The organism is Shewanella sp. 10N.261.52.F9, assembly GCF_041471165.1.
Taxonomy (GTDB): domain Bacteria; phylum Pseudomonadota; class Gammaproteobacteria; order Enterobacterales; family Shewanellaceae; genus Shewanella; species Shewanella marinintestina.
In genome coordinates, this window is sequence record NZ_JBFRNX010000023.1 from 223,328 (window position 1) to 426,230 (window position 202,903).

Annotated in this window: 164 protein-coding genes and 7 tRNA genes (1 of these 171 only partly in view); 54 read left to right on the forward strand and 117 right to left on the reverse strand. The window is 42.6% G+C overall.

What is annotated here, in order from left to right:
• The 3 genes from phoR to AB4298_RS15395 all read right to left on the reverse strand — a co-directional run.
• Positions 1-913: the 5' portion of a phosphate regulon sensor histidine kinase PhoR gene (gene phoR / locus AB4298_RS15385; protein ID WP_248998595.1), read on the reverse strand. 398 nt of this gene lie to the left of the window's left edge; only the first 913 of its 1,311 coding nucleotides appear in the window; its start codon is at positions 911-913; the stop codon falls past the left edge of the window.
• Between the two features lie 70 nt (positions 914-983).
• On the reverse strand, positions 984-1,673 hold the full coding sequence (phoB, locus tag AB4298_RS15390) for a phosphate regulon transcriptional regulator PhoB (RefSeq protein ID WP_371987408.1): 690 nt from the start codon (positions 1,671-1,673) through the stop codon (positions 984-986).
• A gap of 181 nt (positions 1,674-1,854) precedes the next feature.
• Positions 1,855-2,805, reverse strand: coding sequence for a porin (locus tag AB4298_RS15395; RefSeq protein WP_371987409.1), 951 nt, complete (start codon positions 2,803-2,805; stop codon positions 1,855-1,857).
• Between the two features lie 289 nt (positions 2,806-3,094).
• On the opposite strand from AB4298_RS15395, the gene rdgC reads away from it, so the two are divergent.
• Positions 3,095-4,006 carry a recombination-associated protein RdgC gene (gene rdgC / locus AB4298_RS15400; RefSeq protein WP_248998754.1) on the forward strand — a complete coding sequence of 304 codons (912 nt, stop codon included), beginning with the start codon at positions 3,095-3,097 and terminating at the stop codon, positions 4,004-4,006.
• Positions 4,007-4,072: 66 nt separating this feature from the next.
• On the opposite strand, the gene AB4298_RS15405 is transcribed toward rdgC, so the two are convergent.
• On the reverse strand, positions 4,073-5,878 hold the full coding sequence (locus tag AB4298_RS15405) for a M61 family metallopeptidase (protein ID WP_248998597.1): 1,806 nt from the start codon (positions 5,876-5,878) through the stop codon (positions 4,073-4,075).
• A gap of 126 nt (positions 5,879-6,004) precedes the next feature.
• Between AB4298_RS15405 and AB4298_RS15410 the strand changes: the two genes are divergently transcribed.
• The 5 genes from AB4298_RS15410 to AB4298_RS15430 all read left to right on the forward strand — a co-directional run bounded on the left by AB4298_RS15410 (position 6,005) and on the right by AB4298_RS15430 (position 12,594).
• Positions 6,005-8,182 carry a tetratricopeptide repeat protein gene (locus AB4298_RS15410; RefSeq protein ID WP_371987410.1) on the forward strand — a complete coding sequence of 726 codons (2,178 nt, stop codon included), beginning with the start codon at positions 6,005-6,007 and terminating at the stop codon, positions 8,180-8,182.
• Between the two features lie 118 nt (positions 8,183-8,300).
• Positions 8,301-9,857, forward strand: coding sequence for a GGDEF domain-containing protein (locus AB4298_RS15415; RefSeq protein WP_248998599.1), 1,557 nt, complete (start codon positions 8,301-8,303; stop codon positions 9,855-9,857).
• A gap of 77 nt (positions 9,858-9,934) precedes the next feature.
• Complete coding sequence (gene ppnN / locus AB4298_RS15420) at positions 9,935-11,287, forward strand: nucleotide 5'-monophosphate nucleosidase PpnN (protein ID WP_371987411.1); 1,353 nt, start codon at positions 9,935-9,937, stop codon at positions 11,285-11,287.
• Positions 11,288-11,331: 44 nt separating this feature from the next.
• Positions 11,332-12,090: a flap endonuclease Xni gene (gene xni, locus AB4298_RS15425; RefSeq protein ID WP_371987412.1), complete on the forward strand. Its 759-nt coding sequence runs from the start codon at positions 11,332-11,334 to the stop codon at positions 12,088-12,090.
• A 117-nt stretch (positions 12,091-12,207) separates the two neighbouring features.
• A complete protein-coding gene (locus AB4298_RS15430) occupies positions 12,208-12,594 on the forward strand; it encodes a DUF3192 domain-containing protein (protein ID WP_248998602.1) in 387 nt (128 codons plus the stop codon).
• Between the two features lie 87 nt (positions 12,595-12,681).
• Here the strand turns inward: AB4298_RS15430 and AB4298_RS15435 are convergent, their stop codons facing one another.
• Positions 12,682-13,320, reverse strand: coding sequence for a MarC family protein (locus AB4298_RS15435; RefSeq protein WP_248998603.1), 639 nt, complete (start codon positions 13,318-13,320; stop codon positions 12,682-12,684).
• Between the two features lie 291 nt (positions 13,321-13,611).
• On the reverse strand, positions 13,612-16,407 hold the full coding sequence (locus tag AB4298_RS15440) for an alpha/beta hydrolase family protein (protein ID WP_248998604.1): 2,796 nt from the start codon (positions 16,405-16,407) through the stop codon (positions 13,612-13,614).
• A gap of 252 nt (positions 16,408-16,659) precedes the next feature.
• Between AB4298_RS15440 and AB4298_RS15445 the strand changes: the two genes are divergently transcribed.
• The gene (locus AB4298_RS15445) at positions 16,660-17,670 is read left to right on the forward strand and encodes an isocitrate dehydrogenase (RefSeq protein WP_248998605.1); all 1,011 of its coding nucleotides are present in this window, start codon (positions 16,660-16,662) and stop codon (positions 17,668-17,670) included.
• A 107-nt stretch (positions 17,671-17,777) separates the two neighbouring features.
• On the opposite strand, the gene rlmM is transcribed toward AB4298_RS15445, so the two are convergent.
• The 4 genes from rlmM to gcvA form a co-directional block, all read right to left on the reverse strand.
• A complete protein-coding gene (rlmM, locus tag AB4298_RS15450) occupies positions 17,778-18,860 on the reverse strand; it encodes a 23S rRNA (cytidine(2498)-2'-O)-methyltransferase RlmM (protein WP_371987413.1) in 1,083 nt (360 codons plus the stop codon).
• A 225-nt stretch (positions 18,861-19,085) separates the two neighbouring features.
• On the reverse strand, positions 19,086-19,472 hold the full coding sequence (locus tag AB4298_RS15455) for a DUF423 domain-containing protein (protein ID WP_248998607.1): 387 nt from the start codon (positions 19,470-19,472) through the stop codon (positions 19,086-19,088).
• Positions 19,473-19,531: 59 nt separating this feature from the next.
• Entirely contained in the window at positions 19,532-20,164 is a 633-nt protein-coding gene (locus tag AB4298_RS15460) for an alpha/beta fold hydrolase (protein ID WP_248998755.1), read from the reverse strand.
• 91 nt (positions 20,165-20,255) lie between these two features.
• Positions 20,256-21,167, reverse strand: a complete 912-nt coding sequence (gene gcvA, locus AB4298_RS15465; RefSeq protein WP_248998608.1) for a transcriptional regulator GcvA — start codon at positions 21,165-21,167, stop codon at positions 20,256-20,258.
• 181 nt (positions 21,168-21,348) lie between these two features.
• Between gcvA and AB4298_RS15470 the strand changes: the two genes are divergently transcribed.
• Positions 21,349-21,582 carry a hypothetical protein gene (locus AB4298_RS15470; protein ID WP_248998609.1) on the forward strand — a complete coding sequence of 78 codons (234 nt, stop codon included), beginning with the start codon at positions 21,349-21,351 and terminating at the stop codon, positions 21,580-21,582.
• Positions 21,583-21,742: 160 nt separating this feature from the next.
• Here the strand turns inward: AB4298_RS15470 and thiI are convergent, their stop codons facing one another.
• From thiI to pomA, 3 genes are all read right to left on the reverse strand, one after another.
• Positions 21,743-23,197 carry a tRNA uracil 4-sulfurtransferase ThiI gene (gene thiI / locus AB4298_RS15475; RefSeq protein WP_371987416.1) on the reverse strand — a complete coding sequence of 485 codons (1,455 nt, stop codon included), beginning with the start codon at positions 23,195-23,197 and terminating at the stop codon, positions 21,743-21,745.
• A gap of 207 nt (positions 23,198-23,404) precedes the next feature.
• On the reverse strand, positions 23,405-24,373 hold the full coding sequence (locus AB4298_RS15480; RefSeq protein WP_248998611.1) for a flagellar motor protein MotB: 969 nt from the start codon (positions 24,371-24,373) through the stop codon (positions 23,405-23,407).
• A gap of 4 nt (positions 24,374-24,377) precedes the next feature.
• Positions 24,378-25,145 carry a flagellar motor protein PomA gene (gene pomA / locus AB4298_RS15485; RefSeq protein ID WP_248998612.1) on the reverse strand — a complete coding sequence of 256 codons (768 nt, stop codon included), beginning with the start codon at positions 25,143-25,145 and terminating at the stop codon, positions 24,378-24,380.
• Between the two features lie 439 nt (positions 25,146-25,584).
• Here pomA and xseB point away from each other — a divergent pair, with 439 nt between their 5' ends.
• Genes xseB through dxs form a run of 3 tightly spaced genes read left to right on the forward strand, consistent with a single transcriptional unit; the run spans position 25,585 to position 28,593 of the window.
• On the forward strand, positions 25,585-25,824 hold the full coding sequence (gene xseB / locus AB4298_RS15490; protein ID WP_248998613.1) for an exodeoxyribonuclease VII small subunit: 240 nt from the start codon (positions 25,585-25,587) through the stop codon (positions 25,822-25,824).
• Complete coding sequence (gene ispA / locus AB4298_RS15495) at positions 25,825-26,706, forward strand: (2E,6E)-farnesyl diphosphate synthase (protein ID WP_248998614.1); 882 nt, start codon at positions 25,825-25,827, stop codon at positions 26,704-26,706.
• A gap of 21 nt (positions 26,707-26,727) precedes the next feature.
• A complete protein-coding gene (gene dxs, locus AB4298_RS15500; RefSeq protein WP_371987419.1) occupies positions 26,728-28,593 on the forward strand; it encodes a 1-deoxy-D-xylulose-5-phosphate synthase in 1,866 nt (621 codons plus the stop codon).
• Positions 28,594-28,693: 100 nt separating this feature from the next.
• Here dxs and grpE read toward each other — a convergent pair whose 3' ends face one another.
• The gene (gene grpE, locus AB4298_RS15505) at positions 28,694-29,296 is read right to left on the reverse strand and encodes a nucleotide exchange factor GrpE (RefSeq protein WP_248998616.1); all 603 of its coding nucleotides are present in this window, start codon (positions 29,294-29,296) and stop codon (positions 28,694-28,696) included.
• Positions 29,297-29,396: 100 nt separating this feature from the next.
• Between grpE and nadK the strand changes: the two genes are divergently transcribed.
• From nadK to AB4298_RS15535, 6 genes are all read left to right on the forward strand, one after another.
• Complete coding sequence (gene nadK, locus AB4298_RS15510; protein WP_248998617.1) at positions 29,397-30,275, forward strand: NAD(+) kinase; 879 nt, start codon at positions 29,397-29,399, stop codon at positions 30,273-30,275.
• Positions 30,276-30,960: 685 nt separating this feature from the next.
• Positions 30,961-32,604, forward strand: coding sequence for an L-lactate permease (locus AB4298_RS15515; protein WP_248998618.1), 1,644 nt, complete (start codon positions 30,961-30,963; stop codon positions 32,602-32,604).
• Positions 32,605-32,704: 100 nt separating this feature from the next.
• Entirely contained in the window at positions 32,705-35,524 is a 2,820-nt protein-coding gene (locus AB4298_RS15520; protein WP_371987420.1) for an FAD-binding and (Fe-S)-binding domain-containing protein, read from the forward strand.
• Positions 35,525-35,918: 394 nt separating this feature from the next.
• Complete coding sequence (locus AB4298_RS15525; protein WP_371987421.1) at positions 35,919-36,662, forward strand: (Fe-S)-binding protein; 744 nt, start codon at positions 35,919-35,921, stop codon at positions 36,660-36,662.
• An 8-nt stretch (positions 36,663-36,670) separates the two neighbouring features.
• Positions 36,671-38,044, forward strand: coding sequence for a lactate utilization protein B (locus AB4298_RS15530; RefSeq protein WP_371987422.1), 1,374 nt, complete (start codon positions 36,671-36,673; stop codon positions 38,042-38,044).
• 4 nt (positions 38,045-38,048) lie between these two features.
• Complete coding sequence (locus AB4298_RS15535) at positions 38,049-38,618, forward strand: LutC/YkgG family protein (RefSeq protein ID WP_371987423.1); 570 nt, start codon at positions 38,049-38,051, stop codon at positions 38,616-38,618.
• A gap of 90 nt (positions 38,619-38,708) precedes the next feature.
• Here the strand turns inward: AB4298_RS15535 and AB4298_RS15540 are convergent, their stop codons facing one another.
• The 3 genes from AB4298_RS15540 to AB4298_RS15550 form a co-directional block, all read right to left on the reverse strand.
• Complete coding sequence (locus tag AB4298_RS15540; protein WP_371987424.1) at positions 38,709-39,839, reverse strand: TonB family protein; 1,131 nt, start codon at positions 39,837-39,839, stop codon at positions 38,709-38,711.
• 169 nt (positions 39,840-40,008) lie between these two features.
• Entirely contained in the window at positions 40,009-41,382 is a 1,374-nt protein-coding gene (locus tag AB4298_RS15545; RefSeq protein WP_371987425.1) for an MATE family efflux transporter, read from the reverse strand.
• 86 nt (positions 41,383-41,468) lie between these two features.
• A complete protein-coding gene (locus tag AB4298_RS15550; protein ID WP_371987426.1) occupies positions 41,469-42,578 on the reverse strand; it encodes a CobW family GTP-binding protein in 1,110 nt (369 codons plus the stop codon).
• 140 nt (positions 42,579-42,718) lie between these two features.
• Between AB4298_RS15550 and AB4298_RS15555 the strand changes: the two genes are divergently transcribed.
• Positions 42,719-45,142 carry an AAA family ATPase gene (locus tag AB4298_RS15555; protein WP_248998626.1) on the forward strand — a complete coding sequence of 808 codons (2,424 nt, stop codon included), beginning with the start codon at positions 42,719-42,721 and terminating at the stop codon, positions 45,140-45,142.
• Positions 45,143-46,045: a mechanosensitive ion channel family protein gene (locus AB4298_RS15560; RefSeq protein WP_371987428.1), complete on the forward strand. Its 903-nt coding sequence runs from the start codon at positions 45,143-45,145 to the stop codon at positions 46,043-46,045.
• A 134-nt stretch (positions 46,046-46,179) separates the two neighbouring features.
• Here the strand turns inward: AB4298_RS15560 and AB4298_RS15565 are convergent, their stop codons facing one another.
• The 4 genes from AB4298_RS15565 to AB4298_RS15580 all read right to left on the reverse strand — a co-directional run bounded on the left by AB4298_RS15565 (position 46,180) and on the right by AB4298_RS15580 (position 52,258).
• Positions 46,180-46,530 carry a hypothetical protein gene (locus AB4298_RS15565; protein WP_248998628.1) on the reverse strand — a complete coding sequence of 117 codons (351 nt, stop codon included), beginning with the start codon at positions 46,528-46,530 and terminating at the stop codon, positions 46,180-46,182.
• Positions 46,531-46,627: 97 nt separating this feature from the next.
• Positions 46,628-47,965 carry a DEAD/DEAH box helicase gene (locus AB4298_RS15570; RefSeq protein ID WP_371987430.1) on the reverse strand — a complete coding sequence of 446 codons (1,338 nt, stop codon included), beginning with the start codon at positions 47,963-47,965 and terminating at the stop codon, positions 46,628-46,630.
• 98 nt (positions 47,966-48,063) lie between these two features.
• Positions 48,064-51,108 (reverse strand): EAL domain-containing protein, encoded by a 3,045-nt coding sequence (locus AB4298_RS15575; protein WP_371987431.1) that lies wholly within the window; start codon positions 51,106-51,108, stop codon positions 48,064-48,066.
• Between the two features lie 700 nt (positions 51,109-51,808).
• Positions 51,809-52,258, reverse strand: coding sequence for an OsmC family protein (locus AB4298_RS15580; protein ID WP_371987432.1), 450 nt, complete (start codon positions 52,256-52,258; stop codon positions 51,809-51,811).
• Between the two features lie 265 nt (positions 52,259-52,523).
• On the opposite strand from AB4298_RS15580, the gene AB4298_RS15585 reads away from it, so the two are divergent.
• On the forward strand, positions 52,524-53,000 hold the full coding sequence (locus AB4298_RS15585) for a thioesterase family protein (RefSeq protein WP_371987433.1): 477 nt from the start codon (positions 52,524-52,526) through the stop codon (positions 52,998-53,000).
• A gap of 135 nt (positions 53,001-53,135) precedes the next feature.
• Here the strand turns inward: AB4298_RS15585 and AB4298_RS15590 are convergent, their stop codons facing one another.
• On the reverse strand, positions 53,136-54,602 hold the full coding sequence (locus tag AB4298_RS15590) for a putative bifunctional diguanylate cyclase/phosphodiesterase (protein WP_371987434.1): 1,467 nt from the start codon (positions 54,600-54,602) through the stop codon (positions 53,136-53,138).
• A gap of 113 nt (positions 54,603-54,715) precedes the next feature.
• The gene (locus tag AB4298_RS15595; protein WP_248998634.1) at positions 54,716-55,558 is read right to left on the reverse strand and encodes an HDOD domain-containing protein; all 843 of its coding nucleotides are present in this window, start codon (positions 55,556-55,558) and stop codon (positions 54,716-54,718) included.
• 288 nt (positions 55,559-55,846) lie between these two features.
• On the opposite strand from AB4298_RS15595, the gene trhP reads away from it, so the two are divergent.
• Positions 55,847-57,214, forward strand: coding sequence for a prephenate-dependent tRNA uridine(34) hydroxylase TrhP (trhP, locus tag AB4298_RS15600; RefSeq protein WP_248998635.1), 1,368 nt, complete (start codon positions 55,847-55,849; stop codon positions 57,212-57,214).
• Positions 57,215-57,354: 140 nt separating this feature from the next.
• Here trhP and AB4298_RS15605 read toward each other — a convergent pair whose 3' ends face one another.
• Complete coding sequence (locus AB4298_RS15605) at positions 57,355-58,401, reverse strand: helix-turn-helix domain-containing protein (protein ID WP_371987435.1); 1,047 nt, start codon at positions 58,399-58,401, stop codon at positions 57,355-57,357.
• Positions 58,402-58,672: 271 nt separating this feature from the next.
• Here AB4298_RS15605 and AB4298_RS15610 point away from each other — a divergent pair, with 271 nt between their 5' ends.
• Both AB4298_RS15610 and AB4298_RS15615 read left to right on the forward strand, forming a co-directional pair.
• Positions 58,673-58,930 (forward strand): YfhL family 4Fe-4S dicluster ferredoxin, encoded by a 258-nt coding sequence (locus AB4298_RS15610; protein WP_012156237.1) that lies wholly within the window; start codon positions 58,673-58,675, stop codon positions 58,928-58,930.
• A gap of 203 nt (positions 58,931-59,133) precedes the next feature.
• Positions 59,134-60,840: an RluA family pseudouridine synthase gene (locus AB4298_RS15615; RefSeq protein WP_371987437.1), complete on the forward strand. Its 1,707-nt coding sequence runs from the start codon at positions 59,134-59,136 to the stop codon at positions 60,838-60,840.
• Between the two features lie 163 nt (positions 60,841-61,003).
• Here AB4298_RS15615 and ubiT read toward each other — a convergent pair whose 3' ends face one another.
• Positions 61,004-61,516, reverse strand: a complete 513-nt coding sequence (gene ubiT, locus AB4298_RS15620; RefSeq protein WP_248998638.1) for a ubiquinone anaerobic biosynthesis accessory factor UbiT — start codon at positions 61,514-61,516, stop codon at positions 61,004-61,006.
• Positions 61,517-61,648: 132 nt separating this feature from the next.
• Between ubiT and ubiU the strand changes: the two genes are divergently transcribed.
• Both ubiU and AB4298_RS15630 read left to right on the forward strand, forming a co-directional pair.
• A complete protein-coding gene (gene ubiU / locus AB4298_RS15625; RefSeq protein ID WP_248998639.1) occupies positions 61,649-62,650 on the forward strand; it encodes a ubiquinone anaerobic biosynthesis protein UbiU in 1,002 nt (333 codons plus the stop codon).
• Between the two features lie 23 nt (positions 62,651-62,673).
• Positions 62,674-63,531 (forward strand): U32 family peptidase, encoded by an 858-nt coding sequence (locus tag AB4298_RS15630; protein WP_371987438.1) that lies wholly within the window; start codon positions 62,674-62,676, stop codon positions 63,529-63,531.
• A gap of 22 nt (positions 63,532-63,553) precedes the next feature.
• Here the strand turns inward: AB4298_RS15630 and AB4298_RS15635 are convergent, their stop codons facing one another.
• Positions 63,554-64,192: a DUF998 domain-containing protein gene (locus AB4298_RS15635; protein ID WP_371987439.1), complete on the reverse strand. Its 639-nt coding sequence runs from the start codon at positions 64,190-64,192 to the stop codon at positions 63,554-63,556.
• Positions 64,193-64,615: 423 nt separating this feature from the next.
• Between AB4298_RS15635 and AB4298_RS15640 the strand changes: the two genes are divergently transcribed.
• The 4 genes from AB4298_RS15640 (at position 64,616) to AB4298_RS15655 (ending at position 68,931) form a co-directional block, all read left to right on the forward strand.
• A complete protein-coding gene (locus AB4298_RS15640) occupies positions 64,616-66,160 on the forward strand; it encodes a methyl-accepting chemotaxis protein (protein ID WP_371987440.1) in 1,545 nt (514 codons plus the stop codon).
• Positions 66,161-66,541: 381 nt separating this feature from the next.
• Positions 66,542-67,873 carry a YjiH family protein gene (locus AB4298_RS15645; RefSeq protein ID WP_248998756.1) on the forward strand — a complete coding sequence of 444 codons (1,332 nt, stop codon included), beginning with the start codon at positions 66,542-66,544 and terminating at the stop codon, positions 67,871-67,873.
• A gap of 182 nt (positions 67,874-68,055) precedes the next feature.
• Positions 68,056-68,469 (forward strand): UDP-2,3-diacylglucosamine diphosphatase, encoded by a 414-nt coding sequence (locus AB4298_RS15650; protein WP_346347778.1) that lies wholly within the window; start codon positions 68,056-68,058, stop codon positions 68,467-68,469.
• A gap of 324 nt (positions 68,470-68,793) precedes the next feature.
• Positions 68,794-68,931, forward strand: coding sequence for a hypothetical protein (locus tag AB4298_RS15655; RefSeq protein ID WP_371987441.1), 138 nt, complete (start codon positions 68,794-68,796; stop codon positions 68,929-68,931).
• A 336-nt stretch (positions 68,932-69,267) separates the two neighbouring features.
• On the opposite strand, the gene AB4298_RS15660 is transcribed toward AB4298_RS15655, so the two are convergent.
• Together AB4298_RS15660 and AB4298_RS15665 are read right to left on the reverse strand one after the other, a co-directional pair.
• Positions 69,268-70,626, reverse strand: a complete 1,359-nt coding sequence (locus tag AB4298_RS15660; RefSeq protein ID WP_248998757.1) for an NCS2 family permease — start codon at positions 70,624-70,626, stop codon at positions 69,268-69,270.
• A gap of 331 nt (positions 70,627-70,957) precedes the next feature.
• Positions 70,958-72,196 carry a DEAD/DEAH box helicase gene (locus AB4298_RS15665; protein ID WP_248998643.1) on the reverse strand — a complete coding sequence of 413 codons (1,239 nt, stop codon included), beginning with the start codon at positions 72,194-72,196 and terminating at the stop codon, positions 70,958-70,960.
• Between the two features lie 280 nt (positions 72,197-72,476).
• Here AB4298_RS15665 and AB4298_RS15670 point away from each other — a divergent pair, with 280 nt between their 5' ends.
• A complete protein-coding gene (locus tag AB4298_RS15670; RefSeq protein ID WP_371987442.1) occupies positions 72,477-73,079 on the forward strand; it encodes a YgjV family protein in 603 nt (200 codons plus the stop codon).
• 159 nt (positions 73,080-73,238) lie between these two features.
• Positions 73,239-73,607: a PilZ domain-containing protein gene (locus tag AB4298_RS15675; protein WP_248998645.1), complete on the forward strand. Its 369-nt coding sequence runs from the start codon at positions 73,239-73,241 to the stop codon at positions 73,605-73,607.
• Between the two features lie 59 nt (positions 73,608-73,666).
• On the opposite strand, the gene radA is transcribed toward AB4298_RS15675, so the two are convergent.
• A complete protein-coding gene (gene radA / locus AB4298_RS15680; RefSeq protein WP_248998646.1) occupies positions 73,667-75,040 on the reverse strand; it encodes a DNA repair protein RadA in 1,374 nt (457 codons plus the stop codon).
• Positions 75,041-75,178: 138 nt separating this feature from the next.
• Here radA and AB4298_RS15685 point away from each other — a divergent pair, with 138 nt between their 5' ends.
• On the forward strand, positions 75,179-77,602 hold the full coding sequence (locus AB4298_RS15685) for a PilZ domain-containing protein (RefSeq protein WP_371987443.1): 2,424 nt from the start codon (positions 75,179-75,181) through the stop codon (positions 77,600-77,602).
• A 39-nt stretch (positions 77,603-77,641) separates the two neighbouring features.
• On the opposite strand, the gene AB4298_RS15690 is transcribed toward AB4298_RS15685, so the two are convergent.
• Positions 77,642-78,094: a DUF2127 domain-containing protein gene (locus AB4298_RS15690; RefSeq protein ID WP_248998648.1), complete on the reverse strand. Its 453-nt coding sequence runs from the start codon at positions 78,092-78,094 to the stop codon at positions 77,642-77,644.
• Between the two features lie 682 nt (positions 78,095-78,776).
• Between AB4298_RS15690 and AB4298_RS15695 the strand changes: the two genes are divergently transcribed.
• A complete protein-coding gene (locus AB4298_RS15695) occupies positions 78,777-79,508 on the forward strand; it encodes a DedA family protein (RefSeq protein WP_248998649.1) in 732 nt (243 codons plus the stop codon).
• A gap of 615 nt (positions 79,509-80,123) precedes the next feature.
• Here the strand turns inward: AB4298_RS15695 and nrfD are convergent.
• The 4 genes from nrfD to AB4298_RS15715 all read right to left on the reverse strand — a co-directional run bounded on the left by nrfD (position 80,124) and on the right by AB4298_RS15715 (position 86,069).
• Positions 80,124-81,071 (reverse strand): NrfD/PsrC family molybdoenzyme membrane anchor subunit, encoded by a 948-nt coding sequence (nrfD, locus tag AB4298_RS15700; protein ID WP_248998650.1) that lies wholly within the window; start codon positions 81,069-81,071, stop codon positions 80,124-80,126.
• Positions 81,068-81,640 carry a 4Fe-4S dicluster domain-containing protein gene (locus AB4298_RS15705; RefSeq protein ID WP_220780340.1) on the reverse strand — a complete coding sequence of 191 codons (573 nt, stop codon included), beginning with the start codon at positions 81,638-81,640 and terminating at the stop codon, positions 81,068-81,070. Before AB4298_RS15705 ends, nrfD begins: the two co-directional genes overlap by 4 nt.
• A 12-nt stretch (positions 81,641-81,652) precedes the next feature.
• Entirely contained in the window at positions 81,653-83,929 is a 2,277-nt protein-coding gene (gene phsA, locus AB4298_RS15710) for a thiosulfate reductase PhsA (protein WP_371987444.1), read from the reverse strand.
• Between the two features lie 355 nt (positions 83,930-84,284).
• Positions 84,285-86,069 carry a sensor histidine kinase gene (locus AB4298_RS15715; RefSeq protein WP_371987488.1) on the reverse strand — a complete coding sequence of 595 codons (1,785 nt, stop codon included), beginning with the start codon at positions 86,067-86,069 and terminating at the stop codon, positions 84,285-84,287.
• A gap of 253 nt (positions 86,070-86,322) precedes the next feature.
• Between AB4298_RS15715 and AB4298_RS15720 the strand changes: the two genes are divergently transcribed.
• Positions 86,323-86,931 carry a response regulator transcription factor gene (locus tag AB4298_RS15720; protein WP_371987445.1) on the forward strand — a complete coding sequence of 203 codons (609 nt, stop codon included), beginning with the start codon at positions 86,323-86,325 and terminating at the stop codon, positions 86,929-86,931.
• 52 nt (positions 86,932-86,983) lie between these two features.
• Here AB4298_RS15720 and AB4298_RS15725 read toward each other — a convergent pair whose 3' ends face one another.
• Both AB4298_RS15725 and serB read right to left on the reverse strand, forming a co-directional pair.
• Complete coding sequence (locus AB4298_RS15725; RefSeq protein WP_371987446.1) at positions 86,984-87,892, reverse strand: alpha/beta fold hydrolase; 909 nt, start codon at positions 87,890-87,892, stop codon at positions 86,984-86,986.
• 259 nt (positions 87,893-88,151) lie between these two features.
• Complete coding sequence (serB, locus tag AB4298_RS15730; protein WP_371987447.1) at positions 88,152-89,159, reverse strand: phosphoserine phosphatase SerB; 1,008 nt, start codon at positions 89,157-89,159, stop codon at positions 88,152-88,154.
• Between the two features lie 78 nt (positions 89,160-89,237).
• Here serB and AB4298_RS15735 point away from each other — a divergent pair, with 78 nt between their 5' ends.
• Entirely contained in the window at positions 89,238-90,614 is a 1,377-nt protein-coding gene (locus AB4298_RS15735) for an AhpA/YtjB family protein (protein ID WP_371987448.1), read from the forward strand.
• Positions 90,615-90,696: 82 nt separating this feature from the next.
• Here the strand turns inward: AB4298_RS15735 and deoD are convergent, their stop codons facing one another.
• From deoD to pnp, 11 genes are all read right to left on the reverse strand, one after another.
• Positions 90,697-91,407, reverse strand: coding sequence for a purine-nucleoside phosphorylase (gene deoD / locus AB4298_RS15740; RefSeq protein ID WP_220761689.1), 711 nt, complete (start codon positions 91,405-91,407; stop codon positions 90,697-90,699).
• A gap of 98 nt (positions 91,408-91,505) precedes the next feature.
• The gene (locus AB4298_RS15745) at positions 91,506-92,723 is read right to left on the reverse strand and encodes a phosphopentomutase (protein ID WP_248998657.1); all 1,218 of its coding nucleotides are present in this window, start codon (positions 92,721-92,723) and stop codon (positions 91,506-91,508) included.
• A gap of 13 nt (positions 92,724-92,736) precedes the next feature.
• On the reverse strand, positions 92,737-94,068 hold the full coding sequence (gene deoA, locus AB4298_RS15750) for a thymidine phosphorylase (protein ID WP_220780346.1): 1,332 nt from the start codon (positions 94,066-94,068) through the stop codon (positions 92,737-92,739).
• Positions 94,069-94,230: 162 nt separating this feature from the next.
• Entirely contained in the window at positions 94,231-95,004 is a 774-nt protein-coding gene (gene deoC, locus AB4298_RS15755) for a deoxyribose-phosphate aldolase (protein WP_248998658.1), read from the reverse strand.
• Between the two features lie 564 nt (positions 95,005-95,568).
• Entirely contained in the window at positions 95,569-96,408 is an 840-nt protein-coding gene (locus tag AB4298_RS15760; protein WP_248998659.1) for a nucleoside-specific channel-forming Tsx family protein, read from the reverse strand.
• A gap of 344 nt (positions 96,409-96,752) precedes the next feature.
• Complete coding sequence (locus tag AB4298_RS15765; RefSeq protein ID WP_220780349.1) at positions 96,753-98,012, reverse strand: NupC/NupG family nucleoside CNT transporter; 1,260 nt, start codon at positions 98,010-98,012, stop codon at positions 96,753-96,755.
• A gap of 179 nt (positions 98,013-98,191) precedes the next feature.
• Entirely contained in the window at positions 98,192-98,956 is a 765-nt protein-coding gene (locus AB4298_RS15770; RefSeq protein ID WP_371987489.1) for a TatD family hydrolase, read from the reverse strand.
• A gap of 43 nt (positions 98,957-98,999) precedes the next feature.
• A complete protein-coding gene (locus tag AB4298_RS15775; protein ID WP_371987449.1) occupies positions 99,000-99,203 on the reverse strand; it encodes a DUF5363 family protein in 204 nt (67 codons plus the stop codon).
• A gap of 433 nt (positions 99,204-99,636) precedes the next feature.
• A complete protein-coding gene (gene prfC, locus AB4298_RS15780) occupies positions 99,637-101,217 on the reverse strand; it encodes a peptide chain release factor 3 (protein WP_248998661.1) in 1,581 nt (526 codons plus the stop codon).
• Between the two features lie 158 nt (positions 101,218-101,375).
• A complete protein-coding gene (gene nlpI, locus AB4298_RS15785) occupies positions 101,376-102,269 on the reverse strand; it encodes a protease adaptor lipoprotein NlpI (RefSeq protein WP_248998662.1) in 894 nt (297 codons plus the stop codon).
• Positions 102,270-102,439: 170 nt separating this feature from the next.
• Positions 102,440-104,545, reverse strand: a complete 2,106-nt coding sequence (gene pnp, locus AB4298_RS15790) for a polyribonucleotide nucleotidyltransferase (protein ID WP_248998663.1) — start codon at positions 104,543-104,545, stop codon at positions 102,440-102,442.
• Positions 104,546-104,746: 201 nt separating this feature from the next.
• On the opposite strand from pnp, the gene AB4298_RS15795 reads away from it, so the two are divergent.
• Entirely contained in the window at positions 104,747-106,789 is a 2,043-nt protein-coding gene (locus AB4298_RS15795; protein ID WP_371987451.1) for a putative bifunctional diguanylate cyclase/phosphodiesterase, read from the forward strand.
• 230 nt (positions 106,790-107,019) lie between these two features.
• Here AB4298_RS15795 and rpsO read toward each other — a convergent pair whose 3' ends face one another.
• From rpsO to rlmE, 14 genes are all read right to left on the reverse strand, one after another.
• Positions 107,020-107,289, reverse strand: coding sequence for a 30S ribosomal protein S15 (gene rpsO, locus AB4298_RS15800; protein WP_220780355.1), 270 nt, complete (start codon positions 107,287-107,289; stop codon positions 107,020-107,022).
• Between the two features lie 120 nt (positions 107,290-107,409).
• Positions 107,410-108,357, reverse strand: coding sequence for a tRNA pseudouridine(55) synthase TruB (truB, locus tag AB4298_RS15805; RefSeq protein WP_248998665.1), 948 nt, complete (start codon positions 108,355-108,357; stop codon positions 107,410-107,412).
• Entirely contained in the window at positions 108,357-108,785 is a 429-nt protein-coding gene (rbfA, locus tag AB4298_RS15810; RefSeq protein ID WP_248998666.1) for a 30S ribosome-binding factor RbfA, read from the reverse strand. The genes truB and rbfA overlap by 1 nt, the downstream gene beginning before the upstream one ends.
• A gap of 60 nt (positions 108,786-108,845) precedes the next feature.
• On the reverse strand, positions 108,846-111,536 hold the full coding sequence (gene infB / locus AB4298_RS15815; protein ID WP_248998667.1) for a translation initiation factor IF-2: 2,691 nt from the start codon (positions 111,534-111,536) through the stop codon (positions 108,846-108,848).
• 27 nt (positions 111,537-111,563) lie between these two features.
• Entirely contained in the window at positions 111,564-113,063 is a 1,500-nt protein-coding gene (gene nusA / locus AB4298_RS15820) for a transcription termination factor NusA (RefSeq protein WP_248998668.1), read from the reverse strand.
• 27 nt (positions 113,064-113,090) lie between these two features.
• Positions 113,091-113,546 (reverse strand): ribosome maturation factor RimP, encoded by a 456-nt coding sequence (gene rimP, locus AB4298_RS15825; RefSeq protein WP_248998669.1) that lies wholly within the window; start codon positions 113,544-113,546, stop codon positions 113,091-113,093.
• Positions 113,547-113,705: 159 nt separating this feature from the next.
• Positions 113,706-113,782, reverse strand: a tRNA-Met gene (locus AB4298_RS15830).
• A gap of 103 nt (positions 113,783-113,885) precedes the next feature.
• A tRNA-Leu gene (locus AB4298_RS15835) sits at positions 113,886-113,972 on the reverse strand.
• 112 nt (positions 113,973-114,084) lie between these two features.
• Positions 114,085-114,420 carry a preprotein translocase subunit SecG gene (gene secG, locus AB4298_RS15840; protein ID WP_248998670.1) on the reverse strand — a complete coding sequence of 112 codons (336 nt, stop codon included), beginning with the start codon at positions 114,418-114,420 and terminating at the stop codon, positions 114,085-114,087.
• A gap of 1 nt (position 114,421) precedes the next feature.
• Positions 114,422-115,204 carry a triose-phosphate isomerase gene (tpiA, locus tag AB4298_RS15845; RefSeq protein ID WP_028769143.1) on the reverse strand — a complete coding sequence of 261 codons (783 nt, stop codon included), beginning with the start codon at positions 115,202-115,204 and terminating at the stop codon, positions 114,422-114,424.
• 197 nt (positions 115,205-115,401) lie between these two features.
• Positions 115,402-116,739 carry a phosphoglucosamine mutase gene (gene glmM / locus AB4298_RS15850; protein ID WP_371987452.1) on the reverse strand — a complete coding sequence of 446 codons (1,338 nt, stop codon included), beginning with the start codon at positions 116,737-116,739 and terminating at the stop codon, positions 115,402-115,404.
• Positions 116,740-116,837: 98 nt separating this feature from the next.
• Complete coding sequence (gene folP / locus AB4298_RS15855) at positions 116,838-117,680, reverse strand: dihydropteroate synthase (RefSeq protein ID WP_371987453.1); 843 nt, start codon at positions 117,678-117,680, stop codon at positions 116,838-116,840.
• A 58-nt stretch (positions 117,681-117,738) separates the two neighbouring features.
• Complete coding sequence (ftsH, locus tag AB4298_RS15860; RefSeq protein WP_371987454.1) at positions 117,739-119,682, reverse strand: ATP-dependent zinc metalloprotease FtsH; 1,944 nt, start codon at positions 119,680-119,682, stop codon at positions 117,739-117,741.
• A gap of 69 nt (positions 119,683-119,751) precedes the next feature.
• Entirely contained in the window at positions 119,752-120,381 is a 630-nt protein-coding gene (rlmE, locus tag AB4298_RS15865) for a 23S rRNA (uridine(2552)-2'-O)-methyltransferase RlmE (RefSeq protein ID WP_248470992.1), read from the reverse strand.
• 93 nt (positions 120,382-120,474) lie between these two features.
• Here rlmE and yhbY point away from each other — a divergent pair, with 93 nt between their 5' ends.
• Complete coding sequence (gene yhbY, locus AB4298_RS15870) at positions 120,475-120,774, forward strand: ribosome assembly RNA-binding protein YhbY (protein WP_220780365.1); 300 nt, start codon at positions 120,475-120,477, stop codon at positions 120,772-120,774.
• 108 nt (positions 120,775-120,882) lie between these two features.
• Here yhbY and secF read toward each other — a convergent pair whose 3' ends face one another.
• The 11 genes from secF to dnaK all read right to left on the reverse strand — a co-directional run bounded on the left by secF (position 120,883) and on the right by dnaK (position 135,728).
• Positions 120,883-121,800 (reverse strand): protein translocase subunit SecF, encoded by a 918-nt coding sequence (secF, locus tag AB4298_RS15875; RefSeq protein WP_371987456.1) that lies wholly within the window; start codon positions 121,798-121,800, stop codon positions 120,883-120,885.
• Between the two features lie 4 nt (positions 121,801-121,804).
• The gene (secD, locus tag AB4298_RS15880; RefSeq protein WP_371987457.1) at positions 121,805-123,619 is read right to left on the reverse strand and encodes a protein translocase subunit SecD; all 1,815 of its coding nucleotides are present in this window, start codon (positions 123,617-123,619) and stop codon (positions 121,805-121,807) included.
• Between the two features lie 357 nt (positions 123,620-123,976).
• On the reverse strand, positions 123,977-124,522 hold the full coding sequence (locus AB4298_RS15885; protein ID WP_371987458.1) for a hypothetical protein: 546 nt from the start codon (positions 124,520-124,522) through the stop codon (positions 123,977-123,979).
• Positions 124,523-124,707: 185 nt separating this feature from the next.
• Positions 124,708-125,184 carry a transcription elongation factor GreA gene (gene greA, locus AB4298_RS15890; RefSeq protein ID WP_248998677.1) on the reverse strand — a complete coding sequence of 159 codons (477 nt, stop codon included), beginning with the start codon at positions 125,182-125,184 and terminating at the stop codon, positions 124,708-124,710.
• 332 nt (positions 125,185-125,516) lie between these two features.
• Entirely contained in the window at positions 125,517-128,738 is a 3,222-nt protein-coding gene (gene carB / locus AB4298_RS15895; protein WP_248998678.1) for a carbamoyl-phosphate synthase large subunit, read from the reverse strand.
• 28 nt (positions 128,739-128,766) lie between these two features.
• Positions 128,767-129,939: a glutamine-hydrolyzing carbamoyl-phosphate synthase small subunit gene (gene carA, locus AB4298_RS15900; RefSeq protein ID WP_371987459.1), complete on the reverse strand. Its 1,173-nt coding sequence runs from the start codon at positions 129,937-129,939 to the stop codon at positions 128,767-128,769.
• Positions 129,940-130,113: 174 nt separating this feature from the next.
• On the reverse strand, positions 130,114-130,929 hold the full coding sequence (dapB, locus tag AB4298_RS15905) for a 4-hydroxy-tetrahydrodipicolinate reductase (protein WP_248998679.1): 816 nt from the start codon (positions 130,927-130,929) through the stop codon (positions 130,114-130,116).
• A 63-nt stretch (positions 130,930-130,992) separates the two neighbouring features.
• Entirely contained in the window at positions 130,993-131,610 is a 618-nt protein-coding gene (locus tag AB4298_RS15910; RefSeq protein ID WP_220780373.1) for an FKBP-type peptidyl-prolyl cis-trans isomerase, read from the reverse strand.
• An 82-nt stretch (positions 131,611-131,692) separates the two neighbouring features.
• A complete protein-coding gene (locus AB4298_RS15915; RefSeq protein ID WP_371987460.1) occupies positions 131,693-132,493 on the reverse strand; it encodes a M48 family metallopeptidase in 801 nt (266 codons plus the stop codon).
• Positions 132,494-132,591: 98 nt separating this feature from the next.
• Entirely contained in the window at positions 132,592-133,722 is a 1,131-nt protein-coding gene (dnaJ, locus tag AB4298_RS15920) for a molecular chaperone DnaJ (protein WP_248998681.1), read from the reverse strand.
• An 89-nt stretch (positions 133,723-133,811) separates the two neighbouring features.
• Positions 133,812-135,728, reverse strand: coding sequence for a molecular chaperone DnaK (gene dnaK / locus AB4298_RS15925; protein WP_371987461.1), 1,917 nt, complete (start codon positions 135,726-135,728; stop codon positions 133,812-133,814).
• A gap of 302 nt (positions 135,729-136,030) precedes the next feature.
• Between dnaK and AB4298_RS15930 the strand changes: the two genes are divergently transcribed.
• Entirely contained in the window at positions 136,031-136,945 is a 915-nt protein-coding gene (locus tag AB4298_RS15930) for a DMT family transporter (protein ID WP_371987462.1), read from the forward strand.
• A gap of 1,013 nt (positions 136,946-137,958) precedes the next feature.
• On the opposite strand, the gene AB4298_RS15935 is transcribed toward AB4298_RS15930, so the two are convergent.
• From AB4298_RS15935 to AB4298_RS15960, 6 genes are all read right to left on the reverse strand, one after another.
• Positions 137,959-139,224: a glutamate-5-semialdehyde dehydrogenase gene (locus AB4298_RS15935; protein ID WP_371987463.1), complete on the reverse strand. Its 1,266-nt coding sequence runs from the start codon at positions 139,222-139,224 to the stop codon at positions 137,959-137,961.
• Complete coding sequence (gene proB / locus AB4298_RS15940; RefSeq protein WP_371987464.1) at positions 139,221-140,339, reverse strand: glutamate 5-kinase; 1,119 nt, start codon at positions 140,337-140,339, stop codon at positions 139,221-139,223. The genes AB4298_RS15935 and proB (AB4298_RS15940) overlap by 4 nt, the downstream gene beginning before the upstream one ends.
• A gap of 441 nt (positions 140,340-140,780) precedes the next feature.
• Positions 140,781-141,899, reverse strand: a complete 1,119-nt coding sequence (gene proB / locus AB4298_RS15945) for a glutamate 5-kinase (RefSeq protein WP_371987465.1) — start codon at positions 141,897-141,899, stop codon at positions 140,781-140,783.
• Positions 141,900-142,223: 324 nt separating this feature from the next.
• On the reverse strand, positions 142,224-143,513 hold the full coding sequence (locus tag AB4298_RS15950; protein ID WP_248998687.1) for an NCS2 family permease: 1,290 nt from the start codon (positions 143,511-143,513) through the stop codon (positions 142,224-142,226).
• Between the two features lie 678 nt (positions 143,514-144,191).
• Entirely contained in the window at positions 144,192-145,634 is a 1,443-nt protein-coding gene (locus AB4298_RS15955; RefSeq protein ID WP_371987466.1) for an amidohydrolase family protein, read from the reverse strand.
• A gap of 2,384 nt (positions 145,635-148,018) precedes the next feature.
• A complete protein-coding gene (locus tag AB4298_RS15960) occupies positions 148,019-149,557 on the reverse strand; it encodes a M17 family metallopeptidase (protein WP_371987467.1) in 1,539 nt (512 codons plus the stop codon).
• A 289-nt stretch (positions 149,558-149,846) separates the two neighbouring features.
• On the opposite strand from AB4298_RS15960, the gene AB4298_RS15965 reads away from it, so the two are divergent.
• On the forward strand, positions 149,847-151,307 hold the full coding sequence (locus AB4298_RS15965) for an aminoacyl-histidine dipeptidase (protein ID WP_371987468.1): 1,461 nt from the start codon (positions 149,847-149,849) through the stop codon (positions 151,305-151,307).
• 96 nt (positions 151,308-151,403) lie between these two features.
• On the opposite strand, the gene dinB is transcribed toward AB4298_RS15965, so the two are convergent.
• From dinB to AB4298_RS16045, 16 genes are all read right to left on the reverse strand, one after another.
• Positions 151,404-152,480, reverse strand: coding sequence for a DNA polymerase IV (dinB, locus tag AB4298_RS15970; RefSeq protein WP_371987469.1), 1,077 nt, complete (start codon positions 152,478-152,480; stop codon positions 151,404-151,406).
• 207 nt (positions 152,481-152,687) lie between these two features.
• Complete coding sequence (locus tag AB4298_RS15975) at positions 152,688-154,688, reverse strand: methyl-accepting chemotaxis protein (protein ID WP_371987470.1); 2,001 nt, start codon at positions 154,686-154,688, stop codon at positions 152,688-152,690.
• Positions 154,689-154,967: 279 nt separating this feature from the next.
• Complete coding sequence (locus AB4298_RS15980; RefSeq protein ID WP_371987471.1) at positions 154,968-155,177, reverse strand: hypothetical protein; 210 nt, start codon at positions 155,175-155,177, stop codon at positions 154,968-154,970.
• A gap of 441 nt (positions 155,178-155,618) precedes the next feature.
• On the reverse strand, positions 155,619-156,086 hold the full coding sequence (gene bfr, locus AB4298_RS15985) for a bacterioferritin (protein ID WP_248998694.1): 468 nt from the start codon (positions 156,084-156,086) through the stop codon (positions 155,619-155,621).
• A gap of 11 nt (positions 156,087-156,097) precedes the next feature.
• Positions 156,098-156,565, reverse strand: a complete 468-nt coding sequence (gene bfr, locus AB4298_RS15990) for a bacterioferritin (RefSeq protein ID WP_248998695.1) — start codon at positions 156,563-156,565, stop codon at positions 156,098-156,100.
• Positions 156,566-156,899: 334 nt separating this feature from the next.
• Complete coding sequence (nqrM, locus tag AB4298_RS15995) at positions 156,900-157,121, reverse strand: (Na+)-NQR maturation NqrM (RefSeq protein WP_012156314.1); 222 nt, start codon at positions 157,119-157,121, stop codon at positions 156,900-156,902.
• A 12-nt stretch (positions 157,122-157,133) separates the two neighbouring features.
• Positions 157,134-158,150: an FAD:protein FMN transferase gene (locus AB4298_RS16000; RefSeq protein ID WP_371987472.1), complete on the reverse strand. Its 1,017-nt coding sequence runs from the start codon at positions 158,148-158,150 to the stop codon at positions 157,134-157,136.
• A 29-nt stretch (positions 158,151-158,179) separates the two neighbouring features.
• Entirely contained in the window at positions 158,180-159,427 is a 1,248-nt protein-coding gene (nqrF, locus tag AB4298_RS16005; protein WP_248998697.1) for an NADH:ubiquinone reductase (Na(+)-transporting) subunit F, read from the reverse strand.
• Between the two features lie 47 nt (positions 159,428-159,474).
• Positions 159,475-160,083, reverse strand: coding sequence for an NADH:ubiquinone reductase (Na(+)-transporting) subunit E (gene nqrE, locus AB4298_RS16010; protein WP_220780036.1), 609 nt, complete (start codon positions 160,081-160,083; stop codon positions 159,475-159,477).
• Positions 160,084-160,088: 5 nt separating this feature from the next.
• Positions 160,089-160,721 (reverse strand): NADH:ubiquinone reductase (Na(+)-transporting) subunit D, encoded by a 633-nt coding sequence (locus AB4298_RS16015; protein WP_028769180.1) that lies wholly within the window; start codon positions 160,719-160,721, stop codon positions 160,089-160,091.
• Positions 160,721-161,515 carry a Na(+)-translocating NADH-quinone reductase subunit C gene (locus tag AB4298_RS16020; protein WP_220780037.1) on the reverse strand — a complete coding sequence of 265 codons (795 nt, stop codon included), beginning with the start codon at positions 161,513-161,515 and terminating at the stop codon, positions 160,721-160,723. Before AB4298_RS16020 ends, AB4298_RS16015 begins: the two co-directional genes overlap by 1 nt.
• The gene (locus tag AB4298_RS16025) at positions 161,508-162,707 is read right to left on the reverse strand and encodes an NADH:ubiquinone reductase (Na(+)-transporting) subunit B (protein WP_248998698.1); all 1,200 of its coding nucleotides are present in this window, start codon (positions 162,705-162,707) and stop codon (positions 161,508-161,510) included. The genes AB4298_RS16020 and AB4298_RS16025 overlap by 8 nt, the downstream gene beginning before the upstream one ends.
• On the reverse strand, positions 162,707-164,041 hold the full coding sequence (locus tag AB4298_RS16030; protein ID WP_371987474.1) for a Na(+)-translocating NADH-quinone reductase subunit A: 1,335 nt from the start codon (positions 164,039-164,041) through the stop codon (positions 162,707-162,709). Before AB4298_RS16030 ends, AB4298_RS16025 begins: the two co-directional genes overlap by 1 nt.
• A 771-nt stretch (positions 164,042-164,812) precedes the next feature.
• Positions 164,813-165,322, reverse strand: a complete 510-nt coding sequence (luxS, locus tag AB4298_RS16035) for an S-ribosylhomocysteine lyase (protein ID WP_371987475.1) — start codon at positions 165,320-165,322, stop codon at positions 164,813-164,815.
• Positions 165,323-166,122: 800 nt separating this feature from the next.
• Positions 166,123-166,422 carry a BolA family protein gene (locus AB4298_RS16040; RefSeq protein WP_248998701.1) on the reverse strand — a complete coding sequence of 100 codons (300 nt, stop codon included), beginning with the start codon at positions 166,420-166,422 and terminating at the stop codon, positions 166,123-166,125.
• Between the two features lie 180 nt (positions 166,423-166,602).
• A complete protein-coding gene (locus AB4298_RS16045) occupies positions 166,603-167,217 on the reverse strand; it encodes an alpha-ketoglutarate-dependent dioxygenase AlkB family protein (RefSeq protein ID WP_248998759.1) in 615 nt (204 codons plus the stop codon).
• 248 nt (positions 167,218-167,465) lie between these two features.
• On the opposite strand from AB4298_RS16045, the gene AB4298_RS16050 reads away from it, so the two are divergent.
• Positions 167,466-168,710 (forward strand): methyltransferase, encoded by a 1,245-nt coding sequence (locus AB4298_RS16050; protein WP_248998702.1) that lies wholly within the window; start codon positions 167,466-167,468, stop codon positions 168,708-168,710.
• Positions 168,711-168,774: 64 nt separating this feature from the next.
• On the opposite strand, the gene AB4298_RS16055 is transcribed toward AB4298_RS16050, so the two are convergent.
• The 4 genes from AB4298_RS16055 to AB4298_RS16070 form a co-directional block, all read right to left on the reverse strand.
• Entirely contained in the window at positions 168,775-169,698 is a 924-nt protein-coding gene (locus AB4298_RS16055) for a sterol desaturase family protein (RefSeq protein WP_248998703.1), read from the reverse strand.
• 108 nt (positions 169,699-169,806) lie between these two features.
• A complete protein-coding gene (locus AB4298_RS16060; RefSeq protein WP_371987477.1) occupies positions 169,807-170,874 on the reverse strand; it encodes a DUF2804 domain-containing protein in 1,068 nt (355 codons plus the stop codon).
• A gap of 141 nt (positions 170,875-171,015) precedes the next feature.
• On the reverse strand, positions 171,016-171,576 hold the full coding sequence (locus AB4298_RS16065; protein ID WP_248998705.1) for a porin family protein: 561 nt from the start codon (positions 171,574-171,576) through the stop codon (positions 171,016-171,018).
• A 297-nt stretch (positions 171,577-171,873) separates the two neighbouring features.
• On the reverse strand, positions 171,874-172,431 hold the full coding sequence (locus tag AB4298_RS16070; RefSeq protein ID WP_248998706.1) for a porin family protein: 558 nt from the start codon (positions 172,429-172,431) through the stop codon (positions 171,874-171,876).
• A 228-nt stretch (positions 172,432-172,659) separates the two neighbouring features.
• On the opposite strand from AB4298_RS16070, the gene AB4298_RS16075 reads away from it, so the two are divergent.
• The 5 genes from AB4298_RS16075 (at position 172,660) to AB4298_RS16095 (ending at position 176,391) form a co-directional block, all read left to right on the forward strand.
• The gene (locus AB4298_RS16075; RefSeq protein WP_248998707.1) at positions 172,660-173,226 is read left to right on the forward strand and encodes a YajG family lipoprotein; all 567 of its coding nucleotides are present in this window, start codon (positions 172,660-172,662) and stop codon (positions 173,224-173,226) included.
• A 25-nt stretch (positions 173,227-173,251) separates the two neighbouring features.
• Positions 173,252-173,848, forward strand: a complete 597-nt coding sequence (locus tag AB4298_RS16080; protein ID WP_248998708.1) for a peptidylprolyl isomerase — start codon at positions 173,252-173,254, stop codon at positions 173,846-173,848.
• Between the two features lie 132 nt (positions 173,849-173,980).
• A complete protein-coding gene (locus AB4298_RS16085; RefSeq protein WP_248998709.1) occupies positions 173,981-174,301 on the forward strand; it encodes a hypothetical protein in 321 nt (106 codons plus the stop codon).
• A gap of 227 nt (positions 174,302-174,528) precedes the next feature.
• On the forward strand, positions 174,529-175,944 hold the full coding sequence (locus tag AB4298_RS16090; RefSeq protein WP_248998710.1) for an AmpG family muropeptide MFS transporter: 1,416 nt from the start codon (positions 174,529-174,531) through the stop codon (positions 175,942-175,944).
• A gap of 207 nt (positions 175,945-176,151) precedes the next feature.
• Positions 176,152-176,391: a hypothetical protein gene (locus AB4298_RS16095; protein ID WP_248998711.1), complete on the forward strand. Its 240-nt coding sequence runs from the start codon at positions 176,152-176,154 to the stop codon at positions 176,389-176,391.
• Between the two features lie 59 nt (positions 176,392-176,450).
• Here the strand turns inward: AB4298_RS16095 and AB4298_RS16100 are convergent, their stop codons facing one another.
• Complete coding sequence (locus tag AB4298_RS16100; RefSeq protein ID WP_220764780.1) at positions 176,451-176,936, reverse strand: YajQ family cyclic di-GMP-binding protein; 486 nt, start codon at positions 176,934-176,936, stop codon at positions 176,451-176,453.
• Positions 176,937-177,034: 98 nt separating this feature from the next.
• Between AB4298_RS16100 and AB4298_RS16105 the strand changes: the two genes are divergently transcribed.
• The 5 genes from AB4298_RS16105 to AB4298_RS16125 all read left to right on the forward strand — a co-directional run bounded on the left by AB4298_RS16105 (position 177,035) and on the right by AB4298_RS16125 (position 181,146).
• On the forward strand, positions 177,035-177,466 hold the full coding sequence (locus AB4298_RS16105; protein WP_283107231.1) for a VanZ family protein: 432 nt from the start codon (positions 177,035-177,037) through the stop codon (positions 177,464-177,466).
• 39 nt (positions 177,467-177,505) lie between these two features.
• Complete coding sequence (locus tag AB4298_RS16110) at positions 177,506-178,510, forward strand: ketopantoate reductase family protein (RefSeq protein ID WP_371987478.1); 1,005 nt, start codon at positions 177,506-177,508, stop codon at positions 178,508-178,510.
• A 247-nt stretch (positions 178,511-178,757) separates the two neighbouring features.
• On the forward strand, positions 178,758-180,257 hold the full coding sequence (locus AB4298_RS16115) for a sodium-dependent transporter (protein ID WP_248998713.1): 1,500 nt from the start codon (positions 178,758-178,760) through the stop codon (positions 180,255-180,257).
• Positions 180,254-180,358 carry a MetS family NSS transporter small subunit gene (locus AB4298_RS16120; RefSeq protein WP_220764770.1) on the forward strand — a complete coding sequence of 35 codons (105 nt, stop codon included), beginning with the start codon at positions 180,254-180,256 and terminating at the stop codon, positions 180,356-180,358. Before AB4298_RS16115 ends, AB4298_RS16120 begins: the two co-directional genes overlap by 4 nt.
• An 89-nt stretch (positions 180,359-180,447) precedes the next feature.
• Entirely contained in the window at positions 180,448-181,146 is a 699-nt protein-coding gene (locus AB4298_RS16125; RefSeq protein WP_371987479.1) for a phosphatase PAP2 family protein, read from the forward strand.
• Positions 181,147-181,158: 12 nt separating this feature from the next.
• Here the strand turns inward: AB4298_RS16125 and AB4298_RS16130 are convergent, their stop codons facing one another.
• The 4 genes from AB4298_RS16130 to AB4298_RS16145 form a co-directional block, all read right to left on the reverse strand.
• Positions 181,159-182,034 carry a DMT family transporter gene (locus tag AB4298_RS16130; RefSeq protein WP_371987480.1) on the reverse strand — a complete coding sequence of 292 codons (876 nt, stop codon included), beginning with the start codon at positions 182,032-182,034 and terminating at the stop codon, positions 181,159-181,161.
• Positions 182,035-182,218: 184 nt separating this feature from the next.
• Positions 182,219-183,454 carry a DUF819 family protein gene (locus tag AB4298_RS16135; RefSeq protein WP_248998716.1) on the reverse strand — a complete coding sequence of 412 codons (1,236 nt, stop codon included), beginning with the start codon at positions 183,452-183,454 and terminating at the stop codon, positions 182,219-182,221.
• Between the two features lie 47 nt (positions 183,455-183,501).
• A complete protein-coding gene (locus AB4298_RS16140; RefSeq protein ID WP_248998717.1) occupies positions 183,502-184,386 on the reverse strand; it encodes a LysR substrate-binding domain-containing protein in 885 nt (294 codons plus the stop codon).
• 661 nt (positions 184,387-185,047) lie between these two features.
• Positions 185,048-186,355 (reverse strand): OprD family outer membrane porin, encoded by a 1,308-nt coding sequence (locus tag AB4298_RS16145; protein WP_371987481.1) that lies wholly within the window; start codon positions 186,353-186,355, stop codon positions 185,048-185,050.
• A 242-nt stretch (positions 186,356-186,597) separates the two neighbouring features.
• On the opposite strand from AB4298_RS16145, the gene AB4298_RS16150 reads away from it, so the two are divergent.
• Complete coding sequence (locus tag AB4298_RS16150) at positions 186,598-188,373, forward strand: flavocytochrome c (protein WP_248998719.1); 1,776 nt, start codon at positions 186,598-186,600, stop codon at positions 188,371-188,373.
• A 112-nt stretch (positions 188,374-188,485) separates the two neighbouring features.
• Here AB4298_RS16150 and AB4298_RS16155 read toward each other — a convergent pair whose 3' ends face one another.
• The 8 genes from AB4298_RS16155 to hemA form a co-directional block, all read right to left on the reverse strand.
• Positions 188,486-190,048: an AbgT family transporter gene (locus tag AB4298_RS16155; protein ID WP_248998720.1), complete on the reverse strand. Its 1,563-nt coding sequence runs from the start codon at positions 190,046-190,048 to the stop codon at positions 188,486-188,488.
• 220 nt (positions 190,049-190,268) lie between these two features.
• Positions 190,269-191,117, reverse strand: coding sequence for a 3-deoxy-8-phosphooctulonate synthase (gene kdsA, locus AB4298_RS16160; RefSeq protein ID WP_012156339.1), 849 nt, complete (start codon positions 191,115-191,117; stop codon positions 190,269-190,271).
• Between the two features lie 68 nt (positions 191,118-191,185).
• Positions 191,186-192,454 (reverse strand): DUF819 family protein, encoded by a 1,269-nt coding sequence (locus AB4298_RS16165; RefSeq protein ID WP_248998721.1) that lies wholly within the window; start codon positions 192,452-192,454, stop codon positions 191,186-191,188.
• 200 nt (positions 192,455-192,654) lie between these two features.
• Entirely contained in the window at positions 192,655-193,443 is a 789-nt protein-coding gene (locus tag AB4298_RS16170) for a transglutaminase family protein (RefSeq protein ID WP_248998722.1), read from the reverse strand.
• The gene (locus tag AB4298_RS16175) at positions 193,443-193,838 is read right to left on the reverse strand and encodes a SirB2 family protein (RefSeq protein WP_248998723.1); all 396 of its coding nucleotides are present in this window, start codon (positions 193,836-193,838) and stop codon (positions 193,443-193,445) included. Before AB4298_RS16175 ends, AB4298_RS16170 begins: the two co-directional genes overlap by 1 nt.
• Before the next feature lie 185 nt (positions 193,839-194,023).
• Positions 194,024-194,866, reverse strand: a complete 843-nt coding sequence (gene prmC, locus AB4298_RS16180; RefSeq protein ID WP_248998724.1) for a peptide chain release factor N(5)-glutamine methyltransferase — start codon at positions 194,864-194,866, stop codon at positions 194,024-194,026.
• Positions 194,867-194,912: 46 nt separating this feature from the next.
• On the reverse strand, positions 194,913-195,998 hold the full coding sequence (prfA, locus tag AB4298_RS16185; protein ID WP_248998725.1) for a peptide chain release factor 1: 1,086 nt from the start codon (positions 195,996-195,998) through the stop codon (positions 194,913-194,915).
• Positions 195,999-196,011: 13 nt separating this feature from the next.
• Positions 196,012-197,262, reverse strand: coding sequence for a glutamyl-tRNA reductase (hemA, locus tag AB4298_RS16190; protein ID WP_248998726.1), 1,251 nt, complete (start codon positions 197,260-197,262; stop codon positions 196,012-196,014).
• Between the two features lie 269 nt (positions 197,263-197,531).
• On the opposite strand from hemA, the gene lolB reads away from it, so the two are divergent.
• The 3 genes from lolB to AB4298_RS16205 all read left to right on the forward strand — a co-directional run bounded on the left by lolB (position 197,532) and on the right by AB4298_RS16205 (position 200,056).
• Positions 197,532-198,191 carry a lipoprotein insertase outer membrane protein LolB gene (gene lolB / locus AB4298_RS16195; RefSeq protein WP_248998727.1) on the forward strand — a complete coding sequence of 220 codons (660 nt, stop codon included), beginning with the start codon at positions 197,532-197,534 and terminating at the stop codon, positions 198,189-198,191.
• A complete protein-coding gene (gene ispE, locus AB4298_RS16200; protein WP_248998728.1) occupies positions 198,188-199,042 on the forward strand; it encodes a 4-(cytidine 5'-diphospho)-2-C-methyl-D-erythritol kinase in 855 nt (284 codons plus the stop codon). The genes lolB and ispE overlap by 4 nt, the downstream gene beginning before the upstream one ends.
• 66 nt (positions 199,043-199,108) lie before the next feature.
• On the forward strand, positions 199,109-200,056 hold the full coding sequence (locus AB4298_RS16205; RefSeq protein WP_028769213.1) for a ribose-phosphate pyrophosphokinase: 948 nt from the start codon (positions 199,109-199,111) through the stop codon (positions 200,054-200,056).
• Between the two features lie 92 nt (positions 200,057-200,148).
• On the opposite strand, the gene AB4298_RS16210 is transcribed toward AB4298_RS16205, so the two are convergent.
• The 6 genes from AB4298_RS16210 to AB4298_RS16235 form a co-directional block, all read right to left on the reverse strand.
• Positions 200,149-201,921 carry a hypothetical protein gene (locus tag AB4298_RS16210; protein WP_371987482.1) on the reverse strand — a complete coding sequence of 591 codons (1,773 nt, stop codon included), beginning with the start codon at positions 201,919-201,921 and terminating at the stop codon, positions 200,149-200,151.
• A gap of 310 nt (positions 201,922-202,231) precedes the next feature.
• Positions 202,232-202,306, reverse strand: a tRNA-Gln gene (locus AB4298_RS16215).
• A gap of 20 nt (positions 202,307-202,326) precedes the next feature.
• Positions 202,327-202,411, reverse strand: a tRNA-Leu gene (locus AB4298_RS16220).
• 86 nt (positions 202,412-202,497) lie between these two features.
• A tRNA-Gln gene (locus AB4298_RS16225) sits at positions 202,498-202,572 on the reverse strand.
• A 20-nt stretch (positions 202,573-202,592) separates the two neighbouring features.
• A tRNA-Leu gene (locus AB4298_RS16230) sits at positions 202,593-202,677 on the reverse strand.
• 86 nt (positions 202,678-202,763) lie between these two features.
• Positions 202,764-202,838, reverse strand: a tRNA-Gln gene (locus AB4298_RS16235).
• Positions 202,839-202,903: the final 65 nt, after the last annotated feature.

The following is a 202,903-nucleotide window of genomic DNA, read 5'->3' on the forward strand; positions in this document are numbered from 1 at the left end:
AACTCACCTCATACTGCTCTTGTGCCAACGCTAGCGCCTCATCACGTAAGATATCCATCATCTGCGCCATGCTCACTTTAACTTCTAAATTGACATCACTGGCATCTTCAATCCGCGACAGTGCTAGTAATTGCTCAACCATAGAGCGCATACGGGTTGTTTGTTGCTGCATCTGCTCCATCGCGCGGATATTGGGCGAATCTGGTTCTGCCATTGACTGCATCATTTCTAAATAGCCTTGCAATACCGTTAGTGGAGTTTTCAACTCATGAGAAACGTTAGCCACAAACTCTTTTCGCATCCCCTCTAACTGACGAACACGGGTAATATCACGTGCGATCAATAGCAACTGCCCTGCACCGTAACCCATGATCCGGATCTCAAGAATATGACCGTCCGACTGTGGCGATGCCAACTCTAGCGGCTCTTGGTACTCTTTTTGTTTCAAGTAAGCAGAGAAATCTGGATGACGAATAAGGTTATCAATGCGCTGACCATTATCTTGCGGCCAAACAAAACCAAGTAATAGCTGCGCTAACTTATTACACCATAAAATATTGTGTTCAGAATCTAGCACTACCGCGGCATCGGGCAGTGCTTCGGCGCCTTGTCTAAAGCGCCCAAGTAAAAATGCGAGTTGCGATACGCGTTTACGGTTTTTGCCCTGCAAGCGATAAATCCCGTTAAACACCCCTTCCCAACTGCCACTGCCATTAGGGGGGGTAAGGCGACGATCGTGCCACAGCCAAAAATTTAATCGTGATAGCTGACGATAATGCCAAACTAACAGGGAGAGCGAGCCGAGAAATAGCACCCAAACGACTTCACCGACTAATAACCCAGCTAATAAACATAAGCTTAGATAAATTACTAGCCGAGAAATTAGACGGTACCCAGAATATGAATCAAACATATTTAACCAATATTACGACCATATAGGAGGACTTGGCACAAGGTAACGCAAAAGTGACCTTGTGCCTATACTAAAGTCTGGTAGAGAAGCGGTAGCCTGCGCCGCGAACGGTTTGAATTAAGCGGTCATGGCCTGATTGAGTCACCGCTTTTCTAAGACGGCGAATGTGTACATCAACAGTGCGATCTTCAACATAAACGTTGGTACCCCAAACATTATCTAATAACTGCTCACGGCTATAAACGCGCTCTTGGTGGGTCATAAAGAAATGCAACAAACGAAACTCCGTAGGCCCCATATCCAAAACTTCATCACCAACTGTGACACGGTGACTTACAGGGTCTAACTGTAAGCCTTGGACATCAATGAGATCTTCTAAACAAGTCGGCGCACTACGACGCATTACAGCCTTAATCCGTGCAACTAACTCTTTAGGAGAAAATGGCTTAGTAATAAAGTCATCGGCGCCAACTTCTAGCCCTCTCACTTTATCTTCCTCTTCACCACGAGCCGTCAACATAATGATAGGAATATGACGAGTGAATTCGTCTTGACGTAGACGTTTCGCTAATTGAATACCACTGCCACCTGGGAACATCCAATCAAGTAACACAAGATCAGGGTATGGCTCAGTTAACATATCAAGCGCCGAGTCAAAATCCTCAGCGGCTACAGTTGTATAACCATGCTGTTCCAAAACAAAAGTTAGCATCTCACGAATGGCTAACTCATCTTCAACTATCAAAATCCTTGCAGTCATAATCGATCTTCTATCAGTGAATTTCTACGATACTATTATTGGTCACTTTTATGACATTAATATTAAACACTCAGATATTTTGCCACATTAAGCATTATTTTTGTCATAAATATTATTTTTAGCTTATATCAATAGATCAAAAAAGGGACCGAAGTCCCTTTTATATTTGCACTTTGTCGTCTTAGAACTTGTGCTCAAGACCTACACCAAAGTAGCTATCATCATGTTCAATATTTTCAAAAGAACGGCTTGTATAGAAAGCAAATAACTTAGTTGGTTTACCAAGCTTATAGTCCCCACCAATAGACCATGAATCACCTTTATCTTCCATGTCTTGGAACTGGGCTTTTAATACAACAGCGTCAATTTGATAAGCGGCACTTAATAGGTAACCCGTCTTGCTTTCAGCGCCAATTACCGCATTACCTTCACCGTCATAAGTTGCTTCTTGCTGCTGATACATACCGCCTAGTTTAAAGCCTGCGATTTTACCTTGTACCGTTGCACGAACAACTTCATAGCCTTTAACGTCTGAGTCGTAGGCAATAGACGCGTAGATTGGTGACTTTTTAAGTCCTGAATCACCATACATAGCTGCAACACTGAAACCGTCTTGTGCATACTGAGAGCTTGCACCTTCTGCAGCGTAAGTTACACCCATTTTAAATCCGCTAAATGATGGCGTAATGTATGTCGCAGTTTGTTCGATACGGTTTTCACCTTTGAACAGGTTCTTTAAGTCACCTGAAAGGTCATTGAATTGATCAACCTTACCCTGTGAAGCTTTAAGCATTGTGTCATTACGGCCGACAGAGAAAGCACCGAAGTTGCCTCTAAGCCCAACAAATTGATTACGCGCCTTGAAGTTATCTTTGTCACTATCGCCAGTATCAACTTCATATTCTACAGTGTAAAACGCTTCTAAAGAGCTACTTAACTCAAAAGCGCCTTTAACACCAAAACGAGAAGCATTAGATTGAATAGTCGTTGTTGACTCATCATTTTCGTCGTTAGACTGCGCAGTTACATTTAGCTTACCGTATACCGTTAGCGGATCCGCAGCATAGGCAGAAGAAAGTGTTGCTGTTGCAAGAGCTGAAGCTAGTAGAGTTTTACAAAAAACGTTCATCATTTAATCCTTTTGACGTTATTCGTCTTGGTTATTGGTTTGGACGAGCGCCATAATGAAGATGATTTGTTGCATTTTTATTTCAGCAAAAGGTTAATCAAGGGCGGATTATTAAATTTCCAGCAACACAATTAAGCAGAACCAGCACTACCAAGGCTTTGAGCAAAGATTTTAGAAATGTGACACTTTAATGAATTGTCATATTACTAACGAGTCAGATGCCATTGAGGCGGTTTACCAGAACCCAACAATGGCTTACACTGCGCCTTTAATTTTGACTGAGCATTTATCTATGTGGTTTAAAAATCTAACTGTATACCGCTTTAACAAGCCTTTCTCTGTTGACCCTGATTCACTAGAAAAATCACTGGAAGACTTCACTTTCTCTCCTTGCTCAAGCCAAGATATTAGTAAGTTTGGATTTTCTAAAGCTATGGGTAAGCACGGCGAAACGCTTATTCATACCGCTGGTGACAGACATTTAGTTTGTGCGACTAAAGAAGAAAAGATTTTACCTTCGCAAGTGGTAAAAGAAGCTCTTGAAGAAAAAGTCAGCCAAATTGAAGCTGAAGAAAACCGTAAATTAGCCAAGAAAGAAAAAGATGCGCTAAAAGACGAGATCACCACGACTCTGCTTCCGCGTGCTTTCTCACGTCGTAGCCAAATTCGCGCACTTATATTGCCAGAAATTCAAATGGTACTTGTTGACAGCTCAAGTGCAGCTAAGTCTGAAGAGTTAATGGCGCTACTGCGTAAAGCTATTGGCACATTGCCTATCATTCCAATGAGCTTTAAAACACCAATCGAAACTCAGCTCACTGAATGGCTAAAAGAAGGTAAAACGCCTGCAGCTTTTGAAATGCAAGATGAGGCTGAACTTAAGAGCGATTCAGATGAAGGCGGTATTGTTCGCTTTAAACAGCAAGACCTGAGCGAAAATGAAGTACTAGCGCACATTGAAGTCGGTAAACAAGTGCATAAGCTTGCGTTGCATTTTGGTCAATCAATTGCTTTCTTACTGCAATCAGATGCGGCTATCAAACGTCTTAAATTCTCTGAAGAATTTAGAGCGGGTAACGATGATTTAGGTAATGATGACCCAATGGCAAGATTAGACGCTGACTTCGCCCTAATGAGCAGCGAGTTAATTGCACTTATTAATGCAACTGTTGAAGCGCTTGGCGGTCTAGAAGATAGCATTTAAAATATATCCCTAGTAATCATATAAAAAAAGGCGCCTATATGGCGCCTTTTCTGTTTATCAGTCGATTTATTTAACCGCTTTAAACTGACCGTCTTTATCAAATGGCCAATCAACACCTAACCAAGCTTTAAAAAATGCTTTTTGCGAGCTGCTAGGCTTATCTACACTGGTAATAGCAAGCTTACCACTTTGTTGTTCACCCAGAGTTAGAGAGACATCTTTAAGCCTATCATTACTAAATAGAGTCACAGTGATCGTGTCTCCCGCTTTAAAGTCATTAATACGTGACTCAAAACCAGCCGCTGTCACTTTAAGACCATTAATCGCCACAACCTCGTCGTTAAGCACAATTCCGGCATTCCAAGCGGGACCATTACGCAACACATGCGATAGTACTAATGAACCACTTTTTAACGTTACACCGGCAAAAGGCTCTACTTTACTGTCTTTGCCGTAGGTGGTCTTTAAGCCTGCTTGCTCCAACAACTTGTCAAAATCTAGACTGACAGGCTGGTTAACGTATTGCAGCCACCAATTGTCATAACTAATACCACTTACCTGCTTTAGAATTTGTTTCACATCAGCAACATTGTAGCCAGCAGGAATACGATGCTCGCTATAAAGCTGACGATGTACATCACGATAGGAATGTTCAAGTTCTGTTTCTTCTAGAAGCGAGAAATCTAAAGCTAGCGAGGTTAAAAAGCCTTCAGAATAAATATTAGTACTATGATTAACCGCGTAATCACCACCGCTACTCGCCCATTGGTTAGCGCTTGCACTCGCGATTGATTGTACTTCACGGCCTGGAGTTTTCTCACTTTGCGCGACACGCTTAGCTAAGTCTTCAAAAAACTCCTTCGGAGTCATCACCCCAGCACGCAGTAATAACTGGCTTTGGAAGTAACTGGTTGAACCTTCAGCAATCCAAAGTAGCTCGGTGATCTCTTCATCTTGATAATTGTATGGGACAAGTCCTTCAGGGCGATAAGCCTTCACATTCCAAGTATGAATAAATTCATGTGATGCGGTTTTAATAAAGCCCAAGTAGTCTTTACGATCTCGGTAGCTAAATCGAGGCCGCTGAATAATCGTCGAGTTCAAATGCTCAGTTGCGCCACGAGCACCACTTGTCGCATGAACCATATAAACGTATCTCTCAAATGGATAATCGTCCCAGATAACCTCAGCTTGACCACTAAGCTTAGTCAGATCCGCCACCATTTTATCGATATCGTAATTACCCTCTCCCCACACAACCAACTCATACTGGCGACCATCGGCTTCAAATTCTCGATGTTCACTGATCCCTGTTTCAATCGGAGAGTCGACTAATATGTCGTAATTAGAAGCAGTAAATTCATGATTACCTTTACCGCGATCCATTCCTGAATAACTACTCCAGTCATTCGGCACTTTTAGTGATACCGCTATCGGTTCGTTTCTAAATTCAGGACTATATACAAAGGTACCACTGGCATCTAAAAAGGCATGAGAAGCATCAATATGGTTCACCCTTTGACCCAACTTATTAGCATAAAGTTGGTAAGTTACTTTAACACTGGTGGGTTCTGATAGTGCCACTGTCCACTCACCACTGGCAGTGCGAGTCCAAGGTAAAACTTTGCCATTGTCATCAATTGCAGAAAAAGTGCGCACCGCGTCTGCTAATGGCAATACTTGATATTTACCTGTACGCCATACAGGTAAATTAACCACCAGCGCATCTGACTTAGTTTCTGGGAAATTGACTTCAACCTTTGCTAAATGATGCTCAGGAGCTGTTAAATCAATAAGGTAATTTACGTCTGCAAAAGCATTTGCGGAGGCTAACGCACTAAAAGTTAAGATTAAGGGAACTACAGGTTTCACTCTCGCGTCCTTCTGTTATTATTGTTTTCGTTGAGTCGAAAAATATAACATTAGACTTAATTAGGCCAATATAATTACAAAAATAGGCACTTAATTTAACGATTAAGTAAAAGGACCGGCATTTTAATGCATATTTTCGCTACCCTACTATCAATATTACTATTCTCTATTTCTAGCTTTGGAGCCTATGCAGCTTCAAGAGATGAAGTACTTACAGAAGTACAACTGCGAGAGAAGCCAAACATACTGGCACAATCAATAGTCAATACTCTACCTCAACTACCTCAGTTGGATTCCGCAGAAACATTTGATAAATTCACTCAAAGCTACCGTCTGCCAGCAGCTGAATTAATTCGCAATATTCAGCTTACAGCCCGCTTAAAGATGGAACTTTATAATAAAGAGAAAGATCGCTACCTAGCAGCCAAGAGCTTAATTGAGCAATTAGCGCATATAAGCCACAGCCCATTTGATAAGAGTTACTTACTTATGCTTAAGGGGCGTTACCTTGGCCGTAGCCAACAGGATTACGCTGGCGCCATAGAATATTATCAACAAGCCATACCTCTGATTGAGCAATCAACAGTTCTCGCAGATCAGGTTTTGCTTTATACATTGCAAGAGCATTTAAGCATGATGCATATGATCATGCGTCAAAAAGAGTCAGCATTAATACATTTAAAAAAACTGATCTCAACGGCTAAGAAAATTGAAAACAATTACCTGACCGCTCATGCTGAGTCGGTTTTGGGTAAGTATTTTTACAAACAGAATCAGCTTGGTAAATCACTGTCGCACTACACTGAAGCGGTAAAATACACCCGCGGTGGTAAGAATCCATCACAAAATGCGCATATCGAACTTCAGCTGGCACGGGTTTATCGTGATCTTGCCTCTTGGGATGAGGCCCTAAAATCAGCCAACAAAGCTGCAGATGCATTTACACAGTTGGGTAATCTAAATTACGTATCATCCTCGATGACTGTGATAGCGATGATTTATGCAAATCAAGACCTATGGTATCAAGCAATTGATTACCATTTAAATGCCCAACAAATTGAAACACAGCTCGGCAACTACATAGGCCTAGGCTTGAACTTGCACAACATAGGCGAAGCTTATTTTAAAATAGGCGATACCCAGAACTCGTTAAGTAATCTTAAACAAGCTAATGCCATCTTTACCTCTAAAAAAGCTGAACATTATTTAGTTTATAACGACCTACTGATCGCCGAAGTCACAGCAAGTGTAAGCCAGTGGCAAGAATCACAACTTTATGCAACAAAAGCAGCCAAAATAGCAGAGTCGAAGCAATTAAATGAAGAACTTAAAGAAGCATTAGAGCGGCAAGCATACGCGCAAGAACAATTAGGCCTATATGAGCAAGCCTATAACAGCATCCAACAGCTGCAAACACTCAATAGCCAAGCGACACCGCAAGCTTCAGAGCTTGATAAACAGCGCTCACAAGTTAAAGAGCAAAAACTAAAACTTAAGATCAGTAAGCTACAAAATGAGCTACAAGATAAATCTGAACAGTTAAATATCACTCGTTTAGTCAGTATTCTATGTGTGTTTCCACTGTGTTTACTTATATTATTATCGGTAAAACAATGGCGGATAAAAAACAAACTAGCTACAGCTAATCAAGAATTACAAGCCACTCAGTTACTCGAACCTTTTACGCAACAACCAAGTTACTTAAGCTTTAAGCTTAATTTTGAAAACCAAAATGAAAAACAACAAAAAACCTTGGCGCTAGTCTCACTTTCTGCGCAACTTGATTCAGATTTAACTCAAGGTTTTGAATGCAATGCCGACATGAATAGACAACAGCTGCTTGCGATTAAAAACGCATTAGAATGCAAAGCATATATTATTAGGCCTGGCGTTTTCTTAATTAGCTTAGATAGCATCATTGAAGCTAATCAACTACTAGCCCAGCTGAGAGATGTTATTGATAGCAATCACGGCCAGACAAGTATTCACATGGGTATTTTGCACCGTCCGTTATTAGCTGATTTAGCGATAAAGCTCTCTGCTGAACAACACTTTTTAAGCTTACAGATGATGTTATCAGCGGCGAGAACCTTGGGCCTAAGCCAAGATTACTTTGTCACCATGAAAACCCTTAACTTTGCCTCAGCGGGGATCTTTAATAAACCGCTGTACCTTAATATAGAAAAGAGCATTGTTAGGGGGATAGTCAAAATTGAAACCAATGGTGATAAAGACAATATTGTTTGGCCGAGATGGAAGATCCATCAAAATATCGATATAAATGACGATAAAGTCTACATTTAAGTGATTATAAGTAAAGGCGTGATGATGTTAATTTCTCTTTTTCAGTACTACTGCTAAGATAAGTACTCAAACGTTAAAGATAGACTAAGTCGCGTAATTTATAGGGAAAAACCTAAGCATGAAGGATGCAGCCATAAGCACATCTCAAATAAGCTTGTTACAGCAAAAACTCTATACCGCCAAGCAGGCATTAGAGGAGATGAACGAAGAGCAAAATGAAAAGCTGCACATCCTCATGCAATTTATTGGTCAGCTCAGCCTTGCTTGTAAAGGGCAGAACTTAGAGCTCGATAATAAACTAGCAAAATTACGTCATAAATTGGCTAACTTTAGCCAAGTTGAAGACTCCTTAGTCGATCTTAACGAAGCCGATACCATACTTAAGCAGCAATACGCTCGTATTATGCTTCAGCTCGAAGATAGCCGTCAGGCGTTGGCTAAGATGGTTAGCCAAATTCAACGTATTGAATCTCTTCCTAGCAAATTAAGACTCGAAATTTCTTATTTTAAGAAAGAACTAACTAAGCCACTGCATACTTATTGGGACTACATCCCTAAAGTCGAAAAGGTCGTTAACTTTTATGATGAAATCTTAAAAGAACAACTAAACCTCGGCGAGCAATTTGAGATCTTACCGCGTCATAGGCAATCCGCGCACGAACTAGCACAGCTACTATCTGAAATAGAATTCAGAAAAGAGCAACGTGAACAAATTGCACAGATAAAAAAGTCATTAACAGAAGATTTTGAGCTAACAACACTACTTGATGCTTATCAAGTTGTACTTGGCTTATTGTTAGATAATATTGCGCGAGAGAAAACAGCCTCACAAGAGTTTCTATTTGTACTGAATAACGCGCTAAGCAATGTACAAGATGTGGTGACAGAGTCTTACAGCCACTCAGTAAAAAGTTTTCAGGTGAGTAAACAGCTTAACCGCGATATTAACGGCCAAGTCGATAACGTTGGTGAAGCGGTCATTGAAGTCAATGATATCGATGAATTAAAAAATCAAATTACTAGCCATTTAGCGTCACTGCGAAAATCCCTTGGCCGCAAAGAGTTATTAGAAAATAGAGAGCAAGCCCAACTAAAACAGTCAGTAGAAGCGCTGCGCCGTGAACTCAAAGAACTAAGTAAAGAAACCGAATCATACAAAGAACGCTTATTTGAGCAACAAAAACTCAATCTACTCGATTCGCTGACTCAACTGCCAAACCGCAGTGCGCTTGAAGAAAGGATGGATATCGAGTATCGCAATTATCAGCGTACTAACCAGCCCTTATGGGTCGCTGTCGCCGATATTGATCACTTCAAAACAATTAACGACAGTTTTGGCCACAGCACTGGTGATAAAACTTTGCAAGTCATTGCTATGGCAATAAAAAACTCATTAAGAGAGTCTGAGTTCGTTGCCCGTTACGGTGGTGAAGAATTTGTTCTATTACTACCAGATATCGCTGATAGTGACATCCTTCCATTACTCAACCGCGTAAGAGAGAAAGTAAAAAGTATTCCGTTTAAGTTTAAAAATCAGCGAATTACAGTTACAGTATCTATAGGCGCAGCACAAATAATTGAAAATGAGCTCATCACAGAAACATTTGATAGAGCTGACGCTGCGCTATACAAAGCCAAAAACGAAAGCAGAGATAGAGTTATAATCGACTTCTAAGTTTTCCCCTGTGTTAACACTCGTTATCACGCATGCCTTTGCGGGACCACTTAGCTATCACTGCTTAAGGAGTTGCTATGATAGTAAAAATTAGTCCCCGAGGTAGCCTAGATCAACTGTCTCAATTAGAGGTTGATCGATTAAAGCAAAATGCCAAAAGTGAGCTTTACCAGCTCTACCGCAGTTGTTCATTAGCCGTTCTTGCATCAGGCCTACAAAGCGATAATGCCGAAGGTTTATTTACCCAATTCAGCGAATTTAATATTAATGTGCTGCGCAGAGAGCGCGGCATTAAAATAGAGCTGACCAATCCTCCAGAAGAAGCCTTTGTAGATGGTGAGATTATTGCGGGGATCCAGGAGCATCTGTTTTCAGTACTTAGAGATATTGTCTACATCAACGATAAATACGACAACCTCAAGCATATCAATCTAACTAATGCTAACCATATTACTAACGTAGTATTTGATATCCTACGTAATGCACGTTCGATGCCGATGTTAGATCCCAATATTGTAGTTTGTTGGGGGGGACACAGTATTAACCCGATTGAGTACCAATATACCCGCGAAGTGGGCTATGAATTAGGTTTGCGTAAGCTCGATATTTGTACCGGTTGTGGCCCTGGTGCCATGGAAGGGCCAATGAAAGGTGCCGCGATTGGCCATGCTAAGCAACGTGTTAACCATGCTCGTTATATCGGTTTAACTGAGCCGAGTATTATTGCTGCCGAGCCACCAAACCAGATTGTAAATGAACTAGTGATTTTACCGGACATTGAAAAACGCCTAGAAGCTTTTGTTCGCTTGGGGCACGGTATTATTATCTTCCCTGGTGGTGCTGGTACCGCAGAAGAACTATTGTACCTACTGGGTATTTTACTTAACAAAGATAATCAAGATATTCCCTTCCCATTAGTGCTTACGGGCCCTAAAGAAAGCGAAGAGTACTTTTTGCGTATTGATGAGTTCATTGCGGCGACTTTAGGTGAAGAAGCTCAAAGTAAATATCAGATTATTATTGATGATCCAGCAAAAGTTGCGCGAATTCAAAAACAAGCGATGGAAGATATTAAAAAGTTCCGTAAAGACAACGGTGACTCATACCAATATCAATGGTCGTTAAAAATTGAACCCGAGTTCCAGTTACCATTTGAACCGACCCATGAAGTCATGAGTAACTTAGATCTGCATTTTCAAACTAACAAAGCTGAACTTGCAGCCAACCTACGTAAAGCGTTTTCGGGTATTGTGGCAGGTAATGTCAAAATGGACACAATCAAAGCTATTGAGGCCCATGGTCCTTTTGAGCTTAAAGGCGACCCTAAGCTAATGGGGTTGATGGATGAACTGTTAAGCGCTTTTGTATCTCAGCAACGAATGAAGCTACCAGGTAGTGCTTATGTGCCCTGCTACAAAGTGATCAAATAACCTGAACTTAGGTTAATTTAAACGATATTAAGATAAACAATTAGATGAATAAATTTCTCATTATAGATGGCATGAACTTAGTGCGGCGCATTCACGCCGCACAGCCTAATGAATCGGATGTATCTGGATTGAAAGAGCGAGTAAATGGTGCATGCAGCAAACTCATCAAGTCCCATCAACCAACTCATGCAGCAATAGTGTGGGATGGAAATGCCGTTTCTTGGCGTAAAGCCCTATATGAAGATTATAAAAAAGGCCGTAAGCCAATGCCTGAAGCATTAGCGAATACCTTGGCAGATCTAAAAAATTATCTCGCTGAAAACCAGATTAATTCTATAGAAGCTGAGTCTGAGGCGGACGATGTCATTGCCACCCTAGCCTCAAAGCTTGCGAACATCAATGGTGAAGCCATAATCGTATCCACCGACAAGGGCTTTAGCCAGCTAAATCATCCAAATATCAAACAATGGGATCATTTTAGTCAAGCTTACCTAACCATAGAAGATATGGAAGCAAAGCTTGGTATAGAAAGAGCGCAACTCATTGACTATCTAGCACTTGCTGGAGACAGTGGTAACAAGATCCCTGGCGTCCCCGGAATCGGCCCTAAGTCAGCAGTAGAGCTATTGAAAATTTTCCGCTCGCTGGCGAACATTTATAACTCCATTGATAAAGTTGGTTCAAAACAAGCCAAAAAGCTGGAAGCTGGCAAACAAATGGCCCGCCTGAGTTATAAACTTGTGCAACTGCAATTAGATATTCCCTTAAACGTCAATCTAAAGCAGTTTAGATTAGAAGCGTAACAGCCAAGTTAGCTTTACACCTGTTAACATAAAGTTGCATTTATAGCATTTACCCTCACGCATTCAAGTAGTATCTTTACACTATTAAAGGAAATGCGTGAAGGAAGCACTATTCCGATGAAATCAAAACTCCCCGTAATCATCATTAGTATCTTTGTCACTTATGTCGCGTTTGTTGCTGTGATCATGGCAACTTACGACCCCAGCCCAGACGAAATGGATTGGGAAGATAGGCAAGCTTATAACCTCGCTCAAATGAGTGAAGTAACTTTAGGCCAAAGTATCGAAGAGATTAAATCGTTATTCGGTAAGGCAGACTTTTCTGAGGCTAAACTCTCCCAAGAAAGTCAGCTACAAGTGCTCTTTTACCGAACTCACCATAAAGAGTCTGATGGTGAAACTACAAAAGAAGAATGCACCCCAATGTTATTTAAACAAGGTAAGCTTATTGCGTGGGGCGAGGATACCTATAAACAATACCTAGCAAGCTCTATTGATAGCTAAGCTATCAGTCTGACCGCATTAAAAAAGCAGTGCACAAGGTCACTGCTTTTTTATGCTTGTGTCGTTTAAATAACTCCGCTAAACGAGTTAACCAAGAACCTTAAATGCCCCCTGTAAGCCTTCTACCGCCATCTGGGTACCGATCACAGCTAGAATAAGTCCCATCATTCGAGTGATCGCTCCTAGCGCTGCGCTTCCTAAATAGCTGACCAAGCGACCACCAAAGATAAAGAACACATAAGTGATAACACACAGTACCCCGAACGAACCAATAGTACTAATGAGCTCTGGCGCGCCACCAGCTGCAGTATAATTCATCGCTGTTGCGATAGTGCCTGGCCCCGCTAAGATAGGCAGAGCTAAAGGTGATACAGCAACACTCAGTTTTGCTTCAAGAGATTCATCTTCAGGCTTATCTTTGTCATGGTGCACAGAAGATTGGTTGCCTTGTAGCATATGAAAGCCAATTAGAAATACCAGTAAGCCGCCTGTGATCCTAAAGGCGGATAGTGAAATACCAAATAAATGGAAGATAAACTGCCCCGATATAGCAAATAAACTAATAATCACAAAAGCGATAATTAATGCTCTAAAAGCGATTAGCCGAGTAGTCTTTTCATCATACTCTGAGGTCAGCCCTAAAAAAATTGGTACGTTCGCAATCGGATTCATTATGGCAAAGAAGCCCATAAAGACGGCCCCGACATGCATCCATATCCCATCCATGTATTATTTCCTTTGATTTGAGTCGTTCAGTTATAGATTATGCAGATATCTCATCCTATTACGACCCTTGAGCCACATCAATTAATTATTTTACACTGCAATTTACATATACAATGCTTTATCTTAGGTAGCAGATTTACATTATCGAATGATGGGATTGAATTATTTGAAGAGCTGTCCTTTCATTTTTCACCGCTCCCTACGTCACTCATAGGCAGCAATGGGCTTATGACTCTTAAAGTAAAAAAAATGCCGGATACAATATCCGGCATTTAGATGGAATTATGAAGTTTAACCTGCTTTTTTAAACTCAGTATAAGCTTCGCCTTCGCTTAACCATTTAGGTGCAGGTTCACCTTTTAGGTAATGATCAAAATATTGCATCATACGAATACTGTAATCTAACTTATTAGGGTACTTCTTAAGGTGATGCGGCTCATCTTCATACTGCAAAAACACCACGTCTTTTCCGGCACGACGCATTGCCAAATACAGCTCAACACCTTGTTCCCAAGGCACCGCATCATCTTTATCACCAAACATAATCATCATAGGTGTTTTAATACGTTCAACGTAAAACACCGGAGAATTCTCTATGTACTTCTGTGGTGACTTAAATAAACTTTCACCAATACGACTTTGCCCTGTTTCATACTGAAACTGCCTTGCTAAACCACTACCATGGCGAATACCACTATAAGCACTGGTCATATTAGATACAGGAGCACCAGTAACCGCCGCTTTAAAAATATTGGTTTTAGTCACGGCAAATGCCGTTTGGTAGCCGCCCCAAGAGTGACCTTGAATCCCTACTGCTTGTGGATCTGCAATCCCTATATCAACTAAATGCTGCACACCGGACGTCAATGCCTGTACTGAAGAATCACCAGGATAGCCCACTTCAAAACGAATATCAGGTAAGAAAATCGCGTAACCATTATCTGCAAACCATGCAAAATTAGGGCGGTGATTAATCTTCATCTGCGGAAAAGCATGCAATCTGTCGCTCATAAAGCGGTAGAAATACACCAATACCGGATAGCGTTGACCTTCAACATAATTCGTCGGCTTGATCAACACGCCATCTAATGGTTTACCGTCGCCATTAGTCCAATGTACAAGTTCAGACTGGCTCCAGTTAAAGGCGTCACGCTGTTTATCTAAATTCGTTTGACGCGTCGCATCTTGCGGGGCGCTATAACTAGCAGTGTAAAGATCTGGGAACAGATCATACTGTTCTTTTGAATAAACTATCGTTCGTGCATCCTTACTACGTGCGAGTAACTTAAGTTTATAGTCGCCATCCATTAATGGCTTAACCCCTGCAACGCCAACTTGAGCTTGATAAAACCCATCACCTTTAGTGACATCACTGTAGCCATGAAGTAACACTTTCTCGTCGTTTTTCAGCACAGCAGGCTTATTCTTATCTTCAACAAGTCCAGTTACACGATACTGAACTCCGTGCTTACGACCTTCACCAGCGGTTAGCGTGAAAGCATCATGTGATATGGTATTTACTTGCCAAATATCATATTTGTCATAAATTAATAACCCAGCATCACCTTTAATCCAAGGCCCTACTCCATAGCTTGGAGCATTTGAAGGATAATCATGATCTTCATTGGCAAATGACACGCCTAAGCTCTTAGTGATATTAGTCCGTCTATCTTGGGCTACTTCATAAAGAAACACATTGCCATGTAAATAGTAAGCAACAAATTTTTCGTCAGGCGATAACGTTGGTTCTTCTGAGCTGCTTTGCTGACTCAAAAGTGGAATTTTACGTCCGGTATTTAAATCGACTAAGTAAAAGTCACGGTAAAACCCAGCCCAAGTGATCATCTTACGGTAAGGTAAATCAGAGCTTGCAATCACAAAGCGTTGTTGCTGCTGAACCTCTACATCGGGAACATTAAGGTCACCAAGCTGAACTAAATTATTGCCATTAACATGCAATACCGCGAGATAAGTGCGCTTCATCTCTTTTTTATATTGCTTGATCTCATGTGGCTTAATCCGAGGATCATCCCCATGCCAAATTTTCAAAGCTCTTCCTGAAGTAATAACTTCTTTATCGAACAGGTCAGCTTCGTTTTCTACTTTAGCAATTTCTAGTTGTTGACTAACTTGAGGTACGCGGCCAAAGAACAAACGTTGGCTATCATCGGAAAAACGTAACTCAGCATAACGATTTAATGTCCAATCATCTGCTATTGGCGCTGCAATAACTTGATTAGTTTGCAAGTTAAGTAACGATAACTGATATTCGCGGCCATACGGCTCAACTTTAGCATTGCCATAGGTAAAGCCTAAATATTTACCATCATCACTTAATGCCACGGAACCGACTTGCTGCTGTTTAAAACTCTTAACTATCGTGGCTGTATCGTTGGCAAGCTTAACAAGTCTAAGCTCATGCTTATTAGTTTCGATATTATTTATTGCAAGCGCAAAATGTTGACCTGACTTATCAAAGTTCATGGCCGTAACATCTTTAAATTTAGTTGATTTCAACCCATTAAGTGAAACAAGTTCAACTAATGTGCCTTTGTCAAAATCATCGACTTTTATGTCGCTTTTACTATTTTTAGCGCTATCTACCGATTTTTCATCTTTTTTCTTATCTTCAGCTTCAAACCAAATAGCCAAGTGGCTACCTGTCTCATTGAATTCAAAAGATTTAACACGATCAAAACGTATTTCTTTGCCCGTTGTTGTATCTAATAAAACAACACCAGACTTTAATTTTTTCTTAGCTTTCTTATTAGCCTTCTCAGAGTCAAGTAAAGGCACTGCATCAACAAAAGCAACAAAGCGGCCATCATGGCTCACTTTTGGCTTGCTGGCTCCTTTTACACTAAACTGTTTATTGGTCGTTAAGCTTTTAACTAAACCATGGCTGTCTCCACGGTCTGGCTTAACTTCAACAGCTAGCATATTACCAGTATCTGAAATAACAGGCTTTTTAAGCGATTCAAATCGCATGATATCGTCGGGTGTAATGCTATTCGTAGCAGCCATGATGTTTGCTGAAAGCAAACTGGTCGAGAACAGCAATAATGACTTTATTGGTAGTGACTTCAAGGTCTTCCTCATTATTATTTTATTAGACTAAAGTAGACTTTTTAAGCTTCTGGCGAACAATCATCGTCATAAGCGGTAATTTATGCAAGTTACCCTACAGAAAAAAACGTGAGATTGCTCACTATTTACTGTGAAAGTTGTTTAAAAGTGTTTAAAATACGTCGCATAAAAAGAAAATATATCGAGTTACTTATCATGCCTCGTGGCATGGTTAGACAATTGCAGTAACGCCTAACCCTGGTAGGACTATACATGACAAAAAGAACTATAACCGTTATCCCTGGTGATGGGATTGGCCCAAGCATTATTGATTCAGCCCTTAAGATTCTTGATAAAGCAGGCTGTGATTTTGAATATGAATTTGCGGATGCAGGCCTTGTAGCTTTAGAAAAGCACGGTGAATTATTACCTCAGCGCACATTAGAACTTATCGAAAAGAACCGTATTACCTTAAAAGGCCCGCTAACAACACCTGTTGGTGAAGGTTTTACTTCAATCAACGTAAGCCTACGTAAGCAATTTAGCTTGTATGCAAACGTGCGCCCTGTTTTGTCGTTTAAAGGCACTCAAGCTCGTTACGACAACATCGACATCATCACGGTACGTGAAAACACCGAAGGTATGTATTCAGGCCTAGGCCAAACAGTATCTGATGATGGTGCAACTGCAGAAGCGACAAGTATTATTACTCGTCAAGGCGCTGAGCAGATCACGACTTTCGCTTATGAGCTAGCTCGAAAAGAAGGACGTAAAAAAGTCACTATCGTCCACAAAGCTAACATCATGAAGTCAACTTCAGGTTTATTCCTGAAAGTTGCACGCGAAGTCAGCTTACGTTACCCAGACATCACTACTGAAGAAATGATTGTTGATGCAACTTGCATGAAACTGGTAATGAACCCAGAAAACTTCGATGTGATTGTTACTACGAACCTATTTGGTGACATTTTATCAGACTTATGTGCTGGTCTTGTTGGCGGTCTAGGTATGGCTCCTGGAGCCAACATCGGTAGCGATGCAGCAATCTTTGAAGCGGTACATGGCAGTGCGCCAGACATCGCAGGTAAGAATCTTGCAAACCCAACATCAGTTGTTCTAGCATCAATCCAAATGCTTGAGTATTTAGGCATGTCAGATAAAGCGGAGCTTATCCGCAGTGCTATCACCGCAGTAATTGAAGAAGGTGACCGTACAACGCGCGATCTTGGCGGTACTCACGGCACAACTGATTTCACTCAAGCAGTGATCGAGCGTTTATCATAATTTAATCACCTGAATTAGTTCAGGCCATTAAATAAAAAGACCCCATGTTTTCACATAGGGTCTTTTTTTATCTGTAATCGATTAGCATTATGACTATCTTGCTATATTTACCAAGGCTGACTTGGACGTAAGCAAAGGTGCACAGTCACTTCATCACGGTCATGGTAAAGATGCTTAGCGGCAATAGAGAAATCGTCCACGCCATTTTCTTTTAAGATCTCGGCCATGGTCTCAAGAATCGTTGAAACTTCTTTATAACGCGCTTTCATCGGCAGTTTAAGATTGAAAATAGACTCTTTAAACCAACCATTTATTGCCCAAGCCTCAATTAGCTCAGCAACACGTGATGGCTTTTCAATCATGTCACACACCAGCCAAGTAATGTTCTTTCTTGGTGGCTCAAATCTAAAACCGTCTGCTTGGTAATGCTTTACCTGTCCAGTATCCATTAGGCCTTGATCCATCGGACCATTATCAACTGCAGCAACAAACATACCGCGGCGAACAAGCTGATATGTCCAACCGCCTGGGCAAGCACCAAGATCGACCGCTTTCATACCGCTGCTTAGACGCGTTTCTTGCTCTTCTTTAGGAATAAAGTGAATAAAGGCCTCATCAAGCTTTAAGGTTGAGCGACTTGGCGCGTCAGCTGCAATCTTAAGTCTTGGGATCCCCATAAAATAAGGAGAGCTATTGTTACTTAATGAGTAACCAACATAAGCTTGACCTGAAGCAACAAAACATACGTGAATAATTGGACGCTTCGGGTTTTCCTTTTCAAGCAAAGTACCTGACTTTTTCAATGCTTGGCGTAGCGGCACAGTAAACTTACGGCAGAAGTTAGATAACTCTTTCGCTTCGTTGGTGTCAGGAGTTTCAACACGCAACTCACCCGCTTTGTTTACTTGGTTTAAGGCTTCAACGATTGGGCCAATTCTATCTTGCTCAGGTAAACCTTTAAGCAACTCTTTTGCTGCAAACATCTGTCTGGCAAAAATAAGTGAGTCTAGGCTGATATTTTTCGCCAGAACTTCAGCATCACCGGCTTGAAAGCACTGAAAAATGACGTAAGCATCATTGGTATTGGTTTTTACAAAACCACCAATATCGAGCTCCGCCGCGCGCACTTGGATCTCTGCTGCGCAATCTTTTTCGTAACCAGCACGGCAAAATAAAAATAGGTTTATCATTGAATTTCCTGAAGATAAAATAATATCAATCGAAATGCCTGTCATAAATTAACGAATCAGGCTTTCAAAAGCATAGCGTGTAAACAGCTTGCATTATTGAAAAGTTGATATAAAAAAGCGGCCAACAAAGTTGTTGGCCGCTATTTTACACTGTTCAAGCTTAGCTGTGTACTGTCTAATATTTAATTATCAGCGTTCAAGCACAAACATAAGCCCACATCGCACTTAATCGAGTTCTTTGACTCGATTACGCCATACTGCCACTGCAATAAATAGCCAACCAAGCAAGAAACACACACCGCCTATAGGCGTCACAGGACCAGTCCACTTGGCGCCAATCAACGCATACATATACAATGATCCAGAAAATAAAATCATACCCGCAATAAACATATAACCCGCCCAATCCAATAAGCGAGATTTTAGCCAGTGACCAGCAAAAGCCACTGCGATTAACGCAAAGGTATGGTAAAACTGATATTCAACACCTAAGTTAAAAATCGCAATCAACTCAGGTGGAGCAACATTCTTTAAACCATGAGCACCAAATGCCCCTAATGCTACAGCAATGAAACCGCTTAACGCTGCAAGCAGCAAAAATCCATTACGCATTAACCCTCTCCCCTTTAAATCAACAGTAAAAGATATTCAAACCCGCAAAAAATAACGGGTTAAACCTGTGCTATAAATTCTTGAGCTACAAAAATAGCCTTATCTAGGTTAGCCTCTAAGCTAGTGCCTGACGACTTTCGTGGCTTAAAACTATGATCGCCATCGATTAACCAATGTAACTGCACTTTGTTCATAACAGGCCAAGTTTCAACCAAGCCTTTATAACCAAACTTATCCCGCTCACCTTGAATGACTAATATAGGGGCTAGGCACTGCTCTATTGGCTCAAGACGAGCCTCACCACCGCTAAGTGGAATAAAGGGGTAACCTAAACATACTACGCCATCGACAGCCAAACTTTCAGCCAATATCGCGGACATGCGCCCACCCATAGACTTACCAACAAGAAATACACGTTTTGGCTGAAACTGCTGCTTTAAAATACTCAACTGTAGCGCGTAATCAGCAATGAGCTTTGGCGCTCTATCCGGTGGACGACGTTTTCCGTCAATCGCATTAGCGCGCATATAAGGAAAGTTAAACCGCACGACTCGAGTAGAACTCGTTGCCAACCCTTCTGCCATCGTTGTCATAAATTCATGATGCATATTCGCACCAGCGCCATGAGTCAACACAATAAGCGTGTCTATCAATTCTTCCGAGTGATCATCTTTCGTTTTGCTAACATCAATTAGAAATTGCTCAGTATCGAAAACTAAATCACCGTCAGATAACGACGCTACCGCAGAACTTAGCTCACCATCAAGATAAGCTTGTTTTAGCCTATCCTGTAAGCAACTCACTACGTGTCTCCTCTTCAAACATATCTAGCATCCACTCTCTGAACGCTGCCACTTTACCGATTTCAGCGTGATTTTGCTGACACACTAAGTAATATGCATTTTTACTGACTAAAACTTCAGGGAATGGACAAACAAGGCGACCCGCCTTAATATCCGGCCTTGCAAGTACACTGTATCCTAGCGCCACACCTTGGCCGTGAGCCGCAGCCTGTAATACTAATGAAGAATGACTAAATATTGGACCTTGGTTCACATTAATATCAGTAATTCCACATTGCCTAAACCACGCCTGCCAATCTTGACGGCTTGAATCATGTAAAAGAGTGTGATTTTTAAGATCGCTTGGCTTTTCTAATGGCTTAGGGCCGTTAAGTAATAGCGGTGAACAAACCGGAATAAGTACTTCATTTCTAAGCTTGTCAGCACGCATGCCTTGCCAGTTACCCATACCGTAATAAATAGCGACATCGACATCATCAGTTAATGAGCCATCTTCATCATCAACCGCTTTAATTCGTACATCAATCTCTGGGTTTTTCTCACTAAACTTAGCGAGTCTTGGCACTAGCCACTGGATCGCAAAGCTAGGCGAGGTGGCTACTGTAAGCGAACCAATAGCACTTCGAGCAAGCAGTCTATCGGTAGCATCAGCTAGCTGGGTAAAGATATCTTTGATATCGAGAAAATAGCTCTGCCCTTCTTCCGTTAGTAGTAAAGAACGGTTCTTTCGACGGAATAATTTTAATCCGAGATACTCTTCCAAAGCCTTAATTTGATGACTAACTGCAGCCTGGGTTACAAACAGTTCTTCGGCCGCACGAGTAAAGCTCAAATGCCTAGCTGCTGCCTCAAATGCCTTAACTGCATTTAGGGGAGGTAATCGTCTTGCCATAGTGATCCAGATCCCGATTTTTAATTAGTTTTTCTAATGGGTATTGTTACATTTTATCGTTTGTAAAGGCCAGCCATTTTGGTCAAAATCTGCGCCAACAAAACGATATTAGTTGGACAGCCTCTACGACGTAAATGGGGAATGTCTAACAACCCGAATATAAGCCTGGAGGCTACCGCGTATGTTAAACCTTAAATCAGTACTTGTTATTGCTACTCTTAGCCTATCAGCAACCGTAAGCGCTGACGAAACCAACATTGATACCAAAGATGTTGAAGCAACACTAACAGCTAACCTAGCAGAAAGCATGGAATTAATGCAGTCTCAGTTAACTTCTGAACTTAATACTATGCTAATTACTGATGAGCAAAAGAAGAACGAAGAAGCAACAGCTAAAGTAATGCTTGCTGACTAAAAGCGTTTTTAAGGCTTTCTTAAAACCACCTAATAGGTGGTTTTTTTGTATCTAATACTCGGCACTTTTAAACTAACTACTAGCGTGAACATACAAAAAAGGCGACTCAAATAAAGTCGCCTTTGTCATACTTAAACTAATCAGCCCTTAACAACGGGCATTAAGGACGGTAGACCTTAACATTCGCGTAACCTTGCTCTTGCAGATAAAGTGCTTGTAGCTTACTCATTACACCGCGGTCGCAATACAATAAGTAACTCTTGTCTTTATCTAGATCAGCAAATTGAGTCGCCAACTTGTAGAAAGGAATCGCTTTCACTTCAACACCATCAACTTCTAAAGGAGACTTCTCTTCCTCTTCTGGTGCTCGGACGTCAATAATAACTTCACCCGCGTTAATCGCATCTACTGTTTCTGTTTCAGTGATTTTAGTATCCATCTGCGCAGCAATCTCCCTAATATCGATAATTTCAGCATCGGCAATCACGCGATCAAGTAGGTCTTCTGAGAACTTAGCCTCTTCAGCCTCTACTTTTGATAAAACTGCTTTAACCGTTGGCTTTTGAGAAATCACACCACAATATTCAGGAATTGACTTAGCAAAATCTTCAGTACCGATTTGACGGCTTAAATTGATAATATCTTGCTTGTCCATAGCGATAAGTGGACGCAAAATTAACTGCTCAGTACAACGATCAATGACATTTAAGTTAGTCAATGTTTGGCTAGATACCTGCCCCATTGCCTCACCTGTTACCAGTGCTTGAATACCCATTTTCTGTGCAACACGAGCTGCAGCTCGCATCATCATACGCTTTAGAACCACACCCATTTGGCCATTGTCTACACGTTCAAGGATCTCTTGCACTACAGGATCAAAAGGTACAGAAATAAACTTAACCTTATGCGATTCACCGTACTTCTGCCATAAGTGGTAAGCCACCTGCTTAACGCCTATCTCGTGTTGATCGCCACCTAAGTTAAAGAAACAGTAGTGAGTACGAGAGCCACGCTTGATAAACTGATAGCTAGAAACACCTGAGTCAAAACCACCAGAGATCAAAGATAATACATCTTCTTGGGTGGCCATAGGGAAACCACCAAGACCTGCGATACGCTTATCAACAAGATAAAGATTGTCATTTTCAATCTCTAGGTTAACAGTCATATCAGGATCTTTTAAGCGTACACCTGCAGCGTCGGTAAACTGGTTTAAACCACCACCAACATAACGCTCTACTTCAATTGAATTAAAGTCATGCTTACCAGCACGCTTTACACGTACGCAAAATGTTTTACCTGCGAGTTCTTCTTTATAAACAGCTAGAGTTTGCTTATAGATATCATCAACAGAGGTGAAAGTACTTACACTTACTTGCAATACGTGGGCGATACCTGGAATACAAGCTAAACGTTCACCGAAAGCTTCAACCAGATCAGGTCTATCATCTGGCACCATAACCATGATTTTGTCCCACTGGCGCTGCACTTTAGCAGTCTCGTCGACCTTTTTAAGTACGTTACGAATGTTGGTTTCAAGCATTTTGGTAAAACGCATTCTTACCGGCTTGCTTTTCATCATGATTTCAGGGAACAGTTTTACGATAAATTTCATTGGTCTTCCGCGAGGAGTTGTTTAAACAGCAATTAACCGATTATAACAAGATAGCGTAGCAATTGCGTATATCCATTCTCAGTTTGTCTCGACAAAATAGTAAATATTCTGCCCAAAACCGGCTTAATAAGCTAAATGAGCACCTCAAAAACTAAAACACGCAATTAAGTTTCCCTAATTGCGTATTGGCTTGTACTCGCTAAGTGATTACTGACTTACTTGGATCTCATCAGATTCTTTCGCTTTCCCTTGTTCAATGGCAATCTCAACTCGACGATTACGTGCTCGGTTAGCGGCTGAATCATTTTTAACTAATGGATCTGATGACGCCATACCAACCACTTTCATGCGTTGCTGATTAAAACCTTTCACTCTTACAAGTTCATGAGCCACGGCTACCGCACGCTTACTTGATAAATCCCAATTAGAGCTATAAAGCTCATTAGAAATATTCCAGTCATCGGTATGACCAGAAACAGTCACAATGCCAGGAACGTCTTTAAGTAAATCACCCACACGGCGTACCACAGGTTTAAACCTTGGCTGTAAAAAACCTGAACCTGATGCGAAAGCCCCTTTTTCGCGGATACGAATAATGATCTGCTGCCCTAATGATTCAATTTCAATCGCGCCATCAACAATTTCTTTATTGAGCTCCTGCGCCATCTTCTTCACTTGCTCGTTAATCTTATCTTGAGCAGAGGCTTGAGTCTTAGTTGCTTCGGTTTCAGCTTGTGCTTCACTTTCGGCTTTTGCTTCGGCTTCTCTTGCTTCTACAGCCGTCGCTGATGCTTGCCCTCCACGTTGCTCGCCTCTTTGCTCTTGAATGCCGCCAGCACTAGAATCCTCGCCTTCTTGAAACTCAAGCATAGGCTCGGTCATTTCATTGGTTTGCTGGTTAATGATTTCAATCGGGGTTGGTTCTGGCTTGCCTGGTCGAAACTCTAACGCTATAACCGAGGTTCCTTTCGGGATGTCTTTCACTTCCACTTTATTTTGCACACCAAAGGCGTACTTCATTGAACCCGCAATCTGCTTGAACTTCATAACGTCCATTTCAGAAAATGCCAGTAAAAGTACGAAAAAGCACATTAGCAACGACATTAAATCAGCAAATGTTGCCAGCCACAAAGGTGCTCCGGGCGGCGGGCAATCACATTTGGCTTTCTTAGCCATCCGCTTACGCCCCGCCCAAAGTGTCTATTGTTCTTGATTTTTCAGATAGATAATTCTTAAGGAACCCTTCAATAACTCTTGGGTTTTGTCCGTCTTGAATGGCAAGCACCGCATCCATAATCAGGTTACGATTAAGCATCTCTTCATTCATTCGCAGCGATAACTTATCAGCAATAGGCAGTGCAACCATGTTAGCGACAACAGCACCGTACAAGGTGGTTAACAGTGCAACGGCCATTGCAGGACCAATCGATTTAGGGTCGTCCATATTCGATAACATGCCCACCAGACCAATGAGGGTACCGATCATGCCCATAGCAGGTGCAACATCACCAATAGATTTAAAGATGCCAATACCGGTTTTATGTCGCTCCTCAGTTAATGCGATATCTTTTTCTAGCGCGTCACGCACCACATCACCATCGTGACCATCCACCAACATATCAACCGCTTTTTGCATAAAGCTATTGCTGATCTCTGCCTCTTCCAAGGCTAAGAACCCACCTTTTCGAGCAGCGTCAGCCATAGAGATAGATTGCTCTATAAGATCTTCAGGGCGATCCAGTTTAAAAATAAATGCTTTAGCAGCAATCTTAGCGGAGCCCAAAAACTGCTTGAGGTTATATTTCATCATTACCACAAACAAAGAACCGATTAACACGATGAGAATCGATGGGACGTTAATAAAGATGGCAATGCCACCACTACTGACCATTGCCATAATAATAAAGACAAATGCGCCAATAAGTCCGATTAGGGTTGCTAAATCCAAAACTGCTCCTCAAATACAATCCGATACACTGTTACCAGTCTCGAATATCAACGGCTACATATAATGCAGGGAATAAATTAGTAGCGACAATATTACGCCTTAAGTGATACGGCAAGTGACAAGTTACCAAACATCACATCAAGCGCTATATTTTTACTATTGCAACTTATATAACGACCAAATAATCGATCTCTTGAGTGATTTTTCCAGCAAATCTTGTGCAGTTTCCGTTAAAATGGCATTTCGCTCGCAGGACGGTGTTTGCAACTATCGATAACAAGCTGATCGATAATTTGCCGACATACGTATGCTTTACTAACTCAATTAATGTGTGTTTGATATTGAAAGCGTGCTTTTGCGCAAATAGTCAACGGCTTAATTTGACCCATGTGCCCTGCTGATATACTTTGTGTACCGCTTATTTCTAGGAATGAATATTGTGGCAAAAAAACCAGAAAACCTCTCATTTGAAGATTCACTTTCCGAGCTAGAAAAAATCGTAACCGACTTAGAGCATGGTGATGTGTCACTTGATGATGCACTCAAGCAATTTGAGCGCGGCATTAAACTTGTGCGCAACAGCCAAAATAAATTAGAAAACGCACAGCAAAAAGTCGCCGTACTAATGCAAGAAGAGGGTGTAGACACTCTCAAACCTTATGATACCGAGGGTGAGTAATTGTTAGAAGAGTCACTTAAACGCTACCAGCAACGTATCAATCAACAACTTGAGTTGCGAATTGATGCGCTTGCCGATATCGAGCCAACCCTAAAAGCAGCCATGAAACATGGTGCCTTAATCGGCGGCAAGCGTATTCGACCATTTTTGGTCTATGCTATCGGCGATATGTTAGGTGTCAAACTGGCAACCCTTGACTCATGTGCAGCCTCTATTGAGTGCGTTCATGCCTACTCGTTAATCCATGATGACCTCCCTGCAATGGATGATGACGCCTTGCGCCGTGGTCAACCGACTGTGCATATCGCATTTGATGAAGCAACAGCAATTCTAGCTGGTGATGCTTTACAAGCATTGGCATTTGAAATTATCAGTGACCCGATAGAAAACATTACTCCATCACAGAATTTGGCTATGGTTAAAGCCTTAGCTAATGCCTCTGGGTATAGTGGTATGTGTGGTGGTCAGGCGATGGATCTTAACGCCACCAATAAGCAAATTGAATTAGCCACATTAATACAGCTACACAAACTAAAAACAGGTGCGCTTATTCGTTGTGCAGTGGAGTTTGCCATCATCGCCGCCAAGGTTAATCAAGAAGAGCGTAAAGCGTTGCTCGACTTTGCCGATGCCATTGGCCTTGCTTTCCAAGTGCAAGATGACGTGCTCGATATTATCGCTAGCACAGAAGAGCTAGGAAAGCCCCAAGGCTCAGATACAGATTCAAACAAAAGCACCTATCCAAAGTTGCTTGGTTTAGAGGGCGCTCAAGAAACTGCGGCAAGTTTGATTGAGGACGCACTATCAGCGCTGGCTAAATTACCATACAATAGCCAGTTAATTGCAGAATTCGCCCGTTACATCATTGAGCGAAGAGTTTAATAAAGAGACAAAGAATCTCGTATGAGTTTTGATATTTCTCAATTCCCTGTGCTTGCACAGGCTAATACGCCAGATGAGCTAAGACAGCTCCCTCAAGCCGTGTTGCCACAATTGGCAGACGAACTTAGAGGTTTCTTATTGAAGTCTGTGGGTAAATCAAGCGGTCACTTCGCATCGGGTCTAGGCACGGTGGAACTGACTGTTGCACTTCATTACGTGTATAACACGCCTTTTGACAGATTAGTTTGGGACGTTGGTCACCAAGCTTATCCGCACAAAATCCTAACGGGTCGCCGTGAAAAGATGCACACCATTCGCCAAAAAGGCGGGGTGCACCCATTCCCATGGCGCGAAGAAAGTGAATACGACACTTTTAGTGTGGGTCACTCAGGCACTTCTATCAGTGCTGCACTTGCGATGGCTGTTGCGGCTGAAAAAGAACAAGCAGGTCGTAAAGTCGTTGCCGTTATTGGTGACGGTGCAATGACCGGTGGTATGGTGTTTGAAGCCATGAACCATGCTGGTGACTTACACAATGACATGCTAGTAGTGCTAAACGATAACGAGATGTCTATCTCTGAAAACGTTGGCGCACTCAATAACCACCTTGCACAATTAATGTCTGGCCGCTTCTACACCACGATTCGTGAAAGCAGCAAGAAAGTGCTTAAAGGTATGCCAGTTATCAAAGAGATGGCTAAGCGCACCGAAGAGCACCTTAAAGGTATGGTGGTTCCAGGCACTTTATTTGAAGAGCTAGGCTTTAACTACATAGGCCCAATTGACGGCCATGACGTAGATGCGCTTGTTGAAACCATGCGCAATATGCGCAACTTAAGTGGCCCACAAGTACTGCACATCATGACCAAGAAAGGTCGTGGTTACGAGCCTGCTGAGAAAGATCCAATCGGCTGGCACGCGGTACCAAAGTTTGATCCATCAACCTTTGAAAAGCCTGCAGCTAAACCATCTGATCCAACCTTCTCGGAAGTGTTTGGTAAGTGGTTATGCGACGTTGCCGAAAAAGATGAAAAAGTCCTCGCTATTACGCCTGCTATGCGCGAAGGTTCAGGGATGGTTGAGTTCTCTCAGCGTTTTCCTAAGCAATACTTTGACGCTGCAATTGCCGAGCAACATGCGGTGACTTTAGGTGCAGGCTTTGCTTGTGAAGGTTATAAACCTGTCGTCGCGATCTATTCAACTTTCTTGCAGCGCGGTTATGATCAGTTGATCCATGACGTCGCACTACAAAGATTACCGGTACTATTTGCAATCGACCGTGGTGGTATTGTCGGTGCCGATGGCCCGACTCACCAAGGTGCATTTGATTTAAGCTTTATGCGTACAGTGCCAAATATGGTGATAATGGCACCATCTGATGAAAACGAATGTCGTCAGATGCTATATACCGGTTACTGCTATAACGACGGCCCTACAGCTGTGCGTTACCCTCGCGGTAGTGCTACCGGTGCTAAGCAAGTTGAAACCATGACAGCAATGCCAATTGGTAAAGGCTTAATCAAACGTCAAGGCAACAAAATTGCCATCCTTAACTTTGGTACCTTGTTAGCAAGCAGTTTAACCGCTGCTGAAGCGTTAGATGCCACTGTTGCCGATATGCGTTTTGTTAAACCATTAGATGTCGAACTGGTTAAAGATCTAGCAGCAAACCACGATGTATTAGTCACTGTTGAAGAGAACGCCATTATGGGCGGAGCTGGTTCTGGCGTACTAGAACTACTACAACAGCTAAAAATGCCTAAACCTGTGTTACAGATTGGTTTACCGGATGAGTTCATCAAACACGGTGCACCAGATGAAATCACCAGTGAACTTGGTTTAGATGCAGCAGGTATTCAAAAGCAGATTGAAGACTTCATTGCTTAAATAACCTATCAAATACCACAAAAAAAGGACTGCGAAAGCAGTCCTTTTTTATTGTCTATACTCAGCACTAAATGAATACAGTTATGTTTCAAGCTAAAAATTAGCCTTGAGAAACCATTACCATTGCAGGGCGCAGTAAACGCTCATTCAATGTGTAGCCCTTCTGCATTACCATCATTACAGTGTTTGCAGGGAAATCAGCGCTTGGCTGCATTCCAATCGCTTGATGAAGTTCAGGATTAAATGCATCACCCTGTGGATCAACTTGAACTAAACCAAACTTCTCAACAGTGCTGACGAAACCTTTAGCGGTTAGTTCAACACCTTCATAGATTGCTTTAGTCGCTTCAGCTTCTGCATCGGTACCTTGTAATGCACGCTCCATGTTATCTAATACAGGGAGTAATTCGTTGATGAACTTTTCTAAAGCGAACTTATGCGCTTTTTCTACATCCATTGCCGAACGACGACGAATATTATCAACTTCAGCAGCAGCTCGGATCACAGAATCTTTCTGTGATTCCACTTTAGCTTCAGCTTCTTGCAAAGCTTTTTCCAACTCTTCAACACGGAAGTTTGCTTGAGTTAGCTCATCCATTAAAGCGCCTTCATCAGTCGCTTCAACGCCATTTTCGTTAAGCAATTCGCCTTCGACGATCTCTTCAACTTGGTTATCTTGTGCTTTGTTTGTTTCGTTGCTCATTTTTGCTCCAGCTAAAAATGCTTTGTTTCTGCATGCTCTGGGCATATTATGGGGATCAAATTTAAGGTTTCAAGGCCTAAAGCTGGATCTAACATAAATTATGAGCAATACGTTTCAAACAATTGGTCTAATTGGTAAGCCCAACCATAAAGGGACGACTCAGACCTTAAAAAGGTTACACCACTGGCTAAGCATGCAAGGCTATAAGGTATTAGTCGAAGAACGCGTCGCTGGTGAGCTTGGACCTCTTGCTCAGTCGGTAGACCTATTAGAAATAGGAAAACAGTGTGACTTAGCCATCGTTGTTGGTGGTGACGGTAATATGCTTGGTGCTGCGCGAGTCCTTGCAAGGTTCAATATCGGGGTTATCGGGGTTAACCGTGGTAACTTAGGCTTTTTAACTGATTTACCTCCGGATTCATTTGAAGAAGCATTATCAAAAGTACTCGAAGGTGAATTTGAAATTGAGCAGCGCTTTTTACTTGAAGCTGAAGTGCATCGCCATGGCGAACTGAAATCTAGCAATACAGCAGTAAACGAGGCCGTACTTCACCCGGGTAAAATCGCGCATATGATTGAGTTTGAAGTCTATATTGATGACAAATTCATGTATAGCCAACGCGCAGACGGCATGATTATCTCAACACCGACAGGGTCAACCGCCTACTCGCTTTCTGCTGGCGGTGCTATTTTAACCCCTAACCTTGCAGCAATGATCTTAGTGCCTATGTTTCCGCATACACTTTCATGCAGGCCAATTGTTGTTGATGCCGCGAGTATTATCAAATTAAAGGTTTCTCCCCATAACGGCGACAACTTAGAAGTGAGCTGTGATGGCCATGTACACCTTTCTGTGTTACCCGGTGATGAAATCATCATTAAACGTAGTGAAGAAACCTTAAGACTGGTGCACCCAAAAGGTCATAACTATTTTCACGTACTGCGAACTAAGCTTGGTTGGGGTAGTAAATTGTTCTAATAGCAATCAGTATAAAGATAATATCTCGCCGGTAGTCTACTTTGTGCTATCGGCAAACTTTCTCGTAGCTCTCATCTAATCAGTCCGTACATTTCCTAACATTAGCTGTTAGTAAACTACAGTTTTTACTTTGTTCAAAACTTGACGTTAAAAACAGCATCGTTTTCCTTTAAACTACTAAATCAACATAAACATTAACTTAGGTTAATAATGATAATTAAAACCGAATAGCTAAAGCCAAAATAGAGATATAGATCACACTTGCAGAGCTGGAATAGCTCATTAGTCAATATCGATTAAGAAAGTTTACGATCAAATAAAGGCTATTCTCACCGCCATCAGATACATTTTGATACCTTCTACACTTATTTTTCCTATCTCCAACCTAAAAACCATCAAACCCTAGCACTACCACCAATATTTTGAGTGATCAAGATCACACCTACACAACAAGTAAAACTGTGATCGCTCTCACTAATGGCATTATCGACCACAATTAGGGGGGAGTATGATCCAGATCATATTTGTAAAATGCTAAATCACGTTTAGTACACACCTTAATCCATTACAACTAAAAGTTAATAGGTGGATTGATAACAAAACCAAAGAAGTGAGCCACTCAAATTTAGCTATTTGAAGTAGAAATTGAAGTTAGATACAGAAATATAAATCAAACGAGGCACGCATGACCTTTATTCAACTACTCGCAAGCTTAACGCCAATTATCAGCGTAATGCTGTTTTTAGTCCTATTGCGGATGCCCGCATCTAGGGCTATGCCAATCTCCATGGTTTTTACCGGTCTTGCCGCTGTATTTATCTGGAAAATGGATACCACTTTTTTAGCCGCTTCGGTGGTAGAGGGCTTGCTATCAGCATTAACGCCGCTCACCATTATTTTTGGCGCGGTATTCTTACTTAATACCCTTAAATATTCTGGCGCAATGGATACTATACGCGCAGGCTTTACCAACATTAGTGGCGACGCCCGCGTACAGGTAATCATCATCTGTTGGCTATTTGGCTCCTTTATCGAAGGTTCGGCAGGCTTTGGTACCCCCGCTGCAATTGGTGCGCCACTGCTGGTATTGCTTGGGATCCCACCTATTGGCGCAGCAGTTGTCGCCTTAATTGCTGACTCAACTTCGGTTTCGTTTGGTGCAATTGGCCTACCAGTACTATTTGGTATGGAGCAAGGCTTAACCCAAGGTGGCGCCAATATGGCAGCCGAGCAAATCGCCCAACATGGTGGTAGTTTTGCGGATTTCGCGCAGTTTATTGCCATGCATATGATAACCATTGATTTAGTGACCGGCACGCTTATCCCGTTAACTATGGTTGCTATTCTGACGGGCTTCTTTGGGCGTAATAAGTCATTTAAAGAAGGTTTAGCAATTTGGAAGTTTGCGCTATTTGCCGGTCTTGCCTTTACTGTTCCTGCTTGGCTAATTAACTACTTTGCTGGCCCAGAATTCCCATCAGTTATTGGTGCACTTGTCGGTATGGCTGTGGTGATCCCTGTCGCTAAAAAAGGTTACTTACTACCAAAAGAGCAATGGAATGATTTTGCAGAAAATGATGGCCAAAAACGTGAAGATCTAGCCACTGAAGTTAAATTTTCTCAGCTTGCTGCGTGGTCACCCTATTTAATTATGGCTGCACTACTCGTGTTATCACGCACAGTAGCGCCGCTTAAAGCTTGGTTATCGAGCTTTAATATCAGCTGGACCGGATTACTAGGTACTGAGTTAAAGGCGGGATTTGCCACACTGTACGCGCCAGGGGCTTTCTTTGTCCTAGTGTGTATCTTAGGTTTCTTCCTCTTTAGAATGAAGTCACCTGCGATAAAAGAATCAATCTCTGTCTCGTGTAAATCTATGGTGCCGACGATTATCTCTCTAGGTGCATCAGTACCTATGGTCAAAATCTTCCTCAACTCAGGTGAAAATGCCTCGGGTCTTGCTTCTATGCCAGTGGCGCTTGCCGATACCTTGGCAAATAGTATGGGCGCAGTGTGGGCTTGGGTTTCGCCGATTGTCGGTATCTTCGGTGCCTTCTTATCCGGCTCTGCCACTTTCTCAAATATGATGTTCTCAGGCCTACAATACAGTGTTGCCGACAATATTGGCGCTAACCATGCGCTGATTTTGGCGATGCAAGGCATTGGCGCTAACGCCGGTAACATGATGTGCGTGATGAACGTTGTGGCAGCTGCAACCGTTGTAGGCATGGCGGGACGTGAATCAGAAATTATCCGCAAGACGATGCCAGTGGCACTAGGCTATGCTTTAGTCGCCGGTACTATCGCTGCAATTTGGGGTGGCTTCTAGCCTCCTCATTGCTGAACAATAAAAAAACAAAATAATAATATCGAAAAAGCCGCATAGACTGCGACTTTATTCACTCAAAAGATGTGTGTGAGATAAAAAAATGTCGATTAATTATGAAGCTGTATTAAGAGATTTACGTAAACAAGTTGGTGAACAAGCCGCAACTAACGACCCTGTACGCCGCTTTGCCTGGTCAACTGATGCCAGTTACTTTCGCATCGTGCCTGAAATCGTGGTGCATGCCGATACCTTAGAGCAAGCCAAACGCACCCTTGCCATTGCCCGTACTTACGGAGCACCTGTGACCTTTCGTGCTGCCGGTACCAGTTTATCAGGCCAAGCAATTGGCGAAGGTATTTTGCTAATTCTTGGCCATGATGGCTTTAGAACATTGACGGTTAGCGAAGATGCATCACAAATTACTTTAGGTACTGCCGTTATTGGCGCCGATGCCAACGCCGTATTAAAGCCATTAAATAAGAAAATTGGTCCAGATCCAGCAACTCTGGCTTCAGCAAAAATCGGCGGCATTGTGTCAAATAACGCCTCTGGTATGTGCTGTGGTACCGCGCAAAACAGTTACCAAACTATCGCTTCAGCCAAATTGCTGTTTGCCGATGGCACGGAGCTAGATACGGGTTGTGAAGCGTCAAAAGCGGCATTTAGTCAATCGCACCCTCAGCTTTTACAAGAACTAACCGAGCTGGCACAGTTAACGATTAACAACAGCACGCTTGCTGCACGAATTCGCAAAAAATTCTCCATTAAAAACACAACAGGTTATAGCCTTAACGCCTTAGTGGACTTTAGCGATCCTTTTGAGTTAATTAATCACCTAATTGTCGGCGCTGAAGGCACACTCGCCTTTGTAGAAGAGGTCACTTACAACACTGTTGATGAAGCACGCTTTAAAGCATCAGCCATGGCGGTATTTTTTAATATGGAAGATGCCGCGCGCGCCGTGCCACCCATAGTGGGCGATAGCGTAGCAGCAGCCGAGCTACTAGACTGGGCATCAATCAAAGCCGTAACCGGTAAAGCGGGCATGCCAGAATGGTTGGCCCAACTGCCTGAAGGCGCTGCAATCTTGTTGATTGAGTCACGCGCTAACGACAAATCAACGTTAGACAGTTATACCCAAGACGTTATCGCGAAGCTTGCTCATATCGAAACTGAGCGCCCTATTACCTTCAGTGATGACCCTGCTGTATTTGGCCAATACTGGGCAATGCGCTCAGGTCTATTCCCCATTATCGGTGGTGAGCGCCCTAAAGGCACCTCAGTTATTATTGAAGATGTTGCTTTTGAACTAGAACACTTAGCCGCAGCAGCAAATGATTTAACTGAGTTATTCCATAAGCATAATTACCCTGAGGGGGTTATTTATGGTCATGCTCTTGCGGGTAACTTCCACTTCATCATTACCCCAACGTTTAACTCTCAGGCCGACATTGAGCGCTTCCATGCCTTTATGCAAGACGTTGCCGAGATGGTGATCAATAAATACGACGGTTCAATGAAAGCCGAGCACGGTACAGGCCGGGCGGTGGCGCCTTTTGTTGAAATGGAATGGGGCAGCGACGCTTATACCTTGATGAAGCGTATTAAGCAGATTTTTGATCCTGAAGGATTATTAAACCCAGGTGTTATTCTTAACGACGACAGCCAGATTCACGTTAAGAATATCAAACCTTGCCCTGTGGTCGATGACTTAGTCGACAAGTGTATTGAATGCGGATTTTGTGAGAAAACCTGCCCTACCTCTGCACTGAATATGTCGCCGCGTCAGCGTATTGCAACCTTGCGTGAAATTGAGCGTCTAGAACAATCCGGTGACAAGCAAGCCGCTAGCGAAATGCGCGCAGCGGCAAAATATGACGTTGTAGATACCTGCGCTGCCTGTCAGCTCTGTACTATCGCCTGCCCTGTCGATAACAGCATGGGTAACCTTGTACGCAAACTGAGAACGCCATATATCAGTACTACAGAGCAAAAGGTACTCGACTTTCAAGCCAAACACTTTGGCGCGGTTAACCAAGTGATTAGCACTGGCTTCAATGCCCTTGGTACGGTGCACAAAATTACCGGTAGCGCGATAACTGGCGCAATAATGAAAGCCGGTCGCGTGGTAAGTAAAGAAGTGCCTTATTGGAACCCTGATTTTCCAAAGGGCGGTAAACTGCCTAAGCTTAGCGCACCTATACCTGGTCAAGAAACCGTGGTTTACTTCCCGGCCTGTGGTGGTCGTACTTTTGGTCCGACACCAAAAGATCCTGATAATCGCAGCTTACCAGAAGTCATTGTCACCCTGCTTGAACGCTCAGGTTATAACGTGATCACCCCAGAGAAGACTCGCGACTTATGTTGCGGTCAAATGTGGGAATCAAAAGGTGATTTTAAAAATGCCGACGCTAAACGCATAGAGCTAATCGAAGCGGTAGCAGCTATGACTCAAGGTGGTAAGTTACCAGTAATTATCGACGCCCTATCATGTACCTACCGTACATTAGCCGGTGACAAATCGCTGACAGAAAAAGTAGAAATTGTCGATATGGTTGATTTCATCCATGACAAACTGCTTGATAAGCTGACTATTAGTCGTAAGAAGCCTGCAGTAGCCCTGCACTTAGGTTGTAGCGCACGTAAGATGAAGCTTGAACCTAAAATGGAAGCGATTATTGCGGCTTGTAGTCAGCAAACTGTTCGCCCTGCAGGTATAGATTGCTGTGGTTACGCCGGTGAAAAAGGCCTTTATAAACCTGAAATCAACGCCAGCGCCCTGCGTAATATTAAAAAACTCATCCCTGTTGATGTTAGTGAAGGCTACTACGCTAACCGTATGTGTGAAGTGGGCTTAACTCAACACAGTGGTATCTCTTATCGTCATCTGGCGTACCTTTTAGAAGAATGTACCCGCTGATAATTACGTTAAAATAACCGTATCAACACCCAGTTAGGGGCTGCTCTTGCCCCTAACATTCCTGACCTCGCATAAACCTTCACCTCACGCTGACCCAACTAACCATTTTTAGATACCTCCTTATCCAACAAAGCCACAGAAAGCCAAATTAACCTTGAAATACAATTATATATATTGTTTTCATTTTTGCAAAAGTCGCTAAGTTTATTTACTAAATTAGCACTACTTTTTATAGGGGTATCGGCCTATATTTATTAAGTGAGTAAATAAAGGCGAATATCCGTTTGAGATGAAGTCGGCTTCTAGAGCAGGCTTTTTTGCGGTTACTTTTTACGGTTATTTCCTACGGTTAAAAGTCGCTAACAATGTCTGAAAAAATAGAAGAGAAACTACAATGAAGATAGCCCTTTTCATTCCATGTCTAGTCAACCAGATGGTTCCAGAAGTGGGGATCGCCACCTTAGAATTATTAGAAAAACTCGGTCATCAAGTCATATTGCCTCAAGGGCAAACCTGCTGCGGCCAGCCAATGACTAACTCTGGTTGCTATAACGAAGCCAAAAAAACCACCTTGAAATTGCTTAATGCTTTTAAAGGCGTTGAGTGTGATGCCATCGTGTGTCCTGCCGCTTCATGTCTTGTGGCGGCAAAAGAAAACTTCCACGAGTTTGATAGCAGCCCTGAAGCACAAGCTGTGATTGATAAGCTGTATGAGCTTACCGAATTTCTGCACGATGTTTCTCCTATTCCAGCATTTAGCAAACCCTTCCCACACAAGATCAGCCTACAAATGAGCTGCCATGGCATTCGTATGCTGGACTTAGCGACCCCTAGCGAGCAAATGGGTCCGAGAATGAACAAATTCGAAGCCGTACTGGCCGCCATTCCTGAAATTGAAATTGTCTATCCAGACCGCCGCGATGAATGCTGTGGTTTTGGTGGTACTTTTGCCCTCGATGAAGGTGCTGTATCTGCCAAAATGGGCAAAGATAAAGCACAAGCCCATGCTGAAACGGGCGCAGCTTATGCTGTTGGCTTTGATCCATCTTGCTTGCTCCATATCGATGGCATGGTGAGAAGGCAAAAGCTGCCGATAGAGACTCGCCATATTGCTCAAGTCATTAACGCCGCGCTTTAGGAGGACTTATGTCGACTTCAACATCAGCTGTTCATGCCCATAAAGCGGAGATTTTTTGTAAAGATGAATCTCGAGTCGATTGGCATTCAAAAGCACTTTGGATGCTACGTGAAAAACGTGACCGCGCAGCAGGGAGTTTGCCGGAATGGGAACAACTGCGCCAAATCGGCTCAGAGATGAAACTGCATACGCTTACTCACTTAGCGCAATACTTAGAAGAGTTTGAGCAAAACTGTCTAAATAATAATATTCAAGTGCACTGGGCCAAAGATGGCGCAGAGCATAACCGTATTGTGCACAACATTTTGGCCAAGCATGAAGTAAAAAAACTAGTAAAATCTAAGTCGATGCTTACCGAAGAATGTCACATGAATCCTTATTTAGATGAGCGCGGCATTGAGGTGATTGATACCGATTTAGGTGAGCGTATTATTCAGCTAGCTGGCCAGCCACCATCACATATTGTGGTACCGGCGATTCATCTAAAAAAAGAGGAAGTAGGCGATCTATTCCATGACAAACTGGGTACTGATGCTGGCGCTTCTGACCCACTTTATCTAACTCGCGCCGCCCGTGCACATCTGCGTGAGCAATTCTTGTCGGCCGATGCGGCTATGACAGGGGTGAATATGGCGATTGCCGATAAAGGTGCTGTTGTGGTGTGTACCAACGAAGGTAATGCCGATATGGGCGCTAACTTACCTAAGTTGCAATTGCATTCGATGGGCATAGACAAGATAGTGCCGAATATTGATAGCGCGGCGGTTCTATTGCGTACGCTTGCCAGAAACGCAACCGGCCAGCCTATTACCACTTACAGCTCGTTTTATCGTGGCCCACAAGATGGCGGCGAGATGCATGTGATTATTGTCGATAACGGCCGTACTGATATGCTCAAAGACAAAATTTTAGCGGAATCATTAAAATGTATTCGCTGTGGTGGTTGCCTAAATACTTGCCCTGTTTATCGCCGATCAGGTGGTTACAGCTACAACTACACCATTCCAGGTCCTATCGGTATTGCAGTAGGCGCTAAAAATGATGATACCAATTCAATCCCGTGGGCTTGTACTTTATGTGGTAGCTGCTCTTATGTGTGCCCAACTAAAGTACCACTAGATAAGATTATCCATCATCATCGACGCCTCAAAGCGGAAGCCGGCAAACTGCCTTATGGCAAAGCCAGTTACATGCCATTAGTAGGTAAGTTTATGGCCAGCGAAACCGCGCTTAACTGCTCAATGAGTGTGGCGCGTACAGCGCTTAAAATTCTACCGGGTAGCTTACTCAAGCCATTTTCAGGCGCTTGGGGGAAATACCGCGAGTTACCAGTAGCACCTAACTCAAGCTTTGAAGCTTGGTTTAAGAAAAACAGAGGCTAAAAACATGTCTAGCAAACTCGAGATTCTTAACGCGCTAAAAAGCGCAGCGATTGCGCCTCAAGCTATGCCAGTTATTGACATCGCACCCCGTATCGATGATGTAGTTGGGCAATTTGAAACGAGCCTCAACACAGTTGCTGGCACTTTGCACCGTGAGGGTGGTTTAGCTAAGCTGCAAACTCAAGTTGATGAACATATTGCACAGGGCATGCAAATTATCTCTATGGTTGACGGTATTATAGGTAACCGTGAAGTCACCGATACAGCCCATCAACTAAGAGATATTGATTACGCGGTGATCCCTGGTGATTTAGGTGTGGCGGAAAATGGTGCTATCTGGGTTAATAATAAAAACCTTGGCCATCGTGTTACGCCGTTTATCTGTGAAAACCTGTTTCTCGTACTAGAGGCAAAAACCATTGTGGCTAATATGCATCAAGCTGCGAGCCGTATAACGTTGGATTCAGGTGAGTTCGGTACTTTTATCGCAGGACCATCTAAAACAGCTGACATTGAACAAGCCTTGGTTGTTGGCGCCCACGGCGCCTGTAGTCTTAACGTTTACTTGGTGTAGCCCAACCACCATTGATCAAAATCAAAAAAGCCCTAATCACAATTAGGGCTTTTTCAGCAGCTGTGAACACAATACAAACTGATCAGTACTTTACCTTTTCTCGATATAATACTCTAACTGAACCCTCACCTCTTTGGCCTCAACCGCTTTACCATCAACAAACTTAGGCGCATAACGCCATTGCTTTAATGCCAGTAGTGACTCAGTTGCAAACTTTTCACCGCCAATCGTATCAATAACAACAGGATCTCTTACAAAACCCATTTCATCAATAGTAAAACTTAGCTGAGCGGAACCACTCTTACCCATGCGAGCGTAAGATATCGGATAATCGGGATTTTTGCGAAACAGTGGCGTTGGCTCAATATCCTCTTTCCAAGGCTTCATACTACCAATCGCAATACAATGCTGAGTCGACTTTTCACTTTCGCCATCAAGCTCATAAATCTGTACTAACTTGGCATGAGCGGCCAACTCGTATGGGTGATTATAATCAAGCTTTTGAAATTGCGTAATAACAGCTAAAAATAGCGCTTCGGATTCATCATAATCTTTTTCGGCAAAACGTATATTTGCTACTCTAAAGCTGTTGAGTACTCGCTTCATCGCATCTTCTGGAAGCAATTCACTGTAGGCCTCATGCGCATCAAACGCATAATTGCGCACCTTACGGGTGTAATAACGTGAATTTACTAATCGCTCAAAATAAGCCATCTTAGTATCAGCGATGACCATTGCATTATCTGAGTCTTCGGCGATATCAAGTGCATCATCTAGATATTCACGAGCATATTTTTTACTGCTGGCGTCACTTAATCCCAAAAGTGGATCGATAAGCTCGATGCCATCGTCACCATAACGCTCACGGTAAATTTTTAATGTCTCTTCATAAAGCTCAAATGCTTGTGGTTGTAGCACTTTCGCCTTCTGTTTTACCTCTTTTTCAAAGGTTTGCTTAGACATATTAGCAATTAACGCATTGCCAGCATTTAACGCTAAATTACCGGTATTTATACTGTCAGCGCCAAACTTAACCTTACCTAGCTCATAAGATTGCAATGCATAACGCTCTGTGTCGGCTTTATTTTTTTCTGTTACCGCGGTTTGATACGCTGAATATACATCGCCAAATTCAGAGGCGTAAGCGGCTGCAGTTACTGTAAGCGCACTCGTTAATATAGCAGCTTTAAATAGATTAGATTTTATTGAAGTCTTAAACATGAAAAGTCCTTATTTCATCAAGCACTACTGCTATTGGTTATGTTTGTTCTTCTGTCAATTGCTTAAATTTCACTAATGCAACTTTCGCATGAGGGACAATGAAAATCAACCGCGGTTATAACAGCCACAAAGCAGCGATTGTTAATTAACGGCATTTATCATTTTCTACCTAAGCCATAAACTTGCTATTAGTTCGCTTCATTATCCACGCCATCCAAATCACCAAAATCGTGCTGCAAGTCGCTAATGAAATCCACACACCCGGCACCCCAAAAGCCCAGGCAAACACATATAAAATGGCAGCGAATAAAATCAGTTTTGCACCCGTTAAAATAGAGGCTTCTTTTGAGTAATTAATTGCTTGGAAAAATGATGCCCCCACCAGTAATAAACCTTCCATCGGTAAGCCCCAGAAATACCAGCGCATGCCCTCGGTGGCGATTGGCGTGAGTAAGGTGTTATCGCCAGCAAAAATATACACAAACAATTGCGGCACTGAATAAATAAAGATAAGCCCTAGCGCCGCACATATTAGCGTAACAGTGAAAGCCATTTTTAATGCCTGCTTCACTCTATCAAAGCGTTTTGCCCCAGCATTAAAACTCAAAATAGGCTGCACGCCAAAGGCGATACCTTCAAATAGCAGGTAGAAGAAAGCTTCGGTATAACTGACCACGCCATAAGCTGCCACGTGCAAAGGTGTGCCCACCGTAAGAAACGCCACATTGTGTAATGTCAGTACCACGGTCAGATACATGTTCATTAAAAAGCTTGGGGTGCCAACACGGATAATATTGATGCAGTGATCCCACTTCAGCTTCATCTGCTCAAGGTTAATTCCTAACTCAGTTCTGTTGGAAAAAAAGTGCTGCAAACACAAGGCACCGGTAACAGCTTGAGAAATCATGGTGGCAATGGCTGCCCCCATTAGTCCATAGGGGAATACCACAATGAGTAGCCAATCAAGGATAGTGTTTAGTACACCACCTAAAATTAATACACAGGTGACGAATCCTGGGCGACCGTCATTACGTAAAAGTGCGCTAAACGCCATCGACACGATGGGGAATGTACCTAAAGCGAAATACCAAAACAGATAGTCATCAGCGCTATTTAGCACCTCACCTTCTGCGCCAAGCAAAACCAGAATGTCTCTTGAAAAGTAACAACCCAATATCGTTGTGATAAGCCCAGATATAAGGCATAAACTAAAGGTGTTGCCCAAGATCCGCCGTGCAATATGTGGCTCACCTTGACCTTGATGAATGGAGACTAACGCCGCTCCGCCCATACCTAAAGTTGCACCGATAGCATAGAGAATGGCCGCAATTGGGTAAGCCAAAATCATACCGGCTAGCCCCACCTCGCCTAGATAGTGACCAATAAACATACCGTCAATGGTGACGTAAATTCCGGTCACTAACATAGATAAAATAGTAGGAATGCTATAGCGCCAAAACAGTTTAGCGATAGGCTCTGTCACCATAGGTGATTCTTTATTTACAGGCTCGGTATTACCAACGGCGACTGTGTGTTCTGTCATGATAATGCTCTAATTATTATTTTATTTATCAGGTCTCTAAATTTTTATTTTTAAGTGCCACTGTCAGTATTACAACCACAATGCAATTATGCACCTAATCGAGTTGCAGCTTGTAATAATGCCGCCTCGATGTCTTGAGGGTTTACTTCTGACATAGACAACAACTCAATGCGAGAGTCCATTGCATCATCAAGTTCAACAACCGATAGCTCACCATCGACACCATTAAAACCGGCAATGCCCTCTTCGGTGATCATTACCGCTTTAACTCGTGCAACCTGTAAGCTTTTAATAAAAGATAGGATCTGGTCAAAGTCGAATTCATAACTTGGATCAAACACCCAGCCATAGCTATAAAAACCATCACCTTGATTAAGCTTACATAGGATCCCACGAGGATCAAATTGCACTATTTGCTCAGGTTCAGCCTCTGAAAATAGTGGGCTATAATTAATATCCACTAACCTTGGTGTGCTCGCAGGCTGGATAAACGAGCCAATAACGGCTTTCGTCGTATGAGTTGTTTGATGAGACTGTGACAATAGCGCCATCACCTGAGCAATACTTTCATCTGCCTGTTGTAAACTCCACGGCACGATTTCTAGCTGATGATTCTCTAACGGATGATTAGCAAGCTGATCATCGATATTATTTGCCTGTCGTACTCGCGCCAAATAGTCAGTTAGTTGACCGAGTGATGATGCTGCATAACGATCAGATTTGCTGGCAATTACAGCATCAGCCACCTGTAATTGCTGATTAAAAATCTCATGCTCTGTATAACGAGTGTCAGACAACTTTCTGGCATCCACTAAAGTGATACAGGCTTTCATCGCCAACACTTGCTGATAATGTGGCTGAGTGAGTACCTTTAGTACCTCTTTAGGATGCCCTAAACCTGTTGGTTCAATCAGCAATCTATCTGGCTTCGCTTTAGCAATAAGCTGGTTTATTGCCACCTGCATCGGAACGCCGGCTGCGCAGCACATACACCCACCAGCCACTTCTTTAATTTGAACCTTAGCCTCGGTGCTATCTATCAGTCCTGCATCAATGCCTACTTCACCAAACTCATTAACCAACACCGCCCATACCTCACCTTCAGGCTTATGGCGTAACAGGCTTTTAATTAAAGACGTTTTACCGACACCTAAAAAACCGGTAATCACATTCGTTGGAATAATTTTGTGGATCATGGCTTTGACTCAGCTATTTTCAAATTGGCACAGAGTCTAATCGTTAATACACGAAGTTGTCACCCTACTAACAAGGATTGTACTGATTTTATCAATGTTTAGAGCTGGCTATAACTTCGTCAAAATCTACAGCGTATGCTATGTTGATTACAGGGGAAATCAGCGATTTACCGATGGAGCGACGCCAATCTATGTCCGTTAAACTACTCTATGCGCCACTCTTGCTAATGGCGAACTTGCTAATGGCAATAGTACTTGCGCCCCCATGTGATGCAGAGCAATGGAGCGATGTAAATACTCCCGTATTAACAGAAGCAAGCCAAAACATCGACGCCAAGGTGAACGCTCTTCCAGAGTTACACCTTGCCACAATTCGCAGTCAAAATAGCGCAGCTAACCTGCTATTAAGCGTATTTAACCAACAACAAGCTCATTGCCAACTACTAAAAAACCAATTACAGAGTTATAAAGCCACTCCCAGTGCGGTTAACTGGGCTCAGGTCAATAGTACTAAGTTATCACTCGACAGTTTAAACAGAAATAAGGCTGAATTACTGCAATATGTAAGCCCGAGAATTTATGACAAATTCACAGGCTTTGGCCCTGATGGTGTTAGGCAAATCCTGCTTGAAGCTCAAAGCGCAGAGGCGGTGCTGAATTTTCAGCTCGTGTCACAATTAAAAAACCTCACTGACTTTACAGCAGACTTAACAGTATCTCCTTTCCCTCTTTTAGTGCTCATCGTTAAGTTAATTATCATTTTTGTCATACTGAGATGGTGGCTCAATATTGGGCCTAGGCTTATCTTGGCTCAGCTAGAAAAAAATAAATCGGTACGAGTAAAAAGAGAACCACTAAGCGGTATTTTTTGGCGATACCTAAATAAAATACACAAAACGTTAGCGTGGTTTATTGCCATCTCATTGGCGATGAGTTTATTAGAAGCTTTGCCGGGATTTAACAGTGTTAGCTATTTAAAGATTATCGTTAACTGGGCATTTTCTGCCGCCATTATTATTCGCTTACTCAGCGAATTTACCGCCCACCATAGCCACCACAATAATAAGTCTGAGATTGTTACTTTACGTGTTGCCACCCTCAAACGCTGGGTATGGTTAATCATGGCCGCGGGGATCACCTTAAAATCCACCGCCCTCAGTGTTTATCAAGGCACTATTTACGCCTGGGTTGAAACAGTTATATTGCTACTGCTGCTCATCTTACTCATTAAGACACTCGTCGATTGGCGTAGTATTGTTTTCAAGCAATTAAGCTTAGATGATGATCATCCGGATTACATTGCTTGGGCAATAAAAGTCCAAAACAATTGGCTATTGTCACCTGTTGCAACGCTACTGGGTATTTTCAGATTATTTTACCTGCGTGCTTTCCAAGAACTGTTTAATAACCTCTCACGCTACCAAGCCTTTAAGCATGCAATAGCCTACTTTTTCAGAGTGGAAGTGGCCAAACAAAGCTTAGCCGATAAAGAAAACAGCAATATGGTACGTATAAAAGGTGACGATACCTTTTTATACGTACAACCTGGCCATGAAGACAGTGAGTTAATTGAAGATTACGCAAAAAACGAACTAGATGAACTGGCACAATATGTTCTTGCCCCTATCCCCGCGCTAGCATTGGTTTACAGTGAACGAGGTTTAGGCTTAACCACACTTTTCAAGCAGCTACTGCACCGGTCGAAATCAGAACACGCTATCTATGTAAATTGCCCTTACGGTGGCTATACGCCGCTTATTGCTGAAATTAATGCATCGCTTGGTCTAGAAGGGGAAGCCAATGAGGCCGAACTCATCAGCCATCTGCGCCAATCAGAATATAGATACATCCTATGCATTGATAATTGTCAGCGCCTAGTGAGTCCGAAAGTGAACGGGCTCACCGACTTAATGAAGCTCAGTAAATTATTACGCCGCGGTAGAAACCAACATGGCGCCGTTATCGGCATGGAGCAATCAGCATGGCGCTTTATTGATCGCGCCCGTGGAGAGCGTTTGTTATTCGACAAAGTCATTGCTATGCCGCGCTGGAACGAAAAGCAAATAGCCGCCTTACTGTGTAGCAGAATAGATACCGAAGGAGAATATGCCTTGAGTTTTGCCGGATTAAAACTGCCTCGGCAATGGGATGAGCAAGATCTCAGTGAACTGCAACGAGCAGAGCAAGGATTTTACCGTATTCTATGGGACTACTCTGACGGCAATCCTACCGTTGCACTGCGATTTTTTAGAATGTCGCTACATAAAGATAAAACTAACGGTAACGTGTTTGTAAGGATCTTTAGTGCCCCTGATGCCAAAGAATTAGAAACCATGCCTAAACCTATGTTGGCTGTCCTGCGTGCGATTGTGCAGCTGGAGGTAGCCTCAGCTGAAGAGCTATCTGACTGCACCCAGTTAGGCTTTTCTGAAGTGCTTAATACCCTGCGTTATTTTCAAAATCGCGGTTTTGTTGAGCTCGTTGATGATAAAGCCCGCATATCCGCCCATTGGTTTAGATATATAACTAACACGCTCCATAATCAGCACTTATTGGTGAAATAGATGAAGATAAACCACCTCTTTAGGTTATTCGTCAGCGGCGCTTTATTATGTGCAGCCCTGCCAGCCTACGCCGAATCAAGCCCTGCGAACCTAGATAGCCTGACTGAAATCGCCAGCTTGATCCGCTGGAGCGGCGTATTCATCTCGCTTATCGTGGTGTTTATTGCCTGGCTAATGCTTAAGTTTACCCAGAACTTGGTAGATTCAATCGGTAATCAATTTGCACAACGGCGTATGCTAGCGCAAAAGCTGCAATCCTTCTTTCAGTTCTTTGTTTATATGACCGCAGGGATCTCGGTCTTCATGCTCAGTTTTCGAGTCGATGATAGAGTACTCACTCTTATTGGTGGCACCTTGGCGGTATCAATTGGTTTTGCGATGAAAGATCTCGCCGCCTCGTTTATTGCAGGCTTAACGGTAATGATAGACAGGCCGTTTCAAGTCGGTGATAGAGTGACATTTGAAGGCCACTATGGCGACATCGTCACTATCGGCTTACGTTCAGTACGTATGCAGACTCTAACCGATGACATTATCACGATCCCCAATAGCAAGTTCTTAAGTGACGTGGTGATTAGCGGTAATTACGGTGCTTTAGATATGCAGGTGGTGATCCCGTTTTATGTCGCCCTTGACCAAGATCTTACCTTAGCCAGTGATATCATTCGTGAAGCGGCTGCATCAAGCCGCTATATCCACCTACCTAAGCCAATAGTTGTCTTAGTTAAACAAGATATTAGCGACAGCTATTTTGCCATCAAACTAACGCTGAAAGCCTATGTGCTAGATATAAAATATGAAAAGCTATTTGAGACTGATATAACCCTTAGAGTAATGCAAGAATTTAAAAAACAAAGTATCTGCCCGCCAACAATCATACAAAGCACTAAAATTTCTCGCTAATGATGTGCAAAGAAACTGTTGTTATTAACCTAATGAAAAACAGCGTAACGTCAAAAGCGCAAATAAATTGCAGCCATTATCGCTTATCAGCCTTTGCAATAACGGCTTAAACCACAACCTTGCTTTAGCGGATCTCAGTTGATGTAATGACGATTAATATAATCACACCAAAGGTCAGAATCTTTAGAAGGGAGATTAGCTTTCCCTCTTATGCCAAGTTTAAATTCAATCACTGAGCGCCATTCAAGCGAGCCAAGATCGGGACCATGTCCTTGACCATCGCCAGAGGTTAACTGCTGCTCAACTTTTGCAAACCAAGCTTGATTACAGCTATTGTTAGGCCCTTCATCAGCGCCGTTTGGCGAAGTTTTACTCTGTTGCAAAACGGCGTTGTTATTCTCTGGCGCAGGTACTGACTTTTCGCCGCAGCCTGTCAGTAAACCAATTAAAACCGTCAGCACACAGATCTTTAGTAACTTGCTCAACTCTGACTCCTGTTGTTGATTTATCACCCATAAAAAAAGTGAACATACCTTAGGTATATTCACTTCTTTAGCATACTGAAGAAAGCTTTATTCAAGCTTATTTTTTGGCTTTATCTTTTGAGCGACCGTAGCTACTTTTACCCGATGCTGCGCTACGGAAATTACTTTTTCCTACAGCATTTTTAGCGGGACGATTTTTGTCTTCGTACTTACGCTTATTATGACCTTTCTCTTTTACAGGTTTGGTCACTACGTCACGGTAGCGCGCAGGTAGTGGTGCGCCCTCTTCATAACCAGGCATAGTCAATCTTGGCAGTGTTTGCTCAATTAGCAGCTCAATCTCTTGCATCATGTCGCGATCTTGTGGTGACACAAATGAAATAGCACGACCCGCTAGACCTGCTCGACCTGTACGGCCAACACGATGAACGTAATCTTCTGCGGCAAACGGCAATTCAAGGTTTATCACTAAAGGCAGCGCTTCAATATCAAGACCACGAGCCGCAACGTCCGTTGCAACCATCACACGTAACTTGCCAGATTTAAATTCTTCTAATGCACGGTTTCGCGCACCTTGAGTTTTCTCACCATGGAAAACCGCATTTTTAACACCATCAAGTTTAAGCTCGGCATGAAGATGCTCGGCGCTTTCTCGGGTGCTCACAAACACCAATACTTGCTGCCAGTTATTACGACCAATAAGCTCTGACAACAGCTCGGCTTTACGGCGAGTATCAACTAAGTAAACTTCTTGGGTAATAAGGCTTGCTGTGGCTGAGGTCGCAACATTAATCCACTCTGGCGCAATTAACATTTTTTCCGCTAGCGTTTTAACTGCGTCGCTATAGGTTGCCGAGAAAAATAGCGTTTGGTGAGTCGCAGCCACCAGCTTTTTCACTTTTTCAATATCGCGCACAAAACCTAAGTCCAGCATGCGATCCGCCTCATCAACCACTAAGTGAGTCACATTTGATAAGTCCAAGCCAAATTGACCAATGTGATCGAACAGACGACCTGGTGTAGCAACCAAAATATCAACGCCAGTCTGGAGTGCTTTACGCTGCGGATTCATGTTCGAACCACCATATACGGCAACGGTTTTAAATGGCAAATACTGTGCATAAGCAGTGATATTATCGGCAACTTGAATTGCCAGTTCGCGAGTCGGCGTTAATACTAAAACCTTAACCTTCGACTCATGAGTCAATTCGGTTTCAGCTTCTGTAAATAAGTTATATTCCTTAATTAAGCGATTCAATAACGGCAGTGCAAACGCGGCAGTTTTACCTGTACCTGTTTGGGCACAAGCCATAATATCTTTACCTTCCATGGCAACGGGTAGCACCTGCGACTGAACTTGCGTCAATTGCTGGTAACCCCGCGCAGAAACTGCATCTAAAATTTTGGAATGTAAATCGAATGCATCAAAGTTCATGGTCGGCTCAATATGAGTTAAGTACTCGCTAGCTGGAGTAGAAGCAATAAAAGTGAGCGCGGAGTCTAGCAAAATACCGCGTCAGATAATAGCCAAGATCAAACCTCACTGTTTTCTTTTGCCTTGGTAATAAAAACCTGCTCAAACTCTTCAACGGGTACAGGCTTAGAAAACAGGTAACCTTGTCCATAATCGCAACCCGCGTCAGCAAGCACTTGGCGTTGATAATCCGTTTCAACTCCCTCTGCTATCACCTTCATCCCGAGTTTATGAGCCATCACAATGATAGCCTCACACAGCGTAAAATCATTACCATTGCTATCGAGATTTCGGGTAAACGATTGATCTATTTTTAAGTAATCAATTTCAAATTTCTTTAGATAAGCAAGTGATGAATAGCCCGTACCAAAGTCGTCAAGAGACACCTGAATACCTGATTTGCGATACATGGCTAAGGTAGACGATATTGTATGACTGTTATCGAGTAATAAGCCTTCTGTTATTTCGACACAAATATTGTTATTGGTTAGCTTTAAGGTCTTGAGCAACGCCGCCCACGATTCAAAACTATCGCCTTCATCTCTAAATTGAACGGGCGATTTATTGATGCTGATCTGAACTTCTACTCCAAAACGATCACGCCATAATGCGCTTTGCTTCGCAGCTTGCTGAAATACCCAATTCCCAATTTCAATGATCAATCCAGTTTCTTCTGCGACAGCAATAAACTCTATTGGGGAGACTAGGCCCCGTTTCGGGTGGCGCCAACGGATCAAAGCCTCAGCCTTAAGACATTTTTCACTCTGCAAACAAACTATCGGTTGATAAAACAGCTCAAACTCTTGATTAACTATCGCCTGCCGTAAATCTTGAATAAGGCGCATTCTATGTTTAGCATAGCGCTGCATTGATGGCGTAAAGTAATGGAAGCGGTTTCGCCCCTCTCCTTTAGCGGCATACATAGCTTGGTCCGCATGCTTAAGTAACCCTTCAATCGTTAAGGCATCGTCTGGGTATAAGGTAATGCCGATACTGGCACTAATATAAGCTGTCTCGTCCCCTAGCTTATAGGGCTCTGCAATGCGTGATAAAATATGCTTTGCGACTTTATCGACCCCTTTTGTATCGGTTATTCCTGATAAAACAACGGTAAATTCGTCTCCACCTAGCCTAGCGACAACATCAGTTTCGCGAATGCAGGCCTTCAAACGCTTAGCTGCTTCAAGCAATAACCTGTCCCCCATATCGTGGCCTAAAGTATCGTTTACCTCTTTAAAGTAATCGAGATCTAGAAACATCAGCGCAAAACGATGCTCACCATTATCTAGCCTGAGCATTTCAGTACTTAAATAATCTAACAACATACGCCTGTTCGGTAAGCCTGTTAACGGATCATAATTGGCCTGCTTCCAAATAATTTTTTCCGCTTGTTTTTTATCTGTAATATCTGAAAACAACGCCACTCGGCGCTGGGTTCCCGCGCGCTCGTCAACCAATGCGTTAAGCGTCAACCAAACCACAAACTCCTCGCCGTTTTTGCGTTTAAGCCAAATCTCACCTTGCCAACGCCCTTCTTCTTCAACCGCTTGGTTCATCTGCTTGTAAGCATTACGATTGGTTTGGTTACATTGCAATACCTTGATATTTTTTAGCTTGATTTCATCTTCGCTATAGCCCGTTATTTTAGAAAATGCGGCATTGGTATTAATAATATAACCCTGTTCATCTTGAACGCTCATCGCCTCACTGCTGTTGTTATACACAGAAGCCGCTAGCCGTAAAGATTCTTCAACCCGCTTTCTATCGGTAATATCGGTATAGATGCCACACATCCGTAGCGGTTTACCTTTTTCATCTCGGCTCATTACTTTACCGGTATCTAATAGCCATAAGGTTTCTTCTGCTTGATTGCGAATACGATATTCCACTTTATACTGCTCTGTTTCGCCATTGAGATGTGCATCAATCGATTTAAGAACTGCAACTCTGTCGTCAGAATGAATTGCGTTAATCCATAGTTTTGGCGCTTGATTTAAAACATCAATATCACAACCTAAAATAGCGGCGCTATGCTCATTTCGCTCCATAACATCATTAGCTAAATCCCAATCCCAAAAACCAAGCTCGCAACTACCTAACACTAAACCTAGCTGCTCCTGACTCGCTAACTCTGCAATTTCAGCCTCTTTTTGAGAGGTGCGATTCAGTACACCTGTAATCACCAAGTCGACTTTAGATTGCTCTCGCTGACATGCGACTGTCATATGGGTATAAACAATGCTTTCATCTTTTGCTACAAGACGAACTTCTAGCTCAAACTCATTGATTTCTCCTTCAATCAGTTGATTAAAATAATGCTTATAAATAAAATAGTCTTGAGCCTGCATTAACTCTGGCCAAGATAAGTGCATTAACTCTTTTTCTGAGTACAACAGCATTTCACATAGATTTGGATTAACCTTTAACCACAAATGTTCTTTATCAGTGATAGCAATCCCCATGCTGCCCGCTTGAAAATGAGACTTGAACAACAAGTGGTCTTGTAATTGAATTTTTTGATCTCGGGTGATTTCAATACGTCGAGATAGTAAGGTCCCTAACAATGCAGTAGTGACAGGAAAAATAATAAGAAAAGGGAAGATGATCAGAGGAAATAGGTTAAGTGCGAGTTGTGCTGGTACGGTAAAACCCCAGAGTAAAATAATACTATTGGTGACGACACCAAATGCAAACAATTCACTAAAGCGAATATCGCCAACTTCTCCCTTGCGAAACTTGCGCCACAAATAACCTAAAAGACCTGAAGTAAAAATGGCACCAATACCTGATATGACCGTAGGTCCACCTTCACTTAAACGATAAAGGCTGCTCAGTAGTACAGCCACTAAAGTTGGCACACCACCAAAAAACAAACCACTAATACTTAATATAACCGTACGAGAATCAAAGAAAACCCCTTGGCTATGCTGCCAGGGCATTAGCATCAATCCTACTGTAATGCCACCAACCAATAGGCCAACACCAAGTTTGGGGAGCAGTTGCAACTCACGTTTATGGCTACGAGGGAAGGCGTCATATACCAACACTATTGCCAATAATAGTGCGGCATTTTGAATAAAATTAAGTATTAAGCTTTGATCCATAAAAACGCTTCGTCCTTGAAAACAAGTGCAAAAAAATTACAACTTAATCAATCTATTCAACATGGTGGAAGCTCGGTGTCACACCGATAAAGCACTGTCGTTTAAACCGCGATTTGTGACCGACTGTTTGTGCCGAAAAAACCAAATAAACGAAATAAACGAAGAAACCCCTAAGATGGTTAACCGACTGTTCAACCTTAAAAATAGAATCTAAATGACTAAAATTCAAAGTTAAACATATGAACATTAGCACTCACTAAGTTTGATTCTACTTTGAATAACGAAATAATCAGGTAGTACCAGATAAAATTAACTGAAATAGCAAATTATTATCTTAATAACACCGGATTTTTAACCAGGAGAAAAGTGCAAACTAAAAGGCAAGAAACTCAAGAAAAGCTGACAACTAAAAGTACAACGTTAAACCAAGTGCAGCTATAAGCTTGATGGCGCAGTCAATATTAACGATGAAGTACAAGTACACATAGAGCAGTAATAGTAGCGAGTAAAAGAATCGGCAATGAAAAACAAGACAATAAAAATCCAATGGCTAAGCCCATAATTAATGAAACCTCTGACATCACTTGATAAAAAGCACTCTTAGTAAGCACTTAATTTATCAGTACCACTTGCAGTTTAGAGTCTTGCTTATTGGTAAACATCAAGTAATTAGGTCAAGCCTAATATTAAAACTTAACCATTAACCATTAACCATCGTTTCATGGGTGACTAAACTAGGTTTAAGTAGATTGTCGTGAATTGGACAGCGATGACAAACCACATCTAAAAAAACGATCTTTTGCTGGTCAGTTAACTGTGATCCGCCATTCGTTGCATCCATATCAACGAGCATATCAATACGTTTAAAACCAACAGGATCATCTGTCTCTAAGCCTTGCAATCCAGCCGTATTAATATCAGCTTTAATCGATACATCAATAGTATTGAGTCTGATTTTTTGCTCTCTAGCAACCATCTTAGCAATAGTCGAAATACAACCCGCCAATGAAAACACAAATGTCTCTAATGGATTCGCTCCCGTATTGCTAGCCGATGGCTGATCAATCACTAATTGATGCTCTCTAACCTGCGCGGTTACACGCCAGTCATTACCCATATGGGTATTCACTTCAACAATCTTGTTCGCCATACAACTACTCCATTTGAAACATTCAGTGAAACTTAAATTGATCAAACAATCTGCATAAAACTTGGGCTTTTGCTGTTATTATCACAGCTAGTTTGCTGTCTTAGCGCCTAATTTTACACTTTGAGAATACGCTATTAAGCGCTAAGTTTAAAACTTAAATCAAACCAATATTGGTCATTTTTAGCAGTTTATTAATAGGCCTCCCAAGGACTATGTTAAACTGCTGCGCAATTACTCTACAGTATCAAAAACAAGTCAAATAACCATGTCACAAACTACAGCAAACAAAGCTCAACTTAGTGAATCAAAATCCGTTCAACAAAGTAAAACCTACCACTTTCCGGTGCAGATCTATTATGAAGATACCGATTTTTCAGGTGTGGTTTACCACCCTAACTTTCTAAAGTATTTTGAGCGCGCTCGAGAGCATGTTATTGGTGCTAATAGCTTAGCAAGCCTATGGGACGAGCATGATTTAGGTTTTGCGGTTTATCGCACAGATATGCTTTGCCATGACGGGGTAGAGTTCGCAGATATAATCGATGTTAGAACAAAATTTTACTTAGAGAGTAAATATCGCACAGTGTGGATACAAGAGATTTGGCGACCTAACGGCAAAAAACCGGCGGTAACAGCGCAAATAGAGATGGTCTGTATGAACAAAAAACGCCAACTTAGCCCAATGCCACAGCAACTTATTGCGCGCTTAGGTGAGGCCTTTGCTGAGCAAGTGACATTTTAACGACCAAGCTCAACACTAAACAGTAATAGCGTTTTCCAGAAACGGAGTCGTATTTGGGTATAAAGTTAGTCGCTGCCTTTGAATGGCAGCGCCATTTATAGCCACAAAGTTCAATAATATTAGTTGGTTACACTGCTACCCCATTTCACTCAACTTAGCCCAACGCGCTTCTAGTTCTTTAGCTTTTATAGGCTTAGAAAAAATATCACCTTGGATTTTATCGACTCCCATCCCTAGCAATAATTGCAATACGTCTTCTGTTTCAACGCCTTCAACTGTAACCTTAAAACCAAGCCCTTTAGCTAAGCGAATACTGGTATCCATAATATGTCGCGCGCGGCCATCGACTTCTAGATCATCTAAGAACGCTTTATCGATCTTCACTTCATCTACGGGTAAATATTTCAAATAAGCTAGCGAAGAATGCCCGGTACCAAAATCATCAATCGCCACATCAACTCCTAACAAACGTAAATCTTTAATGGTTGCAACCGCACCATCAAGATCTTGCATCAGTTTACTCTCGGTGATTTCAATCGATATAACACTTACCTCAAGCTGATACTGTGTCAACCTCGCTTTTATACCGGTAATTAAAGAGGCATTACGTAAATCTTGAGTGGATAGGTTTACAGCAACTTGCAGTTCAACCCCCATTTCATGCCACAGAGCTTGCTGCGCAAACACCTCATCAAGTACCCATTGGCTAACAATATCGATCATGCCCGAGTACTCGGCTAAAGGAATAAATTCCGCTGGTGATATAGAGCCTAATTGAGGATGTTGCCAACGCATCAATGCTTCGACTTGCTGACAAGCGCCACTAGGGAAGCTTTGTTTAGGTTGGTAAACCATATATAGCTCACCATCACGTAATGCTTTGGCAAGGCTGTTAATAATGGATACCTCTCTTATTTGCACTGCATCATCACCTAATAAATACTCGGATAATGCTACATCATGGGTCTTAGCTTTTTTTAACGCTAAGTCCAATCGCCTTAACATAGTACTAATATCACCATGAAAAGGTTCCAGAGCTAAATGGCCAACTTGTACTCGAGTGGTAATAATACTTCCAAAAATATCATAGGGAAGTTGCAAGTTATCAATAAGTTGTTGTAGCTGAGGCGGAGACATTGCGCTGGTAAAATAGATTAAGAACTCATCTTCGTTCATTCTTGCGATAAGTGAACCCGGTGGCGATAGTTCTTTGACTCGTACAGCCATCTGCTTGAGAAGTTCATCACCAAAATTAAAACCAAATAAATCGTTAACATAACGAAAGCGATAAATATCGAGTAACACCAAGCTGCCCTTATCGAGCGGCATTAACTCAGCCATTTTTCGCTTCATGCTTAAACGATTATCCAATTCAGTTAACTTATCTTGTTCAACCTGTCTGCCCTTGATAGCCAGTTCGTCGACTTGCTTTTTCAGTTGCCTAAGTTTGCTGATAACTGGGACGTCATCACTAGAAGGAGGATTAATTGAGTGAAACAGCTCATTGATTTTAGAATGCAGTCTTTTCTGACGTATTAAAGATACGACTAACAAAAGCAGTAATAATAAACAAACGCCAAAAAGCATCCAAAAACTGTCCATCAATGTGTATTTGACCTTTAGTAAATTCCCTGTTCAGTTTATAACCTAAACTATAGTGCTCTGTTACACCATCACCAGAGCACTTTAATTTCAATCTTTTTACTAAAATAGCTTTATTGGTAACTGGCCTTAATCGACTGATAAGCTTCAATAAAGCCTTCACTTGTTAATACGCTACTTGATACGGGTAACCCTTTATCAATAAAGACCTGCATACGTTGTTCAAACTCTTCGCCCGCCCTAAGCTCACCAGTATAGAAAGCCGCAGCACGAATAAAGTCCAAATAACTCACATGGTTAGATTGGTAAGTTAAGTCTGCCCAGCGCTCGACGACTTCCATCACGTCAAGTGAAAACTGCCAATTCTTTAGCACTGCGCGACCTAATGGCCCTTGCAGTTTTTTCACTAAGCCACGTAAAAAATCAATATTTGCAAATAGCTCGGGGTTAGCCTCAGCTTCAGTGAGGACAGGTAAGGCACCAATATTATGTACTAACCCTGCGAGAGTCATAGTATCGAGATCAAGAGAGCTGTCAGGATGCTGCTGTTTATAGAGCTGCAACATAGCGCACGCAGCAGAAGTAACGTCAATAGACGCGCTCCAAACTTCATCCATTACTTCCCAAACCATTTGATTGGTTGAGATAAACAGCTGCTCCATGGCAATTGAGGTAACAATCGATTTTATCTGCACTAAGCCAATTCGGTTAATCGCTCCATTAACATTCTCAGCCGGCACGCCCCTGCTATAAAGTGCACTATTGGCGACTCGAATAACCCTTGCGGAAATAGCCGCATCTTGGCCAATAATATTAGCGATATCTTTGAGGCTTGCATCTTCCTTAGCAACAACCTCCTGCACTCGCATCGCGACTTCTGGTAAGGTCGGTAAAATAAGTGCATCCGACTTAAGCTTTTTCAACAATCCTACTAATACTTGATGCTCTGTTGACATCTTTACTCCCTTTTAATGCGTATTAATTTGCAGCAAATCGAGTATATCAGTTGAGTGCTTGATGATGCGTGCAAAATCACATTAACGGGTCAATACTTAAACAAGTAGCCATTGTCAGCGAAAAAACACCTAAAAATGATACAGGGATCACAAGATTTTATAATAAACGACTCTGAACGACCCAAAGGCACTTATTATATGCGGCTGACTTTATTGCATTAGCAAGCGTGCATTCAGTAAAATGCGCGACCGATTGTCAAATCCTTATCCGTTAACAGAGAAGCTATTATGTTTAAACCTGAGCTATTGTCCCCTGCTGGTACATTAAAAAATATGCGTTACGCCTTTGCCTATGGCGCAGATGCAGTTTATGCCGGCCAGCCAAGATATAGTCTTCGCGTGCGTAATAACGACTTTAAAATGGAAAACTTGGCCGCGGGTATTAAAGAAGCTCACAGCCTAAATAAAAAACTTTACGTTGTAAGCAATATTGCACCGCACAATGCCAAGCTAAAAACCTACATTAAAGATATGGAGCCAGTGGTTGCTATGCAGCCTGATGCGTTAATCATGTCAGATCCAGGTCTTATCATGATGGTACGTGAAGCGTTTCCAGATCAAGTGGTTCACTTATCAGTACAAGCCAACGCAATTAACTGGGCATCAGTAAAGTTCTGGGAGTCACAGGGCATTAAGCGTGTCATTCTTTCTCGTGAACTATCACTAGATGAAATTGAAGAAATTCGTCAACGCTGCCCAGATATCGAATTAGAAGTTTTTGTTCATGGTGCGTTATGTATGGCGTACTCAGGTCGTTGTCTATTGTCTGGTTACATCAACAAGCGTGATCCTAACCAAGGAACCTGCACTAACGCATGTCGTTGGAAGTACGATGTCCATGAAGCACAACAAACTGAAACCGGTGATGTAGTTCCAGTTAACCCTGCTGTACAAATTGAAACGCCAACATTAGGTGCAGGTCAACCATCTGATCAAATCGTTCTGCTGCAAGAAGCGGGTCGTCCAGGCGAGTATATGCCTGCGTTTGAAGATGAGCACGGCACTTACATCATGAACTCAAAAGACTTACGTGCAATTCAACATGTTGAGCGTTTGACTAAGATGGGCGTTGACTCACTTAAAATCGAAGGCCGTACCAAGTCATTCTATTACGTTGCACGTACAGCACAACTTTATCGCCAAGCGATTGAAGATGCTGCAGCAGGCAAAGACTTTGACCGCACCTTGATGCATAACTTAGAGGGTCTTGCTCACCGTGGTTACACCGAAGGCTTCCTACGTCGTCACGTACATGATGAATACCAAAACTACGATTATGGCTATTCAATCAGCGATACTCAGCAGTTTGTCGGTGAATTTACAGGCGTTCGCAATGAAGCTGGTCTTGCTGAAGTTGATGTGAAGAACAAATTCCTTGTTGGCGACAGCGTTGAAGTCATGACACCACAAGGCAACCTTACATTGAAGGTTAATAGCCTAATTAACCGTAAAGGTGAGAACGTTGAGGCTGGTCTAGGTTCAGGGCACTTTGTATTCCTAGACGTACCAGCAGGCGTTGAGCTTGATAAAGCTGTGCTACTGCGTAACTTGCCACAAGGCCAAGATACCCGTAATCCGCACCAGCCAACAGCCTAGTGCTTTGTACTGCAATAGCAATTAGCAGTACCAATAAACACTAAATTATGATTAAAAGGCCTCAATTAAGAGGCCTTTTTTACATAAAAAGCTGACCCAAGATCATCATTTTCAACGTTTAACTTTCCATTGTTGCAGTTCTAATAATCCCTGTTTAATACCAAGGTAACTTTTAGGTTAAAAAACTGCCGACGGTACTGTGTCGGAGTCATGTTCATTTGCCGTTTAAATGCGCGAGTAAAATGAGCCGCATCCGAGTAGCCCATTCTAATTGCGATTGAAGTGATCTTTAGTGAGGGGCATTTTAATAGGTCCAATGTTTGCTCAAGCACCATTTCCTCTATCACAGCGCCATATTGAACTTGCTCTTTTGCTAAGCGACGCTGCAAAGTTCTCACATGTAAGTTTAAAATTTGCGCGGCAGCTTTAATAGGGAGTTTGCCCATTGACAGATAAGGCTGGATAGCTAACTTGAAGGTGCCTAGAAAACAAGCCGATGACGATACAGGGGTGACATGTTCCTTAGTCGATATATATGGATGGCACACTGGCGCCATCATCAGGTTTTCATCAATAGAAACAGCTGTCACCGGCCTATTGGTAAAAAACTGACTCCGAGCTAGTTGCGGCAGCGTGCAAAACACGCTGGCATTAGAAGATTGAACTCCCACTTGCTTCGGTCGCCACTTATTCGCCGTCAAAGCCGATAGCAATTCACAAATAAATATCACAGAGAACAATTCGGCGTGAGTAAACCACAACTCATCAACGCCCTCTTTTTCTCGTACCAACCACCAACTTCCTCCAGAGAACTGGGTATACACTTTGGTATGGGTGATGTTTGACTTTAACTGCTCTGCAAATTCATCTAATACGGCCCTTAATGAATCATTCTGGGACAGACGCCTGATAAACATCGGAATATAAATATTCTTACAAGCACTACTGATTAGCCGAATAAACTCTTGTAGCTCTAATCTTTCTCCCAAAGCTTGGATTAGGTTTTTCACTGTATTTTCAGGTAAGTAATCATAATTACTCTCACTCGAATACAAGTCAATCGGCACCTTTGCTTGTTGTAATATCGGGTAAATACTGCCTTCTAGCCCTCTTAACAAGCTGGCAAAAAAAATCACGTCTTGTCGCTGAATAAGCGGTATCGAGCCATCTTGAGCATCCAACGGCATAGTTTCTTCCTAAGTGATCGCTTTTGCCTAAGTGATATTTTTATTTATAAATCAATATCAAGAGCCTGTCTATAAAACCACCGCCGCTCATCTTAATGTTCAGAATATACCTGCATAGCTCCAAAGCTGGCCATAAGCGTGATAATAGTCCGCCTTAGCCGTGTGACGAGCCTAGTCTGCGCCCCTTTGTATGGTATAATTATTAGGTATCACTTTTTAGACTGCTCCGCATAGGCGGGGTTTTAGTAAATTTAATAGGCACGCTAATTCAATGGCATTATTAATCGACGACAGCTGTATCAACTGCGACATGTGTGAACCCGAGTGTCCTAACCAGGCCATTACTATGGGCGAAGAGATCTATGAGATTGATCCAGTTTTATGCACTGAATGTGTCGGTCATTACGACAAACCTACTTGTATTTCAGTCTGTCCAATCGACTGTATCGCGGTCGACCCTGACCATAAAGAGTCAGATGATGAGCTGTTAATTAAATACCACATCATCACAGGTAAGCCAGTCGAATAAGTTTATCTTAGCCATAAAACATGGAGCCATTTGGCTCCATTTTGTTTTATAACGCAGCCATGCTGCACTCTAAAAAGCCTAGTCCAACTGATGACTTCGTTTGTCTGACAGCGTAAAATTGGCCGCTATACCTCGCTCGCTCAAGCTTATTTGTTTACACCAAGTTTAGCGCCCGTTTACCTATCAAAAGATATTAACTGCCCATGTATTTAGCTCAGCACTGTTTTACCCCGTTCAAATCGGCTATCGATAGTTACGAGCTGCCACAGCGTTTTACCTTCCCGTTTTACTATGAGCCTCACCCGTTGTGTATATTGGCAGTCTCTGAGCTGCAAGAGTACCTGAGTACTCAAACTGATTGGCAACATAACTTTGGTTTAGAAGGTGAATTAAGCTCTGAGTCAGATAAAGCTATCGGCAAGATGTTTGGCGTACTTATCGTGCGTAATTCAAGCGGGCAGCTTGGATATTTAGCGGCATTTTCAGGAAAGTTAGCCGAGCAAAACTTACTAAATGGTTTTGTGCCACCGGTCTTTGATATGTTGGCCGAGGAAAGCTTTTTTCATGGCGGTATGCAGGCGCTTAACCAGCTTACTGAGCAACTAAAAAGTGCCCAGAGTAATCCAGATGTTGCTAAGCTCTGTGCTGAGTTAGCACAATTACGCAGCCGAGCTGAAAGCGAGCTAGAAGCGATACGTGCGCAAATCATTGAAAACCGTAAAACACGTAAACAGCGCCGCATAAGCATTGAAAATCAACAAGCTCCCGCAGCACTTAGTGAGCTAAATGTACAGCTAGGTAAAGAGAGCGTCGCCGAAAAATTCCATCTAAAAGCCACAAAGCAGCAATGGGATTCTCGATGCGATGAAGTCGCCAGCCAACTTAATGAGTTGCAGTCTGAGATAACATCACTCAAAGCGACCCGTGCTCAACACTCTAATAATCTACAAAAACAGATTTTTGCGCAGTATCAGTTTTTAAATCAAGCTGGCGAGTTAAAAGATCTCAACCAGATCTTTAAAGACAGTCCAACCCAGCAACCACCAGCAGGAGCTGGAGAATGTGCCGCCCCTAAACTGCTGCAATTTGCCTTTAAGCACGACTTAACGCCTATAGCTATGGCTGAGTTTTGGTGGGGCGTATCGCCTAAATCTGAAATCAAGCAGCATAAAAACTTTTATGGCTCATGCCAGGGCAAATGCCAACCGATTCTAAGCCATATGCTCGAAGGAATTGAGATGGATGAAAATCCATTACTGACCAATCCTGCTGAAGGTAAATCGTTAGAGATTATCTATCAAGATGACGTCATGGCTGTGGTTAACAAACCCGCCGAGTTCCTCTCGGTACCAGGCAAAAACGTCACTGACTCAGTATTTGCTCGTATGAAGGCGCAATTTCCACAGGCGACTGGTCCGCTTATTGTTCATAGACTCGATATGTCTACGTCTGGCTTAATGGTCATAGCCTTAACCCGTGAAGCCAACAAGTCTTTGGCGCAGCAGTTTATTGCCCGCACGGTAGAGAAGCGTTATGTAGCGCAAGTATCAGGTGTGGTTGAGGGCGAACAAGGCGAGATAAGTTTGCCGCTCAGAGGCGATATTGATGACAGACCAAGACAATTGGTCTGTTATGAGCATGGCAAACATGCGCAAACTCATTGGCAAGTAAAGTCGCGCAGCACCAATTCCACTATGTTGTATTTGTACCCGCACACAGGGCGTACTCACCAACTTAGAGTGCACTGCGCTCATCATGAAGGCTTACATCTACCCATTATTGGCGATGATCTTTATGGCAAGAAAGCAAACCGCTTACATCTGCATGCTCAGCGTTTAGTACTAAACCACCCTGTTACTAGAGAAAGGTTAACTTTTGAAGTCGATGTCGACTTTGAACAAAACGTTTGATTTACAGCGTTCTGGCTAAGAGCTTTGCTCTAAACAGCCCCGTTTAATAGGCTGACATAAAGGGCTAACATAATGAGCTAACATAAAAATGTTAGCCCTTATTCGCAAGCCATGTGCTCCCAACGAGCGATGCATGACTTAATCAAGGTAAAAACGCTATCGATTAAGCAAGTGCAGGTTCTGCTTTAGCCTGTAACGCTTGTAGCGCCTGCGCCAACTTTTCAATTGCCACTCGAATGGCTGTTGGCATGGCATCAAACTCGACACTTAGTAGCAAGTTTTTCACCTCAAGCCCAAGCTCTGTATCGCCTTCAATGCTAAGTTTACGCTGGAAAAACAGCGTATCAGGATCTTCTTTTGCCGCGGCGATCAGTAACAACTCTTTTGATTGAGCGGTAAAGGTGACTTCTGCATCTTGTAGTTGACGAACTTGCCATGTATCGGTGTAAGTCACTTCAAATGTCAGACCTAAATCTTCGATATTAATTGCCACCCAGCGACCCTCTAGAAAGTCTAATTCTTCATCGGCAGCTTGCTCTGCTAGCAATAAACCTAAGATGCGCTTTAGTAAATCTGCTTTTAGCGTAAATGGCACGATAGCTAATGGACGCGCAATGACTTTTGGCCCAATTTCGAGCACTTTATGAGCTAACTTGTGAGGAAAAAAACCTTGCATGTAAATATGTATCCAAAATGAGGCAAAGAAGCGAATATTACCTAGATTTTATGATCACAAACCTGTTTTACATCAAAAATATGATCTTCATTCCCTTTTAAACTCCTGTTTCAATATTTTTGGAGCATCCATATGGAATTACTGTGCCCCGCGGGAAATCTCGCATCCCTAAAAACCGCCCTCAATGCAGGTGCAGATGCGGTCTACCTCGGTCTGAAGGACGATACTAATGCACGGTCGTTTGCTGGTTTAAATTTTACCCCGAAGAAACTTCAGCAAGCCGCCGAATATACAAAGAAGTGTGGCAAGAAGATATTTTTGACCATCAACACCTTTCCTAAACCGGGCGAAGAAAGCCGCTGGTATCAAGCAATTGATCTTGCGGCAGATACCGGTGTTGACGCCTTGATCATGGCCGATTTGTCTTTACTCGATTACGCCCATAGCAAATACCCACATCTGCCCTTGCACCTTTCGGTTCAAGCAAGTGCAACCAACTTAGGCGCGCTTAAACTTTATAAACAAGAATTTAATATCGAGCGTGCTGTATTGCCACGGGTTTTGTCGATGAAACAAGTGCGCGATCTCGCTAAGGTCACTCCTGTCGATTTAGAGGTTTTTGCCTTTGGCAGCTTATGCATTATGGCCGAAGGTCGCTGCCACTTATCTTCTTACGTCACAGGTCAATCACCTAATACCGGCGGCTCTTGCTCACCAGCAAAGCATGTTCGTTGGCAAGAAGTCGGAAGCGATCGTTTAACTCTGTTAAATGATGTGCTAATCGACAAATCAGGCCTCGATGAGCAGATGGGTTATCCCGTAGTGTGTAAAGGCCGTTACACAACGACCGAAAATAATACCCCAAGTCATATTCTTGAGTCGCCAACAAGTCTTAACACTTTAAGCTTGTTACCTGAACTCGCCAAAGCCAATGTGGTATCGCTAAAAATTGAAGGTCGCCAACGTAGCCCAGCCTATGTAGAGCAAGTCACCAAAGTATGGCGCGCCGCCATCGATAGCTATATGTCTGCCCCTGAAAAATACCAGACTCAACGGGAGTGGGATCTAGCACTGGCAAAAGTCTCTGAGGGACAAACCACCACTCTCGGCGCGTACGAACGCAACTGGCAATAGTCTTAGGCTAAAAAGGACATATAATGAAAATCTCACTTGGCCCATTGCAGTATTGCTGGGAAAAACAAAAAGTTAATACTTTTTACGAGCAAGTTGCCCAAAGCAATATCCCAGTGATCTATTTGGGCGAAACGGTGTGTAGCCGTCGTCGTCAGCTTAAATTTGCCGACTATTTTGCACTCGCACAAATGCTCAGAGAATCAGGTAAACAAGTCGTGCTATCAACCTTAGCGCTGCTAGAAGCACCATCGGAATACACTGAGCTGCAAAAACATGTCGATAACGGCGAATTTATGATTGAAGCCAACGACATGGGTGCGGTACAAGCGGCTAAAGAGCGCAACTTACCTTTTGTCTGCGGTCCAACGGTTAATAACTACAACTTTGCGACATTGAAGAAACTGCAACAATGGGGCATGCAGCGTTTTGTCATGCCGATTGAGTTATCAAAAGAGTGGCTAACTCATGTTATCGAGGCAGAAAAACCAACACCTTTTGAGGTCGAAGTCTTTGGTCACGGTTATCTGCCACTTGCTCACTCTGCCCGTTGCTTTACCGCACGCCAGCAAGGCTTGCAAAAAGATGACTGCCAAATTGTGTGCCTTGCCAACCCCAAAGGGCTGCTGGCGCAAACAATGGATGACCAACCACTATTACGACTAAATGGTATTCAGACTCAATCGGCGAGTTTAATCGACCTATCGAGTGAAGTTGAGCAGATGAAATTGATGGGTGTCGACTATTTCAGGGTATCGCCAAATAGCCTACAGAGTATTGAAATCGCCGAGCAAATTTTATCACAACCAACAACTGATAAAACCTTAGCTTGTAACGGTTACTGGCATCAAGGTGCCGGTTTTGAGCAGATGCCAAACCCATAAATGACTAGACGGGTTAAATCAATTAGTAGTAATAATTATTTTTCACCCCTTTAATTACTAATACCGTCCACAATAAATAGGTGGCTAAGCCGGCCCACATTATAACCGCTGGCCACCATAATTCTGGGCGCGAGGATTTAACTAACATCTCGTTATAAAAAGCTTCATTCCCCTCAGTAAAGCCTAGCTCTAACCAAGGTAAAAACAAAAACGCACTCATTATAATCAAAGCCAATAATCCGCTTATTTTACTACCTAGGCTAAAACGAACCTCTCTGTCTGCTACTAAAAAGCAGCCATAAAATAACAAACTGCAGCAAGCAAAAACAAAGAAATACTTAATCGCAATGACATGCAAGTGATAAACATTTATCGGAAAAAGGCCCATGGCAGCGAAAGAAAAATAACTTAAGCCAAGGCTAATGTAAAAAGGGAAACGCCATGAAGATTCACCGAGTTGTAAGCTCAATAAGCAAAAAAGCACTACACAAAGGCTGCCAAAAAACAATCCGCCATTCATAACCACAGCATATTGCGAGTGCCCGTAGTTACCTAGCTCACTTAACGTATGGTTCAAGAAGTTAAAGCCACTGCCGTCAAACTGCTCGAACAGCGCTATTGATAAGGCTAGACCGAGCACCTGACCGAATATGCCAAGCATGCCAAACCTAAATGCTAACCTTGAAACTTTATTGTATTTCTGAACCAGCATAGTTTCCTATTTACTCTTTCATTAACACTAATTAATGTATCGTGAATTGTCTTAAAGTAACGAGCGCTGGCTCAGAGTTTTAAGAAACACTTAAGCCACTTTTACGTTGCCTATCTGTTATTTCTATAGTTTACCGATAACTAATTCAAGTAATTTATAACAATCCACACAAAAACAATCTAAAAATCATAGACTAAATAGACAATAATCCCAAAAAACGCTGTAAAAAAGTCAGTAAACTTTGTTATCCAGTAACTTGATTAAAAAAACGCTTCAAAAATTTTAAACGTTTGTATTAATAATATATTCTAACGCCTTGTGTTAATGCATTGTAATGATTAAACAATGCTTTTGCTGTCACAGGGACTAATAATGACAATTCAGCCAGCAAGGTTAATCAACCAGGAAGTAAAGTTAACAGCAAATGACCAGCTTATATCGACGACCGATAGGCGCGGTGTGATCACCTATGTCAATCAACGTTTTGTTGAAGTATCAGGTTATAGCGAAGCCGAACTCATGGGGAGCCACCATAATATGGTACGCCACCCTGATATGCCCAAAGCTGCTTTTAAAGAGATGTGGTCAAAACTAGAACTTGGGCAATCTTGGCGTGGTGTTGTTAAAAATCGCTGTAAAGATGGTAAACATTATTGGGTTGATGCGTTTGTTTCCCCCTTATTTGATAAAGGACAGCTTGTCGGTTACCAATCCGTGCGCATGCAAGCAAGCTCCCATTTAATCAACCAAGCATCACTGATATATCAACGCCTAAATCAAGGTAAGCGAGTTGATGACCCTATCAGCCTAGCTAATAAAAGAGTCTTATCCGCGATTTGCGCTAGCGCAGGTTTATTAGCAGCTGGAGCATTTTGGGGCTGGGGAGTCATTGTCGCAGGTGTCGTCTTAATGTTGGTCAATTTAGCGATTTTTTACGATGAGGCCTTTAGAGTTCCAGCACGACTAATGAAAATGAAGCAAGACTATGACTCAATTAGCCGCTTTATTTACTGTGGTCGTGATACTTCTTCATTGCTCGATTTTCAGTTAATGATGAAAGATGCCAAACTTCAAGGTGTACTTGGGCGCTCACAAGACAACGCCGAGCATATAGAAGACATTGCCAGCCAACTTATTGCCGCAGCAGAGCAAACCCATGTAGGTTTAGATATTGAAAATCAGCAGATTGAACAAATTGCCAGTGCCACCGAAGAGATGGGGGCCACCATTAATGATGTCGCTAAAAATACTCAGTCGACATCAGACAGCGTGCAACAGACCTATCAAGTTTGCCACGACAGCCGTGAAAAGATGCAGCAAAATGCCCTCAGCATTAACCAGTTATCAGACTCTGTTGCTGACGCAGCCGCCAATGCACACCTATTAAATAAGGAAGCAGAGGAAGTTGCTAGTGCCATGTCAGAAATAGACTCCATCGCAGAACAGACTAACTTGCTAGCCCTAAATGCCGCAATAGAAGCTGCTCGCGCAGGTGAGCAAGGACGAGGTTTTGCAGTCGTTGCCGATGAAGTGAGAGCGCTCTCTAGCCGAACTCAACAATCAACAACCAGCATATCGAAAAGTGTCGATAAAATGTTCGCCATGTTGACCGAATGGTCAAAACAGATGGATAACAGCAAATCTAAAGCATTATTATGCAGCCAAGATGCTGAACTATCCGCTCGAATGGTCGACAACATCTACCAATCAATGAAAGAAATCCAACAATTAGCGTTACAAAATGCCGTAGCGGCTGAACAACAAACCTTAGTCGTCAGTGAAATAAACCAAAATATCAGTCACATTAGTCAAGCGTCGAGTGAAAACCTATGCGCGGTTAACTTAGTCGAGGCTTCGGTGAAGGAGTTAAAGTTCAACGCCGAAAAAGCAAAATCTCTGAGAAAAACATTTAGTTAATTCTTCTTTAAATCCTCAAGTGGCCGTCACAATCTAAAGTTGACGGCCAAAACAAACCACAAGAAAGCAACCGAAGCGCAACATTAATAAACATTTGTTTTAAAAAGATTTAACCACAAAAAAGTTTTGTGCTTTTTTGCAAACTTCCGATACAATATAAATAATCATATTGAGCTAATAACTATTCGACCGTAGTGAATTACACTAGTTAAGAATCGTAATAATATTGCTTAGATATTTTAAGGCGAATATATCGCTGACTAACAGTTGAATGGATATTCAATAATTTATCTGTTTATGCATAAGCACCAGTTTATTGTCATAAAGCAAAACTCGTTATTTAGGGTGTAAATAAAAGTGTCAGAACAAAAAACCCACAACATGAAAACAATACTCACGTTTATCGTGCCATCACTCATTGGCTTAATGCTATTTATGATGCCGATTAACTATAATGATGCCATTACAATTCCAATTGCTATCATCTCTAAGGGCTTACAAAACCTGTTAAGTGATGTGTTAGTTGGCGTGGTAACTGCGATTGTTATTTTCACCGCTATTGCTTCATTACTTACTAAGGTACTTAAGCCTCAGTTTATTGTTGAGCAACGATTTTTAAACTCGCTATTTAACGTCAGCCCAATTTGGTTGATCGTACGTGTACTTGGCGCCATTTTTATTACATTGACCTTTTTCAATGTTGGGCCAGAAGCTATTCGCTCTGGCGGCACAGGCGCTTTAGTCCTAAATGATCTATTGCCGGTATTGTTCTCAGTATTCCTATTTGCGGGTATGTTACTGCCGTTGCTACTTAACTTCGGTTTGCTAGAACTACTTGGAACTATGCTGACTAAAGTAATGCGCCCTATCTTTAACTTACCCGGTCGCAGTGCAATTGACTGTATGGCATCTTGGTTAGGTGATGGTAGCGTGGGTATTTTAATGACGAGCAAGCAATATGAAGCTCGCTTTTATACTCAAAGAGAAGCTGCTGTTATTGGTACCACCTTCTCTGCTGTATCAATCACTTTCTCATTAGTTGTGATCTCACAAGTTAAGCTAGAGCATTTGTTTGTACCTTTTTATCTAACTGTTTGTCTTGCCGGTTTTGTGGCTGCGATTGTTGTACCTAAACTACCTCCACTATCGTGGAAAAAAGATATCTATGTTGATGAAACGCCACGCCATGCAGATGATGAAATGATCCCTGCCGGTTACAACGTATTTTCTTGGGGTATGCATCAAGCACTAAATAAAGCTTCTGCAGCAGGCGGCATCAAGCACACTCTTATCGATGGTGTTAAGAACGTCGTAGATATGATTTTTGGCGTGATCCCTGTGGTTATGGGTATCGGTACTATCGCGCTAATGATTGCTGAATTTACTCCAATCTTTGAATACTTGGGTATGCCTTTTATTCCTTTACTAGAGCTATTACAAGTTCCAGAAGCGGCAGCGGCATCAAAAACCATTATGGTTGGCTTTGCTGACATGTTTATTCCTGCAATTTTAGCCAGCTCTATCGAGTCAGATATGACCCGCTTTATCATTGCGACCTTGTCTGTTACTCAGCTTATCTATATGAGTGAAGTAGGTGCACTTCTAATTGGTAGTAAAATCCCAGTTAATTTCTTAGAGCTATTCGTAGTATTCATTCTCAGAACACTAGTAACACTGCCTGTTATCGCAGGTGTTGCTCACTTAATTTTCTAAGCAAAATTGATTAAATAAGGAGCGAATAATCGCTCCTTTTTTTATGTCTAAGCCAAGCAGAGGTTTATAGCTGTTAGAATCAACTTAGTTGCAGCACGTCATAAAGCTGCCACAAATCGTTCATCTTGCCGTCAACAAGCTCTTTTACGCTAGCGCCATCCCCCCCCTGATATGGCAAGTCTATGAGCAAGCAGCCACACGAAAAATCGCGCTTTTCATGCACTAATTCCGTTAGCCCTATCAACTCAGATATAGCATCGATTTGCGTTAACGCTATCTGGTTGTCCGATGTACATTTAGGTAGCAAAGACTGTAAAGCAGAGTATCTATTGCAGTTTCTACAACAACTTGAAACCGAATCTTTATACCTCGTTGGTGACATCTTTGATGTATGGGCGCTCAAGCGTCGTGTTTACTGGCCTGAGTCTCATAATAAAGTGCTGCAACAGTTTCTAAAAATGGCTCGTGATGGCGTAAAAGTGGTTTATATTCCTGGTAACCACGACGAAGTATTAAAGCCCTATAGCGGCTTTCACTTGTGGGATTTATCCATCTTTAATGAATATATACATTGCGGGGTAAACGGCCACAAATGACTGATGTTGCACGGTGATCAATTTGACTCAGAGGTCTGTATTGGTCGCGCTTATGCAAAGCTCGGTGATCACCTATACGATTTACTGCTTTTCTTAAATCGCGGCCTGCACAAAGTGCGCAGTCTATTGGGTTATCCTTATTGATCGCTGGCTAGCTATGTAAAACTCAAAATAGGTAAAGCTCAGCAAGCAATTAACGACTATCAGTCAGCAGTCATTCGTTATGCTCGGACAAAGAATGTTGACGGGGTGATCTGCGGCCATATCCACCAGCCTGCAATCAAATTTGATAACAAAATACTCTACATCAATGATGGTGATTGGGTGGAAAACTGCACATTTGTCGCAGAGTCACGTCAGGGTGATATCCAACTATTTCAATGGCAACAAACTGCAGTGCTGATTAGCTCCCATCAGTTCCCCTCACAAGAAACATCAAAAAAGGTCAAACGCGTCGCATAATTAAAATGCTAATGTTCAAACCTACTCAAAATCTATTGCTATATTTCTTGTTCATTATTATGACAATAATCATGATATTTGCCGTCAATAAAGCCGCACAAATAAACTAAAACCCAAAGCACAGTCGTTAGCTAGATTACCACCGGTAAGTGCTATAACTAAACGATGATTGAGCTATTGAGCTAGCATCAATTTTAGCTGCTAGGTGCTTTAATCGAGCGTTCTTTATCAAAAGAGCTATTCATCGATAACCCTATATCAATAGCCACGCGCAATAAAAAAGCCAGTCACTGCTGACTGGCTTGTACGAGTACCTTAAAACATAAGCCTAGATGATTAAATCGCCCAGCCACCCATATAAAATGCGACTAAGCCAATCGTAATAGCCAGTACACCCAACTTAATTTGACGCCATTCACCACTGCAAATACGGCCAATGACTAACGTCACAAAGCCAAGCATAATACCGGTCACGATATTACAGCTTAAGATGATAAATACAGCGCAAGTCAGTCCCGCCATTGCATCTACTTTGTCGTTAAAATCAAGCTTAGTCACATTGCTTAACATCAACAAGCCTACATACATGAGTGCCGGCGCAGTTGCATAAGCAGGTACTAAGTAACTAAGAGGCGCTAGGAACATCATCAATAAAAATAGCAAACCAACGATGGTTGCTGTTAGACCTGTTTTACCACCAGCAGCAGTACCAGCAGCAGATTCAATATAAACAGCAGCCGGAGCGCCACCAACGGCACCAGCAAATATACTACTTACCGAATCAGAGGTAAGTGCTTTACCGCCACCAATAATATTGTCTTTATCATCTAACAACTCAGCTTGACCAGCAACGGCACGAATAGTGCCTGTTGCATCAAAAATAGCTGTCATCACAAGGGCTAACACGATAGGTAATACCACTGGGTTTAACGCTCCCATGATATCAAGTTGGCCAATAAGTGACTTGTCAGACATAAGGTCTGGTAATGCAAACAAGCCTTGGTAAGTCACGCTTGGGTCAAAGATTAAGCCAAAAATAGATAAAGCGATAATCACCAACAAAATACCGCCAGGCATACCCCGACGCTCTAAACCAATCGTCGCCGCGAGACCAATAACGGTTGCAATAACAGGTAAGCTATGAATATCACCTAAAGCGACTGGCAAGCCTGTCTCGTTTGCCACAATTAACTTGACGCTATTAGTAGCAATTAATAATAGAAACAGACCAATACCAATACCGGTACCGTGTGCGATACCTTTAGGAAGATTAGTCAGTACCCACTGACGTACACCCGTAACACTCACTAACGTAAATACGATACCCATTAAGAAAATAGCACCTAATGTCACAGGAATTGAGATCCCTTGACCGAGTACCATACTAAATGCGGTAAATGCGGTTAATGAAATTGCGCAGCCAATCGCCATCGGCAAATTTGCCCACAAGCCCATTAGCAATGAACCAAATGCAGCAATTAAACAGGTGGCAACAAATACTGCACCGGTATCAAAACCGGCTGCACCTAGCATATTCGGTACAACAATAACCGAGTACACCATGGCTAGAAACGTGGTTAATCCAGCGATAACTTCGCGTCTTAATGTACTTCCACGAGCAGAAATATTGAAGTAGCGATCCAGAAATGAATCGTTAGGAGTTGTAGCGCTTGCTTGAGCCTGATCAGACTTCATCATTGTTATACCTTTTGATCTCTTAAATTGGGCTAAACCAACTGAGCTCAGTTGGGGACAAGGCTATGGCAGGTAGAGCCCCGACTAACAATATCGGGTGAGAGATCCACTGACGCCTGTAAAAGCGACAGTGACCTGCGAGCAAAAAATGCCTGGTAAAATTTACTCTTACCAACACAGCCTTTGTTGGCGCGGAGTTTACAGCAATCAAGTTCTCGGCAATAGTTTACTGCAAACTTTTTTGATAACCATCAACAAAAAATGTCTACTACGGTATCTGTAATAGGCATTATCGCTATCTTGCTTAAAAACAATCAGTGCAATTCGCTGCTTAACGACGTTTCTTGCCACCTAAAGCACGCTTTTTAGCTCTTTGTCTTTGAGCCGCTTTACTATTTTTACGGCTAGGTTCTTCCATCTTAGTTAAGTCTGGCTCAAAACCAGCTAACCACTGTTGTGGCAAACGTTTATCTAAGACTGACTCAACCTCTTCAAGTAACAAGGCGTCATCTTCGCTATAGAGTGTTATTGCTGTACCTGTATTACCTGCACGGCCAGTTCGACCTATACGATGTACAAAATCTTCGGCAACAAACGGGATCTCATAATTAACCACCACTTTAAGTTCAACAATATCCAAGCCACGAGCCGCGACATCTGTAGCCACTAAAGCTTTAATTTTTCCTTGCTTAAAGTCGTTAAGCACTTGCTCACGAGCTCCTTGTCCTAAATCACCATGAAACGCCTTAGTTTCAATGCCCGATGCAAGCATTTTTTCTGCAATCTGATCCGCGGTTTGCTTTTTACGACTAAATATAAGTACTTGGTGCCAATCGTTCTTATTAATTAAATGACAAAGTAGCGCAACCTTACGGTCACTATCGACGGCATAAACAACTTGCTCAACACTTCCTGATGCACTATTCGCCTTATCAACTTCAATCCGAAGTGGTTTATGGAGCAATTTTTTACTTAAGTCAAAAATTGCGCTGCTAAACGTGGCTGAAAACAACATGGTTTGCCGTTTTGCTGGCAGCTGTTTGAGAATAGCGCTAATCTCATCCATAAAGCCCATATCAAGCATACGGTCGGCTTCATCAAACACTAAATATTTTATCGTTGAGAGATGCAATGAACCGCGACGAACGTGATCTAATAAACGCCCTGGTGTTGCGACAATCACATCAACGCCTGCTGCTAACTTAGACGCCTGCGCATCGATACTCACCCCACCGTATATGACTAAACTGGTGATATCTGTATTTACAGCATATTGGTTAACGTTAGTACTCACTTGCACAGCGAGCTCACGAGTAGGCGTTAACACCAACACTTTTGGCTGCTTAGCTTCTTCCGTTGAATCAGACTTTGTTAGATCGAGTAATTGTTGCAATATAGGTAAAGTAAATGCAGCGGTTTTCCCCGTCCCTGTTTGCGCACTCGCCATAATGTCTTGGCCAGCTATAATTGCCGGGATAGCCTCAATTTGAATCGCCGTTGGCTGCTGATAGCCTTTTTGTGCAAGCACGCTTAAAAGTTTGTCACTTAAAGCAAGTGATGAAAATGACACGCTGACAATCCTTGAAGTAAACAGGTAAATTATGCTGAAGTTTACCAGAAAAAACACTGTAACTCGCAATGCTCATTGCGCTCAATACTCATCAAACTGCTGACAATCGGATATCACAAATTTTTTGAGCTTATTAAATCTGTTTTGCCAAACGTCAATTTTGAAGACTCTATATCTCCAACAGAACCGCTTAACAGCGACATTTAGCGATCTAACTCACACTTTACAGATTAACCGAGCAACAAATAAACAATAGCGAGTTGATGATCACAGTTACCAAGTGCAAAAAGTAGACAATGGCGAGCTGTTTTTAAAGTACATTAGGTTTTACTGTTTAGTGTTCGAGTTATCACATCAAGCGTTATTATGGGTTCAAGCGTTGGGCTTTGTTTCAATGGCTATAGGTTGGTGGGCCAACGCACAAAAAAATGATCAGCAGTTGCTATCTGGTAATGTTATCGCCTCAGGGCTTACCGCCGCTCATCTTGGGTTACTTGGTAGTAGTTTGGGAATGATGAACCAGCTCCTTAACCTATTTCGTTTTGCCTGTAGCCGTCACTTCACAACATTAACTCAACGTCGAATTCATTGTTTGCCAGTGTTATTTGCCACAGCAGCGTTAGTTCAAGGCCTCACATTGGCTGAGCATTGGAGTGAATGGTGCGCTGTTGCGAGTGCGATAGTTATGAGCTTTGCCCTGTTTTACTGCGCTGGAGCAAAACTACGCTTTGCAATGCTGTTCAGCAATATGCTTAATTTGACACTATCAGCCTATCTTAGCTCTTGGTCTGGTATCGCTTATCAACTAGTAACCATTATTATTTTGACTTATAGCTTAGTGCCGCAGAAAACGGTTAGCTACGATTCAGAGCCTGCACTTTAAGTGCAGCTAACCGTTAATAACTGTTTTAAAAAACAACACTTCCATCTTTAAATATGTATAATCACAATCACTTAGCATATGGTGATGCCACCTTTGCAAAATATTTACAACTAATAAAATAAAGCAGTAGCTCAGCATGCTGCAAGCTCAAGGATCGATATGGATGATAGACGACAGTTTTCTCGGCTAATATTAACAGCCGACGCTAAACTGATTAGTACTCGAAAGTGCTGGCAAACTCAACTACTGGATATCAGCTTGAATGGGGCCTTAATTGAGCGACCTATAGGGCTCGAACTTAACGATAACGCGCTGACGCTTGAGTTTATGATCCATGACTCTGAAATTTGCATTCAAATGCAGGTGCGGGTTGTTCACCAAAGAGACAATCAACTAGGCTTAGCTTGCCAACATATCGATGTTGAAAGCATTAGTCACTTACGCCGATTACTCGAGCTTAACCTCGGTGATGCTTCATTATTAGACCGCGAATTAGAGCGCCTTTTTGCCTTAGATGGTAAATCTTAAATAGCATAACAAAGACAATAAATACAAAACACCGCAATAAATGCGGTGTTTTTATATCGTTAGTTAATTAACTCAAGTAATTCATGAATTGTCTTTATGGGAATAATCTTAGCGCCCGCACCTTCCATCGATTTATGGTAGTTGCGAAAAGGAATAAAGATTTCAGTAAAGCCATGCTGTACCGCTTCTTTTACCCTAGGTACGCCACTGTCAATTGGGCGTACGTCGCCATTAAGACTAAGCTCTCCCATAATGCAGGTAGTTCTTGGCACGACAAAATCATTTAAACTACTCAGTAATGCCGTCACTAATGCTAAATCGATACAAGTCTCAGACTCATCAATTTTAAGGCCGCCAACCAAATTAAAGTAAGTATCGTGAAATATCTTAGTCTTAGTATGCTTGCGTAAAATACCTGTTAGCATCTTAATTCGGTTCATATTCAAACCAACACATACACGTTGAGGGAACTCAGCTTCAGTTTCTGTGGTTAAACATTGAATTTCGAGTAATAGATTTCGGTTTCCCTTACGAATACAAGTGATCGCCGCCCCCGGAGATTCTGTGCTTGAGCCCGATAGAAATATCTCACTCGGATTATCGACACTGATCATACCGCGCTCTGTCATTTTAAAAATGCCCACGGTATCGACATCACCAAAACGGTTTTTGTTCGCTCTGAGGGTACGAACTTGACCATCATTACATTCAATATGTGTCAAACAATCTACTATGTGAATTAAGGTTTGCGGTCCTGCAGTTTCGTTATTCTTATTCACGTGAGCAACTAAAAACATAGTCACATTATTTTGTTTACAATACTGAGTTAATGCTTGGGCACTGCCCTTAACCTGCGACGGAGATCCTGGGCTACCATTAGCTAAATCGGTAACTACTGCCTGAATAGAATCAATAACCGCAAACTTGATCTTCTTATCTTCAAGCTCTGCAATAATCGCTTCGACACTGGTTTCGGCCATTAAGTACAAATTGTCTTCATTACAATCGAGCTTTAACCGGTTAACTCGGTTTTTAAACTGAGATAATGACTCTTCTGCTGTGCAGTAAAGCGATGGCATCAACTGCGACATACGCGATACGAGATCCGATAAAATCGTAGTTTTACCTGCTCCAGGATCGCCTGAAATAATATTAACGGAACCTGTTGTTAAGCCTCCACAAAGCACCCGGTCCAACTCGCCGATCCCAGTAAGCATTTTCTGCGCTTCAAACTCTTCAATTTCATTAAGCTTTTTTGAGCCGCCACCAACAGAACCAGCGTAGCCAGAAACGGCTGCTCGCGCTGGTTTTGCAGCCGAAATTTTAAGTTCGCTAATGGTGTTCCACTCCTGACAAGCACTACATTGCCCCTGCCAACGTGGAAAGTCCTGCCCACACTCATTACATACATAAGCTGTTTTAATCTTTGCCATAGCCCTGTCTAAATCACATAAAATCGGTAAAGTAATGCCAATATTGGCCGATACTAATTAAAGTTGGGATAGTCCCCTTAAAAGTTGCCTATGAGCCTATCAGCCATTGGCGTTTTTAGCATCCAAAAGAAGTGATTAATGACCTTAGATCTGCATAAAGCCCTAGTTGAACAGTTAAAACCGCTATTAATGGAGCCTGATTTTCAGGAACTATTTGAGCAGCTTACTTCTACAGAGACTAGCTCTACTCGCTTTTTGCTAAAAATGGAACTTAACCGCCTTGCTTCAATCTGTACCCGTAATATTGATTTACGCAATAAGACTGAACTTGAATGCGAGGAATTTGCCTTCGCTCAGCAACGTCACTATTTAGATGCCCCTGCTAAAGAAAGCTTTTTAGAAGCTATTGCCCTATACCGGGACGAATATACACTAGGTGTTTATGAGCAAGTTATTGCTAGCCATAAGCAACGCATTTTGAAGCTACGTAAAGCCAAGCAATTAAATATTGAAGCGAATATCTCGCCTTTTGTTGCCGATGGCGTTGTTTTAGGTAGTTATTTTGCGCGTAGTGAAGAGCGTATGAATTACAGTATGCGTATTAACGTCTCTCAAGCAGAGCAATCGTTAAATGGAATTACCGTCGACCTATCCGTTGGCGGCGCACGCATTCGCCTTCCGGCAAAGCATAGCCTAAAAACTTATCAACCTATTAGAGTTAAATTGCTGGAACTCAGTGATGAATATTATCATCACGATCTGCAACATGGTGTGGACTATCAAATCGTTGATGTCGAACAGAACAGAGAATATAGCTGGCTAAGACTCAAGCGCATATCGGGTTCAGAAGCTTTGAGCGAGATGCTCAAAAAGTTGATTATTGGCCATAAGTATCGTTATAAGGTCGACGTCAATGATGTGCTAACTAGCAGTAAAGGCCTTGGTTTTGAACGCTACTATCTGCCAAATCTGCCACATCTTCCTTTGTTTATTCAACAAAAGGTTGATAGTGAAACGACAACATATCAGCTGAGTCATGCTTTACTAAGCCGAGAAAACCAAAACATAAGTCAATATTTTAAAGATGAAGATGACATTAGCCAGCTAAATGCATTTCTATCGCCAACAAGACTTAAACATATTATTGAATCTGATGACGCAAGTGAGCATTGTCAGTTTTTCAGTTTTATTTTTAGTGCTCAAGGGGCTAAATATTACTATTCTGCGAGCTTAGCAGAGCTAAATAATAGCCGATTTTTGGCTCTGTTCTTAAGTTTTGCAGCAACTAAACCAAGCTTTAAGATGTTTAGGGTAACTAAGCAAACTATCGATCACCTACAGTCGTATAAAGCCTGCATCTTACCCGGAGACCAAGGTAATTATTCACCAAAAACTGAAGCTCAATTAGGCGCTTTTAGTCATGTACTACAAATTATTGATGTGACCAATCCAGATGCTGCAGAGCAATATCAAGAGTGGGATAAAATTCTAAAAGCTGATGATAACCCACCCAGCGTGAATGAGTTGAAAATCTTTGGTCAACAGAAAGTTAGCCAACATTTATTGAAGTTCATCTCATTGCAATTTAGTGAGCGACGCAATGAATCACGGTTTGCTTTTAAAACCGCAGTGCAGCTAAACCAAGGTAGCTTGAGCGCAATTGCCAGTACTGATGATATTTCGAGTCGTGGTATGAAGCTAACGCTCACAAGTCAGGCCGACTTTAATAGTGCGGAGCCGATTGCCATCAGCTTTCCAAAGCTACAAACACTTGCAGGAAAAGTATCATTACAGCAATTGCCTTACCGCTTACTACGAACTCGAAAAAATGGGGTCACTTTACATCTATCTGCAATAGTTGAGCACACTCCTCATGCAGGGGTTGAGTTTTTGAACCGACTCATTAGGCATAACCGTGAAAAACTAGAGCAGTTAACAGATAACAATCAGGACGGTAAAGAGCTCGCTGATGGCATGAAAAATATTGCGATGCGAAAACTTGCATCTTTACCATATTTTGTTGAACGAACAGAAAAGTCGGCACGGCTTTCAACATTAGGTATCGGTACTGAAAATAATGATATCGCAAACCTTTTTGCATCAAAAACTGACAACACACTCAGATATGATTTAAGTCCTTTGCTGCATGACGACAAATTAAAACGAGACTTTATTACTCCTATTAGAGCCGCAAAGCCACAATATGGCTTAACTCATTTTGAAGTTTTTGTGCAGTTGTCTCGTCTGTCACAAGGGAAAATCAAAGTACACTGTATTAGTGATATTGATTTGCCAGATAAAAAACAGCAAATTAATTTCATCAAACGCAGCCAAGAACTCGGTGAGTTTATCGCGCTACGAGTCTATCGAGGCGCAGCAGGTAAACCCGATCTCAATTACATACGTCGTGAACGAGAGTACTTAAGTGTCTATGCTTCACATCGAGCCAAGAAGCTCGAAGAGCAGCTATGGAATATTATTGGCGTTGGTGAGTTTTTAGATATTACTAGCGAAGTTATCATGCGTTATCCTGAACTTGGCTCTCAACAACGTCTAAAATAAAACAACTCTTAATTTCTATAAAACCGAGTAGGCAAACAACTAACTCGGTTTATGCTTAATCACTCGATACATATACCCTACAACCACGATATTAGTTACCAAGACCGCAAACGTTAATAAACCGGGCTTAGTAAAGAGCCCATAGATCTCAAATGGTAAGTAAATTGCGCCGCTTAATAATGCAAACCATTCGGTCCAAAGTAGGCTGCGCCAAAGGCCATATGCCTCGATAAAACGCACTGCGGCATAGAGTGCAGCTCCAGCCATGACTAAACTAAGATTGCTTGCACTGATTTTACCCGCTTCTGTAACCACTTCCTGTAACAGATGATTAGCTGGGTTTAAATGGGAGTGACTAATTAACGCCTCGACACACTGCTGCAAATTCTCGCCTGCTAGCTTATGTAAGCCAAAAATGACCATTACCGATAACAAGCCTTTTGTCGCCTCAAGTAAAGCAACTGCTTTTAGGCCTCTATTAACTACCAACATAATTACTTTTCTCTATACCAATGCAACTCAATGCCAAAGCATCTGGCTGGCAAATGCTCTCGCTTATAATTACGAGCCTTACAGGCCGCTATTTTATGCCAATATCACCAGCTTAGTGCGACATTAACCTAGTTTAATGTTGTTATTACTGCATACCTCAATAGTAGAAACTAAAAAAACTCCAATTTACAGAATTATTATTCACCCTACAAAACCATTATGCTAGTTAAAACAACTATTTGGTATAAGCCGTTCTGTGGCAATCATTTTGCTTAAACAACCAATATAGTTAGCATAGCAATACATGCGAGTGGATTTAAAATGCCTCCCTATACTGCAGCCACAACAGCTAACAATGTAACCCAAGCTTTTATCCATACGTTGACCATATTGACAGATTAGAAAGGTTTGGCTTGCAACAGCCATTGATGGATAAACAAGCATTAATGAATTTCTGATTAACTGAAGATGTATTTTTATTAATGAAGATGAATAGTTAATTAGCATCGTTTAATCCTGAGGTATAGTGCGAACTCAGGCGGTTTGCGCATAGAAAATGATGAAGGTTTGACAACGATCTAACATTCAACACACCAATAGCAAATCCCTTTAGTTACCCACTCAAACTATTGTATTATTTAATAATAGCTTTGAGCATCAGGCCCACTTAGGAACACCGGCAATGCTAGATTCATTTGTCTCAGTCATTACAGCTCTTTGGCAGCAAGATTTCGCTTTATTGCAAAGTCCTGGCAGCGCAACCATGATATACGTTTGCGTATTCACCTTAATTTGGCTTGAAAGCGCATTTCTTCCAGCAGCCCCTATGCCCTGTGATAGTGTCGTCATCTTATCAGGTAGTTTAGCCGCTGCCGGGATCATCAGTTTTCCTTTGGTATTTGCAGCACTCGTCATTGCTGGCGCGACTGGAAGTTGGCTCGCCTTTATACAAGGCCAATGGCTGCACAAATTACCTAAGATCCAACGCTGGATTGATGCCGTACCGGAAAACCGTATGAAGACGGTTGATAACTTATTAAATAAACACGGTTTATTAGCTCTATTTACCGCACGTTTTATACCGGTTGTACGCCCTTTGTTACCGTTAATGATGGGGCTACACATTAAGAAAGTATCTAATTTTCATTATTTTGCATGGTTAAGTGCCTTTATTTGGTGTGCATTATTACTGGGCTTTGGCTATGCACTGTCTTATCTACCTGAAGGTATTGCTCGAGTTGTAACTATGGTGCTAATCATTGCGCCATTTATCACACTTGGTATTGCCATAGTCAGCTTGCTTAGCCGTTTTATCATAAAGAAAAGACGCGCTAGAAAGCCGATTGTCAGTGAAATAATTCAAGAGGCGGTGTTACCGAAAGCGCAGCCAGTATTGAAAAAAACCATCAAGTAATCACCCAGAATAGCCGAGTAATTTAAGCCACCCAAGCGGTGGCTTTTTATATGTCCTTTCCAAGATAAAACCTTAAACTGTCCATCCCCCCTACTCACTAAACTCGTATCAATACACGCCACCAACATAAATAAATCTATGTATAACGCTGATATTTAAGTGCTTATATAAAGTACTAATTAGAGATAAGTACTTATGCAAAATACTATCTTTGAGTACTTATTTCAGCAGCTAGACTAATTTGGTTAACTACAGCACTGCTTCAGATGCGAGACAAATCTCAGCACTAAAGGCATATTGCTGTATTCATGAATGATTTAGCCAATAAGTAGCGACCAAAAAGCTATCAAGTACCTGATTGGCTTTAGAGAGTAAAACAACAAACGTTTAGGCTTCTAACTTCGCGTTAGCGCGCAGTTATACCAGCACAGTTAAAACGCCACCCTAACAAGCACACATAAACTCTTAAGCACCTGTTTAATAAACAATAACTCCAAAGTAATCGTAATAACCTGTACTCAAACTGCTATCGCGAATAAATCCCAAAAAAAAGCCCAAACATCTGTTTGGGCTTTCTTACACATTAATTACAATAGTAATTTAAAGGTTTTTGACTTAACTAATATAGCTTTGACCTGCGTAAACAACAAAGTGTCTCAATGCAAGTACACCAAGAATAGTGCTACAAGATACCGTGATTAAGAAGCCTTTGGTGTGGCGCCATGCCTTAGGTGCTACCGTACTGGCAAGCACTGGCACTACAAGCCCTAAACCGACCACGCCTAACCAGAACACACTGGCCCAAGTACCTGTCGTAATTGCCGCTGTCGCTGCCTGAGCTGCTGGGCCCGAAAAGTTAAGACCTACAAATAGTAGTACCAAACAAAGTGCTTCGTTAAAGGCCACTGGGTACTCAATACGATGAACCTGTTCAATACAGTCAGACTCTTTCTTACTAAAGAACAAAGTCGCCACTAAGATATTACCCGCTGAGCCAACAGATAGCGCTGACGCTAAGAACAATGCAGGCAGTACAGCCGTGTTCAAGATTGGGTAACTGATCATTGCCGATAATAAGAAGCCTGTATATACACCGACACCAAGACCCAGAGCGAAAATAAGTTTATTAAGACTATTTTCCACCTGACGACACACTTTTAGTGTCCCCTCAAGCCAAGGTGCATATTGCAGAACTAGCTTTTCAAACACTAGCGCGGCAAACACAAACACCAGTGGAATATAAATGAGTAGAGCAATTACTCCCCAGGCCATCACAGAGGTTAGATTGTAATTTAGCAGGATATGATAAAACTCAAATGGTTTAGTCAAATCCAACACTAGCAACGCCATACCCAAACAAATTGCGACCGGGCCAATAACCGCTGCCGCTTTAATCACTGGTAAACCTTCAGTAGGTTGACCTCGGCTTTGCTTGTACCATTTCAGTCCTATAGCCACCAGCATAGAGCCTGCAGATAGACCCGCCATAAATAAGTACACTGCGATGATCCAGTTCCACACTACCGGATCGTATTGTTCCATTGAGCCCCAGATATTGTTCATGCTGTGATCCCTCCTTTACGGCTAGGAATGCGATAAACACGTGGCTCAGTGCCAAGGTTTACCTTTTGTTGGTAATGATTCTTGGTGTCTAGCACTTTACGCACTTCAGAGTTCATATCGTTAGCGTCACCGAATACCAAAGCTTGAGTTGGACATACAGTGACACACGCTGGCTCTTCACCTCGTGCTAAGCGGCTTTCTTTACAGAAGTCACACTTATCTGGCACCCGCGTTTCAGGGTTAATAAATCGCACTTTGTAAGGACAAGCTGCGACACAATAAAGGCAACCGACGCACTTTTTTTCGTTAATAGATACTATGCCATCATCATTAACGTAAGCTGCGCCAGTTGGGCATACCTTAACGCAAGGTGCATTTTCACATTGCTCACATGAAACGCGGTTGTACTTAAAATGTAGGTGGGGGAAGTTACCGTAAGGGCCTTCAATTCTCACCTGAATACGAGTCACAGACTCTGGTACATTGTTTTCACTGCGGCAAGCAACATTACAAGCCTGACAGCCAATGCATTTGTTTTCATCGTGTACGAGAACATAACGCTTAGTCATAATTAACTCCGATTAAATCTTGGCAATCTTGACGCCGGTTGTATGCAGGTTCATACCTGTCACCGGAGAAGTCACGTGAGGAAGTAAGTTACCGCAGTGCACACCTTTACCGGTTGCACGAGCCAGTTCTTTGTTCTTTGAGCCGCAGCCCATGTAGGCAAATACCGTATCAGGACGAATACCCGGAGTAACAAGCGCATGGCCCTCTTCACTACCGGTATCGTTGAAGATACGGATCTTATCGCCACTAGAAATATTTAGTAGTCCAGCAGTGATTGGGTGGATCCAAACAGCATTGTCAGACATCAGATTAGCTAGCATGGGCACATTTTGAGTCGCAGCGTTGGTGTGAACTGCAACTTTGCCTTGGATAAAGAACAGCTCATCGGCCTTTTTCATGGTGACTTCACGGTAACGGATCACACCGCGACCAGGCGCCATTTTCTCAACTTTTGCCGAACTCAACTCAATCTTGCCACTAGGCGTTTTAAAGCTTAATTGGCTGCCGTAGGTGCCATCAGCATCCACAGCTTTAGCGTTAGGGTAAGCTGCAACAAAGTCTTTAACCATGCCTCGCTCACGAAGCATTAATGGCTTACCAAAACTAACAAAGCCTTCGTCTTTAATTTTTCTGAGTAAATTAACATCACGTTGCACTTGGAATAGCTGCAAAGTTTCCATGTTTTCCCAAGGGAAATACTGACCTTGACCCATTTCTGTGGCTAACTCTTTCCAGATCTGCCAGCTTGGCTTGGTATCACCAATGGTTTCTACAACGCGCTGACGCACGTAATAAGCAGGGTTCTTACCTGACTTGTCTGCAATCTCTTCATCACGCTCAAGATAAGTTGATTCAGGTAGGAAGATATCGGCATAAGCTGCTGATTCACTGATATAGATATCGCAAGCAACAATAAAATCAAGCTTTTGCATCGTTTCAACGATACGGGCTCTATCTGTCATGGTTTGCATTGGGTTGGTACGACTCATGACCCAGCCACGTAACTGATAAGGCACGGCCTCTAAAGTGGCATCTAGAATGGTTTGGTAAATACCACCAGACGACCAAGTCATCGCATATTGCTCATCAACCATATCGATACGCTTGGCGTCAATTTTGGGCATACCTTCAACACCTGGCTTTGCCAAGGTTGGCGCCACACTGTCGCCAGCATATTTGTTATAACTAGCCGCTTTTTTACCGAAGTACAAACCACCTTTACGTTCAATATTGCCCACTAATACGTTAGCGGCGTATAACGCACGGCGCATTTCAAACTCTTCGGTAGTAAACGATGAGCGGTGACCAAAATCGACTAGCGCATGCGGCGCCGCAGCAGCATATTCGTGAGTAATACGGCGAATATCTTCTGCAGGTACATCACTAACAGATTCTGCCCACTCTGGTGTATAGGCTTTAACTTCTTTAGCAAATTCATCAAAACCTGACACATATTGCGCCACAAAGTCTTTATCGTATAAATCATCGCTAATTAAGGTGTGACAAATCGCTAAGGCTACCGCAACATCTGTACCCGGCTTAATCGCGTACCACTCGTCAGCTTTATCGGCCACAATAGAGAAGCGTGGTTCAAATACCACCAACTTTGCGCCCTTCTCCATTTGTGCATTCATCATGCCTCGTGTTTCAGACATGTTGATGCCTTCATAGAGGTTATGACCAAAGTTAATGATGTACTTAGAGTTGCTTAGGTCGCGTTTAATCTTACCGCCAAACATCGCTTTTGCAGCAATGACATAACTGCCTGGGCAAGTAGATGCGTGAGTAAAAGTATTTGGGCTACCAAAAGCTTTGGCTAAATGAAATAAGTGACCCGATAACGAGCCTGATTTAGAAGAGAAAGCGACAGTATCTGCACCATGCTCTGCTTTTATCTTATTCAGATTCTGAGCGATGATGCTGTATGCTTCATCCCATTCAATTTCTTGCCAGTTACCTTCACCACGCTCACCAACACGCTTTAATGGTTTAACAATACGTTGTTTATCATAAAGCTGACTATGACCCGCACCGCCACGGGCACATACTGCACCACCAAATGACTTGGCATTCTTGTTACCCAAAATCGATACGTTTTTGCCATTCACTACGCGAGCAGAAATCGGACAGCGGGTTGAACACATTTCACAAATACTGGCAACAGACTCTGCGCTGCCTTGTAACTCAGAATGCCCAAGGGCGGCTAAAGAACCCGGCAGCGTGGCTAATGCGCAAGTCGCAGTACCCGCTCCAGCTCCTTTAATGAAGGTTCGCCGATCTAGTCTCATGATAAATCTCCCAATGACAATGATCCTTAGCAAAGCGCTGGATTAAGCTCGGGTTAACTGCTATTGGCAATCAACCTACTGCTAAGGTTTTCATCATTGTTATTGAGACAAGAAAAATTAAATATTGTGGTAAACCACATACTGATAGACCGATAGGTGGGATTGTGAGGCAATTCACAGTTCAATTTTGCACCACCACAGCGACCAAAAACTGTAAATTGTGGTAAACCACATAAAGAAAAATGCTTGGTATAATTGGAGGCTACAGCATGTTTTCGATACAAAATGTGCGGCTTAATAGCCGCACATCTGTTTACTCATATCCATAGGTAATCGATAACCACTTGCGCTTAAGTTACACTTCTATCGGCGCTTCACTGCCACGTTTTTTCAAGCTCAGTGTTGCCATACAGCCTGTAACGCCATCATCACGGTTACTCAGCAAGAAGTGACCATCGTGATCACTAATCACTTCTTTACAGATGGCGAGGCCTAAGCCTAAACCATCCATCTTAGTGGTATAGAAGGTCGCCATGAGTGTGGCCGAGTCCATCGCTAAACCTGAGCCATTATCGGTAATACGCAAATTGACCTGACACTCTTTAAAGTCCAGTTCGATATTAATTTTACCAACACGGGCACTTTCACTATCTGCAATCGCATCTAAACTATTTTTGATAAGGTTTATCAGTACCTGTAACAAACCGACTCGGTCAGCAGTAATGAAAAATGGCTCGCCTTTAATCTGGGTATTGACCTGTATTTCACGCCTTGCAAGCTCAAGCCTTAACAGTGATATGCTTTCTTCAACAAGAGTTAGAATATTAACGTCAACCATCACTGCTTCTCGCCGCCTTAACAAACCACGAATACGGTGAACAACCTCACCAGCACGAGTTGACTGCTTGTGGATCTTTTCTAGTAATTCAATACAAGCTTGTACATCGGCTTTTTCTTGGCTCTGCAAGCGCATAATACCGCCTTCGCTATAACTGGTTATAGCGGCAATAGGTTGGTTTATTTCATGGGCCAGCCCAGCGCCTATCTCACCAATAATTGATGCACTCTGTAATCGTTCTAACGCCACAGCTTGTTGCTTTAACTGGCGCTCTGATTCAATGAGTGAGCTACTCTTTTGGTGAAAACGGTATTCAATCCATAGGTGGTAAAGCGTGGCAATAATAAACACTAAGACAGATAAAATACCCCAATGGCGATTATCTTTAAGCCATTGCTCCACTGAGTCCCAACGACTGCTGTCAGGAGACTTAACATGCAACTCTTTAAACAAATTGATCACTGCCAACTGGCTGATAGGAGATGTCCAGCCTTTAAGCTGAGCACTCATTGCTGCGTCTGTGTCAGGGGTGAGATCGAGTAACGCTTGAGTAATTGATTTACTCAGCTCAGTGCTAACGCTTTCAGTCGCGGCAAATGACCAGTTAGGATACAAGTTAGTACTGCATTGACACTCAATACCCTTTGGCCTGCTAGGGTTTAAAACTCGGTAATCACTACGACGGATCAACCCGCGTTCCACCATATCTTCTAAGGTACATAACGGTGTAATTGCCGCATCAACGTTACCGTCACGTACTTGATATAACAACGGATCCAGTGGGAAACCGAGAAACTTTGTTTGCCCAAAATAAGTCTCAGGGTTCATCCCCAAGCTATGCATTAACCCCACGGTTGCCTGATAGCCGCCTAAGGCATGCGGATCACTCGCTGCAACGATTTTTCCCTTTAGGTCATACAAAGTCCGATAATCACTATCCGCCTTAACGATGATCGCCGAGCCAATTGCAGAAGTGCTGCCGTTGTGACGCTTTGAGCGCATTGTTGCCAACCACGACAATGGATAATGATTGGATAAATACAAGTATTGACCAGGGTTAGTGATAATGAACTGGATCTGCCCTAGCTCCATCGCTAAATTTAAGGCTTCAAAGTTGCCGGGATATACATGAAACTCAGCCTGCGGCACCTGTTCATTAAGGTATTCCATCATGGGTGTCCAGCGCTCGACGGCTTGCTGATGCCCCCAATTGGCAAGCACACCAACATAAAACTGCTGCGGCTTACACCAGGTGGCAGATGAAAATAACAGTAACAGTAGACACAACAAAACCTTAGGCAATTTCATTTCCTTAGACTCCACAACCACATAACTTTAAACTAAATTACTAGAACAGTGATTAACTCAAGACATTGTTTAATTTAGCAATGTAGTGGCAGGCTTTCCCATAGTGGAATTTGATTGATTAGCGATAGCTTACGCTAGGTTTCAGACTTTGCTGCGTGACCCAATTCATGATTCCTGCAAAATAGTTCGCTAAAAGCAGCAAACTGAGATATCAATCAATTAAGCATTGCTAAAATAAAGGTGTTTTGTGGAGCAGAATATTGAAGGGCCAGTTTATTTAGTCGACGACGATGAAGCAATTGTCGACTCCATTAGCTTTTTAATGGACGGTTATGGTTATAAGCTTAATTGCTTTAACAGCGGTGATGATTTTCTTGCCCAAGTTGACTTAAACCAAGCTGGCTGTGTTATTTTAGATGCAAGAATGCCTGGGCTTACAGGACCACAAGTACAGCAACTACTCACAGAGGCTAAAAGTCCATTATCAGTCATATTTTTAACCGGTCACGGCGATGTACCAATGGCTGTTGATGCATTTAAAAATGGCGCTTTCGACTTTTTTCAAAAACCGGTTCAAGGCAATGTATTATCGCAATCCATCGCTAAAGGTTTAGCTTACAGCGTGCGTCAACATTGGAAGCTCACGAATCAAGCACTGTTCAATACTTTATCTGAACGTGAAACCCAAATTTTTGAATTAGTGATTGCCGGTAACACCAACAAGCAAATGGCTAACGACCTCTGTGTTGCAATCAGAACCATTGAGGTTCACCGCTCTAAGCTCATGACTAAACTTGGGGTTAGCAATTTAGCTGAGCTAGTTAAACTCGCACCCTTACTAGCCCAGCAACACTAAATAATGCAAACTGAAACCCTGCCAAAGCATCAATGCCTTTGGCAATTTAAGGTTAGCCGTTAAAACTGTGGTACCAATCTTTAATGCGAGGAAAGTGATCATCTACAGCATCTTTATGTGTCAGCATGCCGCCATGGTCATAGTCATGCTTAAAACCCTGCTTCTTTGATAAAAGTGTGTAATCGACCTGTTTAATTTGGCATTCCTTAATCATTCTCTGCACATCTGCAGGATTACCTAACACCTTGTCACCCTTACCTGCGATAAACCAAGATTTTGGCCAACTCGCCTGTTTAGCTGCGCAGGCATAATCAAAACCATCATCGCTATCTACCCAACGTCCTTTTACCCAGTCTATGGTTTGCCTAAGCGATGATCGTGATTCATTATCCATACCCATTTTTAGTTTGTCCGCTGGCAAGTACCCGCTTTTCCAGGCTATTAATGGTGCCAACTTATTCCAAACTAGATTGACAGTAAGCCATTTTTGCAAAGATTTAACTTCAATACGACGCTTACTACCAAAGGTAACTAATGAAGCAACAGACTCTTGTAAGCTGTCATAGCGAGCGATAGCACTCGCCATCAACACCCCGCCCCAAGAGTGGGCGCACCAATGGACGGTTTTAGTATTTGGGTGAAGAGATAGAATATATTGCTGGATTAATGGTAATTGCTCACGGATCACTTCCCCTTGCCCACCTGTAAAGCCACGAGCAAGTTTAGGTTCACTGAGCCCACGCCCTTGGGTGTCTAGCACATAAACGACTACGCCCGCATCAGCCAAATAACAGGCTAAGCCCTTACCAGACTCACTATAAAACACTCTACCATTCGACATGGCCCCGTGCAGCATCAGCACTGGAGATTTATTCATATCAGCTTGCACCGGAACAATCTGTCTCAAATGCAAATGACCATGTTTATAAGGGATACAATAAGATTTTTGCTGAATATTCAAGCCACACTCTCTTGTTTTTCTTTCATAAACTACTGAAGCAAAACAGTAAAAACAAGAGTAAAAACTCTAGAGGCAATTAATAATTATTATCTATAACCGCAATTAAAACACGACTAAGATACATGGAAGAGATAAATCAATATCATAGCTAAGCTTTAAAACAAAAAAGCCCACAACGGTATCATTCAATATCGCGATGAGCTTTTAACTTTAAACTAATACGGCAGCAATCATCACTACCTTCTGTCTCAATTAAAGCTTACTTGTATTGAAACAAATAAGGCAGAGTCTTTAAGTTTAGGGTAGTAATATGAACATCCGCTACCTCTGCCAGCTTTGGCTTAGCGTGGTAAGCAATACCAAAGTCGGCGGTATTTATCATTGGAATGTCATTAGCGCCATCACCGATAGCCACCCTTTGTCCATCTAAAATCTGCCACTTATCTGAACAATTGAGCACTGTGTCCGCCTTAAACTGAGCATCAACAACTTGCCCCGATACCGTGCCAAGTAACTTCTCATGGTCAATATCTAGCTTATTCGCAAACGCTGCATCCAGCTTAAGTAATTGCTTTAAATGGTTTACAAATGGCGTAAACCCGCCAGATGCAACGACGGTATACCAACCGTGCAGTTTAAGCTCTGCAATCATAGGCTCAAGTCCTGGCATCAGCGGCAACTTGTCACACAATGTTTGGATAATCTTCGCGTCTGCCCCCTTAAGTTTTGCAACCCGAGCGCGTAGACTTTGCTCAAAATCTAACTCACCTTGCATAGCAAGTTCGGTAACTTCACTTACGGCCGCACCAACACCTGCCATCTCGGCAAGCTCATCAATACACTCAATCTCAATAGCCGTTGAATCCATATCCATTACAAGTAGGCCCGGCTGATTAAGGATTGGCGCACTCGCAGCCAGTTCAAACACTTCTAATTCTAGAGACTGGTTAACTTGTAATATTTGCTCAACCGTAAGTGGCTTATCAGTACAAACCTCTACACAAAACAAGCCACAATCACGCTTAATCACAGCTAAACTAACATCAATAACAAGCGATGAAAGCCATTTTTCTATCTTGGTGAACGCGGCTTGTTGTAAACTATTGCTAATTTGCAATGGTGCTGAGAACACAATGCGATAGCGCGAAAAGTTTAACGGATACTCAACTTCAATATGACGAGAGAATCTTTGTTTCCCTGCAATAAAAGACGTGCTACTTTCAGTGTTTAACCAAGTAAAAACAGTAGATTGACTCGAACTTTCCATTAGTTATGACTCTCCAGCTACCGAGTACAGACATAATCAATTATGATTAAGTGAGTACACAACATATTAAGGGTTTCAGTGTTCTATTTAAAAGGCTTAAAAAAGAGCCATCGAATAAGCCGATTGTTGCAGATCATGATTGCTATCGCACTTTTCATAGGTCTAGACCAGTTATGGGAAACAAGCCTACTACAAGGGCAGCAGCTTCTAAAGTCCCAAACCGAAAAGATGGCAAGATTACTGGTGCAGCAAACCGCCTACGGGGCAGCCCCTGCACTGCAGTTAGAAAATGATGAGCAGCTACAATGGCTTGCCCAAGCCCTTGTGCTCGATCCCAAGGTAATGTCTGCGAGCATATTTAGCGAAGATGGCGTTAGACTATCGTTTGCTCAAAGTGTCATCGATGAAGAGTTAGAAGCAGACTCTGCAGAGTTAGCCCATATTCTTGAACAATACCCTCCCTATGTTGAAGCCGTTTCTCAAGATGGAAAAAACCTTGGTTATGTCGAAGTGCGCCTAGAGCCTAAGTACTTCTTCAATGAAATTAAAGAAGCGCACCAAATCAATATGGAACAGCAACAAATGATGCTGTTAATTGCAGGCTTGATTGGTATGCTGCTATCACGTGCTCTGTCCTTTAAACGTGCAGATTTTGATAGGCGAAAAGCCAGGGTAAAACTAAGACAACTGTTAACCAAGAAAAATGCTAAAGCAGCGGCAAAAGCTGCGAAACAGCAGGCGGCTAATGAGCTAAAAGAGGCCAAAAAAACACAAGAGATTACGCCGACTAGTACTGACCTAGAGACTATGGCAAAGAGCGCTACTAACAGCGGAGCTCAGCAGCCCTCGATGGTTGAAGAAACAACCAATGAAGCACAACCTAAAGTAGCTATTGAAGCCAATAAAATCATTGCTGGCACGCACCCAGTCGCTATAGTTGATACAAAGACGGCTACCCAAAAACAATCTGCGACAGAATCCCCCCTTGTTAAACCAAGGGCTACAACTACAGTAAAAAAGCCTATAGAAGAAAAACCCGTAGCTAAAATTGTGGTAAAAGCTCCGGCAAAATCCAAGCCCAAGGCTAATGTAAAAACGAAAGCTCCAGTAAAACCTAAAGAAAAACCGGTTACCCAAACAGTATTAGCGCAAAAGGCGAAGCCTAAAGCGAGGGATAAAGCTAATGATGAAACTAAACCCGTCGCTAAAACCAAAACAAAATCAAAAACAAAGATTGCTAGCGATGAAAAGCCTATAGTTGAAATAGTGGTAAAAGCCCCAACGAAAACTAAAACGACGGTAAAACCTAGAACACCCGCAAAAACAAAAGCTGAGGCTGAGGCTGAGACAGTGCAGCCCCAAAAAGTACCTGCGGGACCAAAAACTGGCGCTAAAGCAATACCCAAAACAGCATCGAAAACAGCATCGAAAACAGCTTCCAATGATGACACTTAAATATAAGCATATTATAGAAACAAAAACGGACGCATAAGCGTCCGTTTTTTTAACACTGCAGCTTAAGCTGCGAAGTTAACTATTACAGAGTAATAGCAGCTTCTAGTGTCATTTCAATCATTTCATTGAATGTTGTTTGACGCTCGTCAGAAGTCGTCTTTTCACCTGTACGGATATGATCAGATACAGTTACAACACACAATGCTTTAGCACCGAACTCTTTAGCTACGCCGTATAGACCAGCAGCTTCCATTTCGACACCTAGTACGTCCATCTTTTCCATCACGTCAAACATTTCTGGGTCTGGCGTGTAGAATAGGTCAGCAGAGAAAACGTTACCTACGCGGTACTTAGTGCCTTTTGCTTCAGCAGCTTTAACTACTGCGCTTAGCAGACCGTAATCACAGATAGCTGCGAAGTCTTGGCCACGGAAACGCAAACGGTTAGTTTGCGAATCAGTACAAGCACCCATACCGATGATAACGTCACGTACTTTAACGTCAGTGCTGATAGCGCCACAAGTACCCACGCGGATTAGGTTCTTAACACCGTAATCTTTGATCAACTCAGTCGCGTAGATTGAGCAAGATGGGATACCCATGCCTGAACCCATAACAGAGATACGAACGCCTTTGTAAGTACCAGTGAAACCTAGCATGTTACGTACGTCAGTGACTTGCTCAACGTTCTCTAGGAAAGTTTCAGCAATGTACTTAGCGCGTAGTGGATCGCCTGGAAATAGAACTGTATCGCCAAATGCACCGTCTACGGCATTGATGTGTGGTGTAGCCATCAGAATAACCCCTATTTATATTTTTAGACCGTTGTATCAACTTAGTCTTGTTTGCTAGTGGCTCAATTTGAGCCACCAAATTCAAATTTATTTACAGCTTAACGAATAAAAGATTCGCCATATTCCATCGGCTCAAGCTTGAAATAGCTCGCGATAGACTGGCCCATATCAGCAAAACTGTTACGACGCCCTAATGAGCCCGCTTCTAGACCCGCACCATATGCAAGAACCGGTACACGCTCACGTGTATGGTCACTACCAGGCCAAGTTGGGTCACAACCGTGGTCTGCAGTCAGTAGTAAGAAATCGTCTTCATCAAGCAGTGCTAAAATCTCAGGTAGACGCGAGTCGAAGTACTCGAGACTGCGAGCGTAACCAGCAACATCACGGCGGTGGCCATAATGTGAATCAAAATCAACGAAGTTAGTGAATACGATAGTGTTATCACCAGCAAGCTTAACTTGCTCTAAAGTCGCATCAAACAGCGCTTCTAGACCGGTCGCTTTCACCTTCTTAGTGATACCACAATGGGCGTAAATGTCGGCAATCTTACCCACACTCACCACCTCACCACCGGCTGCTTTTAGCTTATCCAGTACCGTTGGTGCTGGCGGCTCAACCGCATAATCACGACGGTTGCCCGTGCGCTCAAAGCTGCCAGGACCAGTTCCCACAAATGGACGCGCGATCACACGACCAATATTGTAATCAGCAAGCTCTTCACGAGCAATAATGCAAAGCTCGTATAATTTTTCAAGACCAAAACTTTCTTCATGACAAGCGATCTGGAATACCGAGTCTGCAGAGGTATAGAAAATAGGCTTACCTGTGCGCATATGCTCTTCGCCAAGCTGATCTAAAATCACTGTACCTGAAGAGTGGCAATTACCTAGAAACTCAGTTAAACCAGCACGAGCTAAAATCTTGTCGGTCAACTCTTGCGGAAATGAGTTAGTTAACTCACTAAAGTAGCCCCATTCGTAAAGAACAGGTACACCCGCCATTTCCCAGTGACCACTTGGCGTGTCTTTACCAGAGCTTAATTCATCAGCATGACCATAAGCACCAATAATTTCAACATCATCACCAAAGCCAGCAGGAAATTCGCCCGTGCTTTCTTTAGATGCATGACCCAGGCCTAAACGCGCCAAATTCGGCAGTTTTAGAGGACCTTCACGGCCATCATTTGCTTTACCTTCGGCACACGCCTTTGCGATATGACCAAAAGTGTTAGAACCCACATCACCGAAAGCTTCGGCATCGTGCGCTGCGCCAACGCCGAAAGAATCCAGCATCATGATTATAGTACGTTTCATAAACGGTGCTCCGTTACAGATCTGACTCACGGATATAACGATATATTTCCGGAGTTGCTTCTGGTTTACTGTCGCCAATACGGATCGCTTTTTTCACTGCAGCTTCGGCTTCAGCAAAGGCGCTTTCAGATTGGGCGTGAATAAATGCAATAGGTTGCTCTGGGTTTATCTCATCACCTAGTGCGCAGACTTTAGAAAGTCCGACACTGTAGTCGAGAGCATCGCCAGGCTTACGACGACCGCCGCCAAGTGTTACTACTGCAAGTCCAAGTTCGCGAGTATCCATCGCGGCTGCAAAGCCGGATCTATCAGCGTAAACTGGACGAATAATTTGCGAATCAGGTAGGTACTTGCTGTAGTTCTCTACAAAATCAGCTGGACCACCTAAACCTGAAACCATACGGCCAAATATCTCTGCCGCTTTACCGTTATCAAGTACAGCATTTAACTTAGTGCGTGCTTCGCTCTCGTTGCTAGCAAGGCCACCTAATACCAGCATTTCAGCACACAAGCCCATGGTGACTTCATAAAGACGTGGGTTGCGATAAGCACCAGTCATAAAGTCGACCGCTTCTTTCACTTCTAGTGCGTTACCAGCACATGAAGCCAAAACTTGGTTCATATCAGTTAGTAATGCCGTCGTCTTAGTGCCTGCGCCATTCGCTACCGCTGTAATACTGCGTGCTAATTCTTCTGATGCTTCGTAAGTAGGCATAAACGCGCCAGTACCTACTTTGACGTCCATCGCAAGGGCATCAAGGCCAGCAGCAAGCTTTTTAGAAAGAATAGAAGCGGTAATTAAAGAAATAGACTCAACAGTTGCGGTATTATCACGAATTGAATAGAAGCGTTTATCTGCAGGAACAAGATCGCCAGTTTGACCAATAATTGCCACGCCAGCTTCTTTTACTACTTTGCGGAAAAGAGCGCTATCAGGCTCGGTGTTGTAGCCAGGAATAGCATCGAACTTATCTAATGTACCACCAGTGTGACCTAGACCACGACCTGAAATCATCGGTACATAACCGCCACAAGCTGCTGCCATAGGGCCTAACATCAAACTAATGACATCCCCTACACCACCAGTTGAATGTTTATCGATAATTGGACCGTTTAAGTCCAGTGACTGCCAATTTAGCACGGTACCAGAGTCACGCATTGCGGTCGTAAGTGCAATACGCTCATCCATGTTCATGTCATTGAAATAGACCGCCATACCTAGCGCTGCGATCTGACCTTCTGAAACAGTATTGTTGGTGATACCGTTGACGAAGAATTGGATTTCTGCGGTCGAAAGTACTTCAGCATTACGTTTTTTACGAATAATTTCTTGAGCTAAAAACATGTACTACCTCCAAGAGTGTAACTTAGTTTCTATTCAATAGAGCTTTTAGTTAGCATTCTGCTAAAGTGAATCAAAAGCCGTAATATTGTTACATACTAACGAACTTTTGATACACCTAATTAGATTTAGATCACACTTAACGACAAGTTTAATCAGTAAAGATTAGTAACCTTGTGCACCTTGTGGTGCGTCACCTAGCTCAAGCGTGTGCAGTAGGTTAGTTAATAGGCTTGAAGCACCAAAACGGAATGTAGCCGGAGTAGCCCAATCATCACCTAGAAGACGAGCTGCGACACCTAAGAACTCAGCTGCAGCTTCTGCATCTTTAACGCCACCGGCTGGCTTGAAACCAACTTTAGAATTCTTTTCACTGATTACAGTCATCATAATTTCAGCGGCTTCTAGTGTTGCGTTAACGGCAACTTTACCAGTAGAAGTCTTGATGAAGTCAGCACCAGCATCGATAGAAAGCTCAGATGCTTTGCGGATTAGTGCAGGATCGGCTAATACACCTGATTCAATGATCACTTTAAGGATTGCATCTTCACCACAAGCTTCTTTACAAGCTTTAACTAGCTCGAAACCAATAGTTTCGTTGCCTTCCATTAATGCACGGTATGGGAATACTACGTCAACTTCGTCTGCTCCGTAGGCAACAGCTGCACGAGTTTCTAGTACAGCAATAGCAATGTCGTCGTTGCCGTGTGGGAAGTTAGTTACCGTAGCAATTTTGATATCATCGCCACCAATTTCGTTTAGTGTTTTACGCGCTATCGGAATGAAGCGTGGGTAAATACAGATTGCAGCAGTATCGCCAGCTGGCGTCTTAGCTTTATGACAAAGATCGATAACCTTTTGATCAGTATCGTCGTCATTAAGCGTGGTAAGATCCATTAGATTAATGGCTTGTTGTGCTGCTTTTTTTAAGTCGCTCATAATAGCTCTCCGAGAAAGATTCAAATAATTAATAAAACTGAAAATTGTCGCACGGCAATGCCTTGAACTGGCTTATTTTGATTATAGTTTTGGGCCGGGTCTTCGGGCATGACCGAATCACATGTTCGTGCATTTTTAACGCACTCAACATAAAAATACTATTCAGGTATCCAACATTGTGAGCTTACTGTAAGCCCATCTATCCTGACACTAATGTCACGACTTGAATCCATGAAGACCGGGAAGGGAGAGTGTTATCACTGATTATCTGCCTTTCCGCGAAAAATCCGTTTTAGCGCGTAATAAATCTTATCTAACTAACAATACACTGCTCGTCTTATTTTTTGACGAGTCGTTAATGCTTACATAAACAAACTCTATCTGAACACTCATAAAATGAGCATAGTTAATATAGCTGATGCTTAGGTAAATATTAAGCTGTTTACATGACAATATTAGCGTAAGTTTAAATAAAAATTGAGCTTTTAAAGGGTTATTTGAGCTGTAAGATAGAGCCGCGAATATCGCGGCTCTGTCGTCTATTTACAAAATGCTAAGCAATGCTTAGAACTTGTAAGTAGCTGTGAAGTAGTGTGCGAAACCAGTAGTTTCTAGGCCAGTTGCACCGTCATCAGTTAGCAAGTACACGTCATTGTAGCCTTTTAGACCGTAACCAAGCGCGTAGTTGTCTGAGTGCCAGTGTAGACCGAAGTAAGCAGCACCACCTGAAGATGAGAAGCCTTTTTCGCCTGGAGCGAAGTAAACTTCATCAGCGCCGAACTGGTAATCAACATAACCTTGGAAAGAGATGAAAGTACCATTGTCAAAGTTAACAATTGGCTTGAACCAGTTCATAGAGAATTGGTAACCGTTCCACTCTTTGTTGTTTAGGTCGTAGTATGCGTAAACGTTCATACCAGTCTTACCTAACCAAGGAACCATAACGTCAGCACCTAGACCCCAGAATGTAGAGTTAACGCCTTCGCCAACACGGTCATCCCAGTTGAATAGAGTAGAGAAGTATACTTCTTGGATTGGTCCAACAGAAAGGTCCATGCCTGTCATAGCATCGATAGAGAAACGTGGAGCAAACTTCATGAACAACTTGCTCTTTCCTGAACCTGCGCCTTTGTCACCGTAGTCACGGTTAGTTACGTTGAACACGTCAACATAACCGTATAGGTCAACGATGCCAGCACGGCCGCCGAATTCCATTTCTAGGTAATCGTGACCACCGTCAGTAGAACCGTCACGTGGAAGTTCGTTTACAGCGTACATTGCGTTGAACTGCATCCAGCTGTAATCGCCAGCGCGTAGATCAGTACGGTCAGCAGCGAATGTAGGTGCAGACATTGTTGCAGCAACAGCAGTAGCTGCTAGTGCTAAAGTTTTAACGTTTTTCATCATCAACCCCATTTTATTTTATGGTTTGCCGCCCTTCTTTATGAAGAGTCAGCGTTTCTTTTTTATGGCGCGCATTTTACTTAATTTCCGCCAAACTTCAACATGATTAATGTAAAAATGCGAACACTAAGTTTTAACATTGAAACAACTTTATGATTTTGTGACAGAATCGACTATCTAATCATCTTTTTTGTCATTTTAAAGCCGAAGCAATCCCTAACCATAGTCACTGATCACTTCATAAAACATCGAGTTTGGAATACGTTTGACTTATTAGTCAGCTCAACTTAAAGAATGCAAATTGAGCAAAGATTGGGTCTATATCGACCCAATCTTTCTGAGTATTACAATGCTAGGAATAAACCAGCAAGTGTAGCACTCATTAGGTTAGCTAAAGAGCCGGCGATTACCGCACGAACACCAAGCTTAGCTAGGTCATGACGACGACTTGGCGCCATTGAACCTAGACCACCAAGCAGAATCGCAATAGAAGATAAGTTTGCGAAACCACATAGAGCGAAAGAGATAATCGCTTTAGTACGGTCTGTCATTGCCACACCAGTTTCAGCAACTACCATACCGCCATCTGCAATATCTTTTAGGTAAGGAGCAAAGTTCAAGTACGCTACGAATTCGTTGACAACGATCTTCTGACCGATGAATGAACCAGCAACAAGCGCTTCGTTCCAAGGCACACCGATAAGGAATGCTAGAGGCATGAAGATGTAACCTAGAATTAATTCTAGAGTTAGGCCTTCCATTCCGAACCATCCACCAACACCACCGATAATGCCGTTGATCATAGCGATTAAACCTACGAATGCTAACAGCATCGCACCAACGTTTAATGCTAAGTGCATACCAGATGAAGCACCTGCTGCAGCTGCATCAAGAACGTTAGCTGGTTTATCAGGATCTTCTGGTAAGTCGCTCATGTCGTTCTTAGCTTCTTCAGTTTCAGGATGCATTAGCTTAGCCATTAATAGACCAGCTGGTGCAGCCATGAATGAAGCGGCAACTAAGTACTCGATAGGTACACCCATCTGCGCGTAACCCGCTAATACAGAACCGGCGATAGATGCAAGACCACCCACCATGATTGCAAATAGCTCTGAGTTAGTCATAGTCGCGATAAACGGACGCACAACTAGTGGTGCTTCAGTTTGACCAACGAAGATGTTAGCAGTTGCAGACATAGATTCTGTGCGGCTAGTACCTAATGCTTTTTGTAGACCACCACCGATAATACGGATGACCCACTGCATGATGCCTAAGTAGTAAAGAACTGCGATTAAAGAAGAGAAGAAAACGATGACAGGTAGTACGTTAACGGCAAAAATAAAGCCAACTTTAAAGTTAGCTAAATCACCGAATAAGAAACCAATACCGTTTTGCGCGTATCCAATAACACTAGATACTGCATCTGACATACCTTGAAGAATGTCTTTACCAACTGGAACTGCCAATACAAAACCACCTAAAGCGGCTTGGATTGCCAACGCACCAAAAACAGTACGCTTGTTAATTGCTTTTTTATTGTTTGATAACCCGAAAGCTATCGCAAGTAAGGTGACCACCCCTACTAAACTCATTAAAATATCCATTAACCATCACCCTATTGTTAATACTTTTTAATTATGTTGTTAACCAACCTTTTTTTACGATCCCGATTATACCCGACCACGTCGGTAAAAGCGTCGTATTGATCATATTTTTGAGGTTTTATTTCAATGATTTCTTTGAGAATTACGATGCGACAAACATCTGTTTAAGTAGAAAAAAACTAAAGGTCAAAGAGTTGCGTTACGTTAGAAAACATCTGTTCTGAAATCAGAACGGCAGACTTTTTTTGTAAATTAGCTATTTTTTGAAGGATGTCAGGTAAAATTAACGGTGTATTGCGAATATTTTGACTATTTTTAGGTGCCATAGCAGGCGAATCTGTTTCTAAGACGAACGATTCTATAGGTAATTCAGCGACCGTAAGTTGCAACTTTGGTGCATTATCATTGAGTAACAATCCTCCTACCCCTATCTTGTAGCCTAAATTAACATATTGAGCAGCTAATTGAGGGCTACCATAAAAGCCATGGATAACTCCTCTTCTTGATGGACTCAGGCTTTTAAGGCTCTTTAGTATTTCTTCATGCGCCCTGACAGCATGAATAATGAGAGGTAGATCAAATTCGCAGGCGAGCTCTATTTGAGCTTCAAAAACGCTCATTTGTGTTATGAAATTACTTTTGTGTAACTTATCTAACCCACATTCACCTATGGCGACTAGCCCAGAACGCTCTTTATGTTGCCGCAGCAATGCCTGTAAAGACAACCATGTCGCATCCGTCGCATCCTCCGCATACCAAGGATGAACCCCCAACGAGTAAAAACAATTAAAGCGCTCTGCAACCTCAATCAACTTAGGCCAATGCGCTTCATCAACAGCAGGAATAATCGCACTTTGAATACCGACACTGCGCATTTGCTGCAGTAACTCCTTTCGATCTCCATCAAAGTCCGGGAAATCAAGATGTGCATGGCTATCTATCATTGGGCTATTTCGATTTGGACAAGCTGCTATTGCTAGCCCCTTATTAATCACGGCTGTCATTAGTTATTGTCTCGACCTTTTCTTGTAACGGATTGACTGCGCTTTGGGTTTTAGCACCGCTGAATATTGCCCTTTTCAACTCAGGCTCTTCTCTAGTTGGCATGCAACAACGACGATTATCAGGAGTTAACCCCATTGAATCACACCAATTTATATACTTAGTCCAAAAATAAGTTATCAGTTTCATTCCTGTCCCTTAGCGCCTGAGAAGCATTACATAAGTCGATATAATACAAGTTCATTTGGTACTAACTGCATCATTTACTGGTTTTATTGTCATTTAAAAACCTATTGTCAATGTAGTACCAATTCGTATTAGGCTCAATAAACAACTCTCTGTTGAACCCAAAATACGGCTAATTATTTGTCTATTATTGCCAATATAAATCACTAGTAGCTAGGCATTAGCTTTCTTTGACCCCTTTACCCTTATTCAAGCATTAATTAAATATCATGATTTTCTGTGTGCCAAGATTACTTGCTGCTATTAAACTGACTTAGCGGCGCTCTAGCCATCAGCGTTGGGGCAATAATAAATTTAAAAAGTCTTTACTGTAAAAAACAAAACCCCAAGACAATGCTTGGGGTTTTATAAATGTTGACACTGAAACTAATAATGTTTAGTTCTCACGAGTCTTAGCAAACTGAATATCTGGATAACGTTCCATTGATAAGTTCAAGTTCACCATAGTTGGCGCAATATACGTTAAGTTATCACCACCATCTAATGCTAAGTTCATGCTGCACTTACGTTTGAATTCATCAAGTTTCTTGTGATCATCACAGTAAACCCAGCGTGCAGTCGCAACACTAATCGCTTCATAAATGGCTTCAACTTTGTATTCTGTCTTTAGACGACCAACAACCACTTCAAACTGCAGTACACCCACGGCACCAACAATCAAATCGTTGCTATCTAATGGTCTAAATACCTGTACAGCACCTTCTTCAGATAACTGCACAAGACCTTTAAGCAGTTGCTTTTGCTTTAATGGGTCTTTTAAACGAATACGACGGAACATTTCCGGCGCAAAGTTTGGTACACCGGTATAGCGTAACTTTTCGCCCTGTGTGAACGTATCGCCAATACGAATCGTACCGTGGTTATGGAGGCCAATAATATCACCAGGGTAAGCCGCTTCAGCACGGTTACGGTCACCGGCCATAAATGTCAGTGCATCACTTACGTTAACGTCTTTACCTAAACGCACATGGTGCATTTTCATGCCCTGCTCGTAACGACCAGAACAAATACGCATAAAGGCAACGCGGTCACGGTGTTTAGGATCCATGTTTGCTTGGATCTTAAATACGAAACCACTGAACTTCTCTTCTTCAGGCTGAACATCTCGCGCTTCAGTTTCACGAGGCTGAGGCGTCGGAGCCCATTCAACGATACCATCAAGAATATGGTCAACACCAAAGTTACCTAAAGCCGTACCAAAATATACTGGTGTTAATTCACCCTTTAGGAATAGCTCGTGGTCAAACTCGTGCGATGCACCAACAACCAGTTCCATCTCATCTCGAATATCAGCAGCGTAGCTACCAATCGCTTCATCAAGCTCTGGGTTATCTAGCCCTTTGATGATACGGGAGTCTTGAATGGTGTGGCCCATACCGTTTTGATAAAGAATCACTTCATCACGCAGTAAGTGGTAAACCCCTTTAAACTCTTTACCTGCACCAATAGGCCAAGTAATAGGAGCACACGCAATGTTAAGTACTTCTTCAACTTCATCCATCAACTCGATTGGATCACGAATATCACGGTCAAGTTTGTTCATGAAGGTAACAATTGGCGTATCACGTAAACGTGTCACTTCCATTAGCTTAATAGTGCGTTGCTCTACACCTTTAGCAGAGTCAATAACCATCAAACAAGAGTCAACCGCCGTAAGTGTACGATAGGTATCTTCAGAGAAGTCTTCGTGACCAGGTGTATCGAGTAAGTTAACCAAAGCATCGTTATATGGAAACTGCATTACAGATGTCGTAATTGAGATCCCGCGATCTTTTTCCATCTCCATCCAGTCAGATTTAGCATGCTGACCTGATTTTTTGCCTTTTACGGTACCCGCTTTTTGTAACGCGTTTCCGAACAAAAGCACTTTTTCAGTAATGGTGGTTTTACCCGCATCTGGGTGAGAGATGATGGCGAAAGTGCGACGTTTGTCGACCTCAACTTTATAGCCTGACATGTTTACCTGTAATTCTGGGAGTTTACAAAGGCCGCAATTATAGCCGTTCACCTATATTTTGGCTACCAAACTAGGCGGGTAAAATTAGCATCTCTGCTATTTGTAAATAACAAGCAATAAAAAAGCCCCTCTGAAGGGGCTTTTTTTAATGTTCGCTATTAATTAACAGCAGTTTTTAGCAGCTCATTGGTTCTAGCGAGCTCTAATCTAGCGTAACGATGTTCTACAAAGTCATAAATATTGGTCGCTAGGGCTAAGCGGAAGTAATTTGCAGCTTGTGCATGTTCACCACGTTTTTGCGCAATCTTGGCCATATAAAAATAAGCTTCACAAAGGCGCTCGGCATACTCTTGAGGATGCTTTAATCCCTCTTGCGCCAAACTAAAAATCTGTTGCTTGGTTTTTGTTCCAAGGTAGTAATCGACTAGTGCTGTTGCCCAAGCATTATCTTGCAATTGAGCTCTGTGCTGTGCAAGCTGACTCTTTGCAGCCACTTCGTCAATTTCTCGCTCAGCTAAATATAGCCATAGCACGCGGTAGCCATCGGACGGATCACGAGCATAAAAATCACTCATATCCGAAACGGCAAGCTCCATACGTTCGCCATAATAAAGAGAAATACCGCGATTTAAAAAGGCATAGTCGTAATCAGGAGAAAGCTCTATCACAGCATCGAATGCTTCATAAGCACTTTCAAACTCACTTTCCTGAGTGTAGTAAATCCCAAGGAAGTTGTATGCATCTGCAAGATTAGGCTGTAGTTTCAGCGCCTGATGGAAATCTATTCGGCTTAAGATGCGCAGGCCAACACGGTCATAAATCACGCCACGGTCATAATGAAAACGTGCACGTTGTTCTGGTGTTAACTCCACAGAAGCAAGGATTTCATTTAACTTTGCTAGGGTAATTTCTAACTTATAGTCAGGAGAGACTGGCGCAACTTTAATTGCCGCTTGCTGATCATTTTCAGACTGAGTGGATACACATCCTGTCAGCAGCATACTCATACTTGCCATTGCGAGGATTACGGCTGTTCGCATCATTTGATTCATCCATTTAACCTTTTGAGTTCGCCAATAGCCTCAATCATAGCAACCCCTATTCATGACTGCTATCAAGGATTTGAAAATAATCTTATTATTGCCGATTAATTAATCAGAGCAATATATTAAAGCCAAAAAAAGGAGGCTCATGGCCTCCTTTAGATTCAAAGTGCTAGTGCTTATTCAGCAGCTGGCGCTTCAGCTTTAGGTGCAGCTTCTTTCATAGAAAGACGTACACGGCCTTGGCGGTCAACTTCCATCACTTTAACTTTAACTTCTTGACCCACTTCTAGGTAGTCAGACACGTTCGCAACGCGCTCTTCAGCGATTTGAGAAATGTGTACTAGACCATCTTTACCAGGAAGAATTGTTACGAATGCACCGAAGTCAACGATACGAACAACTTTACCGTTGTATACAGTACCCACTTCAACTTCTGCAGTGATCTCTTCAATACGACGGATAGCTTCTTTAGTTGCATCGCCATTTGAAGAAGCAATTTTTACTGTACCGTCGTCATCAAGCTCAATCGTAGTACCGGTTTCTTCAGTAAGTGCACGAATAGTTGCACCACCTTTACCAATAACGTCACGGATCTTCTCAGGGTTGATCTTGATAGTCGTGATACGTGGAGCGTGATCAGAGATATCTTCACGGTGTCCAGAGATTGCTTGGTCCATAACGTTTAGGATATGAACACGTGCACCGTATGCTTGCTGTAGAGCAATCTGCATAATCTCTTTAGTGATACCTTCAATCTTGATATCCATCTGCAGTGCAGTAATACCGTCACGAGTACCGGCTACTTTAAAGTCCATGTCACCTAAGTGATCTTCATCGCCTAGAATGTCAGAAAGAACAACGAAATCGTCGCCTTCTTTAACTAGGCCCATTGCGATACCTGCAACTGAAGTCTTGATTGGTACACCTGCATCCATAAGAGCAAGAGAAGTACCACATACAGAAGCCATAGAGCTTGAACCGTTAGATTCAGTGATTTCTGACACGATACGTACGCTGTATGGGAATTCTTCAGCAGTAGGCATAACAGCGTTGATACCACGCCATGCTAGCTTACCGTGACCAATTTCACGACGCTTAGGAGAACCAACCATGCCTGTTTCACCAACAGAGTATGGAGGGAAGTTGTAGTGAAGCATAAAGCGGTTTGTAGACTCGCCCATGATGCTATCAATCTTCTGTGCATCACGCTCAGTGCCAAGAGTACAAGTTACTAGCGCCTGTGTTTCACCACGAGTGAACAAAGAGCTACCGTGAGTACGTGGAAGTACACCAGCCATAACGTTAAGCGCACGAACCATATCAGGTTCACGACCATCGATACGTGGATTACCCGCAATGATACGGCTACGAACAACTTTCTTCTCTAAGCTACCAAGAAGACCGTCGATTTCGCGCGAATCAGCTTCTGGGTTCTCAGCCAATAGTGCTTCTTTAGCAGCAGACTTTACAACGCCAACTTGAGCGTAACGGTCTTGCTTAACTTCGATTTGGTAAGCTTCAGTAAGACCCGCTTCAGCCAAGTCTTTAATCTTAGCAACAAGAGTTTCGTCTTGTACTGGTGCAGACCAATCCCACACAGGCTTGTTAACTTCAGCTTGAAGTTCTTTAATCGCTTGAATAACAACTTGCTGTTGGTCATGACCATAAACAACTGCGCCTAGCATAACTTCTTCAGGCAATGCGCTTGCTTCAGATTCAACCATTAGTACGGCGCTTTCTGTACCAGCAACTGAAAGCTCTAATTGGCTATCAACTAGTTGAGAAACCGTTGGGTTAAGAATGTATTCGCCGTTTACGTAACCAACACGCGCTGAACCTAGTGGACCATTAAATGGAATACCAGAGATAGAAAGTGCAGCAGAAGTACCGATCATAGAGATAACTTCTGGGCTGATTTCTGGATCAACAGAAACAACAGTGATGATGACTTGAACTTCGTTCTTAAAACCGTTCGGGAATAATGGACGGATTGGACGGTCGATTAGACGTGCAGTAAGGGTTTCACCTTCAGATGGACGACCTTCGCGCTTGAAGAATCCACCAGGGATTTTACCAGCTGCGTATGTTTTTTCCTGGTAATTAACGGTTAGCGGGAAAAAGTCACGGCCTGGCTCTTCAAACTTCTTGCCAACAACAGTTACTAAAACTGTTGTATCACCCATACTTGCCAAAACAGCTGCATCTGCTTGACGTGCAATAACCCCAGTCTCTAATGTGACTGTGTGCTGACCATATTCAAAACTCTTTACGATTGGATTCACGTGAACCATTCCTTAATATTTAATTACCTTAATTACGCGCGTAAGTATACTGCAAGTTTATTCAATAGTTAAAGAGAATGATTGATGACAAAGAGCAATCTTTTCTCTAAAGTGGTTTAATCAGCCTAATAGCATGATAACTGCACGCCTGTCGCCATCAAAACAATATGCATAAGCCATTGATATTAAGGACAAGGATTGATGAAGGAGCGTTTCAAATCTCTCACTTGGAAGCAGAGTATTTTGGTCGTGTCAGCAGCATTATTTTTTGCCGTAGCGATCTTTATTGTTGAAATATCATGGCTTGTGAATGATGCCAGGAAAACCCTGACCACCAATCAACATGAACTTTTAGATTCGGTAGAGCAACCCGCTACAAACGCTGTTTGGGCTCTCGATGATGTCCTGGCCACACAAACCGTGCAAGGGCTCATAAAAGTCCAACATGTTAGATCCGCAATTTTAGAATTAGACGACCAAAGCCCTTTTGTTTCTGTCAACAATGGAGCCATGACTACAAGTCCACAAATCTTTCAAGACATAAGCGCAGAGTTATTTGGCGATTTAAAGCAAATATCACGCAATATATATCGACCATACTATGTTGATAGTAATGGCAATGAAGAGCTAATCGGAACATTAATCGTTGCTTACGATACACAAGAGCTCACCAACTCTTTATTTTTAACACTGAGGCTAAGCTTGTGGGCTACCTTAGCGAGAGCATTTCTACTGACGCTGGTGCTTTCCATCGTTTTCCATCGCTTTTTAACTCAACCCATCGCTCGAATAAGCAATTCAATCGATAATATTGACCCGGAGTCCCCAGCAGCGAACCTCTTACCTATACCAAGTTCACATCAAGACGATGAACTTGGCCTTGTTGCCTCAAAATTAAACCAAATTTTAGTTCAATTTGATAAGACCCAAACCAAACTCCGTAAAATGGCAACGCGAGACCCATTAACAGGCTTACCCAATCGCACCTTGCTACTTGAAACTATTGCAGTAACCATTTCGCGAGCTAAACAACAGCAGTGTCAATTTGTTCTGTTATTTATCGATTTAGACCGTTTCAAGACCGTAAATGACTCATTAGGTCATGAAATTGGTGATCAGTTTTTAATTAGGGTCGCCCGCACCCTAGAGTTAATCTCGGCCAATATAGGTACGGTTGCCAGACTCGGTGGCGATGAGTTTGTGATACTAGCTGATGGTTTAGAATCCCCAGCCCAGGCCGCAGACTTTGTCGACAAGTTACTAAAACAACTCAATAATCCAATGCTTCTCAATGAACATACCGTTCACCCCGCAGCATCAGTGGGAATAGCAATTTATCCTGATGATGGTTTACGAGCAGACGATCTTATTCGCCATGCTGATATTGCAATGTATAGCGCCAAAGCGGCTGGTTCAAATCAGTGGGCCTACTTTAAGCCGCAAATGACCGAACGTGCAGCGGTAAGATTAAAAACTGAAGCATCTCTACATGACGCACTAAACAATGATGAATTCTTATTGTACTTCCAGCCAAAGCTCGATATAAAAACCGGCGAACTAATTGGTTGTGAAGCGCTTATTCGCTGGCAAAAAGACGGTAGATTGATTAGCCCAATATCTTTTATACCTGTCGCGGAAGACACAGGAATTATTGTCCCGATTGGTCGCTGGGTCATAGAACAAACCTGTAAAACCATCCGTGATTGGCAAAATCGATTTCAAGTTTCGATCCCTATTGCGATGAATGTTGCGACTCAACAATTCCAAAACGCCAGTTTAGTGCCAGATATTAAACAAGCATCTCTTCGCTATCAGATTGCTCCAGAGTTGCTCGAAATAGAGATAACAGAAACCTCATTAATGAACGATATTGAATCGGCTATCACCAAGCTTCAACAACTAAAAGTAGCGGGGTTTGGAATTGCAGTTGACGATTTTGGTACAGGCTACTCGTCGTTATCTTATTTACGCCGTTTGCCCATCACCACCATGAAGATTGATCGCTGTTTTGTGTCAGATTTACCGGATGATAGTGCAATTGCATCAACTATCTTAATGCTAGGAAAGCAGCTTAAGCTTAATATTGTGGCCGAGGGAATTGAAAACGAACAACAGCTCGCTTGGTTGCAAGAAAGAGGTTGCCAGATAGGACAAGGGTTTTATTTTAGTGAACCTTTATCGGCAGGTGATTTCGAACAAAAATATATTGTAGTTAAACCTAGCGCCATTAAAACAATTAGTTAGCATCCTCTATCACAAGCCTCAGCCCTTACATCAGATGTATTCATACCTGTTGAGCTTATGACTACCAATTTTAGCATCTATATTTGGCTTCTAAGCACACTGTAACTTTCCCCCCTCTTTTTTGGTAATCCTTTTATACAACCACAAGCAGCTAAAATGCCCCCTGATAGCTAAATTTCAGATACAAAAAAAGGAGGCATAGCCTCCTTTTAATAGATCAGACGTTAAAATTAACGACGTAGACCTAACTTCTTGATTAGCTCTTGGTAACGTACAACTTCAGTACGCTTAAGGTAAGCAAGAAGCTTACGACGAGAGCTAACCATACGTAGTAGACCACGACGTGAATGGTGATCGTGGATGTGCTCTTTGAAGTGACCTTGTAGGTGGTTGATCTGTGCAGTTAACAGAGCAACTTGAACTTCAGTAGAACCAGTGTCGTTTTCACAACGACCGAATTCAGCTAGGATTTGAGCTTTAGCTTCAACACTTAGTGACATTTCTATCTCCAAAATATTACATTAAAATTCTTTAGCCGATCACTAACTCAGCCAAAGGGGCGCGCCATTCTACCTATTTACATAATAGGTAGCAATACTAATATCAGATTAAATCTGCGATTAGGCTTGCGGCTCTCTTAAAACGATGAGTCGCTTAGGTGCAAGCTGACCATCGTCATTCATTTGGCCAATACCAACAAACTTGCGCTCATCACCAATAGTGATCCGCACTAGCTCATCGACAGGCAAATTCGAAACTTGAACTGGGTTACCGTTCATTAAATAAGTGGCTAATTCATCAGAGACGTTCACCTCTTTAAAGCCACTAACTGCAGTATCCATAGGTAATAGCAGAGGGTCTAATACATCAGACAAAGTCAAAGACTCTTCTTCAGCTTTAGCCACTAACTCTTCAAGTTGCTTCAGTGACACCATCTTATCGTATGGATAGCCTGCAACCTGAGTACGGCGCAACATAATCACGTGTGCGCCACAGCCTAGCATCTCACCTAAATCATCGGTGATAGTTCGGATGTAAGTGCCCTTTGAACAATGGATATCTAAAGTTAACTCATCGCCTTCTAAGCTGATAAAGTTAAGTTCAAATACATTGATAGGACGCGCCTCACGTGGTACTTCAATGCCTTCACGCGCATATTTATATAAAGGTTGACCTTGATATTTAAGCGCCGAAAACATTGAAGGCACCTGCATGGTTTCACCACGAAAGTGCTCTAAAGCTGTTTCTAATTGCTCTTGAGTGAAGTTAATTTCTCTCGTTTGAACAATTTCACCATCTGAATCACTGGTGTCGGTGCGTTGACCCAGTTTTGCCGTCACTAAATAACGCTTATCAGCGTCAAGCAAGTGTTGGGAAAACTTAGTCGCTTCACCTAAGCAGATAGGTAACATACCCGTTGCTAGCGGATCCAGAGCGCCAGTATGACCTGCTTTATTTGCATTAAAAAAGCGTTTAACTCTTTGTAGCGCAAAGTTAGAGCTCATGCCGGTGTCTTTATCTAACAGTACAATACCGTCGATAAAACGGCCGCGAGAACGACGTGCCATTACTTATCGCCCTCATCCTTAGAATCATCTTGAGTAGCATCAGGTTCAATACCGTGTTGCTTCTGCTTAGCTTCATCGTTGCTGATAACGCGGCTAACTAGATTAGACATACGCATACCTTCAACAAGTGAACTATCGTAGATAAAACGTAATTCAGGCATCACACGCAGCTTCATGCGGCCTGCAACTAATGAACGAATGTAACCCGCTGCAGCGTCTAACGCTTCAACTTTCTGCTCGACAAGTTTGATGTCTTCTTCAAAGAAGGTGACATAAACTTTTGCGTAGCTAAGGTCGCGAGACACATCAACGTCATTAACAGTGACAAAACCGATACGTGGGTCTTTCATGTCACGCTGAAGAACAACGGCTAGCTCTTGCTGTAGCTGCTGTGCGATACGGCGTGTACGACTAAATTCTTTTGCCATAATATATTTGCCATAAATATTAAGGGCGGCTAACGCCGCCCTTATAACTAACTCGATAAATTACAAGGTACGTGCAATTTCTACCGTTTCGAAGACTTCAATCTGATCGCCAACTCTGACGTCATTATAGTTCTTCACACCGATACCACATTCCATGCCGTTACGAACATCGTTAACGTCATCTTTAAAGCGGCGAAGAGATTCAAGCTCACCTTCATAGATAACAACGTTGTCACGTAGAACGCGGATTGGAGCGCTACGCTTGATGGTACCTTCGGTAACCATACAACCAGCGATTGCACCAATCTTAGGCGACTTAAATACGTCACGAACTTCAGCAAGACCAATAATCTCTTGCTTGAACTCAGGTGCTAGCATGCCGCTCATTGCGTCACGAACTTCATCAATCAATTGATAAATGATGCTGTAGTAACGTAGATCAACACTTTCACTATCAACAACTTTACGCGCCTGTGCATCAGCACGAACGTTAAAGCCAACCATGATAGCGTTAGACGCTGCAGCTAGAGTTGCATCAGTTTCAGTTAAGCCACCCACACCGCGAGCGATGATGTTAACTTTAACTTCGTCTGTTGATAGCTTCTCAAGTGAGTCAGCAATCGCTTCAAGTGAACCTTGAACGTCTGCTTTAAGTACCAAGTTAAGCTCTTGAACTTCACCTTCAACCATATTGGCGAACATGTTTTCAAGCTTAGACTTCTGCTGACGTGCAAGTTTAACATCACGGAACTTACCTTGACGGTAAAGTGCAACTTCACGTGCTTTACGCTCATCGCGTACAACAGTCGCTTCATCACCCGCTGATGGCACACCAGAAAGACCTAAGATCTCTACTGGAATTGATGGACCCGCTTCAGTGATTGACTTACCGTTCTCGTCTTTCATTGCACGGACTTTACCGTACTCTAGACCACATAGAACGATATCGCCTTGCTTAAGTGTACCTTCTTGTACAAGCACGGTTGCAACTGGACCACGGCCTTTATCAAGCTTAGACTCAACAACAACACCCGCAGCCATACCTTCACGAACCGCTTTAAGCTCAAGTACTTCAGCTTCTAGAAGAATACCTTCTAGTAGTTCGTCGATACCTGTACCTGCTTTAGCTGAAACGTGAACAAACATGTTGTTTCCGCCCCAGTCTTCTGACATTACGCCGTGCTGAGAAAGCTCAGACTTAACACGATCTGGATCAGCTTCTGGCTTATCAATCTTGTTGACAGCAACAATCAGAGGTACACCACCCGCTTTAGCGTGTTGGATAGCTTCAATTGTTTGTGGCATTACACCATCGTCTGCTGCAACTACAAGAATTACGATGTCAGTAGCCTTAGCACCACGAGCACGCATAGCGGTAAACGCCGCGTGACCAGGAGTATCTAAGAAAGTGATCATGCCGTTATCAGTTTCAACGTGGTATGCACCGATGTGCTGAGTAATACCACCCGCCTCACCTGATGCAACTTTAGCACGACGAATGTAGTCAAGTAGCGATGTCTTACCATGGTCAACGTGACCCATAATGGTAACAACTGGCGCACGAGGTTCAACTTTAACGTCACCGTTACGGTCAGCAAGTACTTGGTGCTCTAGTTCGTTTTCACGAGTAAGCACTACTTTGTGGCCCATTTCTTCAGCAACTAGCTGCGCAGTTTCTTGGTCTAGGACTTGGTTAATAGTAACCATAGAACCCATCTTCATCATCTGCTTAATGATTTCAGTCGCCTTGATTGACATCTTAGAAGCCAACTCAGAAACTGATACCGTTTCACCGATGCTTACGTCAGCTTTAACCACTGCAGCAGGCTTGGTGAATGCGTGATCCATTGACTCAGGTGCTACACTGCGGTTGTTACGTGTGTTACGTGAGTTACGGTTGTCACGACGGTTGTCTTTAGCGCGCTTACCTTTGCCGCCAGGCTTACCTGCACCCGCATTAGCGTTAGCATTGTTGCCAGCGTTAGCTGAAGGCTTACGTGGACGACGACCGCGCTTTTCTGCGTTAGCATCTGCAGTATCTTCAGCTGCACGCGCTTCAGTAGAGGTAGTCACGTGGTGATCAACTGATTTCTCAGCTTCTTTACGTGCTTTTTCTTCTTCAGCCCAACGCTTTTCGTTTTCTTCTGCTAGACGACGAGCCACTTCTGCTGTTGCAGCCGCTTCTTCGTCTGCTTTTGCTTTTGCTGCCGCTTCTTGAGCTGCAACCAATTTAGCTTCTTCTGCTTTAGCAGCTTTGTCTTCAGCACTTTCTACTGCTGGTTTTTCTGTTTGCACTTTTGCTTTCGCCTTAGCTTCGGCTTCTGCCTTAGCTTTTGCTTTCGCTTCAGCATCGGCTTTTGCCTTTGCTTCTACTTCAGCTTTTGCTTTAGCTTCAGCTTCTGCTGCCGCTTTAGCTTCTTCTGCTTTAGCCGCTGCTAATTCCGCTTCAGCCGCTTCATCACGCTTAACGAACGTACGCTTTTTACGTACTTCGACTTTCACGTCTTTTGACTGTCCGCCACTACCAGCAACACTGAGTGTTGAAACTGATTTGCGTTGTAATGTCATTTTCTGTGGGGCTGCATCGCCACCGTGTTGCTTCTTAAGGAAATCAAGCAACTGCTGTTTTTCAGATTCAGAAACCGTATCACTTGCCGACTTCTTGATACCAGCCTGAGAAAACTGTTCGACTAAACGATCAGCGCTTTTCCCAACTTCCTTGGCTAGCTTGTCTACTGTAGTATCCGCCATATATAAAACTCCCCTCTGCTGATCGACTTATGCTTCTTCGCCAAACCAACAGATATTACGGGCAGCCATAATTAGCTCGCCTGCTTTTTCTTCTGTTAATTCTTCAATTTCGATCAAATCATCAATGCCTTGTTCGGCCAAATCTTCAAGCGTAATAACGCCTTTGCTTGCCATTACGAATGCCAAGTGTCTATCCAAACCTTCTAACGCAAGAAGATCTTCACTTGGTTCAGCACCATCTAGTGCTTCCTCAGTCGCAAGAGCACGAGTAGAGATCGCAGCTTTTGCACGCTCTCTTAATGACTCAACGATATCTTCGTCGAATCCATCAATTTCTAATAGCTCTGATTCTGGAACGTAAGCAATCTCTTCTAGAGAAGTGAAACCTTCGTCAGAAAGTAGTTGAGCAAACTCTTCATCAACATCTAATGCTTGGATGAATAGGTTAACAACTTTAGCGCTTTCAGCTTGATGCTTAGCTTTCATGTCATCAACTGTCATTACGTTTAGTTCCCAACCAGAAAGTTGAGTTGCTAAACGAATGTTTTGACCATTACGGCCAATAGCTTGAGCTAGGCTATCTGCTTCTACAGCGATATCCATTGAGTGGTTGTCTTCATCAACAATGATTGAAGCCACATCAGCTGGAGCCATACAGTTAATTACGTACTGAGCTGGGTTATCGTCCCAAAGCACGATATCAACACGCTCACCACCAAGTTCATTTGAAACCGCTTGTACACGTGCACCACGCATACCAACACACGCACCGATAGGATCGATACGACGGTCATTAGACTTAACCGCAATCTTAGCGCGAGAACCTGGATCACGAGCAGCGCCCATGATTTCAATCATCTCGTCTTGGATTTCCGGTACTTCAACACGGAAAAGCTCGATAAGCATATCTGGCTTAGTACGCGTTAGGAATAACTGAGCACCGCGCGCTTCAGGACGTACAGAGTAAAGCAATGCACGCACACGGTCGCCAGGGCGGAAAGATTCACGAGAGATGAGATCTTCTCTGAATAGTACGCCGTCAGCATTGTTACCTAGATCAACAACGACGCTTTCGCGGTTACTCTTCTTTACAACACCAACAATCAGCTCACCTTCGCGATCACGGAACTGATCAACGATTTGTGCGCGCTCAGCTTCACGTACTTTTTGTACGATAACTTGCTTAGCTGTTTGAGTAGTAATGCGGTCGAATGCTACTGATTCAATTTCATCTTCGATGAAACCGCCTAACTCAACTTCTGGATCGTCAAATTTTGCTGCTTCAAGGGTGATTTCACGGAAAGGGTTTTCCAATGGAACGCCTTGATCTTCAACAACCATCCAACGACGGAATGTTTCATAAGCACCAGTCTTACGATCGATAGCAACACGAACTTCAATGTCACCTTCGTATTTTTTCTTGGTTGCTGTGGCTAGTGCAATTTCCAGCGCTTCAAAAATCTTTTCGCGCGGTACACCTTTCTCATTTGAAACCGCCTCAGCGACTAGCAGAATCTCTTTATTCATTGTCTTGCCTCGTTCACCTTGAGTTCATCAAAACTTAGCGATTAGGTTGCCTTTACGGATATTATCCAAAGCAACAGTAAGTTCGTTCCCATCGACTGACAGATTAAGCATTTGCCCATCCACGCCAGTAACGGTGCCTTTTAAATTACGACTGCCTGCAACAGGCATCGTTAGTTGTACTTTTACAGTCTCACCGATGTAAGCCTGATACTGCTCAGCAGTAAATAGAGGTCTGTCTACACCAGGAGAAGAAACTTCTAGTGTGTATTCCGTTGAGATTGGATCTTCAACATCCATAACAGCACTGACTTGGCGGCTAGCTTCGGCGCAATCTTCAATGAAGATGCCCTTTTCGTTGTCTATATATAGACGCAAGATAGAATGCTTGCCTGCTTGAATATATTCCAAACCCCAAAGCTTATGGCCTAATGCTTCAACTGGCGCTTTGAGCATCTCTACCAGTTTGCGTTCTAATGTAGCCAAGGATAACCCCCAGAAAAACAAAAAAGGGCCTAATAGCCCCAGTACACGTCACAGAAAGTGACCGTTTTATAAGTTCCAGATAACAAAAAACCCCGTAATGACGAGGTTGATATATCCAGAACCTGTAACAGTATAGAAATAAATTCTTTACTGGGAAGCTGGTTGCGGGGGCCGGATTTGAACCGACGACCTTCGGGTTATGAGCCCGACGAGCTACCAAACTGCTCCACCCCGCGACAACTTGTGCAAGTATATTGAGAAACCTCTTCACTTGCAATAATAAAGGCTGTTTAAAGCACTTTATTATCTTCAATTTCGTCATTGTCGAAATCAAAGATTTGGTGCGGATGGGGGGACTTGAACCCCCACGAGCTTTCGCTCACCAGCCCCTCAAGCTGGCGTGTCTACCAATTCCACCACATCCGCTTAAATCGTTACATCTGACTGTTTTATTTGCCTGCTACAAGAGAGGGAGTAGCAGGCTTACAGTCGGTATCAATCGATTATGATTGATACCTTTCATAAGTTTCCTTATGAATTAGTCAGGGATCTTATCTTCTGACTTTTCAGCTTCTTGCTGAACTTGTTCTACAACTTGTGCTGCATTGCTTCCTAGCTCGTCCCATGCACCTTCAGCTTTAGAGTGATTTGCACTTAAGTTACCAATTGTAAGGCTTAGTGCAAAAAACGCTACAGCTAGAACTGCAGTTGAACGTGTCAAAAAGTTACCAGAACCAGATGAACCGAACAGAGTACCTGAAGCACCGGCGCCAAAAGAAGCACCCATGTCAGCACCTTTACCTTGCTGGATAAGGATTAAGCCAACTAGACCAATCGCAACCAACAAGTAAACAACCATTAGAACTTCATACATATTATGCGCTCATCGCTATCGTACATAAACTGAGAAATTCGGTAGCATTGAGGCTAACACCGCCAATCAATCCACCGTCTACATCAGGTTGAGCAAACAAATCTGCTGCATTACTCGGTGTTACGCTGCCACCGTACAAAATCCTGATATTTTCTCCGATAAATGGAGATACTTCAGAGAGGCGTTTGCGAATAAACGCATGAACTTCTTGAGCCTGCTCTGGCGTAGCGCTCTTACCCGTTCCTACTGCCCATAATGGCTCGTAGGCGATAATCGCGTTGTCAAAAGCCATAGTGCCATTTTTTTCAATGACCACATCTAACTCTTCAGCAATCACTTCAAAAGTACGTCTTGCTTCACGAGCTGGACCTGACTCACCAACACATAAGATTGGGGTCAAACCATGTTTTTGAGCTGCAGCAAATTTCTCTGCTACGATATCACTCGTCTCTCCGTACATACGGCGACGTTCTGAATGGCCGATAATAACATATCGACATCCTGAATCTTTTAACATCTGACCAGATATTTCGCCAGTATATGCACCAAAGTCATGTTGACTTATGTTTTGTGTGCCCATTCTGACTAAGCAGCCGTTTAAGGCTTCTTTGTTTTCATCTAGTAGTTGTCGAACACTTTCTAAGTAAATAGAAGGTGGACATAATACCACTTCCGCTGAATCATCTTGGAGCTTAGTAGCGAATTTTTTGAAAAGCTCTTGCGCTAGTTGCGCACTGCCATTCATTTTCCAATTACCAGCAACCATGGGACGTCTAAGTGCCATCACTGTCTCCTTTGAAAGCGGCGTGAATAATAGCGAACCACTTGTTAAGTTACAATACCTAAAGGCGTTATTTTTTATATTCTCGGAGGGAACGCGCGTTTTTTGCGCTACCAAGAACCTAACCGTACAATTAATGATTACCTTTGCTGTAATTTCAATCGCTACGGCTAAATTTGCCTTGTTTATTCCATTAATTACTAAACTAAATTACGAACGGCATCTGCAATATAGTTAGCATATTCAGTAACAGCTTCTTGCTCATCGCCTTCAACCATCACACGCAGTAGCGGCTCTGTTCCCGATTTACGCAATAGAACTCGGCCTCGAACCCCCAGTTTTTGCTCTACTTCAGTTTTAGCTGCTAGTACAACCTCAGAAGCAAGAGGGTCATTATCCCCTTCGAAGCGAACATTCACTAGTACCTGCGGCAACATAGTAATACTTTCAGTCAGTTGTTCTAAGCTTGCATTTTGACGCTGCATTGCAGCCAAGACCAAAATACCCGCAACAATGCCGTCACCAGTTGTACCATGATCCAGATTCAAAATATGACCGGAGTTTTCACCACCGATGCGCCAATCGTGTTCTTTTAATAGTTCCATGACGTAGCGGTCGCCCACTTTAGAGCGTACAAATGGAATATTAAGCGCTTGTAATGCGAGATCTAAGCCAAGATTTGACATTAAAGTACCAACAACACCACCGCGAAGAATGCCACGTTGCTGAGCATCACAGGCTAAAATATACAAAATTTCATCGCCATCAATCACACGACCATGACGATTAACCATCATAATTCGGTCGCCATCACCATCTAGTGCAATACCTAAATCAGCATTTTCAGCTAACACAGTTTCACAGATCTTCGCCATAGATGTTGCACCAACTTTATCGTTGATGTTTAAGCCATTAGGTTTATCGCCAATAGCAATAACTTCTGCTCCTAGCTCTCTAAACACACTAGGTGCTATATGGTAAGTTGCGCCATGGGCACAATCGACCACAATTTTAAGGCCACTTAAAGTCTGTTCTGCAGGGAAGTGACTCTTACAATATTCAATGTAGCGACCAGCTGCATCATCAATACGCGCAACTTTACCTAGCAAGTGAGATTCTACGCATGCTAATGGTTTTTCAAGCTCTGCTTCAATTTCCAGCTCAACGTCATCATCAAGCTTGCTACCATCGTTGGCAAAAAACTTAATACCGTTATCGTAATAAGGGTTGTGAGATGCGCTAATCACAATACCCGCTTCAGCGCGGAATGTGCGCGTAAGATAAGCAACTGCGGGAGTAGGCATAGGACCGATAAGCATTACATCAATACCTGCCGCAGACAAACCAGCCTCTAACGCAGATTCAAATAAGTAACCAGAGATCCGAGTATCCTTACCAATAATAACTTTATGGGTGCCAGCACGAGATAAAACACGTCCAGCCGCCCAACCTAGTTTTAGCGCCAATTCTGGGGTCATTTTACCCGCGCCAACTTTACCGCGAATACCGTCTGTTCCAAAAAATTGTCTTTGCTTCACTTGAACTCCAAACTTAATAATCAGGTAGATCTAAATCCATCGATTCTACCGTAAAAAATACTAACCCTAGCTGAACCGCCGGCATAAAAAGCCAAGTGTTATGCTAAAGTTTTAAAATTCTTTGCAGCGTCTAACACTGCTATCATGTCACAGGTTTCTTGTACGTCATGTACCCGCACTATCTTGGCACCTGACTGTATAGCCAACATATTACCAGCAAGAGTTGCACTAAGTCTTTGTGATACCTCACGTCCAAGTAATTGGCCGAACATACTCTTACGTGAAAGCCCAGCCAGAATAGGCAAGTTAAATACAGAAAACTCGCTTATGCGATTCAGTAGCTCATAATTATGAGCCAATGATTTACCGAACCCAAAACCAGGATCAAGCACAATATTTTCGCGCTTGATGCCTTCGGCAACACAAGCAGAAACTCGTTGCTCAAAAAACTGATTAATATCAGCTAGGACGTCATCATAATGAGGCGCGTCTTGCATGGTTCGTGGTTGCCCCTGCATATGCATTAAGCAAACAGGCACATTAAGCTTTGCTGCAACCTCAAGTGCCCCAGGCTCTTGTAGCGCCCTGACATCATTAATCAAATGCGCGCCAGCATTCACCGCGGCTTCCATTACGGTAGCTTTGCTGGTATCGATAGAAATCCAAACATCATGCTTAGCGCTTATATACTCAATTAACGGTAACACTCGCGCTAGCTCATCTTCAGCTGACACATCTTGTGCACCAGGGCGAGTCGACTCACCGCCTATATCAATAATTTTGGCGCCTTGCGCCACCATCAAATCGGCTTGCTGGCAAGCTGTCGTAAATGATGAGAACTCACCACCATCAGAAAAGGAGTCGGGGGTCACATTGAGGATCCCCATAACGACCGGAGAACTTAACTCAAGCGTTTTACCATTAGAGATTAATTTAGACAAAATAAAGTACCGTAAACAAGAAAACCCCTAAAAGGGGTTTTCTTAATTTCACTAAAGTTTACTTAGCTGGTGATTCATCAGCGTCGCTGACGTCAGGCTTATCTTCTTTAGTTTTCTTGATCTCTTCTTTCTTTTCAGAAGAAGTATCATTGTTGTCTTTGTCGTTTGACTGCTGATCTTTTTCCCATTCAGCAGGCATACGTACTTCACGACGTGCCATTAAGTCGTCAATTTGATTCGCATCAATAGTTTCGTACTTCATCAATGCATCTTTCATTGCGTGAAGAATATCCATATTTTCGGTTAAGAAAGTATGTGCGCGTTCATAATTTGCATCAATTAGCATTTTAACTTCAGCGTCAATAACACGCGCAGTGTCATCAGACATGTGCTGAGATTTACCCATGCTGCGTCCTAAGAACACTTCATTTTCATCTTCAGCGTAAAGTACTGGACCTAGCTTTTCAGAGAAGCCCCACTGAGTAACCATGTTACGCGCAATAGAGGTTGCATACTTAATGTCTTGTGAAGCACCCGTCGAGACTTTTTCACTGCCATAAATAATATCTTCTGCAATACGCCCGCCATAAGCAACCGAGATTTGACTCTCAAGTTTGCGACGACTTTGGCTGATAGCATCTGCTTCAGGCAAGAAGAACGTCACACCAAGCGCACGACCACGAGGAATAATAGTCACCTTGTGCACAGGGTCGTGCTCAGGGACTAAACAACCTACGATTGCATGACCCGCTTCATGATAAGCCGTCATCTCTTTTTCGTCTTCAGACATCACCATGGTCCGGCGCTCAGCACCCATCATGATTTTGTCTTTTGCACTTTCAAACTCTTCCATACCTACAACACGGCGGCTGTTACGAGCAGCAAACAAGGCTGCTTCGTTAACAAGGTTTGCAAGGTCTGCACCAGAGAAACCAGGTGTACCACGAGCGATTACACTTGCTTTAACGCCATCAGCTAAAGGCACTTTGCGCATATGCACTTTAAGGATCTGTTCACGACCACGTACATCAGGTAGACCAACAACGACTTGACGGTCGAAACGACCTGGACGAAGTAATGCAGCATCTAGCACGTCTGGGCGGTTAGTCGCAGCAATAACGATAATACCTTCGTTACCTTCGAAGCCGTCCATCTCTACTAGCATTTGGTTAAGTGTTTGCTCACGCTCATCGTGACCACCACCAACACCTGCGCCACGTTGACGACCTACAGCATCGATTTCATCGATAAAAATAATACAAGGAGCAGATTTTTTAGCTTGTTCAAACATGTCACGTACACGAGATGCACCAACACCAACAAACATTTCTACGAAATCAGAACCTGAAATAGTAAAGAATGGTACTTTTGCTTCACCAGCAATCGCCTTCGCGAGCAAAGTTTTACCTGTACCTGGTGGACCAACTAGCAACACACCAGTAGGAATACGGCCACCGAGCTTTTGGAACTTTGTAGGCTCTTTTAGGTAATCAACCAATTCTTTAACGTCTTCTTTTGCTTCGTCACAACCTGCAACATCGCCAAAAGTCGTCTTAATTTGGTCTTCGCTCATCAATTTGGCTTTACTCTTACCAAACGACATAGCACCTTTACCGCCACCGCCTTGCATCTGACGCATGAAGAAGATCCACACACCGATAAGCAATAGCATTGGGAACCAAGAGATAAAGATTTGAGTTAAGAAACCCGACTCTTCAGCTTCTTGGCCTTTCATCATGATGCCTTTACGGTCAAGATCGTTGATTAAATCAAGATCTGGCATCGGCATAATGGTGACAAATTTTTCACCTGAACGCGTGGTACCTTCAATTGTACGTTGGTCGCTTTTCACTTCGACAGTACTAACCTGCCCTGAGCGAACATCATCCAAAAAGGTTGAATAATCCATCTTCGTCTTAGTTGATGAAGAGGGGGAATAGCCCTGAAAAACTGACATCAACACTACAGCGATGACAACCCAGAGAATTAAATTTTTTGCCATGTCACTCAAATTACTCGACCTCTTTTAAAGTCTTTCGAAAACAAATGTTAGAGTACTTACGATAGATTACTATAACTTGTAGCCCGTCGCCACAAGATAGACTTCACGCGAACGTGGTCGTGAAGAATCGGGCTTGCGTGTTTTAACCGTTTTAAACGCCTCTTTAACCGCTTTCATGTATTCATCAAAGCCCTCCCCCTGAAAGACTTTAACCGCGAAGCATCCGTTTGGCGCCAAAACTTGATGGCACATATCTAACGCAAGCTCCACTAAATACATGGCCCGAGGTTGATCAACGCCACCAGAACCACTCATATTAGGTGCCATATCAGATAACACCACATCGACTTTAGCATCACCAACACGAGTTAATAATGCATCCAGTACTTTTTCTTCGCGAAAATCGCCTTGTAGGAAATCAACACCAACAATTGGATCCATCGGCAAGATATCACACGCGATAACTTTACCTTTGTCTCCAGCTAGTTTTACCGCTATTTGCGACCAACCACCCGGTGCAGCACCTAAATCGACAACCGTCATTCCCGGTCGAATGAGTTTATCTTTTTCTTGGATCTCTTCAAGCTTAAAGGCCGCGCGCGACCTTAAACCACGCTTTTGCGATAGTTTGACATAGTGATCGTCGAAATGTTCCTGCATCCAGCGAGAGGAGCTAGCCGTTCGTTTTTTTCCTGACATTTAAAATCCGCAACAAAATTGAGAGTTACACAAAGCATATATAAGGGTAGAATAGCGGGTTTTCAACAGTAACTCAGCATAAAGTTGGTATAAATGAACTTAACAACCAAACAAAAACAGCACTTAAAAGGCTTAGCGCACAGTCTCAAGCCTGTAGTGATGCTTGGTGGCAACGGCTTGACTGAAGGTGTACTGGCTGAAATTGATAATGCACTTTCTTATCATGAATTGATTAAAGTGAAAGTAGCCTCTGGTGACAGAGAACTTAAAAACGCTATCGTAGATGCCATTGTACGTGAAACTAAAGCTGAAAAAGTACAGCTTATCGGTCACGTTCTAGTACTGTTCCGTCAGTCTGAAGAAATGAAAATTGCTGTGCCAAAGGCAAAGTAATTAGCAAAGACAGCTTTAATCTTTATCGCTGTCAATGCAAGATAAATAAAAAGAGCCGCTGATTAATCAGCGGCTCTTTTTTTATCCTATGTTTATACGAATAAAATTCTACGGCGTGTCGCTAATCGGCGTTACCTCATAGTGTTCAGCTTTAACTTTCAATAATTCAGGCAAACAAGTTCCTACCGAAATTGACGACAAAGTACCAATCATAATCCCTAGGAACATGGCAATAGAGAAGCCTTGTAAAGGTGCCCCGCCCATAATCCACAGCGCGCCAACGGTAAACAAAGTGGTGCCACTAGTCACCATAGTTCTTGAGAACGTCGCTTTTACTGCGCTACTGCAAATCTCATCTGTTGCCATTTTCGGTTTAGCTATTAAAACCTCGCGTACCCTGTCTGCAATAACAATAGAATCGTTAAGTGAATAACCTAAAATAGCCAACACCGCGGCTAAAATGGTTAAGTTGAACTCCATTTGTGTTAAGGCAAAAAAGGCTAATACAAAAATAACGTCATGGAAGAGCGCTAATAGCGCGCCACTTGCAAGGCGCCATTCAAAACGAAAGCTTAAATAGCCCAAAATACAAAGCATAGCGGCAAGTAATGCTAAACCTCCTTGTTCTGCCAATTCCTGGCCAATTTGCGGCCCCACGATACTAGAATTGAGTACTTCAACATTATTAGTTAAAGGTGCCAATACCGTTTTAATGTCACCCGTCGCGGCATTATCCACTTTAGCGTAACGCAATACCCAACGCCCCGGTTCACCTGCCGAAATAACACTGACTTCTTGCGCTGACTCTTTGCCAAGCACTTGGCTTATTTGCGCCGCGTTAATATTAGGATCTAACTTAACTTCGGTCACTATGCCGCCAGTAAAATCCAGCCCCCAATTAAAACCGTTAGCCACGATAATCGCCACGGATCCCAGCATGAGCAGTAACGAAAATACACTTGAAAGGTAACGAGCTTTAGTTAACTTGCTTAAGCTTTTTAAATTTTTCAGATTAATATTATTCATTATATTACACCTTCACGTTACGACTAAAGTTGCTACCATAAGCCCAGTTAATCAGCGCTCTCGATGCAAATATTCCAGTAAACATACTGGTCAACAAACCAAGCCCGAGGGTTAATGCAAAGCCTTGAATCGGCCCATTACCAATGGCATAAAGTACAACTGCAGTGATCATGGTGGTGAAGTTAGCATCAACAATGGTTGAAAACGCACTGTCAAAGCCTCGATCGATGGCATGAGCAAAACTTCGCCCCTCTTTTAGCTTATCTTTAATTCGCTCAAAGATAAGTACGTTGGTATCAACGGCCATACCAACAGTAAGCACTAACCCTGCAATACCGGGTAAAGTTAAAACTGCTCCAGGGATTAACGCCATCAAGCCAAAAATTAAGATCATATTGGTCATTAACGCCACGTTTGCCACCCAGCCAAGTCGGCGGTACCAAAGCCCCATAAACAGCAAGGTAACTCCCATACCTAACGCAAGGGCTGAAAAACCATTGGTAATATTCTCTTCACCTAAGCTCGGTCCAATTGTGCGCTCTTCTACAATAGTGACAGGTGCAGTCATTGAACCGGCTCGAAGCAATAACGCCAGTTGCTGCGCCTCGGCGTAATTGCCAGCACCAGTAATACTAAAGCGATCGCCTAACTGAGATTGGATGGTTGCAACACTGATAACCTCGGTAGTTTGTCTGATTTGACCTTTATCATCACGGCTGTATTCGCTGTAAGATGTAGCCATTGGTTTGCCTATGTTGTGACGAGAAAAGTCCGACATCATGCTACCGCCATCGCGATCAAGATGAATAACCACTTCAGGTAAGCCCATTTCACCAAGCGATGCACGAGCATCAACAATATGTTCACCACCTAATACTGGACGCCTAGCAACATACACAGCTTGGCCTTGCTCATCTCTTAGGGTTTTAGCATTAACAGAGCCTGGCTGTTTAACTTGATAAAAAGCCAAACTTGCCGTGGCACCAATCACTGATTTAGCTGCCGCAGGATCTTGCACACCCGGTAGTTCAATGCGAATACGGTGCTCTCCTTGGCGCTGTACCACAACCTCAGTAATCCCTAGTTGCTCAATGCGGCTGCGCATAATTTGCAGGTTTTGTTTTACCGTCAAGTCGCGAATATTGAACTTTTCAGTTTCAGACAAAGCCAGTTGTAACGAATTATCGCCAGAATTAGACATTTGCCAATTAGGATATTGGGTTTTAATGAACTCACGAATAACCGCGCGCTGGTTAAGATCCGTTGCCGAAATATGCACGCCGCCATCAACTTGTTGCTTAACACTCACACCAAACAAGGAGTCTTGGCGTACAAACTGCCTAACCGCTTCAACAAAGGCATTGTTATGCAACTTATAAACAGGTTCGATTTCAACATCTAATAAAAACTGCACCCCTCCGCGTAGATCTAGCCCTAGTTTTATTGGGGTAACCCCCAAAGATAATAGCCAATTAGGCGCTGCTGGAGCCAAGGTTAACGTCAATTTTGATGGGTCTTCTACTTGGTTACCTAATAACGTTTTAAGCTCTGCTTGCTGAGTATTATCAGCAAGAATGACCGTAGTTTTACCTTGGGCTTGATCGATTCGTTTTAAATCGATGCCTTTAGATACTAATAACTGATGCAGCTCCAACGGGTTAATATTAAGTTGGGCTTCCGGCGCTATTTGTACCGCTGCATCTTCGCCAAAAAATGTTGGCAATGCACTAAATAGCATTACGGTGATAGTGACCACTAACAGCACATATTTCCAGGCTGAGTAATGGTTCAGAATTGTTGCTTTATTTTGCTCTCTCATATTTCGCTCTTCACTAAATACGCGATGGTGAACGGTCAAAAGGTGGAAGGTTCCAGCTCTTTTCAAAGGCCGTTCATTTGTCGTTACCAAAAGCGCATGCTTTGTTTGCAACCCCATAGCGTTAAGCCCTTTTTTAATGGCTAGTAACTAATAGTTAGCTAACAATAGCTTTGCTTTCTAATGCATTAATTAAGAGTTGTTATCTAGACTAATGATCAGAGTATCTATGGCTTAGGCCTACTGTTTTATTAAGAAGCAAAATATAAGCTCAAATAAAAGCGTCGCAAACTAGACCATTCTCGGTAGCGGTGTTGTTTTAAATGAAATGAGATAAACCCTAAGGCCTATCGAGTCGAACTAAGCTCGAGTTTGAGAGTAACGATAAAGGAGGTTGGACTCTTTCCATGCGGAAAGTCGATGTGAGCAGCCATTAATGTGTAATGACCAATCAACTGTTGGCTTAACATCAATGCGATAACCGATCACAAGGGACGGGATCGGTGGCGATGAAAACTCAAAAGCTAGCAAATATTGGGGACGGCTTTGCAGTGGGTCATGCTGTGAAAAGCTGACAAAACGCTGAGAAACTAGTGGCGCATACTCAGACTCATTACCACTGGGCTGCTTGGCTGGCTGCTCTCTTAGCGTTATTGGTAACCCTTTAGGTGAACCGTTGATGCTAATAAGTTCAAGCTGAGTTAAGCCAATTAGATCTGTATCCGTTAAATGCGAGTGAGTATTTAACGGTTTATCGTCCTGTGGCAGCGATGAAGTAGCAAGTTGCTGGCTAGCAGTAATAGCGTTTTGAGTGTCGACTTGAACTGAAGTGAACTGGCTAATTAAACTTTGTTCAGACGCAATAACAGACATAGGCGACAGGAATAATCCTCCTATGAATAACATTATTAATCCAAACCGCCAGAATAGCTGCACTCAATCCCTATTAAACAAAACTTTTAGTCAGCATTATACTAAACCCACTCTGTAGGCGTTACAAACACTTAATTGTCTATTCGCAGCTCTTCAGCAACAAAAAAACCGCTAAGAAGCGGTTTTTTATGATTATCTAAATACTAAAGAAGCCAGTATTAGATATATTCAACTTTGATAATTTCAAAATCGTTAGTGCCACCGGGCGTTACGATTGAGATCTCGTCGTCTAAATTCTTACCAATTAAACCACGTGCAATTGGTGAACTCACTGACAAAAGATTTTCTCTAATGTTAGCTTCATCTTCACCTACTATGCGGTAAGTGACTTCTTCATCTGTATCAACATTCAGAATGGTGACAGTTGAACCGAAGATTACGCGGCCATTGTTAGCCATAGTCGTAACATCGATGATCTGCGCGTGAGACAATTTACCTTCGATATCTCTTACACGTGCTTCACATAAACCTTGCTCTTCACGGGCAGCGTGATATTCAGCATTTTCTTTTAAGTCGCCTAATTCACGCGCTTCGCCAATTGCTTCGGCAATCTTTGGACGACGCTCAAATTTAAGGTGATCTAATTCTTTGCGCAGCTGTGCAGCACCGACAATGGTCATTGGAACCGTACTCATAAGCTTCTTTCGTCTCCTTTAAAACAAAAGCAGGCCTCACTCAACATGATACGTTGGCAAGGTAAAATCTGGTGGAATTACGTTATTGTAAACGTAGAGGGCAATCGATGCACCTTAATCTGTACTTGCTCGCGATCTAGCAGTCATTCAAGCTAGTAATACTATATTTGATTCAAATGGCGATACAAGACAGTAGAGCTTACTCAACCTTCAACGCAGTTGCTAGCAAAGCCGCATAAATATTTATTTAATGTCTGCTCTATCGCAGTGATTAACCTCAAACAATAAAAAAGGCCGCTTAAAGCGGCCTTTTATTTCAAGCTTCGCTTAACTTACTTAGTAATGCGCTTATGCAGTTCTTGTACTGAAGTCACATTCGAGCGGTCATCCGCTGAGTGAGCCATACAAGTTGCAAATGCAGCATTCAAAGTCGTTGTGTAGTTCACTTTGTACCGCAGTGCACCACGACGTAACTGACGTGAATCTTCAATCGCCTTGCGACCTTCTGTCGTGTTGACGATATAGGTGTACTCACCGTTCTTGATACGGTCAAGAATATGAGGACGACCTTCGTGTACCTTGTTAACTAGACGTGGGTTAATACCCGCTTCACCTAAGATAACCGCTGTACCGTGAGTTGCATCGATTTCATAACCTAATGCGATTAACTGCGCCGCTAAATCAGCTACGCGAGCCTTATCGCTATTACGTACAGATAGTAATGCACGGCCAGACTTAGGCACTTCAGAAGTCGCACCAAGCTGCGCTTTAGCATACGCTTCAGCAAACGTGTCACCCACACCCATTACTTCGCCAGTTGAGCGCATTTCAGGGCCAAGCAGTGGGTCAACACCAGGGAACTTGTTAAACGGCAAAACTACTTCTTTTACAGAGTAGAATGGCGGAATAACTTCTTCAGTGAAGTTCTGTGACTTAAGGCTTTGACCAGCCATCACTCGTGCAGCAATCTTAGCTAATGGTACACCCGTTGCCTTCGATACAAATGGCACGGTACGCGCTGCTCGAGGGTTAACTTCAATCATGTAGATCTCGTTATCCTTCACCGCAAACTGCACGTTCATTAGGCCAATTACGCCAAGTTCCATTGCCAGTTTACCCACTTGCTCACGCATGCGGTCTTGAATATCTTGGCTTAAGCTGTATGGAGGCAGTGAACAACCTGAGTCACCAGAGTGAACACCTGCTTGCTCGATATGCTCCATGATTGAGCCAATCACAACAGTTTCGCCATCACACACTGCATCGATGTCGATTTCGATTGCGTTATCTAGGAAACGGTCAAGTAGCACTGGAGATGCGTTAGAAACACTTACCGCTTCGTTAAAGTAACGACGTAAGTCTTGCTCGTCATATACGATTTCCATTGCGCGGCCACCTAGTACATAAGATGGACGAACAACTAGCGGATAACCGATACGCTCTGCAGAGATAACAGCACCTTCAACAGTAGTTACGGTATCGTTTTCTGGCTGCTTCATGCCTAAACGTTCAATCGCTTGCTGGAAACGCTCACGGTCTTCAGCGCGGTCGATTGCATCTGGGCTAGTACCAATAATCGGTACGCCAGCAGCTTCTAGGTCACGTGCAAGTTTAAGTGGTGTTTGACCACCATACTGTACGATAACGCCTTTTGGCTTCTCGATACGAACGATTTCAAGCACATCTTCAAATGTCACTGACTCGAAGTACAAGCGATCTGATGTGTCGTAGTCGGTAGAAACGGTTTCAGGGTTACAGTTAACCATGATGGTTTCATAGCCGTCTTCACGTAGCGCTAACGCCGCGTGCACACAACAGTAATCAAACTCAATACCTTGACCAATACGGTTTGGACCACCACCTAGTACCATGATTTTGTCACGGTTAGACGGGTTAGCTTCACACTCTTCTTCATAAGTAGAGTACATGTAAGCCGTGTCGGTTGAGAACTCAGCCGCACAAGTATCAACGCGCTTATACACTGGGTGGATTTCAAAACGAGTACGTAGCTTACGAACTTCCGTTTCGCTTACACCAGCAAGTGCTGCTAGACGTGAATCAGCAAAACCTTTGCGCTTAAGCTTACGTAAGAAATCTTCGTTCAAACCAGCAAGACCGGCTTCAGCAACGTCTGCTTCAGACTTAAGTAAGTCTTCAAGTTGTACAAGGAACCATGGGTCGATATTAGTTAGACCAAAAATATCTTCTACAGAAAGACCGGCACGGAATGCATCAGCAATATACCAAATACGCTCTGCGCCTGGCTCTTTCAGCTCATGACGAATGCGAGATAATGCTTCAGGATCTGCCAAGTCGATTTGTGGACATAAACCATTCTTGCCCACTTCAAGACCGCGAAGCGCTTTTTGCAGTGACTCTTGGAAAGTACGGCCAATCGCCATCACTTCACCCACAGACTTCATCTGTGTGGTTAGACGATCGTTTGCACCAGCAAATTTCTCGAAGTTAAAACGAGGAATTTTAGTCACAACATAATCGATTGCAGGTTCAAATGATGCAGGAGTTGCGCCGCCAGTAATGTCGTTGCTTAACTCGTCAAGTGTAAAGCCTACTGCTAGCTTGGCTGCAATCTTAGCAATTGGGAAACCAGTTGCTTTAGATGCCAGTGCAGATGAGCGCGATACACGTGGGTTCATTTCGATGATAACCATACGGCCATCTTTCGGGTTGATACCAAACTGTACGTTTGAACCACCAGTTTCAACACCAATCTCACGCAGAACCGCTAGCGATGCATTACGCATCAACTGGTATTCTTTGTCTGTTAGTGTTTGCGCTGGCGCAACAGTGATTGAGTCACCAGTGTGCACGCCCATTGGGTCGAAGTTTTCGATTGCACAAACAATAATACAGTTATCATTGCGGTCACGGACCACTTCCATCTCGTACTCTTTCCAACCAATCAAAGATTCGTCGATAAGCAGTTCGTTAGTTGGCGATAACTCAAGACCTTGAGAACAGATATCCTCAAACTCTTCTTTGTTATAAGCGATACCACCGCCGCTGCCACCCATGGTGAAAGACGGACGGATAATACATGGGAAGCCCACTTGGTCTAATACGCCATAAGCTTCTTCCATTGTGTGAGCAATACCCGCACGTGGACACTCAAGGCCAATTGACTTCATTGCCTTATCAAAACGGCTACGGTCTTCAGCTTTGTCGATTGCATCAGCAGTTGCGCCAATCATATCAACGTTAAACTCTTTTAGTACGCCGCGGCTTTCAAGCTCAAGTGCACAGTTAAGTGCAGTCTGGCCGCCCATTGTTGGCAAAATCGCGTCAGGACGCTCTTTAGCAATAATGTTACGTACTACTTCCCAGTGAATTGGTTCGATGTATGTCGCATCGGCCATCTCTGGGTCAGTCATAATCGTTGCAGGGTTAGAGTTAACTAGAATAACTCGGTAGCCTTCTTCGCGTAGGGCTTTACAGGCTTGGGCGCCTGAGTAGTCAAACTCACAGGCTTGACCAATTACGATTGGTCCAGCACCTAGGATAAGAATACTCTTTATATCTGTACGTTTTGGCATTGCTTAAATCTTCTCCCGGATGAAGTTACTACTTGGCGTTTTTACGGTACAACTCAATCAAATCGATGAAGTGATTGAATAACGGCGCAGCATCGTGTGGTCCAGGGCTCGCCTCTGGGTGGCCTTGGAAACTAAATGCAGGCTTATCAGTTAGGTGAATACCTTGCAATGAGCCATCAAACAGTGACTTGTGGGTCACTTTAATGTTGGCTGGTAAGGTTGCTTCATCAGCAGCAAAACCGTGGTTTTGGCTGGTGATCATTACATTACCTTGCTCGATATTACTCACTGGGTGGTTAGCACCATGGTGACCAAACTTCATTTTCAGTGTTTTAGCACCTGAAGCTAACGCTAATAACTGGTGACCCAAACAGATACCGAAAACAGGAATGTCTGTTTTTAAGATCTCTTGGATTGCAGCAATAGCGTAATCACATGGCTCTGGGTCGCCAGGACCGTTCGATAGGAAAACCCCATCAGGATTCATTGCAAGCACTTCGCTCGCAGGAGTTTGTGCAGGTACAACTGTCACATCACAACCGCGGTCAACCAACATACGTAAGATGTTGCGCTTAACACCATAGTCGTAGGCTACCACTTTATACTTAAGCTCAGCTTCAGGAGTGTCAGATGGCAAACCGCCAACTAAACGCCAGCTACCGCTGCGCCATGAGTACGTTTCCTTTGTGGTGACTTCTTTAGCTAAATCCATGCCTTTAAGACCAGGGAAGGCTTTAGCTGCAGCTAGCGCTTTAGCTTCATCTAAATCACCAACCATGATACAACCGGCTTGGGCGCCTTTTTCACGTAGGATACGAGTTAATTTACGAGTATCGATATCAGCAATACCAACAACGTTGTTAGCGATCAAATAATCGCTTAAAGATTGCTGATTTCGAAAGTTACTTGCCACTAATGGCAAGTCTCGAATGATAAGGCCACAAGCATGAACAGAATCAGATTCTGTATCTTCTTCATTGGTACCAGTATTACCAATATGTGGATAAGTGAGGGTGACCATTTGACGTGAATATGATGGATCAGTCAAAATTTCTTGGTAACCAGTCATTGAAGTGTTAAATACTACTTCACCAACAGACATCCCTTCAGCACCAATTGCAGTGCCAGAAAAAATTGTTCCATCTTCAAGTACGAGTAAGGCAGACTTTGTCAACGCGACCTCCGGAAAGAGCCAAATCATTGAAATTAATTGTTTTTTATATGTTTTTAAAATACCAACTTTCGCTAAAATGCAAAATTTTGACAAATTCCGCCGATTTTATATGTAAAACTCAAACCTGTCCATAGTACAGATAAGAAATTTGTCAAAAAAATTTTTCAGCAAAAAAAAACCGCTAATAGCGGTTTTAAATAATTATGCTTTCAAGCCTAAAACTTGCTGCATATCGTAGAGCCCAGAATCTTGCTCAACCAACCAAGTTGCTGCGCGCATGGCGCCATTGGCAAAAGTCATACGGCTAGACGCTTTATGGGTGATCTCTAATCGCTCACCGATATCGGCAAATAGGGCTGTGTGCTCACCAACGATGTCACCAGCGCGCACAGTAGCAAACCCTATGGTTCCTCTGTCGCGCTCACCGGTAATACCTTCGCGGCCATAAACGGCACATTTTTCTAAATCACGGCCCAATGTTTCGGCAATCACTTCGCCCATTTTAAGCGCGGTGCCTGACGGCGCATCTTTCTTATATCTGTGGTGGCCTTCGATGATCTCGATATCACTGTAATGGCCCATTACCTCTGCAGCTACTTCAAGTAGTTTCCACATAAGGTTAACGCCAACAGCCATATTTGGTGCCATTACAATTGGCACCTGATCCGCATAAGCTGAGATTTGCTCTTTTTGAGCATGATTGAACCCGGTAGTACCGATTACGATTGCTTTGCCATGTTTCGCACACCAATCGGTATGGACTACTGAAGCTTCTGGCGAGGTAAAGTCAATCAGTACGTCAAAGTCATCGACTGCTTTATCGAGTGAATCAGTGATGGCTACATTCATTGCTCCAACACCAGCAAGCTCACCCGCATCAACACCCATAAGGGTCGATCCCGCTCGTTCAATCGCAGCACCTAACAAAATAAATTCATTTTGCTTTGCCGCCTCAATAAGAGTACGTCCCATACGGCCGCTGCCGCCGGTGATTGCCACTCTTACGCGTTCAGTCATCTCAGTGTCTCCCTGCAAATGTCAAAAAAAAGCCTAAGTATTAACTTAGGCTTATTATCTTTATTAGAGAATATCTAATAATTCAACTTCAAATACTAAAGTTGAGTAAGGTGGGATCGCAGCGCCAGCGCCACGCTCACCGTATGCAAGGTGCTGTGGTACGAACAGTCTCCACTTCGAACCAGTAGGCATAAGTTGTAGTGCTTCAGTCCAACCAGCGATAACGCCTGAAACTGGGAATTCAGCAGGCTCACCACGAGCAACAGAGCTATCGAATACGTCACCAGAGATGAAAGTACCGTGGTAGTGAGTACGTACAGTTGAATCATAACCAGGCTTGTCGCCATTACCTTCAGTGATGATTTCGTACTGTAGACCAGACTCTAGCGTTACAACGCCTTCGCGAGCACCGTTGTCAGCAAGGTACTTATCACCTTCTTCTGACGCAGCAGCTGCAGCAGCTTCTTGAACTTTCTGGATACGTTGGCTGATTTCAGTGAATGCAATTTGCATATCTTGCATAGATACAACGCTTTCTTTACCTTCGAATGCGTCAGATAGACCCAATTGAACAGCAGAAATATCGATACCTTCAAACGAGTTAGCGGCTAGTTGCTCACCTAGTTGACGACCAACACCGTAGCTTGCTTGACCTTCAATTGTACTGAACTTATCAGACATAATGATTGTACTCTCAATGATTCAATGAATTTTCGCGCCGAACTTTATCATAATTTCTGTGATATTGCCCTAAAAACTGTAGCTATTTTGGTCTTTGACAAGTATTTTTCACACTCAGTTTACTTGCTTGATATAAAGGTTGTGCTTTCGCCTGCATTTGCTGCAATTGTGCTATACGTTGGTCGTGTGAAGGGTGAGTGGAAAGCAGCTCTGGCCCCTGCTCGCCGCCAGCTTTTGACATATTCTTCCAAAGCTCGACACTCGCAGCCGGATCAAAGCCTGCTTTTGCCATCAACTCAACCCCAATAATATCGGCTTCCGATTCTTGGTCGCGACCATAAGGTAAGATGTAACCCACCTGCACACCTAAACCTAATGCAGCCATATACAATTCTTTATCGGCAATACCACCAGCGCCTAATGCAATGTCGGCAAGCTGCATACCCGCGCCTGTCATTTGTGCGCGAGAAACCTGCTCATTACTGTGGTTGGCCAAAACGTGTGCCACTTCATGACCGATAACGGTAGCCAGTTGATCTTGGTTAATAGCAACATTGAGTAATCCGGTATATACACCGATATGCCCGCCAGGCAGCGCAAAGGCATTAACTTGCTCCGACTCAAACACCACCACTTCCCAAGGCAAGTTTTGATCCGGCAATGCCTTAGTGATTCTATTAGCCACGCAGTTAACATAACTGTTTATTGCTTTATCTTGGCTAGCTAGCTCTTGCTGCTTTATTTGTGCAAAAGAAGAATTACCAAGCTCGCTCATCTGCTGCGATGAAAATAGCAGAGTTTGTCCACGACCCGTAGGTGATTTAGTGGTAGCGCAGCCCGTTAACACCAACAGACTGCTTAGCAGTAATAGTATTGCTTTCATATATTGCTAACCTCTATTTTTTATCTTTTTATCGAATTTCAGATAAGAAAAAGCCCCGCGATTGCGAGGCTTAAATTATATACTGAACTGAATCAGTTTTAGCTATTCAAATCTTGAAAAAACTTCTTAACACCATCAAAGAAACCTTCAGCCTTTGGGCTATGCTTCTTAGACTGACCAGTTAAGGTGTCTTCAAATTCACGAAGTAACTCTTTTTGGCGTTCGTTAAGGTTGACTGGAGTTTCCATTACTACCTTACATAGCAAGTCACCCACGGCATGGCTGCGAACTGACTTAACACCCTTACCGCGCATACGGAACATGCGGCCGGTTTGCGTTTCAGCAGGGATCTTAAGATTCACTTTACCATCGAGTGTTGGCACTTCAATCTCGCCGCCTAGGGCTGCCTTGCTGAACGAGATAGGCACTTCACAATAAAGGTTGTTGCCATCACGTTGGAAGATTGCATGCTCACGTACGCTAACTTGCACGTATAGGTCGCCAGGAGGTGCACCGTACTCGCCCGCTTCACCTTCGCCAGATAGACGAATGCGATCGCCAGTATCAACACCAGCAGGGATCTTAACTGAAAGAGTCTTGCTCTTTTCTACGCGACCTTCACCATGACACTTGTTACAAGGATCTTTAATGATCTTGCCACGACCATGACAGGTAGGACAGGCTTGCTGCACCGCGAAGAAACCTTGACGCATCTGCACTTGGCCTTGACCATGACAGGTACCACAAGTGGTTGGCGAAGAGCCTTTCTTAGCGCCGCTACCGTCACAAGTATCACAAGCTGCAAGAGTAGGAATACGTAGTTCTTTAGTTAAGCCGCGAACTGCTTCTTCTAAAGATAACTCTAGGTTGTAACGTAAGTCACTACCGCGAGCTGCTTGACGCTGACCACCGCGGCGTCCGCCACCGAAAATATCGCCAAACACATCGCCGAATACATCGCCGAAATCAGCACTGCCGCCGTAACCACCGCCACCACGATTAGGATCAACACCTGCATGACCAAACTGATCATAAGCCGCTTTCTTATCGCTATCGGTTAGGATTTCATAAGCTTCTTTAACTTCTTTAAAGTTAGCTTCCGCTTCCTTGTCACCCGGGTTACGGTCTGGGTGAAATTTCATTGCTAAACGCTTATAAGCTTTCTTAATTTCGCGTTCGCTAGTGTCACGTCCGACACCTAATACTTCGTAATAATCGCGCTTTGACATAGTGTTTTATTTTCTTTGCTAAAGTTGCACAAACGGGCGTTAGAGTTTCCTCATAACGCCCGCTACAATAATTTAGGGATTACCCGTCATTATTTTTTGTCGTCTTTAACTTCTTCAAACTCAGCGTCAACTACGTCATCATCTTGCTTAGCAGCTTGTGCTTCACCTTCTGGTTGACCTTGCTGTGCTTGCGCTTTAGCTTGAGCGATTTCCATTAACTTAGCAGACGCTTCCATTAGCTCTTGAGTAGACTTTTCAATCGCTTCTTTGTCACTACCTTTAACAGCAGTTTCAACGTTAGCCATTGCCGCTTCAATCTTCTCTTTTTCGTCAGCTGGTAGTGCTTCGCCCGCTTCTTCGATTTGCTTCTTAGTGCCGTGAACCATGCCATCAGCTTGGTTACGAGCAGTAACTAGCTCTTCGAACTTAGCATCTTCGTCAGCGTGTGCTTCAGCATCACGAACCATAGCTTCAACTTCTTCATCACTTAGACCTGAAGAGGCTTTAATGGTGATGTTTTGTGCTTTACCAGTCTTCTTGTCTGTAGCAGATACATGCAAGATACCGTCAGCATCGATGTCGAAAGCCACTTCAATTTGTGGCATGCCACGTGGAGCTGCTTCGATACCTTCTAGGTTAAATTGACCTAGAGACTTGTTACCGCTTGATTGCTTACGCTCACCTTGAAGTACGTGAATTGTCACAGCACTTTGGTTGTCGTCAGCAGTCGAGAAAGTTTGTGAAGCTTTAGTCGGGATAGTGGTGTTCTTCTCGATAAGCTTAGTCATTACGCTACCCATAGTCTCAATACCTAGAGATAGTGGAGTAACGTCTAGTAGCAATACGTCTTTAACGTCGCCAGATAGTACGCCCGCTTGAACCGCAGCACCGATAGCAACCGCTTCGTCTGGGTTAACGTCTTGACGTAGTTCTTTACCGAAGAAAGCAGAAACTTCTTCACGAACTTTAGGCATACGAGTCTGACCACCAACAAGGATAACTTCGTTGATATCTGAAACAGATAGGTCAGCATCTGCTAGAGCAACTTTTAGCGGCTCTAAAGAACGTTTGATTAAATCTTCAACTAGTGACTCAAGTTTTGCACGAGTGATTTTAACCACTAAGTGCTTAGGACCTGTTGCATCAGCAGTGATGTATGGCAGGTTAACTTCAGTTTGGCTTGTGCTTGATAGTTCGATCTTCGCTTTTTCTGCAGCTTCTTTTAGACGTTGCATCGCTAGTGGATCGTTACGTAGGTCAAGACCCTGCTCTTTTTTGAACTCGTCAGCAAGATACTTGATCATACGGTTATCAAAATCTTCACCACCTAAGTGAGTGTCACCGTTTGTAGCAAGTACTTCGAACGTTTGCTCACCATCAACACTGTCGATTTCGATGATAGAGATATCGAATGTACCACCACCTAAATCGTATACAGCAACGATGTTGTCGCCTTGCTTCTTATCGATACCGTAAGCTAGTGCTGCAGCAGTTGGCTCGTTGATAATACGCTTAACTTCAAGACCCGCGATACGGCCCGCATCTTTAGTCGCTTGACGCTGTGAATCGTTAAAGTATGCAGGAACAGTAATAACCGCTTCTGTTACTTCTTCACCTAGGAAATCTTCTGCTGTCTTTTTCATCTTCTTCAAGATTTCAGCAGAGATTTGTGGTGGAGCCATTTTCTTGCCTTGAGCTTCAACCCATGCGTCGCCGTTATCAGCGCCGATGATTTTGAATGGCATAATATCAACGTCACGCTGAACTTCGTCATCTTTAAAACGACGACCAATTAGACGCTTAATAGCAAAAACTGTGTTTGTTGGGTTTGTTACAGCCTGACGCTTTGCTGACTGACCAACTAGAGTTTCATCAGCAGTGTATGCGATGATTGAGGGTGTAGTACGATCGCCTTCAGCATTCTCCAATACGCGCGCTTTGTCGCCATCTAATACTGCAACACAAGAGTTAGTTGTGCCTAAATCGATACCAATAATTCTACCCATGGAGTCCTCCGAAAAACTTTTAAAAACTAAATTTGTTATCTGGTTTATGAAGTGGGGACTGACCGAATAGTTTTCAAGTCTTTTTGTCACCCTAAATCTTCTCTTAACCCCTATATTGGGACGTTTAGAACGAATACAAGGGAGAAATTTAAAATTTATCTTAAGAGTGCATTAATTTGATCTAGGGTGTAGTAAAAAAACCATCAAAAAACGTATAATGGATACAATCTATGAGGTGGCGCATAATCCCGCTTTTAATGGTAATGCGCTTGGTTGTTATCTCGCTGTAAGAGAAGTAAACATTGAAATCATCCCATCAAGCTTATGTATTTGGCATTGGCGCTATATTCTTGTGGTCAACTGTTGCGACCGCATTTAAGTTAGCCCTTGCTCATTACACGCCACTGCAACTGGTTTTTGTTGCTGTCGCGACTTCTATTGTCGCGCTCGGTACCATTTTGGTTGCACAAAAGAAGTTGCCGTTAATCAAGCAGCAATTTATTGCTCGCCCATGGTTTTATCTACAAACTGGCTTACTTAACCCATTTTTGTATTATCTGGTGTTATTTAAAGCCTATGACTTATTACCTGCCCAACAAGCATTATCACTCAATTACACTTGGGCAATTTTATTGCCGCTGTTGTCTGTACCTTTACTCGGACAAAAGTTACGTAAAAGCGATATCACTGCAGCGCTTGTTGCTTACTGTGGGGTATTTTTTATCGCCACTAAAGGCAACTTAAGTGGGTTTCAGTTTGAAAGTATGACAGGGGTGGTTCTGGCATTAACCAGTACCCTGCTTTGGTCTCTCTATTGGATAGTGAACACTAAGGACAAGGGCGACCCAGTTATCAGCCTATTACTAAGCTTTTTAGTTGGCTTACCTTTTATCGTTGTTGCACTACTAATGACTCAGTCGATGCCTAGCTTAGATATGAAAGCATTATTTGCAGGCGTATACGTTGGCTTGTTCGAAATGGGGGTGACCTTTGTGCTTTGGCTAATTGCACTAAAGAAAGCAGAGCGTACAGCAAGTATCAGCACGCTGGTGTTTATCACCCCTGTGATGTCGATTGGTTTTATTGCTTGGATTTTACAAGAGAGCATTGAAAAGTCGACCTACATTGGCTTGGGACTAATCATCTTTGCTTTAGTACTACAACAAATATTGCCTAAAATTGGCCAATGGCGAACTAAAAAACGCATTTCTGTTTAGTACTCGCCTACATAGTTTGTCGCTATAAACAATAGCTACGGCCTATAAATAAAGAGCAGCAAGCCAGTCATCTAAACAGTCGGCCAATGGCCGACTTTTTTGTTTATAGCGGTGTAAGCGATTAACTGACACCACTTACCTTTTCACCTTACCTCTACTAGGCTTAAACCTGTATTGCACATTAGCTACCTTTTCTCTAATCAAGGAATCTATAGGCTCAGCTCCAAATACTAAGCTCTACTATCACCCAATACAGTTCAATCTTAACGGCCTCCACCAGATTGATAAAAGAGACAAAGTAAACATCGAAGAACGTACTTTGAATGTAATAGCACCATTCAAAAACACCGACTAAGCACAAGGAAATGTAAATTTAAGCCAAGGTACAGAGCTGCAGGGATGAGACTTTTTAATTGAATAAGCCGTTTTAAGCGTAAAATGTTTATTTAACTGCAACTTAGGTACCTTTTATCAGGTTCTATTTGTAAAACAGTCTTAGCTCAGGTACAAAGTAACAATTGCGTAACAAAATGGATATTCGTTATGTATTACAAATATATGGATGCAGTAAAAATATTTAAACGACAAAAGCTCATTCGCTTTATTAGATTGAGCTCTATGCTATTTGCAGTAGCAATGCTAATAAATGAACTTAGACAAGGCCGCACCTATACTTGGTACTTTGCATTTTTGTACTGCTTTTTCCTAATCCCCTCTCTTTACTTTACCGACGACGTGTTTTATCGGCGATTTTTCCATATGCGGGACTTTATCAACCCATTTAGGATGTATACCAGCGTCATGGCCATTATCTACTTTGTACTGTACGTGCATCAGGTATTATTTCCCTGATAAATAACTTTGTTAATGTTTTGCCGTATTACATTATTAAGATCCAGCTATATGCTTAAGTCATTTACGCTTTTTGAGTAACCACGTGTATTGCGACTAAAAATTTTAGCCAATAAAAAAGTCGCAATATGCGACTTTTTTATTGTTCATAACAAGCAAGGTTAACGAACCGTGTAATCGCCCCACGCCAACCATTTATAGGTTGTTAGCGCTTCTAATCCCATAGGGCCGCGGGCATGCAGCTTCTGAGTACTAACAGCCACTTCAGCGCCTAAGCCAAACTCGCCGCCATCGGTAAAGCGAGTACTTGCATTAACATAAACAGCAGCGGAATCGATTGCATTAAGGAAGTCACTAGCAGTGTGAATGTTGTCGGTTAAAATAGATTCAGAATGACCACTAGAGAAAGTACGAATATGCTCAACGGCGCCATCTAGAGCTGCAACCACTTTAATGCCCAATGTTAGTGACAACCACTCAGTTGCAAATGTTTCTTCATTAGCAGGGTTAACATCAATGCCTGCGCTAGTGAGTAGACCCTGAGTTTGCTCACAGCCATAAAACTGCACGCCTAAACCACTTAAGTGTTTAGCAAGTGCCGGAATAAACTCTGCAGCTAAACTTTGGTGGATTAGCACAGTATCCAACGCATTACACACTGTTGGACGTTGCACTTTAGCGTTCTCTATAACCGCAATGGCTTTTTCAAGATTCGCCTCAGCATCTACATAGATATGACAAATACCAATCCCGCCCAAGATCACTGGAATAGTGGCTTGCTCAGCACATAAACGCTGCAGGTTTTGTCCACCGCGTGGCACAATCATATCCACGTACTTATCTAGCTTTAATAAACCTGACACTAAGCTTCTATCTGGGTTATCAATCAACTGTACGCAATCTTCAGGTAAGCCCTGTTCAACCATCGCTGAGCGGATAACTTTACATAACGCCTTGTTAGACGCTAACGTCTCTTTACCGCCACGCAAGATCACCGCATTACCGGTTTTTAGTGCCAGTACGGCAATATCAACCGTCACATTCGGGCGCGCTTCATAAATAACCCCAATAACCCCAAGTGGCACACGGCGACGTGATAAACGTAAACCGTTATCCAATAAGCGACTATCAATTTCACTACCAACAGGATCGGTAAGCCCAATCACATTGTCGATATCGCCAATCACGCCCATAAGTCTGCTTTCATCAAGCAGCAAACGGTCTATCATGGCATCGGATAGGCCATTTTCTTTTGCATTAGCAACGTCTTGCTGATTTGCGCTAACGATTTCAGCTTTTGCATCTGTTAATTTTGCCGCAATACAGCGTAATAATGCAGACTTTTGCTGACCAGATAAATTAGCTAAGGCATAACTTGCTTGCTTAGCGTTTTGGCCTAAAGCCGTTAAGTATTCGTTGTTGTTCATAACACCACCATGTCGTTACGGTGAATAATTGCATCACCGTAGTCATAGCCAAGCATATCTTCGATATTGTTTGAGTGCTTGCCTACCATTTTATCTACATCTACTGAGCCATACCGGCTCATGCCTTTGCCGTGTACCTTGCCTTTACCGTCAGTAAACTCAATAGTATCACCGCGTTGAAATAGTCCTTTAACTTCGACAATTCCCTTTGACAATAAACTACGACCTTTCTTAGTCACTTCCGCTATGGCGCCAGTATCTAATATTACTTGCCCTTGCACTTTAGGACCTGCAAGGATCCACTGTTTACGGCATTCAAGTGGATGCTCAAGCGCAGTGAAGTGGGTCCCCACTGGGTTTGAGCACACAGCTTTTTGAATCACATCTTTATGTTTGCCAGAAGCAATGACCACTTCAACTCCTGCGCGCCGCGCTATATCTGCCGCTTCAAGTTTTGTCGCCATGCCACCGGTACCGAGTCCTGAAACCGCACCACCAGCAAGTTTACGCAAGCTGTCGTCGATATTTTCGACTTCAGTAATTAACTTGGCATTGGGGTCGGTTCGCGGATCTGCGTCAAACAAACCTTTTTGATCGGTGAGCAAAATCAGTAAATCGGCATCACATAGTAAGGCTGCTCGGGCTGATAAATTATCGTTGTCACCAACTTTAATTTCTTCCGTTGCTACCGCGTCGTTCTCATTAACGACGGGAATAATACCTCTTTTTAGCAAAGCATTGAGATAATCTCGCGCATTTAGATAACGCTCACGGTCGTATAAATCAGCTTGGGTTAATAACAGCTGACCAACATGTAAGCCATAAATACTGAATAGTTGCGACCAAGCAAGAATAAGCTGGCTCTGCCCAACTGCAGCAAGCATTTGCTTATTGGCGATGGTATCAGGCAACTCAGGGTAGCCTAAATGCTCTTTACCTGCTGCTATCGCCCCCGAAGTACATAGAACGACTTCTATTCCGGCTTCTATTAAGCCAGCCATTTGCCTCGTTAACTCCACCATGTGCGCTTTATCTAGCTTTAAACTGCCTGATGTAAGCACACTGGTCCCTAATTTAACCACTACTCTGCGGTAGCCGCTTTCACTTAAATTCATTTTCCCCACTAATAAAACTACATTTCGTTAACGTTATACCCAATCTAGCCGCAAATTGATAGCAAGTTACAAAAAATGCATAAAAATTCACGGACAAATTTAAGGATAACTAATGTCATTTACAGTGAAAAAATAAGCTTATTTATGAAAAATAAGTAAATAGTGGCAACACACCAATTTAAATAAGTTAAAAACGTAAACAGGTCACTTTGATTGCTTCAGTCAATTTTATGCAAAATAAAGCATGCAATTTACTGTATTCAATCTTTGTGCTTTTTTAGTTAACACCAGCATAGAGCAACTTAGTCTTGAGCAAGGCTAAGCTGCTGCAGTACATCACTTAGGCTCAGAGACATATATCAACCTAGGTGTTTGCTCAGCCGTTTGTTTTGCAAATACAACGGCTAAACTTTGCTAGGCTTGAATAACTCAAAGCTTGGGTTAAAGCACGACCATATCGTTACGATGCACAACAGCGTCGCCATAGTCGTAACCCAAAACTTCTTCAATATTGTCTGAGTGCTTTCCTGCGATTTTATCGACATCAATCGAGCCATAACGGCTCATGCCTTTAGCGTAGACTTTGCCTTTAGCATCAATAAGTTCGATAGTATCACCACGTAAGAATTGGCCTTTTATCTCAATAATGCCTTTCGATAATAAGCTACGGCCTTTTTCAGTTACCGCTGTTATCGCGCCAACATCGAGCACCACTTGTCCGCGCGCTTTTGGTCCCGCTAAAATCCACTGTTTACGACTTTCAAGCGGGTGCTCTAAAGCCGTAAAATGAGTACCGACAGGTTGCTTACAAACTACATTTTGAATCACATCTTTGTGATGACCAGAAGCAATAACCACTTCAATACCTGCGCGGCGGGCAATATCTGCCGCTTCAAGTTTAGTCGCCATGCCACCCGTTCCAAGGCCAGAAACCGCACCACCTGCCAGCATACGCAGGCTGTCATCAATCTTTTCAACTTCGGTAATAAGTTTCGCGTCAGGATGTTTACGAGGATCGGCGTCAAACAGACCTTTTTGGTCAGTCAATAAGATCAATAGATCGGCATCGCACAATAGCGCAGCACGAGCTGACAGGTTGTCGTTATCGCCTACTTTGATTTCTGCTGTCGCAACCGCATCATTCTCATTAATAATTGGAATAATACCGTTATTAAGCAGTGCATTTAATGAGTCACGGGCGTTTAAGTAGCGCTCACGGTCATGCAGATCAGCGCGAGTCAGCAGTAACTGGCCAACATGCAAATCATAGATACTAAATAATTGCGACCAAGCGAGAATAAGTTGGCTTTGGCCTACGGCAGCAAGCAGCTGCTTACTCGCAATCGTGTCGGGCAGTTTGGGATAAGCTAAGTGTTCTTTACCTGCAGCAATAGCGCCAGAGGTACACAAGACAACTTCAACACCTGCTTTCATTAAACAGGCCATCTGTCTTGCTAATTCAACCATGTGTGCTCTATCTAACTTTAAGCTGCCAGATGTCAGTACACTCGTTCCCAATTTTACCACTACGCGGCGGTAGCCAATCTCACTTAAGTTCATTATCTGCTAACAAAATTATATCGAATAAATCCTTATACCCAATCTAAAGTTGAAATGGTAGTAAGCACCAACAAAGAAACTGAAAAAAATGGCAGATTTAGAGGGATCCAATATTATTTAGGCAATCGTTAGCAGAACATTGAAGTTTAACGCGATATTTTTTAACACTCATAATAGAAAAGCCACACTGAGTGTGGCTTTTTAGCATTAATCTATCCAACGCTGATTTGCATTACACAGCAAATCAATCGGGCGTTAAATTGGCCGATAAATGAGCCAAACTAAGTACGTTTTATCACAGTGAATCACGATAAAAAGCCCCTGTTAACCATAGATAAACTTAGCAATAAACAGCGCAGCTAAAACCACCACGCCAATACTTAAGTCTTTATAACGTCCGCTCATCAGTTTTATCAGCGCATAAGAGATAAAGCCCATTGCTATGCCTGTGGCGATAGAGAAGGTTAGTGGCATTAATATACATACCACGACCACAGGTGCTGCTTCGGTGATATCTTCCCACTCAACATGGACTAAGCCAGACATCATCAAGATTGCCACGTAAAACAAGGTGCCAGCAGTCGCGTAAGCAGGAACCATTCCCGCTAATGGTGAAATAAATAGCGCACCTAAAAACAGTAAGCCAACCACGACAGCAGTTAAACCGGTGCGGCCACCAGCACTGACCCCCGCAGTACTCTCAACATAACTGGTTGTTGTTGATGTACCCAGCATAGCCCCTGCTATAGTTGCTGTGCTATCAGCAGTTAATGCACGATTTAAGCGGGGTAAGCGGCCCTTATCATCTAAGAAACCACCACGCTGCGCGACGGCAACTAAGGTACCCGAGGTATCAAACAGATCAACAAATAGAAATGCAAAAACCACTGAGAGCATGCTGATTTCAAGCACACTAGAGAGGTCCATTTTCATAAATGTCGGCATAATCGACGGCGGTGCAGACACCATTCCTTGATACTGCACGTCACCAAACAGCACACCGAGTAATGTAATGGCGAGGATGCTAATCACTACTGCTGATTTCATGCCGTGATGCACCATAGCAATAATTAAGAAAAAGCCTAACGCAGCCATAACCGCAGGAAACGCAGTAATATCGCCCATGGTCACCAAAGTTGCCGGACTCGCCACCACAATACCCGCGCTTTTAAGGCCGAGTAATGCCAAAAACAAACCAATACCCGCAGCAATACCAATTCGCAGCGACATAGGAATGCTATTAACAATCCACTCGCGAATGCGCACTAAAGACAAAACTAAAAAGCAGATCCCAGAGAGAAACACCGCACCTAGCGCCGTTTCCCATGAATACCCCATCTCACCGACAACGGTATAAGTAAAGAAGGCGTTTAAGCCCATACCCGGTGCTAGCGCAATAGGGTAATTAGCGACTAAGCCCATGACTAAACAACCGATAGCAGCAGCTAAACAGGTCGCCACAAAAACGGCACCATGATCCATGCCCGCATCGGCCAGCATCATAGGGTTTACAAAAATGATATAAGCCATGGTCAAGAAAGTCGTTAATCCCGCAACCACTTCTTGCTTTAGCGTTGTTTGATTCTGTTTTAATTTGAATAATTTTTCTAACATGGAACTAAGTCCCTTGGATTTTATTATATTGATTTGTAGGGTGTACTCATTGCCAACCTAAGTACGACTTTTCTATTTAGCAAACAATCACTATTTGCTTAACAGTGGGCCTAGGTTAACAAAGTGAGAATATATACATGTACAAAAACCGTTCAACATGTACATTTCGCAGCGATTATACGGAGGGTTCACGCGCGAGACCAGTAATTTCAAACACATGTTTGTTTTTGAGTTTACCAACTCTGGAGGATACTTAGTTTAGCTTAAGTCAGTTTTAGTCAGATTTAGCGATCTGATTGTTTTGTAGTTGATAACAATTAATATGTCAGCTATTAAAGTTAAACTCCGTCTAACAACTAAAATTGTGGCACTGCGCCCGCCCCCGAGAGATTGTAAAAATAGCATAATGTTATTTTTAGGCTTGGAGTGACACGCTGCAAGCCCATCCATGGAAGCTCGGCCATGACGTCCTTGTAATGGACGGTCACGCCCGTATCTACACCAAATTTAGAACAGCGCTACCTTTTACATTAAAAGTTATGGCTAAAGCCCTAAATAATTATTGGACAGAAATACGTTAGTGCAAAGAGTCTAAAAATCGGGGATGAGATAATAAAATGTATGATAATCACAAAAAACCATACACAGACCCTAACGAGCCCCCCGCATATCCTCTAGTTATTTATTCACCACCAACTCTTCTCTGTGGATCGGCTTACCATGCAGAAAAATGGTATCAATACTGTTCCACGACTCAATAGAACCTAAGGGGTTATTTTTTAGAAGCAATAGATTAGCTGTTTTCCCAACCTCTACAGTGCCATAATTGTTTTCAATCTTGAATTTCTTGGCATTATTAATAGTTGCAGCCTCTAACACTTCCGAAAGTGACAACCCCGCATCAACCATAGCTTTCATTTCTTGGAAAGTTGTTAATCCTGGCTGGTTAGCAAAACTGGGACTGCCTGGAAAATCAGAAGCAAGCAAAATAGGATGTTTAGCTTTACTGAGGTAACTGATGACTTTATTACCCTTACCAATTCTCCCGTATAAGAATGCAGCAGCAATTGATTCATCACCCATCCCATCAAACCCAACGCGAAGTTCCTCTTTAAACCACTGTGCTTCCGATGTTTTATACCAATCGATAAGCGACTTAGGTGTAACCGATAAGAACTCAGGAGAGCTTACAATGTCAGGCAGCATAACCTCACCTAAACCAGCAATGACTCTTTGGGTTGGCATGTAGCCTAATTCATTGGCAATAACTCTGTTCAGTGTTTCCTTTATTTCTTTGGGTAGCTGTTTATCTCGTCTATATTTCCCCCAATTCCACATTCCATGAGCGATAATATCAACGTTTGCTGCAAGCGCTAATTGTTGCATGTCCAAGGCGTTAGCATGAGCTAATATTGGCAAATTAGCTTTTTTGGCTGAGAGCTTAATTCGTTGAAGCGTTTTAGGAGAAAGTGTTGGCCATTGACTCGCATTACCATAACCATCTTCAAAGTAAATTTTGATACATGCAGCACCAGAATTAGCAATGTCAGTGACGATACTCTCTACTGAATTTCTTGCACTCTCTTTAGCGTTTTCATCAACTAAATAGGTGAACATTGATCGTGATAAATCATCCGTTTTTTCTACATAGGGAAATGTTTTGTCTGTGGTAATGACTTCGCAGCGCAGGTAATCAGGATGAATATCCGCTGAAATGAAATGTTTAAAATTTACACCGGGATTAGGATCAACAATTTGGGTTACACCATAATATAGGAAGCTCTTGGGTTGCTGTTGATAATATTCTTCAGCGATTTTTGGATGCATAGTCGCCATTGGCTCAACACCAAAGCCCATCCCAGGAATTGACGAAACATGTGCATGGCTATCCATAATGCCTGGAGTTAAAAACTTACCAGAGCCATCTATTTTTAGATCATAGTTTGTAATCTTATTCTGCGTTATTTGAGCAATCCGACCATCATCTAACAATACATTCATACGCAGTTTTGCTGCCTGAAGGTGTGATGAGACAATGGTGACATTTTCAATAAGGACAGTATTTATCGCTAATGCTGAAAAAGAGTACAACGATATTACGAGTAAAAATATTCTAATCATAAAACTTCCATGTAAGCCAAACTAAACAGCCAAGCTATTGCTAAATAGACTTTTGGCATTTTAATTTAAAGTAATAGCTTAGGAACTATTACTCAGGAGTAACCAACTATCTTCTAATTTAAGCCAAAATAACCGTTTTAGATTACCACACTCTTTCAGGTTAGTTTTTGTATGAACAAAGCTTTACCCACCCTATTTGCCTTTTGAACTGCGTAACTCATTTTGGGACAAAAGTGAGTTACGACACTTACGGGAAACACCCATTCTCCATCGTAGTTGCCGAAGGACGTTGAGGACTCTTTATAAATAAGAGTACCGTAATGCCCACACGGACGTGGGCATAACTTTCGCGGGGCAGGATGCCCCATTGGAAGCGTTAGGTTATTTCGAATAAGTACGAGGGTGACAACTTCGTCGGGGCGGCTGCTGTCCCCCATTTGCCCGAGTGTGAGCTGGAAGCTCACGACCTTTATCAAGCGTAGCTTGACTGAGTAACTTGTTAGACGAAGTCTAACCTCAAAGCCCAGGTGCAACCTGATTTCAAACCTTAAATCCAAGGCAAAAAAACCAGCTCAAAGGAGCTGGTTAAGACATTTCACATAAAGGGGTCGGAGCGAATTAGCGACAGATACGGATAATGAACTAGCCTTATATACATTACTCCGAATTACCTGAATTATGCTTGGCTAACCGAGTGCAGATACGGCTGCGGGCTTCGGTTTCAGGGATGAAACCGCAGAGCGTATAAGGACATATTCACAGCGTCTCGCAGCAGTGTCTGCACAAACGCCCGCTGCAGGCGATTGTTAGCCATGAAGCTACAAGTTCAAACACTCTACTTAGTAACACCAATTCCAAAATAAATGTAATCGGCCTTCATTCGAAGGCTAACTAATTTTGGGGGCCAAACTAAACACCAACACAGCGTTGGCAACGCTTAGAAGTGAGCGTTCAGAATTTAGGTAAAAAAAAACCAGCTCAAAGAGCTGGCAAGACATGTTTCAAGTGTTCCAAAAGGAAATCGGTTAGCGCGCTAGCGTTAATCAATGGCATCTCGACAAGGTCAACATACCACTTGAGTCTAAACACACCCAAAGGGTGTTATAAGGTTGATGGATGATGAAACTACTCTAAAGGAGGGTTAGCCCTTAAAAGTCATGGCGTATAAACCGCCGCGCAAAACATTTGAATCCAACCAAGTGTTTTGCCAGTAAATCGTAGTTTGTCCAGTATAAGACATAGTCAATGCTCCCAAGCAAAGTTGTATCAATAATCTCAAATTAAATTAGTTAATGGGGTTGAACCAAACTAACTTAACGAGGCAACTTGTCGCTCGATTCCTTGGAGAATTATCCTTCCTAGATAGACTTAAATATTGGAAGGACTCTGCCTAACCAACGAAATCAATTATATGCTTTCGTAATTTTATTACAAGCTTTAGTGTTAAAAAATACTCAAAAAGTGCTTAAAGAGTAATTTAATAACAAGCTATAGTGATCAATATCACAACTAGCGGTAGGTTTTCGGTTCATTTCACAAACAGACACAGATTTCGATCAAAAAAACTACATTTAAAAGCCTGCTTTGCACAAGAAAATACCCAAAAATAATTAAAAGCGACCAATAATCTAGTGAAAAACACTGTTAACCCCACCAGCCGATATTGCTCCAATCTTTAGGCAAGCTCAAATTGGTGAGCCACCTTATCTGAACAATAAAATTTTGACAAAAAAAAGCCCACTCAATGAGTGGGCAAGACATTTCAAGTGTTCCTAGCGGAAATTGGTTAGCGCGCTAGCGTTAATCAATGGCAAACAGCGGAAGTATACTAACTCGGGCTATCTGCAACTTGGTCTTAAGTATCTAAAAGATACAATAAAGGTTGATGGAAACTGATGCGACTTTATATAAGGAGGGTTAACCCTTAAAAGTCATGGCGTATAGACCGCCACGCAAAATTTCTGTGTTTAACCAAAAGCTCTGCGAATAAATAGTGTTACTAAAATACATATTGATTACTCCAAACAAAGTTGAATTCCTAATACTCTACTTTACATATAAGCCGATCGCTGGCTTGTAGAGTCAACTTGTCGCTCGATTCCTTGGAGAATTATCCATCCTGGATAGACTAAGTGCCGGTAAACACCATTGCTTACCCGACGAAAGCAATTATAGAGCAATGTAGTTTTATTACAAGCTTTTTTACTAAAAAAGCTAAAAAAGGCACTTTTACGTTATTTTATTACATAATTTATTAGCGATAACCTCCATACCTTGTACTTTAAAACCTGTTCTATTTGATAACTAAAATTAAAAAACAGCATACAAGATGCTGCTTTTATTGGATATATTCACTTTAAAACTAAAGTATATAAACGATAGATTTACTTATTTACTGTCATGTAGTGAAACAACCCCACTAACGGCGTTGCTGTTGGCGAACCATATTGTGGGTGGCCTTCTGTCGCACTTCCAGCAATATCAATATGACTATAGGCAATTGGCGTATCAGCATTTCGCCCATGCAGACTTAAACCTGATGCTTCAATCAAAAATGCAGCTGGGTATTGGTGACCTCTAGCTGTAACCGATGACGGTGCGTTATTCGATGACAACATATCTGCCGCTGCCGAAGGATCGACGATTTTGCTAAAGTCATCACGGCGTAACTGGCTGACTTCAATTGGCTCCCCCCAAAGAGACGCCAATTCTTGCATGTTAGTAGCAACATTTGCTTGCTTCGCTACACTGTTTTCAACGACTGCCGTATAGCCACCATAGCAACGCACCACATGGCCAGTTAATGTCGCCACAGAAAACATTTGTGGCTTCACCGCATCTACCGCCTTTAAACGCAGGTGCGATAGTAAATCAGCTAATACTAAACGGCCTTCAGCATCGGTATTACCAATACGCACTCGCTTACCTGCATGGCTGGTAATGATTTCATCAGTAACAAAGGCTTCACTACCGATACTGTTACGCACTAAACCAAGCTCTGCAATAATACGGATCCCTTTAGGTTTTAACATGCTAACTGTTTTCATTAAGCCTGCAACCGCAGCGGCGCCGCCTTTATCACGGCTCATACCCGCCATACTTCCGGCAATTTTTAGATCCGCGCCGCCAGTGTCATACACAACGCCTTTACCAGCAAATAAGAATGTGTGTTCAATTGGGCCATCACCCACATATTCCAGTTTAACCACGCGTGGCTGATGTCTTAACACTGCAAATGAAGAACGGCCAACTGCGCTGAGCAATGGGTAGTCTCGCTCAAGAATATCTCGGTCTTCAACCACGCTGATTTTAAGATCAGAACCTTGTAGTGAGTCTAAGCAGTAATCGGCAAACGCTGGGGCTGACATACGTTCAGGTTCAGTGCCACATAAGTCACGCGCTAGCACTCGTCCAGCTTCGATTGCCGTTAGCATATCGCCATGGTGTTCATCAGCTAATAAGCCTATTGCCTCAAAACGCTCGTCACCGCCGCCTGCTTCTCTAAGCTCTAATGCTTGCCAAAGCTCTTGCCCACAAGCCAGCGCTGCAACTTGCGGTGCATATTCATAACGCTGTTCGCTTAAGCGATTAACTAATAATAGTGGACGCTTAGCACCAGCATCTTTAGCCAGTTTAATACCCTGCCTTGCTGCGTCAGCAAACACACGCACATCTTGGTAGTCATCATTAGCTTTTTTAACGGGTGCAATAATTAGCCTTCCACCCGCCATGCCTGGAGCAAACAACAAGGTCGGAGACTGACCCACTCGCTTATCTATCTTTTGACCATGATTAGCGAGCATGGCGATCTCTTCAAATTGTAGCGATTCGAGATCAGTAGTGACAACCACTAGTGCATCCCAGCCATTGCCTTCAAAAATGGCATCCTGTTCTACTACATCAACAAACTTAACTGACCCCATAACTCTTCCTTCTTAGATTTTATTATTGTCATTTGCCTATTTGCTTGTGTGGCAATATAACTTATTTGCTACCGCATTATTCCCCGATTAAGCCAAGATTACCAATGACTTTACTCCCCATGAAAACGATAGTGGAAACTTAGACTGACAAGCCACAAATAAAGCATGCGTAAACGATTCTACGCCACACTTTGACTATGCTAGACTGTCATCATTTTCAGCCTCAAGCCCACATGCGTCCTACTCTTTTAACGAAATCGGGCGTTTTAATTAGAATAGGGGAATATACGTGACCACACTTAGTCAATTACAACCACAAGCACTTTGGCAATGGTTTGAACAAATCTGTGCCATTCCGCACCCATCTAAGCATGAACAAGCACTTAGCGCTCACATTCAAGCTTGGGCGAAAGACAAGCAACTTGATGTTGTTGAAGATAAGGTCGGTAACCTGATCATTAAAAAGCCGGCAACTGCTGGAATGGAAAACTGTAAAACAGTAGTGCTACAAGCCCATATTGATATGGTGCCGCAGAAAAACGCTGACAAAGAGCATGATTTTGAAAAAGATCCTATTGAAGCTTATGTAGATGGTGACTGGGTTAAAGCTAAAGGCACAACCTTAGGTGCTGACAATGGTATTGGCATGGCGTCTGCACTTGCGGTTTTAGGTGCTGACGATATTGCTCATGGCCCACTAGAAGTGCTGCTAACCATCGATGAAGAAGCAGGCATGACAGGTGCTTTTGGTTTAGAGGCCGGCATGCTTGACGCTGAGATCTTAATTAATACTGACTCAGAGCAAGAAGGCGAGATCTACATGGGTTGTGCTGGCGGCGTTGATGCCCAGCTAACTGTGCCTATGGTATGGCAATCGCCAGAGCCTACAAATGCCAGCTACAAACTGTCTATGTCTGGTTTAAAAGGTGGTCACTCAGGAGTGAACATTCATTTAGGTCGTGGTAACGCTAACAAACTATTAGCGCGCTTCCTATTTGATCACGGTGATGAACTTGCCATTGAGCTAACACAATTTATTGGTGGCTCACTGCGTAATGCGATTCCACGTGAAGCGGCTATCAGCTTTATGATCCCGCCAGAGAACCTAACACTACTGCAGACTCGTATCAGTGAGTTCCAAGCACTAGTGCGCGAAGAACTGGCAATTGCCGATCCAGGTACCCTACTCACGCTTGAAGAAATTCCAGCCGAAAAGCAAGTGATGAGCGAAGATTGTCAGCAGATCTTAGTTGACCTGCTAAACGCTTGCCCTAACGGCGTTATCCGTATGAGCGATGAAGTTGCAGGCGTGACCGAAACCTCGCTTAACCTTGGTGTGATCAGCACTGAGAACGACAGCGTACAAATTCTTTGCCTTATCCGCTCATTAATTGATTCTGGCCGCAGCGAAGTTGAAGGGGTATTAACCTCACTTGCCAACCTAGCTGGTGCAAATGTTGAGTTCAGCGGTGCATACCCAGGTTGGAAGCCAGACAACAGCTCACCCGTTATGGCAAGCGTACGTGAAACTTACGAAGCGATTTACAACAAAGAGCCGACTATCATGGTGATCCATGCAGGCCTTGAGTGTGGTCTATTTAAGAAACCTTATCCAGAGATGGATATGGTCTCAATTGGCCCGACTATTCGTTACCCACACAGCCCAGACGAAAAAGTTAATATCACTACAGTAGGTCTGTATTGGAAGCTGTTGCTAGCAGTACTAGAACGCACTCCAGCTAAAGACTAATTAACCGCAATTAGTTTTAAAGCACGAACAACAAAGGCTACTTAGCTATTGATTAGCAGTAAGTAGCCTTTGTTATTTATCAAGAGAAATTAAAGGTTAAAAACCTAAATCCATTTGGCTAGTGTCGCCACTTTCGCTCTCTACTATGGTTGTATTAGGTACCAAACCTACTGATACCCCAAGCAAACGAATACCGCGTTCATGTTGTCGCTCCATCGCTTGTTCAAGTAGCTGATAAAACAAGTTTACCGAGATCTCGTCGCTACGATGCTCAATCGTAGTTTGCTTAAAGTCTTCAAACTTAAGCTTAACCACCTGTTTATGGATAACTCTGTCTTTGGCACTACGGCTAACACGTGCCCCTAGCTCTTGAATAAGTTGCGGCATCACTGCACGGCACTGCTCAAGAGTATGAATATCTTTTGCTAAAGTGGTTTCTACACCCACTGATTTACGTTCACGATTAGGTGAAATGCCACGCTTATCTATACCTTTTGCTCTCTCTATCAATACCGCGCCAAACTTACCAAAACGTTCAATTAACTGGCCTTCAGGAAAGGCTTGAATATCGCAGCAAGTGTGTAATCCAAGATCTGCCAACTTTTTTGCAGTAACCTTACCCACTCCGGGAATTTTTATTAATGGCAAGGTTTTCACAAACTCATCAATCATCTCTGGCCGGATCACATATTGTCCATTGGGTTTATTTAAGTCAGACGCTATCTTGGCAAGAAACTTAACTGGCGCTATGCCTGCCGATGCGGTTAAACCCGTCTCGGCTAATATGTCTGCACGAATCGCTTCTGCAATTAATGTCGCTGAACCTTTACAGTGTGGACTATCAGTAACATCCAAATAAGCCTCATCTAAAGACAAGGGTTCTATTAAATCTGTATAGCGCTCAAATACAGCACGAATTTGACTGGAAACCTCTTTATAGACTTGCATTCGTCCAGGAACCAAGATTAAGTCTGGGCATAACTTTAAGGCATATCCGGATGCCATAGCCGATCGCACACCAAATTGACGTGCTTCATAATTACAGGTGCTGATCACCCCGCGGCGATCACTGCGGCCACCAACTGCAATTGGTTTCCCTCGTAACTCAGGAAAGTCGCGCATTTCCACTGCGGCGTAAAAGCAATCCATGTCGACGTGAATGATTTTTTGCAAGCCAATATCCTCCGCCAAGAATATTACTGTATATAAAAACAGTATTCAATAAAAAGCGCACCACAGCGTTTGTCGAAGATCAATTCGGAGCTAATAATCGAACATTTCCATATTGCCTATAGCCGATTTAATAACCTTATATTTTTAATAATCTAAGCAATAAAAAAGGAAGCCATTGGCTTCCTTTTTAGTCTATTTAAAATCCATTTAGATCTTAAACTGTTTAATATTCTGGCCTAATGACTCGCTGACCTGAGCAAACTCATCAAAGTTATGTGATAAAGCTTCACTCGCTGCCAGTGATTCGTCAGATAGTGTACGTACATTCTCAATATTACAGGCAACCTCTTCAGCAACAACGGCTTGCTGACCCACGCCAGCGGAGATCTCGATAGTCTGCTGCTGAATAGCTTCAATTGCATTAGTAATACTATCTAAAGCAACTTCTACTTTAACGGTAAGGTCTTGACCAATATTCGCTTGCTCTACTCCCGCCTCCATCACTTGCTCAGCCTCATTGGCATTTTGCTGCAGTGTTTGAATAATCTCTTGAATATTAGCGGTTGAATCTTGAGTGCGTGATGCAAGAGTTCTCACTTCATCTGCCACCACTGCAAAACCACGGCCTTGTTCACCCGCCCTCGCCGCTTCAATTGCAGCATTAAGTGCCAGTAAATTCGTTTGCTCAGCAATGCCTCGAATAACATTGAGCACTTCACCAATTTGCTCTGAACGAGTACGCAGTTGTTTGACGACTTTAGCAGCTTCAATCACTTGTACAGATAATGACTGCATACCTTGCGTCGCCTGCGCTACAATTACGCTGCCCTCACTCGACTGCTCTTGTGCTTTGTCAGCAAATTCACTGGCACGTTGCGCACTGGCAGCCATCTCTTGGCTAGTGTGCGCCATTTCTGTTGCTGCGGTCGCAACCGATGCAATCTCTTGCTTTTGCTGACTCACTGACTCCAATGCCCGATCACTAACATCTGAGGCAGCTGCAACACCTTGCTCAACTTGCAGAGTGAGTTCGCGGGTTTCTTGCAGCATGCCCTGCACTTTAGCCGCAAACTGATTAAAGGCATCACCTAGCTTACCTAATTCATCTTCACGATTGATATCGATACGCTTTGCAAGGTCGCTGTCACCTTGTGCAATATCTTCCATCGCGAGGAGTAGATTATTAATCTGCTTTCTAAATGGCAGCAGTGTTGCCCATACAGTAATACCAACTAAAGCCATAATTAGAATAGATAACAAAATCGAACTAACGATAGCATCGGTAACAGGGGCTTCAATCACATCGATTGGTAACATAAACGCAAGGTGCCATTTCTGCTCCGGGTATTCGCCACCAACCTCTACAAAAATGACCCGCTGAGCTTCACCTTTAAATACAACCTCTGCAAAACCCGAAGCCTGAGACTGCATCTGCATATTAAGCGCGGCAAAACCACTTGATTGTTTAAATTGACTATCTACCCTAGCCGCGTCAGAACCTGGCGGGAATTTATCTGAAAAACCTGGGAAGTAAACTAACTTACCACCATCTGTGGTTAAAAAGGCCTGCCCTGCATCTTGATATTTAATGGGCGCTAAAAGTTCACTACCTATGGTATCAATAAGAATATCCATGCCACCGATACCGATAAATTTACCAGAGCTGTCTTTTACCACCGTTTTGACTGTTGCAGAGATAGAGCCATCGTTAGCGTCAACTGCTGGATCGCCAACAAACATGCCGTTTTTATTTATTGCTTCTTGCCACCAAGGACGTTTGTTAGTGAAATACTCACTATCGTTATAACGACCATTTAAATCAAAGTATTCAAAAGTATTAGCTGATCCGAAAAACACCGATTTAATATCGCTGTCTTTATCTGAAAAATGTTTGAAGTATTTAATGATTGATAGGTAATCTTTATCGGATGAAATGTCGCTTAGTCGAGCATCATATTGGCTGAACCAATTCACGACCGTAGGATCGGCAAACACCGCATGAATAAGCTGGCCTTTAGCCTCGAAATAACTACGTACCTCTGTCGACTTTAACTGCACTAAGCTCGTTAAGTCATTATCAATCTGCTGACGCGTGCTATTGCTTTCACTCTTTACCAGTAATAGCGCAACAATGGTAAATAGTACCGCGAGTGCACCAACTATGGTGACAACCAATTGTAGACTCAATGAACGTTTAAACCACTGCATCGACGCCCCCCTTTGTTATATTTTTTAGTAGGTTTCGTTATCAGGTAGTCATAAATCTAACAGAAAAAACTGCAGATTAAAGTAGTTAATCTAGCAACAGCAGCTAACGTTAGTAAAAGTACGAATAAGGCTAACAGCAAAATTAATTAACTTGAGGCTAATATAAAGGTAAAACCATTGGAGGGATCAATAGAGCTAAAATATTGGGCTAATTTGACTAGCTTTAGTGGTTTAAATAGCTAAACAGAAATAACAGCAAATAATATGTAAATATTTAGTTCAAAAAAGAGTCGTTAACATAGCGAGTTCTTCGCTAGATAATACTGAGCGAGTCGTGACTGGACTAGCGATAATTTTACTTGCTGACTTAAGGTTACTGGTTTGCTCAAGCTGCTTTTCATGACGCTCGATACACTCAAGTAAAAAGTCGACTTGGAACTGGCTATCTACATCTAGAGTAGTAGCACTTGGTTTAATAGCAGTAAACATAAGCTTCCTCCTGATGCTTGTTAACTCGAATAAGATGTAATTTATATGCAATATTGCAGTACTCACTAAGAATAGGTGCTAGTAGCTGAATATCTGCTGTATAAGCCTTATTGAGTCATAGTCCTTTCAATCCTATTTAAGTATAGCCAAGGATTTTAAGTCTGCTTATTTTTCGAGCTGCATTAAAGTAAATTGGAGCAGGTACCTGAAATGTAATTGCTAAAACCTTATGAAACAGTATTTGTGAGTTATATACTCAAAGAAAACTTAGCGCGATACAAGCTCATTAAGCAAATTGCAGCATTAGCTTGAAAGTCGATATAGTCTGATTGAACTCGGCAGCAATTCCGATAAAACACCTAACCAGAATTAGTTTCCCCTCGACAGTAATAAAAAAGCGCTATATAGCGCCTTTTTTAATAAGGAGGCAACAACCTATTGCTACATCTTGCTTTGCAGATAATTTTGTAAACCGACTTTGTCGATTAAACCCAGCTGCTTTTCGAGCCAATACATATGATCAGACTCAGTCTCTTCTAGCAGAACCTCAAGGATCTCACGACTTTCATAGTCTTGTTTGCTTTCACAAAGCGCAATCGCACTGCGTAAGTTGTCTGCAACCTGATACTCATAAGCTAAGTCGTTCTTTAGCATCTGCTCGGTATCTTTACCAATGTTAAGCGGCTCTCGACTCGCCACATCTGGCGTGCCCTCAAGAAATAGAATCCGCTGTACCAATTTTTTAGCATGTTCACGTTCATCGTCACTTTCGTGAGAAATGCGCTCATGCAACTCATTCAGGCCCCAATCTTCATACATAAGGCCATGCACGAAATACTGATCCATTGCCGACAGTTCACCAGTAAGCAGCTTATTAAGAGTATCGATGACTTCTTTATTACCTTTCATAACGCCTCCTGTTAATCCATCTTAGATTGTAAGTAATTCTGCATCCCAGTAAGCGATATAAGCTCTAGCTGGGCTTCTAACCAATCGAGATGTTCTTCTTCATCTTCGAGTAAGTCTTCTAAAATATCTCTACTAACATAGTCAGCTTCGGTCTCACATAGAGCAATTGCTTCACGCAAAACGACCAGCTCTTCTTCTAGCATGACTTTGTCACACTCAAGCATCTCTTGACTGTGCTCACCAATACGTAACTTGTCTAATTGCTGCAAATTTGGCAGGCCTTCAAGGAACAACACCCGCTCAATTAATTTATCGGCATGTTTCATGTCTTGAATGGATTTTTTATAAGCCTTTTCATTGAGCTCACCTAGCCCCCAATTCTTAAACATGCGCGCATGGAGGAAATACTGATTAATTGCGGTAAGCTCGCTGGTCAGCACCTTGTTTAGCTGACTAATGACCTTAGGTTGTCCTTTCATCTGTTCATCCTTAGTTAAATTGATCTATATCAATGTTTACAACCTAGAACAAAAAACAATCAAATACAAATAAACTTTATATTTCAAAAGGTTAGTAAGGATAACCATTCTCATTACTACTACAATTATTAATAAGCAATTCATGAATTAAGCCAGCAATTACTGCAGCAAAACTAGGGGATTACAAGAGATGAGGATTATAATGATAAAAGACCGTCGTAACGTTAGGCCATTATCGTGGATATTTCGGCAGTAATAAGCGGCTGGCTTAGTTAAAAATGATATAAAAAAGGCTCCTTATTAAGGAGCCTTAAGTGTTGCAAGTTATGCAAAATTAGATGATACGGTTTTGTTCTAATTTTTCACGGCGTTCTTGTTCTGCCATACGTGCTTTGCGCTTATCGCATGGATCATCACAGTCACACGCCTTTTCAATTCCGAGCGCGCCTAAACCACCGCAGCTACCAGCCACAGCTTGCCGCTTGACTAAATAGCCTATCGACATTAAGAAAAAGAAACCTAATAAAACGACAAAGGCCGCAATAAATGTGCTCATATTCGACTCCAACTACTGAGTAACGAATGGTTTGAAAGCTTCACTGTAGAAAACTTTAAAGCCATCATCTTGCTTTTCAATAAGCATTATCGCTAGATGCTCACGTTTAGCAAGTTCTAGTGACGCTTGAGTACCTAATACCATCATAGCGGTAGCGTAACCATCTGCAATCATAGACTCTTCATGCAGCACTGTCACAGACGCTAACCTATGATTGATAGGGTAACCTGTACGCGGGTCAATCAAGTGTGAAAAACGCTGGCCGTCTTCTTCGTAATAATTACGATAATCACCTGATGTCGCCATCGCCATATTTTTTGGCGCTATCACTTGTTGAATACCATTACCACTATCACCAGGCTTCTCTATTGCAATGCGCCATGGTGAACCGTCGGCTTTAGTACCACGCAAACTGATCTCTCCACCAATTTCAACCAAATACCCCATTGGTTGATATTTATCCAACAAGGCGGCTATTTTATCAACACCGAAACCTTTTGCAATAGAAGATAAGTCGACATAGATATCAGGGTTAAGCTTACTGATCTTGTTACCTTCAACCACTATAGCGTCAATCCCAGTACGTTCTCTTGCAATATCAATCTCTTGCTGAGTAGGTATTTGAGTCGGTCTTTTATCAGGGCCAAAGCCCCATAAATTCACTAACGGTCCAAGCGTAATATCTAAGGCGCCATCAGTGGTCTTATATAATGCTAATCCTTCAGCAATTACTTTGGCAGTATCTTCCGACACTTCAACCTTATCTTGGCGAGTTAACTGATTAAATTTAGACAACTCAGAGTTCGGTCGGTATGTCGACATTTGATCATTGACTTGCTCTAAAGCTAAATCAATCTCTGCTTGCAGTAACTGGGGATCTGGCAGCTTATCATTAGGCACAACTTTAATGTGGTAAGTCGTGCCCATAGTGTTGCCAGACAGTGAAATCACTTCAGCTTGTTTAGTACAAGCTGAAATAAAAAAGGCTAACCCAATAAGGGCCAGCCAATTTACTAAGGTCTTAAACATATTGACCTAGATCTCCAATAAGAGAAGGGTTAGCCACCGAAGTCATCCAACAGGATGTTTTCATCTTCGACACCAAGATCTTTAAGCATACCGATAACAGCTGCATTCATCATTGGTGGGCCACACATGTAGTACTCACAATCTTCTGGTGCTTCATGGTCACGTAAGTAGTTTTCAAACAATACGTTATGAATAAAGCCAGTGTAGCCATCCCAGTTATCTTCAGGCTGTGGATCAGACAAGGCAACATGCCACTTAAAGTTGTCATTGTCTGCCGCTAGGCCATCGAAATCTTCTACATAGAACATTTCACGGCTAGAACGTGCACCGTACCAGAAGCTCATCTTACGCTTAGAGTTAAGACGCTTAAGCTGGTCGAAGATATGTGAGCGCATTGGCGCCATACCAGCACCACCACCGATAAATACCATTTCTGCGTCAGTTTCTTTAGCGAAGAACTCACCAAATGGACCAGAAATAGTCACCTTGTCACCTGCTTTTAGGCTAAAGATGTATGATGACATCTTACCGCAAGGCAGAGATAGATCACGTGGAGGTGGTGACGCAATACGTACGTTCAACATGATGATACCTTCCTCAAGAGGATAGTTCGCCATCGAGTATGCACGGATTGTTTCGTCATCAACTTTTGATTCTAAGTTGAAGAACCCAAAGTGTTCCCAGTCGCCACGGTATTCAGCAGGAATATCATAATCTGCATATTTAACATGGTGCGCAGGCGCTTCAATCTGAATATAACCACCCGCACGGAATGGAACAGAGTCGCCATCTGGAATTTGCAGCTTAAGCTCTTTAATGAAAGTGGCTTTGCTATCGTTAGAAATAACTTCACATTCCCACTTCTTAACACCAAAGATCTCTTCTTCTAGTTCAATCTCCATGTCAGTTTTTACGTTTACCTGACAAGATAAACGGCAACCGCCACGGGCTTCACCTTTGCTGATGTGGTCCATTTCAGTTGGTAGAATATCGCCACCACCTGATTTAACGTGGACTTTACACTGACCACAAGTACCACCGCCACCACAAGCAGACGATACGAAAATACCGCTTTCTGCTAACGCGCCAAGTAGCTTGCCACCAGCAGCAGTTTTAATTGCTTTATCAGCATCATCATTGATGCCAATAGTGACGTCACCGCTTGCTACTAGCTTTGATTTGGCGAATAAAATCACCAATACCAAGACTAATACGATTGCGGTAAACATACTCACACCGAGATATACATCGATTGGTGTAGATTCTAGAATACCCATTAACTTATCCTTAAAGGTTCAAATTAAGACGTCGTTATGGTGCCCCTTTACAGAGACACACCAGAGAACGACATGAAACCTAGAGCCATCAAACCAGCGGTAACAAAGGTAATACCTAGACCGCGAAGCCCATCAGGAACATCAGCATATTTTAACTTCTCACGGATACCAGCAAGCAGTACAAGTGCTAATGCCCAACCGATACCAGAACCAATACCAAACACTAAACTTTCACCTAGGTTGTAATCACGCTCAACCATGAAAGATACCGCACCGAAAATTGCGCAGTTTACTGTGATAAGTGGTAAGAAGATCCCCAATGCGTTGTATAACGGTGGGAAATACTTATCCAATGTCATTTCAAGGATTTGAACCAAAGCTGCAATCACACCGATAAAGGTGATGAACTTCAAGAAGCTCAAGTCAGCATCTGGAACACCTGCCCAAGCGAGTGCGCCTGGAGCAAGAATACCTTGATAGATGATTTGGTTAACCGGTACTGAAATTGCCAGTACAACGATAACTGCAACACCTAGACCCATGGCAGTTTTTACTTTCTTAGATACCGCAAGGAAAGTACACATACCAAGGAAAAAGGATAGCGCCATGTTTTCAATGAAAACAGAACGGATTAATAGACTAATATAATGTTCCATTATGCTTATCCTTTCGCTTCTACTTGCTCAGGCTTCATCACACGAATAATCCAGATCAATGCACCGATCAGGAAGAACGCACTTGGAGGAAGCAGCAATAGGCCGTTAGGCTGGTACCAGCCACCGTCTGAAATCTTGCTTAAGATTTCAATGCCAAATAGTGAACCATTACCAAACAACTCACGTACGAAGCCAACTGATAACAAGATTGCACCGTAACCTAGACCATTACCGATACCGTCCATGAAGCTCATCATTGGCGGAGTCTTCATCGCATAAGCCTCTGCACGGCCCATTACGATACAGTTAGTAATAATCAAACCAACGAATACAGACAGCTGCTTAGCAACATCGTAAGCGTAAGCTTGCAGTACTTGGTCAACCACGATTACTAGCGACGCAATAATCGTCATCTGCACGATAATACGTACACTGCTTGGAATGTGGTTACGGATCAGCGAGATGAATAAGTTAGACAAAGCACATACGGCAGTAAGTGCGATTGTCATTACCAAAGCGGTTTCCATTTTACTGGTTACAGCCAAGGCACTACATACACCCAAGATTTGCAAAGCAATCGGGTTGTTGCTGACAATAGGTCCTATTAGAACCGATTTAAGTTCTTTAGCATCAGCCATTAGCTAAGCCCTCCATTGCGAGCCTTTTCGATAAAGCGTGCAAAACCTTCTTCACCTAACCAAAATTCAAGTGAGTTTTGTACACCGTTACCGGTAAGCGTTGCACCAGATAATGCATCAACACCGTATGGCGAAGCAGCTACAGTTGGGTTTTTAGTGACGCTAATCGCTAGCTCACCCTTGTCGTTATATAGCTTCTTACCAGTCCACTTAGCAATCCACTGAGGATTTTGAACTTCACCACCTAGACCTGGTGTTTCACCAGAGCCGGTAAAGCTGTAGTAGACCAAACTACGAATCGTGTTCAAGTCTGGCTCAACCGCTAAGAAAGCAAACATTGTTGACCACAAGCCGTAACCTTTAACAGGGATAATCACTGTTTGTAGTTGCTTGTTATCATCATGCACTAGGTAAACAACAGCTTCATTAGCTACGCGTTTAACTGATGCAATGTCGTTTTCAGGCACAAATGAAGTAGCCGGAGTACGTGCTGCTTTTTCGGTATCAAAAGTATCAGCGTCGCCAGCAACAAACTCACCTGTTTTCAGGTCAACCAGTCTAGCTTCAACATACTTGTTGTATGTTTCTAGTACTTGCGCCTTTTCAATTTTACCTTCACGAGGATTGATAAGACCTGCCGCTTCTAGAATGTACTTTTGCTTATCAAGAAGCTTGTTTTCTTGCTGAGTTGGTTTCAACAATACTGCAGCCGTCGAAACGAACATTGAGCAGATGAAACACAAACCAACAACAACAAACAGCGTTCTACCGAAAGAATCTTTATTACTAGCCACGTGCAATCCTCCGCTTGATATTCGACTGAACCACGAAATGGTCAAATAATGGAGCAAATAGATTCGCGAACAAGATAGCCAACATCATGCCTTCAGGGAACGCAGGGTTGATAACGCGAATAAATACTGCCATAGCACCGATAAGAATACCGTAAGCCCATTTTGCGTTATTAGTGAAAGACGCTGAAACAGGGTCTGTCGCCATAAACATCATACCGAACGCAAAGCCACCTAAAACAAGGTGCCAGTACCAAGGCATTGCAAACATTGGGTTAGTATCGCTACCGATAAAGTTAAGTAGGTAAGAAACGGCAATCATACCGACCATCACACCACTAACAATGCGCCATGAAGCGATACGGGTATAGATGATAACCGCGCCACCAATTAAGATAGCTAAGGTAGAAACTTCACCAACAGAACCAGGAATGAAACCGAAGAAAGCGTTCCACCAGTCTTGTGTTAGACCGTATTCTAATGTGCCTTGCGCTGCTTGGCTCAGTGCTGTTGCACCAGAGAAGCCGTCTGCAACAACCCAAGTGGTGTCACCTGACATATTTAGCGGGTAAGCGAAGAATAGGAATGCACGACCGGCAAGAGCAGGGTTTAGGAAGTTACGGCCTGTACCACCAAAGATCTCTTTCGCAACCACAACACCAAAGGTAATACCTAGTGCAACCATCCATAGTGGAATTGTTGCTGGTAGTGTTAATGCGAAAAGGATTGAGGTAACAAAGAAACCTTCGTTAACTTCATGCCCACGTACTGATGCAAATAGTACTTCCCAAATACCACCGACAGCAAACGTCACTGCATATATGGGTAAGAACCAACAAGCGCCATACCACATTAATGCAGCGATGCCTGAGTTTGCAGTTAATTCAGTACCGAACATACCGAACATTGCGACCTGCCAAGTGTCAGGAGCAGCAAAACCAGCCGCTAATGCATCTTGAGCTTGCAAGCCGACGTTGAACATACCCAAAAACATCGCAGGGAATGTACATGCCCAAACCGTAATCATCATACGCTTCAGGTCCAGGTTATCGCGCACATGGGTACGACCCTTGTTTACGTGACCTGGCGTATAAAAGACAGTGTATGCAGCTTCAAAAAGTGCATAAAACTTCTCATATTTACCGCCTTTTTCAAACTGCGGTTCAATATTTTCGAAAAACTGTTTTAAGCCCATTAGCCTTCCCTCACAATCGTATCTAAGCAGTCACGTAGATATGACGCATAGTCATATTTACCTGGACATACGAAAGTACACAGTGCCAAATCTTCTTCGTCTAACTCCAACGCACCTAATGTAGCAGCGCCATCGTAGTCACCTGAAACAAGGTCACGAAGTAGCATTGTTGGCAAAATATCTAGCGGCATAACACGCTCATAGTTACCAATTGGCACCATTGCACGGTCACTACCACCTGTACTCGTTGTCATGTTGAACAGACGAGAAGATGAAAGGTGTCCGAGGAATGCACGTGTTATTGAGAATTTATTAGCGCCAGGCATTGCCCAACCGAATAGTTCTTTCTCTGTGCCTTCTTCTAGCAAGCTAACTTGGTTGTGATAACGACCAAGATAAGCATGAGGACCTATCGCGTTACGGCCGTTTAAAACAGAACCAGAGATAGAGCGAACTGTACCCTCAGCGGTTTCACCGTCAAGTAGCTGCACCATAGATGCACCAACATGAGTGCGAACTAAGCGAGGCTTAACAGCTTTAGGGCCGCCAATAGCAACAACACGTTGAGTATAAAGCTCACCGGTTGTGAACAACTTACCAACCGCAATCACGTCTTGGTAGTTGATGTGCCAAACTGTTCTAGTTACAGAAGCCGGTAATAGGTTATGAATGTGCGTACCTGGCAATCCCGCAGGATGCAGACCGGCAAACTCTTCAACCTGAGCATTAGCGCTTGGAATATCTGCGCCAGGTGCTTTACAAAGGTAAACCTTACCTTCAGTTAACTTTGAAAGTAGCTTTAGACCATTTTCAAAATCAGCTTTATGCTCTGCAATCACAACAACAGGATCTGCTGCTAATGGTTGAGTGTCGATAGCGGTGACGAAAATACCTGCAGCTGTAGAATCTACGCTAGGTACTTTGCTGAAAGGACGCGTACGCAAAGCAGTCCACAAACCTGATTGGATCAGGTTGTCACGTACTTGCTGTGTCTCAATCGTGTCGATAGCAGTGGCGTCATATTTAGCAAAAGAGATGCTTTCATCTCCTTCCACTTCTATAACAACAGACTGCAGAACACGCTGAGCGCCCCGGTTAACTTCGGAAATTGTGCCACTGGCTGAAGCTGTGTATATCACGCCTAGATTCTTCTTATCTTCAAAAAGAATCTGACCTTTTTTAACTTTATCTCCCACCTTAATTTTCATGGTAGGACGTAAGCCAATATACTCTTCACCCAAAATAGCTACATGTTTGATGGCTTTACCATCATGGATAACTTGTTCTGGCCCACCTGCAATAGGCAGGTCCAATCCTTTCTTTATTGTAATCATATCCACAAGCACTACGTTATGAAGGAAAGACAATGCGCCGCGTTCCTGCTAAACACACAAGTTTTAAACAAACCTCAAATTCGTGTTGAGCTAGCGCTAATTTATCGCCAAAGTGCGATCAAAATCACGCTGGTCGCGCGCATTTTACCCCAAATATCACGAGCTCGCCACGAAAATTGTCTCTGTTTTAAATGCTTAAGAGCGTTTTTGTAACAAACATCTTAAATTCGCGAAGATATTAAGAATCAATTAATATAGCCACAGGCCACATTCTCTATACATTTAAAGAGCTTAATTAACTTTTACGCTTTCATAACACTGTTATAGTTATTGTTAATAATAAAATTTACACTTTCGTTTAAATGCTGATTAATTGAACTCACGAGACGTGCATCACACAGAGGGACCAGCAAACAAAACACAGCACAAACTCTATTTCAAGCCTGCAAACTGGCTCACATATCACTAAAGCAAATAGCTAGCATTTAGCACTTAAAGCATGCTTAAAAGCTAAATAAGCGAATAATTAAATCTATATTGTTAACAAAATGAAGATTTTGACACTTTGCAAAACCTAAAGTTAAAACCCAAATCCAGCGTTAAACGTGAACACTGTTTAGCTGGCACAGAGGGATAATTGAACTAACAATAGCGAATGATTTCAATGCGTGCGCCAATAAGCTTTATCAGACAATTAAGCGATCAGCACAAAAAAAGCAGCCTAAGCTGCTTTTTCGTATATTTTAGCCATTTCTCTATCGGTTTATTCCATTAGAGGCCTTTTAAAATCTCTTCACTTAGGCTGAGGTCATCATTACGGTTAACGTTAATCCCTGCCGCAATAATATTACGTGCTATCGCTTTTGCTTGATCGAGTGAATGCATCTCATAAGTACCACACTGATACTCATTTAGCTCCGGGATCTCTGATTGCTCAGCAACCTTTAGTACATCTTGCATAGCCGCTAACCACGAGTCAGCGACAACAGACTCGCTAGGAGTGCCGATTAAGCTCATATAAAAACCTGTGCGGCAGCCCATTGGTGAGATATCGATAATTTCAATGTCACCACCATTTAAATGATCACGCATAAAGCCGGCAAAAAGGTGTTCTAACGTGTGTATGCCGCGCTCACTCAAAATATCTTTATTTGGCACACAAAAACGTAGATCAAATACAGTGATTGTATCGCCCTTAGGTGTGGCCATTGATTTAGCTACACGCACTGCAGGTGCGTTCATACGAGTATGGTCAACGGTAAAACTATCTAATAACGGCATGGCAATTCTCCAAATTCACCTAAGTAATCTACACTCACAAAGCCTCTGTGCTCGTGAACCTATTTATTTGTTAGCTCTACCCACTGTTGGCAGCAAAGGCTATTTTTATAGCAAATGATACTTACCCAGCATAAGCTTGTAGTCAACTAGAACTATCACAAAGATTTTTCATCGTTATCTCTTTTCTAACATTTATGACTTCTCTTCCCCAAACCTTAGCAGGATAAACTAGTGCTTAATTGCTTGATTAGTTTCACTACCACCCAGAGCCTAGAGGCTGATGTTACCTTAGTTATATGACAATGATGGTAGCACTCCCTTAGAGGCATTAGCGCCTAATACCAATCAGTATAAGAATTTGATCAGCTCAGAACGATTTTTGGCAAACTAATTCAAGGCGAATAGCTGTAATAATGGTTATTCCCTTATAAATCTATTCAACGCAGAAGTAGGCAGCCAAAAACGTTCCAAACTGGCGAGTTTTAGCGATTCTGATGCTGTGACTCTTAATAAACAAAGAGGGAACTTGAACGTAGAATAACTATGCCCTTCGCTCGTTGCGAGCTGCATGGATGCAGCGAATGTCATTAAAGCACGACTATAGTAGAGTAACGCAGGAGCAGTTACCGAGGAGTACTTAATGACCTTGCCTCAAAACCGCTAAACTCTCGCTGAGCGACTAAATGTTTATACTGATTGGTATAAATAGCCCTCCCCTAAAATCCACATACGAAAAAGCCACAGCAAATTGCCATGGCTTTAGATTACCTAACCGTCTTGTCCTAAATGTGTTTACACATTTAACCTTTACATTTAGGTGAAGCTGGTACGTCTGTTTCAGCAGCCCACTCTTGTGGCGTGTATGTGTGCATTGATAATGCATGTAAGCCTTGAGCAAACTCCTCAGCTAATGCCTCATTTACCGCACGATGACGGCCAATTAAGCGCTTACCTTCAAAGTCACTACTCGTCACAATGACTTTAAAGTGTGTTTCAGAGTTTGGTGGTACATGGTGATTATGGCTTTCGTTAATCACTTCTAAATGCGACGGCGATAAGGCCGCGGTGAGTTTTTCGGTAATGATCTGTGCTACTGACATAACGATGTTCTCGAATAAGGCATAAATGCGATTGCGGCAGAGTACTGCTATCGCCTTTAAAGATCAACTCATAGCACCATTGGCCTGTCGGCATACGACTTACAATAAACGATAACTAAGAGCTCACTTTAGAGAACCACCAAAACAAGCTAAGTAACTATCAAAGCTGTGCACCACTAATTATTTTAATTGATGGTAATTGACGATTAACTGCCTGAAAGTAAAGTTTATCCTAGACTCACTAACCTTTAAGCGTTTAGGTAATGAATGCTCCCAATCTTTTTGCATTGGCCAATGCATTATCAGCAGATCACCACTTTCCAAATAGAAGCAATGTTTTTGCTGTGTCTGCTTATGGCGAACAAAAAAGTCACGACTAGCTCCCACTGTAACCGAAGCAATATCGCTGCTAGGTGCTATCTCTTTTTCATCATCACTATGCCAGCCCATAGATTCATGACCATTAGCATAGCGATTAACTAATACGCCATTACTCAATAAGCCAAATTCTCGTTCCAGTTTATGGCGCAATTTTTGTGCATAATGCGGCCAAGGCTGCGCCTCAATAAATAGACCTGAATAAAAATAGTCACAGCCTAGATCAGCAAACCAAATTTGACTGCGAGGAATAGGATGGCTTTTACCATAAACCATAACTTCTGGGCGGGTTAACGGGTAACTATCAGCCTCTTTCAACAGCGCATTTTGTTGTTTTAAGTTGAGATAGCCTTTAATTAATGTACAAGGAGGCGAAAGCTTGCTTTGGCTTTGAGAGGTAACATCTCTATTAGACATCAAACCTGATTTGTCACTTGTTAGTAATAGAGCGCTATCGCAGTTAGAAAGGTTAGTTGGCTCTTTACCTGTTTCAGCTACTTTTTGCTGCTCAAAATTCAAGTCTACCTGCTTCATCTTAGCCTCTATTTTTGCTCTATTAATCATAATCACTCACAGAGTCAAAAAAGTCCCTTATCCACATCATATACCTGAGATCATAAATCTGCGATAATATGCGCCCTAATTTATTTGGTACTTATTGGCATATGACTACACAACTTTCTGTATCGGGTATAGAACTCGAACTCTTCCGTTACCCTAGCAGACAAGAATCGAATCTGCAGGCATGGGACGCTGCCGATGAGCACCTTATAAAACATCTAATCGATACTGAACAAAGCGTTGTAAATACCGCGATTATCAATGATAACTTTGGTGCGATCACTGCTGGGTTGTTATCTATTGATCCAAGCTGGCCGCTAACCTTAGAAACTGATGCGAAAACAAGTTTATTAGGTACAAACCAAAACCTTGAGCGTAACCAGTTAGCTACTGACACAATCAGTTGGGTCAACAGTCGTGATGAGTTACCACATGAGCTTGAGCTGGTATTGATGAAACTACCTAAAAATCTAAACTATTTTGCCCACCAGCTAAGTAGACTATCTCAGGTATTGCCAGCAGGTACTCAAGTTCTGATTGGCGCTAAAGCTAAATCAATTAATAAATCTTTATTAGAAACCATTAGCCAAAACCTAGGTCCTGCAAGTGCGAGCCTGACTTGGAAAAAGACTCGAGTTATTACCTGTATTAGTGATGGCAAGGCGCGTTCGTTACCAAAATCTACCACTTGGTCTGTAGCTGAGTTTAAACTGCAGATCAGTAACATGAGTAACGTATTTGCAGCCAACAAGCTCGATATTGGTGCTCGCATCATGCTTGATAATATGCCAAAGGGTGACTTTAAATCTATTGTCGACTTAGGTTGTGGTAACGGTATTTTAGGTCTGCATGCTAAACAAGTTTTCCCTGAAGCTTACATTCATTTTATCGATGACTCTGAAATGGCTGTAGCATCTGCAAGAGAAAACTGGCTAGCCAATAAACTTGATAATCCAGCATTAGTCGGTGAGCAAGCAACCTTTGGCTGGGATGACTGCTTAACTAATATGAGCGAAGGCTTCCGCCCAGATCTTGTGTTATGCAACCCACCATTTCATCAAGGTGAGGCCATCACCGACCATATTGCTTGGCAAATGTTTTTAGACGCTTTTAGACGTTTGAAAAACGGCGGCATTTTGCATGTTGTTGGTAACCGGCACCTGGCTTACCACGTAAAACTACAACGGATTTTCAAAAACTGCACTACAGTGGCATCGAACGGTAAGTTCGTTATTCTGCAAGCGCAGAAGATTAGTAAAAAAGCGCAAGATCCTGATGACTGTGCTATCGATATAAACGACGATAAGCCACATCCACAAAGCGCGCTTTACGGTAAGCCAAAAGCTTAATCAATATTGATTAGCTTTATACAACAAAATGGTGAGCAAAGTGCTCACCATTTTGTATAGTCAACTATTCAGTTTCTATCACAGGATCTCGACTTTCATCCGATTTTTCAGCACAGTTAACTGTCATAGCCGCTGGTTCTGACGTCGCAGGCGGAGCAAACAAAGCGCTAAACCGCTGAGACAACGTACGATTCGCTGCAAAAAACTCAGAAAACATATCTCGCCACTCAGTAAAGGTGACCACTAACGGGTTGAAACTATTGACGGGTTTAGTGATCCCATACTCGACAGTCTCTACCTCTTTCTCGTAGGTTCCAAAAAAACGATCCCAGATAATCAAAATACCTGCATAGTTTTTATCAATATATTGAGGGTTACGCCCATGATGTACTCTGTGGTGTGATGGCGTGTTAATGACCCATTCCAATATACCTAATGATCTAACCGCCTGAGTGTGCACAAAAAACTGCAATCCTAAATTTAATAGCACAACAAAGACAACCCAGTTAGGGTCAAACCCAACAACCACTAGCGGCAACCAAAAAACCCACATGCCAGCGAATGGGTACATTAAACTTTGGCGAAATGCCGTACTAAAGTTCATATTCTCTGAGCTATGGTGAGCCACATGAGCAGCCCACATCCAGCGGATCCTGTGGCTAGCTCGATGGAACCAGTAATAACAAAAGTCCTGCGCTACCATTAACACCACAAATGTCATTACATTCATTTCAATATCAAATAAACGCCAACCAAAAAACATCAAATATAACTTTGCGATAAGCAAACCAGCCAAGATATCCGTTAATTGATGCATTGCGGCTAAAGCAAAATTACAAAGTACCTCGGGTAATTGATAGCGGGCATTAAGCGGCAATTTATTTTGTCTATCTCCCATATACCACTCTAGCAATATACAGATGAAAAACACTGGTGCCAGTACTAGCAACAATACTTCTGGGTGCGCGATAAGTGCGTTAAAATCCATCTTTTATTGTCCTTATTGTCCTTATTGTCCTTATACTGAACTCTCTTTTAAGCCTGTCGTTTATTAAACGCAATTGAGTTCATTAAGCCATTACACGTAATGGTCGTTTTACCAACGCGCAAAATGGTCTTCTGTTAGCCCTAATACCTTTTGTAGCTGATGTTTTTGGCCAAAATTATCCGTAATCACGCCGTCAAAATAGCCTAAATATTGTCTAAAATTACTCTTTAACAGCCATAAGTTTAGCTTTTCTTTACGGCAATTTTTAGGTGTAAACCTCAAATCAACCTGACCATTTTCAGAATAAATCCGCCACGACTTTGCAGGCTCCATATCACTAATTTGCCGAATAAAATCAAAATGAACCGCACCAAGCAAATGACGTTCACCGTTGCACCAAAATACGTTTTCATGGCAACCAGTCTCATTAACTCCTGCTGCCAAGTTCAATCCGATAGATGATCCGTCCTTGGTTAAACTGTTTATGCTTGCCCAGCGCCAACTGGTTTCGCGGCGCATATAGCCAGCACTGAAGTCATAGCCAGCAGTTGCGCGCTGCAACGGCTGAGGCTCATGGTTAATCACTAAGCTCCCCGACACTTTTAATGCATTATGTTTTTGAGTATATGTCCAACCGCTGTAACCCGTTGGGTTACACATAGCCATAGGCAAACTGAGAGGTTCTGGTTGTAAATGCAAATTTGCCTCAATGCCCAAAGTATTAAGCTTTAGCTGCCAGACACCTTGTTCAATAACAAATTCAATACTGCCCTTTGCACTTTTTATTTTGCCGACACCTTGCATGGGCGACTCTGAAGTTTGATACCCCAGCCCTAAAGGCTTTAGCCAATTGACTTCAATAAGTTGATTTTGTTCAATATCGTAGAGATAGCAAAAGGCACTGCCGACATAGCGAATATCCGCCAGTGCGACACCAATAACGTAATGAGGGGTCACTATGCTAATAAACTGGAATTGCTTGTAATCGAAATGCTTCGCCCAACTCGATGCAGGTTTATCCATTTCATTAAAGTAGCCAAAGTGTTTGACACCAAGCTCCGTTACGGGACCATCAAAATGACCATATATCGCATGGCCTCTATCATCGATTAAACGCTGCGGCGCTGCAGAACTGGTTAATAATTTGGGCGTCCACTGGGCTGTATTCGTAGACATAAGTGTTAGGTCCTTAAGCTTACTTGACCTTTTACTCTAACTGGAACTGGCTCAGGTTAAAAGCGGTTAACCACATTTTTGTTACTAACATGTAAACTAATAAAAGACTTATTCTTTTAGCGCTTTTTAAGCTACCACAGCTTAAAAGCGGTAATTAACTCCTACCGAAAAATTATTGACCCTCATCTCTTGAATAGGCAGATATTGGTACTCCGCAGTAACGCCAACTCCTGACTTAAAGTCCATCCCCCACCCAACGGCCACGAACATATCAGAGCCATGACTCGATACTTCCCGTGAAGGTTCTTGGTTCCAAATATTCGTTATCTTGTACTTTAGGTGGGACTGAGTCACTCCGACTTTAGCAAATAGCTTATTAGCTTGTGACAGGTAAACGTGGCTATAAGCCGAGGCCCTAACTCCGGTATAACGCATATCTCTTACATCAAATAACACGCCACCTAATGTGCTCAATACTCCGCCGGTTCCTGCATAGGTCGCTGCTTCAATACCAAAATGTTCCGATAACATATAGCGGTAAAATAACTCAGTATTAATCCCGTCACTAACGCCGATCTCTTCACCATCAACTGATTCAAAATCTTGTAGACCAATACCTACTCCAGTCCCAATAACATGCTCAGCTTGAACTGGTACGCATGCTACTGTCGCTATGACGGCAAGCGTCAATCTCAATTTCATCGCTACACTCTATAATCACCATTATACGTCTTAGGCTACTCAATTGGCCTTAAGCTCAACTTAAGTCACGCCTAAGCAGTCTTAATTTGGCGAACAGTAAGCCACTTCCCAAACAAACTCAGCGACAGTGTAGCCGTTGTAAATCTGCAATAAAGTATCACTATAGCCAAGAGCCTTCATGTTCCTCTTGTTGATATGCAAGATTTATTTGCCATAAAAATGTGTTATCTAGCGGTATGAAATCAAGAGTCAATCATAAAAATAGCGCCTTAAATCGCGCTATTAAGTTGGTAATGGTTAAAAACGGTAACTGATACCAATACTCAAATTTTGTACTGTCAGTTCTTGAATTGGGATATATTGATATTCAATGTTCATGCCTAAATCTGAGTTAAACCTAATCCCCCATCCCACAGCTGTATACAGGTCTACACCATTGTCACTTAAAGACCTTACTCCACCATTACCGCCTTCTAAATCATAGCTAAGTTCATTCGCGCTGGCCCCCAGCTTAGCGTAAAGGCGGTTGCTTTGAGAGAGCATATATTCACCATATAGAGCTGTTCTAAATCCCTTATATTCAATGCTATTTACTTTGGTTATTATCCCTACAAACGCGCTCATAATGCCGCCACTACCAGAAAGGTAGCCCGCTTCAACACCAAAGTTATCGTGCCACATATAACGATAATAAATGTCATACATAACATTATCACCGCTTGTTGAGCTATCGCTTGTGATCCCCTCAAAATCTTGAGAACCATACCCCACATTAGCGCCCATAATATGATCGCCTTGAGCAGCCATTGCATCGCCACAGAGTAACCCAGCAACCAGCAAAGAAAGTATTCGCATATTAACTCCTTTAAATACGCTTTTAGAACAACAGTGAAACGCTCAGTTTATAAATAAATTAACGCTTCTCATCTATCAATTTCGCCATACTACAATAAGTTCTCGAGATTAATCCATAAGCAATATTAGCAACCGGTAAGCAACGATAAAAAGAGCAGCGTAGCTGCTGGAATACCAACGTTATTCTGGTATGCTGATAGCATCAAACATTTGTCTATGATAGTGAAAATGAAACGTTTACTTTTACTTATAACTGCAGCCATATCTGTAGTAGGTTGTGCTAACCAAGGGCCATCTCATATCGCACTTAATCCAGAAGTCCCTGCGATTGAACTACAAACGGAGTCGGCACTTCCCGTCGCACTTGAGACTATCGATACACGCTCAGCGAACTTTATCGTCCGCTTTAATGACGGCGACAAAGCTGCACGCTTAGTGAGCCCGTCAGAAGCTCCACGAGTACAAATGGATCAAGTATTCAGGGATGGATTTACTCAAGCTGGCTACCGCATTGACCCTGGCTCTGTTAAACATATGCAGATCCAGTTAGAGCAACTGCTTACCGACGTTGACGAGGGTACCTTTGGTTTTGAAGCAAATAGCCAAGTGATCATTAATGTTATTGCTAAAAACGCTAATCAAGAACTGACTAAACGCTACCGCGCGAAAGGACTATTGAAAGGCCCATTCGGTGCTGACTTTGCTACGCTTGAACTAGAGATGAATAAGCTCATTGGCGAGTTAACTCAAAATATTATTAACGACCCAGAGCTGAATCAGTTTATTCAGCAATAAGTCTCAGCTTATAAAAGGACATATTATGAAAGCTTGGATTTTAAAATCACTTGCGTCTGTGAGTTTATTGTTTGCAAGTCAGGTTTGCTATGCAGTAGACATTCAGCCTAATACGCTTTATCCGCAAGTCGCACTAGAAACCAGCATGGGGAAAATCGTTGTAGAGCTTGATAGAACTCGCGCACCAATAACAGTTGATAACTTTCTCACCTATGTTGTTAAAGGCCATTACGATAATACCCTATTCCATCGTGTTATCGCTGACTTTGTTGTGCAAGGTGGCGGCTTAGATTTAAACAAACAAGAAAAGCCAACCGCCGATTTAATTGTTAATGAGTCAGGTAATGGCCTATCTAATTTAACCGGCACTATTGCAATGGCCCGTGAAGCAGAGCCTCATACAGCTAGTAGTCAATTCTACTTTAATGTGGTCGACAATGAGAAATTAGATCCCTCTTCTCGCCGTTGGGGTTATGCTGTATTTGGTGAAGTAACTGAGGGGATGGATGTACTACAAGCCATGTCTTTAGTCCCTACTGAATTTAATACCACTGTTGACTGGCCTGATTTTCCGGTACAAGACATCGTATTAAAGAAGGCAACGTTATTACCACGTAACTAATCAGTAATTAGATCATGCGTATTTTAGGCGTGTTTAAATTTGAAACAATTTTGAATTTTTTTGAAATTTTTTGAGTCAAAGCTCAAAGTTGATGCCTATACTTATTGGCGTATATGATAAAGAGGCGGCTCAATGACGGCGGATGAATTCATTGATGGTAAGGCGCCCCAACTGGCTTTCTACGGAAAAGCATTTTTGAGCGATAAGCTCGACTTCAACGAAATCCAGTTATATCTATGGGACACCCTTGAAGAATGGCAGACGTACAATCATCAGGGTGATGCGCAAACAGATATGGAACGTGTGTTCTGGCACTTGTTACACGCCTTTGATAGGTGGCCCAGCTGGGCAATTAGAGGAAATCAATTTTTGCGCAAGCAAGTTGATGACTGCTGTGATTACTTAAGTCTAGGCGGGCAAATTCCTCAAGGTTGTATCGGGATCAGACCTTGAATCCAAAGCTGTAATATCACATCAAAAAGTAAGTAAAACCCAAACCATTAATTGGTTTGGGTTTTTTATTGTCTTTAAATGAAGTAAATCTAGTGCAGGTATTAACCCCTCCGGCAGTAATCACTATCGTGAAGTAAAAAACATTATTGTGCCCTTGAACCCTGGCACCGTCCTACGTAAGCTAGTTGAACTCATTGTTATTTCCCTACCTTAGGTGGTTCGCCCCCGTGCATTCTTTCTTTTCGCGTTTTAAAGACGCTGCATCAATTTATTGTCATAAACGGGTTCTTATCCTGTTATTGCTCGGTTTTTCCGCAGGCCTACCGTTAATGTTGGTATTCTCAACGTTGTCGTTCTGGCTTCGGGAAGCTGGTGTTGACCGTACAGCAATTGGTTACTTTAGCTGGATAGCACTAGCTTATGGGTTTAAGTGGGCTTGGTCACCACTTGTCGACAGAATGTCGCTTCCTATATTCACTCGACTATTGGGGCGCCGACGCGGCTGGATGATGTTTGCCCAACTTTTACTTGTAGCAGCGATTGTCGGAATGAGTCAAAGTGACCCGTTAGCAGATCTTGAAAGGCTAGCACTATTTGCGCTAATGGTTGCATTTGCCTCTGCTACACAAGATATTGTTATTGACGCATTTCGGATTGAGTCTGCTCCTGTAAAAATGCAGGCGGCACTTGCCGCCGCTTACCAGGTCGGGTACCGCAGCGCCATGATTGTAGCTACAGCAGGTGCATTAACTATTGCTGCTTGGATAGAGCCCAATAGCGAAGCATACAGTTTAACGTCTTGGCAAACCGCATATATAGTGATGGCAGGACTTATGTCTATTGGTATATTAACCACCCTATTTAGCACCGAGCCCACCGTTGAGACAAAAACCGTCGATAATCAAGAAGCTGAGTTAAAAGACAGATTCTCCAAACGCTATCCAAGAGTCATTGCAGCTAGCCTATCTTGGCTTTACACCGCAAGCGTACTACCTTTTATCGACTTCTTTAAACGCTACGGTCGCAGTGCGATTTTAATTTTGTTACTTATTTCTTGTTATCGGATCTCCGACATTGTGATGGGGATTATGGCTAATGTATTTTATGTCGATATGGGCTTTTCAAAAACAGAAATTGCTACATTGAGTAAAATTTACGGCCTAATAATGACCTTAGTTGGTGCCGGAGCTGGCGGATTATTGATTGCACGCTACGGCACAATGAAGATCCTTTTCTTAGGAGCCTTGCTTGTCGCTGTGACTAACTTATTGTTCGCCTATCAAGCCATGATTGGCTACAACGTTAGCTTTTTAACCTTTGCTATTTCAGTGGATAATTTCAGTGCTGGTATTGCCACCGCGGCCTTTATTGCTTACCTATCAAGCTTAACCAGCAGCGGGTATAGTGCTACTCAATATGCCCTGCTATCATCAATTATGTTGCTCTTCCCTAAATTCGTAGCAGGATTCTCAGGTGCTTATATCGATGCCTATGACTACGTTAGTTTCTTTATTGCAGCCAGCTTAATCGGTTTCCCAGTGCTTGGACTCATACTACTGGTACAAAAGTATGCACCTAACCCCAACCAAAGTGAGCCAAACGATATAGTGAAGCAAGATAAGCCAAAAGAGCTAGGAAGCTAAAATAAGCCCTATCGTTAGCTGTTATTTTACCCGGTGGCATAAATAACCAACAAATGAGCAAAATAGTTGATTGATGTGATTCGAAATATTTAAATTTGCCATAAAAAAATCATAAAGCATTGAGATAAATGAAATTAATTTATTGGCACTTTAATTGCTTACATGTATTCATAATGTAACTAACTTGGAATAGTAAAGGGAAAAAATATGGATATGGATATTGGTCAAATTATTATTGTTGCGATTATTGTTTTTGCCATCTTTGGAACTGACTTTTTTAAATATCGCTTTCGTATGAAGCAGCTTGAAGCAAAAATCGATAGCAGTGATAAAATGAAGCTTATTGATGAGGTAAAAAGTATCCAACACCGTTTAGTGGTTTTGGAAAAGATTATTACCGACAAAGGCTATGAGGTTAACGAAGAAATAAATAAACTCAAAGGTTAGCCTTAAAGCAAGGGCTGCCAATTTGGCAGCCCTAATCGAGAATCATACCGTTCAGTTGATTAATCTCTGAAGTTATTAAACTGGAATGGTTGACCTAGTTCAGACTCACGAGCCAAAGCCATAACCTGCTGCAGATCATCACGCTTCTTACCTGTAACGCGCACTGAATCACCTTGAATAGATGATTGGACTTTTAGCTTGCTGTCTTTAATTAGTTTCACTAACTTTTTGGCGACTAAGGTTTCAATACCTTCTTTAAACTTCACTTTTAAAGAGAATGTTTTACCACTGTGTACCGCTTTTTCGTCAACATCCATCGACTTAGGATCGACATCACGCTTACTCATTTGCATACGCAAAATATCAACTAACTGACGGCACTGGAAGTCATCTTCAGCCGTTAAAGTCACTACGTGATCTTTGTACTCGATGCTGGCTTCTTTACCGCGAAAATCAAAGCGGCCTTTCAGTTCACGCACTGAGTTATCAACCGCGTTACGCAGTTCAACTTCATTTACTTCTGAAACAATATCCATTGAAGGCATAAGTTTGGTCCTTAAAAAATGTCTGTTGCGGTATTTTACGCATTGAGCCTCTGAACTTGAAGCAAATAAACCACTAATTATGACGAAATCTCGCCTTAATGGTGACTTTGGCTATGGGTTTTCTTATGATTAACCCAAATAACTCAAATGACGATAACGTGATAACTAGACAAACAATTTTTAAATGGGCACTTGCTGTAACACTCATAGTGGTAAGTTATCTGGTTTTTTCCAAGCCTAACTATTATCCAACAGGGATCCCTTATTTTGATAAAATGGGCCATGTTGGTAGTTTTTTTGTTTTGTCTTACCTTACTTATTTAGCCTTTAAGCCAAAGTGGTATGTACTTGCTGTGATCTTGGCCTGCTACGCGGTGTTTATTGAAATAGTTCAATCTCAGCTTTCCTACCGTAGCGCTTCAATTGGCGATTTTATTGCCGATATGGTTGGTATATCTCTGTTCTACATTACTCACTGGTTATATTGTCGTTATATTAAAGTCACCAAATTAATAGAACCGAGTAATTAGTCATTACACTGATAACGTTTTACAAGTTTAAAGCCACTAATGCGCCACAATTTAAGGGCCTACACGCCAATGTCGCTATCGAGTTCGTCTCAATCTAATGTTTCTCAAATTGCTAGCACCAATAAGCAAATAACTATCTTAGGCGCTGGTGCCATTGGCCAGCTTATTTACCACCAACTACAAAGTGTGCCAAGCCTTTATAAGCTAAACCTAATTGGTCGAGAAGATAACTCATCAACGCTTCCCCTTGCCTTTACTGGCATGAATGGACAAATAAATAATCGTGACGCGCTCCTTATCGGCGCTAATGATTGCCCGAAAATGTTGGCCAATACCGCACTGTTGATAGTTTGTGTCAAAGCTTACCAAGTCAAATCAGCATTGGAAGCTGTTATCAACGATTTGCCGTACGATGCCCATATATTGATGCTCCACAATGGCATGGGACCGCACATTGAAATAGAATCGATTCTAAACGGGCGAGGATTAAGTTTAGGTACAACCTCACAAGCTGCACTCAAGTTAAGTACGTATCACGTCCAGCAAACTGGCACGGGTTTAACTCAAATCGGCCCATTTACAGCACCAGCCTTAGATCATCAAATCCAAAACACACTACTGAAAGCCATTACCAATAGTGAGTGGCATCAAGATATTTTGCCATTACTTTGGCAAAAACTGGCAGTAAACGTAGCAATAAACCCACTAACAGCTATTAATAACTGTACCAATGGCGAGCTTAACGATAAAAAATATCGAGACGTTATTTACAATGCTGTCAATGAGTTGGTTATGGTGGCTAAAACAGATGGTATATCATTAACACTAGAAAATTTACTTGAACGGGTTTATCAAGTTATTAAGCTGACAGCAAATAACCTATCCTCAATGCACCAAGATGTGTACCACCAGCGAGCAACTGAAATCAACGCTATTAATGGTTTTGTTGTTGCACGAGGCAAGGCTCTTCGAATCAATACCCCTTATAATCAGCAGCTACTTAAGCAGGTTCAGCAGATAGAAGCAAAATATCAGCCTGCATAACTATAGCTTAGTCATCCCGTGTACTCTCGCTCATGTAGAGAGCCAGCCAAGTCACCGCAGGGCTAAACTGAGTATTCATCTAGAGTTACAAATTTAAAATACAACCACTCACTCCACCTTACATGCTCTATGTTTACGGTTTACTTTAGCTTTAGTCCCTGCAAGTTCTTCAATCCTGACTAAAATTAATAAAAATGAGATTTCTTATACTTATTGCTATTACACAAGGCGAGGACAGGCGTAAATAATGCAAAGAGAGCAATGGAACTCAAGGACAGGCTTTATTCTTGCTGCAGTGGGATCAGCTATTGGCTTAGGAAATATTTGGCGCTTTCCTTATATGGCGTATGAAAACGGCGGCGGAGCCTTTTTCATCCCCTACCTTTTCGCCATGTTAACCGCCGGGATTCCATTTATGATTATGGAGTTTAGCCTAGGGCATAAGTATCGCGGCGCAGCGCCTCGAGTCTTTGCCAGATTGGGAGATTCTCTCGGGATTAAACTTGAATGGCTAGGTTGGTTCCAAGTATTTATTGCTACTGTTATCGCTATCTACTATGTCGCTATTATAGGCTGGGCTATCTCCTATTTTTCGTTCTCTATTACCCAAAGCTGGGGAACCGACACGAATGCCTTTTTCTTCAAAGAATACTTACAACTCGGCGATAACTCCCCCACAAAGCTAGGGTCCATGCAGTTTCATATTGCTATCCCCATGGCGATAGCTTGGAGTATTACGACCCTTGCGGTATACAGTGGTGTAAAAGGCGGTATCGAACGTGCCAGCAAAATCATGATGCCACTGCTTTTCATCATGGTACTACTTTTTATCACCAGAATTGTGTTTCTTCCTGGCGCCCTAGAAGGGCTTAATTACCTATTCAGGCCAGATTTCAGCATGATTTGGGATGCTAAAGTTTGGTCAGCGGCATACGGACAGATATTTTTCACCTTAAGTGTCGGCTTTGCCATCATGTTGGCTTACTCTAGCTACCTACCAGAGAAATCCGATATTAATAACAATGCCTTTATGACGGTATTAATTAACTGTGGCTTCTCTATTTTAGGCGGCATCATGATTTTTGCGGTTCTTGGCTATATGGCTGAGGAGCAAGCCAAGCCGATAACGGATGTGGTTTCATCAGGTGTAGGTCTAGCTTTTGTTACCATCCCTGCCGCTATTAATTTACTGCCAGCCCCCTACATCTTAGGACCACTATTCTTCTTAGCTTTAGTGGTTGCAGGGATAAGCTCACATATCTCAATTATTGAGGCAGTGGTCTCTGCGGTCATGGATAAACTGTCGTTGTCACGCAAAAAAGCGGCATTATTGGTTTGTGGTACGGGCTTTGTTGTCTCTATGGCATTTTCTAGTAATGGCGGCTTGCTACTGTTAGATCTTGTCGATTACTTTATCAATAACATCGCCTTGCTCTCTAGCTGCCTGATAGAGCTTATTATCCTTGCCTGGTTATTTAAGATTGCCGATATTCGTGATTATGCCAATCGCTGCAGCGAATTCAGTATCGGCAAGTGGATGGAGATCTGTCTGCGCTTTATCGGCCCTATCATGCTTGCAATTATTCTGGTTAAAAACCTGATCACGACATTAACCGACGGCTATGGCGACTACCCTATTGCAGATCAACTATTTCTCGGCTGGGGGCTGGTGGCAAGCATGCTGTTTACCGCTATCTTTATCAGTGTCATTTCCGGCAACAATATTTCAAAGGAGCCAAAGCCATGAGCACAGGTGCTATTATCATGATGATATTCGCTTTGCTACTCACCTGGGGTGGGGCTGCAATTTGTATTTCAATCGCGATGAAGGCCTCAAATAAAGAGTGACGATAACATCCACTAGGCTTTTATCGCTTGTCGTTGTCGCCAAGGCTCCCTAAACTGTTTGCCTACTCGCCACAGATTAATATTCTTTGATGACCCCTAGCATACGCCCAGAAGCCGAAGATAAAGAACTCCAAGATAAGCTCCGACCTATGACTCTGTCACTAAGAAACTGTTTCTGGCTCTACCTTGCCAGCTGCTGTTTAATTGTTTTCAGCGTACTGTTTCTCGATCGACCTATTTCGACTTGGATGCATTTAAATGTCGATGCTAGTGATATTTTCAAACCACTGAGCCAAATGCCGCTGCTATTTGAAACATTAACAGCGCTGATTATTCTTGGCTGTATTAAGCCCAAATTCCGTCAGCAATATGCAAACTTCGCACTGGCATTAACTTTCACCGTCATTACTGCAACAATGGTCAGATTAGCGGCAAAATTTATATTTGGCCGCACTTGGCCAGAAACCTGGATCCATACCACAGCGGGCAGTAACCCCTCCTGGATCCATAATGGGGTAGAAAGCTTTCATCCCTTTGCCATAGGGCCTGCCTATAATTCATTTCCCTCCGGACACGCCCTGTTCACTTTCGCATTGGTAAGCGTATTTTGGTGGCGCTTTCCAAAGTTATATTGGCTATGGTTACTGGCGATGATAGGCGCTATAGCGGGTCAATTAGGTCAGAATTATCACTTCCTTGGTGACTTGATTGCGGGTGCAACTCTTGGGATTTTATGTGCGCAGTTCTCTATTGCTCTGAGCAAAAAACGGCTCAAACACAAAAGGTAAAGTGAGTGACAACTAACTCCACATCACTAATATTGCAGCGACCGCAATTAGAATCAGCGCCAGCATATCCTTAACCTTTACCTTATCTTTTAGCCATAGCATTGCGATAAGTAAGGTAAAGAACACCTCAACTTGGCCAAGCGTTTTAACATAAGGCACTGCTTGTAGCGACATAGCACTAAACCAACCAATTGAACCAATACAGCTTGTAGCACTAGTTAATAACGTCAGTTTGGGCCTTTGCATTAAGCCCTCAAGGGTATTTTTATCAACAAGACTTGAGTAAATAAGCAGAGCTGTGGTTTGAATCGCAATCACAAATAGCAGCACCCAAGCCGCGCGGTGCGGAAATGGTAAATCGAGATTTAAACTTGCTTCTCGTACCCAGAGTGAGGTCAGCGCAAAGGCAGCTCCGCAGGCAAGCCCAAGTAATATAGTCGCAAAAGAAAGCTGTTTAACGCCGCCTTTAGTACTCAGCATAAATACCGCGATACCACCTATCAGCACGCCTATCCAACCTAAAAGCGATAGCTCGGTGCCAAAAAATACCACTCCTAAAATCGCTGCAACTATGGCTTCACTCTTTGCAAGTCCAGCTCCCACGGCAAAATTTTTCATTTTGAATAGTTTCACCATTAAGGCCGTTGCTAGTATTTGCATTGCCGATGCGCCCAACACATAGGCACTAAACTTAAGAGTGATAAAAGGCAATCCCACTGGCTGCCACGCGTATAACCCCGCCAAGTAGAGCATCGCTATCGGCGTAGCCCAAATAAAGCGCGCTAAGGTAACCCCGGCGATATTGACGTCTTTACTTAATAGACTTTGAAACGCATTGCGCCACGCCTGCATAAAGGCTGCAAGAAAAGTAAAAAATATCCAACTCATCAACCATTCCAACACTTAATCTTGAATCTAAAGAGCCATTAGTATGCACTTTATTAATAATAAAATCTGGGAGTTAGTTGATACTCGCTATCACGAAAAAGAATAAGCTAAACGAGGAACTGCAGTGATGCGGTAATAAATTAACTTAAATAAAGAAGCCCACTGAAATAGCAGGCTTAACACTTCAGCCAGGTGTCACAAGTCGCAATAACTCACCGCAAACCCAAGCCATATAGGTAGCTAGAGCATAACCTAATACAGACAACAGCACTGCGACTGGCGCAAAACCTTTGTGAAAAGCAATAGCAACCACTGGCGATGATGCCGCGCCGCCTAGATTACATTGGCTGGCTATCGCCATATATGCAACAGGAGAGCGGGTGATTAAGCCTATAGCAATAACTAAAAGTGCGTGGATCAGCAGCCATAAAAAGCCAATAATGAAGTAAATAGGAAAATCAGCGATAGCAGTAATATCCATTTGTAATCCCATAATAGCGATTAAAAAGTACAACATCATCGATGCGACATTTGAAGCTCCCACATATTCTAAGTCGCGCACCTTAGTGTATGACAGCAACACACTAACGCATGTCACTATTATTACGATCCAAAAGAATTCAGAAGTTAAACTAAACTTTGCCAGCTCAGGGTATTCACGCTCAAAAAATGGCACCAATAAATCAGCGCCTCCATGTCCAACTCCCATAACGCCAAAGCCCACAGCAAAAATCAGCATAAAATCTGTTAATTGTGGCATCCGCTTAACTTGCTTTTCAAGGGCGGCAGCTGACTGCTGCAAAACCGCTAAACCGCTAGTATTTGCGCCGAGTTTATTATCAATCACAGCCGCATGTTTCGCGCAAAAGAGTAGAAATGACATCCAAATAGCAGAGAACACTACATTGACGGTGATCATTATCGAAAAGATGCCATCGCCTACTGCAAACACCTCTTTCATGGCTAACTGATTAGCAGTGCCACCGACCCAATTGCCGGCCAATGTTGCCATACCGCGCCACGCAGCATCACTGCCAGACCAAGTAATTGAGTCTGGCACCAGAGTCGCAAAGCCATATAGCACTATAGGACCGCCTATAATAACGCCAACACCACCGACTAGAAACAAAAGAATCAGTTTAGGGCCAAGCTGAAGAATCGCCTTTAAATCAACGCTAATAATCAATAAACAGAGACAAGCGGGCATAAGGTAACGCGAAGAGATAGCTGCAAGTTGGCTATCAGTTGGATCGATTAAACCTGTGGCATTGAATAATGACGGCAGAAAGTAGCACATTACCATCACAGGCATAAATCGATATAGCTTTTGCCAAAATGGCTGTTTTAGCTTGCTGGTATAAAAAATTGCACCGAGTAATAGTGCTATGAGTCCAAAAATTACGGGGTCAGCGGTGATCACGAAAATTCTCCGGCAGTGCGGCTGTTATCGTGATAAAAGCCGCCTTACTAACAATCTGTATTACAAAACGCTAAAAACTTACTGGCCAGCTCTCCAAGCGCTTCATTCTCACGCGTGATCGCCCAGTACTGACGCTGGTGATCCCAACAAGGTAAGTCAAGTTCGATTAATTCTCCACGCTCGACTTCTTCAACCACGGCTAACCAAGGCAAAACACTTACCCCTATTCCGGTACCAATTGCACGCTTAATTGCGCCCATTGTTGTCATGGTCAGTTCTTGCTCAATATTAACTTTGGCACTTTTCAGCAATTGAACCGCTCTAATACGTGAAATAGAGTTAGTTTCATCAAGCACCCACAACTCTTGCGATAACCGTTCGGCAGATATTGGCTCTGCAGCAATAGGGTTGGTGCGCGCGGTGACAATACAAATTTTGTCTTTAAGCCACTTAGTGCTGTTTAGGTTCTGACTACCGGGTTTGGCATCAATAAAACCCAAATCCAGCTCTTTTTCACTCACCATCTGTTCGATAGTAATACTATTACCAACAACTAGCTTAATATCTACCGAAGGAAACTCCTTCTTAAATAGAGGGATTTTACGCGATAACACATAGTTACCCGCAGTTTTACTGCTACCCACTTTCAAGCTACCACGTATGCCATTAGATTGTTCAGAGAACATCTGCTCAAGCTGCATACCTTTTGAGAGCATTTCATTGGCATACGGCAAAATCACTTTACCGTTATCATTGATCACTAAACCATTACTGTTGCGATCAAATAAGCGACTCCCTAGTGAGCCTTCTAGGTCTTTCAATGCCATGCTTACCGCTGGCACAGACATGTGCAGATCTTTCGCCGCTTTAGAGATCTGTCCACTGTGATGAATGGCTTTAAATATAGTGAGTTGCTTTAGCGTGATTCTCATATTTTTATCTTATTTTTCGGGCTCCACTAAAGTATATCGAAACCACAATTTAAGATTAAATTAATCCTATTTAAAAGTATGGAACTGTTAACTAGGTACAAAGTTAGCCGTTTATTTGACCTGAGACCGCTAAAGTAAGCACTCACATGTATAGTTAGAAACGTTCAGCTATAAAGGTCATCCTGCAGTTATTAAGCCCTTAACTCTTAAATACACTTGAGTAAGTAGCTAGGATTACACTAATTATTAGCTCTATCTGTTATTTTTAAATCAAAGCCTAATTATCGAAATCATCGCTATGGTAAATAAAGCTATAGACGTCTTTTTTAGGGTACACTTTAACTTACCAACACAAAAAACATATAACCAAACACTAAACCAGCCACTAAAAAAAGCTAAACTATGCAATCAAGTCAAGTCCAAGAACAATACACAAATCTTTCTATTAAAAATTTAATAGAAAAAACTAATAGAAAGACCACCCAACTAAAACAACAATAAAGACCACTCAATTAAAAAACATACTAAACATAGATAGGAACTCACTAATCAATTAACAAACTCTCACCCCCAATCTATTAATAAAATAAAGCGGCTATTTTAATCGACACCGCTTTATATTTCTCAATATATATAAATTGATTATTAAAGTTAAAATAGATTAAAACTTAAAGCTGTAATCAATATAAACGCGGTGGTCCACGTTATCACCTTTAACCCCTTGAACTGAACCTATCTCAGTAGATTGATAATCAGCATACAAATAGCGTAAGGATAAACCTTTTACCATAGGCAATTTATAGCGTGTATCGATAGCAAAAAACTTCTCTTCCGCTTCACCTTTACTCGCGTCAGCAGCGTTTTCAATATCAGTACCTTTGGCGTAGGTAATCTTAGTCGTTAACCCGTCAAAACTAGAGTTTAGTTTGCCGAAATCAACACCTACACGGGCTAGCCAAACCGATTCATTAGCATTGGTAAAATCCGGGCCGATTGGAGCGCGAGTGGGTAGTGGGTTTGAACCGTGGTCGCCTTTGTAGTTATCTTCAATCCAGATCTCTCCAGTTTGGCTGAAGGCTACTCCCAGGCTAAATGCATGAACTTTATAGTCCGCATCGAGAAACCACACAGAACCATCGTTGCTTTCAATACCGTCAATATTCTTATCACCGCTCTCAGCAAACAAGGCGCCATTATCAGACGAAGTGAAATAACCACCAGAAAGTTTTAGCTTTCCTTGACCTATTGTATCCACATAACTACCACGTAAACCGAACTTTTTCAGGTAATCATCAGACACCATATACTCTACATCAGCGCTAAATTTACCTTGTTTAAACTGAGCACCTACACCCCAAATAAGGTCAATCTGAGGACCATCTGTATCTGCTGCAAAATCTGTCCACTCATCGCTATTACGGCCACTCCATTGGTCAAATGCGTAACCATATACTTTAACTGAATCAAGTGCTTGGTAAGAGCCTGTTAAACCACGAAAACTACTTGGAATAGCGCGACTCGTTGAAGTGCTGAAAAACATTTGCTTGGTTTTTTGATAACCCAGTTTAAGCGAAAGCCCTTCTGTTGGTAACACTTCAACATAGGCCTGACCTATTTTACCAAAGGCACTTTCAACATTATTTTCATCATTTGGATCATCCGGCATAATGCCAGGCGCATTATCTGTTCCGGTTGAGTTTATATTTGCAACACCATAAGCAGATAATCCAATTTTAAACCAATCAGAGATCTTACCCGACTGATAATTAAGTTCTAACGCCTGCGCTAATGTATTACTGTCTTTATCAGGGGTTTCATCATATTCACGGTCAAAAAATATTGTACGTGTTTTTATTTCTAAATAGTCATTATCTGTTATACCATCAAGCGCGTAAGCATTACCTAAAAGAGTAAACTGACTTACCAATGCTAATGAAATAGCCGATAGTTTTATTTTTCTGTTCATCATCCAACACCTGTTATTTTATATTTGTTAAAAAGTATATGTGGATGTTTTATTTTCATTGTTGACAGTGATCACACCAAAGCCCTGCAAATAGCATTTTAAGAAAATTTTAAACAGGTTTAATAAAAACTGAGCCAACTACCTAATATGATATAGGTCTAAGTTTTATATTATTTAAATGATTAACCTAGCTCCAAATCAGGGTGGCAGCAAAACACCTGAATAACAAAACTATGGAGCAAATGATGAAACTAAATAAAATCAGTTCGATAATGGCAGTATTGCTATTAACTTCGGGCGCTGCAGTTGCGAAAAGCAATGATCTTGCAGGTTTCCATGCCGATATGGCTGGTTGTGACTCTTGCCACGTATCTGCCAAATTAAAAGATATCAAAAAAGGCTTAACTGACAGCCAAACACATGAAAACGCCCAATGTAAATCTTGTCATGGCTCTTATGAAGACCTTGCCAATGACAAACTCGCATTTGATCCGCATACATCACACTTAGGTGATATTAACTGTACCTCTTGCCACACTGCGCACGCTAAACCACAGCTAACATGTAATAACTGCCATAACTTTGAAATGGATATGCCATTCGCTGATTCAAAAGCGAAAAAGAAATGGGATGGTTCATGGGATCAAGCCAAAATTCAAAAGGCTATCGATAAAGGCCCAGTTGAAACTGTGGATGTCATCATTGTAGGTGGTGGTTCAGCGGGCTTTAACGCAGCCATTTCAGCTAAAGAAGCTGGCGCGAAAGTCGTGCTATTTGAAAAGGCTGCCTACACTGGCGGCAACTCTATGCTTGCTGCTGGTGGTATTAACGCTGTAGGTACACCACAACAAAAAGCCAAAGGCATTGAAGATACAGTTGAATGGTATGCAGAAGATGCCATGAAAGGCGGCCGTTACCAAAACGATCCTAAGCTAGTTAAGATCTTAGCTGAAGAGTCTGCAGGCGCTGTAGCATGGCTTGAATCTTTAGGCGCTAATATGAACGATTTAAAACGTTCTGGTGGTGCACGAGTAGAACGTACTCACCGTCCATCTGGTGGCGCTTCAGTTGGTCCACACATTATCGATACTTTACGTAAAGCTGCCGACAAGCGTGATATTCCTGTACGCGTCAATTCACGCGTTGAGAAGATTGTACTCAACGATGACCAATCTATTGCAGGTGTTGTCGTTCATGGCCGTCACAGCGGTTACAACATGATCGCTGCTGACTCAGTTGTACTGGCTACCGGTGGATACGGCATGAACAAAGAGATGGTGTCTTACTATCGTCCAACCATGAAAGATATGACTAGTTCTAACAACGTGACAGCAACTGGCGATGGTATCTTGCTAGCCAAAGAAATTGGCGCATCGATGACTGATATCGACTGGGTTCAAGCGCACCCAACAATCGGTAAAGATAGCCGTATTCTAATCTCCGAAACTGTACGTGGTGTGGGCGCTATCATGGTTAATACCGATGGTGAGCGCTTTATTAATGAACTAACAACCCGTGACCGTGCATCTGACGCAATCCTTAAGCAAAAAGATCAATACGCTTGGTTAGTGTTCGATGAGCAATTAGTTGAAAAGAAAAAGATGGTTCGCGGCTATGAGCATCTTGGCATGCTAAGCAAAGCAAACACCATTGCTGAACTCGCTAAAATCACTGGTATGAGCCAACTAGAAGTCACTGCAACTGAGTACAACAAGTACCAAGCAAGTGGCAAAGATACAGCCTTTAGTCGTGAAGATATGCCGTTAGATCTTAGCAAACCACCTTTCTACGCCGTTAAGGTTGCTCCTGGTATTCACCACACAATGGGCGGTGTAGCAGTTGATACCGAAACTAACGTGTTGAACCTACAAAGCTGGAAAATGCCTGGTCTATTTGCTGCAGGCGAAGTAACTGGCGGTGTACATGGCTATAACCGTCTAGGCGGTAATGCGATTGCCGATACCGTAGTATTTGGTCGTAAAGCGGGTGAAAACGCCGCTAAACACGCACTCGCTAAGTAACACCTATCACCATCATCCCCCTGTAAACAAAAGGCCAAGTCAGTTGACTTGGCCTTTTTATTTTTATGCTGCCACCTTAAATTAGGTGTCGCATACTTAAGCGTATTCTACATTACAGTCCATAAGTGTAACTAGCACCTAGACCTAGTGGAAAACCCAACGCCCAGTAAGCCAGTAACCACACACTCCAGATAGACATCAGTGCTAAGCTAAATGGCAGCATCATAGAGATCAGCGTGCCAATACCAATGTTCTTCACATAGCGCTGACAGTAAACCACAACTAACGGGAAGTAAGGCATTAATGGCGTGATGATGTTTGAGCTTGAATCACCAACGCGGTAAGCCGCTTGTGATAGATCTGGGCTGATATTAAGCTGCATTAACATTGGCACAAGTACCGGACCAATCAATGCCCACTTGGCTGATGATGAACCCACAAACAGATTCACAAAGCCCACTAAAATAATCATACCCACAACGGTAATTTCAGCTGGTAGATTAAGTGCTTTTAGACCACCAGCGCCTTCAACCGCAATCAGCGCACCAAGGTTAGATGCCGAAAACGCCGCCACAAACTGCGCACAGAAAAAGGCCATAACGATGTAATGCGACATGCCGCTCATCGATTTTGACATCGCCTGAACAACATCGCCAGAGGTTTTAAATGCACCAGTCATATAACCGTAGACCAGACCAGGCAACATAAAGAAGATGAAGATTAGCGGTACAATTGACTGCATCAACGGTGCTTTAAAGCTCGTTAGGGAGCCATCAGCGTCACGCAGTGTTGAGGTTTCAGGTACTGTTAATGAGAAGAAGGCTGCAATAGCAACAATCATTACTAAGGTTGCTACGCGAAATGCTTTAACCTCTGATGGCTTCTCCTCTTCCATAGCGGGAAGATCAACTTCTTCACGGTTAACCTTATGAGTACGATTAAGGCGAGGCTCTAACACTTTGTCTGTTAGATACCAAATAAGCAGCGTGATTGGAATACAAGAAGACGCTGCGAAGAACCAGTTGTTTAATGGGTTAACTTCAATATTAGGATCTACAATTTGTGCAGCAGCTTGGGTGAAACTCTGCAGTAGCGGGTCAATACCAGACGGGATAAAGTTAGCGCAGAAACCACCAGATACCCCCGCAAATGCTGCGGCAATACCTGCTAACGGGTGACGGCCCACAGTAAAGAAGATAACACCGGCAAGTGGAATGACCACTACATAACCCGCATCGGTTGCGGTATGAGAAATAATACCGACAAGAACAACCGCTGGAGTTAAAAATTTAGCTGGGGTGATTTTTAACATGCGTTTTAGCGCAGTGTTAATGTAGCCAGAATGCTCGGCAACACCCACACCTAACATTGCCACGAGTACCACACCCAAGGGGGCAAAAGCGGTAAAGGTTGTTACCATTGAAGTTAAGAAGTTAGTTAACGCTTCTGCACTCAGTAGATTATTAACAACAATTGGAGAGTTTGTCCGCGGGTCGATAGCCTCAAAGCTCACACCCGATAACATTGCCGATAATGCCCATACGGCAAACATCAAAATCAAAAATAGCATTGCAGGATCGGGGAGTTTATTACCGACTCTTTCAATGCTGTCTAGTGCCTTACCTAACATCCCTTGCGGCCCTTGATCCTCAAGCGCCTGTTTATCTGCTTTCATCATTCAACCTATTTATTATGTTTTCTTCTCACACTAAGTAGATCTTATTGCCAACTAAGCCAATAAGGCGACTTAATGTCGAGTATTTTTATAACCTACTAGAATAAATGTCTAATCTGTATTTAAACTTAAATTATCTCGTCAAAAACAATAAAACCCTGCACTAAGACAGGGTTTTATCTTTTTTAACAACGAACTAGAAGAATAAAATACTTTAAAGTTACTTGCTAGTGTCAATAGGCTCAAACGACTTAACTAAATCATCAATCGCTTTCATTTGGGTTAAGTAGTTTTCTAACTGATGTAACGGCAATGCACATGGACCGTCACACTTGGCGTTATCTGGATCTGGATGCGCTTCGATAAACAAACCTGCTAAACCAAGCGCCATACCGCTACGAGCAAGCTCTGTGGCTTGAGCGCGACGTCCGCCAGCACTGTCGCTACGTCCACCTGGACGCTGCAGTGCATGAGTCGCATCAAAAATCACTGGGTAACCTGTTTGCTTCATCTCGTCCATGCCTAGCATATCAACAACAAGGTTGTTGTAACCAAAACTTGAACCACGTTCGCAAAGCATGATTTCATCATTACCCGCTTCATTAAACTTAGTGATGATATGACGCATCTCATGTGGCGCAAGAAACTGCGGCTTTTTCACGTTGATGATTGCGCCAGTCTTTGCCATAGCAACGACTAAGTCAGTTTGGCGTGCAAGGAATGCTGGCAACTGAATCACATCAACAACTTCGGCAACAGGTGCACATTGGTGTACTTCATGCACATCTGTGATCAACGGTAGATTGAAAGTCGATTTAATCTCTTCAAAGATCTTTAACCCTTCTTCCATGCCAGGACCACGGTAAGAATTCACTGATGAGCGGTTAGCCTTATCAAAAGAGGCCTTAAACACATAAGGGATCCCTAGCTTTTGAGTAACTTCGGCATAGGTTTCAGCAATTTGCATTGCTAAATCGCGTGACTCAAGTACGTTCATACCACCAAACAGCACAAAAGGCTTATCGTTAGCGATCTCAATCGAACCTAAACTAATGATTTTATTGCTCATCAATCTTTTCTCTCTTCGTGAGCCAAGGCTATGCCTTGGCGTTAATCAACTAGGTTTTAACTGCAGCCTTAGCCTGCTACAGCCTGTAAAATCTGGCCACAGATCCATGCCATATAAGTGCCTAAAGCATAGCCCAATACCGCCAGCAGCACACCTACTGGCGCAAGAGCGGGATGGAACGCCGCAGCAACAACTGGCGCCGATGCCGCACCGCCAACGTTGGCTTGGCTACCCACTGCCATATAAAACAATGGTGCTTTAATCAATTTAGCCACGATCAGCATAAAACTGGCGTGTACTATCATCCAAATCATACCAATAGCAAAATACCAAAGGTTTTCAGCGTCTAATAGCTTAGAAACGTCCATATGCAAACCTATGGTCGCCACTAGAATATACAAGAAAGCAGTAGCAACTTTTGATGCTCCAGCCGCTTCAATGTGTCTTACTCGGGTAAACGATAAAGCTAAACCGATCGTGGTTACAGTGACGATTAACCAGAAGAACTTAGACGTTAAACTGTAATCACGCGTCCATGGGTAGTTGGCTTCAAAAAATGGACCGAGTAAATCAGCGACGATATGGGCAAAACCTGTCACACCAAAACCAATCGCCACAATCATCATTAAATCATTGAGGCTTGGAATACGTGCATTTTCGGCATGGTATTTTTCAACTTTATCTTTCAAGGCTTCAAGTGCGGTGGTATCCGCCCCTGTTTTGGCATCGATCTGCTTAGCTTTTGACGCCATAAACAGCAACACAGCCATCCAAATATTGGCTACGATGACATCGACAGTCACCATAATCGAGAAGATATCACCGCCAACTTCATAAATCTCTTTCATCGCTGCTTGGTTAGCGCCACCACCAATCCAACTCCCCGCAAGCGTAGTCATGCCTCGCCATACGGCATCTGGCCCAGTCACGCCCAAAATTTCAGGATGAATAGCCGATACGATAAGCAGCGCAATTGGGCCGCCAATAACAATACCCACAGTTCCGGTTAGGAACATGATTATCGCCTTAGGCCCCAAGGAAAGAATCGCCTTTAAATCGACACTTAAGATCAATAATACCAAACACGCTGGCAGTAAGTAACGCGAGGCCACAAAATAAAGCTCTGATGTTTTGCCGTCGATAATATCAAATGTGTTCAATAACGAAGGCAAGAAGTAACACATTAACAATGCCGGTACGAAGGTATAAAACTTCTTCCAAAAAGGGTTGCTACTGTTACTGGTGTAAAACACAAAGCCAAGCACTACCGCTAAAATACCTAACGCAGTTGCGTCATTTGTCACCAGCGCACTGGTCACTGTATCCGTACTACTCATGAACTCTATCCCCTAGAAATTGGCAATGATTTGCCTATTTATTATTCTTACAATTCAATTTGTTGGTGTTACTATTTTTATTTTTAATTGACGCTTTTGCCATCGCTATGTGGCGGCGTCTTTTACTTATAACGATTTTCAAACAAGGCTAGAATACACTCTAGCAACACAACAGGGCCTTGAAGGCCCTGTTGTGATACTTAATGGAAAGTTTCTACTTCCTCTCTAAGTTCTTTTAATTGCATTTTCACCAGCTCTATAACCGGATCATGCGGGCTATTTTCAACAAAGTGAGTTAAGTCTGCTGTAGCCACACTTATACAACCCAATTGTTGTGCAATAAAAGCACGCTCACGATTTAAATTTAAATCGTCACTATGCCACTGCAACAGTAAGTTACAACATTCTAGTGCAGGCTCGAAATTATGCGCGACAATGCTGCCAGCTTTCATTTCGTGGATCATACGAGAAATAATGCGCTTGATTGTCGCAGGCTTTAAATAACTAGGCTTAAACTTAGCCGAGTTACCTAGTTCCCCTCTTACAAACACATGTAACTGATGCTTTGACAAGCTCGCGCCAGTCAGTGGGTCAATGTAGCGCACTTCATCGTCTATTCGGCTACAAAGCACTGTTTGTCCAGGCAAGAGCAGCAAATCAAGAGTTAAGTCGAGTTGCTTACCCAACAGCATTAATACTGTTGCTAACGTCGTGCTATTACCTTGCTTCGATGTTAGGCACTTGCCTAAATCTGCCGCTTCTGCGCTGTAATATGCTTCGCGAGCACAAAAACCTAAATCGTTGTAAAACCATTTAAGTAAACCGTTTAAACGGTCGTGCCTATCAACAACATAAAAACTCAACACAGAGCCCGCTAATTCAAGCCAGGCCCAGTTTGCATTTTTTTGCTTAGAAAACCCCAAGTGCTCGGCAATTTCAAAAGCCGTTTCAGGAAGCCGTATTGAGTCGTTTTGCGTTAAATCAGCCATTAACCGAGCAACACCCCTTGCTTAAGGATCGCAAGTTTAGCGGCATAAACAACCCAGCCAATTGCGCCAAAGGCAGCAAAGACTTTAAATAATGTATTGCGGTTTGCTTTAAGTGCTATTGTGGCCAGCACGATATATGCAACAACGGCTCCTAGCTTTTCAGTCATCCATGGATCAACAAAAGGATACTGCTGAATAGAGAAACATAAGATCAAACCAGATAACAGAAGGAACGTATCGATAACGTGTGGCGCAATTTTAATTGCTTTCTTTTCTAATACGGGTGACTTGCGCATGTGCAGTACGAAACGGACTAGGAAAAACAATACGCTAGTCGCAATAAGCGTCATGTGCATGTGCTTAAACGCAGGGTACAAACTGTAAAAAGTTTCCATGAATAAAGATCTGTTTGCTGACAAAGGCGGCTAGTGTACCCCATACTTTTATCCATAACCAATATCCCGCGATAACAAGCAGAGGAACAGCGCAAACTTTAAACAACAAAGCCGGGTTTAGCATTTAACCGCCAATAAAAAAGGCACTATCAATAGTGCCTTTACATACATCTACAGCCTGGCTATTAACGTGGCCAACGGCCTAGTGTACAGCGGTCATTACTACCAAAATCACGTACAGTGGCAACGTTTTCATAGCCAAGTTCAATTAACTTTTCTCTTAGCTCAATTGCTTGCTGGTAACCGTGTTCAAGTAGCAAATAACCACCTGGTGCTAAATAGTCACGAGCACAATCGGCAATATGAAACAGATCCGCAAAGCCTCTTAATGGCGCGGTTAATGCACTTTGCGGCTCAAACCTCACATCTCCTTGTGAAAGATGTTCATCTTCTTCATCGATATAAGGTGGATTAGACACAATCAGATTAAAGTCGTAACACTCTACAGCGTCAAACCAGTCGCTTTGAAACACATCAACTTGTTCGAGCTTTAGGTTGGTTCGGTTTTCTTTCGCAAGTTCAACCGCATCATCCACTTTATCAATCGCACATACCTGCCACTCATTGCGTTCATGCGCTAGCGATAAAGCAATAGCACCAGTTCCTGTACCCAAATCGAGCACTTTAGCATTTTCAGCCAAAGGCAGATTCAGTGCCGTCTCAACTAAAATTTCAGTGTCTGGACGTGGAATTAACGTGGTGGGATTAACTCGAAACGGCAGAGACCAAAATTCGCGTTCACCAACAATGTGGGCAATCGGATTGCCGCGAAGACGCTTAGCAAGCATCTGCTTGAACTCAAAAACCTCTTCAGGTTCTAAGCTCTTTTCTGGCCAAGTGTATAAATAGCTACGCGGCTTGCTAATAACATGAAGCAACATCACCTCAGCATCAAGCGATGCTGAGTCTGAAATGCTTTCAAGCTGCGAAGAGGCCCACTTAAGCGCCCCTGAAATAGTTAATTGCAAGGAATATCCTTATTCTTCTATAGCACAGTCATGAGGGGAGTAAGGTTTAGCCTTCGCCCAGTGCTGCAAGCATATCCGCTTGGTTCTCTAAAATGAGAGGTTCAATAACACAATCGATATCACCTTCCATAAATTCACCTAAACGATACAGAGTTAAGTTAATTCTGTGTTCACTTACGCGACCTTGTGGGAAGTTATATGTACGGATACGTTCTGAACGGTCACCAGATGACACCAAGTTACGACGCGTGCTTTCTTCAGCACTACGGCGCTTCTCGTCTTCTACCGCTTGAATACGAGCAGAAAGTACACTCATCGCCTGGGCACGGTTTTTATGCTGTGAACGTTGATCCTGACACTCAACTACAATACCCGTTGGAATGTGGGTAATACGAATCGCCGAGTCAGTTTTGTTAACATGCTGACCACCGGCACCTGATGCACGGAAAGTATCCACTTTCAAGTCGGCTTTATTAATTTCAATCGCTTCAGCTTCTGGTACTTCCGGCAATACAATAACAGTACAAGCAGAAGTGTGTACGCGGCCCTGTGATTCAGTCTCTGGCACACGTTGTACGCGGTGTCCGCCTGACTCAAACTTAAGCTTACCGTAAACGCCTTCACCGCTAATTTTAGCGATCACTTCTTTGAAGCCGCCATGCTCACCTTCGTTGGTGTTCATGACTTCGATTTGCCAGCGTTTGCCTTCAGCAAATTTACTGTACATGCGGAATAAGTCACCCGCAAAAATAGCAGCCTCATCACCACCCGCGCCAGCGCGGATTTCGATAAAGCAGTTATTATCATCATTAGGATCTTTTGGCAGTAGCAGAATTTGCAGTTCATCTTCTAATTCTGCAATTTTTGCTTTTGCTTCTTTGTACTCTTCCTGAGCCATCTCTTTAAGATCTGCGTCATCTTCTTCCATCATCTCTTTGGCAGACTCTAAATCTTCTTCTGCTTGCTGAAATGCTTTAAAAGCGCTAACAACGTCTTCTAACTGAGAGTATTCCTTAGACAAGGCGCGAAAACGCTCCTGATCAGCGATAACACCAGCATCGCTCAGTAACGCCAATACTTCTTCGTTACGTTCAAGTAAGCCTTCAAGCTTACGAATCACACTGTCCTTCATTTAAACGCTAACCTTAGTCTTTATCTAGTCCAAGCACAGCTCTTAATTGTCCAAGAGAATTTAAATCCCCTTGGCGACTCGCAGCGGTAAGCGCTTGTGTCGGTGCATGGATCAGCTTGTTAGTAAGCTTATTGGCAAGCTCCAGTAAGACTTGCTCACTGTTACCACCTTGGGCCAACTTATTGACCGCTCGCTCTACCAACTCATCTTTGATCGCCATACTTTGGGTGCGATATTCACGGATACTGTCTACCGACTCTAATGAGCGGATCCATTCCATAAATAGATGAGCTTGATCGTCTGCAATTAATTCTGCTTGCTCGGCAGCCTCTCTTCGAGAGGCCATATTCTGTTCAATAATGCTTTGCAGGTCATCGACGGTATAGAGAAATGCATCATCTAAATCCGCGACTTCAGCTTCGATATCTCGAGGAACTGCTATATCTACCAACAACATAGGTTGATGACGACGTTGCTTAAGCGCTTTTTCTACCATGCCTTTACCAAGAATTGGCAACGGGCTAGCCGTAGAGGATATCACGATATCGGCCTTAGGGAGAAAATCTGGGATCTGTTCTAGTGTAATAGCTGTTGCGCCGAACTCATCACACATGGCTTCGGCACGTGAAATTGTACGGTTTGCCACCACCATGGCTTTAACACCATTGTCTTTTAGATGGCGTGCAACTAGCTCAATCGTCTCACCCGCACCGACCAATAGTACCTGGGTCGTACTCAGGGAAGAGAAGATATGCTTAGCCATACTTACTGCGGCAAATGCGACAGATACGGCTGCAGCACCAATTTCAGTTTCAGTACGGATCTTTTTAGCGACGGAAAAGGTATTTTGAAATAACTTATCCATTGTTGATGCGACGGTACCCGCTTCTTTTGCTTTTACAAAAGACTGTTTCACTTGGCCTAAAATCTGCGGTTCACCCAAAATCAGTGAATCAAGGCCTGCCGATACTCGCATTAAGTGTTTAACCGCTTCTTGACCTTTATATTGGTACAAGCAGGGCTCAACATCTTCATGAGAAAGTTGATGATAATCTTCCAGCCAGGCAACAACGTCAGCGGCTTCACTGTTGTTACAGTAAAGTTCTGTGCGGTTACAGGTGGAGATAATGACGGCTTCGCCCGATTGAGTACGAGACGCAAGACTCTTCATAGCATCATGAATTCTGTCTGGTGCGAATGCGACTTTCTCGCGTAGGTCGACCGTGGCCGTTTTATGGTTAATTCCGATTGCTACAAGGCTCATTTGACTCGTTCTGGACTCTTGGGCATCTCATTTATGGCTGCCATTCTACTGAATTGATTTTGTTAAAAACAGAATACGCTTAACAAAACCGAATAATAATCTCTGTTCTTACCCATTTTTTCAATTAGCATCACTTTTTTAACTATTCATATATAGATATGTCACGCTTAAACGACATTAAGCATTGTACAAATAGTTATTTTTGCATATGGGCATTGGTAAATTACTCAAGCCCTCGTATCATAAGGGCTCTTTTATATCAGTAATAGATGAATAATTTGAGCAGCTTCACAAAAAACACTTATCTATGGGTGATATTGAGCATCTTTTTAATTAGTGGTTGCTCAACTACCATACCAGACAACCTAGTTCCCGTCTCTGTTAACAAAGTGCAGCAGGCTCGTGCGTGGGAAATGCAGGGAAAACTTGCAGTTAGAACGCCTCAAGATAGATTTAGCACTAATCTATATTGGCTTCATAGCCCAGATCGCGACGAGTTAAAGTTAACCACAATGTTAGGTACTACGGTCTTGTCTTTATCCAGCCAAGCTGGGCTTGTTACACTAGAGGTGGATGGCCAGACTTATCAAGATACTGACGCTCAGCGTCTACTAACTCGTGTATCTGGCTGGTCCATTCCGCTTGATTCATTGCCACTGTGGATAACAGGTCAACTAACACAAGGCGATGAGCTGATTAGTAGTGATAGTCAGCAGCGTCCAATAAAGATAATCAATGCCGAGCAATTACCACCTTGGGAAGTCGAATTTAGCAGTTGGCAAACCCAAAGCGGCGCCGAAGTACCTCGCCTTCTCAAGTTACAACGAGATAACCTGCGCTTAAAATTGCAATTAACCCAATGGCAAGCTCTTGCTCCCCAAGGGCAGACACTTATTCAACCCACCTCTGACACTGAGAATTCTTTATGACTGCGTCACTTTCATTGGGCTGGCCAGCACCAGCAAAGTTGAACCTGTTTTTACATATCAATGGCCGCCGAGAAGATGGCTATCATGAACTACAAACTCTATTTCAATTTGTAGAACATTGTGATTACTTAGATTTCAAAGTATTAAACAAGCCAACACTCAAGTTACACTCCAACTTAGCAGGCGTTGTCGCCGACAGCGATAACTTAATTCTCAAAGCCGCAAAATCACTCCAAAGTTATACCAATTGTCAATTCGGTGCAGAGATATGGTTAGACAAACGCTTACCTATGGGCGGAGGCTTGGGAGGAGGCTCATCAGACGCGGCAACGACACTAGTAGCATTAAATCAGCTATGGGAAACCGGGTTATCAACGCAGGAATTGGCAAAGCTTGGTTTAATGCTTGGCGCTGATGTACCTGTTTTTATTAATAGTTTCTCAGCATTTGCTGAAGGTGTAGGCGAAAAGCTGATAAATGTAGAACCACTTGAAGCTTGGTATTTAGTTTTGATTCCACAAGTACATGTATCGACTGCTGAAGTATTCCAAGACCCAGATCTGCCACGTAATACCCCAAAGCTAAGTCTTGAGACATTAATGAGTAGCTCTTGGCAAAATGACTGCCAAGCATTAGTCGCAAAACGTCACCCTCAAGTTGCCAAGACCTTGGACTGGCTGCTAGAATATGCGCCGTCCAGAATGACCGGAACAGGAGCTTGTGTTTTCGGTCAATTCGAACAGGAGCATGAAGCTAAAGATGTATTGGCGAAATTGCCTGCATCGATTCAAGGCTTTGTTGCAAAAGGGGCAAATATATCGCCGTTAGCATTGAGATTAGCTCAATGCTAACCAACATTCTGGGATACTTTTTTAATCCCAGCCACTATCATGAAGCATACGCCTGAGGTTCATACAGTGCCTGACATTAAACTTTTTGCCGGTAACGCAACACCTAGTCTCGCTAAGAAGATAGCCGATCGTCTATTTTGTAAACTTGGAGACGCAGAGGTAGGCGTTTTCAGTGACGGCGAAATCAGTGTCCAAATTAATGAAAATGTACGTGGTGCGGATGTATTCATCATTCAATCTACTTGCGCTCCTACTAACGATAACCTAATGGAACTTATCGTTATGGTTGACGCGCTTCGTCGTGCATCAGCTGGTCGTATTACAGCGGTTATTCCTTACTTTGGTTACGCACGTCAGGACCGCCGTGTTCGTAGTGCTCGTGTACCTATCACAGCTAAAGTTGTTGCGGATTTCCTTTCAAGCGTTGGTGTTGACCGCGTATTGACTTGTGATCTTCACGCAGAGCAAATTCAAGGTTTCTTTGATGTTCCAGTTGATAACGTGTTCGGTAGCCCAGTTCTACTAGAAGATATGTTAGCTAAGAACCTAGAAAACCCAGTAGTTGTTTCTCCTGACATCGGTGGTGTTGTTCGTGCACGTGCTGTAGCTAAACTATTAGATGATTCTGACCTAGCAATCATCGATAAGCGTCGCCCACAAGCTAACGTTGCTCAAGTAATGCACATCATTGGTGACGTTCAAGGCCGTGACTGCATCATCGTTGATGACATGATCGATACTGGCGGTACACTATGTAAAGCAGCCGAAGCACTAAAAGAGCACGGTGCAAATCGCGTATTCGCTTATGCAACTCACCCTGTATTCTCTGGCAACGCAGCTAAGAACATTGCTGAATCAGTAATTGATGAAGTGATTGTAACGGACACGATTCCATTGAGCCCTGAAATTGCAGCTCTAGACAAAGTTTCACAGCTGACAATGTCTACAGTGATGGCAGAAGCAATCCGCCGTGTAAGCAATGAAGAGTCTATTTCTGCAATGTTTAAGCACTAATTCATTACGAATTAAGCTGAAACTAAAGCAGTAATAAAAACGCACTCCATGGAGTGCGTTTTTTATGCCATCAAATTATTCAACTACCCCATTCACGAAGTCCTTAATTCTGTAGGCAGATTTTTAATAAACTGACGATACTTAAGCTTATTCAAAAGCTTGTGACCATACTTCTGCTGAATAAGTGGTAGTGTATACTGAAGATGAAAACCACCAAAACGAGCAATGTCTATACTGTTCAAATATCGATTGACCAAAGGCAAGTAATCAATATTAAATCCTGCCAAGTTCAAAACAACATCAGATAATGCTGCTTTATTTTGGCGACTTCTTAGTAAGTCGGCATCACTAAAAGCACAGAGGTTATCCACCATCTGCATCATGAGCTCTGCCGCACCCGGTATCTTAATAGCCATTGCGGCAAATTCGGCTTCTGGCCGTTTACTGCCATCTTTATCCTCTATCAGCCACTCGAGACGATTCCCCTTTATATGCTCAGCCAAACAAGCCGTTCGCTGCTGCATTTGTTGGAGCCCCTCAAGTAAACATTCAGGCAAGGCAAGATAATCGATACTAATGACGTTGATGCCGTCTGGTGTGAACGCCATTCTATGCGCCTCAGACATTTCTAATTCTGCTTGCTTGCCTTCTTGATAGCTGACTATCTGTTGCTCGATTTCATTATCACAGGGCTTAACCTCACTAATATCTACGATTTTTATATCAAAGTTGATCACAGCCAATTGCTCACTGTTTAGCATCTCGAGGTGATAGCCATATTGATTAAATGCTACTTGATTAAGTGGATTTAGTTGCTCTCTGGTCTGATTTAATCGTGTCGGTTTCAATAGTGGTGACATACCTGCCAACTGGTAGCTCTGTTCGCTACCGCTCAAATAGAGCTTACGCAGAATGCCATCAGTCCAACAGACCCAACAAGCATCTTCATGTTCGCTAAAGCGAATACCTTTAAGGGTATCAACCCACTCTTCCAGAGCGTCCTCCACTACATCATCATCTATATCCTCATCTGCAAAATAGGCTTGCAGAGTCTGACGATTCTCAGAATCAAGCATCGGATCTGTATCATTGTCGTACCAACGAAGTGTGTTCACCCATAAAGTGTTGAAGCTGTTAAGGTCGATTAGCTGCAGCTGAAAACCCAGTTGAAGATCAACATCACTTTCTTTGCATGGCAGTGCATCGACGAAAGGAAGCAATGCCAGATCTCTGTCAGTGCAAAGACCAAGCATATTTTGAGTCTTGAAGCTGCCAGTGGCAGGTAAGCTGTCGAGAAGATGATAATCAGTTGTGCCGGTTACCGGATCAATACACCAAAAGCCTTGGCTTCTTTTGTTCAGTTTCCTGCTGCGATTTTGATAGAAAAGAAAGTTACCGTCACTCCGGCGATGTAGCTGCTGAATATCGAGATACTCTGGCAATTGCATTTCGGCAAAAAGGCTCCAATCTCTTAAAGACCAGCCATACAAGCGGTCGCCCTGTTCATCATCAATTTCTGCTGTAATGGCGTACCAGAACTCCTGCCGAGCTTTATCAAGCCAGCCTTTGCCACCATGAACTCCCAATACCGCTAAAGTGGTTTGCAAAGCCAGGTTGCCCTGAATATCCCCTCTATATATAAGCCCTGCAGTCGTCGCGACAACAAACTCATCATCGTTATAAAACGCTGCCAAACTAATATCATGTTCACTACGCAGTCCATCAAGCTCAAGCTGCCAATGCAATGTATTACATCCGTCTGGCAAAGGAGATAGCAGCTGTAACTCAATCGAGTTAGTCTGGCTAATGATATGTAATATATAGGCTGGTTTCATCATTGATCCCATGAGTTCTGTAGCAAACATTTTAACCCGTTAAATCGACGAAGTTATAATTTAACGCGGTAGTGATTTGGCATTATTTTTGCCAATTTATTATACCTAGCAGAATTAGAAATTGATTCACTCAAAGAAATATTGAATATAGTAATTCAATCATATAGATGAAATAACAGTACCTGTTCGATTACGAATTTCAGCGAACTCAAATTTAATCGTCGTTGAAAGCAGTAAAGTGATGGTCTGAGCGGTATAGAAAGATATGTTAAAGCGATTCGAAAGGGGTATAAAACGCCAAATGCAAAAAAGCTCATCCTAAGATGAGCTTTCTTTTATATGGCTGGGGTACCAGGATTTGAACCTGGGAATGCCGAGATCAAAACCCGGTGCCTTACCGCTTGGCGATACCCCAACAAAACTGGTTAAACTCGATGGTACGGGAAGAGAGACTTGAACTCTCACACCTTGCGGCACCAGAACCTAAATCTGGCGTGTCTACCAATTCCACCACTCCCGCATCGAAGTTTACTGCAAGTTACCTTGCTTCATCTTACAAGCAATAAAGTTTATAAGATAAGGTCAATAAATTAACCTTTTAAAAAATGGCTGGGGTACCAGGATTTGAACCTGGGAATGCCGAGATCAAAACCCGGTGCCTTACCGCTTGGCGATACCCCAATAAATCTTGTTAAATTCGATGGTACGGGAAGAGAGACTTGAACTCTCACACCTTGCGGCACCAGAACCTAAATCTGGCGTGTCTACCAATTCCACCACTCCCGCATCGAACTTTGCTGCAAGTTTCCTTGCTTTTATCTTACAACCTCTAGAGCTTATAAGACAAGGTCAATTGCTCAACCTTTTAAAAATGGCTGGGGTACCAGGATTTGAACCTGGGAATGCCGAGATCAAAACCCGGTGCCTTACCGCTTGGCGATACCCCAATCAATCTTTCTTACTCACAACCAGCCATGGCTAATCATGCTAAATAAATGGTACGGGAAGAGAG

Excerpts from the sequence above, each read along its gene's own strand:
- phoB (WP_371987408.1), bottom strand. The coding sequence starts at position 1,673 with ATGACTGCAAGGATTTTGATAGTTGAAGATGAGTTAGCCATTCGTGAG.
- AB4298_RS15395 (WP_371987409.1), bottom strand. The coding sequence starts at position 2,805 with ATGATGAACGTTTTTTGTAAAACTCTACTAGCTTCAGCTCTTGCAACA.
- rdgC (WP_248998754.1), top strand. The coding sequence starts at position 3,095 with ATGTGGTTTAAAAATCTAACTGTATACCGCTTTAACAAGCCTTTCTCT.
- AB4298_RS15410 (WP_371987410.1), top strand. The coding sequence starts at position 6,005 with ATGCATATTTTCGCTACCCTACTATCAATATTACTATTCTCTATTTCT.
- AB4298_RS15415 (WP_248998599.1), top strand. The coding sequence starts at position 8,301 with ATGAAGGATGCAGCCATAAGCACATCTCAAATAAGCTTGTTACAGCAA.
- ppnN (WP_371987411.1), top strand. The coding sequence starts at position 9,935 with ATGATAGTAAAAATTAGTCCCCGAGGTAGCCTAGATCAACTGTCTCAA.
- xni (WP_371987412.1), top strand. The coding sequence starts at position 11,332 with ATGAATAAATTTCTCATTATAGATGGCATGAACTTAGTGCGGCGCATT.
- AB4298_RS15430 (WP_248998602.1), top strand. The coding sequence starts at position 12,208 with ATGAAATCAAAACTCCCCGTAATCATCATTAGTATCTTTGTCACTTAT.
- AB4298_RS15435 (WP_248998603.1), bottom strand. The coding sequence starts at position 13,320 with ATGGATGGGATATGGATGCATGTCGGGGCCGTCTTTATGGGCTTCTTT.
- AB4298_RS15445 (WP_248998605.1), top strand. The coding sequence starts at position 16,660 with ATGACAAAAAGAACTATAACCGTTATCCCTGGTGATGGGATTGGCCCA.
- rlmM (WP_371987413.1), bottom strand. The coding sequence starts at position 18,860 with ATGATAAACCTATTTTTATTTTGCCGTGCTGGTTACGAAAAAGATTGC.
- AB4298_RS15455 (WP_248998607.1), bottom strand. The coding sequence starts at position 19,472 with ATGCGTAATGGATTTTTGCTGCTTGCAGCGTTAAGCGGTTTCATTGCT.
- gcvA (WP_248998608.1), bottom strand. The coding sequence starts at position 21,167 with ATGGCAAGACGATTACCTCCCCTAAATGCAGTTAAGGCATTTGAGGCA.
- AB4298_RS15470 (WP_248998609.1), top strand. The coding sequence starts at position 21,349 with ATGTTAAACCTTAAATCAGTACTTGTTATTGCTACTCTTAGCCTATCA.
- thiI (WP_371987416.1), bottom strand. The coding sequence starts at position 23,197 with ATGAAATTTATCGTAAAACTGTTCCCTGAAATCATGATGAAAAGCAAG.
- AB4298_RS15480 (WP_248998611.1), bottom strand. The coding sequence starts at position 24,373 with ATGGCTAAGAAAGCCAAATGTGATTGCCCGCCGCCCGGAGCACCTTTG.
- dxs (WP_371987419.1), top strand. The coding sequence starts at position 26,728 with ATGAGTTTTGATATTTCTCAATTCCCTGTGCTTGCACAGGCTAATACG.
- grpE (WP_248998616.1), bottom strand. The coding sequence starts at position 29,296 with ATGAGCAACGAAACAAACAAAGCACAAGATAACCAAGTTGAAGAGATC.
- nadK (WP_248998617.1), top strand. The coding sequence starts at position 29,397 with ATGAGCAATACGTTTCAAACAATTGGTCTAATTGGTAAGCCCAACCAT.
- AB4298_RS15515 (WP_248998618.1), top strand. The coding sequence starts at position 30,961 with ATGACCTTTATTCAACTACTCGCAAGCTTAACGCCAATTATCAGCGTA.
- AB4298_RS15520 (WP_371987420.1), top strand. The coding sequence starts at position 32,705 with ATGTCGATTAATTATGAAGCTGTATTAAGAGATTTACGTAAACAAGTT.
- AB4298_RS15525 (WP_371987421.1), top strand. The coding sequence starts at position 35,919 with ATGAAGATAGCCCTTTTCATTCCATGTCTAGTCAACCAGATGGTTCCA.
- AB4298_RS15530 (WP_371987422.1), top strand. The coding sequence starts at position 36,671 with ATGTCGACTTCAACATCAGCTGTTCATGCCCATAAAGCGGAGATTTTT.
- AB4298_RS15535 (WP_371987423.1), top strand. The coding sequence starts at position 38,049 with ATGTCTAGCAAACTCGAGATTCTTAACGCGCTAAAAAGCGCAGCGATT.
- AB4298_RS15540 (WP_371987424.1), bottom strand. The coding sequence starts at position 39,839 with ATGTTTAAGACTTCAATAAAATCTAATCTATTTAAAGCTGCTATATTA.
- AB4298_RS15545 (WP_371987425.1), bottom strand. The coding sequence starts at position 41,382 with ATGACAGAACACACAGTCGCCGTTGGTAATACCGAGCCTGTAAATAAA.
- AB4298_RS15550 (WP_371987426.1), bottom strand. The coding sequence starts at position 42,578 with ATGATCCACAAAATTATTCCAACGAATGTGATTACCGGTTTTTTAGGT.
- AB4298_RS15555 (WP_248998626.1), top strand. The coding sequence starts at position 42,719 with ATGTTGATTACAGGGGAAATCAGCGATTTACCGATGGAGCGACGCCAA.
- AB4298_RS15560 (WP_371987428.1), top strand. The coding sequence starts at position 45,143 with ATGAAGATAAACCACCTCTTTAGGTTATTCGTCAGCGGCGCTTTATTA.
- AB4298_RS15570 (WP_371987430.1), bottom strand. The coding sequence starts at position 47,965 with ATGAACTTTGATGCATTCGATTTACATTCCAAAATTTTAGATGCAGTT.
- AB4298_RS15575 (WP_371987431.1), bottom strand. The coding sequence starts at position 51,108 with ATGGATCAAAGCTTAATACTTAATTTTATTCAAAATGCCGCACTATTA.
- AB4298_RS15580 (WP_371987432.1), bottom strand. The coding sequence starts at position 52,258 with ATGGCGAACAAGATTGTTGAAGTGAATACCCATATGGGTAATGACTGG.
- AB4298_RS15585 (WP_371987433.1), top strand. The coding sequence starts at position 52,524 with ATGTCACAAACTACAGCAAACAAAGCTCAACTTAGTGAATCAAAATCC.
- AB4298_RS15590 (WP_371987434.1), bottom strand. The coding sequence starts at position 54,602 with ATGGACAGTTTTTGGATGCTTTTTGGCGTTTGTTTATTATTACTGCTT.
- AB4298_RS15595 (WP_248998634.1), bottom strand. The coding sequence starts at position 55,558 with ATGTCAACAGAGCATCAAGTATTAGTAGGATTGTTGAAAAAGCTTAAG.
- trhP (WP_248998635.1), top strand. The coding sequence starts at position 55,847 with ATGTTTAAACCTGAGCTATTGTCCCCTGCTGGTACATTAAAAAATATG.
- AB4298_RS15605 (WP_371987435.1), bottom strand. The coding sequence starts at position 58,401 with ATGCCGTTGGATGCTCAAGATGGCTCGATACCGCTTATTCAGCGACAA.
- AB4298_RS15610 (WP_012156237.1), top strand. The coding sequence starts at position 58,673 with ATGGCATTATTAATCGACGACAGCTGTATCAACTGCGACATGTGTGAA.
- AB4298_RS15615 (WP_371987437.1), top strand. The coding sequence starts at position 59,134 with ATGTATTTAGCTCAGCACTGTTTTACCCCGTTCAAATCGGCTATCGAT.
- ubiT (WP_248998638.1), bottom strand. The coding sequence starts at position 61,516 with ATGCAAGGTTTTTTTCCTCACAAGTTAGCTCATAAAGTGCTCGAAATT.
- ubiU (WP_248998639.1), top strand. The coding sequence starts at position 61,649 with ATGGAATTACTGTGCCCCGCGGGAAATCTCGCATCCCTAAAAACCGCC.
- AB4298_RS15630 (WP_371987438.1), top strand. The coding sequence starts at position 62,674 with ATGAAAATCTCACTTGGCCCATTGCAGTATTGCTGGGAAAAACAAAAA.
- AB4298_RS15635 (WP_371987439.1), bottom strand. The coding sequence starts at position 64,192 with ATGCTTGGCATATTCGGTCAGGTGCTCGGTCTAGCCTTATCAATAGCG.
- AB4298_RS15640 (WP_371987440.1), top strand. The coding sequence starts at position 64,616 with ATGACAATTCAGCCAGCAAGGTTAATCAACCAGGAAGTAAAGTTAACA.
- AB4298_RS15645 (WP_248998756.1), top strand. The coding sequence starts at position 66,542 with ATGAAAACAATACTCACGTTTATCGTGCCATCACTCATTGGCTTAATG.
- AB4298_RS15650 (WP_346347778.1), top strand. The coding sequence starts at position 68,056 with ATGAGCAAGCAGCCACACGAAAAATCGCGCTTTTCATGCACTAATTCC.
- AB4298_RS15660 (WP_248998757.1), bottom strand. The coding sequence starts at position 70,626 with ATGAAGTCTGATCAGGCTCAAGCAAGCGCTACAACTCCTAACGATTCA.
- AB4298_RS15675 (WP_248998645.1), top strand. The coding sequence starts at position 73,239 with ATGGATGATAGACGACAGTTTTCTCGGCTAATATTAACAGCCGACGCT.
- radA (WP_248998646.1), bottom strand. The coding sequence starts at position 75,040 with ATGGCAAAGATTAAAACAGCTTATGTATGTAATGAGTGTGGGCAGGAC.
- AB4298_RS15685 (WP_371987443.1), top strand. The coding sequence starts at position 75,179 with ATGACCTTAGATCTGCATAAAGCCCTAGTTGAACAGTTAAAACCGCTA.
- AB4298_RS15690 (WP_248998648.1), bottom strand. The coding sequence starts at position 78,094 with ATGTTGGTAGTTAATAGAGGCCTAAAAGCAGTTGCTTTACTTGAGGCG.
- AB4298_RS15695 (WP_248998649.1), top strand. The coding sequence starts at position 78,777 with ATGCTAGATTCATTTGTCTCAGTCATTACAGCTCTTTGGCAGCAAGAT.
- nrfD (WP_248998650.1), bottom strand. The coding sequence starts at position 81,071 with ATGAACAATATCTGGGGCTCAATGGAACAATACGATCCGGTAGTGTGG.
- AB4298_RS15705 (WP_220780340.1), bottom strand. The coding sequence starts at position 81,640 with ATGACTAAGCGTTATGTTCTCGTACACGATGAAAACAAATGCATTGGC.
- phsA (WP_371987444.1), bottom strand. The coding sequence starts at position 83,929 with ATGAGACTAGATCGGCGAACCTTCATTAAAGGAGCTGGAGCGGGTACT.
- serB (WP_371987447.1), bottom strand. The coding sequence starts at position 89,159 with ATGGAAAGTTCGAGTCAATCTACTGTTTTTACTTGGTTAAACACTGAA.
- deoD (WP_220761689.1), bottom strand. The coding sequence starts at position 91,407 with ATGGCTACACCACACATCAATGCCGTAGACGGTGCATTTGGCGATACA.
- AB4298_RS15745 (WP_248998657.1), bottom strand. The coding sequence starts at position 92,723 with ATGAAACGTACTATAATCATGATGCTGGATTCTTTCGGCGTTGGCGCA.
- deoA (WP_220780346.1), bottom strand. The coding sequence starts at position 94,068 with ATGTTTTTAGCTCAAGAAATTATTCGTAAAAAACGTAATGCTGAAGTA.
- deoC (WP_248998658.1), bottom strand. The coding sequence starts at position 95,004 with ATGAGCGACTTAAAAAAAGCAGCACAACAAGCCATTAATCTAATGGAT.
- AB4298_RS15760 (WP_248998659.1), bottom strand. The coding sequence starts at position 96,408 with ATGAAAAACGTTAAAACTTTAGCACTAGCAGCTACTGCTGTTGCTGCA.
- AB4298_RS15765 (WP_220780349.1), bottom strand. The coding sequence starts at position 98,012 with ATGGATATTTTAATGAGTTTAGTAGGGGTGGTCACCTTACTTGCGATA.
- AB4298_RS15770 (WP_371987489.1), bottom strand. The coding sequence starts at position 98,956 with ATGATAGATAGCCATGCACATCTTGATTTCCCGGACTTTGATGGAGAT.
- AB4298_RS15775 (WP_371987449.1), bottom strand. The coding sequence starts at position 99,203 with ATGAAACTGATAACTTATTTTTGGACTAAGTATATAAATTGGTGTGAT.
- prfC (WP_248998661.1), bottom strand. The coding sequence starts at position 101,217 with ATGTCAGGCTATAAAGTTGAGGTCGACAAACGTCGCACTTTCGCCATC.
- nlpI (WP_248998662.1), bottom strand. The coding sequence starts at position 102,269 with ATGAATCAAATGATGCGAACAGCCGTAATCCTCGCAATGGCAAGTATG.
- AB4298_RS15795 (WP_371987451.1), top strand. The coding sequence starts at position 104,747 with ATGAAGGAGCGTTTCAAATCTCTCACTTGGAAGCAGAGTATTTTGGTC.
- rpsO (WP_220780355.1), bottom strand. The coding sequence starts at position 107,289 with ATGTCACTAAGTGTTGAAGCTAAAGCTCAAATCCTAGCTGAATTCGGT.
- truB (WP_248998665.1), bottom strand. The coding sequence starts at position 108,357 with ATGGCACGTCGTTCTCGCGGCCGTTTTATCGACGGTATTGTACTGTTA.
- rbfA (WP_248998666.1), bottom strand. The coding sequence starts at position 108,785 with ATGGCAAAAGAATTTAGTCGTACACGCCGTATCGCACAGCAGCTACAG.
- infB (WP_248998667.1), bottom strand. The coding sequence starts at position 111,536 with ATGGCGGATACTACAGTAGACAAGCTAGCCAAGGAAGTTGGGAAAAGC.
- nusA (WP_248998668.1), bottom strand. The coding sequence starts at position 113,063 with ATGAATAAAGAGATTCTGCTAGTCGCTGAGGCGGTTTCAAATGAGAAA.
- secG (WP_248998670.1), bottom strand. The coding sequence starts at position 114,420 with ATGTATGAAGTTCTAATGGTTGTTTACTTGTTGGTTGCGATTGGTCTA.
- tpiA (WP_028769143.1), bottom strand. The coding sequence starts at position 115,204 with ATGGCACTTAGACGTCCCATGGTTGCTGGTAATTGGAAAATGAATGGC.
- ftsH (WP_371987454.1), bottom strand. The coding sequence starts at position 119,682 with ATGGCAAAAAATTTAATTCTCTGGGTTGTCATCGCTGTAGTGTTGATG.
- rlmE (WP_248470992.1), bottom strand. The coding sequence starts at position 120,381 with ATGTCAGGAAAAAAACGAACGGCTAGCTCCTCTCGCTGGATGCAGGAA.
- yhbY (WP_220780365.1), top strand. The coding sequence starts at position 120,475 with ATGAACTTAACAACCAAACAAAAACAGCACTTAAAAGGCTTAGCGCAC.
- secF (WP_371987456.1), bottom strand. The coding sequence starts at position 121,800 with ATGAATAATATTAATCTGAAAAATTTAAAAAGCTTAAGCAAGTTAACT.
- secD (WP_371987457.1), bottom strand. The coding sequence starts at position 123,619 with ATGAGAGAGCAAAATAAAGCAACAATTCTGAACCATTACTCAGCCTGG.
- AB4298_RS15885 (WP_371987458.1), bottom strand. The coding sequence starts at position 124,522 with ATGTTATTCATAGGAGGATTATTCCTGTCGCCTATGTCTGTTATTGCG.
- greA (WP_248998677.1), bottom strand. The coding sequence starts at position 125,184 with ATGAGTACGGTTCCAATGACCATTGTCGGTGCTGCACAGCTGCGCAAA.
- carB (WP_248998678.1), bottom strand. The coding sequence starts at position 128,738 with ATGCCAAAACGTACAGATATAAAGAGTATTCTTATCCTAGGTGCTGGA.
- carA (WP_371987459.1), bottom strand. The coding sequence starts at position 129,939 with ATGATTTGGCTCTTTCCGGAGGTCGCGTTGACAAAGTCTGCCTTACTC.
- dapB (WP_248998679.1), bottom strand. The coding sequence starts at position 130,929 with ATGACTGAACGCGTAAGAGTGGCAATCACCGGCGGCAGCGGCCGTATG.
- AB4298_RS15910 (WP_220780373.1), bottom strand. The coding sequence starts at position 131,610 with ATGTCTGATAAGTTCAGTACAATTGAAGGTCAAGCAAGCTACGGTGTT.
- AB4298_RS15915 (WP_371987460.1), bottom strand. The coding sequence starts at position 132,493 with ATGAAAGCAATACTATTACTGCTAAGCAGTCTGTTGGTGTTAACGGGC.
- dnaJ (WP_248998681.1), bottom strand. The coding sequence starts at position 133,722 with ATGTCAAAGCGCGATTATTACGAAGTATTAGGTGTCGGACGTGACACT.
- dnaK (WP_371987461.1), bottom strand. The coding sequence starts at position 135,728 with ATGGGTAGAATTATTGGTATCGATTTAGGCACAACTAACTCTTGTGTT.
- AB4298_RS15935 (WP_371987463.1), bottom strand. The coding sequence starts at position 139,224 with ATGAACAACAACGAATACTTAACGGCTTTAGGCCAAAACGCTAAGCAA.
- proB (WP_371987464.1), bottom strand. The coding sequence starts at position 140,339 with ATGAATTTAAGTGAAAGCGGCTACCGCAGAGTAGTGGTTAAATTAGGG.
- proB (WP_371987465.1), bottom strand. The coding sequence starts at position 141,899 with ATGAACTTAAGTGAGATTGGCTACCGCCGCGTAGTGGTAAAATTGGGA.
- AB4298_RS15950 (WP_248998687.1), bottom strand. The coding sequence starts at position 143,513 with ATGTTAGAAAAATTATTCAAATTAAAACAGAATCAAACAACGCTAAAG.
- AB4298_RS15955 (WP_371987466.1), bottom strand. The coding sequence starts at position 145,634 with ATGATTAGAATATTTTTACTCGTAATATCGTTGTACTCTTTTTCAGCA.
- AB4298_RS15960 (WP_371987467.1), bottom strand. The coding sequence starts at position 149,557 with ATGGGGTCAGTTAAGTTTGTTGATGTAGTAGAACAGGATGCCATTTTT.
- AB4298_RS15975 (WP_371987470.1), bottom strand. The coding sequence starts at position 154,688 with ATGCAGTGGTTTAAACGTTCATTGAGTCTACAATTGGTTGTCACCATA.
- AB4298_RS15980 (WP_371987471.1), bottom strand. The coding sequence starts at position 155,177 with ATGTTTACTGCTATTAAACCAAGTGCTACTACTCTAGATGTAGATAGC.
- bfr (WP_248998694.1), bottom strand. The coding sequence starts at position 156,086 with ATGAAAGGTAATAAAGAAGTCATCGATACTCTTAATAAGCTGCTTACT.
- bfr (WP_248998695.1), bottom strand. The coding sequence starts at position 156,565 with ATGAAAGGACAACCTAAGGTCATTAGTCAGCTAAACAAGGTGCTGACC.
- nqrM (WP_012156314.1), bottom strand. The coding sequence starts at position 157,121 with ATGAGCACATTTATTGCGGCCTTTGTCGTTTTATTAGGTTTCTTTTTC.
- AB4298_RS16000 (WP_371987472.1), bottom strand. The coding sequence starts at position 158,150 with ATGTTTAAGACCTTAGTAAATTGGCTGGCCCTTATTGGGTTAGCCTTT.
- nqrF (WP_248998697.1), bottom strand. The coding sequence starts at position 159,427 with ATGGGTATTCTAGAATCTACACCAATCGATGTATATCTCGGTGTGAGT.
- nqrE (WP_220780036.1), bottom strand. The coding sequence starts at position 160,083 with ATGGAACATTATATTAGTCTATTAATCCGTTCTGTTTTCATTGAAAAC.
- AB4298_RS16015 (WP_028769180.1), bottom strand. The coding sequence starts at position 160,721 with ATGGCTGATGCTAAAGAACTTAAATCGGTTCTAATAGGACCTATTGTC.
- AB4298_RS16025 (WP_248998698.1), bottom strand. The coding sequence starts at position 162,707 with ATGGGCTTAAAACAGTTTTTCGAAAATATTGAACCGCAGTTTGAAAAA.
- AB4298_RS16030 (WP_371987474.1), bottom strand. The coding sequence starts at position 164,041 with ATGATTACAATAAAGAAAGGATTGGACCTGCCTATTGCAGGTGGGCCA.
- luxS (WP_371987475.1), bottom strand. The coding sequence starts at position 165,322 with ATGCCGTTATTAGATAGTTTTACCGTTGACCATACTCGTATGAACGCA.
- AB4298_RS16040 (WP_248998701.1), bottom strand. The coding sequence starts at position 166,422 with ATGTCAGTAGCACAGATCATTACCGAAAAACTCACCGCGGCCTTATCG.
- AB4298_RS16045 (WP_248998759.1), bottom strand. The coding sequence starts at position 167,217 with ATGTCTAATAGAGATGTTACCTCTCAAAGCCAAAGCAAGCTTTCGCCT.
- AB4298_RS16050 (WP_248998702.1), top strand. The coding sequence starts at position 167,466 with ATGACTACACAACTTTCTGTATCGGGTATAGAACTCGAACTCTTCCGT.
- AB4298_RS16055 (WP_248998703.1), bottom strand. The coding sequence starts at position 169,698 with ATGGATTTTAACGCACTTATCGCGCACCCAGAAGTATTGTTGCTAGTA.
- AB4298_RS16060 (WP_371987477.1), bottom strand. The coding sequence starts at position 170,874 with ATGTCTACGAATACAGCCCAGTGGACGCCCAAATTATTAACCAGTTCT.
- AB4298_RS16065 (WP_248998705.1), bottom strand. The coding sequence starts at position 171,576 with ATGAAATTGAGATTGACGCTTGCCGTCATAGCGACAGTAGCATGCGTA.
- AB4298_RS16070 (WP_248998706.1), bottom strand. The coding sequence starts at position 172,431 with ATGCGAATACTTTCTTTGCTGGTTGCTGGGTTACTCTGTGGCGATGCA.
- AB4298_RS16075 (WP_248998707.1), top strand. The coding sequence starts at position 172,660 with ATGAAACGTTTACTTTTACTTATAACTGCAGCCATATCTGTAGTAGGT.
- AB4298_RS16080 (WP_248998708.1), top strand. The coding sequence starts at position 173,252 with ATGAAAGCTTGGATTTTAAAATCACTTGCGTCTGTGAGTTTATTGTTT.
- AB4298_RS16085 (WP_248998709.1), top strand. The coding sequence starts at position 173,981 with ATGACGGCGGATGAATTCATTGATGGTAAGGCGCCCCAACTGGCTTTC.
- AB4298_RS16095 (WP_248998711.1), top strand. The coding sequence starts at position 176,152 with ATGGATATGGATATTGGTCAAATTATTATTGTTGCGATTATTGTTTTT.
- AB4298_RS16100 (WP_220764780.1), bottom strand. The coding sequence starts at position 176,936 with ATGCCTTCAATGGATATTGTTTCAGAAGTAAATGAAGTTGAACTGCGT.
- AB4298_RS16105 (WP_283107231.1), top strand. The coding sequence starts at position 177,035 with ATGGTGACTTTGGCTATGGGTTTTCTTATGATTAACCCAAATAACTCA.
- AB4298_RS16110 (WP_371987478.1), top strand. The coding sequence starts at position 177,506 with ATGCGCCACAATTTAAGGGCCTACACGCCAATGTCGCTATCGAGTTCG.
- AB4298_RS16115 (WP_248998713.1), top strand. The coding sequence starts at position 178,758 with ATGCAAAGAGAGCAATGGAACTCAAGGACAGGCTTTATTCTTGCTGCA.
- AB4298_RS16120 (WP_220764770.1), top strand. The coding sequence starts at position 180,254 with ATGAGCACAGGTGCTATTATCATGATGATATTCGCTTTGCTACTCACC.
- AB4298_RS16125 (WP_371987479.1), top strand. The coding sequence starts at position 180,448 with ATGACCCCTAGCATACGCCCAGAAGCCGAAGATAAAGAACTCCAAGAT.
- AB4298_RS16130 (WP_371987480.1), bottom strand. The coding sequence starts at position 182,034 with ATGAGTTGGATATTTTTTACTTTTCTTGCAGCCTTTATGCAGGCGTGG.
- AB4298_RS16140 (WP_248998717.1), bottom strand. The coding sequence starts at position 184,386 with ATGAGAATCACGCTAAAGCAACTCACTATATTTAAAGCCATTCATCAC.
- AB4298_RS16145 (WP_371987481.1), bottom strand. The coding sequence starts at position 186,355 with ATGATGAACAGAAAAATAAAACTATCGGCTATTTCATTAGCATTGGTA.
- AB4298_RS16150 (WP_248998719.1), top strand. The coding sequence starts at position 186,598 with ATGAAACTAAATAAAATCAGTTCGATAATGGCAGTATTGCTATTAACT.
- AB4298_RS16155 (WP_248998720.1), bottom strand. The coding sequence starts at position 190,048 with ATGAAAGCAGATAAACAGGCGCTTGAGGATCAAGGGCCGCAAGGGATG.
- kdsA (WP_012156339.1), bottom strand. The coding sequence starts at position 191,117 with ATGAGCAATAAAATCATTAGTTTAGGTTCGATTGAGATCGCTAACGAT.
- AB4298_RS16165 (WP_248998721.1), bottom strand. The coding sequence starts at position 192,454 with ATGAGTAGTACGGATACAGTGACCAGTGCGCTGGTGACAAATGACGCA.
- AB4298_RS16170 (WP_248998722.1), bottom strand. The coding sequence starts at position 193,443 with ATGGCTGATTTAACGCAAAACGACTCAATACGGCTTCCTGAAACGGCT.
- AB4298_RS16175 (WP_248998723.1), bottom strand. The coding sequence starts at position 193,838 with ATGGAAACTTTTTACAGTTTGTACCCTGCGTTTAAGCACATGCACATG.
- prfA (WP_248998725.1), bottom strand. The coding sequence starts at position 195,998 with ATGAAGGACAGTGTGATTCGTAAGCTTGAAGGCTTACTTGAACGTAAC.
- hemA (WP_248998726.1), bottom strand. The coding sequence starts at position 197,262 with ATGAGCCTTGTAGCAATCGGAATTAACCATAAAACGGCCACGGTCGAC.
- lolB (WP_248998727.1), top strand. The coding sequence starts at position 197,532 with ATGAATAATTTGAGCAGCTTCACAAAAAACACTTATCTATGGGTGATA.
- ispE (WP_248998728.1), top strand. The coding sequence starts at position 198,188 with ATGACTGCGTCACTTTCATTGGGCTGGCCAGCACCAGCAAAGTTGAAC.
- AB4298_RS16210 (WP_371987482.1), bottom strand. The coding sequence starts at position 201,921 with ATGTTTGCTACAGAACTCATGGGATCAATGATGAAACCAGCCTATATA.